Here is a 230,686-nt window from a genome sequence, read left to right on the forward strand (position 1 = left end):
CAGCCTGCTCATGGATAGATCACCTGGCTTCGCGTCTACGACATGCGACTGTGTCGCCCTATTCAGACTCGCTGTCGCTGCGGCTCGCTTTTTAGCTTAACCTCGCCACATATCGTAACTCGCTGGCTCATTCTACAAAAGGCACGCCGTCACAGTATTGCTACTGCTCCGACTGCTTGTAGGCACACGGTTTCAGGTACTATTTCACTCCCCTTCCGGGGTGCTTTTCACCTTTCCCTCACGGTACTTGTTCACTATCGGTCACAGAAAAGTATTTAGGTTTGGAGGGTGGTCCCCCCTGCTTCCCACCGGGTTTCACGTGTCCGGCAGTACTCAGGTGCTATGAAAACAGACACTGCATTTTCGCTTACGGGACTTTAACCCTGTTTCGTTCGCTTTTCCAAAACGATTCAGCTAACACAGTGTTTTGTAACTGTTTGGGAAGTAAGCAGCCATCCCACTCATAGTCCTACAACCCCGCTCGGCGCAACCCCTGCATGGTATTGTGCTACCGTCGGTTTGACCTATATCCCCGTTCGCTCGCCACTACTTGGGGAATCTCGGTTGATTTATATTCCTCTGGGTACTTAGATGTTTCAGTTCCCCAGGTTGCCTCTTTGACGCCTATGTGTTCAGCGTCAAGTATCAGGAGATGAGTCCTGATGGGTTTACCCATTCGGAAATCTACGGGTCTAAGAATATGTGCTTCTCACCGTAGCTTATCGCAGCTTGTCACGTCCTTCATCGGCTTTCTGTGCCAAGGCATCCACCGTGTGCCCTTACTATCTTCTTTTAAAAGATGTATAAGGTTACATACACTACTATGAAAATCATAGTATTGATCAGATGCGATCTTCTTATACTAGAAAATCTTGATTATTACGCTATGCAGTTGTAAAGGTACACAGGGAGACGAACCCCCAAAACCGAATACTGCAAACCAAAAGGTTTTACAAAGACAAGATCAGAAAAAATAATCAGACGGGTCTACCCGATCAAAATAAGTCTTTCATAGATGAGGTTATTCTCCCTAGAAAGGAGGTGATCCAGCCGCACCTTCCGGTACGGCTACCTTGTTACGACTTCACCCCCCTTACCCTCCACACCTTCGGCGCCTCCCTCCCTTGCGGGTTAGGCCGACGACTTCGGGTGCAAACGACTCGGGTGGTGTGACGGGCGGTGTGTACAAGGCCCGGGAACGCATTCACCGCGGCGTGCTGATCCGCGATTACTAGCAACTCCGACTTCATGGAGGCGGGTTGCAGCCTCCAATCCGAACTGGGGCCGGCTTTAAGGGATTGGCTTACTTTCGCAAGTTTGCTTCCCGCTGTGCCGACCATTGTAGCACGTGTGCAGCCCAGGACATAAGGGGCATGATGACTTGACGTCGTCCCCACCTTCCTCCGGCTTGACGCCGGCGGTCTCGCACGGGTGCCCAGCTTGACCTGCTGGCAACATGCGACAAGGGTTGCGCTCGTTGCGGGACTTAACCCAACATCTCACGACACGAGCTGACGACAGCCATGCACCACCTGTTTAGGCTCCTTTCGGCCACGACGTTTCCGCCGCTTCACCTAAATGTCAAGCCCTGGTAAGGTTCTTCGCGTTGCTTCGAATTAAGCCACATGCTCCGCTGCTTGTGCGGGCCCCCGTCAATTCCTTTGAGTTTTAACCTTGCGGTCGTACTCCCCAGGCGGGACACTTAATGCGTTAGCTGCGGCACGGAAGGTACATCCCCCCACACCTAGTGTCCATCGTTTACGGCTAGGACTACCAGGGTATCTAATCCTGTTCGCTCCCCTAGCTTTCGCTCCTCAGCGTCAGTTATGGCCCAGAAGGCCGCCTTCGCCACCGGTGTTCTTCCTAATATCTGCGCATTCCACCGCTACACTAGGAATTCCACCTTCCCCTACCAAACTCAAGTCTGCCGGTATCGGAAGCGGACGGGGGTTGAGCCCCCGGATTTAACTTACCGACCTAACAGACCGCCTACGAGCGCTTTACGCCCAATGAATCCGGATAACGCTTGCTCCATACGTATTACCGCGGCTGCTGGCACGTATTTAGCCGGAGCTTCTTCTGCAGGTACCGTCACCTTGCGGCCTCGTCCCTGCTGAAAGCGGTTTACAACCCGAAGGCCTTCATCCCGCACGCGGCGTCGCTGCGTCAGGGTTTCCCCCATTGCGCAAGATTCCCCACTGCTGCCTCCCGTAGGAGTCTGGGCCGTGTCTCAGTCCCAATCTGGCCGGTCGGTCTCTCAACCCGGCTACCCATAACTGCCTTGGTAGGCCATTACCCCACCAACAAGCTAACAGGCCGCGGGCCCATCCTTTTCCGCTAGACGCTTTGTCTTGTGTGCCATGCGACACTCAAGAAATATTCGGTATTACCCACGGTTTCCCGTAGCTATCCCAAAGAAAAGGGCAGGTTGCCCACGTGTTACTCAGCCGTTCGCCACTTTATACACATCTAAAAGATGCTTTAATCGTTCGACTTGCATGTGTTAGGCGCGCCGCCAGCGTTCATCCTGAGCCAGGATCGAACTCTCCGTTCAAATAACAAGACTGACTGTCTTGTATATGTATGTGAGTTTATTTGAGTAAACCTGACATCTAAAATAATCGCTGATCTGGATTCAAAGTAAAATTAACGATTGCTTATTTGCTTCGAAATTTCGCTGTGCTGTCTTTGCTGATCTTTCGATCGCAGTATCCGGTTTTCAAGGTTCGTCGCACATCAGCTGCTGTGTTTGTTTGTCCACATCACCGCGTGCGACCTACTAATATACACACCCCTTTTTGGGCTTGCAAGTACAAAAACTAGATTTGTTTCGATTCATATTTTGGACACAAATGTGAAATGACTAGTTTTGACCATCAAATTTCAAATACCATACTTTACCTGCTATTTCTTTATCCAGGCCTAGCGATAAGCTCCAGATTTCGTACGGTAGTATCGTACATTAACCGGTATTTTGAAGGCCTGCAGCAACGCCAGATACAGTACACAAGATCAGGTAGATAAAACGCTCACGTTCTTCGGGTGTAAGCGCATCGCTTTTCTCGCGCAAAGCAGCAAGCGCACGTACCTGAGTAAGAGACAGGGCATTTACATACGGAAGACGCATGCGAATAACAGGACCCAAAACACGTCTGTGTTCCAACGGCCAAGAGTTATTAGTAATAGCAAGAACCCAGCTGCGCGTAAGCTCCATTTCATCCAAAACCATCTTAGAAAGATCTTCTCGGTCTCCTAAGGCAAGGTACATACGCGCAATGTTGGCATCAGTCTTAGCCAGCGACATCTCTATATTGTCAATAAAGGTGGTAAAGACAGGCCATTCGGCATACGCCTGCCTAAGCAGCTCAAGATTGTTGATGGACTGGCAAGCCGTACCCAAGCCATACCAAGCCGCCAGGTTAGTGCGTGCCTGCGACCAGGAGAAAATCCAAGGGATGGTGCGCAAATCATCCAGGGATTTGGCACCCAAACCGCGTTTAGCTGGACGACTACCAATGGGCATAAGGCCAATCTCGGTAAGCGGCGTCACGATAGAGAACCACTCCGCAAAGTCTTGCGTATTGAGCAGTTGCAGGTAGTGCTGGCGAGAAGACGCATCGAGATCGTGAGCAAGTTGGGCATACTTTTGCGTAGTGTCGGTGTTGATTTCTTCGATAGAAGGTGCGGACTGCAAAAGCGTTGCTCCGGCAACGGACTCAATGTGACGACGAGCCAGCGTTGGATCGCCGTAGCGGGCAAAGATAACCTCACCTTGCTCGGTAAGCTTGAAATGACAATTAACTGAGCCTTGTGGCTGAGCCAAAACAGCACGATTTGCGGGTCCGCCACCACGGCCAACAGCACCGCCACGGCCATGCATGAGCACCAAATCAATATGGTTACGCTCTGCCCACTGGGCAATTGCCTGTTGAGCCGCGTGCAAAACAAGCGTTGCAGACGTAGGGCCAGCGTCCTTAGAGGAGTCAGAATAGCCAAGCATCACCTCAAGACGACGGTTGGTTTGGCTCATACGTTTTTGTACCTCAGGAATGCGAATCATGGCATCGAGAATATCGACGGCATTTTCTAGGTCTTCTACCTGCTCAAACAGAGGAATAACGTCCAAAACGGGGACGTCCTTCTCGTGAGCAAAGGCAAGACGGGCCAGCTCATACACATCGGAGACGTTTTGGGCAGATTGTGAGAACGAAATGATATAGCGGCGAGCTGCAATGACGCCATTACGGCGCTGAATGGAGCCAATAGCGCGGAAGGTGTCCAAAACTTCGCGGGTCATAGGTGCCAGTTTGCCGCGCTCTTCTCGCCTGCCGTGCTCGTGGACGTCTGCCAGGGCGCGTGTGTGGACCACGGAATGCTGACGGAATTCCATCTCTACCATATGGAAGCCGAAGGACTGGACCTGCCAAATGAGGTTTTGAACGGGGCCGTACGCCGCGCGCAGAGCACCTGCTTGAACAAGCGACTCCTGCACGATGTGTAGATCATTTAAGAACGCGTCGGCATCGTTGTACATAAGATCGGCGGTGCGGTCGATAGTTGCTTTAAGCCTATACGACATAACAATCATGACGGCACGGTGAAGCTCAGACGTACTCACCGTTTGGGCGCGAGAAGTCATGGACTCGCTCATCTCTACCTGGTGATTCCACAGGTTAACGAGCATATCCGAAGGCTTGGTACACAGCGCGTCAAGCGTAAGGTTGCGGCCCACATAGTACGTGCGCTCCATAAGTGCTGTAAGCACATGGCGGCGGAACTTCTCGGCAACCTCTCGGCTGACCTTAGCGGTCACGTTGGGATTGCCATCTCTGTCCGAACCAATCCAGGATCCGGGATGGAAAAAGGCGGGGCAAACAGGGGGAACAGTGCCTGCCTTATCGCCAAGCTCCCAGTCATCAAAGCGGCGATAGACCTCGGGTACCATGTCAAGCAGGGTGTTGTCAAAAATATCAAGAATGGTGTCCGCTTCCTCAACGGGCGTTGGCTTTTTAAGGCCAATGGGTGAGGTACGAAACATCGCATCAATTTCCTGCAACATCTGACGCTCGTTCTCTGCTAACGAGGCGCCACCCAAAGACGGACGCTCTTTAAGCAGGCCAGCAATGCGGCGGATCTTACCTTCTATGCCACGGCGGCGAGCTTCGGTTGGATGTGCCGTAAATACTGGGTGGAATTCCAGGCGCTTGAGCAAAGACAGGGCTTTGGCATGGCCACACTCATCAACCAGGCGGCGATACGCCACAGTTAGATCATTGATGGGGTTATACGCAAGCGTAGGAGGAATTTCCTGTTCGCGCAGGTGTAGGGCGTGCACACGATAGTTTTCCTCGCAGATATTAGCCAGGTGAAAGTAGGTTGCAAGCCCGCGCACCAGCAAGGTTGCTTGCGCCACGGGCAGAGAGTCAATGAGCTGGACAGCCTTCTTGAAATCTGCTTCGACCAGAGCTGGTGAATCTGCGGCAGCTGCAGTATTTGTGGCGGCAGCAGCGGTAGCGGCAGCAGTGGACGAATCCTCCACGGCGTTCGCGCCATCTGCAGCGGGCTTATCGGCAGAAGTAAGCGCAGCAGACTTAGAGCTTTGTGTGTGAATAAGCAAGGTGTGCGCTAAGAGATCATCAAAAGACTGGCGCAAACTGGGATCATATTCTGAGAGCACTTTGCGAACAAGGCGCAAAAACAGCGTCATCGTGCCACGAAGCTCATCAGGAATACCCGCTTTTATGAACAGGGCATCGTCTTTGCGTGCTTCCAAATCTTTTTGGTCTGTTTGAGGGGCGGACTGAAGGGGAGTTGCTGAGTCCACAATGCCTCCTTGGATTGGAGCTAACCAACAGCTAGCCAGCAAAAGAGTGACTAAGCGGTAGTCGGCTGGTACAAGCGTTACTATCACATTACTTTAGAGCATAGTCCTAAACCTGTGCTGCGTCATTGCTTTCCTCAAAACACGAAATACAATATCAACACTATGAAAAAGTCGAAGCTCAGACAAAGCGGATCGAAAAGACAAACAAAGGACAAGCCGTGAACCTGCGATTTATTATTTCACCTGCTAAGAAAATGAAGGTGACCGAAGAATACCCCTTTGCTACTGCTCAGCCTCAATTTATTGAGAAGGCACGCAAGATTGCAGCGCATTTGCATAACATGGACTTTGAACAGCTACACAAGCTCTGGGCCTGTTCACCGCGCTTGGCACATGAGTCGCTCCAACAATTGAACGAGTTGCAAGCAGGATTGCAGCTTCCTTTTGATCACTTAACCGCAGCAGTCTGCAGCTATAACGGCATCCAATACACCAACATTGCCGCCTCGGTAATGTCTGAGGAGCAGCTGTCATGGACTCAGGAGCACGTGCGTGTGATTTCCGGACTGTACGGATTGGTACGCCCCCTTGATGGTGTGTGTCCTTATCGACTGGAGATGCAAGCTAAGCTAAGCATGGACGGGGCGCATAATCTATACGAGTGGTGGGGTGATTTGCTGGCGCGCACCCTTATGGATGAGGCGGACGACATCCGCATTATTAACCTTGCATCCAAGGAATATTCACAAGCGCTCGTGCCTTACTTTGCAGACAAGACTATAACCTGCACGTTTTTATCGCCCGATGCAAAGTCGGGCAAATTAGTTATGCGTGCACCAGAGGTTAAGGCCGCACGCGGAAGCTTTATTCGTTGGTCTGCCGAGAAAAACATTGCGTCTGTAGCGGAGTTACATAAATTTGATGGGCGCGGTTACACCTTTGACGAAGTGCTATCGAGTAGCAACGAACTGGTATTTAGAAAGCAATGATGCCTGATGGGCACCGCAATAACGCTGATAAACACAGCAATACGTGCAGCTTAGAAGTTTGGTTCTGAAGAAATGCCCTCGTTGAGTTGGGTTGCAAGATCTGCAACAGACATATCCAATACTTCCGCAATCCAGCGAACCTCGTACACACGAAGTGAGCGCTCGCCGCTTTCCAACTTACTGAGAAAAGACTGATTTACATTAAGTTTCTCTGCGAGAGCAAGCTGAGTGATTCCATGTGCGCAACGAATGGCCTTAAGGTTCTTGCCGATTGTTTGATTACTTGTAATATCCATGAGGAGATTATTATCCGAGCTTAGAATCATTCCAAATTAGGATATAGTGGGATATACCTCCAGCGTGAGTTGGAGACAATGCGAACGATGACCATTCTTTGAATGGTCATCGTTTTTTAATGCGGCAGTACGCCGTCGCACCGAACGCCGCGTCACGCGCACCACACCGCACGCTACATCACACACCGCGTCACGCACGCAACATCACGCACAATAGATTGAAATACCCACTCGGATTTTGCTCCCTTCTTTTGTATTATCAAGATGGAGGGAATTGATGCCAACATTTCTCAATGACAGTCCAGTATTTGGTCCCGTGCAAAGCCGCCGCCTGGGGGTTTCACTCGGCATTAATTTAATGCCCGCATCGGGAAAAATATGTTCATTTAACTGCGCCTATTGCGAGAACGGCCTGAATGAGCACAGGCGCACCTCTGACGGATATACCACGTTAGACGAGCTTAAGACCGCACTTGATACAAAGCTTGCCCAGCTGGCACACAGCGCATTGCAGCCCACGGTTCTTACTTTTGCAGGAAATGGTGAACCCACTGCAAGTCCCCTATTTCCGCAGGCGGTTGAGCTGGTTCGTCGCCTGCGTAAGCTCTATGTACCCAACGCACGCATTAGTGTTCTGAGCAATGGCATGTTTGCCGATAAACCCGCCGTTCATCAAGCTTTACTGCAGGTAGATGACAACATTTTAAAGCTGGATACCGTAGATGCTTCCTACATTAACCTTTTGGATAGGCCTCAAGGCCACTACGATGTAAGCGAGCGCATTGCAGCCTATGCTTCATTTGGTGGACACATAAAGATTCAAACAATTTTTGTCAGCGGAACCATCAAAGGTATAAACGCAGATAACACAGCCAATACCTACGTAGAACCCTGGCTTGATGCTTTACAACAGATTAATCCTCAACAAGTGTTTATCTATACCATCGCACGTGATGTACCCGTTCCCACCCTCGCTAAAGCCGCGCCACAGGTGCTAGATAGCATTGCCGCTCGTGTACGCGACCTCGGTTTAGATGTTTGTGTTTCATACTAAGGTAAATCATCCAAAGAGGACCGGTTATGAATCTTCAACAGCTCAGATATATAATTGCCATTGCCGAAAGCGGTTCAATGAACTCGGTGGCAAAAACGCATTTTATTGCCCAGTCGAGCTTATCGGTTGCGGTTAAAGATCTTGAGCAAGAGCTTGGTATCACCATTTTTACGCGCACCAGCAAGGGCATTCGCGTAACGCGTGAGGGTGTTGAGTTTTTGGGGTATGCGCGCCAGGTTATTGAGCAGGCGGATCTTTTACAAAACCGCTATGCCGGCCACCCTGACCAGCTTAAACAGCGCCTCTCAATAAGTTCCCAGCACTACGCCTTTGTCGTTCGTGCGTTCACTGCCTTTGTCCGAACCCAGGAAGACAGCGGCTTTGACTTTACACTACGAGAAACCCGTACAACCAACATTATTAATGACGTTGCAGATTTTAGATCTGACATTGGCATCCTGTTTTTGAGTTCCTACAATGAGCAGGCCTTGCGTAGGCGCTTTGACGAGAATAACCTCAAATTTATCTCCTTACACAAAGCAAAGCCTCATGTGTTTGTCCGTAAGGATCATCCGCTTGCCAGCAAACCTTCTCTCAAGGTCTCCGAACTTGCTGATTGGCCGCGCTACACCTTTGAACAAGGCGCGCAAAGCTCCCTGTATTTGTCAGAAGAGCCGTTTTCGTACATTCCTCATGCACAAAACGTAGTGGTAAGTGACCGTGGAACTATGACCAGCCTGCTAGCCAACTACAACGGGTTTTTGATTTCCACCGGCATCCTATCTGATGAGATGTCTGGACAGACCAAATCTATCCCCTTGGAAACAGATGAGATCATGAACGTGGGATACCTCACCCACAGCCAGCGCAAGCTGAGCGAACTCGCTCAAGCGTTTATCGGCATGCTTCAGCAGGTAATTGCCGCGCAAAAAATGCACTAGCGCAGGCAAAGCCCCTGTTGGCTCCATCAATTTTAGTAACATCAGTTGTTAGTGACATCAGTTTTAGTAACATCAGTTGTTGGCAAAAAATCCTAAGGCAATGGTTCCGGGACCCGCATGAGTACCGATGGTCCCGCCCATGGAATGGAAGAGCAACTGAGGGATATTTTCCTTCCAGAGCAGTGCGCTATCCTGAACATATTTTTTGAGCAGCGTATCATCCAGCCCGGTATAGCCAACACAGAGCGGCAGGTCAAAGTTGATACCACCGCTTTTATCGACCAGCTGATCAAGCAAGTTGTTAGCTGCCTTGGAGCCGCGCGCCTTTCCTACCAGTGCAACCGCGCCCTCGTTCGTAGTGATGACGGGCTTGATAGAAAGTAAGGCACCAAGCGTTGCAGCTGCTTTGGGCAGGCGGCCGCCACGATGCAAATACTCCAAGGTGTCGAGAAGCGCCATGACGCGCAGATGTTCCACTTTGCTGGCAAGCTCTTCACACAGCGCATCAAACTCCACGCCCTCATCGACAAGCCTTAGCGCATACTCAACCATTGCGCGCGTACCCATGGAGGCGCTGAGCGTATCGATAATACAAACGCTGTCACCATAGGGTTGAGCTGCTGTAACAGCACTTTGGTGGGTACCCGATAAAACAGAAGAGATGGTAATTGCCACGACCTTCTCGTCTGCATTGCGTGCCTGTGCAAATGCTTGGTCAAAACGATAGGGTGTGACCTGACCTGTAGTGGGCATAACGTCCGTTTCCAGGAGCAGCTCATAAAAGCGCTGATTCGTCAGGTCAACTCCATCTAAATACGTTGTTGTTCCAAACGCAACCGATAAAGGCAGGACCGTAAGCTGATCGTGCATGAGGTCGGAAACATCGGCACCTGAATCGCAGACGATTCTAATTGTCATGAAGCTTCTCCTTCGTAGAATGCGCGTGCATAAAAGACACACGCTGCCCGCACGCATATACAACTATGCGGCTGTGTGGCTGACTTGCCCAATCTAGCTAGTATCGTGCTATAACATCCTTATTTTATCAAGAATTTCTTCTAGAACGCGGTACATAACCACGATATCTTCTTGAATGAGTTCACTGGCAGCAAGCCCCACCATGCGAGTGATAATTTCTTCCACTTGGCAGGCAAGCTCCATGCCTTTCTTGGTGAGAAAAACAGGGCTTCTGTACCCAACCGCTCCCTGGCCCTGGTCATCATGAGTTTGGGCATATCCTTTTTGCATCAGTGATGCAAGTGAGCGAGAAACTAAAGCTCGATCCACGTCAAGCGCACGAGCAATGTCTGCGCTGGGGATACCCTTGGGGTATTTATGCAAGCAGAGCAGGCATGAGGCATCGGTACCTTGCAGTCCAAAACGAGCCATTTCGGCTTTTTTGAAACGCTGCACTTCCTTATGAAGCGCAAAAATGAGTCCAGAAAATGTCTCGAAGCGCTTGGTGTCTACAGCTTGATTTGAGGCTGAGGCCTGCTGTGATGGTATTGATTGAGCCAACGCTCCTCCCATCTGAGTCTTTGACGCTCACTGGCATAGCCGTTGCATGCGCTCACGTACGCGCTGTGCCGCTCGCTACAACGTACATCATCGGTAACAGTTGTTGATTTATCAACAAGTATAGTAGCACTCTTTACTGTAAATGTTGAGTAATCAACATTTAGTCAAATTGAGCGCAATCTTCACACCTCAACCTTCCAACTTTGATAGGCTTACCTTTGATAGATATGCTCTACTCAATGCCCTACTCAATGCTCCATCCAATGCCCTACTCTTAACGGCTCTTAACCGGAGAAAAATATGAATGTAAGCGAAGCAATCGAACACGCAAACGCCCTCGCCTTCCCTGGCTTTTTAATGGACGATGCCACCCTTACCGCAGATCGAGCAGCTAATGAAGATGCTATTTCCCAGCTGCTTGCCGCATGGCGTGCTTCCTATGGTTCAGATGATCCATTTAACTTTGAAATCGTGCGTTCGCTGGCAGATCGTAATCGCACTACCTGCGACAACTTTGGTATCGAACGCCTACAAAACCTGCGTGGATCCAGTTTGGCTCAACGACTTTCCGATGATGATTTGGTCCGCGGCGTTGCTGCCATGCAGCATCGCAGCCCTAAAATTGTTGCTAAAGAAGCTGGTCTGGGCCTTAATGACCTGAATATTGCATACCTTGCCGCACCTATTTCTGGCATGGTGGTAGGCATTGATATTGAAACCACTGCGCGCGATCCAGATCGTGGCTATATTGTTAATGTTGGCCTTGAGTTTATGCAGCTTAGCGTAGATGCAAAACCAACCGATCCCTACCTGGCATATTGTGGGCTTCCAGATATGTACCAACAAAAGGGTATACCTCTAGCAAACATTCACCACATTAGCTGGTCTGATATTGAGGGTAAGAAGCCTTTCCGCGAGGATAAGAAAATGCAGGCTGCACTTCTCGCCACACTCACACGCTTCCCCTATATGGCACACAATGCAGCCTTTGAGGACTCCTGGTTTATGCTGCACATTGATGGCTATGCGGAGGCGCGCAAAGCTGGCAAGATTGTTCCCATTGATACGCGCGATATTTGTCGCCGCGTAGACCCTGAGACCAAAATTTTACCCCATGAGCAAAGGCCGGCATCTCTGGAAAGCTGGGCTCGCCGTCGTGGCACCTTGGAAGCCGGTGAATCCGAGAAGCACTTAGGTCTGGACGACGTTGACCTTATGTTCCGCACGGTTCAGGCAGAGTTTGCACTTCGCAACATGTTTTAAGTGGTATAGCGATAAGGGCATGGTGTAGCCATGTCCTTTCATAAAGTTTCTTACTTAAAACCCGATAGTGTTGGAAAAGGTATAGTCACCATCGGTAGCAATAATCAAATAATTTTCTGAGTTGCTAAATTCCTCGTCGCAAGCATCCACGATGTATACCTGTTTAAACTGTTGGCTTAACACCTGGACAACGTTTTGCAAGCCTGCAAGACCGGTCTTATCGACAACATAATTAACAAGATACAGGCCGTTTTGCGCAAGCCGCGCATGCACGGATGCTACGCCTATCTCCCCTGCCAATGACGCTGCTGGCACCCCAGCCGCAAAGACATCGTTGAAGATGACGTCATAAGTGGCATCGGTATACTGCAAATAGGATGTTGCATCTGCACAAATAGTGGTAAGACGCCCGGTAATCTGTGTCTTAAACTCACGTTTGAGAGCATCCAAATAAAACCACCTATGTGCGATGGCGGTAATCTCTGGATCAATCTCACACACGTCTACCTGCACGTTCTTATCGTGAGCAATAAGATATTTTGGATAGGTATACCCGCCGCCGCCAAGCACCAGCACTCGCTGAGCATGCAGGCCAGATTCACGCATTGCACGAGCGCAAGCGCGGAAGTATTCAAAAGGCAGCTCATAGCGATTTTGATCCATATACGTAGCACTTTGAACCACACCACCAACACAAAGCAAACGCACAGCTCTGCCCTTTTGATCGTAGCTGGTGTAAATAAACGCTGAGCCAAAGGAGGTAGAGCGAATCAGATGTGGATCATGGCGCACCCAAGCGCGAGCAACCAATGCAGCAGTTACTGAGGCTGTTGCCGCTGCTGTACCAATAATTCCCGCAAGCATCAATCTAGATTTGCGCGTCATAATTCCTCCCAAATGGTGGTATATCTTACTTATAGTACCTAATGGCACGCCTTGTAGTCAGTCTAAGAAAGAAGTTTTAGATGAGTGATTTTGCAAGTTTGGCACATGAGCGCTATTCATGCCGTGCGTTTTCTGACAAGCCTGTAGAGCCTGAGCTTATCGAGAAAATCATTGATGTGGCTCTTGCGGCACCTACCGCCGTCAACAAACAACCTTTTAGGCTTTGGGTATTAAATGGGGATGCAGTAGAAAAATTTACTCGCCATACCCGTTATGACTTTGGTGCGCACTCCTACATCATAGTTGGTGCAGCTCCCCAAGAGTCGTGGACGCGCAGCTACGATGGGAAGAACTTTGCCGATGTAGATGCCTCTATTGTTGCTACGCATATCATGCTAGCTATTGCAGATTTGGGGCTTGGCACCTGTTGGCTAGGCTCTTTTGACGCACCAGCCCTTGCCCAAGAGCTGCCTGAGTTGGCTGGCTATGAACTTGTTGCTGCCTTCCCCATAGGATGGCCTGCCGCAAACGCTCATCCCTCCCCCATGCACACCAGGTCTCGCGAGAAGGATGAGCTCGTAAGCTATCTAGACTAGCGGCCGCGTAGGTTCGCACCTAGGCTCGTCATGCTCTTGCAGCCACGCATGCATAAGCTCTATATACCGGGGGTTGTCGTCCGCAAAACACATGTGACGGCAGCCCTCAAACAATTCCCAGCGCGTCTGAGGCAAGCCATCAAACATGGTTTTTGCAACCAGCGGCGTGCAAAGATCATCCGTGCCGCTCACGATAAGCGCAGGTACCTTGATACTGGGCAGTGCTTCCGTATAATCCCAATCTTTAAGTGTGCCTTGCGGCATAAGTTCATTGGGTCCCCAGGCAGTTTCATAGCACTCGGTGCCAGACTTTTTGGGACGCCTCAAACACTCGGGGGCATCTGGACCATAGCTGTCGTCACAACAATGAAGCTGCATGTAGTGGTCTATCGCCTGCGCGTAGGCATCAGAGCTATAATCACCGGTTTTCTCGGCATAATCCAGTGCTTCCCATTCATGCTCAGGAAGCATGCGCGCCATTCTATGGTTTTCTTTTCCCCACAGCTGCGAAGAAGGCAGCGTGCTTGAAAGCACAACCGACTGCACACCCTTTGGCTGACAATCCGCCAAATACGTAAGCGCCAGCATACCGCCCCAAGACTGGCCCAGCACATGAAAGCGCGTAATCCCAAGATAATCTATCAGCGCCCGTAGCTCATCGACCCAGGTTTGAGCATGCCACAACTCTGGATGCCCTTCTACAAAGGACTGACCGCAACCCAACTGGTCGTAACTTATAACAGCACGACCGTCATCGGCTAGGCTATCGAGAAGCTCCATATAGTTGTGGGTAGAGCCGGGACCGCCATGCAACAGGATAAGCGGAGCTTGTTTTGGTGTGGTGTGTGCACTCCAGTTTCCAACAATGCGATAATACGTTTGATATCCCATAAAAGGCATGAAGCCTTCGGTAACTATGCAACCCATTTAGACCCTTCCCGTAGCAAGAATGTTTTGCAAAGCAGCTTCATCCAGAACGGTTACGCCCAGCTCTTGTGCCTTTGTTAGCTTTGATCCAGCAGAAGCTCCTGCCACTACGTAACTCGTTTTCTTAGAGACGGAGCCGGAAACCTTTGCACCCATAGCGCGCAAAGCAGCTCCTGCCTCATCACGCTTCATGGTTTCCAACGTGCCCGTCAACACAAAGGTAAGGCCAGCAAGAGTTTGAGCAGGCTGCTCGTTGCTACCCTCATGAGGTTGCTCAAGCAAAACGCCCGCACTGCGGAGACGTTCAATAACAACAAGATTTTCTGGAACTGCAAAGAAATTCTTAACGGATAAAGCGAGCTTCTCGCCAACCCCATCTACCTGCATGATCTCTTCTAGAGAGGCCTCATACAACGCCGTAAGTGAACCAAAAGCAGCCGCCAAAGACCGTGCAACCTGCTCGCCCACAAAACGGATTCCGAGTCCAAACAACACACGTGCAAGGCCGCGGGTTTTAGACTCATGCACCTGATCCATGATTTTACCTGCAATGGTATGGCCTAACAGGATTTGGTCACCCTCCGTGTGGTCGGCAGTGCTGGTTTCATACACACGCCCTGTGGGAGTGGCCGCCAAAAGCTCTTCTGTGAGCGTGTCATAAAAATCTGCAACATCCCTCAAAACACCTTGTTCAACAAGGCGGCGAACAATCTCATCCCCCAGACCGTCTATATCCATAGCTTTGCGGCTGCCCCAATGAATAAGCCGTTCTGTAGCCTGAGCAGGGCAATCAAGGCTAACGCAGCGATACGCTACCTCGCCCTCTTCACGCACAATGGGACTCCCGCAGCTTGGACAGGTATCCGGCATGGTCCATAACGAGCGCTGACCATGCGCTGCCGCCAACTCGCCCGATACAACCGGTCCCACAACCTCTGGGATAACATCGCCAGCCTTATGAACGACAATCGTATCCCCCACGCGCACGTCTTTGCGACGCACTTCATCAATGTTATGCAAGGTAGCGCGCGCGATGGTAGAGCCTGCTACGGTTACCGGATCAAATTCCGCTACAGGGGTGAGCACGCCGGTACGACCAACCTGAACACGAATTTCTCTCAAGACGGTTTGGCGCTCCTCCGGAGGGAACTTAAACGCAATAGCCCAACGGGGTGCACGCGCCGTAAAGCCCAAGTGATTTTGCAGCGCAAAATCGTCCACCTTAACCACAACACCGTCAATGTCATAATCCAGCGTATCGCGCAGGAGCAACGCATGTTCGCAATACTCATGAACAGCCCGTGCCCCTTCCACGCGCTGAGCATGCGGGTTTACCGAGAAACCACAGGAGCGTAGCCACTGCAAAAAGGCATGCTGAGAAGACAGGTTAAGGTTGGACTCATCAGCCACCGCATAGATGAACGTTTCCAGATCACGAGCAGCTGTTACCTTTGCATCTTTTTGGCGCAAAGAGCCAGCAGCTGCATTGCGAGGATTGGCAAAGGGCGCACGACCAGCTTCATCGTTTTGAGCATTAAGACGCACAAAGCTATGGCGTGGCATATATACCTCGCCGCGAACTTCGACGCTTTGTCCAAAGCCCTTATCGGTCATGGTTGTAAGCCCATCACGGGCAAGCGTGGCAGGAATGTCCTGGATGGTGCGTACATTTGCCGTGACGTCTTCCCCTATAGTGCCATCACCTCTGGTAGCTGCGCGTACAAACTGCCCATCCGTATAGGTCAGAGCAATCCCAAGGCCGTCAATCTTAAGCTCGCAGGTATATGCCACACTACCCACAGCACCAAGAGCTTGTTCTGTGCGGTGAAGCCACTCATCAAGCTCTTCAAGATCCATGGCATCATCAATGGAGTACATCCGCTGAGCATGGCGCACGGGAGCAAATTGCTCAGACACATACCCGCCAATGCGCTGGGTGTAGCTTTGCGGTGTCACCAGCTCCGGATGCTCGGCCTCAAGCTGTTGCAGCTCGACGAGTAAGCGATCAAACTGTGCGTCCGTCATCTGCGGGTCATCAAGCGCATAGTACTGGTATGCAGCATGACTCAAGATCTGATTGAGCTGTGCCGCACGCTGGGCGGGCGTTTGTGCTTGCATGGCCTGCGTGATTGGAGTGTTAGACTCCCGCTGGTCTTGCTGGTCTTGTCGCCCACCCTCGTCAAAGCCAAACAACGATGGTTGATCTTCTTGGTCTTGCATGTTCTTGTCTGCCATATCTACCTCGTGTTATTCACAAACAATTTGAGCGGAGCTGCCCGTGTTTGTTGCGGTAACTTCAATGCGCTTTGGAATTTGCTGACGCAATTCTTCCACGTGGCTAATAATACCCACCAAACAGTCACTCGACGCAAGCTCAGACAGAACATTCATGACTTGATCGAGCGTGTCGGGATCAAGCGTTCCAAAGCCTTCATCGATAAACACGGTATCAAGCGCAATACCGCCCGTCTGCCGCTGCACATAGTCTGATAAACCAAGCGCTAGCGATAATGACGCCTCAAACGATTCTCCACCAGACAGGGTGTCCACAGGACGTGTTTTTCCATTCCAGCTGTCATACACATCAATATCCAAGCCTGTTTGACGACGTCCCTTTGCTTGATCAGAACGAACCAGCTGGTAGCGCCCGGAAGACATGGTATGCAGGCGATAATTAGCGCAGGTAAGCACCTGATTAAAGTAGTAACTCATAACATAGCGCTCAAAGGATACGCGCTTGGCAGTGGAGGACAGAGCACTGGTAATATCGCCCGATGCTACACTGGAAACCTCCCGTGCTGTTTGCCAGGCCTGCTTTAGAGCAGGCAACTGAGCATAGAGCTCGCGCATGCGAGAAGAAATTTGCTCATTATGCAAAAGGCTTGCCGACAGCTTTGTAAAAACTTCTTCCCTCTGGCGTGTTATGGCACCGGCCTCTTCATATGCTCGCTGCAGGTGAGTGCTGTCTTCAAGGATACTATCAAGCGTAAGTCCCAGCTCTTCTAAACGAGACAATGAAACATCAAAGGTTGCCTGCGCAGTCACGAGCTGCTTCTTCGCATCATCACAAGCCGTTTGAGCTTCCTGATAGCCACTTTCAAGCTCCGCACGCTTCTGTTTGAGCCGCGACAAGTACTGCTCTGCAGCCTCTTTTGTGTCAAATTCCAGGGCACCCAACAACTCATCCACCAGCGAGCGCACACGAGTATCCTCAAGCTGTGCCTCAGATAGCTGAGCTTGCGTCTGCTGTTGTTGTGCTGCTAGATTGGCCAGCTGGGCCTCCAGTTCTTCTACAGCCTCTGCCTTTTTTTGCAATATGGCTTGGCGAGAAGAAGCTTCTGTATATGCAGCTCTCCACTTTTCTACTTGTTGAGTGTCTTGTTTCAAACAATCAGCAATCTGTGTCTGTGCCGTTGTCGCGTCCGAAACATGTGCTTGTAAAAACTCAGAGGCGGTTTGTATATACGATGTTTGAAGCGCGCGGTATTTCTCGGTAGCAGAAATATGGCTTTGCGACGCCTGTTCATAGGCTTGTTGCGCCCGTTTTACTGCTTGCGCTGCTGTATCGAGCTGCTCTTTTGTGGGAGGTTCATCCGTACTGGTAGCAGGTAAAGGATGATCAGTTGATCCACAAACGGGACAGGGCTTTCCCGCTTGCAAGCTTTTTGCCAAAACATAGGCACTGCCTGCGGTAAAAGCATCCATAAGAGCATCTGCCAGTGCCTGCTTGTGATCCCTCACATCCCGAGCACCCTTAAGCGCATCTTGGGTTTTCTCGACAGAAGCCCGACTTGCTTGTATGGATGCATACTGATCGGATAGCTGCTTGGTATGCGCAATCTGTTGCTCACAGTGCTCTATGTCTTTGGACAGCTGAGCCACTTCTTCCGTAAGCTGAGGGAGCTCTTTTTGTGCTTGGAGTGCCTCTTGATAGTCCTGCTGGATGCGTTTTTGCGAAGCCTGTTGTTCACGCTGCGTTGTATCCAACTCAGTGAGCTGTGTTTGCAAACGTTCCAGCGTTTTTTGGTGGTCAGCCAGGGCATCGTAGCTGGGCAAACTTTGTTCTAGCTGTGCTTTTTGTGCGATAAGCTGCTCATATCGCTCTGAATATATGCTTTGTATCTCATCAAATGCTTCTGTTGTCTGAGCATGTACAGCCCTCATGCGCGCAACTTCACTGCAATTTTGCTGAGCCACCTCAAGAAGCTGCCTCTTATGACGAAGTTGCTCAAGCTGTGACTGTGTCTCATGCTCCTGTTTTCGGGCCTGGTCAAGCAGCTCTCTTGCGTGAGTAGAAGCACCAGAAAGCTCTTTGAGCAGTATATCTGTAGCATCTATGATAGCTTGCTGAGGTACTGCACGAATAGCATTCTCTTGTTGCAGTACTAACAAACTATCCTGGTTTTGACCAATATGTTGTACTGCCTCAAGGTCGAGATGAGCAAACTCGTTGGCAAGCAATACCATCTGTTGCTCATATGCCGCTTGTGCTGTTGCCTTTTGCTGCTTAAGAATCTCTTGAAAGCCCTTGAGCTGCTGAGTCATAAAAATCTTGCGTAGAATTTCTTCTCGAGCGGAACTTTTTGCTGTTAACAACTCACGAAAAGCACCTTGAGCAATCATGGTTACCTGGCGGAATTGATCTGCATCAAGACCTAAGAGCTCTACGACTGCCGCAGTAACCTTAGTGGGCGCATTTTGGATCACGGTCTTGCCACAAAGCAATTCAGCCTGTGGTGAACGCAGGGTTGTATCATCTCCCCCACTTGATCTACGACGTTTCTTGACCAGTTGAGCGGGTTCGCGCCTCACATGATAGTTCTTACCATTGTGCTCAAAGCTAAAGCTAACGGAACAAATTTGATCAGGAGAAGCGTAATTGCTACGCAGCTGGGCAGGATCACGACCGCCAGATGTCTCTCCATAGAGCGCAAAGCATAGGGCATCAAAGAGCATGGTTTTACCGGAGCCTGTATCTCCGTAAATCAAGAACAGACCATGCCGCCCAAGCTCTGTGAAATCTATAGTGGTTTGCTGCACATAGGGGCCAAAGGCTGTGAGCAAAAGCTGCAGAGGCTTCACCTACATCAACTCCTTTGAACTGTGTGCAAGCGCTTGTACTACCAGAGCCTCTTCTTCTTGCGATGCCTGCTTGCCAAGTTGATAAGCAAAAAAGTCCAAGAACAGCTCTTTGAGACTGCTGTTCTCTAGCTTTTCCTGCGAGGGCGCCGAGGAAGTACCTGCTACAGTGTTTACATGTGACTGCACTGTTATTCCCGCATAGTAAGGCCACAGATACTTAATGCGAGCCACCACATCCACAGGGTTATCTTCCACCACTGTTACGTGAACAAAATCCTCTTTTTCTTGCTCAGACTGTGTAGCAGCCAGCTGCTCCAGTTCATCCAAGGAGCCTTCTACTACTCTAAAATCATGCAGAGCAGAGAATGGCATCAACGTATGATGCAGCTCTCCACTTTCTAAAATGTCTACCAGCACAAAACTTTTACATTGCCGTGCTTCTGAGCTGGAATATTTAAGTGGCGTACCGCTGTAGCGAATCGTAGGACGACCAATGCTTTGTGGAGCATGGATGTGTCCTAGCGCTACATATGCAAAGCCATCAAACACGGAAGCATCTATGTTGTCCAACGTGCCTACCGAAGGACCAAACCCACCGCGCTCTGACTCACTCAGCTGAGGCTTCATGCTACCCGCTGTAATAAATTGATGAGCAACACAGACATTGGGTCCATCTGCAAAAGCCGGATGCCTACGGATTGCGGAAACAACAGCACGCAACGCCTCTTCATAGCTACTCAACGAAACTTGTTCCTCTTTTTGCAAGGCTATCCAAGCACGAACATCAGAAGGTCGCACAAACGGAATGAGCCAAAAATTAACGCCTGCAACACTAATAGGCATCAGTTCACCAGTAAGCTCACCGGCAATATGAATACCTGACTGAGTAAACAGACGTGAACCACAACCCAAGCGAGCACCGGAATCATGGTTTCCACTCACCACCAATACAGGAATGTTTGCCTGCGCCATACGTGTAAGAAACTCATCCCATAAACGTGTTGCATAATCTGGAGGAGCTGGTGTATCAAATATATCTCCCGCCACTACAAGGGCTTGCACGTTTTGAGAAACTGCAGCCTCTAATAGCTGGTTCATCATGTAGCTCTGATCTTGCTCTAAAGAAAAGTTTGCAATTTTTTTACCCAGATGTAAGTCTGACGTGTGAATGAACTTCATGAGCGTCCGTAACTCCTCATTTTTTGGTACACCTGCAAGCCTTGGCTAAAAAACATCAACCAAACTTTTACCTTACATTTCTATTGTACGTTGTTGCTCGGACACATAATAAAGAAGAGGTTGACCTTATGGCCAACCTCTTCTTTCTTAGCTTTCTCCAAAGCTTTTAGGACGCAACGTTCTTATCGCCCTCTTGCTCTTGGGGTACCGTACGTAACTCAGCACTCCAATTATTCTTCGTCATTTTTACGACGAATACCAAAGTGAGCACCCAGCGCCGCAATACCAGCAGCTGCTATACCTGCAAGGGTACTTGCACTCGTAGCAACATCCCCAGTCTGAGGAATCATCTTCTTGGACTGAGCCTTGTTTTGAGGCGTAACCTTGGTCTTACCGGTACCAGGCTTAGAAGGCTGGTTGGGGTTATCCGGATTGGAAGGATTGTCCGGGTTATTGGGGTTGTCAGGGTTATCAGGATTGTCCGCGGCCTTAACGGTAAGCGTAAAGCTAATAGACTTGTCGGTGGGATCAGTGGTAGCATCCTTGCCCTCAGGCCATTGCTCGCCATTCCATACAAAGCTAAATGCCTTGCTGTGACCGCCAGGAGAAGTAGCGGTTGCCTTCATGCTTCCTGTAATAGTACCCACCATGGTAAGTTTGGTACCAGGAGCTACGTCGCTATTGACCATCAGGTCATGCAGGGTAAGCTTCATCCAACCGTTTGCATCGCCAGCCTTAGCTACGGCATCCTGGAGCTCAGAGTACTTAGTGATGCCGTCCTTGAGCTTCAAGGTCACAGCAACCTTGTTGCCATTAGTTTCTACCTTAGTAATCTCAAAGGCATCGCCAAAGTTTTCAGGGGTTGCCACGACATTAGCAGGAATGGTAACACCCTCAGGTGCCTCAAGGGTTGCTGTAAAGCTGCACTCTGCAACATTTACCGAAATCTGAGACTTATCTACACCTGGATAGAGATTCTCAATATAAGCCATCTGCTTCTTAATGGAGTCAACATTCAGAGCACCGGTGTAGCTTACCTTACTGCCAGCGATCGTAGTAAAGATCTCATCATGCTCTGTGTTGTCGCCAACCAAAAGGTCTGCAGGCAACGTTGAGATTACGGTGGTAGGAGTCTGAACCGATGCCTGAATTGCCTTGGGATCGGAAGCTATACTGTCCTTGCCATCCGCCCACTGCTCACCATTCCAGGCAAACGAGAAGGCCTTGGTTGTAGAGCCATGGGTTGCCAAAGCATCAAAGAAGCCAGATACCTCAGCAGTTGCTGTAAGAACCTGGTTGTCAGCAACATCAGAGTTGACCGTAACATTGGGGAGTGTAAGGCTCATCCAACCGTTTGCGTCGCCAGTTGCATCTACAAGCTTTTTAAGCTGTTCATAGGTGGTAATGTTGTCAGCTATGGCCATAGATACCGTAGCTACGTTATCCTTCACTTCTACCTTAGTGACCTTAAAGCCACCAAAGTTCTTGAGCTGCAGGGACTCCGGAGTGAGATCTGTAGGCATAGTCATGCCTTCAGGCAGGGTAAGCTTGGCCGTAAAGCCAAAGTCCTTTATCGATACACCAATCTCGTTGTGTGGTGTATTGGGATATAGAGCCTCAATAGCAACCATCTGGTTTTTGATGGATGTGACATTTACAGAACCTGTTACATCAACCTTTTGCCCAGCCAGTACGCCATACACATCTTCATGTGTGGAGTCACCATTGATGAGAAGGTCAGCAGGAAGTGTTTGCTGAACTGTCTTTACGGCAATAATAGTATGTTGGATCGTGGTATTGTCTTTAGCATCCTTGTCCCTACCCCTCTCGGATTGGGTAGCCTTCCAGCTAAAGTCAAATTTCTTTGTTTTACCGCTTGCTACAGAAGCTATGGCGCTAAAGTTACCTTCTACCGTACCGGTTGTAACAAGCTTTTGATCATTATTGAGCTTGCTGCCGTCCAACGTAAGACCGCCTACTGTTACTGAAATAGGGTGCTCTCCCGTTTGAGCAGTCTGTTCAGCATCATCCATACCAGTAGAATCAACAGCATCCTTGAGTGCCTGGTAATTATTGATACCATCCACTAGCTTAAAGACAACGCTAACCGTCTGTCCCTTTACCTCAGTAGAGGCAACCGTAAATGCCTTACCCAAGCCCCTTGTAGTAATAGTAGGATTCTCAGGAACCTTTACTCCTTCTGGGAAGGTAACTGTTGCAGTAAAGGTAGAGGTAGTTCCATCAAGAGTAATGTTCTTATAGTCAGACTCCTGAATCTGTGGATACAGAGCCTGAATACTTTGCATCTGATCTTGAATTTTCTTGGCATCAATCTGACCAGACATAGAGAAGGACTCTGAGTCGGTCTTTACAAACTTGGCATCCTTGCTGCTGATAAAGCCATCACTGTAGATATCTCCATCAAGTGTAGACTCTTGGCTAATCACCTGAATATTTGGATCGGCCTTCCACTTAAGGTAATAGGTTGTGTCACCGGTTATTTCAGTAAAGTTATTAATAGCTGCTGCGGCGGCACCATCAGCATCAGTGAACCAGTAAGAGTAGCTAGTTCCGTAAACGATGCCAAAAAATTCTATTTTTTTGGTAAGTTTATCGAGAACAGAATACTTCTTTGTAGCAATGGAAGAAAACGCTGCCTCATCGTCAATGGGAGAATAAAGTCCAGGAGTTCTAGTACTCACAGAAGAATTCAAAGACTTCAGAAGCGCGTCGAGCGTCGTGTTATCCAAAACCTTTGCTTTGGCTTTTACCGTTGCTACCTCGCCACCCTGAGCGTCTGTAGAAATCTCAAAGACATCAGGATTCTTCTTAAATACACTGTCCTCTGAGAAGGTGCCACCGTTTGCCGAGAAACGCACCGTTGCCATCTGATCTTCCCACTGAGCATACAAATCAATGGACCCCTTGCCAGCAGGAACAGCAATGGTTTGATTGGGAGCGTAACTCTGCCCCTTGCCATCTGCCTGAGTATTCCAACCCTTAAAGGTCTTGCCCTTAGGAGTAAAGGCTGGATTTGCAGAGGCTATGGTCTCGTAGGACAATACCTGTGCGCTACGATCTGCATTCTTGCCCTTATCGATATAGGCAACATCCGTACCACCAGCATTATTGTGGTAGGCCACACCATAGCTATTGGCATTCTCTTTCCACTTAGCGTAGACCGTTGTGGCAGAACTAATCTTTGCGGTAGTTGCATCAAAGGGTTTCTCAGCACCATCAACCTTGTAGAACCATCCCACAAAGTCATAGCCTATGGCAGTTGGATTCTGAGGAACTTCATTGGTTCCCGCTGCAGGAGTAGCATTAGCAAGAGAATAACCACGCATAGCGGTAACTTCCTTGCCAGTGGTTGTACCATCTGTAAACGAAGCGGAAACCGTATCCTGAGCACCAGGCTCATTAAGTTCAAAGGTTACCTTCTCTGCAGGAACCCAAACATGCTTCTGACCATCAGATGATGCATTGGCTACAGGATAGGTATAGGCATTACCTGCTATATTAAGTGGGTTAAGCTCAGTTACGCTTGAGTCGATAAGCGTAAAGAGCATAAGTTTCTCATTGCCGTTATCCGTACCATTGGTAGGAACAGTGCCCCCCGCAGAGCTATTGTAGTTAGGTACATAGGACACATGGTAGGATCCACCAAGAACCACATGGCTGCCACCGGACTGTGAGGCACCGGTATGGGAGTTGGCCGTTGCAGGTGTCTCCACAAGAGAATTTCCGATAAACGTAATAGAGCCTTTTGCCTGTGCACCATAGAGTGCACCGCTGTTCTTTCCATCACCCTTAATGGTTGAATTTTCAAGTATCACTTTGCCTGTATTGACGTTAAGACCACCGGTTCCGCCATTATTGAAATCAAGTGTTGAATTGGTGATGGTGAGGGGGCCATCCGTTATGCCGATAGAAAGTCCTGCCTCGCGTCCACCGTTAATAGAGACGGTAGAGTTGGAGATGGTGCCCGTATTTTGAATGGTTGCACCAGTACGCTGCGCACCCTGAGGACCGACCGCAACGGTAAAATGTGAATCGGTGAAACTTGGCTTGATATAGAAACCGCCATTGATGCCCGCAACGGTAAAGTTGGCATTTTTAAGCGTAAGCAGCTTTCCATCAATCCAAGAGCCACTCAGTGTCCAGCTGATACGCTCCGTATTCTGAGAAGTAACGGTAACCGTACAATTCTCAAACACAGCAGAAGCACCATAGAAGTTAGTCTCACTCTTGTCATTTGCTGTAATAACAAGTTTGTCGCGACCAGCGCTGCCTCTAACAGTACCATTCAGAGAAATTCCGGTTGTACCGTTGCTTGCCGAAGCATTGTTCTCGAAATTATATATGCCATCAGTTATAAGAGAGCCTGCTTGAGCTATAAGAGCGGTGCTAAACCCAGACATGGAAAGCTTCGCGCCATTGGATGCTTTGAGAGTAGCATCTTTAGAGAGAATAAAGCCGTTTTTGCCGGCGCCAGTAAAAGTAGCGTCTCCGTAAATGTCCAGTGTTGCTTTGGCCGGAATAGTTACGGTTTCGGTAAGAGCAAAGGTGCCCTTTGCGTGTACGGTTCCACCATCCGACATTGCTTTGAGTGCAGCTTCAAAGGTCTTAAAAGGAGCGTCTACAGCACCGGATGCTGTATCATCGTTACCATTTGCACCGTCAACATAAACATCTGCCAAGGACTTGGGTGCTGGTGCGGTCACCCTATTGGCTGCACGCTCTGTATTTGAGGCAGGCGCAGCAACAGAAGGAGCTGCAGTAGCAGAAGGAACTGCAGGAGCAGAAGTAGGGGCCTCAGCAGCTGTGGCGGGCGCTGCAGCCTCGGTGAGCTTATCGCTCAGCTCAGATGCTGGAGTAGCTGGAGTGTCTGTTGTAGACGCAGGCGCTGGCTGAGCTGGAGCTTCACTTGTAGTAGCTGTGGTGTCCGTTGTTGAATCATCTACAGCAAACGCCTGAGCGGGCGCAAGTGAAAGGCACAATGAAGCCGAGATGAACGCTGTGAGAGCCTTGTGGCCAAATGACGGTGGCACAGGACGCACATTGTTGGACATAAATCCTCCAATTTTCTTTGCGGCTGCCAATAGGTGTGTTTGTGCTGTTGTTTTAGCCGCCGCTTTGCTAAACAAAAGGTTGAACACATAAAACCTGAAAAACTAGATACTTATTTAAATATTCTACTAATTTGTCAAGTCTTTGAATAGGCTTTCCTATATAAAACTTATGTAAAAATAGCCATACTATTTTCTGAAAGAAGTATATAGATAAAGTTTGGTGGAGCAGGAGCAACAAAAGATACTCGTAAGCCTGAAAAAGGTCGCTCATAGCATGAACGACCTTTTTTAATCAGAATATACGCAGTTTGTATTACTGCAGCGCAATGCCACAACACTACAACACCATTACACTGCCTACAGATGCTTCAAACAAAAAGCACTGGCTTAGAGTTCAACAGTGCCCAGCGCCTCTTTAAAAGCATCCGCTGCGTCAGACTGCAATGCCAAACGAGCGTTGGTAGCTGCCCATGCTGCAGGAGTACCGGTATCACAACCCTCCATAGGGTCAATGACAAGCGCATACATCTCTTCTTCGTCTAACAAGCGTTCCATAGCATCCGTAAGCTGAATCTCATTGCCAGCACCAGGTGTTTGATCCGCCAAAAGCTCCATAATGCGAGGAGACAAAAGATAACGACCCACAATAAACAGGTGGGAAGGGGCATCTTGTGGAGCAGGCTTCTCGACAAGCCCCGTAACCTTCCAAACGGCACCGGTCTGCTCGCCCGAGGCCTCTACACCATCGAGCGAACCTACACATTCACCTGCAATAATACCATAGCGGCTTACCTGATCTTCTGGAACAGGTGCTACGGCAATGACGGAAGCATTGTTGTGAGCGCGAGAAACCTCTGCCATCTTGATATTCATTTGCTTGCTTGGAACAAAGTAGTCACCCAGCAGCACAAAGAAGGGCTCATCGTCCACTTTTTCTGCAGCACAATGAACCGCATGACCCAAGCCTAAAGCCTCATTTTGATACACAAACGATACGGGCAGCTCTGCTGCAGCGCGAACCTTAGCAGCTTCCTTATTTTTACCGCGCTTCTCGAGCATCTGCTCAAAGCCCGTATCCGCGCAAAAATATGCCTCGATCTGGGGCTTATCATGAGAATTAACGATTATGCACTCATCTACTCCTTCGGGAGCCAAGGCTTCCTCAACAACGTATTGAATAACGGGTTTATCAATAACGGGAAGCAACTCCTTGGGAGTGCATTTTGTGGCTGGTAAAAAGCGAGTGCCGAGGCCTGCGGCGGGAATAATAGCCTTCATAGTATTACTGTTCCTTTCACGTTACGTGTGCGAACCAACTGCGCACGGCTACAAATAAGTTGAGGATACGTAACTGGTAGTACTCTAACCTATTTGCGTTGTTTTTTGCGATGCTTCACAGTAATAGCTAGATTTTTAAACCATGTTATAAGGCGAGAAGACCGGCGCTCAAGGCAGCAGTATGGTGTGCTGTACTTCCTTTCCCCGCGCCGATAACCCTGATGTTTGCTCGTGCCAGATCCTGAGCCAGCTGTAAAAATGCTTGTTCATCTGCACTATCTTGGGAGTCTGAGCAACCTGAGCGGTCAGGGCATATGGTCATAAGCGTACCTATGCCATAACGCTGTGCGCTATCGACAAGGTCCTGTGCAAGAGTCTGCACAGAAGGTTGCACGGGATCGCTCGCATCCAAGCACGCCGCAAATAAAGCGCCTACAGAAAGTAAAACATTGCTTATGCCAACAGCGTCTGCTCCTACATCCACTAAACGTTTAACCTGTGCAGACAATTGATCCTTGTGGTAGTTGGAAGTCACTGCCTCTGCGTCAAGCGCGCAGATAAGAGGCCGTGAACAGACAAGCCGTGAAGCATGAACAGCACAAACAGCATCCTCAATGTTGGTCATACCAGTAATAAACAGGGCATGGACCTGAGCATCTACCAAAGCACGAGCCTGCTCTGTATACAGTGCACGGACCTGTCTTGCTGCAGGGCTATCCTGATCATAAACAGGAATGTGAGCAGAGCTCATGGTACCTATCACGAAGCGTGGCCCCACTGCATAGGCTGCGCGAGCAGCTTTATCGCACAGCTCCTGACACACGAGACCTTCCTGCAACTCTGCTAAACGATTGCTGGTACAAGCAGCTGTTTCTGTTAAAAGACCGGTAGCACCACACGCAGCTTGCAGCTGATACAAGCTCGTGAGCATCTCCGGTTCATACTGCACCCACAAAGGACCTGTTATATCTTGGGCGGCAGGCAGCTGCGCTAACGTCCGCGAAAGATCACCAGAAAGCAAGAGATTCTCACCGGCTTGGCCAGTGAGAATCTTTCCAAGTTCATTTGCTGCTTCTTCACAAGCATCATCATGCGTGGGGCGCTCCCATAAAGAGCTTGCATAAAAGCCTTGATGTGTAAGCATGCTCTGCCTTCAAACTATCGTTGCAATTGCAATTCACAGGGAGCAAACTCTTAAGCCGCTCGTTTCTGACTTATCGAGCTCTGTGGTCTACTGAACTCTGCGGCTCCTAGCCCTGAGCTCTGGACTACTCGACATTCTCGTTTTGATCGAGCAAAAAGCCTTGATCAGCCAAAAACTTTGCCCAGCGACGCAAGGTATCACGGGACAGGGCATGCTCCATAGTACAGGCCTCTTCATTGGCAACCTCAGGCGCTACGCCCAAGCCCTCCTCAAGAAAGGCGCGAATCAAGCGGTGCGCATGCCATACCTCAGAGCCATACTCACGGCCGGCCTCGGTAAGTATGACGCGACCATAGCGGTTTTGCTCTACATACCCCGCATCCTTAAGCGTGCTGATAGCTTTGTTAACGCTTGCTTTGGAAACGTTAAGCTGATCAGCCACGTCTACAGAACGGATACCTGCGGAACTGTTTTCGGCAATCGTAATACGGTAAATAGATTCAAGGTAGTCTTCGTTTGCCATAGAAAGGCGGTGTTTATCAACAAAATCTTGTTCTGACATAAGGTATACCTCCAGGCGGTAAATGTTAGCTCAAGTTTACCCCATCGCCTTGAGAGATATACCAGATAATTTTGCAGGCAGCTCCCATGCAGATCTTAGGCAGCTCTTAGATAGGCCCCATTCAGTGAGTCTATTAAGCGGATCTATTGCGCGCTTCTTAAAGAGCGTGGCACCCTAGTCTTCCTCGAGCTCAATGGACGTACGCTGAGCATGAGCACCCAGCCCCACGAGCTTATCGACAAACCCTTCGTAGCCGCGATCAATATGATGAATGCCACTGATGGTAGTAATGCCATCCGCCACCAGACCAGCCATTGCAAGAGCAGCGCCACCGCGGAGATCGGGAGATTTAACCTGTGCGCCAGACAAAGCAGGAACGCCGTGGACAATAGCATGATGGCCTTCGATCGTAATATCTGCACCCATGCGGTTGATCTCACTGGCAAACATAAAGCGGTTCTCAAAGACATTCTCGGTAATGACGCAATTGCCATCTGCCAGAGCAAGCACGCACATGGCTTGGGCTTGCACGTCTGTTGGGAAGCCTGGGAACGGAAGTGTTTGAATATCTACCGGCTTGAGCTTTCCTTCTCGAGAAGCAATGACCTCGTGCTCTTTGCGCTCAATGGTAATGCCCATGGCCTCAAATTTACGCAACACCATACCCAGGTGCACTGGCTCAAAACCGCGCACCCGAACAGGGCCGCCGGTCAAGCCACCAATGGCCAAAAAGGTTGCCGCCTCAATACGATCACCAACAACGCAATGCTCAACAGGGTGCAGCTCTGCAACGCCTTCAATTTCAATCAGAGGCGTGCCCGCACCACGAATATGAGCGCCCATTTCATTGAGTATGTTGGCAAGGTCAACAATCTCCGGCTCACGTGCGGCGTTGTCAATAATCGTCGTGCCTTGAGCGTGCACCGAAGCCATCATAAGATTCTCGGTAGCGCCTACGCTTGCAAACTCTAAGGTGACCGATGCTCCTGTAATGCCCTTTGGTGCGGAAGCATGAATGTTACCGTGGGAGACATCAAACTCTACACCCAAGGCTTCGAGCCCCAAGATGTGCATGTCAATCTTGCGAGCACCAATATTGCACCCGCCTGGCATGGCAACAACAGCCTTGCCAAAGCGAGCCAGCAAAGGTCCTAAAACAGCAGTTGAAGCACGCATTTGTGCAACGAGCTCATAGGGCGTTTCCCATTTATCTACGTTAGTAGTATCAATGAGAAGTTCGTGCTTGCCTAAAACGGTAATCTGGGCACCAAGACGTTTGAGTACTTTGCCCATGATGTGCACGTCAGAAATATCAGGAACGTTGGTAAGGATGGTTTTGCCCGGAGCCATAACTGTAGCAGCCATAAGCTTGAGCGCAGAATTTTTTGCTCCACACACAACCACTTCACCCGAAATGGGGTGACCACCCTCAATTTGAATAACGTCCATATCGCCCCCGTTACGTGCGCTCGTTAAAATCTGCTATGCCCCCATTTGCCCATATTGAAGCAAGAGATCACACCAGTGTATCTTGTTTTCATAATAGGCACGACGGTGGTCGTTCTGAGGAAGCGCGTTGCGCACGTCCACTGCTTTCTGCCGTGTATCGTTAACCTGCGCGACATCAATATCATTAATGTCACGTGCATGGTCCGCGATAATAACCACCGAGTCATCGGCAATCTCAGCATACCCACCAGAAACAATAACTTTCTGAATGTCTCCACCATCTTCGGGTAGCGCAGACAGGCGTACAACGCCATCGCCCAACGCACAAATCTCCGGCGCATGACCTGGCCATACACCGAGCTCGCCGGTGTAGGTGACCAGGACTAAAGATGCAACATTACCTTCGTATAGCTGCTTATCGGGACGCACAAATTTACAGGTAAGATACGCCATCGTTACCTCTCGTCTGCCTGTGCCTCTTCGGCCATCTTGCGAGCGCGCTCGCGAACGTCGTCGATGGTACCTGCAAAGCGGAATGCCTGCTCAGGGATGTCATCACATTCGCCATCGATAATAGCGGCAAAAGAGCGGACGGTATCTTCAATACGGCAATACACACCGGGATTACCTGTGAACTTCTCGGCAACGTGGAAAGACTGTGACAAGAACTGCTGCACTTTACGAGCGCGGTCTACGGTAAGACGCTGCTCTTCCGAAAGCTCGTCCATACCCAAAATGGCAATGATGTCCTGTAGGTCGGAGTACTCCTGCAAGGTTTCTTGAACAGCCGTTGCTACACGATAGTGCTCCTCACCAACTACGGAAGGATCCAGCGCGTCTGATGAGGACGCAAGGGGATCTACCGCAGGATAGATGCCCAGTTCCGTAATGGCACGAGACAAAACCGTTGTAGCGTCCAGGTGCGTAAAGGTGGTTGCAGGCGCTGGGTCTGTAAGGTCATCTGCCGGTACGTAGACAGCCTGTACCGAGGTAATGGAACCTTCGCGCGTAGAGGTAATGCGCTCCTGCAGGTCGCCCATCTCGGTAGCCAAAGTGGGCTGATAGCCTACTGCGGAAGGCATGCGGCCAAGCAGTGCGGAAACCTCAGAACCAGCCTGGGAGAAGCGGAAAATGTTGTCAATAAACAGCAGTACATCCTGACCCTGGTCACGGAAGTACTCTGCAGTGGTAAGACCTGCAAGGCCAACGCGCAAACGTGCTCCTGGTGGCTCGTTCATCTGTCCGTAGACCAAGCATGTCTTATTGATAACGCCGGACTCGGTCATCTCAAGGAACAGGTCGGTTCCTTCACGCGTGCGCTCACCTACGCCGGTAAAGACGGAGGTGCCGCCGTGCTCTTGAGCCAGATTATTGATGAGCTCCTGAATCAGAACGGTCTTGCCAACACCGGCGCCACCAAACAAACCGGTTTTGCCACCGCGAACATAGGGCTCGAGAAGATCGATGGACTTAATGCCCGTCTCAAAAATCTCAGTCCTAGTGGTAAGGTCATCAAACTTGGGAGCTGTGCGATGGATGGGATAGTAAGTCACATCATCTGGAACGGGAGAACCATCCACAGGACGGCCCATAACATTCCAAACGCGACCAAGCGTAGACTTACCAACGGGCATCTGCATAGGTGCGCCCGTATCATGTACGCGCATGCCGCGCTGCAGGCCATCGGTAGAATCCATGGCTACGGTACGTACAACGTCATTAGGAAGCTGAGACTCTACCTCTAAAACGAGGCGCACCTCACCCATAGGTGTGGTTCCTCGTACTTCCAACGCATTGTAGATGCCGGGAACATGATCAATAAACTTAACATCGACAACCGAACCAACCACACGAACAATAGTGCCGTCACCAGCACTACGATGCAAATACTCGAGCTCTGCCTCCTCGAATACGGTTCGCTCTTGTGCCTTTTCTGCCATTAGTTGTCCTCCAATGCGGACGCGCCGCCAATGATCTCATTGAGCTCGGTGGTGATGGAGCTCTGCCTTACACGGTTGTACATACGGCTCAGGCGTGTGATAACTTCCTGAGCATTGTCCGTTGCGGACTGCATTGCGCGGCGGCGTGCACCATGCTCTGCTGCAGCGGAGTCCAACAACGCGTGAAAGATAAGGGTACGAACGTAAGCGGGCATAAGATAGCCCAATACTTCCGAAGCTGAGGGGTCAAACTCAAACAAGTTGTTGTAATTACGCTCAACTTTGGACACTGCTTCCGGACTACGAGGCGCATTAGGAATAATCAAGTTTGCGGTCTCGATAGGAAGTACCTGCTCAACAATCATATCTTGATCCACACGGTTGCGAGCATGTTGATAGTAAATTACGACCTTATCGATACTTTTATTGGTATAGCCCTCCATGACATATGAAGCGATACGATCCGCTTGGTCCATAGTTGGCTCGGACGACATACCCAAAAAGGACAGCACAGGCTCCATCGCGCGAGACTGGAAGTACTCCGTAGGTTTTCGTCCGCAGGTAATGATACGAGACTCAATGCCCTGCTTGGCAAGACGCTCTATCTCCTTTTGCGCCGCACGCTGAAGCATGATGTTAAAACCGCCCGCTAAACCGCGGTCGGAAGCAATAAGAATAAACAGAACCGTCTTTGTTGTTTCACGCTGCTCTAACAGCGGCTGAGAAGTGTCAAGGCTTGAGCCTACTACATTGGAGAGCATGCGCTTAATGGCGTCCTTGTAAGGAGCAGCCTGCTCTGCTCGGTCCAATGCCTTGCGAATCTTTGCGGTGGAGACCATCTCCATCGTACGCGTGATCTGCATGGTTGCGGTAACCGAGGAGATGCGCTTTGATATCTCTCGTAGATTAGACATGAGTAACCCTTAGTCCTTCTCTACATCTTGGTCTACATCTTGAGCTGGGCTTGAAGAAGCAGCCTCGCTCTTAAAAGAGCTTAGACGATCAAAGTTGCCGTTGAGAAATGCTTCTTTGAACTCAGTAATTTGACGCTTCATTTGATCCGCCAAAGCATCACTGATGCGCTCAGAACGAATCTTGTTACGCACCTCAGGATGACGCTCTTCCATATAGACTGCCAGCGCATCACGGAAGGGTACTACCTGGCTGACTTCAAGATCATCCAAGAAGCCTTCCTTACCTGCAAACAGGACAATGATCTGATCTGCCACATCCAAGGCGGCATACCTTCCCTGCTTAAGCAGCTCCATCATACGAGTACCGTGGCTGAGCTGGTACTGCGTGGTTGCATCAAGGTCACTACCAAACTGAGCAAATGCCTGCTTCTCACGGAAGGCAGCCAGGTCCAGACGAAGAGTACCTGCAACCTGCTTCATAGATTTAAGCTGCGCAGAACCGCCAACACGAGAAACCGAAATGCCCACGTCTACTGCAGGGCGCTGACCCTGGAAAAACAGGCTCGGCACCAAATAGATCTGACCATCGGTAATGGAGATGACGTTGGTAGGAATATATGCAGAAACGTCGCCTTCTTGCGTCTCGATGATGGGCAGCGCCGTCATAGAACCGCCACCATGAGCATCATTCATCTTAACGGCACGCTCAAGCAAGCGAGAGTGCAAATAGAAAATATCGCCAGGATACGCCTCACGTCCGGGTGGGCGATGCAGCGTAAGTGACATCTGACGGTATGCAACCGCCTGCTTTGAAAGGTCATCGTAGACAACCAAAACATGACCACCAGGATGCTGCTCATCCGCAGGATTGCCGTCCTTGTCGTTATACATAAAGTACTCGCCAATGGCAGCACCGGCCATGGGGGCAATATACTGCATTGGTGCAGAATCAGAAGCAGAAGCCAACACAATAATGGTCTTATCGAGAATACCGTGCTGAGCCAAGGTTTCCTTAATAGCGGCAACCTTTGAAGCTTTCTGACCAATAGCAACATAGATACAAATCAGATCGGACTCGCGCTGATTGATGATGGTGTCGATTGCAATAGCAGTCTTACCCGTTTTACGGTCACCAATAATAAGCTCACGCTGGCCGCGACCGATAGGCACCATAGCATCAATTGCCAAAAAGCCTGTCTGAACTGGCTCGCATACCGGCTGACGATCCATAATGCCAGGAGCCTTAAACTCAATGGGACGACGGGCGGTTGTGCTCAGAGGGCCAAGACCATCGATGGGCTGACCAAGTGGATTAACAACGCGACCAAGCATTTCACGACCAACAGGGATATCCATAATGCGCCCTGTTGCGCGAACTTCATCGCCTTCTTTAATGGCATCTACATCGCCAAACAATACTGCACCTACGCGGTCCTCTTCCAAGTTTTGGACCAAGCCGTAGGCACTGCGACCCGTAGCAGAGCTTGTAAACTGTAAAAGCTCTCCAGCCATGGCAGTTTTAAGACCAGAAACAATAGCAATACCGTCACCCACCTGGGAAACAGTAGAGGCTTCGCGCTGGTCCACAGTCGCGTTGATCTGAGACAGCTGCTGACGCAGCGTTCCCATAATCTCAGCCGAGCTGATTTTTTCTGTCATTGCTCATCACTTCCGATATAAGTGGCGGCAAGAGACTTTCTGATGTTTGCAAGCTGTGCGCGCACCGAAGCGTCGTACCTGTCTCCACGAATTTCTAACACAATGCCACCCAAAATTGAGGGGTCAATGCGCTCGTTCAAATAAATGGACGCATGCAGCTCGGGTTCGAGCTTAGCCCTAATTGCCTTGCGCAATTGATCGTCCATAGCAACCGCGGTGGTTGCCGTTACCTGCACAATATCGGTCTCGTTGTCCAAGATATTTTTATACTCTTGAGCAACGTTTTCGAGCAGTTCCATGTCGTTGTTATTGTGCATGGATGCCAAAGTTTCCAGTACCTCTGGCAAAAACTTAAGCGCATGGTTTACCTGCACCAGGTCGGTATTAGCCCTACCCTCTTTCTGAGCAGCCTCAATCAAGGCGCGAGCATACTGCTCGGCCTTGGTGGTCTGAGAAGTGCTACTCATGATTGGTGCTCACTTCCTCGAGGTACTTCTCGGCAAGACGGCGCTGATCATCCTCAGACAGGGCCTCGCCAATGATCTTACTTGCAATCTCAACCGAAAGATCAACAACCGAGGCAGAAAGCTCAATCATGGCCTTCTTGCGCTCTGAATCTACGGTGTCATGAGCCTTTGCAACAATGGCGGCAGCATCGGTACGCGCCTTGTCTATAACGCGCGTGCGCTCAGCCTCGGCATCAAACTTTGCCTGAGCGATAATCTCATCCGCTTCTTTCTTTGCATCAGCAATGCCAGCCTCATACTCTTGACGGGCCTTCTCGGCAGCAGCTTTGGACTGCGCCGCGGCGTCAAGGTCATCCTGAATCTGCTGTTGACGCTTTTGCATCATTCCAAGAACCGAAGGCCAAACCAGCTTGGCCAGAACAATCCAAATGACCAAAAATGCGATAAGAGCAGGGATAAACTCGGCAGGCTTAGGAAGCAAGATGTCTGCACCAGAAATACTTTCTGCAAGTGCAACCTGTGGCATGCACGCAAGGCTTACCACGCCAACAACACCAAATGCGCCTACATGCCCTCCCTTAAACCTCATGTCGTGCCTCCAACTCATATAACTCGTATCTTTATTTCATCATGATGGTAACTACGAAGCCAATCAGTGCAAGAGCCTCAACAAATGCAGATGCAAGGATGAACACGGTAAACAGACGACCCTGTACCTCTGGCTGGCGAGCCATGGAATGTGCAACACCAAATGCTGCAAGACCAATACCAAAGCTGGCTCCAATAACGCCAAGGCTGTAACCGATAACTCCCACAATTCCTCCTTTATCATTCGCCCTTTTACGATGGGCGACCTATGACAACAAGCTATATGCCCAACAGATTATAACCATCTGTGTGAAGCCGTTATTCCTCTTCTTCTACTAACTGAATGTACACACTGGACAACAAGGTAAAGACGTATGCCTGGATAACACCAACCAGGATCTCTACCGTATAAATTGCTATCAGGATAACTACCCAGAACACGGAAGCTCCTGCTTGTCCCAGTGCAACAAGCGAGAAACCCTGCAATAGGGGCTCAAGGAATAGAGAAGCCAGAATTGCAAAGGTGCCCATAACGATGTGGCCTGCAAACATGTTGCAGAACAAACGGACAGCAAGCGTAACAAGGCGCAAAAAGGTAGAGAATACCTCGATAAGCCAGACAAGCAGATTGATGGGAAACATGACACCTTTAGGAGCCAAGCTTTTAATGTAACCCCATGCGCCAAGGCGTTTCATGCCCGTATACACAAAGTAGATAAAGGACCACACAGCAAGTGCGCCCGTAACACCAATGGTGCCTGTACCAGGATGTCCTCCCGGAAGCAGACCAACCATGTTGTTAATCAAGATGAAGAAAAACAGCGCAGCTAAAAATGGAAAATGCTTTTGCCACTTATCGTCCAAGAGGTTTTTGCAAATGTCTTCCTTTACAAAATCAACCACGCTCTCAACGCCATTGACAAAGGCACCTTGCGGAACCAAGCTCTGTGCTTGCTTCTTTTTGAACACAAACAGTACAACAAAAAGCAAGATAACAGCTACGCCCATCCAAAATATGTAGTTGGTAAGGCCAAAAATCAGGTTACCCTTGATGGGCAGGGACATAAAACTGCCAAGCAGCTCTTCCATCTCGCCTGATAGATTGGAAAGAGGATTCACGATTCGCCCCTTCTGTGAGACTCCGCTTGATAAGAAAACAAGCGAAAAGCCCTCGCTGACTCAATTCCCCAAAACATAAGGAATGTTACCACTACCGCAAGCGCAAACGTCATAATTTGTGTTGCGGCTACTATCTTTACAATTGCCATGACTCCGCAAAGCAATAGATATGACCAAATAACCCCAGCTAATCCCATGGCAATAGACGGACAGGTATCGTTTACCCGAGCACGCTCAAAAAGATACGCACAAGGAGCACATCCCACTAAAGCACAAAAAATGCCTAAACCAATGAGGGCTATTGCCATCCCAACACACCTTCGTTTTACACACTATGACATAACAACTATACCCCTAGCCCCAGACAAAAGTAAAAACCCGGCGCCGCAAACAAAGCTGCGACGCCGGTTACAAGCGACGCGGCACTACTCAAACGCACAAGATAGGCATCGGATGATCTTAGAGAGCATCCTTAATAACGATGTCGCCTTCCTTCATGATAACTTCCATATTGTCGGGAGTAAGATCATGAATGTTGTTGGCTACATCGCCGTTAACAACCAAAAGATCGGCAGACTTACCAGCCTCAAGGGAACCAAACTCGTCCTGTTTGTGGACCATCTTAGCGCCGTTGATGGTAGCAGCCTTGATGGTATCCATGATAGAAATGCCTGCCTTATCGACAAAGTCATACATCTCATCAATGGTTACCCAGCCGTAAGGAGTTACAAAAGAGAAGGAGTCAGAACCAATGGTGAGCGTGACGCCTCGGTCATTAGCCTCACGTAGATTAGCGTAGGTACGCTGGAGTTCTTTCTCGACAATCGTGTCGCCATCGTACTTGTCCAGCTCGGGCGTGTACACGGGAGGATAGGTGGCATACCAGGTAGGAAGGAAGCCAATAGTCGGAGTAAAGAAAGTACCCATCTCTACCATAAGGTCCATAGTCTTGGCATCCAGCTCAAAACCGTGAATGAGCTGCTCACAACCGCAACGCACGGAGTCATATGCGGCGCTTACGTTGTTGTAGGAGTGAGACCATACAGGAATGCCAACCATTGCAGCCTCGTCGCACACTGCCTTGATTTCCTCATAGTTGTAGTGCTGGTCACGACCGGAGTCCCAGTGCCAGATGCCGCCACCGGTTGCCCAAATCTTGATGGCATCGGGATTCTCGCGAAGACGACGACGTACCGCCTTACGCAGATCCCACGGTCCGTCTACCTGATCACCCCAAGGATGTGAATCCTTGGAAATCTGTGAAGGCAAATGATGCGAGTCGCCATGACCGGCCGTGCGGCAAAAGCCCAAGCCTGTAGCAAAGATACGAGGGCCTTTCATGATGCCCATATTTACTACGTCACGAATAGCAATACCGTTGCGGCCAATTTCACATACCGTGGTCAAGCCATGGGTCAAAGCATCATACGCCTGCTTTACCGCTACCGTCTGCTTTTGGGCTACCGTCTCGATGACCCAGTCATTATCGTCATCGGTCAGGTTACCGGAAAAGTGTAGGTGCGTGTCGATAAGACCAGGCATGATGGTCTTGCCCGTGATGTCACGAACCTCATAGCCCTCAGGAATCTCTGTGCGAGGACCAGCGTAGGTGATTTTCTTGTCGTCTACCAGCACCAAGCTATCCGAAACGGGAGCAGAGCCGGTACCATCTACCAAGATACCACCTACAAATGCGTACTTTGCCATACTAAATCCCTCCTATTTCCAAACTTCCTCTATCTTTGGCATAGGGCTCCTCTTCCCTATACCTTGATACCTACCTTGTACTTACGTAGTTGCCTTCTTGGCACCAAAGGCCAGCAGGATGATGAAACCCACCACAATCCAGCCGATGGTAATGGCCCACTCAACCGTATTAAGTGCCGCAGGGCTAAAGGGCACAACCATAAGGGCAATGATGATAAGCCCGGCGCAGATAGCAGCTAAAATGCCAGCCATACCGCCGTTTACCTTATAAGGACGCTTGAGCTCAGGCTCAGTCTTGCGCAGCTTAAGGCATGCAAAACCTGCCATGGTGCACGCAAAGATAAAGCCCAAAGAAGCTACGTTGGTCAAAGGAACCAGCATGTTGCGTCCCAAGAAAGGTCCAATCAGTGTAAGGATTGCCAAAACGATATTGGCTGTTTTGGGGGCACCTGTCTGAGGATCAATCTTTGCAAACGAGTCGGGCAACATCTGCTTGCGGCCAAGCGCCAACATCAAACGTGTGGAGGCACCAAAGAATGCATTCATGGGTCCCAAGGGTCCCAGTGTTGCAATAATAAGCATGGCAATATAGAAGAACAGATTAATGCGCTCCAAAACTGCCAGTGCAGGCACTGCAGGAACAACAAACTGGTGCCAGTCTATGATGGTGCCAAAGGCATAGATACAAATGAGATAAAACCCACCCGATGCAAGAAGCGCCAGAGCCGGAATAATGCCAAACTTCTTCCAGTCAAGTCCCTCAGAAGCCTCTTCTGCCTGCTGAGGAATTGTGTCAAAGCCTGCATAGAAGAACGGTGTCATTACCAAAACAGCAACGATTCCTCCCAATAAGCTGGTTGCGGTAGTATCGCCACCAGCGGTATTGCTCACCTGCGAGAATACCGGCAGCGCATGAGAGGGTGAGCCCGTTACAAAAGAGATAATCATGGCCAAAATCATGCCTGTGAGCAATGCCTTCGTAAGGAAGGAAGAAAGCTTAGCTGCAGCTCCTGCACCACGGAAATTAAGGAAAATGACCAGGACTGCAAAACCAAGCGCAATAACGGTTGGCCACAGATACACATCTGCCCCCAGCAGGGTGTACAGCTTAACCGAACGCAACCATGCAAGTGCAGGGAACTCTGCAAAGCGGTCGGTAAGCAACGTGGAGATTGCAATTGCCTCCCAAGGACACAGCGGCGCATTGCCCAAAAGCAGCATCCACCCCGTAAGAAAACCAAGCTTGCGACCGTAGGTACGGTCTACATACTCAATGATTCCTCCCGAAATAGGAATAGCCGCCGTAAGCTCGCCAAATACCATGCCGATAGGAACCAAGAACAGTGCACCCAACGCAAAAGCAATCATTGCAGGGATGGGACCACCGCCCATAACCATCCAGTTGCCTACCAGCAAAACCCAGCCTGTTCCAATAATGGCGCCAAAACCAATGGTAAAGAAATTAAAGAGCGAAAGCTCCTTTTTCATTCCGCCAGCGGCTTGGGCTTGTGCATTTTTATCTGCCATTCCATCTCCTTTCTTGTACATCTAGCCACCTGCGTTGTGCTGCTAGCTCTCGCAGCACAACTATCCTTGAGCATAGAATACGGATTATCTGCATAAATAGACGTGTTGATTCATCTCAGTGTGTGTACTTGTTTGATAATCGGAAAATATTTAATGATTAACGGTCGTAGGCAGTGCTGCTTTAACCCTGCCCTGGCTTTACTACCCCGCCGCTATCCCGCCTGCTTCCTGTGGGAATACATCCACAGTCCCTGCTGCCAGCCAGGCGCGACCTATGCTCCGCCTGCTTCCGGTAGACAAAACCACTCCTTTTGAGGAATATCATCTTGTGTTGACCTCTTGTCTTAAAAAGACCATGGATAATAGAGGGGTCAGAGGAGCATTATGAAGTACTTTTCTAAAGACAACAACAAGGGTCTCCACCTGCAAAGGACGCTGTCACTTTGGAATTTGTTCACGATTGCCTTTGGAGCAATTGTCGGTACCAGCTGGACGCTTTTGGTAGGAAATTGGATGGTGCTTGGCGGCGGTCCTCTGCCCGCCATGTATGCCTTTTTGCTCGCCACCTTTATTTTGGTGCCCATTGGCTCTGCCTTTAGTGAGCTCGCCGCCGCTATCCCTATTGCAGGCGGTGCTGCCGAGCATACCTTTAGAGCCTTTGGAGAAATACCCTCCTTTTTATGCGGATGGTTTTTGTTGCTGAGTAATGCGCTTATCTGCCCTTGGGAAGCCATCGTTATCTCTAGCCTGCTGGCCGACCAAGTGGCCGCCTTCCCAGCGTTTGCCTGGCTGCGCAGCATCAAGCTCTACACCATCATGCATACAGATATCTATTTGTGGCCTGTACTCATTTCTGCAGTATTTTGTGTCTGGGTTATACACAGCAATTTACGCGGCGTACAGTCTCAGGCACGCCTGAGTGCTTTTTTGGTAAAACCTCTACTCTTGGGCATGGCTTTAATCCTGCTTATCACCCTGTTTGCCGGCTCTGCAAACAACATGCTACCCACCTTTGTGCCCGTGAGCAGCCCTGCCTTAGGAAGCACCAGCGCTCAAAGTCTGCCCGGCGGCATTATTGCGGTACTTGCTATCGCACCGTTTTACTATGCCGGATTTGACACAATTACCATCCATGCTGGAGAAGCAGCCCCTGGCATCAACTGGTCAAAATTTGGCAAAGTTATTTCTTTGGCAATCATCGCAGCCGGCTGTTTTTACCTGGTATCCATTTACTCTTTTGGCAGTTTAATGCCCTGGCGAGAATTTATTCAAAGTCCCAGCCCTGCCTTGAGCACCCTCAAGCAGCTTAATATTTTTGCCTACGCTGCCATGATTGGCATTATGATTCTAGGCTCCCTAGGACCCATGAATGCCTTTTTAGGCGCTTCGTCCCGCATTGTCTATGGAATGGCACGGCGCCATCAGCTGCCCTCCCACCTCATGCATCTGAGTGAAACAAGCAATGTCCCTGATGCCGCCTGCTATATTCTGGCGGGCGTAACGGTTATTGGACCCTTTTTGGGACACGACGTACTTACGCCACTGGCAACCGTTGCTTCTGCAGGTTTTATCTTTTCTTGTGTAGCAGCCGCTTTTAGCTGTCTTAAGCTGCGCTTTAGCGAACCAGATCTTGCACGCCCTTATCGGGTTCCGGGAGACATGATCGGCATTGGTATTGCCTGCATCAATAGCCTTATTTTGCTGTTTTTTATTGTGATGCCGGGAGCTCCAAGCAGCTTAACCGCTTCCAACTGGCTACTCCTTGTGCTATGGACCTGCCTTGGCTCTGCACTCTACAGGCACACTCACAAAGGATTTACTCAGCAGATGCCCCAAGACGAGCTATGAACCAGCAATCCCCAGCTCTTCCTTGACAAACGCTGTCTTGCGACGTGAAACAGGAATCCTATCTTCACGATCGCGCAATGACAACTCAAACAAACCGTGATCGGTAGCATGCACTTTAACAATTTGGTTTTTGTCTACGATAAAACTCTTGTGGACGCGGATAAATCCTTCTGGGGTCAGACGATCTTCCAAAGCTCCTATAGAACTCTTAAACAGATACGAGTTGTTCTTGGTATACACACTGGCATAATTGCCACGCGCTTCTGCATACACAATGGTATTCGCGAGAATATAGGTCTGCTTATTATTATGTTCTACCAGCAAGCGTGAGTCTGTGGTCACAGACTTGTTTGACTGACCTTGCAGTGCCTCTACCTTATCCAGCGCATGCTCTACTCGGTCAAGTTCTACGGGTTTGAGCACGTAATCTACGGCATCAAGGTTATACGCATCCACAGCAAATTCTGCATAAGCCGTAACAAATACAATGGCTGGAGGATTGGTAAGGTTTTGCAAAAATTCGGCGAGCTGCATGCCGTTGGTACCGGGCATGGAGATGTCCAAAAATACAATATCAATCTGGTCTTCTAAGATGGCCAGCATGGCAGCGCTAACACTGCCAGCTTCTTGTACCTGTGCGATACGAGCGTCCTGCTCAAGCAGGTACCGAAGCTCCGCACGGATGGGTGGCTCATCGTCAACCGTTAATACCTTCCAGGAATTCATCTTCTTCCCCTTATGAACCCAAAAGTTACCCTTACCCCATACCACGTGCCTGCTAGATTCTTGATTGTAGCAGGAATTCTACTCGGCTGTTTTACTTCTACGCGGTGCACCAACAAGCTTAAAACGAACTGTGGTACCTTCTCCCAGTGTGGATTGAATATCAATCCCCGACCTAAAATCAAAAAAGTACCGAACACGAGACATAACATTGCACAGCGCCAGTCCGCAACCCTTTTGCAGTGGTTGCTCGGTGCGCGCATTGCTATCAAAAGCGGATGCAAGAACTTCTGGTGGCATACCAACACCGTCATCTACCACGGTGATCTCTACGCCATCATCAATGGACTTGCTGCTAAACCCAATATGCAGCGGCTCTATCTCACGCATGCCATGCTTCACGCAGTTTTCCAAAATGGGCTGGAGAATAAACGGTGGTACTAACATGTCCACGGTATCCGGATCCAAGCTGGTGGTGATACACAAACGATCTTCTCCATAGCGTGCTTGCATTAACGTAATATAGCGCATGCCCTGCTCAAACTCGCGCGAAAGCGGAATGAGACTTTCTGCGTCTCCCAGGGTTTGTCGATAATAATTTGAGAAGTCAATAAGCAAGGTACGTGCGCGTCCAGGATCGGTGCGCACCACAGAAACTATCGTTCCAATGGTGTTAAACAAAAAATGAGGATCTACCTGAGATTGAAGCGCGCGCAGCTCAATTTGAGAAGAACGCTTAAACTGCTGCTCAAGCTCATAGGAGACCAGCTGCGAAGAAAGCAGCTCACCAAAGCCCGTAGACAGAGCAATTTGGCGCTGGTCAATCTGGCCAGCGCGCGTGTAATACAGCTCGATGGTCCCCACAACCTCATTGTGCACCTTAAGTGGCACGACAATGCCGGCACGCAGGGGGAACATGTCGTTTGAGGGAACCTCATCACGATAAAAGATTTGCGTCTGCCCGGTTTTGACGGAATCGAGCGTTGCCTGATTAACAGGATGCCCCATAGGATATTTATCGGCATTTTTACCGGCTGTTGCCAGCATGAGGCTGCCATCGGTCACAGCAATAGCGCTGGCAAACGTCTCGGGCAGGATAATGGAGCAAACGCCTGTAGCCATCTCGGGCGACAAGCCCTGGGAGGCAAACGTAAGCAATTGCGATGCCGTTTGAAGGGTACGATCCGTTGCGGTCAGCGTAAGATCATCCGGCAAAACTATGACATAGGCGTAAAAGAAGCAGAGCAAAACAAAGGCTGAAATAATAATCAGCGCAGGCACGGGGTTGGGATTGGTGTGCATCAACATGAACAGCAAAACCAACAAAAAGATTGAACAGCCCACCAAGAGGTAGCCCACCATCTTACTGACGTTGTGGGCCCAACGCGTACGGTTGCGATATTTCTTGGCAAATACTGATGACATCTTACAAAGAGCTACTTTGTGCCATAGATACGATCGCCAGCATCTCCTAAACCAGGCAGGATATAGGCATGGTCATTGAGCTGGCGGTCAAGCGCACAGGTATACAGCTGAATGTCGGGATCAAAGTCTAAGACCGTCTTTACGCCTTCGGGTGCTGCAACCAACACTAAGGCACGAACATCCGTCGCCCCTGCCTCACGCAAAAATTGAATGGCAGCGGTAAGCGAGCCGCCCGTTGCCAGCATGGGGTCAACAATCAGGCACGTACGATTAGCAACATCGGAGGGAAGCTTGCAATAATACTGATGAGGCTCGTGCGTTTCTGGATCACGATACATACCAACATGTCCAACACGTGCAGAAGGAACCAAGCTCAGCATGCCATCCACCATGCCCATGCCCGCACGCAAGATGGGAATGATAGCAACCTTTTTACCAGCAATGCGCTTGCATGTTGCCGTCTCCAAAGGAGTCTTTACCGACACGTCTTCCAGGGGAAGATCGCGCATGGCCTCATAGCCCTCAAACATGGCCAGCTCGGTTACCAGCTCACGGAATTGCTTGGTGCTCGTTTCCTCATTACGCAAAATGTGCAGCTTATGCTGGACCAAAGGATGGTCAACAATGGTAAGACGAGACTCGTCAAAGATAGGCATACAGGTTCCTTTCGTAACAGTGTGTTTTCACTGGTAGATGAGTATTTTTCTAGCGAGAAATGCCTAGGCGCGAAAAGAGAGCGCGCACCAGAGCGCTATGCTTGGGTGCCCTCAAAGTTTGCATCGTCCTCACGCATGATTTTCTCGACACGCCCCGCATGACGGCCGCCAGCAAACTCGGTGGTCAAAAACTCATCCACAATCTGCTTGTTTACCTCAAGCTCGGTAAAGCGTCCGGAAATGCAGAGGACATTGCCGTTGTTGTGCTCGCGGAACAGATGAGCAAACTCGGGAGTCTGGATAACGGAAGCACGAATACCAGCGATTTTGTCTGCTGTGAGCGCCATACCAATACCGGTGCCACAAATAAGAATGCCTCGGTCTGCTTGACCAGCGGCAACAGCGCGTGCGACCTTATCGGCAAAGTCAGGGTAATCCACGCGGTCCTCATTGGCAGGCCCAAAATCGCTTACCTCGTAGCCCAAGACTTCAAGATGCTCAATAAGGGGTGACTTCTGGATAAACCCGGCATGGTCGGATGCAATGGCAATGCGCATACAAGCTCCTTACTCATTATGTTCGTAGGCTAAGCGTACCGCAAATAACGCTTTGGATGGAGGCGGACAAAAAATTAGCGTGAGATGGCCTTACGGACAGCAGCTCGCCAACCCGCAAGCAGGCGTTCACGCGTAAGCCCGCTCATAGATGCCGTAAAGACATCTCCGTGGGAGGCCAAAGACGCCACTTCTTCACGGCTATCCCAAAAACCACAGGCGATACCAGCAAGATACGCAGCACCCAGAGCGGTTGTCTCATTTTGAGGGGTACGCACTACCTTGATATCCATAAGATCTGCCTGGAATTGCATGATAAAGTTATTGGCCGATGCCCCGCCGTCTACTTTAAGTGCCGTCAACTCCTGACCAGAGTCTGCCTCCATGGCTTTAAGAATGTCATAGGTCTGGTAGGCCAAAGACTCACAGGCGGCGCGCACCAAGCGAGCACGATCCACACCACGGGTCAGTCCACAAATAACGCCCCGGGCATCTGCATCCCACCATGGGGCACCCATACCGGTAAATGCGGGAACAATGTAGCACCCACCTGTATTGGGAACGGAACGGGCTATGTCCTCAGACTGGGCAGCATCGGTAATAAGCCCCAAGCCATCGCGCAGCCATTGAATAACGGAACCCGCCTGAAATATGGATCCTTCTAGCGCATAATCAAGATGTGTATCGTCTGCGATGCCAATGGTGGTTACCAGGCCGTTTTGTGAATCCGTGGGCTTCTCGCCCAGATTCATAAGCATAAAGCAGCCAGTGCCGTAGGTATTTTTAACGCTCCCTGGCTCAAAACAGCAGTGCCCATACAGCGATGCCTGCTGATCTCCCGCCACACCACAGATGGGCGGCTGATGCGACATGATGTCTGAGCTCACACTCCCGTAGTGTGCATTGGACGGAAGCGCCTCCGGCAACATGGACAGAGGCACGCCCAAAATGTGGCACAAATCCTCATCCCAGCACAGACGATGAATGTCAAACAGCATGGTGCGACTGGCGTTGGTGTAATCCGTTGCATGCACCGCGCCAGCCGTCAGGTTGTAAATAAGCCAGCTATCGATAGTGCCACACAGCAGATCTCCTGCAGCAGCCATCTCTTGAGCGCCATCCACATTTTCCAAAATCCACTTAATCTTGGTGGCCGAGAAATACGCATCGGGAATAAGGCCGGTACGCTGGCGAATAAGCTCATCGTAGCCATCGGCGATAAGAGCATCCACAATGGGGGCGGTACGACGGCATTGCCACACTACAGCGTTGTAAATGGGCTGACCCGTACGCCTGTCCCACACAACAACGGTCTCGCGCTGGTTAGTAATGCCAACCGCACAGATCTGATCGGAATGGACGCCGCTTTTAAATTGCACCTCCGCCATGCAGGCAATTTGGGCAGAAAGGATTTCCACGGGGTCCTGCTCTACCCAACCCGAATGCGGATACGAGATGGAAAGCGCACGAGAAGATTGAGCAACCTTCAAGCCATATTCATCAAACAAAATGGCGCGCACGCTGGTGGTCCCAGCATCCAAACTCATAACGTATTCGCGGGTATCGCGCTGACCAAACGTGCCGGCGCCAGAATAGAGCGTTTGTGCAGCAGACATACCGTGCCTTCCTTGCTTGTTAGGACAGAATGCGATGCCCCAAGACCTTCTCGATTTGAGAAAGTGGCACGGCACCACGACGCAGCACACGAGTTTCTCCCTCGGTGCAATCGATAATAGTACTTGGCCCATGGCATAAATTGGGAACACCATTAAAAGCAATATCTGCAGCCTCAATCATGCGAGGGTCAACTTGCGAGAAGTACTTTGGAACTTCATGCAGGTGGCGGTTGGCACTACTTACAATAAGCGGGGTACCACAGGCATGAATAATGCCTGCCACCAAGGGGTGTGAGGTCATGCGAATGGCCACGGTCTGATCCGGACGTGCCAAAGCTTGAGGTACGGCAGCAGAAGCACGAACCACTAAGGTAATGGGCTGCGGCCACATTTTGGTAGCAATTTCTAACGCGTCTTCTGCTAGCTCACAACCCAACACTTCCAGCTGATGCCGCGAAGCAACCAGCCACGGAAACGCAGAACTCCGATGACGATTCTTGCTGGTATGGAGGCGTTCTATACCATTAGAGATCCCATTGGAGGATTTATTTTTACGTAAGAGTTGCGTAGCCATGATGTAGGTGGTGTCAGACGGCATAAGTACAAGGCCACCATTATATAACACAGTTACAGCATCATCTATATCGCGCGCGCTTGGATGGACACAATTACATATGCGTACTGCTCCATCAGTACTCATGGCCAACTCCCAGCTAAAAGACATGTGTAGATATGTGTTACAAGGTACTATCACGGACTAATCACGTACTACTATCTCTTACAGGTATAGCGTGAGTATCCCGGCACGCGAGCGATATTTCGATGAATGGAGATCTCTTTCGGTAAGGCACTCCATCGAACACGTCCCAGCGCAAAGGATGGCACTCAAGCACAACGTGTGCAAAAGGATGTTGGTGGCACGAAAAGACGGAGAGGCCGTGCGAAAAGCTGCTAGTTGTGGATATCTTGCTCAAGCCACTCAATAAGCTCGTGTATAACCTTGCTGCGATCCGGCTTAATTTCATTGAGCAGCTCATGGCGAGCATGTGCCACTATCTCGAGCTGCGTGTTGGTAAGACCGGCCTTGCGGTACTCCTTAAACACTCTCACCGGACCAGCACCATTTGAACCCACCGGGTCCTTCTCGCCAGAAATGATGAAGAGAGGCAGTTCTGAGGGAATGCGAACAATTCCTTTGCGGTCTTGTGCCTGTTGAAGCAGGTCGGCTATCACCTTGTAGCCACTGAGAGAAAACATCCAGCCGCAGGCAGGGTCCTCCATATACGCTTTTGTAGCGTTTGGATCACGAGAAAGCCATTCATAACCGCTCAGTCTATCCTGCTGCATGGCGGTTTTCTCGGCAGGACTCAGATCAATTTTTTTGTTGTATCCGCCTGCGGCCAGCTGATCCACCAGAGCCGAACGATAGTCCCAGCCATGGATGCGCGCCTGCATGGCGAGAATACCCTTGAGCAGCGGCAAGCCAGATTGCCAGTTGGTGCCCATAATAATGGCGGCGGACAGCCCCTGTCCGTAGTGCGTAAGGTAGGCACGCACCACAAACGAGCCCATCGAATGCCCAAAGAGCACGTAGGGGACGTTGGCAAAACGCTGCTGCATGAGCAAACGCAAGCTGTGCTGATCCTCAATAAGCTGCTGAGCGCCCGCGGCAGGATCATACACGCCGCGCTTGGAGGGGTCCGGCGTAGTGGCACCATGCCCAAGATGATCGATGGCGCACACAGCAATCTTATGCTCACAGAGTGCGCGTGCAAAGGATTTATAGCGCATGCTGTGCTCCACCATGCCGTGTGCAATTTGTACCACTGCTTGAGGGGCGACAAGGACGTCCTGCTGCGCTGGCACCCACAACTGTCCGCGACAGGTGGTTACCCCATCCGCTGAGGTAAAGCTAAGAGGCTGGCACACTATGGAGTAGCGTGACTGCTCGTTGGTTGGTGTGCTGGTGGTATCCATATGGGGCTCCAGGGTATGCGTAAGAGACGATACAAAAATACGGTGCAGAGCGAGAAAAGCACTGCGCTGCGAAAGGCAGCGCCAAAAGCAGTCTAGTGCAGAAGTTTACTGTGCGGCCACACGCATAATATCCGAAGTTGGAATGGCACCTTCGCGCAGGATAAGCGGCTGTCCATCACGCTGTCCTACAATGGTAGAAGCAATAGCAAGCGGTGCTGGGCCGGCATCGATAATCAGATCTGCCTGTTCCAACAGTTTTGTACCAACCGTTGTACCGGAAGTAGCTGCAGGAGCGCCATGGATGTTTGCACTTGTTGTAGCAAGAGGCATGCCAAGACGCGTAATGAGCGCACGCACCAGATTGGAATTAGGTACGCGCAAAGCCACCGATCCATCTGCCTTGAGGTACTCTTTAGGCAAATGAGAGGCCTCATTAAGCACAAGGGTAAGCGCACCAGGCCAAAACTCTTGAGCAAGACGCATCATCCATTGCGGCAGAGAACTTCCATAGGCCAAAAGATCCATGGGGTCTGCAATGAGCAGCGGCAACGTCTGTGTGCGCTCGCGTTCCTTAATGGCAAAGATACGCTCATGACCAGGATTGTTTGCAAAGACTGCGCAACCAATGCCGTAGACGCTATCTGTTGGCATAACGCACACGCCGCCATCTGCCAAAACCTGCACTGCCTTGCTGATGATCTGTGGCTCTGGGGTATCCTGATTAGCTGTAACAATAGTGCCCATGATGGTCCTATCCCGCAAGAGAACAGGTCAAAATACGTGGCCTGTGCGTTAAATCTTTTACGATGCGAACGGTTTCCCACACGCCCTGCGCTTTTGCTAAGTCGGCAGCTTGATCCAGCGAGTCTTCGTGCAGCTCCACACAAAGTACGCCTTGTGGATGCAAAACCTGAGGTGCCACGGCAAGCAGGCGCCTCAACACATCTAGGCCATCTGGTCCACCATCGAGCGCCAGATACGGCTCATGGTTTTTGACCTCTGCAGGAACTTCTCCCTCTAAAACGGCAGTGGGAATGTAGGGCGGATTGGATACCAACACAGAAAAACTCCCCATAAGCTGCGGATCCACACCAGACACTAAGTCACAGCTCACAATATCCACAGCATCCTCTAAGGCAAGCGCATCACGATTGCGCGTAGCTAAAGCAATGGCCTTCTCGGATATATCAGTTGCTACCACATGTGTTCCGGGGCGCTCGCTAGCAAGAGAAAGTGCAATGCAGCCTGTGCCGGTACCCACCTCAAGCACATACGGACTCGAGGAGCTGAGCGAATCCAGTGCCTCAAGCGCTACGTCTACCAGCACTTCTGTCTCGGGACGAGGGATAAGAACCCCCTGCTCACAGCGCAGGATAATATGCCTAAACGGCATCTCCCCTGTTACATACTGCAGCGGCTCCCCCTTGCCGCGACGCTCCACAGCCGTATGCATACGGCCCAGCTCTTCTGGAGTAAGCGGCTTATCAAAGTTGGTATAAATTTCCACACGCGATAGACCTGTTACGGCGTTGATAAGCCATTCGGCAGAGAGGCGGGGGTGTTCATCACCCTTACGCTCCAAATACCCCGTGGTCCACGAGAGAATACTGCCTATTGTCCAGGTCTGTTCCATATGCTGTGTTTAGGTATGTGTAGCTATGTAACTTAGACAGCTTGCGCGAGTTTCTCGGCACGCTCAGCTGCGGCCAGTGCCTCAATGACGCTTGGTAGCGCATCGCCTAGCAACACACCATTATACGTGCTGTTAAAACCAATGCGGTGATCGGTTACGCGGTCCTGAGGCTGGTTGTAGGTGCGGATCTTCTCGGAACGATTGCCATGGCCGATTTGGCTCTGACGCTCCGCGCCCTGCTCTGCCTGCTGACGCTCCAACTCCATCTCATACAAGCGAGCACGCAGCATCTGCATGCAGACCTCGCGATTTTGGATTTGCGAGCGCTGGTCCTGGGACTGAACGACCGTATTGGTAGGCAGGTGGGTAATGCGCACTGCGGAATACGTGGTATTAACGCACTGTCCACCAGGGCCAGAAGCGCAGTAGGTATCAATACGCAGATCTTCCTGCGCAATCTGAATATCAATCTCGTCCGCCTCAGGCAAAACCGCTACAGTAGCCGTGGACGTCTGGATGCGCCCCTGGGATTCAGTCTTGGGAACACGCTGCACACGGTGCACGCCGCTCTCAAACTTCATAACCGAGTAGACCTTATCGCCTGTAATCTTGAACTCGATAGTCTTGAAACCGCCGGCGTCGGAAGGACTGGAGGATAAAACCTCAATCTTCCACTTGCGAGAAGCAGAAAAGCGCTGGTACATGGCAAAGAGATCTCCGGCAAAAATACCTGCCTCATCTCCGCCTACGCCTGCGCGGATCTCCACGATGGTGTCCTTCTCATCGTTGGGGTCCCCTGGAATGAGCATGATCTTGATCTCTTCCTCAAGGCCAGGAAGCAGCGCCTCATTGGCAGAGATGTCCTCCTGCAGCATGAGCTTCTCATCTGCGTCTGCATCGTGCAGCATCTCCTTTGCTGCATCAATATCGTCCAGGGCCTGGAGGTACTCACGGGCCTTGGCTGCAAGATCAGATTGATTGGCATGTTCTTTTGCAATGCGCGCATACTCTTTGGGATCCGAAACAACGGCGGGATCCACCATCTTTTTCTCAAGCTCTTCGTATGCAGCGATGAGCTTTTCTAACTTGTCACGCATGATAACTCCTCAAAAAATGTCGCACGAATGCGCTGGTGCACTGCCATGCCACACAAATGTTCAAATGTTTGCTCTACAGATGGTACCACCTACAGCTGGATTTTATACGCGCGAACAATTCTTACTGCTAAGGGCTGTAAGTATGTGCGCAACATGCACATAGTTGGACTGCTTGTATGGGATAGAGGCATACACGTTCGGGGTGTGTCGTAGCACCACGGAAAGACTGCCCTGGTGAACAAGCGGATGGGGCATACATGTTTGAGGCGTGTCGTAGCGTTATTAAAATTAATAACGCTACGACACACTCAGGCCTTAGATACCAATAGATCAAACGTAGATGTAACTCATCCCATCCTCGACACGGTGCGATGTCCCCAAACCTAAAGAAAGCCCGCCAGAGATTTGGCAGGCTTTCTCGGTTAGGTCTTTCAGCACTTCAGTTACTTTGGCCCTTTTGCACATGAGTGCTTCGGCGCCTTCGGTACCTCAACATCACGGCGCTCAGAATGCTAAGGATTGCTTAGATGGTTTGCTCGGTACGGTCAATGATGTCATCCTGCGTTGCCTTGGAGAGCGCGTTAAAGAAGGCGCTGTAGCCAGCAACACGCACGATAAGATCCTTGTGATCTTCGGGGTGCAGCTGGGCATCCAGCAGTGTTTCACGGGAAACCACATTAAATTGCACGTGGTAGCCATGCAGGCGATTAAAGAAGGTCTGGACCATCATCTCAAGCTTTTGCTTATTTTCATCGCGCGCAAGCATTGCAGGAGTCACCTTCTGGTTAAGCAATACACCGCCAGTGATCTTCTCGGTAGGAAGCTTGGTGATGGACTTAAAGATTGCAGTGGGGCCCTGCTTATCGCAATTGTGAGAAGGACTGCATCCTTCGGCCAGCGGATCGTGAGCATTGCGGCCATCGGGCGTTGCCATGGTGCCCATGCCCTGCCCCACGTTTGCAGAGATGGAGCTGGTGCCGGCGTAACGAATGCCGCCAATGGGACCGCGGCCGTGACGCGTAGAAGGATACTTCTTGATCTCATCAATGTAAGAGTCGTAGGCCTCTACCACCAAGTTGTCCACATAGTCGATGTCGTTGCCGTATTTGGGTGCCTCATCAATAAGCATCTGCTGGATCTTTTGGTGCTCTGGGGACTGGAAATCATCGAGAAGCGCATCCCAGAGCTGCTGGGGTGTGATTGCGTGCTCCTCAAACACGAGCTTCTTAATAGCAGCAAGGGAGTCTGCCATGTTGGCAATGCCTACCTGCAAACCAGAGATGAAGTCGTAAACGGCGCCGCCTTCCTTAATGGTCTTGCCGCGACCAATGCAGTCATCCGTCAAAGCAGAGCACAAAACATCCGGGACGTCCTTCTCGGAAGCTTTGTCGATGGTATTTTCTACAATAACGGAGTAGCGCGTCATCTCGCGGATGGTCTTATCCCACGCTGCCAGCAGCTCATCGTAGCTGGTCATATCTGTGAAATGGCCATAATCACGAGTAAAGCGCTCGCCGGATGTGAGGTCCACGCCGCCGTTCATAGTACAGAGCAGCAGGCGGGGGAAGTTGAGATAGCTCATGCCTGTGCAGCGATATCCCCATTTGCCGGGGACAGCCGTTTCCACGCAGCCGATGGCGGAGTAATTGTATGCGTCCTCCTCTGACACACCCCAAGAAATGAAAGAGGGGATGATGACCTCGTCATTATTGAGTGCAGGCATACCAAAGCCCAATTTCATAACCTCGACGCACTCGTCAAAGAATTTCTTGTCGATGTTGGCGTGGTAGCGAACGGTCAGGTTGGGCTGGGTCAGGCGGGTTTGAGCTACGGACTGCAGCACAAGGTAGGATAGCTCGTTAACGGCATCTTTTTTATCCTGCGTCTGTCCGCCAATCGTTACGTTTTGATACATGGGGCTGCCGGCGGAAGATGCGGTATGCGCCTTGCTACGGATCTTCTGGACGGTAAGCGTCTTGATCCACAGATTGGTAAGCAGCTCCAGCGCCTCATCGCGCGTGATGACACCGCTCTCAAGGTCTGCCATATAGTACGGGTACATATACTGGTCAAAGCGGCCAAAAGACAGGGAGTGACCGTTAGACTCAATCTGCAAAAGCACCTGGCTAAACCACGCTGCCTGAACCGCCTCACGGAAACTCTGCGCAGGCTCAAAAGGCACCCTGGCGCAAATATGGCTCATTTGCATAAGCTCTGCCTTACGCTTGGGATCCTTCTCTGTTTGTGCCATCTGGGCAGCAAGCTCAGAGTAGCGTTGAGCATAGCGCTGAGCAGCATCAATAACGATCAAACACGCTTTGTAGAACATGTTTTTATCGACAGACTCTGGATTAGTAAAGTCCAAAGCTGCTTGCTCTTGAACAACACGCTCGCGATACCCGCGCAAGCCCTCCTTAAGCAGACGCTCGTGGTTAATGGCTAGATGCGCATCGCCTGCATTGAGCTTGCCCTCCATACCAAAAACACCCGTGCGCATAAAGACGGACACCTCATCTGGCAGCAAAACCAAACCACGATCGCGCAGCGTATTATTTTTCCAGTAAGGAGCAATGTCACGGATGCGCTGCTTGTCCTGCTCGGTAATGTAGAAGACATCTCCGTCACGCTTTTCAAAGCTATCCAGTTCATCCACGATAAACCCAAGCGTGTACTCAGGGAATACCGGTGCGTTGCAGTTCTTGCTGGCCTGGTTGCCAGCAAGCAGTGTTTTGTCCTCAATGTAAATGGTCATGTTGTCCAAAATGTGTGCCAAAGACAGTGCACGACGCATAATGGGAGGCTGATTGAGGGTCTCTTTATACGACTCTGTGCACAAAACGGCGCGCTCGGCATCTACAAAGGGTTTCTCATCCAGAACTTCCTCACGGAATGCCTTCATGCGGTCCGTTAATGCACCAAAGTGCTGTGTGTTCTCCATGATTGCTTTCCTTACTTTATGACATTTCATATGTTTGTACGATTATATCATTTTTGTACAAATCATATTTTGCTTTCGTTCGTAACTAATTTTGGCAATAGTAGAAGAAAATGTCAATGAAAACGTTCTGAAATTCTCTTTTTATTTATGTAAGAAAGCTATTTTGCTTTCGTTTATACTAAATACAGCACGAGAGAGGAACTATGCAGACTGCAACTATTTTTAACGTACAAAAATTTAGTCTCAACGATGGCCCTGGCATTCGCACGGTAGTCTTTTTTAAGGGCTGTCCCCTGCGTTGTTTTTGGTGTGCCAATCCAGAAAGCCAGCATCGACTTCCCCAGCTTGAATGGAATGAGAAAAACTGTACGGCATGCGGCAGCTGCATACAGCTTATCCCCCATGCTGGTGTCAGCACCACAGCAGGTAAACCTCATGTAAACACTGCCAAAGTGCGCGGCGATTCGCCCGAAGCTCAAGCAGCCATTAAGGCCTGCCCTGGTAAAGCACTCAGCTGTACGGGCAAAATCTATACCACCGATGAGATACTAAAGCTTTGTCTGCAAGACAAATTGTTTTATGAGGACTCCGGCGGTGGGGTCACCCTTTCTGGTGGCGAGGCCATGACCTGGCCTGATTTTTGCATCGAGCTCTTAGAGAAGCTTCGTGCTCACGGAATTGATACCTGTATAGAGACCGAGGCATACGTCTTGCCAGAAACCTTTGTAGCCATTGCACAGCGTCTGGATCACATGCTTATTGACCTTAAACACTGGGATAGCTCACAGCATGCACTGGGCACAGGTGGTGGCAATGAACTGGTGCTGTCTAACATAAAAACAGCTTTTGATATGGGTCTTGACGTTTTGGTGCGCACGCCCATCATCCCCGGTTTTAATGACTCGCTTGCCGATGCGCGTGTCATGGCCAAATGCCTGAGTGAGCTGGGGGCTACACGCGTACAACTGCTGCCTTTCCACAATTTTGGCGAGAATAAATATGCACTTCTCGAAAGGGACTACCAGTTGGCTGGCATTCCCAACATGCACGCAGAAGATCTCGCAGACTTTGCGCAGCAGTATAAAGACTGCGGTATAGAGGCGTTTTTTTAAGAAAAAGGCGTGTGCCTCTTTCTGGCCAAGCGTATTTTCCAACACAAACGTGCTACCCCTCAAAGGAGCAGCACGTATATATAAGCATATGATAGGGTGTGTGACGATATACAAATATGTGCAGTTGCACATCCGAGTGTACGTCCGAGTGCACATGCAGCGGTACACAACACTGCATACAACCAACCTATATCGTGTGACTTCCAAACGAGCGCTTTGATGAAACGATTTTCTCGCGACCCAGGTGGTTGTAGATCACATGCAACACGTCATAGCCTTTGGACAGGATGAAAGGAAGCACCTGCCCATCGTCCGTGACCACTTCAATGCTGCGGACAAATTTGCCATACACGTCCACGCGGACCTGCTGAATGTTCTTCCACGGGATGGCGATAAACCCATAGCCTGACGCAGCAATAAAATCAATACCGCCGTTACCTAATGCAATACTGCCCGGCTTTGGGTTAAAGACACTCAGCGTACAGTTTGCCTTAGCACTGAACTCTACAACATCATTAACAAAGGCAAATTGCTCTTCTGTCTGTTCAAGTTGTTTAGTGCGAACATCACTTGGATCATCCGACTGACCAAACGCTGCCGCTTTCTTTTTTAGAAACTCAAACATAGTCCTCAACCCATTGCCGCATAGAAACACTTAGAAAATACCGATAAGTGCACCCAAGATACCCAGCGCAAACAGTGCAAAGATGATCGTGATGGGGCTTACGCTTTTCTTGAGCAAATAGATGCACAAGAAGGTCAGACCAAGGGGAAGCAGTGCAGGCAGCAGCTGATCAAGCATGGACTGCAGCGTAGTGGTACGTACAACCGAGGCAACACCATCGATCATTTGGATGCTATCGGTACCACTCAAAGATGTAACACCATTGACACCACCAGCCAGCACATCGGGGGATACGGCTGAGCCGTTAATGGCGTCTGCAAGGCCCGTTACTGCAGGATAGGTATCTGCTGCCTTAGAGAGCACTGCTTTAGAGAAAATAACCTTGTTCATGGGCATGGATGTCCAGCGAGGAATCAGAACACCCATGATGAACATGCCTAGGATGGATGCACCCATAGTGATCTTTTGCAAAAAGCCACCAGAGAGGTCCTTAGTAATGTTGGTACCCTGCTTATAGCCAAACTCCTGGGTGTACCACATAAAGGACAGGCGAATGACATTCCAAACGAGGAAGAAGACAAAGGCACCTGCAATAGAGCCAGAAAGAGCAAGGGATGCGCAGAATGCGCCCAGCACAGGACGGATGGTACCCCAGAAAATTGGGTCACCGACACCGGCCAGAGGACCCATCATACCAATCTTAACACCCTGAATAGCAGCATCTTCTACCTCTACACCGGCTGCACGCTCCTCTTCCAAGGTCATCTCTACACCAAAAATGGGGCTGGCAGGATAGGGGTGAGTGTTAAAGAACTCAAGGTGGCGCTTGAGTGCTGCGGCCAAATCTTCCTTGTTGGGGTACAGCTCCTTAAGAGCTGGCCCCATGCCGTAACACCAGCCAAGTGCCTGCATACGCTCGTAGTTCATAGAACCCTGCAAAAACTGGCTCTTCCACCAAACCTTACGGCGGGTTGCTTTGCTAACGCGCTTTACTTCCTTTACGGAATCGGTCATTGTTCTCACACTCCTTTTCTACTCGTAGTCATTCAAGATGGAATCAAGTTGGGCCTCAACGGAGGTACAGCCGGCTCCCCCACCGCCGCCATTAAATTCAGGCTTAAGGTTAAGGTAAATAAGAGCAAGACATACACCGATGATGCCCATGCCAATAAGGGTAATTTGGCTGATAACAGACAAAACAAAGCCAATAAAGAGGAAGGGCCAAAGCTCGCGCGTAGCCATCATGTTGATGACCATGGCATAACCAACAACAACGATGAAGCCACCAGCAGCTGCAAGACCACCAGATACCCAAGCAGGAATAACCTCAAGGGCAGACTGAACAACCTCTGCGGGAACCGCAATAACAAATGCTGCAGGAATAAGAATACGCAGGCCCTGGAGCAGTAAAGCAAATAGGTGCAAATTATTTACCATGGTCAGATTAGCCTGCTCGGCTGCACGGTCTGCCAAGTGAATAATACCTACGGTGATAGTACGTACAAAAATGGTCAGTACCAAACCAGCAACTGCCAAAGCCATTGCCGAAGCAACGCCGTCAGCTACGGAAGCGCCCTTCATGCATACCAAGATTGCAGAGGCAACAGAAGCAAGTGCGGCATCTGGTGCAACAGCAGCACCAATGTTCATCCAACCAAGTGCAATCATCTGGAGCGTACCGCCAAGCAGTACGCCCTCCATAGGATGACCAGTAACAATGCCAATAAGAGTACAGGCTACGATTGGCTGATGAAACTGCCACTCATCCAGTACGCCTTCAAGGCCGGCGAGAAATGCAACAAACAAAACGAATACGATCGACAAAGTGCCCATATCTCCTCCTTTTTCTTATCCGGGGGATTTACTTATCTAAACCAGCTTTAACGACAAGGTCCCACACATTTTGGGGCTTATCGGAAGGCACCTTTTGTGCCGTAAGCTTAAGACCATGCTCGTGCAAGTACTTAATAGCGTTGGCGTCATCTTTGTTGACGGACAGAGTGTCATTAAGCAAGACCTTGCCCGCAGAGTGAGCCATAGAACCAAAGTTGACAGCCTCAAATTCAACGCCGCCCTCAAGCGCGCGAACCACATCTTGAGGAGTTTCAAACAAAAACATGGCCTTGGTGCCGCCAAAGCGAGGATCGTTCCAGATCTCAATAAGCTTGCTTACGGGAATTACGTTGGCGCGCACCCCTGGTGGTGCTGCCTCGGTGATAAGAGTCTTGCGCATGGTATCTTTTGCAACACCATCAGAAACGACAATGATACGAGTGGGGGTTACCTGCTTGGTCCACGCCGTTGCCACCTGACCATGCAGCAAGCGTGAGTCAATGCGAACCAGCGCGGTTTTAATCTTGCCGTCGCCAATCACAGTGCCAGGCTTAAGAGCCGTGCTGCCTGTATCCTGAGTCTTCTCGGGAACAGCGCAAACCACTACGTTGAGCTCCTCGGGAATGATGCTCACACCGCTCGTAGCGCCATTGGCAACGATGGCAGCAATCTCACGTGCACGTGCTGCATCACGAGAATCAAATGCCGACAAGAGCATGGGCAGACTCAGGCCAGAGACAAGCACCCAGTCCTCCTGCTTTTTCTCGTCAAGCAGCGTCCTTGTTTGGTTGTAGGGAGTACCACCCTTGAGATCCACCAAAAACAAAATATTGTCTTGGTTGGAGAGGGATGATACAGCCGTTTGCAAACGCTCTTTAAAGTCCTCTGGTCCCATATCGGGAGTAAGTGAAACAAGTGCCACGTCTTCCTGTTCGCCAAAGATCATCTTTGCGGAAGCGTAGGCGCCTTCTGCAAGCCCACCATGACTTGCAAGAACAATACCGACCACTGACTACCTCCAATCCTAAACGTTTCCTTAGTGTGTGCGGGATATGTGTATCCCGTGAAAACTTTGTAGAGTATACTATATAGCTTCGTTCATAACAATATTACTTCCGAACATAAGCATTTTAGGCTTCAGTGGTATATCAGTGATTTATCAGCAGGTAAACAGGGTCATATCTAAGCTTATGTCTAATAAAAAAGAAACTATTCTTGCCCAGATGCAAAAATAGTTTCTTATAATTTGCTTTAAGCTGTATGTAGTACCATATGCGAACTGCGCAAATGCGCTTTGTGTGTCAGCGAGAAGGCCTCACATTACGCTATACACAAATGACGTCAAGCCCCAACTGCTGCGCTTGTTCTCTATATTCGAGCTGTATCTGATTGTCCGTAATAACAGTAAGAGGTCTATCTTGGATGCGCAGAGGAACGGCTCCTGTGGACGAGAATTTCTCGGACTCCGTGAGCACAATGACCTCATTGGCAGATTCCGCCATGATGCGTACCGACTCTGCGCGCATTTGATCGGAGTTGGTAAAGCCCATAGTGCGAGACCAGCCATCGGTTCCAGCAAAGAGATGCTCTACAGAAAACTCACGAGCACACAGGCGCACCAAAGGACCTACGACGACCTGTGAATCTGGCTGAACAAAGCCTCCAAGCAACGTGGTGTTGATAGAGGGAAAATCACGCACATAGGTAGCAATAAACGTGCTGTTGGTGACGATGGTGATATTGTGCTTGGTTGCTGCAATCTCGCGTGCCAGCAAAGCACAGCAACTGCCATTTTCAATCATGATGGTTGACCCATCCGACACCATCTGCGCTGCGCGCTTAGCAATTTGGAGTTTTTCCGTATAGTGATAGGCAAGGCGCCCATTTACATCATTGGGATTGGCAAGCAACGCAAACCCATGTTCACGCACCACTAAGCCTTGTGCTTGAAGCGCATCTAAATCCTTGCGAATGGTTACATTAGAAACGTTAAGAAGCTCCGAAAGCTCAGATACTTCTATACGCTTACGGCGAGTGAGAATTTCCAAGAGAGCGCTGTCACGTTTAGACATATAACCTCACGAGTTTTGTTCGTAATTACAAGGCTGCTTAGTTGGTAAGTCTACCCGCTTATGCACAAGAATAAAGCGTAAAAGGTAAACGGTTTTTCCGAATACCCTTTACGCTTTTACTGTCGCTGCAGGCTTATACGCTTGCACTCGAGCAGGTAATAAACAAGTGCACCTTAGAACTCAACAGGCAGGTCATAGTATGCGCACTTAAGAAGCTGTTCCATCTCTTCTTGCGTGGGCTTACGAGGATTGGAGCCGGTGCAAGCATCATCAATTGCGTTAGCGGCAATAGTGGGGAGCTTCTCAAGGAACTCTGCCTCATCAATGATAGAAGTCTCGGACTTGGTGCCACCCTCGCCGTAGTTCTTGATGCCTTGAGGAATATCCAGCTTGTCGTTAAGATCGCGGATATACTGTACCAAAGCAGCTACCAGCTCTTCATTGGTAGCACCCTCAAGATGCAGAATTTCCTTAGCTACAAAGGCATAACGCTGCGCTGCACGCTCATCCTTGGCATTAAACTGAATAACCTTGCCAAGATACATAGCGTTTGCGCAACCATGAATGACGTGGCCGCCACTAAATGCAGCACCAGTCTTGTGTGCCATGGAGTGTACGATGCCAAGCAGTCCGGAAGAGAAGGCAATACCAGCAATGCACTGAGCATCGTGCATGTGCTGACGAGCTTCCTTATCGCCCTTGTAAGACTTAGGCAACCACTCGGTAATCTCGCGGATACCATGAAGGGCATTGCCGTCGGTATACATAGAAGCAACGGTAGAAACATAGGCCTCAATGCAGTGTGTCAGAGCATCCATACCGGTGTGAGCGCAAAGCTTTGCAGGCATAGAATAGGTAAGCTCAGGGTCTACGATGGCAACATCAGGCGTAATCTCAAAGTCTGCAATGGGGTACTTAATGCCCTTTTCGTAATCAGTAATGATAGAGAAAGCGGTTACCTCGGTGGCGGTACCAGAGGTAGAAGAAATTGCACAGAAGCGGGCCTTCTGGCGAAGCTCTGGCAGACCAAATACTACGCACATTTGCTCAAAGGTAGTCTCGGGATACTCATACTTGATCCACATAGCCTTAGCAGCATCGATAGGAGAGCCACCACCAACAGCAATGATCCAGTCAGGCTGGAACTCTACCATAGCAGCAGCACCCTTCATAACGGTCTCTACAGATGGGTCAGACTCAACGCCCTCAAAGAAAGCAACTTCAAACCCAGCAGACTTAAGATCTGCCTCAATGTCCTGCAAAAAACCGCCGCGGCGCATAGAGCTGCCACCAGAAACGATCATTGCACGAGAACCCTTGAAGTTCTTTACCTCATGACGTGCACCCTCTCCAAAGTACAAGTCGCGCGGATTAGTAAAACGTCCCATTTTCTCCTCCTTTTGGGCCACAAGCTTTGTGCAGCCAACTTTTTGGGAATCCGTTACTTTCTAGTATAGCCCCTCGCCTCCATAAAATCTCGAAATATTCCGGTAAATTTATTCATTTCAAAGCATATTTTATACATTTATTGCTTTAGAACCTGTAAATGACTACTATTTACTAGTCATTCTATACAGTACCCTTATGTTGCTGTTGCAGTGTGCCTACAGAGCCGTTATGCGCCCACCGATACCCTTGTAGACACAGCAGCTGTAGCTCCTGTGACGCACGGCTATTTTGGGTAGTATGGAAGCCGTCAAACAGAGCGTGTGTATCAAAGCAAAGGAGGCCACCATGTCGTATGATCCCTGGACAGAAGACTATCAACGCATGAGCCTCTGCTTTGCCAAAACCTTAAACTGGTCAGATACCGATGCTGCCACCAAGGCCATCGCCGACTTCAAGCGTGCCTATACTCAGAACCGCCACTCCCTGCCCCAGACGGACTCTGAACGTGCCTTTCATTTGGTTGCAGAAGCAGCATCCCTCATTGACTACCGCCTGCCCTTCTCGGATGAAAATACTGCCGAGAAAATCATCAATACCGCCCATGACTTGCTCAATGAGGCAACCACGCTGGATAAAAACTGCCACGATGCCCAACGCATGTTGGCGGCATCGCGCTGCCCCAGCTTTGAGGCCTATTATCGCTTTCTCAAAGACCGCCTTGACCAAGTAAGATCTGACTGTGAGGCTGCTCGTGACGCAGTGTGCGGTCACACCATACTCGATGAAGAGCTTGCAAGAGAGCTGGCCATGCGTCCTTATATACGTTGGGCAGCAACGCTGGCTGTTCGTGCCCTCATTTGTGGACGGTATCGTGTTGCTGCGGATCTCTTGCAAGAGCTGCTGGACATAGACCCACAAGATAGGTCAGGGGCGCGGTATACCGCGGCGTTAGTATATGCCAAACTCGAGGATGAGCAGGCGCTGGAGTCCATTGCACTGTGCACTCTGCGCTTAGGCGATCCTGCGCATGAAGATGCGTGGATGCTTCTGGCCCGCATTGCTCTGGCCTATAAACGCCGAGATATTCAAGCAGCGGAGCTCTTTTTGCATGAGCTTATGAGCAGCTATCCACAGGCAGCCGCCGTTCTCATGCGTCAAGATGAACTACCCGATGGTGTGTTTTGTCGGATTTCTGTACGACCCTTTAGCGAAGATGAGCTTACCCTAGCCGTTTCTGAAGCAAGCGTCTTGCTGCAAGAAGGATGCGACGACGGAGCGCATGGTCCGTTGGGCAATTGGCTTGCAAGACGTGCAGAAGATTTGTTGAAGAGTGAGGCATAAATGAACCTATGGGATGAACTTCTCGAGCGCATTAGGACGAGAAAGGCGCAGGACCTTGGTCCTCTATCCATTGCTGCTGGAGTAGAGCTTGACGATGCCATTAGCAAAGATCCCCAAAAGTTTATTACCACAGCTGAAGACAGAGCCTTTTATATGTTTGTACAGTTAATGGACACCATTGCTGTTAAACATGCTGCTTTTGAAGGGTTGGAGGATGAGGATTTTTACCAAAAGCGTACACAGTGGCTTACGTTTATTAACCAGTCCTGTACAACTATTTTGGCCACGGATCCCCACTGCACCGATGCAAAAACGCTGCAAATCCTCTCTGAGGATTATCCTCCAGAGCGTACTTTTGAGCTCCTCGACTCTCATGCCGTGAAGTCAATTTCTCGTCGGTATATTTCTGACGCGTGGGAAAATATTTATGCGCGCCCTTCTCTGCGCGCTCGTGCAGCAGCATCGCGCGCCATGTTAGAAACCGCGCGCTATTCTCAAGCTATACGCACCTGTGAAACCCTTATTCGCAGCGACCAGGCAGATCATGTTGGTGCTCGATATACGCTGGCACTCGCATATGCTCGTCTTGAGCTGGAGGAGCAACTCGAAGCGCTGGAAGCAAGCTATCATCATCGTAGCAATGCTTGGTTTGCCCTTGCTCGTATTATCTTGCTTTACAAGTTGGATCGCATGAGTGCGGCCCGCCGTGCCCTCCAGGGTTTTATGCGCGCCTACGAAGCTGGCTCCTTTTTGCTGATAAAGCCCATATATGTAGAACTGTATTTGCCAATTAGGCCCAGCTTTGACCGCGGTAGTTTTGAAGAAGTTGCTATGGCCTGCTCAGAGGCTGAACCCATTTTGATGGACACGCCGGATCTGATTACCTGGGCACAAGAGCACGATGACTTTGTGAACCAAGCAAAGAATTTTGCACACGATAATGGCTTTGAGTGGTAAAGTTTGCTTTCTTGTAGGACTTTTGGCATTTATTTGTTATACTTCTTACGCATTCGTCCCCATCGTCTAGTGGTTAGGACATCGCCCTTTCAAGGCGGCAACACGAGTTCGAGTCTCGTTGGGGGCACCATAGCATGAGTAACGGCTTGGAGTTTCTCCAAGCCGTTTTTTGTTGCTACTTTGTTGAGCAGATATAAGTACATTGTTTATTCTTCAAGTGAATGGAACACGGGCTCCCATGCATCGAAGGTGCAATACTGCTGATACCCCAAGGACAAAAGACGCTTCTTAGCCAAGCCAATATAAGCACCCAAATTGCTTTCTCTATGAGAATCCGAACCAATGGTAATGATGCGTCCACCCAAATCCCTATACAGTTCCAAAATTTCTGTACAGGGCGTAAGATCAGGCAGTCCATAGCGAAAGCTTGAGGTATTAAGCTCAATGCCCTTTCCATCTGCAATCGCCTGCTCCAAAATTGCGGCTACCATATCGCGGATATTCTCGAAGGGATACAAATTCTCTGCGCCCACCAACTCAAGTTCATAGCGCTTGATTAAATCGAGATGTGCGAGCACGGAATAGTCTTTGAACTTCTCAACTACGCTCAGAAGCTCATGATAATATGTCTGATTGTATTCTGCTTGGCTGCGTCCCTCCATGAACTCACCGGTCCAAAATTCCAGGTTATCCACCTGATGAACAGAGAGCAGCGCAAAGTCCATACGGCTGGCATAGCGCCGCATAAGTGTTTGATACTCAGCAATATACTGTGTTTGGACGCCCAACTCTAAGCCTGTTTTTATCGTCAAGCCTCCCAGATGACGCCCACTCCCAAGCTGTGCAAACTGCTCACGAACTGCCTCTATTGCTGGAAAGTAGCGTTCATAATCCACATTAAGCAACGGCTCAAGCACGCCGTCTGGATTTTTATGCATACGTGCTGCAGAATGATCCGCTTGATACTGCTCCACATCCAATTTAATGCCATAGTCCACATGATCCGTAAAGCAAAGCTCATCTATATTGTGGCGAATAGCATCACGACAAACGTCCGTCATAGGGTACCAAGAATCATCAGAAAATTCGGAATGAGCATGGTAATCGGCAAGCATGATGGTCCTCCCTCGCAACGTCTTACTGTGGCGTGCACCCACAACACAGGTTCGCATGCCACATAAAAGGCAGTCATCCACCCATGTGAATGACTGCCAGTATAGACCAAGCAGCTCCAGCCATGCCTACAGCACTGGTGCCGATACATTAAACGCCAAGGTTAAACGTCAAAACGCTCCACACCCTCGCGAGAAACACGTGCATGGAACAAAGGTGCCTCCACTGCTTTTTGTTGACGAATATCCAGTGCATCCATAAAGATATTCTCGGCAGCATCCAAGAGATCCTCATTGGCAGCGTATAGCGTTGCCAACAGATCACCAGGCTGGACGGCATCGCCAGTCTTTTTAGCAAGCACAATACCGGCAGAGTAATCTATGGAGTCTTCCTTCTTTTCTCGGCCCGCTCCTAAGGCAACGGAAGCAATGCCGCAGCGCTCGGTATCCATGGCAACAATACTGCCTGCGGCAGTGGAATGCAGCTCACGCGACTGACGAGGCTCAACCAAAAGCTCAAAGGGATTATCCAGCAGATCCGCGTTGCCGCCCTGAGCTGTCACCATTTCTTTAAGCTTGGCAAAACCCTCACCGTTGGCAATTTGGCCACGTGCCATATTGCGGCAACTATCCATAGAGCCCTTGCCAGCAAGGTACAAAAGATTGGCCGCCAGCTCAACACAAATGTCGGTCAAATCCTTTGGCCCTTTGCCCTGGAGCGTAGTTGCGGCCTCTGCCACCTCAAGCGTATTGCCAATGCACATACCCAAAGGACGCCCCATGTCCGTAATAAGGGCAACCGTCGTACGGCCTACCTCTTCACCAATAGAAACCATTTCCTTTGCCAGAGCAATGGCATCGTCTACGGTCTTCATAAAGGCACCACTGCCACATTTAACATCCAACAAGATCTTGTCGGCACCGGCAGCGATCTTCTTACTCATAATGCTCGAAGCAATAAGTGGCAAGCTATCTACCGTAGCGGTAACATCGCGCAAGCCATACAGGCGCTTGTCCGCAGGAACCAGATTGCCGGTTTGGCTGATGATCGCCACACCAACCTCATTTACAATCTGCACAAAGCGCTCGGAGTCGATTGCAACGGACAAGCCAGGAATGGATTCCAGCTTATCCAAGGTGCCGCCCGTGTGTCCCAGGCCGCGGCCACTCATCTTAGCCATGCGCACGCCCAGCGACGCCACAAGAGGTGCCACAACTAGCGAGGTTTTATCGCCCACGCCACCGGTAGAGTGCTTATCCACCTTGATGCCACTAATCCCAGACAGGTCTACCACATCACCGGAGTGCACCATTTCCATAGTAAGCGTGGCCGTTTCCCGCGCATTCATGCCCTGGAAATAGATGGCCATGCACAGAGCAGATGCCTGATAATCAGGAATCTCACCCGTAGCATATCCCTGGACAAAGAAGGCAATTTCCTCGTCGGTCAGCTCTTTGCCATCACGTTTTTTCTCGATAAGATCGTACATCCTCATACTATCAGTCTCCTAGTAATGCTCATGATTACACGCAGCGCGCTCTAGATTGTCGGGACCAAAGCCTTGGGGGAGCAGTTCGGCGAGGCTGTAGACCTTGTACTCATCTGGCGTACGTGCCAAAATCACACGGAAGCTCTGCGGATCACAAAACTCGCGCATAACCTGGCGACAAACGCCACAGGGTGCACACCAATCAGAAATGGGACTTCCTGCTGCGCCACCCACGACGGCAATGGCAATAAAATCAAAAACTCCCTCACTAACCGCCTTAAAAAAAGCCGTGCGTTCCGCACAATTCGTAGGCGTATAGGATGCGTTTTCAATATTGCAGCCATGCCAAACCTTGCCGTGAACATCCAGCAATGCCGCACCAACAGAGAATTGAGAATACGGCACATAGGCCTGCTCACGCGCAGTAATTGCCTCTGCTACCAGGGTTTTATCGTCAACCATACCTCCTCCTTCTTCTTATAAACGTGCCTATAAGCTGCCCATAAACAAGAAGTGCGCCCAGCAACAAAGCCGAGCGCACTTGCCTTACGAGCGTACGCTCTTCCTTCTAACGAGAGCCCTTGATGTAAGGAACACCGTCTGCCTTGGGAGCAGCAGAGCGACCCACAAACAGGATAAGAATGATGATGGTAAGCACATAGGGAAGCATTGCCATGATCTGAGTTGGAACAGCAATAACGCCGCCGCCCAGCATGATAGTGAGCGCCTGTGCCATACCAAAAAGCAAACAGGCTGCATAGGCACCATGAGGCTTCCATTTACCAAAGATAACGGCAGCAAGTGCAATAAAGCCCTGACCGCTAATGGAGATCTGCGTAAACTGAGAAACGATTGCTAAGGTTACCGAAGCGCCACCAAAGCCAGCGAGCATACCAGAGAGCAAAACGCATACATAGCGCGTAAGCTCCACATTGATGCCAAGGGTATCGGCAGCTGCGGGGTGCTCGCCAACCGCACGAATATGCAGGCCCCACTTAGTTTTATAGAAGACAAACCACATAACAAACGCAGCGATAAGACCCATCACAACCGTAACGTCAACATTAAAGGAAGCAAAGGGCGTTCCCGCAAAGGCACTATCACCAAACAGCTTGGGAAGCGTGGCTACAGGGGGCGTCATTGCCGCGTTATCAAAGAGCAGACGGCAGAAAAACAGAGCGATGCCGGGAGCCAACAAGTTAATAGCAACACCAGAAATGGTCTGATCTGCACGGAAGGTAATGGAAGCAACCGCATGCAGCAAAGCAATGCCTGCTCCCGCAACACCAGCAGCTATAAAGCCCAACCAGGGGTTGCCGGTAAAGTAACTAACGGCACTTGCGGTAAAGGCACCCACCATCATCATGCCTTCAATACCAATGTTTACAACGCCAGAGCGCTCGGAAATAACGCCGCCCAACGCACCAAATACCAGCGGCGTAGAATACATGAGCGTGATGCCAATAAGCAGTAGAAGACTAGTGAGCATTGCTTGCTCCCTTCTTCTCAATACGGCTAATGATCATAGGCAGTACCTGCGACAAAGCCATCAAAAACACGATGGTGCCAATCATGATGTTAATGATGTCCGAAGGCGCACCAATAATCTGTTGGACGCTCTGTCCGCCGTAAATAAGACCACTAAACAAGAACCCTGCAGGAATACATCCAAGGGGAGAAGATCCAGCAATAAATGCCACCGAAAGTCCGTTAAAGCCGGCATTCTCAAAAGCAGCCAAAATTGAAATGCTATGCGGAGCTATGCCGGTAATGGTAAGAGCACCTGCCAAACCGCACAGACCGCCAGAGATAAGCATGCACGAAACAATGTTTTTGTTTACACCAATGCCCGAGAAGAGCGCCGCATCGCGATTAAAGCCTACCGCACGCATCTCATATCCAACTTTAGTATGCTTGAGCAGCCAAGAAATGCCTATCGCGGCCAAGATTGCAATGATGATACCAAGGTTTACATCGGTCTTTACCAGCATATCGTACAGCCAGGGAATGCCGCTCAGTGCATCCTGACCAGCCTCGGAAAGCTTCCAATTAGGAAGAATCATAGTAAAGCTGGAAGGATTAACAGGAAACGTGCTGGTGGAGTCCGGCTGGTGGAACGTCTGTGTGTTAACCACAAAATTGCAGGCATACAAGCTAATCCAGTTAAGCATGATGCTGGTAATGACTTCATGAATACCAAATTTAGCTTTAAGAAATCCGATAAGCCCGCCAACCAAAGCGCCGCCTAAAGTACCGGCCAAAATAACCAGAGGAATCTGCAAAACAGCTGGCAGATTAAGGGAAATGCCTACAATGGTGGCAAAAATAGTACCAACGATGTACTGACCCTCAGCGCCAATGTTAAACATACCTGTCTTAAATGCAAATGCTACTGCCACACCGGTCAGAATAATGGGGGTTGCCTTAATAATGACGTTGGAAATATATTTGGGCTTGCCCAAAGCGCCATTAAACAACGCACCAAACGAAGCAATGGGGTCATACCCAGCAATTGCCAACACAACCGCAGCAATAATAAATCCAAAGAGGATTGCTAAGACTGTTGCCGTAATGGGTTTCTTTAAAATCTTAACGAGGGTATCCATTATTTTGCACCTCCTGCCATCAAAAGGCCAATTTCTGACTCGGTGATGGTTCCCTGTGCAAATGTATCAACAATAGCGCCATCATAGATAACTGCAATGGTATCGGCAACGTCCATAACCTCATCAAGCTCAAGAGAGATGAGCAAAATTGCACAACCCCTGTCACGCTCGCGAATGAGTGCCTTATGGACAAACTCAATAGCACCAACATCAAGACCACGGGTTGGCTGAACCGCAATCAACAATTTAGGATTGCTGGAAACTTGACGAGCGATAATAACCTTCTGTTGGTTGCCGCCAGACAAGCCGCCTGCACTCGAATGCTCGCAGTTCGCAGGACGAATATCGTATTCATCAATAAGCTTGTGCGTAAACTCGTCAATCTTGGCGTAGTCAAGCATCACGCCCGAACCAAAGCTATCCTCGCCGTGACGCTCTAGTACCATGTTTTCTGATACCGAGAAGGGCAAAACAAGACCCCAGCGGTGACGATCAGAAGGCACGGTGGATACGCTGGTATCAATAACCGTACGGGGTGTAGTGTTAGTAATATCCTTACCACATACGGTAACGGTGCCACTTTGTGCCTTGATCAAACAATCAATGGCATCTACGAGTTCTTTTTGGCCATTACCATCAATGCCTGCAATGCCAACAATCTCACCCGCACGCACTTCCAGATTAAGGCCTTTAACAGCTTCAATGCCGCGCTCGTTGTTTACATGCAAGTCACGAATTGATAGGACCACGTCGCCAGGCGTAGCCGGGGTTTTATCGACCGTAAGATTAACATGGCGACCAACCATCTTAGAGGCAAGCTCGTCCTCGGTGACCTGAGATACATCAACGGTACCCATATAAACACCGCGACGAATGATGGTACATTCATCTGCCGAGGACATAATCTCTTTAAGCTTGTGCGTAATGATAATGATGGTTTTACCCTTGCTTACCAAATCACGCATAATCTTAATGAGTTGCTCAATCTCCTGAGGGGTAAGCACTGCGGTGGGCTCATCAAGAATAAGGGTGTCAGCACCACGATACAGTGCCTTGAGGATCTCTACACGCTGTTGCATACCAACGGTAATGTCCTCAATGCGCGCATCTGGGTCTACCTCAAAACCATATTCCTCAACAATGGAAGCAACCTCAGCACGGGCACGCTTCATATCCAACACGCCAGCTGGTCCACATACCTCATCACCCAACACGATATTCTCGGTAACGGTAAAATTCTCTACCAACATAAAGTGCTGGTGAACCATACCAATACCATGCTTAATTGCCTTGGTAGGGTTGGTGATGTCTGCTTCCTTCCCGTTAAGAAAGATAGTGCCCGCATCGGCCTGGTATAGACCGTATAAAATGTTCATAAGCGTGGATTTACCCGCGCCGTTCTCGCCCAAGATTGCATGAATGGACTGCTTTTTTACATCGAGGTCAACGCCGCTTAGAGCAGTAAAAGCTCCAAATCTTTTGACTATGCCGTGCATCTGTACGGCGTAATCGTGACTCGCTTCCATAACACACTCCTCTTGCGTACTTCTAAAAAAGTGAGGGCACCCACAAATCCGGGCCGCCCTCACCCATCACAGTAGTACGCGTGTTTTACTCAGCAGCGCTACAACTTACAGAGCTGCAACATACTCGTCGTACTTCTCCTTATTCATAGGAGGTACTACGCTGCCATCCTTGAACTTACCTTCAAACTCAACAGCTGCCTTGTATACTGCATCGTCAATGTGAGGATGATCCTCAGGAATGCCTACGCAGCCTTCTGCAGCGCCCAGCTCAATATTGCGGCCGCCCTTTGTGCCACCCTGGATCTCTGTGGATACCTCGATGATGGCCTTATCTACCTTCTTAAGTGCGGAGGTAAGTACGTTGTCAGGTGCGAGGTATGCCTGGTCACGGTCTACACCAATAGCAAACTTGCCGGCTTCCTTAGCTGCCTCAATAACGCCAGCGCCTACGCCACCTGCTGCATGGAATACGATGTCGCAGCCATCGGAGAACATCTTGGAAGCAATAGCCTTGCCCTTTGCAGAGTCAGAGAAGGAATCTGCATACTGGGTAAGTACCTCAACGTTGGTGTTGTTCTCCTTGTTTGCGTAAGCAATACCAGCCTTGTAACCATAATCAAACTGGTCAATAACGACACCGCTAATGCCACCGACAAAACCAACCTTGTTGGTCTTGGTGGTGCGAGCTGCAATGTAGCCAACCATGAAGGAGGGCTCCTGTGCGCGGAAGGTTACACCGGTCAGGTTATCAACGGGCTTCTCGTAAGCGTTGTCGATGATGGCAAACTGAACATCCTTGTTCTTTGCAGCTACATCGGCTACAGCATCTGCCATAGCAAAGCCAACGCCCCAAATGAGGTTAGCCTCATCGTCTACAGCCTTATCCAGGTTGGAGGCGTAGTCAGACTCCTGCTTGGACTCAAGGTAATTAACCTTCCAGCCCTTATCCTTCTCAAGCTGCTTGAGGCCTTCCCAAGAGCTCTGGTTAAAGGATTGGTCATTGACGCCGCCCGTATCGGTGATCATAGAAATCTTGTAGGAAGACTTGGTCTCAGAGGCACCCTGAGAGCCACCCTTGCTACATGCGCCCAAACCAAGCGTTACTGCAAAAGCTGCAGAAGCGCCCAAAAAATCCCTGCGCGAAAGATTTTTGTTCAACATACCTTATTTCCCTTCTCTAAACCCAAACTCTTGCCACGATAATCCGTGCGCATAACAATACGTACCACTATTTTTACGCAAGTGACAGTGCGACTTCCATCATCTGCGTAAAGCTCGTCTGGCGTTCGTCCGCCGGCAGAGAAGCGCCGGTAAGCGGTAGGTCAGAAATGGTGCAAACACACAGTGCTTTCTTGCCGGCACGTGCTGCGTTCATGTAGAGACCAGCCGATTCCATCTCTACAGCCAAGACACCCATGCCTGCCCAACGCTCATTGACCGTTGGGTCATCATTGTAAAAAACGTCTGCGGAAAGCACGTTACCCACATGGGTAGGTACGCCGAGTTTCTCGGCAGACTCTACCGCACGACGCAGCAGCCCGTAATCTGCAATGGGGGCATAGGTGCCAGGCAGACGGTACTGTGCTGCGTAGTTGGAATCCGTGCAAGCACCCATACCAATTACCAGGTCACGAAGCTGTACTTGGGGTGCCAAGCCGCCGGCAGAACCAATGCGGATAATGGCATCCACATCATAGAAGTTATACAGCTCATAGGAGTAAATCCCGATAGAAGGAATGCCCATACCACCGCCCATAACAGAGATGGGCTTGCCGTTATAGGTACCGGTGTAACCAAACATGTTACGAACGGTATTAAAGCACTCAACGTTTTCTAGGTAATGATCTGCCACATACTTGGCGCGCAAAGGATCGCCAGGCATAAGCACTGTTTTAGCAATTTGACCTTCATGTGCTGCATTATGCGGGGTTGGGGTAGCCATTACTTATCCCTCCAAGATTTCGCTCAAATGAGACGTGCCCTGCTCGAGTACGGGAATACCCAAGTATTCCAAAACGGTGGCAGAAACATCTGCAAACGTAGTGCTCGTACCTAAGTTTGTATTGGGCTTAACCTTCTTACCAGCAATAATCCAAGGCACATACTCACGAGAATGGTCTGTAGATGGCGTTACTGGGTCACACCCGTGGTCTGCCACAACCATAAACAGGTCATCCTCACGCAGCTTAGAAAGCATAGTGGGAACGTGTTTGTCAAAATAGGCAAGCGCCTTGGCATACCCGTCTACGTCATTGCGGTGGCCATAAATCATGTCCGTGTCTACCAAATTGATAAAGCACAGGCCCTCAAAGTCACGATCCAACAGCTCAATAGTGCGCTCAATGCCCTCGGGGTTGCCAGAGGTAGGAATAGTCTCAGTTACTCCACGGTGAGCAAAGATGTCCGCGATCTTACCAACAGCAATAACCTCTTTATTTGCATCCACAATGGCGTCCATCATGGTAGTGCCGGTGGGCTCCAAAGAAAAATCGTGGCGGTGCGAGGTGCGGGTGTACTTGCCGTTCTCTCCAATAAAGGGACGAGCAATAACGCGAGCTACGCCATGTTTTCCTGCCAAAATTTTGCGTGCCATACGGCAATACTCATACAGCTGCTCACAGGGAACAACGTCCTCATGTGCTGCAATCTGAAAAACACTATCCGCAGAGGTATACACGATAAGAGAGCCAGTCTCTTTCATTTGATCACCAAAGTCACGAATAACATCCGTGCCCGAGTACGGCTTGTTGCACAAAACCTTACGACCGGTCTGATGCTCAAACTCTTCTATGATCTCTGCGGGGAAACCATCGGGATAGGTTGGGAAGCGCTCAGGTGAAATTACACCAGCAATCTCCCAATGACCTACCGTAGTATCCTTGCCCTTTGAAGCCTCACGCAGACGCATGTAGGCGCCAGCTGGAGCCTCAATAGGAGCAATGTTGGTGTCATAGACAGACTCGAGGGCACCATCAATATTGAACAAACCAAGATCGCGCAGATTGTCCATGGAAAAATAGGAGCTTGTAGCACAGGCGCACAGCGTATTGCTGCCCTCATCGCCATACTCGGCCGCATCAGGCTCCTCGCCAATTCCAAAGCTGTCTAAAACAGTGATAAATACACGCTTTGCCATATTACTCACCTACAAATAACCATGACCGTAGTTTTTATGCAGTCTTACTTATGCTGTTACGTAGCCGTACCTATAGTCTTGCTTGCGATGTGCTTACGATGGCCGTCGTCTCTCCTTAATATTTGTTAAGCATAACAATCCGGTGAGCGGTAGCTAAGCTTCTGTCGGTAGACGGATGTTTATTCCGTGAGCGGTAATCCCAACACTTATTTAGAAAGCAAGTACAAAAGGGGTGTCTTTTCTCAACAAATGTTGAGAAACCCTGTTAATACCTACTATTTTTACATAAACAGGTGTTTGTTTAGACCCCTCCAAACAGCCGTTTGCGAAATACTCAAAAATGACCCTTGACAGATATACATTCCATCCTATACTGAAGCTCAAGAACTAATCTCTTGTTTATATATCTAATCTCTTGTTTAGTAAGGAGGAACGGATATGGAGCCACTCACCGAGCGAGAACAGCAAATTCTTGGTTGGATTGAAGAAAATCCCTATATTTCTCAGCTTGAGTTGGCGCAAAAGGCTGGTATTTCACGATCTTCCGTGGCGGTACACATTTCCAACCTCACTACCAAGGGCGCTATTTTAGGACGCAGCTATATTGTTCGCAAAGATCCCTACGTAACCGTTGTAGGTGGAGCAAATTTAGATATTGCTGGCAGACCCTGCGCTCCCCTGCGTGCTCAGGACTCCAATCCTGGCATAGTTACCACCTCCCCAGGAGGAGCCGGGCGCAACATTGCGCATAACCTGGCACTGTTGGGCGCCCAAGTAAAGCTCTTAACCGCATTTGGTGATGATGACAACGCCATCTTCCTACAAGAGCGTTGCCGTACTGCAGGTATAGACATCACTGACGCCCTGATTGTTTCTGGCGGAAGCACCTCTACCTACTTGTTTATCGCAAATGAAGCCGGAGATATGGAGTTAGCAATCTCTGATATGTACATTTACGAGAAGCTCACTCCCGACTACCTTGCTGGCAAGATAGATCTCATTAACCACGGTGCTGCCTGTGTTATTGACACCAATCTGCCCACGGAATCCATCAAATTCCTGGCCGAGCACGTAAAGGTCCCCCTGTTGTGCGACCCAGTTTCTACTACCAAAGCTGAGAAGCTTGTGGGTGTGCTCAACCACATTCATACCCTCAAGCCCAACCGCCTTGAAGCAGAGCTGCTAAGCGGTGTGCCCATTACGGACAAAAAGAGTCTCAACGCTGCCATTGACGTGCTCTTGGATCTTGGTATCGAGCGCCTGTTTGTCTCGCTTGGCTCTGATGGCCTGTTGGTTGCCGATAAAAACGAGCGCTTTAAGCTGGCTCCGCTTAAAGCAAAGGTGGTCAACACCACCGGCGCCGGTGATTCTATGATGGCAGCTATTACCTGGGGCTGGCTTAAAGGCTTTAGCCTCAAGAAATGTGCCCAAGCTGGCTTGGCTACAGCTGCACTTTGTATTGAAAGCTCCCAGACCATTAGCAAGGCTATCTCGGAAAGTGCGGTGCTGGAACACATGGCACAAGCAGCTGAACGCACAGCCTAGCACCAACGGTTTGCATCCTCTTGTTTTATATCCTCGCAAACGATGCCTCATCATGGGGCCCATGGAAAGGAACTGGTTATGAACGCAGAATCTTTAAAGAAGCATTTGGTCGTATCCCCCGAAGTACAAGATGCCCTGGACAATAACAAGCCTGTAGTTGCTCTGGAGTCCACCATCATTTCTCACGGTATGCCCTATCCCAAAAATGTAGAAACCGCCCTGCAGGTAGAACAGATTATTCGCGATAATGGCGCAGTGCCCGCAACCATTGCCATTATCGAAGGCAAGCTGCGTGCCGGCCTTTCTGCAGATGAGATAGATTACTTGGGTAAGAAAGGCCTTGAGGTTACCAAGGCAAGCCGTCGTGATATCCCTGTTTTGGTTGAGCGAGGTGCAGACGGCGCAACTACCGTTGCTGCAACCATGATTGTTGCCAATCTGGCTGGTATTTCTGTGTTTGCAACCGGTGGCATTGGCGGCGTACATCGCGGCGCAGAAACCACCATGGACATCTCTGCTGACCTTGAAGAGCTGGCACAGACTCCTGTTATGGTTATCTGTGCAGGCGCTAAATCAATTTTGGACCTTGGCCTTACCCGTGAGTACCTTGAGACCAAGGGCGTCACAGTCTTTGGATACCAAACTGACGAACTGCCCGCTTTCTATACCCGCAGCAGTGGCTTTAGCGTAGACTACCGCGTAGACACCCCTGCTGAGTTGGCGCGCATTTTCCACACCAAGTCTGAACTGGGCCTGGGCGGCGGCATGTTGGTTACCAACCCCATCCCTGAGCAGTACTCCATGGATGCGGATTCCATTAACGCAACCATAGAAGCAGCTCTTGTAGAGATGGACGAGAAGGGCATTGCCGGCAAGAAGATTACACCTTTCTTGCTTGATAAGATCCAAAAGCTCACGGGCGGTGCCAGCCTGGAGGCCAACATTCAGTTGGTATTTAATAACGTTGCCTTGGGTGCTCAGGTTGCTTCTCAGCTAAGCGAGCAACACGCGTAGGCAGCACGCGTAATACAGTGGGCATACGGAGGTCAACCCCGTGCCTTTCTAGGTACTGTAAATATAGCTAGAGTAAGACCCGTGCAGCTAAACTGCACGGGTCTTGTTGTAGTGCTTGGTGTGTTGTTTGGCCTTGATGTAGGCTGACTTTGCGTAGTGCAGCTTTTGCGTGATACGGCTCTTGTGCAGCCTAACCCTCCACAATGGCAATGGAGGCGCTTACACCCAAACGATCAGCACCAGCCTCAATCATAGCCTCTGCCTCTGCACGGTTGTGGATACCACCAGCAGCCTTGACCTTGCACTTATCGCCAACAGTTTTACGCATCAATGCAACATCAGCCAGAGTTGCACCACCCGTGCTAAAGCCGGTAGAGGTCTTTACAAAGGCAGCACCTGCAGCAACGCAGTCCTCACAAGCACGAACCTTCTGCTCATCTGTAAGCAGGCAGCACTCAAGGATGACCTTTACGGGGTGACCATCAGCAGCCTCTACAACAGACTTAATGTCGTTGATAACATACTCATCATCACCGTCAATGAGCTTACCTACGTTAATAACCATATCAATCTCGGCGGTACCATCTGCTACTGCCTGCTTAACCTCGGCAACTTTGCCGGCAGTATTGGCAGCACCGAGCGGAAAACCAATACAGCTGGTAACGCCTACACCGGAGCCCTCAAGGCGCTTAGCCGCAAAAGCGGTCCAACAGGTGTTGATGGAAACCGTAGCAAAGTGATACTTCATTGCCTCATCACACAACTTGGCAAGGTCTGCCTCGGTAGCATTTTGCTTAAGATTGGTGTGATCGATGTAGGAAGTAAGTTCCATGAGTGCTCCTTTTCAACGCTTTGTTTAGTGTATGAATATAACAGCGTATCACTAATTGGCGTGTCGTTTAAAGCAATCAACCATTCCTTCAGCAGTCGTTTGAGACAGAATGTCCGCCACCGCGTTATCATCCATAAACATGCCCATCATGGCCTGCAGCACTTCTACCTGGCCTTCTGCGTGTTTGAGAAGTCCCAAATTAACAATGAGCTTTGTATCAATGGGATGATCTACCATGCCGGCCATTGGCTCAAAACTAATAGAGGTCTTGGGCTTGATGATTGCAATGTAAGGCTTAATGATGTGCTGAGGATCTACATGGGGAATTGCTACGGGGAGGTTTTCAAATAGCAGGCCCGTAGCATAGGTGCGCTCGCGCTCTGTAATGGCAGCACACCAGCTGTCCTTTACATAGCCCTTCTCCATCATAATCTGAGAAAACTTTTGGAAGAAATCTACGTAATCAGTAGCCTCAAAATCAAAAAAGACCAGTTCAGGGGTATAAAGTGATGTGTCAATAGAACTCATACATGCCTCCTTAGGCAAGGGGTTGTGCACCATTAGCAAAAACGTTTACTACATCGGTAAAGTCATCCACAAGGCGCTCATAGGCTACCGTGGTCATATCATGCCAATAGACAATGGCGTCACTATTGTGAGACGTACGCTCTGCAACCAGTGAACGAACAGCTTCAGCTGCAAATTTTACGCCATAGGTGTAGTAGTTGATCTTACGAATACCTGCATCAATAGCCTTATGGTAATCCTCATTGGACACCCCTGAGCCACCATGCATAACCAAGGGTGTACGCACGCGCTTACGAATATCTGTAAGTACATCAAAATTAAGATGAGGCTCACCCTTATAAATTCCGTGAACGGTACCAAACGAGCATGCCAAAATATCCAAACCTGTGCTGTTGATAAACGCTTCTGCTTGTGCTGGGTTGGTATATACCGCACCGGATTCCTCTGCAGTACCTCCCTCATCACGAGAGCCAGCCTCACGAGAACCCATGGATCCTAGCTCACATTCCAAACCCGCATCAAAGGAAGCGCACATTTCCGCTGCGCGCTGCGAGTTGGCAACATTTTCTTCATATGGAGTATATGAACCATCAAACATAGCGCCCGTAAAGCCCATTTCCAAAGCACGGCGCATATACGAAAGCTGCTCGCAATGATCCAAATGTACGCAGATAAGGGCACTGGAACGCTCTGCAAGCGCAACCATAGCAGGCCCGATAGCATCAAGAGGAGCAAAAGGTTCATGGCCTTGTGCATGGGACAGAATAACGGGATACCCGGTTTTCTCGGCAGCATCAATGGCAGCGCGAACTGCCTCAAGGCTTGGCGTGTTAAAAGAGGCGATTGCCATGTTGTTTTGTTCGGCAATGGCACAAATGTCACGAAGATTTACCAGCATTATTTCTCCTTTATGCAAAAGGTTGGGGACTATTTCTTATGGGCATCCTGCTCGTTTAAGGTGTGCTGTCCGTACCTATGGAACACAGCAACCGCTTCATCAATTTGCTCTTGAGTCATTTCAGCCATAGGGAGACCAGTTGAAAGTGCAACAGAAACGGTTTTTGCAGCCTCCTCTAGATACACGCATGAAAAGAGTGCTTGACGCAGATCTCTACCGACGGCAATAACCCCATGGTGTTTGAGCACAACGGCAAGCCTATCTCCAATTGCCTTTACTGCTTCAACACCCATGGAAAGACTTCCTGGATCACCATACTGGGCTACATGACAAGTTCCCTCTACAGCATTTGCCATCGTAGACAGATTGCAGGGAATCTCATCCATAACAAGGCCTAATCCCGTTGCATAGGGCTGATGCGTGTGAATTACTGCGTTAACCTGAGGCATCTTTTTATAAATGTAAAGAAGTGCTTCCGTATCGACAGAAGCTTTACGGGTGCCCTCAACAATATTGCCGTCTATGTCTACAACAAGAACATCTTCAAAGGTCATATCGTCATAAATCATGCCAGAGGGGGTAACTAAAACAAGGCCATTGGACATGCGGGCACTTACATTACCGCCAGAAAGCGCGACAAGACCATACCGATCTAGCTTAAGGGCAGCATCTAGGATTTCTTGTTTTTCCTTTTCAAACATTTTGCTACTTCCTTTTTTTATTCTTGATATATTCCGAATTTACGCGACGAGCACGGGACTTTAATGAGTCTGGATTTATCTTATAATCCAGTTCATTTATCTGAGCAAAAAGCTCTTTGCCATCAGAAAATACCTTTGTCGGAACCCAATATCTACCTTTAAAAATAGTGTGATTGTTCACACGAATATACGTTTTTCCAGAACTCGGAAATGGACGAACTAAAAAGGTAGAAAGCTCATCGATCTTATAGCTGTGTACTCTATTGAAGCCAGCAAAAGATATTTCTGAATCGCTCAGAGTAACGATCTCAGGATTAGAAAGTGAAATAAAGGTATTCCAAACTTGGTAAAAAGCGATGATAGCAATAAAAACCAATAGTCCTGGAGGAAGTATTGGATAAAAGAGTGCTAAAGCAAGGCAGATAATCATTACTGCGATGCACACTACTCCTACTAGCACGACTTCAATAAAGTAGAACGGTGCCTCATATGTATACTTCTTTTCCAATGTTCCTCCTAATAAAATCGGAGCCCCTCAATGAATGATGAGCTCCGATTTTTACAACACTGTTACGAATAGCTCCAATATTTCAGAGCTATTCCTGCTCAGTGGATGCATGAAGCTCAGCAGCTTCTTTGATAATCCTTGCACGATTCCAAACGGCAAGAGCAAGCGCGCCTGCTGCAACAACAACAAGACCAATACCGTTTGCAAAAGAGCCAATGCGAACAATAAGCCAAGTAAGTGGATTAGCGCCATCACAAATGGAAGAAATTGCTGCAGCTCCACCCATATCAAACTGTACATTTGCAGCAGCTTGAGTGATAAGTGGGGAAAGATCGGTAGCAATATACAGGCCAATGATCAGAACGATAACACCAATAAGAATGCCACGGAAACCATTATTGCGTACAACTGGAGTAATAAGTACGAACATCCAAGGAATTACTGCCAAGTCAGCAAAAGGAAGTACTTTGTTACCAGGCAAAACTACTGCCAAGAAGATGCAAAGAGGTACTAATACAAATGAAATTGCCAATGTAACGGGATGTCCAACACCAACAGCAGAGTCAAGGCCAATATAGATCTTGCCACGATTTTGGAAACGAGACTCTACAAAGCTAGAGGCTGCATCAGAAATAGGCAGTAAGCCTTCCATGAGAAGAGCTGCCATCTTTGGAATAAGAACCAATACTGCACCAAGAGACACACCAAGGGAAAGAACCGCAATAATAGACTCTTGAACATTTGCAGGATTCCAGTAAGCAAGGCAACCAATAACGATACCAATTACCGTACCAAGAAGAATAGGCTCGCCAAAGACACCAAACTTCTTTTGAAGTGTATCGGTATTGATATTAATATCCTTCACGCCAGGGATCTTATCGAATACCCAGTTAAAAGCCATAGCAATGGGAGCATAAGCAGTAGTAAAACCATGGGGCAAAGAGACACCAGGCATGCCTAACGATTCCTCTACCAAAGGAGCCGTGTAGTCGCCGAGCACCATAATAATGATCATGTTTAGGATTGCAGCGATAATACCAAAGGCAATGTTATTGGTAACAATAGCAAGCAGTGCTCCGGTAAAAGCAAAGTGCCAATAGTCCCAAATATCAACATCAACCGTTTGAGTGGTATTGGTAAGCAGCATAACAATGTTAATCACAAGACCCAAAGGAATAATGATAATACCAACGGTGGAACCCATTGCAATTGCTGCTGCCGCAGGCCAACCTACATCGACCACAGTCAAAGAAAGACCAAAACGACTTACCATTGCCTGTACTGCAGGAGAAAGTGTAGTTCCCAACAAGCTGTTAATGACAAGGTTTAAACCAATGAAACCTACGCCAACAGTAAGACCAGCACGCAAAGATTTACCAAATCCTGCACCCAAGATACAACCAAGTATCGTGAGTACAATTGGCATCATTACAGAGACGCCAAGTTTTGAAATAAATTGGAAGAACCCAATTACAACTTCCATGTCTTTTCCTTCCTAGATCAATGGGATTATCTTATTCTTCCATTAGCTTAAGAATTTGTTGATCTGTAGCCTCTGTACCGCGACCCATTAAATAAGGAACGCCGTTAACGTAAGGGCAATGCAGTTCGGTAGGAGCGATAGATGTCGCAACGATAAAGTCATAATTCCTAGATTTTTCTGGAGCAGAGGCAAGCGGCACCTGAGTAATCTCATATTGACCTTTATAGCCATGCTCATCGAGAAGGGCTTCTACCTTCTTGCGCGCAATCGTAGAAGTAACAATTCCGGAACCACAAGAAAGCAAAATATGCTTCATTTTTCCTGCCATTGTTCAAACCTTTCTAATAGATGACTTTGCCTATTCGCCCATTACAATAACGCGAATCTTGCGGGTGCGCTCACGCGTGCGGTCGTAATCTACAAAGAAGATGGAAGCAAGGCCGTTCATCTGCAGTGCACCATTCTCTACTTCAAATACGCATGAACCACCTAATAGCGTAGCACGCAGATGCGCGTCCCCGTTCCAAAGCATGGTACGATCTCCATCAGGAAGATAGCTTGCTGCAGAAGGCCAGCTTTCCACTTCCTCAAAGTGTTTCTCGCCAGGATAGCGATAGGTAGACCAATCCTTTTGCTCAGGAAAGATCTTCTGCAGACCGTCGTTAAGATCAGCCTGCAAAAACAGGTCGCCTGCACCCGTGCGATCATGATCAAACTCATCCGAGAAAAGCGCACAGGTTGTGTGGCAAGAAATGACCGTAACGGTTCCCTCTTTGATGTCAGACTCTTGAACCAGGGCATCTACCTGCTTAGTTATGTCAACGTAGGTAGGCTTGCCGGACTCAGTCTCTACCGTTACCAGACCCTTATAGACACTCATTAGTTGTTCTCCTTTGCAAGATCAGTGCGCGCACGATCCAAAGCTGCAAACATTTCTTCCAGTGTTGCAAAGGGGTCCTCTGCTGCAACAATGCCAGAAGTGCCGCCCGTAGCGTCGCCACCATACATGATGGCGTCGTATACATCTTGACCCGTAGAAATACCTGCGGCCTGCAGCACCATCGTATGAGGGGAAATTTCCTTTACCGCCTGGGTAGAGCTGCGCATATAGTCCTCATCCGCAATCTGACCCGTGCCAATAAGACTGGTAAGCTCGCAAGTCATAATGTCGGGATGGAGCTGTGCAATAGCACGTGCCTCCTCTACAGAGTCTGCGCAGACACAGGTGAGAATACCTACTTCATTGGCACGGGCAATAGTTGCTGCCAGCTCATGAAGGGTCAGGGGATTTTCTGCATGGTTAAGGAAGCATGCCTTAACTCCTGCGGCAGCCAAGGCTTCTGGCAAAACGTGACCCATACCACGACCAGGCTTTAAAGACTCCATGGTCTGTGCGCAAGGGATCAGGTGAGGACACTGCTCAATAATCCAAGGCAGGTCAATAAGCTGAGCCGTAAACAAAGACTGAAAGCCATAACGCTCACACAACTCGTCAGTCTTTTTTGCAAGCTTGCGGATCTCTTCTCCGTACAAGTAGGACTTAGGATTTACTACAAAGAACGGACGTTGCAGAACTGCTTTTTCCATTTGGCACTCCCTTGCAAAAGCGTATGGGTACACGGTCACGGTTACAGGTCACTAACTTGTATATACTTTCATGAACAAGTTTATGCACAAAACGTGAATAGTGCAAGAAGAATTTGTCATTGTATTGGTTATTAGGTTGATTAACGCTCCTGAGTGGCTATTCCCACTATCTCCTGCCCAGCCTTAAACCAGGTATAGCTCCACTCCACGGGTGTATCGTCATCAAGCAAAATGGTTTGTTCCAAGAGTAAAACGGGCGCTGTTGCATCTACCCCCAGATAGCTACCGTGCTCATCCCCGGCCACACGAGCCACATAGCGCATGTGAGACGTCTTAACGTTTCTGCCAGAACACTCCTGCACCGCATCAAAGGCTGATTCACTCGTAAAATCAACCGTATCAAGACCGGGGCATTCTTTCAGTGGATAAAATCCTTCTTGGCACATGATGGGTTCATCTGCCACCAAGCGTATGCGACGTATAAACATAACGGGACTGTCAACTGGAATATGTAACTGAGTAGCTACTTGAAGTGTGGCATTGAGCAACTGTTTGTCCTGGACAACGGTAACAAACTGCTTGCCCTGTTGGCTGAGCGACTGTGCAAATGAAATTGGCCTCTCACCCGCGGGATGAGAGATAGCATGGTCCTCTACAAAGGTGCCACTTCCGTGAATAGACTTGAGCAAACCCTCTTCTATCAAGGCGCTCAATGCTTTGCGCACGGTGCCGCGTGAGATACCATAGCGTTTTACCAGGGTATTCTCTGAAGGAATGCGCTGCCCCGGGACCCACTCACGCTTATAGATTTTCTCGCGAAGAGCACTGGCTAGTTGCAAATGCAAAGCAGGCTTAGAGGCGGTCTTATTATTTTTTGAACCATACGAAGAGCTTGGCATAGCGCATCAAACCTGTTATCCCTGATAAACCGAGTAAGTTCTCGTACACGTGTGATGGATGCCCAGAGAAAAGCTGGTAGGGGCGGCGGGACTCGAACCCGCAAGCCTTTCGGCCAGGGATTTTAAATCCCCTGCGTCTGCCAATTCCACCACGCCCCCACACAGGTACTGCACTATCCTACCTCAGATTTAGCACAGATGCGAGACTTGGATTTCCCAATCTTCAAAACTCTGCACACCGCATTGAGCGGCATACGCCGCCTGCGCTAAACCATACAGCAAATCATGTTCGCTCACCTGCATACAGGAAGCATCTGCCGCGCAAAGCAAGGCCTGCACCGCAATGGCACCACCTAAAATAACACCCGCACGAGCGGGCTGTAGCCCTACCACCTGTGCTCGCTGCTCTGTGGTCATACTGCCGAGAAGTTCGGTGAGCTCAGCTACGTTTTGCGTAGTAATGCGAGAGAGGTGCACAACAGAAGCATCGTAGGGTTGTAGCTTTTTGTCCATTGCCACAAGTGACGTAGCTGTTCCTCCCACCGCAACAATTGGCAGAGCTGTGTTGTACTGACCGGCGCTGTGCAGCGCAGCGTTGCGCAGTGCAGCAGGCATATGCTTGGTAAATAGCTGGCTGCAGTAGTCAAATGCCTGCTTGCGCGCTACTGCCGTTGGCGGGTTGGATGCAAGCAAAAACATATCCGTAATGCGGCGTGCGCCAATGGGAAGGGAAATAACATCCTCTAATTCCAACTTGCCTGATGCCTGTAGGCTACCAACTGCCAGCTCTGTTGATCCACCGCCACTGTCACACACTACAAGACGTCTACCGATAAAGTCTGATGCTACGCCCATAAACGTAAGACGCGCTTCTATTGAACCCGGAATAATATGCGGCACTAGACCTTGCTCCTGAAGGCCCTTGAGCAAGAGCGCACTGTTTGTTGCTTCCCGTGCAGCGCTGGTAAGCGTGCACACAACGGTGCGTGCACCCCACGCACGCGCCTCATCTATAAAGCTAGCACTTGCAGTCAGTACCCTATTGATAGCTGCATCAGACAAAAATCCTGACTCTGCCAGGCCTTCTCCTAAGTCACATATGCGAGACTCTTTTTGAATTGCGTGCAGTGTTTTATCAAAAGAATTAAACTCTGCTTTAGCTAAACGTGAGGTAACTGTCCCAATATCTATACATGCGATTTTAGAATATTTTTCTACCCTAGACATATTGGCCGCTCCTAAAAGCTTGTTGCTCGCTTATGAGAACATGTGTCGTTAGCATGCCTTGGATTATCGTTACCGGCTCTAGATTTGACTCTGGCTTATCGCTCGCTTACCTTGGGTGGCTGATAAAAGAAAACGGTATCGAACACCTTGATATACCACGGATCATCCGTAGAAACACCATCCAAAGAGTTCTTAGATGCATCAGCCTTGGCCTCGGCGCTGTCGTCCGTCATGCCGTTGATGGTTACCGACGTTTCCCCCTGCTCTACATACCCGCGCTTACGAGCCTCATCCTCGATGCCTTCTTTAGACTGGAGACGCGTAACGTTGTCTTGCAGCGCAGCGTTGTCCTCTTGGAGCTTTTGTAGCTGCTTGGTGTACAGCTCCGCATCCCGATGAGCAGAATACCAGGCACGCACCGGAGCATACAAAGAAATAATCACCAGCAATATGGCGCCTAGGACCACAAGCACACCACGGTGGTTTCCCAGTTTAGACCGCCATACAGCAAGCTGTTGCAGCTTAGTGGAAGGCTTTTCTTGCCTGCGAACAGCTCGTTTTTCCGCATGAATACGTCCGCCATCAGAGGAGACTTTTGCCCTCTCTTGAGTCATCCTATCCTGAGGCGCCTTATTTTGGACCGTCTTATTTTGTAATGATTTTGCTGTCTTTGTGGGCTGAGAAGTCCTTCCGGCTCCAGAGCGCTGAGCCGTACTGCCCGTTTTGCTTGACCGAGCAGCCCGCGTAGTCTTCCCACCCTTTTGAGCTTTGAAAGAAATTGTATCGTCAGCTGATGCCATGGTTTAGTTCATTTCTGCTGTGTTTGTGGCGTGCAACCTACCTCGCGCAAAGGCATGTTGTGTGGTGTGCCTTTAGTTATATCAAACCCACTCACCTCAGGCAGCGGTGTCAACGCAACAATCGCAATATTCGCAAGCCTGAAGAGTGTTTCTATAAGATATACCAACTAATCCGTGGACCCAGCGTTTGCATCCGTAGCTCCAGCGTCCGCATCCGCAAGCCCAGCATCCATAGCTCCAGCAGTGCTCGCCGCCTCAGCAGCCTTAGCCGCATCCCACAAAGCCTCAAGCTCATCTGCGGAGTAGCTCTCCATCTCGCGAGAAGAGCTGTGGGCCTGCATCTCCATCTGTGCCCAACGTGCGCGAAACTTGCGATTAGCCCGACGCAGTGCTTCTTCTGCGTCAATGCCTTCTTTACGCGCCACGTTTACCAGCGCAAACAAAAGGTCACCAAACTCCATAAGCGCCTCTGGCGTCCCGGGCTTCTCGGCCAGAAACTCCCTGCGCTCCTCGTCTACCTTATCCCACACATCCTGGGTAGACTCCCACTCAAAGCCAAGCTGAGCCGCGCGCTTAGAAATCTTTTGAGCCTGCATAAGCGCAGGTAGTGACACCGGTATGCTATCGAGAAGCCCCGCGGATGCCGCATCATCGTTGCTGCTGCGCTCGGTCTTCTTGACTGAGTCCCAAATCTGAAGCACCTCATCCGCATCCGACGCATCCAACTCACCAAACACGTGCGGATGACGGCGCACGAGCTTCTCATTGAGCTCATGACACACCTCATCGAGGGTAAACTCATCGGCATCGTCTGCAATCTGTGCATGCAACAATACCTGCATGAGCACATCTCCCAGCTCTTCTTGCAGGTGAGGAAGGTCGTTTGCCTCTATGGCATCCACAGCCTCAAAGGCCTCTTCTATCATGTTTTTTGCAATGGACTGGTGCGTTTGAACCTTATCCCAAGGGCAACCATCCTCCTGGCGAAGGCGCCAAATTGTCCGTGCAAGTCGATCAAATTCCGGATGGGTGCCGGGCGCCCCAGCACGAAGCAAAGATTGTGCATCAGCAGCATCGGTGGCATGGCTCATGGTATTTCTCACCCCTATTTCTCGCTCGGGAAGCGGAAGCTCCACGCGTAGCGGGAATCTGTCATAAGCTTCATTACATCGCGTGACCAGGTGTTAATGCGGGCAGTATCCGCATCGCCCGCAACGGCAGCTTCCATATCTGCCACCACATAGTTAAGCGCCAGTGCACGCTTTCCCACCGTGATGGTCTCCACCTCATTTTGTGGCCAGCTACGGAAGGTGGCGGTGTCCGCACGAGGATATTCCATACCTTCCAAATAGCCTTTGTCGGTAGCAATTACATAACGCTTTGGCTGCTTGGCCTGCAGCGTAAGAGTAATCACGCCCAGCTGGCCTTCTGCATTGCGCATGGCTATAGCACACTCGTCATCCACGCCGGTTGGAGCGGAATTTTCTAGCGAGACAAGCTGTGTGGGAGTACTTAAAAAGAAGGTGCGCACCAATGAAAAGGCGTACACCCCAATATCGAGCATGGCCCCACCGCCCAGCTGAGGATTAAAGAAGCGGGATTGTGCATCAAACTCATGGAATGAACCAAAGTTAACCTGCGCCAAATGTACGCGACCAAAGTCTCCCGCCTCTAAACGGCGGCGCAGCTCCTTGTACAGCGGCATGTGCAAAATGGTGCATGAATCCATGAGCACCAGGCCTTTATCGGCAGCAAGAGCTTGCAGCTCATCAAGCTCAGCAGTGTTAATTGTGATGGCCTTCTCGCACAAAACATGCTTGCCAGCCATAAGCGCTAAACGGATATAGTCTGCATGCGTAGTATGAGGCGTTGCAATGTACACCACATCAATGGCTGGATCTGCCATGACCTCATCCACTGAGGTATACGTACGCTCAATATCGTAGCGTTGCGCAAACGCTTGAACCTTGGCAGGCGTGCGGCTAAACGCGCCAGTAAAACAGCGTCCCGTCTGCGCCAAAGCTTCCGCCATCTCATGGGCGATAAGTCCGCAGCCCAGCGTAGCCCAACGCAGCTGAGGAGCACGATTAAGCGAAGCAAGATCTTCAGAAGATATTTCTATATGCTTGGTACGCTGTGGATTCATGGTTTTCTATACCCTTCTAAGCATGAGCAGCGGGCGCCTATATATCAAATTGATAACGACTGCCCACATAATACTGTTTACCAATACAGAGAGGTTTTTTATTTTGGTCTAGAAATAAAACATGCAAGTAAAGAAGGGCAGACCGAGGCTGAATAGATAAATTACTTGCCTGCCGAACATTAGCATTTACCGCCTCAATAGTACGTTTATACGTACTTTTTGGATACCTACCAGTAAGATCTTTCATGGCGGCAAAGATAGATACATCTTCTAAATCTGCCGAGAAGAGCTCTGTAAATCCCTCATAGGGCCAAAAAAGATTCTCTTCAAAAATAGCCATATCATCGGCGGTACGGATACGTTTGATATACAAAAGTAAAGCGCCCTCGGGTAAACCCAAAAATTCTCGTTCTTGCTCACGAGCGGGTACGATTTCTCTGCTTATAACATGGGCACCGGGTTTGACCGACACGCTCGCACATAAATCAGTAAATGACTGCACTAAATTGGACTGCAAAAAAGCGCGGCTCATGTGCGGTGGTGCGACAAAAGTTCCCTTACCCTGACGTTTAATCAGATACCCATCAGCACACAGATCTTCAATTGCTCGCCTTACGGTAATGCGGCTTACCCCGTACTTCTCGATAAGTTCCTTTTCCGTAGGAAGCATCTGGTCTTCAACATACTCCCCAGTTTCAATTGATGATTGGATCTCTTCATAAATTTGTTGGTACAAAGGTGAGGGCATAACAATCTCATTCATATAGACATATGCAGTAGTAAAGATTTATTTTAAGCTATTGTGAACGTATAAAAGGCAAAATATCAAGTAAACGATCAACCACCACATGGGCTTCGCTTTGGTCGAGATGACCTGCTGAATATTGAGCAAGTGCAACCACCACGGCTCCGCTCGCAAGGCCCGCCTGAATGCCTGTGGGAGAATCTTCTACAACCAAACACTGCCAAGGCCGCACATGCAAAGCTTGCATCGCATTCCGATAAATATCTGGCTGTGGTTTGTGATGTGCACACTGGCTCCCGCTGATAACAAAATCGACCAGATCTCTCAAATCCTGAGCGTCTAAATATTCAGAGATCATGGTAGGTTCTGAAGAAGAACAAATGGCAGTCAGCACGCCGCGTGCATGTAATGCCTTAAAGAGCTCGGGGGCTTGAGGATTGCTTCTCGTCGCATAATCAATAGGATGCGTCGTGCGGTACTCATCATATTGAGCACGCAAACAAGCACGTAGTTCCGCGTTATCCGGTACCAATGTTTCCCAAATAGCTTGATCATTAAAACCAGAAAAATCAATACCGCTCTGAGAAGCTCGTCCAACAGCTTTGAGAAAGGCAGCACGACGCTGATTGTAAAAGGATTCTGAGTCAATAAGAACTCCATCCATATCAAAGAGCACGGCGCGCACATCAGTAATGGCAGCCATAAAGGTACCTCCTTAGTATGTTCAACAAAAAGGAGACAGGCCTAAACCTGCCTCCCCTACCGATATCTTTACTATCAATTACGCAGTCTGAATTAGTACTCAAGTTTCCACATATAGCGACGAAGCGTGAGGGGGTGTTGGCGCTCTTCTGCAATAGCTTCTGCGTATGCACGAAATACAGAAGTATGTATGAAGGGATTAAAATACGTTACCACTTCAGGACTCACGGCAGAAGAAAGGCCATAATCCTTAGAATCAACCACAGCAACCTTGGCACCAAAACGGTTGAGAAAATCTAAAGCACGTGAATCAAGGGAACGTGTTTTGCCTTCATTCATCATAAGAACGAAGGGGACATCCTTATCAACAATCTCAAAGGGACCGTGGAAAAATTCACCCGAATGGAAGCTGCCGGAGTTGATCCACTGCATTTCCATCATGAGGCAAATAGAGCTCGAGTATGCAACCTGCATAGACGAGCCAGAACTCATGTAGTAAATGATCTCATCATCTTTAAACTCTTTACCAAATTGCTCGGCAAGTCCCTTTGATTGGTTGGCGGCACGCTCACCCAAATCAAAAATAGTATTGAAACCATCTACCATCTGGTCGTAATACTCATAGCCCTCAACCTGGTTGCAAAACTCAACAGCAAACGCCATCACATAGCCCATTTTTTCAAGCTTAGCCGCATAGTTTTTCTCAAAGCCATGAACGATAACGTAATCGGCCTGTTTGGTAAGAGCAGAATCTGCAGCATGCGTTACCGAAATAACAGTTGCACCTGCCTTCTTGGCTACCTCAATTGACTCTACGGTCTCTGGAGTACCGCCTCCCAAAGACGCTGCAATAACGACGCTATTCTCGCCAAGCCATTGGGGTGTATCGGTATTAAACTCTGCAGCGGTATAGTGAAAAGCGCGCAATTTCTTTGCAGCATCCTTGAGAAAATAAAAACCAGGGTGTAGTTCAGAACTTGATGCACCACACCCGACAAATGCGATGTCATTGATGGTGTGATGAGACAATACTTCAGAAACAATCTGTTTAACACGAACAAGGTCAATACTATTTTCCATAACACAAATCCTTTCGCATGGAAGAGCTTTTATGAGACATACCTACATACGCAGCAGGCATTACGCAAAGATGCCGCAAGCACTCAAAATCAGGCCGCCTGCAATGCACAGCACAAGGAGCCAGCCGGTATTAACGCCTTTCCTAATGAGATAGAACATAAGCATGGAGATGCCCAGTGAAAGCATCTGAGGAATAATGCCATTAAGAATGTCCTGTAGAGCAGTGCCTCCTCCAGGAAGCGTAATAGGCGTAGTAATGCCAATAAGTGTTGCTACCATGCCACCAATAGCCATGAGTCCAACGATGCCTGATGCATACATAACCTTTGCCATAATGTTGGAGCCTTGGAGCTTCTCGAGATACGAGTTGCCCATTTCATAGCCAAACTTTCCCGCAAGCCAGGTAATAGGTGCTGAGGTGAGAATCGAAATCAGCATTGCAATAATAGGACCAAGAATCGAACCCTGTGCAGCAAGCGAAGCACCTAGACCAAATGCGATAACACGAATAGTGCCTTGGAAGAAGGAATTGCCAATACCTGATAGCGGCCCCATGAGGGAGGTTTTAATAGCGGTAATAGACTCAGGATCTATGCTTTCTGGATCGCGCGCATACTCCTCTTCCATAGAAGAGGCCAAGCCTAATACAAATGCACTCGTCTGAGGTGTGCAGTTATAGAAAGCCATGTGGCGCTTATATGCCTCTTTGCGTTTCTCTACTTGCTCTGGATCATTCTCGTCTGGATAGCAACGATCAATAGTAGGAGCAATGCCATACAAAAAGCCGAGGTTCATTTGACGCTCATAGTTCCAAGAATCCTGAATTGCCCAGGAGCGCCAGAAGACTTGGCTATAGCGTTTACGAGGAGTGATCTCCTTGATGCTTGTATCGTCAGCCATGAGTACTCTCCCTTAATCCTCGTCATCTTCAAGTGGGTCGTAATCTTCATCAGAACCAGCTGTAGCAATGGCTACCTTGGTCTTACCAAATTTAAGCGGTAGCAAAATTGCGGCAGCAAGAACGCCGAAGATGGAAATTGCAGTTACGTCGATGTTCAGGTAGGCGCAAGCAAAGAAGCCAACAAAGAAGAAGGGCATCATCTGGTTGCCCACCATGAGTGACAAAAGCAGTGCTAGACCATAAGCGGTAAGGAACTTACTTGCTAGATTAAGACCATTGGTAACCCATTCGGGAATCGCGTTCACAATACCCTGGACAAAATCAGTGCCCAGATAGATCGCCAAAAAGATTGGAATGAAATACATGAGTGAGTACAAAACGGTACCCCATACGATGTGAAAGTTTGTTGCCTTCTTAAACTGCCCGCTCTCAATTGCAGAATCAGCACTGTGAGTAAGAGCAGCAATAACCGTACGAAAAGCAATGCCAAGCAGCTGACCCAAAACAGCTACTGGTACAGCAATGGCAACTGCAGTTTCTGGAGTGGTACCCGTTAAAATTGAAAATGCCGTTGCAATAATACCGCCCATGACCATGTCAGGAGGAACAGCAGCTCCTACCTGAACCAACCCCATACTCATGAGCTCAATCGTTGCACCTGCAGCTAAGCCCGCAGGAAGATTACAGAGCACTAGGCCAACTAATGCAGAGGTAATCAGAGGCTGCTCACCATTAAGGCGACCAAACAGCCTTGAGTCAAGAATGGCATATACGCCAATGAGACCAATAAGCACCGCTGTCCCCAGTGTGTTCATGTGCTCCCCTTTCCTCTAAAACCCAATACTTATATTCGAATACCGTATATAGAACATGCTTGATATGCTTGTGTGCTTCATAGTCTGGTTAGCTCTTCGGCAGAGGAGCCAGCCGTTTGCTGCACAGTAATCTCAACACCCATAGTAAGAAGCTCTCGGGTATCTTCCTGTTGTTGTTCGGTTAAAAAGACGGATTGGCCAACCTGCTTTGCGCCGTCGACATTTGCTGTGGCGCCATAATTGACTTTGGTAATGGAGGGGTATTTTTTAATAAATGCCAGTAAATGAGTTGTAGAACCAAAAATAAAAATAATATTTTCATTCAGCTGTTCAATTTTTGGCATTTTCTCAAGAGTCTGATGAACGCTAAAAATGTTGACGCGTACGCCTGCGGGTTTTGCAAGCTTGATAGCACTTTTCTTAAGATCATTACTTGCTGTTTCATCATCAACAATAATGATACGCTGGGCATTTGTTGCCTTTACCCAACTTACAACTACTTGGCCATGTAAGAGGCGGTAATCCAAACGTACGAGTTTAATCATAAAATATCATCCTCCTCATCATCTAAGCTCTGCATAACTAAGGGGTTGCAATACACCACTCCATCTCTTGCGACATCGAGTAATTCGGAAATATCCTCAGCCAAAAGCGTGCGATCAAATGAAGTAACTAACGACAAAACCAAAGGCATGTTCATGCCACTCAGCAGATGCATTTGAGGATATTCTGGTAAGAGAGAAACCATGTCATTGTTAACGCTCGAACCAAGCATGTCAGTTACTACGACAATCTCGTCATCCGGTAAAAATGTTGAGAATAGATCTCGTGCCTTTTGAGCCATGCTTTGCATGTCATCTCGAGCCAACATAAGCACATACACATGGGGAATATCGCCCACAATCATTGTGAGAGTGTCATAGATACCTGCAGCTAATCCACCATGTGAAGCTAAAAGAATGCGTCTCATAACATATTTCTCATTTCTAGTAAGCGCGTATATACAGCAGTACTGTCATTTGTTCTGTATGGCATACGCTTCACTCCAATTTGTTATATATGTTTATCTATATCTATAACGTCTATAACCTTTAATACATCAGAGAATAGCACGGAACCTTGCCTTTGAAAAGCATGAACTGGCAGACGTCTCAAGTTTTTTGAGACGTACTGCAAACAAGCGCACGCCATCTCTTGAGACCGCATGCGCTTGTACTTCTACCTTGTACTTCTATAAGGGGAGAGGTTTTGATTACTTACTCTTCGTCGTCTCCGCCAACTTCTTCCAGCACACCCAAGGCAGCGGGAAGTAGCTCTTCTATGCTACGCGTCGCAGAAGTAGCTGCACTTCTAGCAAACGTACCACGTTGTCTATGAAAAGGATACGCCAGTTTCTTGGTCTTGGGATATACCAGCGCACCTCGCTCACGCAACTTGAGGCTTGTATCGCGAGGAACTTCAAGTCCCACATACACCAAACGACCCTCTGTAAGAGCAACTGAACTCACGCCCAAGCGTTGGGCACGAATGCGAATGCGGGCACGATCAAACAGATTGCGGCCAGCCAAAGGAAGCGTTCCATAGCGCTGCTCTACATCCTGCTCAAGCGCGTCTATCTCGGAAAGTTCCATGGCGCCCGCCAGCTGGCGGTACACCAGCACGCGTTTATCTACATCGGGGATGTACTCATCGGCCAAGTAAAAATCTGCCTGGAGGTTAATGGTCACTTCTACGGGAGGCAAATCCGCAGACTCGCCGCGCGCCTCTGCTACAGCCTGGCCCAACATCTGGGTGAACAAATCAAAACCTACACTCGATAGATTGCCATGTTGCTCGCCGCCCATTAACGATCCTGCACCGCGAATCTCTAGGTCGCGCATGGCAATGCGCATGCCGCTTCCCAGCTCTTGGAACTCATTGATAGCCATCAGACGATCTGTTGCCTCGGGCGTCAGCGGAAGCTCACCGGGAAACATGAAGTAGGCATAGGCCTGAATACGACCACGACCCACACGTCCCTTAAGCTGATACAGCTGCGCCAAACCCAAACGCTGTGAATCCTCAATGATCAGGGTATTGGTATGTGGATTATCAATACCGCTCTCAATAATGGTGGTAGCTACCAGCACGTCAATCTCGTGCTCTTCAAAGCTCATCATCACGTCTTCGGTCTCGCGCGCGCTCATCTTGCCGTGTGCCACGCCAATGCGTGCCTCTGGCACTGCCTCTTGCACGCGCGCCACGGCATCTTCGATAGTAGTCACGCGATTGGACACGTAGTAGACCTGACCTTTACGCGCCAGCTCTGCACGAATAGCCGCACAAACCACATCCAGATCAAATTCACCTACGCTCACCTGTACTGGAATACGCCCAGGTGGCGGGGTCAAAACCAGCGACATATCACGTACGCCACTCATGGCCATCTGCATGGTACGCGGAATGGGAGTAGCAGAAAGCGTAAGTACATCTACCTGCTCACGCATGTTCTTGAGTTGCTCTTTATGCTGAACGCCAAAGCGCTGTTCCTCATCAATAATGATAAGACCCAGGTCATGTGGGTTAACATCACTGGACAACAAGCGATGCGTACCAATGAGGACCTTAACGTCACCAGCTGCAAAGCCTTCAAGTGCCCGGCGCTGTTTTGCCGGAGTTACGAAGCGTGAAAGCACGCGAACATCCACATCAAACGGGGTAAAGCGCTTGAAGAACGTCTGATAGTGCTGCTCGGCCAAAATGGTTGTAGGACACAACACCATAACCTGCCTGCCGTCCATAACCGTTTTAAAAGCAGCACGCAGCGCCACCTCGGTTTTACCAAAGCCCACATCACCACAGAGCAGCCTATCCATAGGACGGCCAGATTCCATATCCGCCTTGATATCTGCAATAGCATGGGCCTGATCTGGGGTAACGTCATAGGGAAAGCTCGCTTCCATATCCAGCTGAGCCGGCGTATCGGGCGCGCAGGCATGTCCCGCAACAGATGCACGACGTGTATACAAATCCACCAGGTCAAAGGCAAGTTTCTTTGCACTCTTACGCGCCTTGCCGGTAGCACGGGACCAATCTGCCGTATTCAAACGGGTTAAGCGCGGACTCGAGCCATCGGGTCCAATGTAGCGAGTAATGCGGTCTACCTGCTCCAAAGGCACAAAGAGCTTATCGTTATTGGCATACTCCAGCAAAAAATAGTCGCGCTCTTTGCCCGAGACTTCCTGGCGGACAATGTCTGTAAACAACGCGATGCCATGCGTGGCATGCACCACATAATCGCCCGGCTTAAAGGGGAAGGTCACGCTGGTTGGATCCACACGCCTACGGCTGCTGCGCTTAGCCATGCGCTGCGTTAAGTCCCCTACCGAGAAAATCGCCAAGCCTGCCTCGGGAAAAATCGTGCCCGCCGGTACGGGCGCATCAATAAAGCTTACAATTCCACGCTCTAAGGGCTTGGCCTGCTGATCTGCCAGCTTGTCCAAGACCTGCACCGCATTGTCCGCACTGCTCGACAACTCTTCACAAAAGGCAATACGCTCGTCATTAAAGCTCAGCTCAAGCGCTTCTCGAGCGCCACGATCGGGCACAGCAAACGCAATAGCCATGTTATTTTCTATGCAGCCGCGCATACGACCCAGCAATTTAGCGTCAGATCCCGCAATGCCAGGTTGGCGCACTTCCAACTTGTGCACCAACGAGGTCCCAGCACGCAAAATTGACGAGAAAGACAGACGCTGCTGCGTACCAAAATCCATTTCGCGCGGCTCTGCAAACAACCCGTCAAGCTTAGCTCGGGCAGCCGACGCAGCCGCATGCAACTCATCATTTTTGCGCTGACAATCATCAAACAAAGCGCGTGGCTCAGACAGCACTACCAGCGTCTGTTTGCTCATATGCGCAAGCACCGATGAGGTAGACCCATACAGCTCTACCAGGTACTTATCGATAACAGGAGAGGCACAACGAGCTTCAATCAGTTCCAAATCCGCAGCAATGGCGGAATTTTCCTGTGCACTGTTATAGAGCGCACGCTGTGCGGTGGCCACGGTTTTATCGGTAAGAGCAAGCTCACGGCAAGGAGAGATGACCACAGATGCAAGGTCGCCAATGGTTTGTTTGGTAGACGCCACCATACGGCGCACGCGATCAATCTCATCGCCAAAAAATTCTATGCGCACAGGCGCCGTAGCTTGAGCGGGAAACACGTCTATGCTATCCCCATGGATGTGAAAGCTGCCCGGAGCTGCCGCTTCACCATCGTCCGCATAGCCCATGCCAACCAACAGGGCACCCATGTCCTCAAAAGGCACCTCATCGCCCACGGCAAAACTGCTGCTTGCCCAGTAACCAGAACCCACGGGCGGTACTTGACGCATAAGGGCACGCGCGCTGGCAACCACAATGCAGGGCTTGCCTTGCGCCAAGAAAGAGACCGCAGCACAGCGAGCTCCAATCACCGCATCATCGGCCGCAACGTCTGCCCAAGGCAGATCTTTACGCTCTGGATAGCGCGCTACGTTGTCCAGCCCAATCCACGCAGAGAGCGTGCGGGCCACTCTATCGGCAGCCTCTTCTCCAGAAACCACCATCAGCGTAGGTCGAGGATTGCGCGCCCACAGGCTGGCAACTACAACAGGACGAGCAGACTGAGCTACCGCCACATCACAATCTGCACCCGCGTCGAGATCATGGACCACATCAACCATGGCGGGGGCGCTTAACAAACTACGAGAAATTCTATTGATGAGCACGGATACGCTCTCCATCCTAAAATGACATGCTAAAGCCGACTACACTTACGGTAGCCGGGAATAAAGGTATAAGTTGCTCATATTTTACCCAACGACTACACTAACAGCGCCAAGGGAGGTACCATGCCGCGAGAATCCAAAAAAGCTAAATGCGCGCGTGCGCTTGAGGTTTGTAAACGCATGAACCAGCGCTACCCCCAAGCCGAGTGTGCTCTGCATTTTACCGACCCCTTTACGCTGGTCATTGCCGTGTTGCTCTCTGCTCAAACAACCGATAAGGCCGTCAACTCCGTAACTCCTACCCTGTTTGAAAAGTGGCCCACGGCTCAAGCCATGGCCGGCGCCTCTCCTGTAGAAGTGGGAGAGGTTATCCATCGCTTAGGCTTTTTTCGCACAAAATCCCAGCATGTGGTGGCAACGGCCCAAAAGATCATAACCGATTTTGGCGGCGAAGTCCCCCATACCATGGAGGAACTCACCTCTCTGCCTGGCGTAGGACGCAAGACGGCAAATATCGTGCTTAACAACGCCTTTGGAATTGTTGAAGGCATTGCTGTAGACACGCATGTTTTTCGTATTGCTACCCGCCTTAAGTTCACTCATGCCCCTTCTCCTGCTGCTGCCGAGAAGGACATCTTGGCAGTTATTCCTCGTGAGATGTGGGGTCCCGTTAACCACCAATGGGTGCTGTTTGGGCGCGAGATTTGTGATGCAAAAAAGCCCCTTTGTGCCGAATGCCCCATCGTGGATCTTTGCCCTAGCGCCTTTGTTGCACAAGGCAATCCCGTCAAGAAAAAGAGAACCCGGCGCCTTGCCTAGCCTGGCGGGTCCCACGTTGCAACACCCCGCCTTGCCTAGGCCAACAGCTTCTATGCACGCCCGAACTTCTCGGTAAGCGCTCGTAAGGTAGCACACGAGGCATCAAGCTGATCCCATGAACAGACCCATTGCCAGTTATGCTGGGTGCTGCCTGGGATATTCATGCGGTGTGTATCATCCAGGCCAAGCACATCCTGCAATTGCACGATAACAAGCGACGCATTGCTCCCATCAGCAAGCGTGAGCATTTCTTGCGCCCGAGCACCCGCGTCCTGTTTACCAAAATGATCCTCACACCAGCCAACCAGCGTTTGCGTGTCATGTGTAGTTGTATACGCCACTTTATGCGCCGGCACGTACCAGCCATCTTGCGAGAAGTAATCCGAGAACAAAGACACTTCCATGCCATAAAAGCCGCAGCTTGCCATCAGGGCACGGACAGCAGGAGTCACCATACCCAGATCCTCAGCAATAACGGGCAGGTTGCCAAAACGCTCATACGCCTTTTGAAAGAGCTCGCGACCGGGACCCAAGCACCAGTGACCCGCCTGTATCGGTAGGTCCTGCGGAATAGCATAATATGAGCAGAACCCTATAAAGTGATCGAGGCGCACGTAGTCATACAGTTCAAATGAACGAGCCAGTCGCTCGAGCCACCACTCATATCCAGTGGCTCGCATGGCATCCCAGTTATATACGGGATTGCCCCAGCGCTGTCCCTCACTTGAAAAAGCATCCGATGGAACGCCCGCAACCAAGGCTGGATTCCCCAAAGTATCCAGGGCAAATAAATCCTGATGCATCCACACATCCGCAGAGTCGCCTGAAATATACAGAGGGATGTCGCCAATGATATGAATACCACGCTCGTTTGCATAGCTATGCAGCGCATTCCATTGGCGTTCAAACTCAAACTGATCGCGCCGGATAGTTTTGGCAACTTGGCTCAGATGAGGCCGCTGCGCAAGATAGTCCGCAATAGTTTTCTGGTCATATGTGCGCAGGTTTTCAGGCCAGTCACGCCACAGGACACCTTTTTGATCGTACTTAAGCGCCATAAAGTACGAATACGGGATCAGCCAAGAGGCGTTCTTATCTACGAACTCGTGATAGTCTTTTTGAGAAAAGCCTGCCCGCTCATACTGAGCGCGCTCTCGTGCAGATATAAACTTTACATTGTTTGCAAACGCAGAGATTCCTGCATACGGAGATCCAAATTCATCTGTGGGATTAACCGGCAATACCTGCCAATAGGTCTGATGTGCTTGTGCCAACCAATCGCAAAAACGACGCGCCGAGGCACCTAAGCAGCCCTGTTCTCCCTCTACGGCACCTGTCTCATCAAGCGCCTCCGGCAATGAGCTGACATGGCACAACACCCCTGATCCTGGCACCGGAACTGCTCCCAAGCTTTTATCGGCATGAAAATACAGAACGGCAGACCCAAGCGGTGGCAAATTCAGCTGCACCACACCGTTGTCTACTACCAGTTTTTGCCCGGCGATAAGTTCATCCACGCAGCTGCCCAACAGCGGCACCCGTACTTCGTGCGCCACAGCGGGGTTTCTATTGATAAGCACCGCCACACTTTGATTATGCTGGTTGTTTTTTCGCACAAAACCAAAGACCTCATCGCCCAGATCCAAAGTAAAGAAGTGGTCAGCCTCAGAGAGCGGCAGCGTTTTGCGCAGGGTAAGAGCATTGCGGATAATTGCCTGGCAGTCTGTATCTTCATGACCCCAGGGAAAGGCCGCACGATTAAAGGGATCAGTGGTGCCTTCTAGTCCTGCCTCATCACCGTAGTATATGCAGGGAACACCAGGTAGCAGCATCTGCACAAGCGTTGCCAGCCACAAACGACCCTTTGCAAGACCTCGCTCTGACTCGCTCAGGCGATAAGAGCCGTGTTGCCCGTCCATGTTGTGCGGATCAGGAGCGCCCAATAAGGTAAGAATGCGCGCTGTATCATGCGTGCCCAGCAGGTTAAAGGCTTCTACAAAGGCATCGGGGGGATAGTTTTCATGCATGGATTCCATGCGTTCACGCAGCACCGAAGCGCTCATGTCTCCACGCACGTACCCAAGCAATGCCTCGCGCAGGTTGTAATTCATAACGGCATCCAGCTCGTCGCCCAAAAAGTACTGACGAAGCTTGCCATAGCTTATTTTATTGGAGGCGTCTTCCCAAACCTCGCCCAAAATAAGGGCGTCGGAGCGCTCTGCAAGCGCGGCGCGGCGCAGCTCCTTAATAAAGTCATCAGGCAGCTCATCGGCTACATCAAGACGCCAACCACGTGCCCCCGCACGCAGCCAGCTGCGAACCACTCCATCTTTACCAAACATATAGTCGCGATACGTTTGGGAATGTTCATCTATATCGGGCAGATCATCCACGCCCCACCAGCTTTGGTACTCACCTGTTTTCTTGTCAAACTTATACCAGTCACGATACACAGAGTCCTTGCTTTGGTAGGCACCAACGCTGTCATAGTTGTTGTACTTGTTAAAGTACAAACTATCGCAGCCAGAGTGGTTAAACACGCCGTCCAAAATGATGGAAATACCCCTGTCTTGGGCTTCTTTGCACAGCAACGTAAAGTCTTGCAGATCTCCCAATAAGGGGTCTATTTGCAGGTAGTTGCCTGTGTCATAGCGATGATTACTAGCAGCTTCAAAAATGGGATTGAGATACAAAATTGTAATGCCCATACCCTGCAGGTAATCAAGCTTTTCTCGAATGCCGTTGATGCTCCCGCCGTAAAAATCCCAGCGCTGCACGCGGCCTTTCTCGTCACGAATGTAGTACGGCGGTTCATTCCAATCCTGTTGGATGTGACGAGCAACCCCATGCGGATGAAGCCGCAATGCCTGCTGTGCACGCTGCTCCCAGTTTTTATCGCGAGAAAAGCGATCGGGAAAGATCTGGTAGGCTACGCCTCCACGGTACCAATCGGGCTGGGTGGTGCGCGGCGTATAGGCGGTAATCTGGAACGAAGGACCCATCCATTCCCGTAGGGTTCCTACGCCACCTACCTGGCCCTCGGATGCCCCATAAAACCACTGATGGCCCTCTGCATTTTGCAGCCTAAAGCAATACCATACAATTTGCGCCTGGGTAAAGGTCGGCGTGCAAGAAAACCGCAGGTGGTCGTCTTGTTGCGATGCCTCCATGGGGATAAGGGTCTCACCTTTGCCGTCTATCCAGATGCGCAGATCACAGCTTATTTGACTGGTTTTGTCTTCTGTGGTGACGGGGCTGTTCTCATCCCATACGTCTAAAGATAAACGTACGACACTATCCACGGGGACAGCGCCGTACGGGAAGCGATATGCTTCAAGACGACTATTATGCAGTGCATTCATAAGGTAGTTAGTTTCCGCTCTTTTTCTTTAGATAACGATCGACCTCAGGATGTAGCTGGTGGTAGAGATCCACATAATCATCTGCCGCACAATGCCATCCAAAATCAACCGACATAGCCTGTTTTTGTATATCATGCCATTCTTTTTGCTGCGTCCAAAAGATCTCCGCTGCAGTATAGACGGCATCAAGCATTTCATCTGCATTAAAGTGAGCAAAACTAAAGCCAGTGCCTTCATGAGTAAAGCGATTGTAGGACTGTACTGAGTCTACAAGACCTCCAACCTCATGCACCACAGGAAGCGTTCCGTAGCGCATGGAAATCATTTGAGAAAGACCGCAGGGTTCAAACCGAGAGGGCATCAAAAAGAGGTCAGAACCCGCATAAATTCTTTGTGCCAAATCTGCATCAAAGCACAGCTTGGCACGGAACTGATCGTGATAGCGCCAGTCAAAGTATGCCATTGAGTTTTCATACGTGGCGTCGCCTGTTCCTAACACCACCATCTGAATATTGCGCGACATCATATTGTCTACGCCATATTGGATAAGATCCAAACCCTTTTGTTCCGTTAGGCGACCTACAAAACCAACGATCAGTCTGTCTGGATCTTCTTCAAAGCCAAGCTCTTTTTGTAAGGCAGTCTTACAGACTTGCTTTCCGGCAAGGTTTGTAACAGAGTAGTTTTTTTGCAGACAAGCGTCCGTTGCAGGATCATACAGTGTGGTGTCTATACCATTGAGCACCCCCTGAAAACTATCGCCCCTCCGCTGGAATTCAAATTCTAGCTGCTCACCAAAATACGGGTCCTTGAGTTCATTAGCATAAGTAGGGCTTACGGTAGTAACCCAATCTGAATATCTCAAAGCACCCTTCATAAAGTTGATGCTTTGTTCATCACAGTGCAATTGATCCACCGCGGCAGGCACTTCATGCAGTCCGAGAATATCTCCCAGCACATCGTCAGAATACTGCCCTTGGAACTTAACGTTATGAACCGTGAACACCGTCTTAACGTTGTTGTAGATCTCGCCAGAGTAAAACTCACGCAAAAATACGGGCGATAAGGCAGTCTGCCAGTCATTACAGTGCAAAATATCACAGCGAAGCTGCTCAATTTGGCTTATCGCCTCTACGATGGCCTTGGCAAAAAAGGCAAAACGCTCACCGTCATCAAAGTAGCCATACAAGCCATCACGCGCAAAATAATATTCGTTGTCTACAAAGTAATAATCTATGCCACGGTATACCAGGTGCTCTATACCGCAATACACGCGACGCCAGGACAGAGGAACATAAAAATCTCCCAGATGCTTCATTTTGCTTTTGAATTGCTCCGGAATGGAAGCATAGTTTGGCGAGATAACCGCCACTTTACAGCCGGCTTCACGCAGGGCAAGGGGCAAAGCTCCTGCTACGTCTCCTAATCCACCAGTTTTTGAGAAGGGTGCAACCTCAGATGACGCAAACAAAACTCTGAGCTTTCTCCGTACGCGACGCGTTATATTTTTAGGCATACCTAATTATTTCCTTTCCGCCGAATCCAGATTGATTCTGGTGTCCCGCGCAGCTCGGTGCTTGCCGAAATGACGTTATTCCGGTCTATGATGGCATTTTCTACCCGTGCGCCGCTTTTAATCACGCAATTTTGATACACGATTGCATTGGATACCGTAGCACCTGGCTCAACCACAACATTGCGACCCAAAATAGAGTGAGAAACGGTTCCATGTATGATACTACCAGCAGAAACAATAGCATTGCGAACATAGCAGCCGCGCTTATACATTACGGGAGGCGTGTCATGAGCTTTTGTAAGTATAGGACGCTCTGGGGTAAAGAGCTCTGACATAATGTCAGCATTGAGCAGCTCCATACTCCGATGGAAATAGTACTCCACGTTAAAGAGAGCCGCAGAGTACCCCGAGAAGTCATGCGTACGTACCGCGAGCCGGCCAAAATCGCCCGTCATAGCCTCAAACAAATCCAGATAGTCTGCCGAGGAATACCAATTGAGCAGCGACTCAAGCATGGTGCGCTTAATAATAAACGTGTCCATAAACGAAGTATCACCAAATGCAACACCATGGTGGATACCCTGTACCCGACCATCATCATCCAGCTTAAAGCCCATCAGGTCATCTTCGTCGCGCGTTGCCCGCGTTGTGAGCACGGTAATATCGGCTTGGCTTTCTTTATGGCTGTTAACCAGCTCAGTAAAATCCATGTTATAGACGATATTGGAAGCAGAACAAATGACATAATCTGCCGTCGAGCGATCGAGAAACAGCTTGTTGTTGACAAGATCGCGAATGAGGAAACGCGCACCTGTGCGAGACGTACCAAAAGCAGAACCCGGCAAGAGGAACAGGCCACCATTTTTGCGATCGAGCATCCAATCTTTGCCAGAGCTAATGTGGTCGATAATAGAGCGATAATTAGAAGGCATAATAACGCCTACGGTGCGGATACCGCAGTTAACCATATTGGAAAGAGCAAAGTCTACAAGACGGTAACGGCCGCCATAGGGCAGTGCCGCAATGGGACGATCAAAGGTCAAGTCACTTGGATGTTTTGATGAATAGTTTGTCGTAATAAGGCCGATGATTTTATCCATGCTTATTCATCTCCCTTCCCAACCACTACGTTATCTCCGATAACTGCTGTATCGCGTGTGGCATCTACACTCCCAATGGCAACGTTTTCTTCTATGACAGAATTTTCGCCTAGGATGGCCCTAATAACACGGGCTCCATCTTTTACATGAGCGCCTGGCAACAGAACGGAATCTTCCACCATAGCGCGTGAACCCACGTAGACGTCAGTAGAAAGAATGGAGTGCTTCACACTGCCAAAGATTTTGCAGCCATTTGCTACCAGAGAATCAGAAATACTGCCATCCGGGCCAACGTAATGAGGTGGACGTACGGGCGCATTGCTCATAATGGGAGCGTTTTTAACAAAGAGATCAAATTCGGGATTATCTCCCAGCAAATCCATGCTTGTCTCGTGATAGCTTGAGATAGTCCCTACGTCACGCCAAAAGCCCTCAAACCGGTAGGTGTAGAGCTTGTAATCATCTTCAAGCAACTTAGGAATAATATTTTTGCCAAAGTCATGGTCAGAACGCTGATCAATAGCATCTTCTTTTAGCGCATGAACGAGTAGCTCACTATTAAAGATGTAAATGCCCATGGAAGCCAAATTGGAATCAGGCTGATTGGGCTTCTCGGTAAACTTAATGATGCGGTCATCGTCATCCTGGGTGATAATGCCAAAACGAGAAGCCTCTTCCCAAGGCACTGGCATAACCGCAATGGTCAAGTCAGCACCATGGCGCTTGTGAGTCTCCAGCATATCGTGGTAGTCCATACGATACAGCTGATCACCCGAAAGGATGATGACATACTCAGAACTATTAGCTTGGATAAAATCAATGTTTTGATACACTGCATCTGCGGTGCCTTCATACCATGCACCGCCTGTCTCGGTAGCAAAGGGAGGAAGAATGGAGACGCCGCTATTCCGCTCATCCAGGTTCCAATCCGCACCCGTACCTACATAGGAATGAAGAAGATAGGGGCGATACTGTGTTAGTACTCCTACGGTGTTAATACCGGAGTTTACGCAGTTGGAAAGTGCAAAATCTATGATGCGGAACTTGCCGCCAAAGGATACCGCGGGCTTAGCAATGTTGCGTGTGAGCACCCCCAATCTACTGCCCTGACCACCAGCAAGAAGCATTGCAATGCACTCTTTCTTACTCAATGTAAGCACCTCCACTTCTTAATCTGTATAGGATTGCATCTTATATTCAATTATATGTATATACATGCCCTATATGTTCCATATTTCCTCAGCATAATCGCGAATAGTTCTATCACTTGAGAAATAACCGGAGCGAGCCGTATTAAGAAGCGACATCTTGGCCCAAGTATGTACCTCATCAATAGAGCTTCTCAACTGTTGGAAGGCGTCGGTATAGGCACAGAAATCCTTGCAGACATACCATTGGTCGTTGTTGATCATCAACTCATCGCGCACTGACTCAAAGTTGCCATTCAGACGCGCAAGCGTTCCGTCCGTCAGCTGGTCTATGCAGCGTCCCAAACGCTCATGCTGGTTGTGGTATTCATCCCATACCATGTAGCCTTCACTTTGGAGCCTTGCAATATCCTCGACATGCATGCCAAAAATCTTGATGTTGTCCACACCGACAAGGTCGGCAATCTCGATATTGGCACCGTCATAGGTACCAAGTGTAATAGCTCCGTTAAACATGAGTTTCATGTTGGAGGTACCAGAACCCTCCATGCCAGCTGTGGAAATCTGCTCGGAAATATCGGCGGCAGGATAGATGAGCTGCGCATTAGAGATTGCAAAATTAGGAACAAACGCAATCCGTATGTATTCATTGGCACGCGGGTCATTATTTATAACGTCGGCCAACGAGTTAATAAGACGAATGACTTCCTTTGCAAAGGTGTAGCTCTGCGCTGCCTTACCTGAGAAAATAAACGAAGTTGGCAGGGGCTTATAAGAAGGATCAGCCAGTATATGGTTGTACAGATCCAAAATCTTAAACACATTAAGCAGCTGACGCTTGTATGCATGGAAACGCTTAACCTGTACATCAAAGACCGAGTGGGGATCCAAAACTACCCCCGTAGTGCGGGCAATATAGTCCGCTAGACGCACTTTATTTTCATGGCGCGCCGCATAGAGCTGCTCATGCAAAGAGCTGTCGTCTGCATACTGTTCAAGGTCACTAAGCTTAGCGGCATCATCGAGCCATTCATTGCCAATAACATCAGAGATCACGCGGGAAAGCGCAGGATTTGCCTCACACAGGAAACGACGGTGAGAAATGCCGTTAGTCTTGTTGTTAAACTTTTGGGGCGTAAGCGCACAAAAACCTTTGAATACCTCACGCTTAAGGATCCCGGTATGAATGGCAGAAACCCCGTTAATCGAGTGTCCGCATACGATGGAAAGGTTTGCCATGCGTACCCGACCATCCCACAGTACCGCGGTCTGAGAAGCAATGTCATGCCAATTGTTATCCTTAGGCAGCGATTCAATAAAGCGCCGATTGATCTCATCGATAAACATATAAATGCGTGGCAACAGCGTACGGAAGGTGGTAATGGGCCAGGTCTCTAAAGCCTCAGGCATAACCGTATGATTGGTAAATGAAATGCAGTGTGTGGTAATGTCCCACGCCGTATCCCAATCGAGCCGCTCTACATCTACGAGCAAGCGCATAAGCTCAGGACCACACATCGCAGGATGCGTATCGTTGGTATGGATAGCAACACGATCTGCAAAGTGTTCCCAATCACAGCCATAATCCTTTTTATAGCTGTGGATAATGGTCTGCAGGCCAGCTGATACAAAGAGATATTCCTGCTTGAGGCGAAGCAAGCGACCATGCTCACCTGCATCATTGGGATACAAAATGGTAGAGATAGCCTCTACATCAGAACGGAACTTGTTGGCTTTTGCATAATCGCCTGCGTTAAACGCATCCAAATCAAAGTTTTCCTCGACAGGCTCTGCGCTCCAAAGGCGCAGGTGATTGATCTTGGTCCCACCAAAACCAACGATGGGAACATCATACGGAACAGCGCGCACCCGCTCGCCATTCTCGACAGAGAACCAATACGCACCATTATTGTCTTCATGGCGAACTACCTCGCCGCCAAACACAACTTCCACCGCACTGGAGTCACGCCGGGTTTCCCAAGGAAAACCTTTTGCCAACCAGTTGTCGGTTTGCTCTACCTGGCAGCCGTTAACGATTGCCTGGTGGAACAGGCCATAGCGATAACGCATACCATTGCCGTAGCCGTCAATATCCTCATGCGCCATGGAGTCCAAGAAACACGCAGCAAGACGGCCAAGACCGCCATTGCCCAAACCCGGATCACATTCTTGTTCCTCAACGGTATCCAATGAGATGCCCAGATCTTTAAGACCATCGGCCACGGTATCTCGGACGCCAAAGTTAATGAGGTAGTTGTCAAGCAGCGGTCCTATTAAAAACTCCAGCGAGAAGTAATAGACCTTCTTTTTTTGCAGCTTACGAGAGCGCTCTTTTGAAGCAATCCCCCGCTCACGCGAGATGGTTGCCACCATATTGGCAAGTACTTGGTAGTATTCATCGTTGGTACAGTCTTGAAACGATTTGCCCAGCAGAGATTGGCATTCGGTAATGAACTGATCAGTAAACGCTTCTTTTGGCTCAAAGATAGGGCTCATCTATTTTGCTCCTTTAGCTGCTTGAACCTTTTTAGGGCGTGCCGTTTTGTGCTGGGTGGTTTTGGATTGCTTTGTCTTGCGTGGCTTTGGCTTCTGCTGCGCAGTTTTAGCCTGCGTCTTTTTGGGCTGTGTCTTTTTAGACTGCGTTGCTTTAGTCTGCGTCTTTTTGGGCTGCTCGGCTTTATGACGCGCTGCTTTAGGACGTCCTGTTTTCTTTACACACGACAAGACCATGCCGCCCAAAGGAGGAATACGCATAACCACCGATTGATCACAACCGTTCCATGCCACATCCTCGCTGCGCACATCCTCTGTGTTAATCACGCCTGAGCCACCAAAACGCGCGTCATCAGAACTGAAGACCTCACGCCATATGCCAAATTCAGGAACACCTATACGAAACTCTTGGTAGCAAGCAGGATTAAAGTTCAGCACTACGACAACATCATCCGCTGCATCGTTGCCATGCCGAACATAGCTAATGAGCGACTGTTCGTTGTTGTCCGCGTCAATCCAAGTAAAGCCCTCCTCTTCATACGACTTTTGCCAGAGAGCAGGTTCATGCTGGTACAACAGGTTTAATTCACGGATAAACTCATGCTGCTTATGATGTGCTTCATATTCCGTCTCTAAGAACCATTCAATGGATTCGTAATACCGCCACTCGATCCATTGGGCAATCTCATTTCCCATAAAGTTGAGCTTGGCCCCAGGATGCGTCATTTGGTACAGCGCTAGCAAGCGCATACCAGCAAATTGGCGCCAGTAATCCCCAGGCATGCGGGTAATGAGGGAACATTTACCATGAACCACCTCATCATGACTGAGTGGCAAGACAAAGTTCTCATTAAACGCGTACATAAGAGAAAAGGTAAGCATTTTATGATTGCCAGGACGGAAAGGAAAATCTGTCTGCATGTAATGCAGAGTGTCATTCATCCAACCCATATCCCATTTATAGTGAAAACCAAGACCACCTACTGAGGGTGGATAGGTAACCAAGGGCCATGCCGTTGATTCCTCGGCAATCATCATAACGTCAGAAAAATATATGCCAACTACGGAGTTAGTCTGACGAATAAACTCAATGGCATCAAGGTCTCCCTCATCGCCATACTGATTAAATTTTTTGAGTTTCTCGTCATCCACGCCAAAATTGAGATAGAGCATGGAGCTTACGCCGTCCATACGAATACCGTCGGCATGATAGTACGACAACCAGTACAAAACATTTGATATAAGAAAGCTGCGGACCTCGCCACGAGCAAAATCAAACTTGTACGTGCCCCAATTTGGATGCTCCTCTTTTTCATAGAGCATAGATCCATTAAAGGCTACGAGACCCTGCTCATCTCGACAAAAACCACCAGGTACCCAGTCCAAAATCACGCCAAGGCCAGCCTTATGGCAGCTGTCCACAAAATGCATGAATTGCTTTGGATTGCCATACCGTGCCGTTGGCGCATAGTACCCCGTGGTTTGATATCCCCAAGAACCATCAAAGGGGTGCTCCATAACGGGCATGAGCTCCAGATGGGTGTAGCCCATCTCCTTGGCATACGCTACCAGCTCATCAGAAAGCTCGTCATAGCTTAAATAACTTCCTGTTGGCTTTTCTCCTTCAGGGGTTTCAAAATTTCCACTGCGTTTATCGTGATGGCGCTTCCAAGAACCCAGATGAACCTCATAGATATTAAGCGGGCGCTGCGTATGCGGTTGTTGAGCACGCTGTTTCATCCAGGCAGTATCGTGCCAAGCATAATTCTCAATATCAAAAATGCGCGAAGCGGTCCCAGGCGGGCACTCCGACCACACCGCATAGGGATCGGCCTTGTATAAACCCTTACCATCCTTTGTTTGAATGTAATATTTATACAAATCCCCTTGAGAAACCCCTGCTATAAAGCCTGACCAAATACCAGAATTGGCATCAAGCGTAAGCACATGAGCATTAATATCCCAATGATTAAACGACCCAACTACCGAGACTGACACAACATCGGGCACCCAAACTGCAAAAACATAGCCGTCTTTTCCCTCATGAGTGCAGTGATGTGCTCCCATTTTTTCGTAGCTTTTGTACCACTCACCCTTTTTCATGATGAAAACGTCAGCATCCGTTACGGTCCTACTGGCACAAGAGATATCCATACCAACTCCAGTCCCCGCATTAATAGAAAAGCGTTCCAGCATCGCTCATACAGACCTTGGAAGCTTTATGGCTACACAATACCTTTACGTATTCTCCTTTAAGTTTATACAATTAGAGGACTTTCGTAGCTGAAATATTTCTGTAGTGCTTTACTTTTAACCAAATAGAACATGTGTCTTAGTCTGGCTCTGTAATTCATCCTGACAAATGCGTGGTTCTAAAGCAGATGTGCTCATCGGCTCACGTCTTTAAAAAAGCCGACGTCCTAAAGACGCCGGCTTTAACAGTACTACTTTTGCAGTATAACTAGGCTACAAAATTTGTGTTTAGTAATGCTTAGTAGTTAACTACCTGCTCCTCAAAGTAAGACTGAGGATGATTACAGGTGGGGCATACCTTAGGAGCGGTTGCACCAACGTGCAGGTGACCGCAGTTGAGGCACTTCCAAACCTTTACACCCTCGCGAGAAAAGACGCTGCCGTCCTCAACGGAGGAGAGAAGCTTCTTGTAGCGCTCCTCATGTGCCTTCTCGATAGCGCCAACCAAAGCAAACTTGGCGGCGATCTCAGTAAAGCCCTCTTCCTTAGCGGTCCGAGCAAAACCAGCGTACATATCGGTCCACTCGTAGTTCTCGCCAGCAGCGGCATCCGCCAGGTTTACTGCAGTAGTGGGAACCTCGCCGTTGTGAAGGTACTTAAACCAGAGCTTTGCATGCTCCTTCTCATTACCAGAGGTCTCGGTAAAGATATTAGAAATCTGTACATAGCCCTCTTTTTTTGCCTTGGAGGCATAGTACTCATACTTGGTGTGAGCCTGAGACTCGCCAGCAAAAGCAGCCTCAAGATTTTTTTTGGTTTGGGAATTTTCAAAATCTACTGCCATGATTTCCTCCTTTTTAATGCGGACTCCCCTCCGCACGTCTGTGTTCATTATAGCCAATCGAAAATGCTACTCTGGGACAATCATTCATTTATTTCTCAAGATGAGCTTAAAAATTTTGCTAAAAATATCTTGCGACAAAAGACCGCTGGTTATGGCTTTACCTGCAAAAATGTTGACATAAGCTAACAAGGAGACTTTGTTAAGATGCCAGCTTAGGCAAGCCAGCCGCCCTCAGTTTTCTGGCAAAAACCTTCGGAAGAAAGCTCTTCTAAGAGCTTGATAAATTCCGCGTGCTCCACCACGGGGCGTCCCGCTTGCGCCTCTTGCTCATTGAGTGCCAGCGCTAATTCCAGCTCGCCCATGGGCGTGGCAAGACGACGTGCCGCAAGCAAAATACGTACTAATTCGGCACGCTTTTGTCGATGCGATCCTTCAAACTTTGATTGCTTGGCATGAGATCGAGAACGGCGTGACGGATTAGGTACGGTCTTCTTTAAATAGGCACCGTAGTCGAGAAGCGCATAGTACCAGCTACGCGGACAATCCTGTGGATTGGAAGCATCTGCAGGACAGGTTTTCTGGACAAGCGGAATAAGCTGCTTGTCAGATACCCCCTCCTGACCAGGGAAAAGTTCGTGCAAAAATACCGTACGAACGTTGGTTTCTAGATAGACGGCACAAAGATTAAAGGCAAACGCGCGAATACCCGCAGCTGTTGCTTGGCCGATACCGGGTAAGGCCACCAAATCATCTACCTGGGTAGGAAAGCCATCTAAGCGTGCTGCCAGCTGCTGTGCAGCTTTGTGTACACTCAGCGCTCGACGATTGTAGCCCAGACCCTGCCATTCATCCAACACATCTGCAGAATCCGCTTGCGCGAGCACCTCTATGGTAGGAAAGCGTACGAGCCAACGCTGCCAACGACCATCTACGCGAGACACTTGCGTTTGCTGGAGCATAACCTCACTAATCCAAATATGATACGGATCACGGGTATTGCGCCAAGGCAAATCTCGATAGTGCGTCTGGCCAGCTTCCAGCACTTTTGTACGAAAAGCACCGAGGTCTGCGGTCGGTTCTATGGGCAACTCTTCAGACATGGGTATTTGGATTAGAGATCTTCTGGATGCAGATCTTCTGTTTGATCGTCTGCTGGCTGGAGGTTTTCCATAGCTGGTGTACGCAGCGTTTCAAATGCAGAACTGTTCCAATAGCCTTGGGGCAGCGAGGGTGCCTTAGTGCCAAAAACAACATCGGACAAGCTAACCGATGCAAGATAATCACGCAGCATACGCGAGGCGCCGCACCAAATGGGATTAAACGCACAGTGAGAGCTGCGTGGGCAGGGGCCACCATCCGGGCCATTCCAATCACAGCCAGAAATTGCAACGGGTCCTTGACAAGCCTCTACTATCTCAAGCAGCGTAACGGTTTTGGGGTCAATCACAAGCTTCATGCCGCCACGAGCGCCACGAGTTGACTGAATGATACCCGCAAGAGTCAGGTCATGCTGAATAGAACGAGCAAAGGAATACGGCACGTCATTCTTTTTTGCAGCGGTTCTTACCGATAAAACCGTTTTGCCATCATGCCGAATAAGCTCTGCTAAAATACGCAGCGCGTAATCTGTCTTTCTGGACAAATCCATGCTACTCCTCCAAGCCTGTACATGCCCATAGCACGTAGGCTATTGTGCCCATACGCGATAACCCTTATACCATTTTAAGGCGCAAACGTACGAGGCACATCATCACAATAAAAAAGAGCCTCTTAAAAGAGGCTCTGAAGCAGGCGAATGGCGGGATGTAAGGGACTTGAACCCTCGACCTCCGACGTGACAGGCCGGCGCTCTAACCAGCTGAGCTAACACCCCGTGCTTAAGTGCGAAGTAGATTATATCTAGAGAAGACCGGTGGTGTCTAGTACTTTTCTCAAAAAAAGTTTGAGACAGCCGTACACACAATTCCTTCTCAACCGCACATCCCAATATCCGCTTATGCCAACGGCACCGTAGTGGATGCGTTATTGGCGTCGGTCAAAATCAGCGAGCTCTCTTTAAGTTCTACTTTGGAAAGCACTCCGTTGCCCTTTACGGGATTGCCTCCCTTGTCGGAAACCTTAGCAGCCACCGAACCGTCACCCATGGTCCACGCCACAATATCCCAGCTGCCATCAGACAGATTTTCTGGAATGATAAGCGCGCCATCATACAGCACCATACCTACTGGCGTACCTTCAAGCTTAGTAAGCTCAAGAGGCTCGGAGCTACCCTTTGCCGTGCGGGTAAGAGAATAGCTGCCATCATCATTCTTTTTAAAGGCATAAGAATAATCATCGTAGGTAATGGCATCATCTTTGCTTGCCTGAGTGCGCTCTACGCGCGTTCCCTCAGAATTAGTAGTCGGCTTTTTGAACAGCGTAAGGTTTACAACAACAAAAATAGCTATGACGACAACAGCAGCGAGAATAACCACCAGCAGATGCTTACGCGATACCGTGGTTTTTTGGGTATGGGTAGTAACGTTCTTGCGTGCCTTGTTGGAAAGCTTTTGAGAAGAGCGTTTTTTACCCTTGCGGCTTGCACGCACAGCGGCAGCACCAGCAGCAGCTGTGGAACGATTGGAAATAACCGCGCCTTCGTCACCAGAAAGCGTAGCAAAAGAGGATGTGTCATCCAGCGGGGCAGGACGCGGCGCATCCGTAGACGTCGCCGAAGAAGCCACCACCTCTTCTGACGCAGCATCTAGATCAGTAACCGGTTCAGCTGACACAGGGGCTGTGGGGATGGTTTTGCGGGTAGGCGCAGGTACGGGACGCTGTGAAACAGGCCGTGCACCAGCTGGAGCCTCTCCCCTAAAATGCCGACCCCTACGAGAATCTGGGGAATTGTTGTCTGTTACGGACATCTATATCCTTCCTGCTATGCCTCGCGACGCGCCTCAATAGCACGACCCAACGTCACCTCGTCAGCATATTCAAGGTCTCCGCCAACGGGAAGTCCACTTGCCAGGCGAGAAACCCTCACTCCTAAAGGCTTAAGCGTGCGCGCCAAATAGGTTGCGGTGGTCTCTCCCTCCACATCCGGATTGGTAGCCAGAATCACTTCCGTCACATTGCTATCAGACAGACGCGCTACCAACTCCCGCACATGCAGCTGATCTGGACCAATCTTATCCATGGGCGAAATAACACCACCCAATACATGATACAAGCCCTGATATGCACCGGTGCGCTCAATTGCTGCAACATCACGAGGTTCAGACACAACACAGATGCTTGTTTGATCACGGCGCAGATCTTCACACACATCGCACTTCTCGCGCGTGGCGTAGCTAAAGCAAACAGGACAAAAATGCACCTGCTGTTTAACATCGAGAATAGCTTGCGCCAGACGCTGTGCCTCTTCTGAATCCGTTTCCAGAATATGATAGGCAATGCGCTGCGCAGATTTAGGACCAATACCCGGCAGGCGTCCCAATTCATCCAACAGGCGCTGAAGTGCACGACTTTGACTTACTGTTTCTTCCACAGCTTAGCCTACATCAAACCTGGAATATTAAGACCGCCCGTAATAGCGCCCATCTGCTGACTTGCAAGTTCCTGTGCCGAGTTAAGAGCATCGTTAACAGCTGCCATAACCATATCTTGAAGCAGTTCTACATCGTCTGGATCCACCGCTTGAGGATCAATCTGAATGGAGGTAATACGCATATTACCGGTAGCGCTTACCTTAACCATGCCACCTCCCGCGGAAGAAGAAACTTCTGCATCTTTAAGAGCCTCTTCCGCCTGAGCAAGCTGTTCTTGCATCTTACGAGCTTGTTTCATCATTTGAGCCATATTCATACCCATAGTAAGCCTTCCTATTTTTAATCTTCCTCGCTGTAGTTTACAAAATCATCGTCCGCCGTGCTCCCAAAGTCCGCCTGATCCATCCCCTGCCCACTGTCTTGGCCATCTACGTTATCCGTCACAGCCGTATCCTCTACAAGAGCGTCGTAGAGATCCGCCTCTTCCTCACCCTCCGACTCTGGCGCAATGGTCGTAAGCGTTACAGGCCCACCAAACACATCTTCAAGCAGAGCTGTAAGGTCACTTGGAACCTCTTCGGGAAGAGCGGTTCTTGCCGAGAAGTACGAGTCTGCTGTCTTGCCCTGCTTAGTGCGTTTTGTTGCCGGCTTGGGCTTAGCGGCAGGTTTTGGCGTGCTGGCGGCAGGGGTTGTAGGTGTAGGTGTTGGTGTAGCCGCAGGCGATGTTGATGGTGCCTGGCTCTCTTCCCAAGGCGCAGGCTCAATATCACCGTATGCATCTATCGGCACACGCTCCTCAGCTGATGGCTCTGACGCCATTTTTGGTACCACGGCTATACCTGCTGGAGATTCTGGCTTTGGCTCAGATTTTGGTTCTGGTTCTGACTGGTGCTCCGGTGCCGATACTGATTTTTGCTGTTTTGGCACTTGCTGAGGTATTGGTGTAGGCGCAGGCGCAGGTGTTGCTATAGGCTGGGCGACCAATGACGAAGCCCCTGCCTGAGCCGTTGGCATATTGGATTCAACATATTCAATACCGCGCTGGCCAAACACCTCTGCCACCACCGATTGAACTTCCTTCATAACCTCAGGACGAACCAACATATTCATAGCAAACTTGGAGCCTGCAGGCAGGCTTACCGTAAGCATCTCACCAGAGTCTGCAACAAGTACTGCATTCATAAGTAACGAGCTGCGAGAAGGAGCTTTTTGGCGCAGCGTATCCAAGACCTGTCCCCAACCGCGCATAAGCTCAGGGCTACCAGGTGCAGATGAAGAGATGGACGAAGACGCAGTTTGCTGAACGGTTGGTTTCACAGCCGGGGCCGGAGCCAGCACTGGGTCCGGGGCCGGAACTGGCGCTGTTACCGCAGGTGCAGACACCGGTGTAGGCTGCGGTGGCAAAGCGGTTTCGGCAGCGGTTGGCTGTGATACTGGGGTAGCCTCAACAGCAGAAAGCTGTGCCATAGGCGGTACGGCAGCAGCCTCCACGGGCTTCTCGACAGAGGGAGAAACGGTGGGAGCATCAGTGCGCTCGGCGGGAGCCGCAGAAGTGGCGGCTGCAGGAGGCGTAGGATCCGCAGCAGATGTGCTAGTCGTAGCAAACGCGGCTGTCGCGCAGGCAGCACCTTGGACAAGCTGGGCTTCAAGCACGGCAATACGCTCGGCAAGAGCCTCCAACGTAAGCTCAGACTCAGGGCGAGCCAAACGCGTAAAGCAAACTTCCAACACCAACCGCTGGTTGGTTGCCATGCGCATCTGAGAAGACGCGTGGCCCAGCTCTACCAAAATCCGAGAAAGACGGTCCACCCCACCCACAAATTGCTGTGCCTCTTGGGTGAGCTGCGCGGTTTCTTCCGCCGTGCCAACAATAAGCTTGGCAGGATTTCCACCAGCGGCAATAACGTACAGGTTACGAATATGCGCTGCAAGTTCACGCGTAAATTGTAGCAGGTCATGGCCGTTATTTACCAGCTCAGCGACCTCATTAAAAAGCGACACCACATCACGCTTGGCAAGGGAGGCGCTCACCTGACCCAGCTGCTGATTGCTGAGAGAACCCAGCAGGTCATTAACGTCAGTCAGAGAAATACTACCCGCGCCAAACACGGAGAGCTGCTCAAGCATGCTCAGTGCATCACGCAAACCACCATGAGCGTGGCGTGCCACCAACTCAAGCGCTGCCTCATCGTAGGTAAATCCCTCGGCAGTACAGATATACGCCAACCGTCCCGCAATATCGCTGGTAGAAATAGCATGGAAATCAAAGCGCTGAACACGAGACAGTACCGTGGCAAGAATTTTTTGAGGGTCCGTGGTGCACAGGATAAAAACAACGTGTGAGGGTGGCTCTTCCAGCGTCTTAAGCAAGGCATTAAACGCCTGGTTGGTGAGCATGTGAACCTCATCGATAATATAGACCTTACGCTGTCCGCGCACAGGTGCATAGTTCACATTGTTGATAATTTCATCACGTACGCTATCTACACCCGTACGAGAAGCAGCGTCAAGCTCATATACATCAGGGTGTTCACCTGCTGCAATAAGCTGGCAATCCTCACAATTACCGTCGGGCAGGCCATCCGTGCCCCCCTTGCAGATAAGCGCCTTTGCCAGCACGCGAGCCATAGTGGTTTTACCGGTGCCGCGAGGGCCGCAAAACAGGTAGGCATGACCGGTACGGCCTTCCATAACGGCACGTTTAAGCGTGTTTACAACATGGCTTTGACCAACCACGTCATCAAACGTTTGTGGGCGATACTTGGTATACAGCGATTCCATCCGCATGTCCTTAAGAACAAATCGGGTTCATTCTACGTTGAGAAAACCATTTTACTGATGCAGTTTACCGATGTTCTATTATACCCATGCGTCCTAGACAAGGATATGAGCCCTAAGCCTGGTGACTTGCTCTACCTGCGCGAACACGAGCACGTTCACGTAAAATCTTTTGTCGGATTTCTGGAACGCGCACAGGATCCATAGCGGGAACGCCCTCCAGTTTGTAAGGAATACCCAGCTGTTGGTACTTAGTCTTACCCATGGTGTGATAGGGCAAAACATCCAAGCCAACCACATTATCCCATTGGGCAATAATGCGGCCTATACCTGCAAGCTCCTCGTCTGTATCGGTAATACCAGGAACAACCACGTGGCGGATGATTACCGGAATTTTACGACGCGCAAGTTCGTTTCCAAAGGCAAGCGGATCGGTTTGCGGAAGGCCACAAAGCTCTTGATGCCCCACTGGATCAGAATGCTTAATGTCTAACAAAACCATGTCGCAGTGGTCCAACAGACGGGAAATCTCCTGGTAGTGTTGCTTATTATGCGGATTAAAACTGCTGCCAGAACTATCGAGGCAGGTGTGAATTCTGCCAGCAGGCGCCTTATGAGCTGCCTCAAATAAATCCGCCACAAAGCCTGCCTGTACCAGCGGCTCGCCACCACTTACCGTAAGGCCACCGGAGCGATAAAATGGGCGATTACGCTCAAAGGTTTTAAGAAGTTCTTTCACGGTAGTTTGGGTGCCCGCACCAATTTTCCAGCTATCCGGATTGTGGCAATAGGCGCACCGCATGGGACAGCCCTGCATAAAAACCACCATGCGGCAGCCCGGACCGTCTACCGTGCCAAATGACTCAATAGAATGGACCCGCCCACAACTTGTGAGCGGGTCTTTATATGACGTGTTGTCTGGTAACTCAGACATAGGTGCGCTAGTGCTCCTACATTGCCTCGTGGAACGTACGAGAAATTACATCATCCTGCTGCTTCTTGGTAAGCGAATTAAACTTTACCGCATATCCAGAAACACGAATGGTGAGCTGAGGATATTTCTCAGGATGTGCCTGGGCATCCAGCAGCGTATCCTTGGTAAAAACATTAACATTCAGATGGTGGCCGCCCTCGGCAACATAGCCATCAAGCATGTTAACCAGATTGTCTACTTGGCTTGGTGCAACATCACTCGTTTTCATAAGTGCTCCCTCCTAGAGCAGATACACGCACTGGCACACGGCCAGTGCGCACAAACTATTAGCTCGCTACTAATCTCGATCGGACAAGCCCTCTGGTGCAGAAGCATCAGCGGAGCAAGCGCAATCTACCGCATTCTCAAAGCTCACATTGCTAAAATCCAAATCAGGCATATGACCTAGATCAAGCTCAGTGCCGTTAAACATAACGTCCTGGTTCTTGCCCAGCGCGTTAGGAACAATACTAAAGGTGTTAGAAATACCATCCTGAGCATCTGCAAAAGGTAGCTTGGCAACGGAAGCCAAAGAAGCAACAGCGCCGTGCGTATCACGATGGTGCATGGGATTGGCACCCGGAGCAAAGGGCTGACCAGCGCGACGGCCGTCAGGAGTGTTGCCCGTAGCGTTACCGTAGACAACGTTGGACGTAATGGTAAGGATGGACGTGGTGGGTACCGCATCACGATAGGTGGGGAACTCACGGATAATAGCCATGAACTTCTCGACAATATCATGGGCGATAAGGTCTACGCGGTCATCATCGTTACCATACTTGGGGAAGTCGCCCTCCGTTACAAAGTCGGTAACCAGACCTGTCTCATCTCGGACAACCTTGACCTTAGCGTACTTGATTGCGGACAGAGAGTCTGCCACAACGGACAGGCCAGCAATGCCCGTGGCAAACCAGCGATGAACATGCTCATCGTGCAAAGCCATCTGCATGCGCTCATAGCTGTACTTGTCGTGCATGTAGTGAATGACATTGAGCGCGTTGACATACACGCCAGCAAGCCAGCGCATCATGTCCGTATACTTGTCCATGACATCATCAAAGTCCAGGTAATCGCCCTCTACAGGACGGAACTTAGGACCAATTTGCTCGCCAGTCTTCTCGTCACGGCCGCCATTGATAGCGTAGAGCAGGCACTTGGCAAGGTTGGCACGTGCACCAAAGAACTGCATTTCCTTACCAATGCGCATGGAGCTTACACAGCAGGCAATTGCGTAGTCATCGCCGTGGTATACACGCATGAGATCGTCGTTCTCATACTGAATGGAGCTGGTGCTGATGGAGATCTTTGCACAATAGCGCTTAAAGCCCTCAGGCAGGCGGGTAGACCACAAAACCGTAAGGTTGGGTTCGGGGCTGGTACCCATGTTCTCAAGAGTGTGCAGATAGCGGAAGCTGGTCTTAGTTACCATGGAGCGGCCATCAATGCCAATGCCGCCGATGGACTCCGTTACCCACTGAGGATCGCCCGAGAAGAGCTCGTTGTACTCAGGGGTACGAGCAAACTTAATCATACGCAACTTCATGACCAAGTGGTCGATGATCTCCTGCACGTCCGTCTCGGTCAAAAGACCTGCGGCCAGATCACGCTCTGCATAGATGTCCAGGAAGTTGGAGTTACGGCCAATGGACATGGCGGCACCATTTTGCTCCTTAACAGAAGCGAGGTATCCCATGTAGAGCCACTGAACTGCCTCTTGGAAGTTCTGAGCAGGACGACCAAGATCCAGACCATAAATGGTGCCCAGCTGCTTAAGCTCTTTAAGGGCACGTATTTGCTCAGAGAGCTCCTCACGATGGCGGATAACCTTTTCCGTCATGGTGGAAGAAGTACCGTTCTTCTGAGCATTCTTGTCTGCAATCAAACGATCCACACCATACAGTGCAACGCGACGATAATCGCCAATAATGCGGCCACGGCCATATGCGTCGGGCAAGCCCGTAATAATGTGACTGTGACGACAAGCGCGCATCTCAGGCGTATAGGCATCAAATACACCAGCGTTATGCGTCTTACGATAGTTGGTATAGATGTCTACGACCTCAGGGTCTACGTGGTAACCATTCTGCTCACAAGCAGCAACGGCCATACGAATACCACCGTTGACCATAAGCGCACGCTTGAGGGGCTTATCGGTCTGTAAGCCTACAATTTTTTCTAGAGATTGATCAAGGTATCCCGCCTCGTGGCTGGTGATGGTGGAAACCACCTTGGTGTCCATGTCCAACACGCCATTGTGCTGACGCTCCTGCTCAAACAGGTCCATGACCTGATCCCACAGTTTGGTTGTTACCTCTGTTGGACCAGCAAGGAAGGACTCGTCACCATCGTAGGGGGTATAGTTAGATTGAATGAAGTCGCGAACATTGATTTCGCGCTCCCATTTACCACCCACAAAATCATGCCATGCGTCTTGCATACACCACACACTCCTTATAAAGGATTAAGCTACTATCCCATAGGATACTCGAGTATAGTGCATAGAATCGCATAAAAACTTGATTAAACTCAAAATGTTAGTAATTTACTAGGATTTGACTAGTAAACCGTGGTCAACTTTTTCAAATTTGTCTGGATACGGACTAAAAAAGCTAGTCTTTTTTGCCCATGCGGCTCTTAACCAAACCAACAACCGTTGGTATCACAGAGACTATCACAATGCCTACGATAAGTAATTCAAAGTGCTTTTGCACAAAGGGAATGCCACCAAAGAAATAGCCCAGCAGTACAAACACTGTAGACCACGTAAGACCACCCAAAATGTTATAGATCACAAAGTTGCGCCAGTGCATGCCGCCCATACCTGCAATAAAGGGCACAAAGGTGCGAATAAAGGGGAAGAAACGACCCAAGAAAATGGCAAGATGACCCCACTTATCCAGAAATGCCTCGCTTTTTTGAATGTGTTCAGGCGTAAGAGCCTTAACCTTGCCAGACTCAATAATCTTGCGCCCAAAAAAGTGACCAATCATAAAGTTACACTGATCGCCCAAAATTGCCGCGGCCCAAACCACAGCAAGCAGCAAAACGATGTTAAAACCGCCGCCCGCAGCAAAAAACCCGGAAGCAAATAGTAGGGAATCACCAGGTAAAAAGGGGAAAAATACCACGCCTGTTTCTACAAAAATAATGAGAAACACAAAGCCATAGGCAATAAGGGGACCCGCTGCAATAGCACTGGCAATAGCCGTGCGAGGGTCACGAAGCAAATGAACAAGGTAATTAAAAAATGACATACCAACCGTCCTTAAGGGCGTTACAAAGCAAGCGTGCTGGAACAAAGAAACCCTCCTGCCAACAATATGGTAGAAGGGCCTCAACAAGTACGCTCAGCGGGAACGGACGCCCGCCAGAGGCCCCTTATGGCTGCTGCCTCCCGGCCCTGACCAGGTTCGGAACATGGCGTCGCCCGAACCCGCTGAATGCACTAGCACCTTAGTATACGTACAACTGCCTTGCTTTTCTAGGTTTTCTCGCCGCTTCTTGCAACACCCATAAAAATAGTACGCTACAAATTGTTGACACCAAAGTTTGCTCTATAGGGTACGCTAGCTTTATTCCGTATCGTCCACGCCTGCCAGAAAGGTCTGTCATGCATAACACGTTTTGTAAAAAGCCCCTTTGGGAAGTGAACGACCGTCTGGTACGAGTGGCTCAGGGTCAGGAGCCTGCCGACACCGTACTTCGTCATGCAACTCTTGTCAGCGTTACCACACACGAGCTTCTACAAGATGCGGATATTGCCATTGCAAGCGGGCGCATTGCCTACCTTGGCATTGCTGGCCATACGGCTGAGCACTGCATTGGCGAGAAAACCGTGGTGGTAGATGCCACGGGCCTCTACGCCACGCCCGGTCTGATTGATAGCCACATTCACATTGAGTCTTCCATGGTTGGCCCTTCTGAGTATGCTCGTGCTGTTATTCCTCATGGCACCACGGCTATTCTGGCCGACCCTCATGAAGCCGCTAATGTTCGTGGCTTGGACGGCGTCAAATCTATGTGGGAAGACGCTGCTCGCACACCGCTTAAAGCCATGCTCACCACGCCTTCTTGTGTGCCAGCGGTACTGGGTGTTGAGGACACCGGCTCCAGCATCAACGCTGCCCAGATTGCAGAAACCATGACCTGGCCCCAAACCTATGGTTTGGGCGAGATGATGAATTTCCCCGGTATTCTAAACAATGAAAGCAATGCTCTTAATGAGGTGCGCGAAACCCTTAAAGCAGACCGCCGGATTACTGGCCACTATCCGGTGGCGGAGACCGACCGCGGTTTAGCTGCCTACATTGCCTGTGGTGTGAGCTCGTGCCATGAGTCGATTGCCATTGACGATGTCGTGGCTAAGCTGCGCATGGGCATGTGGGTCCAACTGCGTTATGGCTCTGCTTGGCATAATCTACCTGTCTATTTGCCCGCTTTGCTCGAAAAGGGCATTGACCTGCGCCACTGCCTGCTTTGCTCTGACGATAACCACCCCAACACGCTGGTCTCCGACGGTCATATGGACCGCATTTTGCGCAAGGCCATCGAGCTGGAATGCGACCCCATAACCGCCCTGCAGATGGCCACCATTAACTGCGCCGAGTACCTGGGCATCGGAGATGATATGGGCTCCATCACTCCCGGCAAGTGCGCAGATCTTGTTTTGATGCGTGACCTTACGAGCTTTGAGGCTGTAGCGGTATACATCGATGGTGAACTCGTGGCCCAAAATGGCACTGCCTGCTTTGAGGTTGAGCCTTTTGCTTGGCCTGAGTTTATGACCAACACGATGAACCTTGGTCGTGAGATCACGGCAGAAAGCTTCCGTATTCCTGTGCCAAGCGCAAAGGGTGCAAGCAGCCCGAGCAGCTGTAAGGTGCGCACCATTAGCGTTGACGCCGGACAGGTCATCACCAAAGATACCACGGCTACGGTACCTGTAGTGGATGGTGCACTGTGCGCAGATAAGGCTTCTGACCTGCTTAAACTATGCGTATTTGACCGCCACCATGGAGCAGAAGGCACCCATGCGTTTGGCTTTGTTCACGGCTTTGGCATCCACGGCGCGCTTGCTCAAACCGTTGCACATGACGCGCATAATTTGCTGGTCATGGGTGATAACGATGAGGACATGGCGCTTGCCGCTCGTACCCTTGCTGAATGCGGCGGCGGTGAAGTTGCTGTTGCAGATGGCAAGGTATTGGCCTTGGTTGAGCTTCCCGTGTGCGGCCTTATGAGTACCCTAAGCGCAGAGCAGGTTGCTGCTCAGGTAGAAAAGATTGAGCAAGCCTGGGTGGAGATGGGCAACACCATGCCCTCCCCCTTCATGACCATGGGCATCATGTCACTTGCTTGCATCCCCGAGTTGCGCCTTACCAACCGAGGCTATGTAAACTGCACTACCTTTACCATGGAGGACCTTATCGTTGAGTAGGTCTGAATAATTAGCTGAATGAGGCATTCTTTGCCCTGCTCAGCTTGGTGCCCAATTAAGAAATGAGGAACTATGGCGCAGCCACGCATTACCAGTACCCTTACCTTTGACGAGAAACTCTTTGAGGAGTACTTTGCGGGCAAAGATCGCCCGCTTAACCGCCGTGACGCCCTTATTTTTAGTATTGGTGATGGTCTACTCTTTGGCATTTGGTTCTGGGCGGGCATCCTCTTTAACTTTAATTTTAACCTTATGGGCTGGATCTTTGGCATAGTGGTTGGCCTGGCTTTGGTACTTGGTATTGCAGAAGCTCTTACGGGCGCTACCATTTTTTGGCCACGCAGATTGTGGCGCAAAACCTATACACGCTTTTTTGTGCGCCATGGTGTAGACAGCGATGCGCCCCGTCCTTGGACCTGCACGCTACGCAGCCATGCAGGTCCCAACCAGGTTGAGATGAGCTACCTAACCAAAGACGGCAGCTTTGAAGTCTTGAACCAGTCATACAAAAAGTTTGACCGCATTTTGGTAACCAAGCACCTTATTGTGCTTATCACCCACTTTGATCTGGGCAGCCCCTTTGATTTTTGGCATCGTGATACGTATGCAAACGCTCTTGCAGACCGCGAGGCAACTGAAGATGCCATCTTTTTACGAGGTTCCATCACAGGCATGGACAACAAGCCACTCAGTGACGAAGACTTTATCGCCTATGTTGGACGCAAGATATCACGGCACTAAAAGCTACCGGCAAGCTACCGGCGCTTATCGCGATAAAACGCTATGAGCGAGCGCGTCGATGCGTCCTGCTGCGCCAGTGCTTCATCATCATGGAAGGCAGGAGTGATCTGCTTTGCCAGCTGTTTGCCTAGCTCTACGCCCCACTGATCGTAGGAGTCCAAGCCCCAAACCGTTCCCTCAACAAAGGTGATGTGCTCATACAAAGCAACCAGCTCACCAAGGGCATGTGGAGTAAGCGCACTACCAAAGATAGAGGTGGTTGGCCTATCGCCACTAAATACGCGAGCGGGAACCATCCATTCTGGCGTACCTTCCGCGCGCACCTCATCCGCTGTCTTGCCAAATGCCAGCGCCTTGGTTTGTGCCAAGAAGTTTCCTAAGAACAGCTCATGGACATCCTGCTGACCATCACGAGTGGGATGGACAGGGTTAACAAAGGCGATAAAATCGCAGGGGATTTTACGAGTTCCCTGATGAATCAGCTGATAAAACGCATGCTGACCATTGGTGCCGGGCTCTCCCCAAAAGATCTCGCCCGTATCGGTAGTGGTAGCCGTGCCATCCCAACGAACAGATTTGCCATTAGACTCCATGGTAAGTTGCTGCAAATATGCTGGGAAACGGTGGAGATACTGGTCATAGGGCAGCACTGCATGCGAGCTCATGCCAAAGAAGTTGACATACCATACGTTAAGCAAGCCCATAAGCGCCACGACATTCTTCTCCAGAGGCGTGGTAGCAAAGTAGGTATCCATATCATGGAAGCCCTCGAGAAGCTCCTGGAAGCGCTGCTCGCCAAACGCCACAATAAGCGCCAGGCCAACTGCGGAGTCCACAGAATAGCGACCTCCTACCCAATTCCAAAACCCAAAGGCATTGTCTGGGTTGATGCCAAACTCACGTACCAGTTCCAGATTGGTAGAAACGGCAACAAAGTGACGCTCGATAGCGTTTGCAGCTGCCTGGTCTGAATTATCAATACTACCCGCTGCACGCAACGACTCCAACAACCAGGTCCTTGCGCCGCGAGCATTCGTAAGCGTCTCTAGGGTAGTAAAGGTTTTGGAAACCACAATGACCAGCGTGGTCTCTGGATCAAGATCAGCGGTTTTCTCGGCAAGATCAGTTGGATCAATATTGGAGACAAAGCGGCAGGTAATTCCTGCGTCGGCATAGGGTTTGAGGGCCTCGTACATCATATAGGGTCCCAGGTCAGAGCCACCAATGCCAATGGAAACCACCGTTTTGATACGCTTGCCGGTAACACCTGTCCACTCGCCGCTGCGCACCTTATGGGCAAAGGCATACATGCGCTTTAGCACCTCATGGACATCTGCTACAACATCCTGCCCATCCACCATAAGCGTGCCAGCCTGCTGGGCCGGGCGACGCAAAGCGGTGTGCAAAACGGCTCGGTCCTCGGTGGTGTTGATATGCTTACCAGCAAACATGGCATCGCGACGCTCCTCTAAGTGGACCTCGCGACCAAGCTGGCACAACAGCTCAACCGTACGCGCAACAAGCAAGTTTTTAGAGAGATCAAAACGCAAATCATTCACATCAAAGCTTAGCTTCTCCACGCGATGAGGATCCTGATTAAACCAAGTCTTGAGCAGATCAGGCTGGTTAAAGTCCGTATCATAATGCGTTTGTAGTAAAGCCCATGCATCTGTTTGTGTTACATCTATGGGCTTGTTGATTGCTGTGCTGATGTCTGACATATGATTTTCCTTTCACTGAAGGATCCACGACATTAAAACGGCTCTCCCAAAGCAGGAAGCTGCTTAAGAGCATGCCACATTTTGAGCTTAGATGCTTTATCTGACAGCGAGGCTTCAAATCCTCCGAGGTTAAGCACGCGCATGCCCAACAACATAACCAGGACGCCTTTATCGAGCATAGCATGCGTTATATCTGGCAGGGCTGCTAATTCATCTGCATAGGCCTCGCGCAAAACCTGGGCCGCTGCCTCATCACATACAATAATGGTATCGGGATCAAATGCGCACAACGCTTCTCGCAGGATGGCGGGGCTGAGGGGTGTACCACCTACTGTACAGCTGGACAGGCCACCCCAGGCTTGGGGCGCATAGCCCAAGCGTTCAAGTGCTGCACGCAGGGCAACTCCATCGGGACCAGAAAACAGCTGGGTTGTGTCCTCGGCGCTCAGCAGGCCCTTGAGTAATACGACGGATGCCGCAGCGTTACCAGCCATATACACACCGCGCACCGCAAGAGCTGTAAATTCATCCTGTGCCTTAGAAAGATAGGCCGCGCGACGGGTTTGTCGGTCATGTGCCATGCGTTCCACCACATTCCAATCATAAATTGATTAAAACAAATTGTACCGCGCGTCATAATTGTGGCGGGCTGGGTACAAAAACCTCAGCTAAATAATTTACGGGCAAGCTGCCCGTATCGAATGGGAGGAACAATGGCTTCTGAGAAAGTAACCAGCTCTACCTTTGACGCTTTGGTAGTTAACAGCGATAAACCCGTGCTCGTAGACTTTTGGGCAACCTGGTGTGGTCCTTGTCGCGCATTGGGTCCCGTTGTTGAGGAAGTTGCGGACGAGATGGCAGACAAGATTGTTGTCTGTAAGTGTAACGTGGACGACGAGGCAGATCTGGCCACTAAGTTTCACATCGTGTCTATCCCGACCTTGATTTTGTTTAAAAATGGCCAGCCTGTGCATACCATGGTAGGCAACATGCCCAAAGCTTCCCTCATTAAAGAGATTAGCGAGAATCTCTAATTGTGTCTTGTGCAAACGCTATCCCGTAAGCAAAACCTCCTGGTTTAACCAGGAGGTTTTTCATCTCTTTAATCTAAAAGAATGATCTCGGCAGAAATAATCTTCTTTTCCGCCACAACAATCTTTCCGCAGGTTGGTCCCATCATGGTGCGAGGATAGCTAGGACTACCAGGATTCATGACCAATACCTGGGGCTTCTCGTTTTCCACAAACGGCCTATGCGTATGGCCACAGATTGCAATATCGCAGCTGTCCAGATCCAGCATCTCATGATAGTGGCAAACCTGCCAGCGCAGGCCTCCCAATACAAAACGGGTAACCTTGCCAACTTGAGGGCCATACAAATAAGACCCATCATTATTCCCAAGACAGGCATACACCGGGGCAAGTTTGCACAAGCTATCGTAATCTCTTGTCGAACAAATATCCCCTGCATGCACAATGTAGTCATTGCTTGCAAGCTCTGCCAGCAGACAATCGGATAGCATCCCGTGAGTATCGCTCACAATGCCAACAGAAATCTCATTTTTAGCCATGATATGCCCCTAGTACAAACACTCTGCTATAAATGACGCATGAGTAACGCTGAGCCGTAGTTAGATGCCCAGCGTACGCTTAAGCTGAACAACACGACGGCGAGAAACAGAGATTTTTTTATCCGTAATCCCGCTCAGGCCCAGCTGTAAGTTACCGCTAGAAACACCCGCTACATCCTCAATATACTCCAAGTTAACGATGTAGCCACGATGCACTCTGAAGAAGCCATGCGAGGACAGTTTATTTTCCAACTGCGCCAACGATGTGGTGGACAAATACCTATCGGTATCTGTGTAAATGCAGGAATAGTCATCTTTTGCTTCAATGTAGCGAATGGTGTCCACAGGAACAAGCACCTTACGCCCGGCCTTCTCGACAGGGATGCGCTCAATAGCGGTATGTCCCTCTGTAGCAGGAGCCAAACGTTTTTGCACCTTATTAAGCGCTTGCGATAAGCGCTCGCTCTCCACCGGCTTCATTAGGTAGTCCACGGCGTCCACATTAAAGGCATTCAGTGCGTACTCGCTGTGCGCGGTAACAAATACAATGACCGGTGGATTTTTTATCTTTTGCATGGCCTCTGCTAGCTGCATGCCTGTTGTTTTTGGCATAGAAATATCCATGAACAAAACGTCTACACGGCCCTCCATAAGCTTTTCTACAGCCTGGCGAGCATTAGAGGCTTCCACGATATAGTCTACGCGACCGGTCTCTTTAAGCAGATAACTGAGCTCAGAGCGCGCTGGGGCTTCATCATCAATTATCATCGCAGAAAGCATATCTTTACTCCGTTCTAGCAATCTCAAAACGAGGAAAACTATTACGCAACCGATAGAACACTAATACTAGCAAATTTCAGAGGAGCTAGAGTTTATTTGCCACCGCATTGGCAAGACGGATGGTAATACTTGTGCCCTCGTCTGGGCGTGACATTATCTCTATACCCGAATCGGCGCCAAAAATATGCTCGATACGCTCTTGCACGTTACGCATGGCAATCCCCGTGCCCTTCTCGCTGGTAGCATCTGGACTGACAGGCTCACCCGCCAAGCGAGAAGCAGCCTCTTCGTCCATGCCCAAGCCATCGTCCGTAACAGAAATCATGATGTCATCGCCTTCTGTAGCAATGTGAATATCAATGTGGAGAGGTCCATCATCGCGCATGGCATGCCGCACGGCATTTTCTACAATGGGCTGAATGATAAAGGCGGGAACTTGAATTTGTCCACAACCAGGCTCTACATACTCCCGCTCTATGATGCGGTCTTCTCCAAAGCGTGCGTGCTCAAAGCTGAGGTAACGACGTGTTTGCTCGAGTTCCTTCTCGATAGAAATAAGAGCCTCTGAATTTTCCAACGTCTGACGATAAAACGTTGCAAATTCGCGCAAGAGGGTTCGAGCGCGCATGGGATTAGTTCGCGTAAGCGACGCCATGGTATTGAGGATGTTAAAGAGAAAATGAGGATTGATCTGAGCCTGTAGGGCCTTAACCTCTGCCTTGGCGGTGAGCTCTGCCTGACGCTCCAGCTCCTCTGCAGACAACTGAATGGATAGCAGGTTTGACAAGCCCTTAACCAGGGCAAACTGCGTACGATTTGCCCTTCGCGGATTGTGATAATAAAACTTGACCACACCTATGACTTCATCGCGCACCTTGAGAGGCCCTACTATCCCCGCGGGAATTGTATGGGTGCCCGCAGCGCCCACGGTAGTAATTTGCTTGAAGAGTGTGGTGGTCCCTGTTTGCAACACCTCCTTTGTTGCAGAGGTATGGATGGGTGTGCCCAGGGGATACTCGGATGCCATTTTGCCCTCATATCCCAAAACGGTATGAGTATTGGTAATGACCACCGCATCTGCATCCGCATACTTAAGCATGATTTTGCAGATGGCATTTGCATTGTTGTAATTAAGACCGTCCTGCAACACCTCGGATATGTGGTATGCAGCATGCAAAACTTGCCGAGTGGTATTGGTTCGTATTTCTTGCGGATAAAAAATGCCACCCAGCACCAAAATGAGAATAGAGCTTATTGCGATAAGGACAATGATGGCAAGCTGCAGATCCATATCCTCAATGAGCGCGTAGGATAAAAATAAGATGGTAATAATTCCCAAGACACTACCAAGTATAAAAAGTATTTGGTAGCCATGCTCATCAATCCGGCGCATTACTCTTCTTCCGTCATCTTCTTAATAAAAGAGGTTTTGCTCAGGACGGTAGCCAAAGGTAGGCCTAACAAATACAGCACCACAGCCTCACCCACACCAATGGCGATAAACCCAAAGAGGTACATGAATGCATAGCTGCCCTCAAGAGAAATGGAGGTAAAGGGAATGGTGTAAAACCCGAGACCTGCAAGAATCACTGGTAAATAGGCTGGGACAATAAATGCGTTTGCCAGCACGGGGCCAAGCAGTGCAAGCCGAGGCCTCTTGCGCAAACGCCAGGTAATCCACGCGCCCACAAGTGTGGCAAGGGATCCGAACACCACATCAAAAAGACCTAAAGCTCCCGAACCACTTAAAACAATATTGGCAATATTTGCAATAACACAGCCCAGCGCTAAGCCGGGAACGGCATCTGCGGTAAACAAGGCTAAGACGACGAGTGCTTCCGAAATCCTAAACTGGACAGGACCCCAAGCAAGGCCACTTAGAAAGACAAGAGCAATACTGGTGGCAGCTGCATATACAGCAGCAATCATGCCAATGCGTGCAAGGCGCGTGGTCTTGTTTACATTCGACAAAATAAGACTCCTTACAAAGACAACTCATTTAGTGTAACGCATCGACCACAATTTTATAAATCATTACGCCCCAACAGATCCATGCTGCGCCTGTATCTTCTTGCGCTCTTTTTCAAGCAGCGTATGGTAGCTCTGTACAAATTTTTGTGCCATGCCTGTGTCGTAGCCATCGGCAGCAATCACTCCATGCTCATCAGAGCATAAAAATACCTGGTCAAAAGCCATTTGTTTATGTTCCACTTTTTCCACTAGGTCTGAGTCATACACTACGGGAATGCCTAGCGTACGCGCCAGATCTGCAACCAGTAAAGAAACGGCTGAGGTAAACGTGCCCTGTTCCACTCCTGCATAGAGTGTCTCATTTTTAACAACCCACAGCGTTTCCGGTGCAACCCCGGTCTTGTGCGCCTCATGATAAGAAATTTGTGCGCGCTTGATAAGAGATGCAAGGCTGCTGGACTCCAGCGCAGCATAAGGTCCGACCGTCATAACTGCCTGGCCCTGCTCGTCAATTATCACCATAAGCACACCGTCTGGGTACTCAGAAGAGCCGCTGTACAACGTCCACTCTAGGTGTTGTTTTGCCCACGCAAGGAGCTTGCGAGATACGGGTGCGCCGGCTATCTTGCGTTTACCTAAAGCGCGGAGCAGACGATTTTCTAACGGCAAGGTTGAGGAACACAAACGCCAGCGACACACAATTGCTGGAGTTCCCAGCTCAAACAGTTGTTCTGCCATCTGATCCATCTCTTTCTCCTGTTAAAGCATGCAGCTCATGGTACACAGCACGACGAAATATATGTCGTAGGTACTATAGCTTACAGCCACGCCAAAACCATAGTATTTGTATTGTAACCAGCGCTCGAGAAAAATTATCTAACAGCGGTAAGCGGTTTTTAAGTATGGTGTCCAACAAAAACCGAGCCAGAAACTCATGGTCTCTGACTCGGTTTACATACGCTAAAGCCTTAAAGCTTTAAAGTCCAAGGGTTAAAACAAGCGTGATCACACCGCTTATTTCTTTCCACCCTTCTTCTTAAGGTAGTAGGCAACTCCAACCACTACAACTGCAGCAACCACTATGAAGGGCACTGCTACGGTTGCGTAATCACCCGTCTTAGGAAGCAGTTTTCCTAAGGGATTCTGAGCGCTTGGCTTGTTGGTACCAGGCTTGGTGTTGTTGCCATTAGGCTTGTCACTACCAGGCTGGTTATTGTTGCCACCAGGCTGGTCATTACCATTGTTAGGATTATCTGCCTTAACAACCGTAAACTTGCTGCTTACCTGGCCATCGGTAGAAACAATAGTAATGGTGTGCTCGCCCTCGGCAAGGGTCTTGGTAAAGTCAGCGCTGAGCGTAACCTCGGTGGAATCACCGGATACGGTGTAGAACTGAGGATCTACAACCTTACCATCTACCTGGACCTCTTTGAACTTATTGGAGGGAGCATCAGAGGTAAACAGTGCGGTCTCGCCCTGCTTAACCTCAGCGGTCTCCTGGATCATCTTGTAGGCAGGGCAGGTGTTCTCTGCTACAAAGTCCTCGCCGGCAAGCTTGGAGTAGATGGCTGCGGTAAGGTAGCGATAGTCGTCTTGCTGGTGAGCCTTGTTTACCAAAGTGTTGGCAAAGGCAGCTATGTTCATACCGTTTTGCTGATAATCAATAGCCTGGATGGAGCCCTTGTACTTCTCGATAGCCTTCTTGGTCATGAAGCCCTCAAGCAGATCATCCTGTGTGGTCTTGATAAGGACCTTTCCGCCATCAGGAACCTTGGTAATGTAGCCACCACCATAGCCGTACATCTTGAAGTCGCCTTCATTTTTGTAGGTGGCAGTAATGATGTCATCCTCGGGGAACTCAACCTTACTAAAGGCGTCATAGCCCCACCAGTCATTATCGGGCTCGGCTGCAAAGCCAGGCATAAGGTCATAATCCTTGAGGAACTGCATGGCATCTGGCGTATAGGCAACATAAGGAATGCCAGCCTTAACCTTGGCGGCTACCTCATCTGCATTTATAGGATACTGAGAGCCAACAATAACGTTAGCCTCGTCCAGGTTATTAGTAAGCTCAAAGCCCATCTGAGTCTGGAGAGCAAAGATGTCCCAACCATACTCGGTGCTCAGACGATTACGATAGCCCTTCATACCAACCTCGTTACCATCTGCATCGGTAACAAAGTCAGAACTACCAGCGGGAACATATGCCTTGATAGCATTGTTAAGTTTCTTAGCCTTAGGAGCTTCCTCGGTGCTTACTACATCCAAGGTCCACTTGTCCTGAACCGTGCTGAGGTCAGCAGCTGCTACCACATAGCTACCGGCATGCTCGCCCTCGGTGATAAGACCAACGTTCTTGCCATCCTTAAGCAGAGCGTTTACTGCATTGATGGCGTCAAGGCCGTTGTTCTTAATAATAGAGATGCAACCCTGGCCCTCATACACCGTTGCGGTCTTGGGAGCCTCGGTGATCTGATCCATAGCGTCTGCAGCAAAGACACCAACCTTGCGGATGGTATCCATATCAAAGCCGCGGAACTCAGCAAAATTGGTTACTGGCTCGGAATACAGCGTGTACTGAGCCCAATCGGAAATTACCAGGTTGGGGTACAGAACGCAGTTAGCCATATTACGCTTGGCTTGGTGCATATTAACAATAACGGTACCGGCAGCATAGGTCTTGTCGCCAACGGTTACGTCCTTGTTAAGCTGGTCGATCTTTACGCCATTGTGCAAAAGCAGAGCAATAGTCTTGCTTGCAGCAGCACGATCCTGCTGACTTTGAGTGTCCATAGGAATGACGTAATACTCGGGGAAGAAATTGTGGTTCTCATTGTTCTGAGGACGGAAGGTATCAGCCTCGGCACCAGCCTCGTCATACTGGTTTACGTAGTAAGGACGAATGGTGTCCGCATCGATGTTCTCAATACCACGACGGAAGCGCTCAAGCTGGTTGAGGAACATACGATCCTTATTAGCAGCGATAAAGTCTGCGTTGCCGATAAAGCCATACTCAAGAGCATATACAGCATCCACATTTGCGTTTGGAGCCTCAACAGTGTAGGCATTGGTACCGTGCATCATGGCGTACTGAGGTGTGTAGCTCGTAGACATGTCGTCAAATGGAGTGCCCCAATACTTGGAGCCATCGCTTTTCTTCTCGAGATAGTCACGCATGGGCATCTGTACAGAATTGATGGTCGCATTGTTGGAGATGGATGCGCCCATGAATGCCTCACCCTGCTCGAGTGCTGTATCAATAAACAGGTCATACTCGTTGTTGGGGTCATGCGTAGGAGAGCAGGGCTCTACCTGATACTGCTCATAGTAACCGTGTACCTCGTGCAGGGACAGAGGGTTCCACTGAGACAGGAAACCAGACATTGCCTGAGTTTCGGGCTGTGTCTGATAGGTGTTGTCGCGGTTGAGGTCAAACATATTGGCGTTAGTGCGGACGTTTACCGCACGAGCGTCTGCATTCTCGGAAGGAATGAGTACGAAGAACATGTCGTCCAACAGCTTGGAGGGATCAAAGGTCCTGGTCTCCCTGTTGTAGTACTTGTCAAGTTGCTCTTCGGTCAGATCTGCAGAATCAACACTACCGCCGCCGCCATCGCCGCGCAAATAACCAATACCGGTGACCTTGTCCTTAATAAGGTCAGACCAGACCTTACCATCTGCGTCCATCTCAGTGGCAAGCTCCTGCTTACCAGCATCGGTGAGGCCGGTTACGGTCTTGTACTCAAGAGGCTTGCCGGTGGAAAGGTCGCGCATGAACTGCATGACTGCGTCTACAGCTACGATCTCATCTGCATGAACGTTGCTGTATACAACAGGTACCTTATACTTAAGCGTGCCAGCCTTCACCTCTTCTTGAACCTTAGCAGGCTCGGACTCCATACGCTGCTTGAGCGCCTGGTAGTTGTCCAAGTCTTCCTTAGACTTAGCTACAAAGACAGCCTGAATGGGGCGACCCTGTACCGTCTTGCCCAGCTCACGGATCTCTGCATACATACCATTGGCGTTAGCCTGTGCTACAAGCTCGGGGAGTTCCTGATAAATCTCATCCTGAGTACGGAACTCATCGTAGGGCCTGAGATCAACATCGGTGCTGTACAGCTCGGTGCCGTCTACAGAACAAGCCAGCTTAAATGTGCCGGTATAGTCAAGCATCGCGGAACGCACTAAAGCACGGGCGCGCAAATCAAGACCGTCAACACCAAAAAGCATCTTGTTGCTAAAGGTAAGAACGATGCTTGGAATACCATCTACCTCTTCTGCCTTCATGGTAATGTCGTTAAACATGGGCTGAGAGGGAATTTTGTTGTTCTTACTTAGCTGAGTAGCTACTGTTTTCCAGTCTGCCAAAGGTCCGCCCAGATACTGTTTGGGGTACACCTCGTCAGGCATAATGCCCTTATCGCGAGACAGGGTCCAGGTAACCTTACCATCATCAATCTGCTGCTGAAGTTCTGCTACGCTCGTAGCCTTTGTGGGAACTGTTGCCTTATAGGAGCGCTCCTCCGTCATGGAGATGCCCACCTTTTGACCTGCAACTGCCTTCGCATCAGTACGTTCAAACTTCCCTGCCGCTTCGGCCTGAGCAACCGTTGCGAGTAAGGCGCGCTGATTAACAAAGTTGGCTAACGGAGGAGCTGCCACCGTTCCCAAGCCCAAGCTAAGGACGAGAGCTGCAATTACAGCTTTCTTCCTGTTTTGTTGGGATGCCATGAACTCACCTTCCTTCTTCACGAAAACACAGAAACAAATACATGCAAACCATATGGTATCGACAAGAAAACTTCACTGCTCTGACCGCAGGGCGATATTCGATAGACGTATGTTATATCAGGCGAACGGTTTGGCACGTGAGGCGCCGCACAGTATGTGTGCTGATACAAAAATAAAAGACCGCCTAGCACAGCTTTACTGCCCGCCTACAGATAATCAGAGCGCTTTTTGACGGCTTGTAGTTACAATGAAATAAGTAATATTTTTTGACTGCTTAAGAGATGCGGTCTGTAACTACAAAGGAGCAATCATGGGTGAGCCAATCGACGATCTGGGCATTACGTTCCGTATGTTTGAAGACCATGACTTTATGGATGTTGCCACTCTGTACACCCACATTTGGACGAAGACTGTTGAACTTCCTGATGACAAAATTTTGTGTGGCTCCCTTAGCTTAGCTGGTTCTTTGCTGCGCTCGCCCCTTGGCTACGTTGCCGAGAAAGACGGTGTAGTTGTAGGCGTTTGCCTTGGTGGACTGAGTCCCCATGGCAAACAAACCTTTGTTGAAAAATGGAGACCACGCTTAGAAGAGTTGATAGAGAAGGGCAACACCCGCGTTGAACAAACCCAGAGCCGTAGGCTTGAAGGAAATCTTTTTGGCGATTTGCGTGAGCATAAAATAGCCGACGATTTTATCGCCAATAACCCCGACAATCCCTATGCGCAAGCAGAACTGAATCTCTTAATGCTGGAGCCCGCCCTTCACGGCAAGGGTGTTGGCGGCAGGCTCATAGACGGTATGCTCAAGCTCTTTAAGGAAGCTGGCGCTCCAGGATTTTTCTTAACGACCGATACGTCTTCTAACTGGCATTTCTATGAGCACCGAGGCATGCAGCGCATCCAAGAAAACCCTGACCCCAATGATCCTGGCTGGGCGAGTTTTCTCTATGGCGACCTGCTGGCGTAGGGGCGTGCTGGCGTAGAGGCATGTTGGTGTAGGGTTGCTGGTCGGAAACCCGTTGATATGGCAGCCCGTCAGCGTAGGATTACCAGCACGACAATCTTGCTATAACAAAAGGGTCCAACGCATGCACGCGAAGGACCCTTATCATAAGCGCGTTCTTCTGAGGCGAAAGGCCTACTTTAGCGCATGTTCACTTAAGCGGAAGGCTCCTGCTGAGTGATGCAGTGGATATTGCCTCCACCGTACACTACCTGCTCAGACTGGACGCCTACTACCGTGTACTCACCCTCGCCCCAGGTTTCATCGTATATCTTCTGAAGGGTCTCAAGGGCAAGTGCGTCGTTCTTATCGCCATACTGAGGAGTGATAACACCCTTGTTGGTTACTAGGTAATTCATGTATGACGCAATGAGGGGCTCATCGGGAACACGGGGCTCTGCGTTCTCATCAATATCGATAGAATCACAGGCTTCTTGGCTCATAAACAGGGGGTTCACGGGCATGGGAAGCTTGTATACCTTGAGCTTGCGGCCCTTTGCATCAGTTGCGTTGGAGAGGGTTTCATACGCTGCATGGCACTGGTTATAGAACGGATAGTCAGGATCGTCAGTCCAAATAACCGTCACTACACCCGGTGCAACAAAGGTAGCAACATCATCAATGTGACCGTTGGTCTCCTCTGGATCAATACCCTCTTTAACCCAGATAACCTTCTCGACACCCAAGTACTCCTTAAGGTGCTCGGTCATGTACTCACGAAGCTCCTCACTCCAAGGCTGGTATTTAAGGGCAAAGCTCGGCCAAATGCCCGCATTAGGTTCATCCACGCGAACTGCCGAAGCAGTGCGGCCAGGCGATAGCAGGCACTGATCGGTAACAATGACAGTGCCCTCGCCATCAACGGTAATGGAACCGCCCTCAAGAATCAGGTCGTCAGGACGATACCTGCGAACGCCAGAAAACTCTGCCATCTTCAAAGCGATTTGCTCGTCCTTGTCCCAGGGGAAATACAGTCCATCAACCATGCCGCCGTAAGCGTTAAAGTGCCAATGGTTGGCGCGCTTCTCGCCCTTGCCGTTGATTACGTACGTTGCGCCGGTGTCGCGGAACCAAGCGTCATCGGTGGTCATCTCCAGAACCGTTACGTTCTCATCATCCTCAAACACGGCCTTGCAGTTTGCATAATCTGCCTGGTTGGTGCACATGACAACAGGGGTAAACTCCGCGATGGCGCGCGCCACATTTGCATATTGCTCTTGGGCAGGCTTTGCACCGTGCGCCCAGGTGTCAGTGCGATGAGGCCAGCCCATCCAAACGCGGTCTTGCGGAGCAAACTCTGCGGGCATAAAAAAGCCATCTGCCTTAGGGGTGGACTCGGATTCGGTAATAGTACGCATACAAAACCTCCTTGTTAAGCCGTTACGTTATGCCTGAAGCTCGTTGATTTTATCGAGAGCAGCGTGGAGCTCTGCCTTAGCGGAATACTCAACATCCTCGTCGTTGAGGGGAGTGCGCTTACCCAGTGTGGCGAGAAGAGCGCGGATGGAGTGCTTACGATTTTCAGCCTCATCCCAGCACAGGGAGCGCTCGGGACTATCCATAACCTCGTCGGTTACTTCCTCGTTGCGAGTGGCGGGCAGGCAGTGCATGAATTTTGAGTTGGGGCCAGCATAGTTCATCATGTCCATGGTTACCTGGTACTTAGGATAGAAAACATCCATGTAGTTCTCGCCAGACTCCTCCTCATCGTACAGGCCATACCACACGTCGGTGTAGATAAAGTCTGCGCCCTTGATGCACTCAATGTCGTCAGAGATAACAATGGTGCCGCCAGACTCCTTGCAGTTTTTCTCGCCAATCTCCATGAGCTGGCGGCCAAACGCCGCACGCTCCTCCTTGGTGCCCACGTGCAAACCACCGTCGCACACCTGGTGACCCTTAGGTCCGAACTGGACGAACTTCATGCCGACCTTGGAAGCGATGAACATGAGGGAGACGCAGACCTGGGTTGCGTCACCAATGAAGGCGAGGGTGCAGTCCTCGATCTTCTTGCCCTCGGGCAGGTTCTCGAGCATCGTCATGAGGTCGCCCATCTCCTGCGTGGGGTGGTTGAACTCGGACATGCCATTGATGACGGGAACCGCGGAGCCCTGAGCAAGACCCGCTACATCCTTGTGACGATTAACGCGAGCCATCATGATGTCGAGCAAGGAGCCCATAACGCGAGCGGTATCCCCCAAAGATTCGTGGCCGCCAAGCTGAATGGTGCCAGGGCCATAGAACTGCGCATGGCCACCGAGGTCGGTCATAGCAGTCTCAAAAGAAAGACGGGTGCGGGTAGATACCTGTTGGAAAATCATGCCAAGAGACTTGTTACGAAGAAGATGAGGATAATATCCATCAACCTTGATGGCCTTCTTCATTGCAATGGCAAGATCTTCAATGGCTAGAATCTCTTCCTTAGTAAAATCATTGGTATCGATAAAATCCTTAGGCATTGCCATGAGACACTCTCCTTTACTGAATTGCTCAATTGCTTTACTGGACAGCCAAGTAGCTGGCGGTGCTGCATTCTTACACCTTCAACCTTAACCACTTGCAACAAAAAAGCGAGTTTATCCTTGGTGTTTAAATATCAGCGGTAGCTATACCTAACCTAAACTCCCTCATAAGCTCTGATGCCCCGCAATTTTGGCACCCCTCTATCCATCATTAATATTAATAATGGATAGAGGGCATTTACTCTTTATTCCCCGGGCTTATCAACAGCTGTATCGACGGAATTGTCGGTCTTTCCTTCAAGGCCTTCATCGGCAAGGCGTTGAGCGGCAAGTTCGGGAGTAAGGCCCGCATATTCCACCTTGCGGCCACGAGCAGACCATATCCGGACTACCTCACCAAGCAAAATAAATACAACAGTACCAATGAAGAAGCTCCAGTCACCCTCAAAGCCAGGAAGAACAATGGTTGCAATAATGCAAAGCACCAGCTCGATTGCAGGGACAACCAAGGCCACCATCTGCATGGCACCCTTAAAGGGGAATTTAAACACGCGCTCGCGACCCGGATCAACTTTACGCAGCTTGAGGAAGGCTGGGAACATGGGGATGTAGCTGATGAGCAAAAACACCACGTTCATCGAGAAAAGCATCCAGAAGATATTGTTTGAGATGGTCTCATTGGGAATGAGCTGCAGACACAGGGCTAAAGAAGCCACCACTCCGTCTACGATAGCAGCACCGTTGGGCATCTCGGTCTTTGTACTCTCCCGTGCAAAGACCTGAGGCATATTGCCGTGTTTTGCTGCATAATCTGCAACAAAGTTCACACCAAAGGACCAAGAAGCCATATTGGCAAAAAGCGTAAGCAAAAAGGCAATAGAAATGATGCCAAAAATTGGTGAGCTGCCAACCATAGTCTGAACGGCAACAATCATGCCAAAGTCAGGATCGATTGCGTCCGCAGGAATAGCCGCGCCAATACCAAAGGATGCAAAGAGGTAAATGGCTGCAATTGCTAGACCGCCCAGAATGATTGCCTTTGGAATGTCTTTCTCGGGATGCTCCATATCAGAGGCAAAGGTGCACACCACTTCAAAGCCCATAAAATTAAAGAGAATGATGGACAAATTGGTAAGCGCAGAGCCATCAAAGCTAGGAAGGAAGGTTCGTGCGGACATATTGGAAGCAAAGCCGTTTTGCGTTGCATACCAAATCCCAAGAGCACCAACAATAACTGCAATGGCTACTTTAATAATGGCGCCACCGTTTAGGATCCACTCGGAGTCAGACACCTTTGAGAACGACATAATGACAACGACCCAGACAAAGGCCAGCTCAATAGCCATCTTAGCAACCATAGTAAACTCAATACCAAAAACCATGCCAAGGATGTCCGGAAACAGCGTTGCACAAGAAGCAATCCATAAAGGATAGTTAATCCAGTAATACCAAGCGACACGGGCGCCCCACTTGTCACCAAAGGCCTCACGAATCCAGTCGTACAGACCACCATCGGAATCATAGGTAGTGCCGAGCTCAGCAACAACCATACCGTAGGGAAGCAAAAAGGTGATGATCAAAAAGATCCACCAGAAGAACTGTGCGTTGCCAATGGCTGCTGCCGGTGCTGCAGCTTCCGCTACAAACACAACGCAGATCACAGAAAGAATCACGCTCAAGAAACTGAATTTTTTCTTCTCCATTGTGCAACCTCCTTTCAAAAGGATGTAAGCTACATGAGCATGCACTTTTATTGCACGCGATTTCATCTTTTACGATGGAACTTATGAGCCTGTTGGTCCAGCTCATTTGAGTTTATGAATGTTGACGGTTTTTAAACCCCAATAAACTACTGATAGAGCCCAGGTTTACCTAAGCTAGAGTTAGCCATATAACTCAAGGGGTTTATATCGTTAGAAATGAGACGCTGCCATGAGTTTATTCTTTTTCGTGTATACCATTGCGTTACTTTTTATATGTATTGCAACGGCCAGCATCTGTGGTGCAGCCTATGCCGTCTCTCATAGAAATCGCTATATCCCGCAAGCATTATTCTTTATTTTCTATTTTGCGGAGCTTGCAAGCATCTTTGGTTCCGAATGGATGGTGCAAAACATTTCTACGATCAACCCATCCAATTATTACAGCGTTGACCTTCCCGCATTCCGCATTCTTATTGGCGCCGCAATTCTGTCTTGCTTCTGGTGCGTCGTCCTCGACATTGTTGACGTATACCACGCGCGAGCTGTGGTCATCCCTACCGTCATCTTTATTATTGTGTGCACCCTTATTATAGTGACGCTACCCTATGGCCCATTTAAACAATGGCTCTTTTACACTATGCGACAAATCTCACTCATAGCCTGCCTTATTTATGCACGCTATCGCTACCACAAAAGCAACGATGAAATCATGCATCAGCGACTTACCAAGCGCGTCAACATGATGGCTATCTTAAGCGTTTTGATTATCTGCATCCTTATCGAAGACAGCATTGTAATTCTTAACCTGCCCATCCCTGGACAGGACAGCATCTTTGCAGCGCTGTTTCTCTCGTCCCGTAATTTTTCCGAGAACATCACGATGCTGTATCTTGCCTATACCGTAGTGCGCCCCGCCTTTGAGATCATAAGCCTTCACTTTAATGAACCCCCAGAGGCAAAGGCAGACGAAGCCGAAGCAAACCGTCTTACGGTCCACATCGAAGATCGTCTGCCCGCTTATGCTTCTGCACACGGCTTATCCAAGCGCGAGCGCGAGATTTTGGGTCTTGCTATGCAGGGTAAGAGCAACCGTGAGATTGCTAATGAGCTCATTTTGGCCGAAGGTACCATCAAAACTCACCTACACAACATTATGAAAAAGTGTAAGCAAGCTAACCGAGAAGACCTGCGTCGTGATTTTTGGGCCAGTTAGTCCACAAGCTAGCTTACAAAGTAGCCCGCAAGTTAGCCTACGAGAACCCCTAATGGCGGAAGTGGCGATTGCCGGTAAAGACCATAGCAATCCCGTGCTCATCACAGGCTGCAATGGACTCATCGTCGCGCATGCTGCCACCAGGCTGGATAATGGCAGTTACGCCATACTTTGCCAATAGGTCTACCGTATCACGGAAGGGGAAGAAGGCATCGGAAGCCGCAACCAACCCTGTTGTTGTTAGCTCCATGCGCTCACAGGCTTTCTGTGCACGCTCGCAAGCTAATAGGGCAGCATCAACACGGTTGGGCTGTCCTGGTCCCATACCAAGGCCAGCCTTATCCTTAGCAACCAAAATTGCATTAGACTTAACCGTTTTGCAGACCTTCCAAGCAAACAGAAGATCGTCCATTTCTTCCTGGGTAGGTTGACACTTGGTAGGAACGGTAAAGCTCGCGCTGTCCTCATCAACATGGTCGATGTCCTGCACGAGGATGCCGCCATCTACCGCACGAACCTCATGGCCAATTGTGCGGTCTACGCCACCGGTTGCCAATACGCGCATATTAGTGCGCTTGGACAAACGTTCAAGCGCTTCAGGCGTATAGCTAGGAGCGATCATGACTTCAACAAACTGCTTATTAACGTCCGCAAAGTGCTCTACCAATGACAGCGGTACTTCTCGGTTGACAGCAATAATGCCGCCAAAAGCAGATACGGGATCGCAGGCAAAGGCGCGATCGTAGGCAGTGGTGACGTCTTGGGCTGTTGCAGAGCCACAGGGATTTTGATGCTTAAGAATGATAACGGCAGGATCATCAAACTCACGCACAGCGCTCCAGGCAGCATCGGTATCGAGCAAGTTGTTATAGGACAAAGGCTTGCCCTGAATTTGCTTTGCTCGTGCAAGGGAATGCTCAGATGCATCGGGATCCACATAGAACGCCGCAGCTTGGCGGGGGTTCTCGCCATAGCGCAGATCCTGTTCCTTAACAGCACGTATGACCAGGTGCTCGGGGAACTCAGAGTTACCCTCGTGATGCTCAGAACCATCTTTCTGATCCGAATCAAGCTGACCAGCAAGCCAGGTAGAAATGGCTGTATCATAAGCCGCCGTGGTGGAGTACACCTTAAGTGCGAGCCTGCGGCGCGTTTCCAAGGTGGTAGCGCCAGCATGAGCACGCATTTCATCCAAAATGCTGTCATAATCAGCTGGATCACTGACCACTGTCACAGACTCATTATTCTTTGCCGCAGAGCGCAGCATAGAGGGGCCACCAATATCAATGTGCTCAATTGCATCTGCAAAGGTCACGTCAGGCTGAGCGATGGTTTTCTCAAATTCATACAGGTTAACGCATACAAGATCAATCATTTTAATATTATGAGCAGCGGCATCCGCCAGATGCTGCTCATCATCACGACGGCACAGCAGACCGCCATGCACCTTGGGATGCAGAGTCTTAACACGCCCATCCATCATCTCAGGAAAACCGGTGTACTGCTCTATAGGCGTAACGGCAACGCCAGCCTCTGCCAAAAGACGCGCGGTGCCCCCCGTGGAAATCACCTCGACACCAAACTCAGTTTCGAGCGTCTTTACAAACTCAACAACGCCTGTTTTATCAGTTACCGAAACAAGTGCGCGCTTAATGGGCATCTCGGCCATGGAGTCTCCTTTGGGGTCACGGTTTACCTAGTGTTAGTGTAGCGTAGACGAGAAAACAGTACAGCATGTGAGGGTAATTCATAGCCATACAACGAAATAGAGCCCGCCGAAATCGACGGACTCTATTTTTAAGCCTTTGTTTTAAACAAGTGCAACTTAGGCGTGAATGCGAGTACCGGAAAGGCCGGCCATAGCCTCGGCAGCCTTATCCAAAGAACCAATGATGCACACGCGGCCAGGACGGCTCTCTGCAAACTTAACAGCAGCGCGAACCTTAGGCTCCATAGAACCCTTGCCAAACTGGCCCTGCTCAAGGTACTGACGTGCCTCTTCAGTGGTGATGTCCTCAAGATCCTTCTGATCAGGCTTGCCAAAGTTAATGGCAACGTGATCAACAGCGGTAAGAAGAACGAGGGTGTCTGCAGAGCAGTCCTCAGCGAGAAGCTCACCGCCCATGTCCTTATCGATAACGGCAGCCTGACCCTTGTAAGCACCCTTATCGCTGTAGTCACGAACTACAGGAATGCCGCCGCCGCCACAAGCGATAACGATAAACTCGTTGTCCAGAAGGTTAAGGATGGACTCGTTCTCAACAATCTTCTTGGGCTCAGGAGAAGCAACAACGCGACGATAACCACGGCCGGAATCCTCTACAAAGATCATGTCAGGATGAGCTGCCTTCTCTGCATCTGCCTGCTCCTTGGTAAGGAATGCACCAATGGGCTTGGTGGGGTTCTGGAATGCAGGATCGTCAGGGTCTACCTCAATCTGAGTTACAACAGAAGCAACGTGCCAACGCTTGTAAGACTTGTGCATAGCGGCACCAATTGCCTGCTGCAGGTGATAGCCAATGTAGCCCTGGCTCATAGCACCGCACTCAGGAAGGTCCATGGTGGGGATGGACTCGTCGGTCTGGTTTGCATAGGTAAATGCCTTTTGGATCATGCCAACCTGAGGGCCATTGCCGTGGGTGATGATGATCTCGTTGCCCTGCTCGATAACCCTAAGCAGGATGGGGGCAGCGTTGCGAACGCGCTCAATTTGCTCTTCGGGGGTGTTGCCAAGAGCGTTGCCACCAAGGGCGATGACGACGCGGCTTGCGCCAGACTTTGCCATTGTGTCTCCTCTAGATCGACGGATTGTCCACTCGCGGTATACGAATGGGCGCGAAACAAAACGCGCTATCAGTGCAATGGTAGCGCGTAGCTACTGTAAAACAATTTGATATATTTTGCACGCCTGTAAACGGTATTTTTCTCAAAAACATAAGGGGATAGCTGCTTCTGTAAACCAGCTGTCCCCTTATTATCTAACATGCATAAAATTACGAGAAAGGCATCGTTTTATAGAATATTTATTCAAAAACGCTTTGCGGGCGAACGGTAGTGCCTTCACTAAAAGTGCTTAAAATGCACCGCCGCCTCCGCCGCCGCCGAAGCCGCCGCCTCCGCCACCGGAAAATCCGCCGCCGCCTCCGCCAAAACTACCCCCACCAAACGAATCCCTTGAGGAAGCAATAGTGCTTGCTGTAGCACTACCCAAAACGCTGCGATCGAGAGTCGAAAGTGGTGAATCAGTCCAGCTGTAGCTGTTCAGCCATATATAGGTTGGAATGCTTTGTGCATCATCCACATACTGCGGAAGAGCAACCCTAATTTCTTCAAGCACCTTTTGAGAAACTCCCAGTGCCACAGCAATAACCAAAAGCTTGCTCCACAAAACTACATCGTTGGGTACAGCCTCATTGAGACGTGTAAAATCGTTAAACCAATGTTTAAGCGCTTGCAGTTTTGCGTCAAGTTCTACACCTTCGACAGATAATTTTCTCATTTTACGCGCTTTAGAAGTAATCCACACCATGGTACCTACCTGCAATGCAAGATACAAAGGCCAAAGCCATGCAGCGGGACCAATCAGGTTTCCCCAGTCCGAAAAAATAAAGGGAATCACTATCGCCATAGGCGCAAAGGGCACTATAAACACAAGTCCGCACAGAACGGTCATGAGCCATACCCTGTTTTTATGGGTATCCTTAAAATAATGTTTATGGTACGCTGCACGCTCTGCATTAGCAGTCCATGAGTTCAGCCAGTTTGCATACTTTTCTGGCTTTTCCTTTGCCACTTCTTCTAGATCACTCATACGTATAACTTTGTGCGTTTCATTGCTTGACTGCTGTTTTGCCTTACTGGCAACCTTTTTGAATAAGAGTTCGTAGGTGGCACGATCAATAGAATCCGTTAGCTCCTCGGGTTCCTTAAGCGCTGTAAGCCTCCAAGAAGCTGATCCGTCCTTGTCATCTGCCTGCTCAATACGCAAAGCCTTGATAGCACTTAGGTGCATAATCCCCGCAGTAAGAAACATGCTCTTGCACTTTCCTCTGTTTTGAAGAATCGAGTACACCACGGGATTATCGTGAGAAGGAACATCGCGGAAATATGTGTCTTTAAAAAGCGGCTCATGCAAACGACGATAGCGAGCATAGTTTTTATATGCAAAAAATCCCATCAAAAGGCAGGTTATGGGCGAAGCTGCGATAAAAATGTTCTTGAAGTAATCAGCCGCAGTCTGGGTGTATTTTTTACGGCTTTGCTCATACTCACGCATACTCTGACGCCTTTGATTGGCCTGCTCGGCCCATTTTGTCTCTTCGTCGATAATAGCATCCAGCCTCTTTGTCGAGATAGGTGTGACGTCGCCCACCCAACTAATGGGAAATGTAATGCGTGATTCGGCAAATTCATAAGTCCCGACCCGATCAACGGTAAAAAGAACACCCTTTTTATCTTTTGATTGAGTAACAAGTCCCGTAAGAGCACCATGACCCCAAGCACGGACATTGTCTCCGGGAACAACGCTTTGCCCTTCTGGAACAGGTAGATGAATTTCACAACTCACATTATTTGAGGGAACATCCCAGCCGTCAGAAACAAACTTCCAATATAGCTCTGCGCAATCCGACCATACGGAGACCGCATTATTGATGCGGTAACTAATGACGTACGACTGTTGCTCACTTCTAACGGGATGAAAAATCTTAACGCGCTTGACGCCCTCCTCGTTAAGCACCTGGAAGGTATCGTCATTCTCAGAATCATTTTGCGTAAGCTGGGTGTATGGAGTAAGCGAACCTTTCTCGGCAAGTCCCGCTTTGATGTCCGTAACCGTAATGGCACGACCATCGTAAACCCCTTCTGGAATCTTCCAATACACGCCATTAAAGCGACCGTTAAAGTTAAACGTGCGATTTTCCACTACGTCCATAGAGCCATCAGGGTTAACGGTAGCATCAATCTTGACTTGCTCGATTGAGTAGTCTTTTGCCCATGCCTGATGTGGCAATCCGAACAAAACGACCAAGACTGCAAAAAGCCAGCAAAGTGCTGCACCAAACGTCAGCCGTTTCAAAATAGCGTACTTCTTCATAGGGCTCCTGCCTTACAGAGCAAACGGTATTGCGTTACCAATAACGATATATAACGATGGTTCGTTATTAATCTAACTATACGATATTTTCTAACCATACGGTATATTTTGCAGGTTCATATCCTTGTATGGGTGAGCTACCATAAGGGTCATGCAGCTTCAGACCTATACATTTCCTCATCCCACGACTGTGGTTGGCCGCTTTGCGCCCTCCCCCTCTGGTCGCATGCATTTGGGAAACGTGTTCTCCCTGCTTGTGGCCTGGTTAAGTGCCAAACATACCGGAGGAAAAATCATCCTGCGCATTGAAGATATTGACCCAAGAGCCGCCAATCCCCAACAAGCACAGCTGCTCATGGCAGATCTTGAGTGGCTTGGTCTTTCATGGGACGAAGGCCCCTACTTCCAAAGCAAGCGAATTAAGCTCTACGACCAGGCCATTGCGGATCTTACCAACCAGGGTTATACCTACCCTTGTTTTTGCACACGCGCAGAACTCCATACCGGATCTGCTCCTCACGCCTGCGATGGCAAATATGTCTATCCGGGCACTTGTCGCGCGCTCACATCAGAACAACGCCAGCAAAAGGCTCACGAGAAAATGCCGTCCATACGCTTACGAGTACCAAACCAAGACGACAAAGCTGCTGTATACAGTTTTTCTGACCTCGTACAAGGCGTTTATCGACAAAACCTTGCTACTGATTGTGGTGACTTTATTATCAGGCGCGGCGATGGTGTATATGCCTACCAGCTTGCCGTTGTTCTTGATGATGCACTTATGGGTGTTAACCAAATTGTGCGAGGCTGCGATTTAGTAAGCTCAGTTCCAAGGCAGCTCTACCTACAGGATTTACTGGGTGCTCCGCATCCCAGTTATGCTCACATTCCGTTGTTAATTGCCCCTGATGGGCATCGTCTTTCCAAGCGCAACAAAGATCTTGATCTGGGTGCTCTTAGGGCTCGCGGTGTGCTGCCTCAACAAATCATTGGTTGTCTCGCCCACCTTTTAGGATTGGTTCCGCCAAACACTGCGCTTACGCCAGATGAACTCCTAGCAAGTTTTAGCTGGGATACGCTTTTGGAGTGTCCGCAAAATATTGTTGTAACGTCTGAAATTTTTGATACAAACGTATAGTTATACTAACAAAAATTGCTATAGTAGGGTATTATTCGTATGCACCATTATTTGGAGAGCTGACCGAGAGGCCGAAGGTGCTCGCCTGCTAAGCGAGTATAGGACCAAATCCTATCTGGGGTTCGAATCCCCAGCTCTCCGCCAGAACATTATGAGCGTCTACTAGCGTTTTTGCTGGTAGACGCTTTGTTTTAGAAGCTTTAGAGAAGCCGTAAGAACGCACCCCTGCAGTGGTAGATAGTGATCCATATTTCATTACTTATTCTTTCATTTAATAGATTTTTTACTGTGCGACTCAGAGGATTTTTCGGCTTCAAATGCCTTTTGTGCTGCTTGAGATACTTCAAAAGCGCTTGGAATGCCAGCTTCAAATTCTTCTTGGCTTTATGCTTGTTCTTTCATTCGCAGCTTTTCCTGTACAGATAGGCTCTCTATAAGCTTCGCAAGTCCTTGTGTATCATATGTTTCTATCGCTTCAAGATAGCTGCTTTTCGATTCAACAGGAATAACGATAGGGGCAACCTTAGCAGCAATAAGCGCTCGGTTGAGTAGGATACGTCCAGTGCGACCATTGCCATCAACAAAGGGATGTATATGCTCAAAGGTAATGTGAAAGGCTGCCTCTTTCTCAAATATACTGTCATAAACTGTATGTACATGGTTATAAAGTAACTGTTGCATAAGCTGATTTATCTCAGAGGCTTTAGGTGGGACATACTCGCTTGAACGAATGTAAACCTGAGTCTTTCTATAGCCGTCAATGTCGTTGATATTCTTATTGATTTGTATAGCAATATCCTTAATAAGTCGCTCGGTAAGCTCCTCGTAAGGTTTTTGCAGAGCTATTTGAAGGGCATACTTATGGTTAATTGCATCGTAGAGTTCACGAGCAGTAGCATTTACTTTCATGGAGTTGTCGTTCCATAAAATCGCATAGGTATCTGCAAAAGAAAGCGTAGAGCCCTCGATGGCATTTGAGTGGTAGGTAAAGCGAGTAATAAAGTCTTCAAACCACAAAGAGTTGGTATGCATATAAGAAAGTATGTCCATATAATCACCAACCAAAAGCTTTATTGAAGCAAGAATACCATGATTGATTTCAATATATCGTACTGTTAACTTTTTTTATGCGAGCCACTGTCTGTCGCTTATGGTGGCAATGCTAAGAAACTTGCTGTTGACTATCACAACGAAGGATACATAAATTAGATACGTATAGATACCAATAGATATAAATATCTATTGGTATCTTTTTTAAAAGGTGGTGTTTTCAAATCTAAACAAGGATGAAACGCTTATATCTAATGCTTTAGCTAATCTATATAGAACATTAATTGTAATATTGGCCTCTCCATGTTCTGCGCGCCACAAATATTTATAGTCAATATTTGCCATATAGGCTAGGTCTCTCAATGATAATTTCTGAGATTCTCGTGCGGTGCGTATTGCATTACCCACTAGCCGTCTATATTGGCTTTCATTTATTTCCCCAGTTGTGTCCATATCTGGAGTTTATTGTTTAGTAAAAAAATGCCTGTTGGTATATAAACCAACAATTGCTACAATCATAAGAAAGCTGTACGAAAGCTAAAAAGTTATCTATAATTTGTTTTAGCTAACGCACTTTAAACTGCCCCTATATCTCGAGAGAAGGAGAAGATCTTTATGGGCCCGCGAAGAAAGTTCTTACAGCAGGTGTAGCAACGATTATGGCTACCGGCATGGGATTGTCTGCGGCAACATCCGCAATTGCAGAGACAACCACCAATTGCAGAGACAACCACCACGCCGGATATGGAGCCAAAGGTTGTTGATAATAAGCAGACGGTAAAGAAGGTTACCGAGCAAGACGTTACCGATGCTAAGAACAAGAGTGATGAAGCTCAGGCTAAAGCGGATAGCGCTAAGAAGGACGCTGAAGACGCCAAAGCTACTGAAGACGCAGCTAAAAAAGCACTGGATGACGCTGTAGCCCATCTCAAGGATGTTGAGGCCGGTGCAGCTAGCGATATCGAAGCTGCCGAAAAAGGCGTTACAGAAAAGCAAGCTGCCTATGATAATGCAGTTAAAGCTCGTGAAGAGGCAGAGGCACAGCTGAGCACTGCTAACGACAACTTTAAAACAGCTGTAAATGCTTATGCAACTGCAAAGGCTCAGCATAAGGAAGCTCAGGCTACAGTAGGAGACGCCGATCTAGCCTATAAGGCAGCTCAAACTAAAATTGAGGACACCGAAAAGGCTGTAGTTGCTGCCAAGTCTAATGCTGAGACAAAAAATAAAGAGCTTCAAGCTGCTCAGGATGCTTTGAAGGAAGCTGCTGCTAACGAGCAAAGCGCTAAGGCTGCTGCAGACAGTGCCGCTGAAGCACTCGCTAAGGCTAAGGAAAGCGTAGCTACCACGAAGGATGCTGAGTCTAACGCTGAGACTGCCCTGAAGGATGCTCAAGCCAACCTCGAGAACGTTAAAAATGAGGCTAACGATAAGATTGAGGCTGCTAAAAAAGATGTTGCAGAGAAGCAAACTGCCTTTGATGAGGCTCATGCAGCCGCTATCGAAAAGGCTGAGATAGCTGCTCAGTTGCAGGAGGATGCAAAGAACGCTTACCTGCACTATGCAACCCTGCTTGCAGAGTATAATGCTACTCACACACAGCAGACTGGCTCTAAGAAAACCGTTAAGCCAGCACCTAAGCATATGAAATCTGACAAATCAAAGCAGGCACTTCCAAAAACTGCTGATCCAGCAGCTTCTGTACAAGCACTTGCTGCAATGGGCGGTCTTGGTGTAGCTTTGGGCGCTGCAAAGAAGTATAAGGCTAAGCATTTCGCATAAATTTTCTTATAGGTACATGAAGTCAGGATATAGGATATAATTTATCTCCATGTTAGAGGCACCTACACAAGTAGGTGCCTCTTTTCTTACGCTTTAAATCTGAAAATATTTTAAACACTCAGACAACCTCTGTATATATGCACCAGAGTATTGAATCTGGAATACCCAATGCAGCAGTCAGGATTAGCAATGCCTAGTTATCAAATGGTGCCTTAAATAGGGTAATGGGGGTTTGCTTTATGCCTCACCCCGCATTTTATAACCATGGCATAAGCTTTTCATTTACCTAATGCTGTTTAATATTCAAAAAGTTAAATTCTTGCTTGACACCTTTCAGGACTGGTGGCAATATAGTTAAGCACACAGACGCGGCGTTACCTCAGCTGGATAGAGGGCCTGACTACGAATCAGGACGTCACAGGTTCGAATCCTGTACGCCGCACCAGTTGTAATTTCAAACCGGGTTTATCCCGGTTTTTTATTAGCGCTGTAAGCTATGAGGAGCCATAAGCCTATATCAAACTTATAGGCTTTCGCTGGCCTCAACGTACCACAATCTCGCTCTTATCCCCCCAGAGCGCTCCAGCACCGGCCTTCTAGGGTCTAAAGTGGGTAACACCATCCATTTGAGCAGCATAGCTATAGGTGATGCCCTCATGATCCAACAAATCCATCAGATCAGCTAGAAAATACTCCTCATCGCGCAGCTTTCCGAACACCACCTCAACAATATCATCGCGCTCATTCCCAAGCGCAGTAGCCACAAGGCAAAGCTTGTCTTTCCGGATGCGGATACTATGCACATAATGCTCACGGTCATATACGCCCACAACACCCGACCCAAAAAGTTCCTCAGTTATTTCTAAATCCCCAACCCTGTTTACAGATACACTTTCCAGCTTCCTATCCATACCAATCCTCTTATCTCCATCCTCTTTATGAGATAAGTATAGCAAATACAGAACATATGTTCTAGTACAAATACTCGCAGATCACAAATATCCCTAAAGCATGAATGCCTAATAAAAACCCTCCTCACCGTAGAAAACAATGAGGAGGGAAATGCACAAACTGCCCGTAAAAAGCATGCAAAACGTGTTAAGGTTGTTGCTCCTATTCAGGCATGATCTTCTCGATACCACCCATATAAGGACGAAGCGCCTCGGGAATAGTAATAGACCCGTCCGCATTTTGATAGTTCTCCATAATGGCAGCCATGCAACGACCAACCGCAAGGCCAGAGCCATTAAGGGTGTGAACCAGACGGGTTCCCTTAAACTCAGAGGGATCCTTGTAGCGAATATTAGCGCGACGCGCCTGGAAGTCCCAGCAGTTAGAGCAGGAAGAGATCTCCTTGTACGCATTGTAGCTAGGCAGCCATACTTCAATGTCGTAGCACTTGCGTGCCGAGAAACCAATGTCGCCCGTGCACAAAGTTACAACATGATAAGGAAGACCTAAGGCCTGTAGGATGGCTTCTGCTTCGGTCACCATGGACTCAAGCTGATTCATGGAGTCCTCAGGCTTGGCAAACTTAACCATCTCTACCTTATCAAACTGGTGAACGCGAATGATGCCGCGCGTATCGCGACCAGCAGAACCTGCTTCCTCACGGAAACAAGGGGTAAAGGCGGTGTACATCAAGGGCAGCTGAGAAGCATCCAAAATCTCATCACGATGGATATTGGTAAGCTGAACCTCTGCCGTAGGAATCAGGTACAAATTAGGCTCTACATGGTAGAGATCCTCATCAAACTTGGGGAGCTGTCCCGTACCAAACAAAGAATCATGATTGGTAATGACGGGAGTCCACCACTCTTTAAAACCTGCCTTAAGATGCATATCAATAAAGAAGTTGATAAGCGCACGCTCCATACGAGCACCCATGCCACCCAGCAGATAAAAACGAGTACCTGCAAGCTTTACGCCGCGATCAAAATCAATCATGCCCGTAGCAGGACCGAGATCCCAGTGTGCTTGAGGCTCAAAATCAAACTCACGAGGAGTTCCCCAGCGGCGAACCTCGGGGTTGTCTGAGTCATCCTTACCGTAGGGAACGCTCTCATCAGGAATGTTAGGAATGGCTGCCACCAGAGCAAAGAGCTCATCCTCTACAGAGCCGCGCTTCTCGTCAAGCTGAGCAATGCGGTCTTTGTTAGTAGACACCTGAGACTTTGCTGCCTCGGCCTCATCCTTTTTGCCCTCGCGCATGAGCTGGCCAATTTGCTTGGAAATGGCATTGCGCTCAGCCTGCAGCTGCTCTACCTCAGCAATGGTTGCGCGGCGCTGCTCGTCCAACTCAAAAAAACGCTCACAGTCCCAATGCGCGTTTTGCCTTGACTCACAGGCTTTATCCACGGCATCGGGGTTTTCTCGTACAAACTTAATGTCGAGCATCAACAGGCCTCTCTCGCTTAAAAATCAATGAATCATAGATGGTTAAAGTATATACTTGTATGTCATCTTACAAAGCGAGGCTTCAAAAGCATTGAGGGGCATTCCACATGGCTGCCATTGGCGATATTCTTAATTGGCTTTTTCATACACGTCCCGGCGTGGCATGTCTGTTGGCTGCTAGCGTTGTTATTTTTTCAGTTGTGGCCTTCGTTTCTGAAAAGCGCGGTCGCAAACGCTATTACAACCACGAGCGCTCCGATGACGACGCGGGCTGGAGCCTTTTTGATGATTCTACGTCTGACACAGACTCTGACGAGAAAACCAAGTAGCAGATACGTATGGAGACAAACAGCGGATGAAAGGTGACTTTCATCCGCTGTTTTACAGCGCAGTACAAAATTCTTGCTTATAGGACAAAGTCCTTGACGCAAAAAATCTAGCCGCAAAATTCTTCCTGCACAATTCTGGCTGACTGAGGATTACTGCTTTTGATACTTAGGCTCCCAGCGATACGCTGCCACGGCAGCAGCAACATCTTCCAGCTCTACCCCATTGAGCTTCTCGGCAAGCGCCTCTTGCGCAACCGCCTCTGCAACCGTGTTGGAGAATTGCGTCAAGAGTGAAACAGGAGGAATCGTTGCAGCACCGGATTTTGTGGTATCAACAAGACCGCCCAAGGAGTGTGCCGCCTGGGAGATCATGCCGTCAGTTAACAGACGAGCCTGCGACACAAGAACACCCAACCCAAGACCCGGATAGATTAACGCATTATTAGCCTGGCCAATCTCGTAGCGCACGCCCTGATACTCAACGGGATCCGAAGGAATGCCCGTTGCTACTAATGCTCGGCCCTCTGTCCAGGTGATAAGGTCTTCTGCCGTTGCTTCGGCAAGCTTAGTGGGGTTACTCAGCGGAAAGATAATGGGGCGGTGGGTGTGAGCCGCCATTTCTCTCACCACGGATTCGGTAAAGGCACCGTGAACTGTAGAGGTTCCAATCATAATACCGGGATGTACAGCCTTGACCACAGCCTCAAGATTGGTGAGCTCATCCGCATTTTCAAACTCAGAACGAGCGCGTGCAAATGGCTTTTGCTCGAGGGTTAGGGTATCGTCATCATCAAACAAGAGGCCTTGGCGGTCCACAAGGTAAAACTTCTTGCGAGCCTCTGTCTCAGACATGCCTTGGTCAATATACTCAGACAAAATACGGTTTGCAATACCTACACCTGCTGTCCCTGCGCCATAGCACAGATAGGTTTGATCGGTGAGTTTCTCGCCAGAGATCTCCAGTGCGCCTAAGATGCCTGCAGGCTAATAATGCCCGTACCTTCAATGTCATCATTAAACGTTGGGTGCTTGTTACTATACTGGTCCAGAATACGAGCCGCATGGTCTCTACCAAAATCTTCAAAGTGCAGGTAGAAGTAGCCAAATACCTTCTCGGCAGCACGTACAAAACGATCGACAAAATCATAATAAGGCTGGCCATGTTCCCGCTTTTTGTGAACCCCCAAATAGAGAGGATCATTGAGCAGGCTCTCACGGTCAGTTCCTGCATCAAGCACTACCGGAAGAACGCGGGCCGGGTCTATACCAGCTGCAGCGGTATAAACCATAAGCTTGCCAACGGAGATTTCAACACCATTGGTTCCCCAGTCACCAATTCCAAGAATGGCCCCTGCATCGGTGACTACCACCAAGTCAATCTCGCGACCGTCCGCAGCGCGACGCAGCACGTCCTCAATATTGGGAGTATCAAGCGTGAGATAAGCCGCCTGCTGGGGATCCATGAAACTTTGTCCATACTTCTCAATATCAATTGCGATAGTGGGGTCATAGACCACGGGCATGAACTCTTCCACATGCTGGCTAAAGAGGTAATAAAAGAGCGTACGATTTTTGCTAAAAAGATTCATCAAATAATGACGAGCAGCAAGCTCAGACTCACACGCCTTATATGCCTGATAGGCAAGCTCAGCCTGCTGGTCTATGGTCTGGATCTGGAGAGGCAAAAGTCCAACAAGTCCCAGGGTATTACGCTCTTGCTCATCAAAAGCCGTACCCTTATTAAGAAATGGATCTGCGAGTACCTCGTAGCCGTGCTTCATGTTGTACCCTCTTCGCGCTCAAAGCGTTTGTTGTATCGACAGCTTATTGTACTGCCGATAAGTGCGCTGCGCGACCATATACATCGATAAAAAGCTTATAGAGAAGGATTTGAAATGCGCAAGAATGAATACACGCGCTTAAATATTCATAATGCTAATAAAAAACCTCCGGTTGCCCAGAGGTATTTTGACATATGGTGCGGGCGAAAGGACTTGAACCTTCACGAGATTGCTCCCATACGCACCTGAAGCGTACGCGTCTGCCAATTCCGCCACGCCCGCATGCAGAGGTGATTTTACACCGAAATTTTGCCACATAGCAAGCTATAAGGGTAAAATATTTTAGAAAACACGACACAACCGCAGCTAAAACAAACAAGGAGGCGCCGTGCACGATCAATCGTATACCAATACTGTTTTGCGCCGCACTGCGCTTGAATCTCCAAATACCACCCCTGAACTCTTGCTTGGTCGCTATCGAATTTTGGAGACGAGAACAAACGGCGGTTTTGGCAAGGTAGAAATTTGTTGGGACACCCGCCTTCAGCGGAGAGTTGCCATCAAGTGCCTGCCCCTTTCTACGGAACAAAGCCCACACGTCTCTACCTCAACCATGCAAGAAGCACTTATGGAAGCGCGCACTGCAAGCATGCTGGCTCATCCCAATATTGTGACCATGTACGACTTTGAATGGGACGGTAACTATGCCTACCTTGTTATGGAGTATGTGGATGGCGTCAACCTCGCTGAGCTTCTCGCCCGCGTAGAAGGCGGTACTCTTACGGGAGATGAATGCGCACATATGCTGGACGGCATAGCGTCTGCCTTGGCTTTTGCACATGAAAACGGCGTATTGCACCTGGATATTAAGCCAGCAAATATCATGTTTGATCATGCAGGCACCCCCAAGCTTGCAGATTTTGGTATGGCAACACTGGCTTCGGCAGCCGGATATGGTGATGCCCGCGGCGGAACTATTGGCTACATGCCGCCAGAACAAATTGAAGGCGCGCTGGTGGATGAGCGCTGTGATCTGTTTTCGCTAGTTGTCTGTTTGGTACAGGCGCTCACGGGCACAAACCCCTTTTTAGCTCCCACGGCAGAAACTTCATCCAAGCTCATTTACAAGGGTGCAGAGGAGTACTTGGCACAACTGCGTTTAGACTTTGGACCCCAGCTATACGATGAGTTTGCACAGGCTCTAGCTGCAGATGTTACAAACCGCACTTCATCCATCAAAGCGTTTGTTAGCGCTGTTATAGAGATGCTTGGTAATACCACAGCCGGCAAAGCTTCTTTGGCGGAGCTTCTCAGTCAGGTGACCAACGATGAGCAGCCCGGCGCCGTAATGCATGGTAGACCGCTCACCCTACCGGAGCGCGTTCCTTGGCTTGCTCCTGTATTAGTGCGCACCACTATCGCAGCCCTCAGCTACCAAACAGCACAATTCGCAGTACCGTTTTTGGGACTTGCCGACAAAAACATCGAGCTCGTACTTGTTTGTGTGGTAACTGGTTTGAGTGCTGCACTGCCAAACTTTGGCTCAGCTTTACTGCTTGCCCTCTGCTTTGCTGCTCTGTGCACCGCAAGTAGCGCACTGAGCTATACCACCTTTGGCTTAGCCCTCATAGCTCTAGTCATCCCTGCAGCTTGGTGGATTTGCACTGGAAGAAAACATGGCACTGCAAGTCTTGCCCTGCTTATGCCCAGTGTTTTTTCTACGGGATTTGCGAGCGTAAACCTTGGCGCCACCTACTTAAGTCCCCTCCATGCCACGAGTACTGCCTGCGTAGGCTGGATTTTCTCGCAATATACAGCCGTTGCCCACATAAGCGGCCTTTCTCTGGACAGCGTAGGGCTTCTCATCCAGCGCTGGACCTGGCATCCCACGGCGCTCTTAGAGTTGCTCGGCTTTAGTCTGGCCGCAGGAATTGCCTCCATCCTTGTACATAGAGGCGGCAAACTCTTTGGCATTTTGGGGCATACCGTTGGTCTGCTTCTGGTTTTTTTCACTCTGTTTGTTCGTATCCGGGTGGAGAATGGCGGTATATGGTCCGCTCCCCCTATGTTAAGCATGCTTGTTGCGGTAATCTTGTTTGGATTATCGTGCTTGATTACTGTAATTTTCCAAACGCCCGGCACCCCGCTGGAGGTTGAGTAATGAACTTTCTAAATACCTTTGAATCGCGCATCGCGAGCATTTTTGGCGCGTCCGCAGAGGGCCAGGTCGCCCCATTTTCCTTTAAGAAACTGGCCAAAAAAACCTTGCGCGAGCTCAAAAATGAAACCTTAGTAATTAATGATGTGGACACCGCTCCCGCTCTTATTACCATTTTGGTTTCTGCAGATGATGACCTGCAGATGCGCCCCTTTTATAGCTCCATCTCAACCGAGCTGTCTCAACTGCTGGAAGCTCACGCCACTCAAAAAAATCTGACACTCGTGGGAACTCCGGTGGTTCGCTTTATGGTGGACCCAAACTTGCGGCGTGGCAAGTACTCTGTTTTTGCAGAAAACGTAGAGGCCGATGTTTTGGAACGCCTTCGTATGGAAGAAGCTGAGTTCCTAAGCGATAAGTTCATGACAAACGCAGCAAACAACGTCCCTGCCGCCAATGCACAGCAGCCTTCTCGCGCGCAAAACCACAGCCACAAAAAGCGTACGATGGAACCCCTGCCTGATCCCAAACCTCACGTTGCTTTGGATGACTCTGAGGCTGGACTCAATGTCATTCCTGCAAGTGAGACAAACAATCCCGTGGTGCTAAACACCAGCTTCCCTTCGGTACCCATGCCCACGCCAACGCCAATCATTCCTAAGACATCTGCCGCGGCAGCTCGTGCTGCCTCTGCAGATATGGCCGCAAACATCGCTGCAGGTGCAGCTGCTGCACAAGCCGGCGCCTCCGTTGCTGCCTCTGCTGCTCAGGCCGATGCCTCTGTTGCTCAAGCCAGCCCCGCTCCCGCACAAGCCGCTGGTACCGAGATGCCTAAAACGGTACGCCGTAACGTGCCTCTCGTAAATTCTCGCTCTCGTCATGTGTCCACAACTCAAACCCGCACTATCCAGGCACTGTTTATCAACCGCATCTCTGGCAAAACGTATCCTGTAGATGCGAGCGGTGTCATTGTGGGCCGCGAGCGCGCGAGCGCAAACATTGTGTTGCATGACCCCAATGTTTCGCGCAGCCATGCCCAAATTAGCTTTGACGGAGTTTCTTGGCACATACGAGACCTTAATTCCACCAACGGAACACAGGTTAACGATGTGGACATTGATGAATGCATTCTGCGCAGTGGTGATATGGTTACCTTTGGTCTTACCACACTTGAATTCAGGGAGGACTAATGATTGACCTCGTCCTGTTTGCCGGACGCATTCTTCTTGTTGTCCTGCTCTATATCTTTTTATCGTTCGTAGCTCACACAGGCGTTGGGCTCGTACGTGGACAACGCCGTGATGCCGCTATTTGGTGTATTGATGTCGAGAAAGGCCCTAAGCAGTTGCGCGGTTTGCACGTAGACGTTTTAGGCCCTGTTGTAGTGGGACGCTCACAATCATCCGATATCACCATTGCTGAACCCTATGTTTCTTCCACGCATGCGCGTTTTACCATCCAAGGCCCCGCCTTGGTGGCGGAGGATTTGGGCTCCACCAACGGTACGTATGTAAACGGTCATCCCATCACACAGCCGGTTACCTTGCGCGACAGCGATGAAGTGCAGATTGGTGACACGATTATGAGGGTTAGCCGCCGATGAGTGACAAGCTCAATCCTGACATAACGGCTCCGTTTTCCCCCATCGACCAAGCAGCCGCAGAGGAAAATGCGCATCCTGCAGCGGCTACTGAGCCCACGCAGGACGCCGGTGGTGCTCTGCCAACTGCAGCTACAGAATCCAAGCCAGAATCAAGGCCGGAGTCCAAACCGGAATCCAAGCCTGATGCCACTCAAGAAGAACAGCCTCGTACGCCGGTAAACGCTCCGGGCGTGCAGGCTATTGATGTCGAGAAACGCACTCATTCCGATACGGATACCGGAAAAACCCTTCAGCTTTCTTGGGGTGCTCGCTCCGATGTGGGACTGTTACGTGAGCATAACGAGGACTCGTTCCTTGTTCACGCACCTCTCTTTTGCGTATGTGATGGCATGGGCGGGCACGCAGCTGGCGAAGTAGCAAGCGCCATTGCCGTGCGCAGCATTGCAGAACATGCCCCTGCCGTTGCAGATGACGTGTTACTGGGCGCCTCGGTAGAGCTGGCAAACACCGCTATTGTCGATGGCGTACGTCAAGGCGTTGGTAAACCCGGCATGGGTTGCACCGCCACAGCAGCAATCTTAGAAAACAATCGTCTTGCCATTGCCCATGTGGGCGATTCACGCCTGTACGTGCTCCATGAGGGCACGCTTGTTCGCGTTACCCACGACCACTCCTTTGTAGAAGAGCTGGTGGATGCGGGAGAAATTACGGCAGATGAGGCCCGTACGCATCCTTCGCGCTCCGTTATTACGCGCGCGCTGGGATCGGACCCCAATATGTATGCAGACCGCTTTACGCTTGATATAGAAAAGGGCGATCGCATTATTATCTGCTCCGACGGCCTATCATCCATGGTATCCGACAGCGTTATCGAGGATCTGGCGGTCTCCAGTGCCACTCCCCAACAAGCTGCGGACAACCTGGTGGCTCAGGCCCTGGCAGAAGGCGGCTATGACAACGTAACCGTTATTGTAGTAGACGTTATCAATAGTGGCAGTGCGCTGTTTCATCGTCACGCACGCCGCCGTGTGTTCATAACTTGGCTTATAGCAATCCTTACACCTATCATGCTTCTTACCATGAGTGCTTGGTTTGTTGTACAAAACTCCTGGTATATTGGGACCAACGGTACCACCGTTGCCATTTATCAGGGGGTAAATTCTGCACCCTTTGGCTACAAACTCAGCACGCTTTCTGAAACCACCTCTATCAAGGTTGCCGATCTTCCAGAGGCCACGCAACGCCTGCTTGAGGAAGGCATCAGCGTTTCTGACCCAGAGACGGCACGCAAAACGGTAGAAGATTACCGCGACCAAATTACCAAAGAGAAGGACGAGGCGGCTTCTAACCTCGACACCATGAAAGCTCAAGATGCACAAACAACCTCGAAAGAGGGTGACTAAATGCCAACACCTTCTGGAAACTCAAGGCGTACCACCGAGTTATTGCTGCTCGGTTTGGCTGCCATTCCCGTAATTTTGCTCTATGCCTTGTACGTTCTTAATGCAAGCCTAACCGTGAGCCTCTCCACGCTCGCCGTGCCCATCGCTTTGTTTGTAGCGTTTGCAATCTCACATATTGCGGTGCGCATCGTTGCCCCAGAGGCGGATCCTGCACTGCTACCCATTGTATTTTTGCTTTCTGGCACCGGCATTACCTTTGTAACACGCCTTGCCCCCAATTTAGCAACCAATCAGCTCATCTGGCTCTTTGTCTCCATTGCAGCCATGATAGCCGTACTGATTGCCGTTCCCAGTCTTGAAGGTTTAAGCAAATACAAATTTACCATTGGCATTGTAGGCGTTGCTTTCTTGCTGCTTCCCATGATCATTGGTACCGAGAAGGGCGGCTCAAAGCTATGGCTTTCCTTAGGACCCTTCTCATTCCAGCCGGGCGAGATAGCCAAGGTGTTGGTGGTCTTGTTCTTGGCAAGCTATTTTGCCGATAACCGCGAGCTCTTGAGTGCCTCTACCAGACAGATTGGTCCTCTGGCCATCCCTCGCTTACGAATGCTTGCTCCCGTATTTATTATGTGGGGCATTAGCCTTTTGATTGTTGTATTTGAGCGTGACCTGGGAAGTGCTCTGCTGTTCTTTACGATCTTTGTCGTGATGCTCTATGTCACAACGGGACGTATGTCCTACGTCATAGTGTCTGTATTACTGCTCTGTATTGGTGCATCTGCTTGCTACCATCTCTTCTCGCACGTACGAGTACGCGTAGATATTTGGCTTGACCCGTGGAAGGATCCTTCCGGCAAAGGCCTGCAAATCGTCCAATCGTTGTACTCGCTTGCAGATGGTGGCATGCTTGGCACAGGTATTGGCCGTGGACTGCCCGGCCTTATCCCCGTCGTTGAATCTGACTTTATCTTCTCGGCTCTTGGTGAGGAACTCGGGCTTTTGGGCAGTGCTGCCATTCTCATGCTCTATATTCTGCTTGCCGTTCGCGCCTGCGCTACGGCTGCGCGCGCTAAATCAGATATGGCTGCTTTTACCACGGTTGGCTTGATTACCTCTCTATCATTCCAAGCTTTCCTCATCGTTGCTGGCGTTACTCGCTTTTTGCCCCTTACAGGTGTAACCCTGCCCTTTATTAGCCAAGGCGGCAGCTCGTTGTTGTCAAGCTTTATCATTATCGGCCTCATCTTACGTGCAGGCGATGAGGCGACCGGTCGCAATGAGGAACTTCAAGGCAGCGGCACCATCAAACAAACGGGAAAACGCTTTGCATCGGTAGCACATGGTAGCCACGTACGTGGACGCTTTGGCCTACAAACACCGGAATCTGGTGTGCTGGGGCGCGTTGCCTTAGGCAACCGTCTTACCCTGCTTATCCGTTCGTTTACCTTGCTGTTTGCACTTCTTATCGCCAACCTGACCTATGTTCAGGTCATTCAGGCGGCCAATTATCAAAACAAGCCCGGTAACAACCACACCATTGCCAAGAGTGCCTTTGTACAGCGTGGTGCCATTCTCACCTCTGACGGGAAAACCTTAGCGGAGAGCATCAAACAAGAAGATGGTAGCTATCAGCGCAGCTATCCTGCTGGCAGTCTTGCAGCACATACCGTGGGCTATCTCTCCACACGCTATGGCGCAACAGGCGTTGAGGCCTCACTCAACGAAACCCTTACCGGACATGCGGATTACTCCAATTGGCTCAGCGCGCTCTATTCTCTATCTGGTGCCCGCATCCCCGGCAACACAGCAATGCTTACCCTGGATTCGCGTATCCAACAGGCAGCAGAAGACGCACTCTCCGGACGCGTTGGCTCCATTGTTATTCTCAATCCCACTACGGGTGCTGTTTTGGCAAGCGCCAGCTCCCCCACCTTTACCTACGATACGATCGCTGAGCTTATTGCTCACGATGACGGCTCAGGTGCCCTGATCAATCGTGCCACCCAGGTGCGTTACGCTCCAGGCTCTACCTTTAAGCTGGTTTCACTTGCAGCTGCACTGGATTCCGGTGTTACCACTTTGGACACCACCATAGAGGCGCCTGCTTCCATGGATATTGGCAATGCCAAGGTTACGAATGATCATGACGCGGATTACGGCACCATTAGTCTGCAAAAGGCCCTTGTGGTGTCTTCCAACACAGCATTTGGCCAGGTAGGAACCAAGGTTGGACCAGACCGCCTGGTCTCCTACGCCAAGGGCTTTGGCTTTGAAACCCAACTTGGCCAGGACTTCTCATCGGTCTCATCCGTGATGCCAACGCCCAGTGAAATGACGGAATGGGAAACCGCTTGGGCAGCCTGTGGACAGCCAGTTGGTGAACACAACAGTCCCGCAGGACCTCAATCCACCGTCATGCAAAATGCTGTTATTGCAGCAGCTATCGCAAATGGCGGCATTGTAGAAAATCCGTATATTGTCTCAAAGATTTTGTCGCCAGAAGGGGCTACTATTGCCAGTACCGGCACCAAGTCCTTGGGACAGGCCATCTCTTCTGACACCGCAGACGCTCTTAAACAAGCCATGCTTGATGTTGTAACCAGCGGAACAGGTACAGCAGCCCAAGTACCAGGAGTAAAGGTTGCTGGTAAAACTGGTACAGCACAGGTTGGAAATAGCAAGATAAATTCTTTGTTTGTTGGATTTGCACCTTACGATAAGCCCACCATCGCAATTTCCATTTGTGTTGAAGGGGCCAGCAATGAAGACATCGAAGGCCTTGCGGCACAGCTTGCTGGAAAAGTTTTGAGACAAGCGCTTCAAGCTCAATCCGAAGGAGCATAACCGTTACACTAGGGGTATATCCCCGCACATGGATTGGAATTGTACTTTAAACGCACTCGGCGGGATGGGAGAGAAAATGCCGTCAACTGTTCTTGGTGGCCGTTACACGGTCCAAGATAAAATAGGCACGGGAGGCATGGCGGTTGTATATCGCGGCCTCGACAACGTGCTTGGTCGAACCGTAGCAATCAAAACGATGCTTCCTCAATATGCGTCAGATCACTCCTTTGCTGCACGTTTTAAGCAGGAGGCGCAGGCGGCAGCAGCGTTGCAATCCCCCTATATCGTCTCTGTGTATGACTGGGGCAAAGACGGCGATACCTATTACATTGTGATGGAATACCTCCACGGCACAGACCTCAAGAGCGGCATTCGTAAGCATGGAGCGCTGGACTGCCGTAAGGTCGCCCAGATTGGCTCTCAAATTTCACAGGCCTTATCGGTAGCCCATCGTCATGACATTATTCACCGCGACATCAAGCCGCAAAACATCATGGTACAGCCCGATGGCAACATTAAGGTCATGGACTTTGGTATTGCGCGCGCTAAGAATAGCCATCTTACTACCGACAATAACGTGCTGGGCACCGCACATTACGTATCCCCCGAGCAAACACAGGGCAAAGTCCTTGGGCCGACCTCTGACATTTACTCTTTGGGCATTGTGATGTACGAAGCTGCCACCGGTCGCGTACCTTTTGAGGGTGACGACGCAATTTCTGTTGCGCTCAAACAAGTTAACGAGCAACCCGTGGCTCCAAGCAAAATCAATCCTCGCGTAGATCAGCAGCTTGAGGGCATCATCCTTAAGTGTATGCAAAAGGATTCTGCCGCTCGCTTCCAATCCGCAGACGAACTCTCCCGCGTTTTGCGTGATTATCTTGCTGGCCGCATGTCTGCTGTTGCGGATGCAACTTCTGTTATAAACGTTGCCGGCACAGCCGACGGTACAACCCAAACCATGCACATGGCCACCCCTTTGATTCCTGCTGCTAATCGCCCCAACGCAAACAGCGCAAGCCGTAACTCCGCTGGCCCAACAAAATCCGCTACAGAGCAAGCAGCACAGCGTGCCAAAAAGCGTCGCAACATTATGCTTATTACCATGGGTGTAATCGTTGTTGCAGCTATTGCCATCTTTGCAGCATGGCAGCTGTTGGGCAACCAAGCTTCTCAGATGCAAAAAGTACCTAATCTACTTAACCTCACGCAAGAACAGGCTGTCCAGCAAATTAACAATACTAAGTTCTTTGAGGTAGGAAACATCAAGGAAGAGTACTCCAGCAGTATTGAACAGGGCAAGATTATTGACCAAGACCCCAACTCAAGTAAGACTGCTCCAAAGGGCACCAAGATTAACCTGGTAGTTTCTAAGGGAGCAGAGCCAGCATCTAAGGTTAAGGTTCCAGACCTATCCAACATGACGCCCGCAGAAGCAGAAGCAGCACTGAGCGCCGTTGGCCTCAAGGCGCAAGCGGGCGAATCGGTGCATTCTAACGATATCGAAAATGGTCATATTGCGGCACAAACACCCGCTGCAGGCTCCACTGCAAAAGAAGGAGATACGGTAACTTATCAGATCTCCCTTGGCGCGGATGAGGTATACGTTCCCGCTTTGCAAGGTGCTTCTTTAGAAAATGCAAAGAGCTCGCTCACTACGGTTGGTCTCACCGTGGGTAACATAAGCTATGACTACAGCAGCTCCATTCCTTCTGGCTGCATAATCTCTGCCTCTCCTACCGGCAGCGTAGCTAAGGGCACGGCAATTGACCTCAAGGTATCTAATGGTCCCAAGCCCAGGACCAACACCGAGAACAACAATAAGCAAAACGGTTCCAACTCAAACGGTAACAACAGCTCAGAAACCAAGAAACCGGGATCTGATCCGGGCAACTCAAGCTCGAGTGACAGCCAGTAAGCTGCCGATAAAAGCGCCGTACACGCAAGTACCTCTATATGCAAAAAGCCGGACAGTATGTCCGGCTTTTTTGTTTGCTTGGTGCCCCCGAACGGATTCGAACCGCCGACACCAGGTTTAGGAAACCTGTGCTCTATCCCCTGAGCTACGAGGGCAAGGTGACACTATCGTGCACTGCTACGTGCTATCGTGTGCATGCACATTTTACATCATGCGCGCCAAAGATGTGTTGCGCGCAAAACCGCACCACAGACTCACTCACAAGAACATCCGCAAAGTCGCTCGCCAGCGTACCCACAAGGTTACTTTTTCTTGCGATCCTCTTTACGGCTCTTTGTCTCTTGCTCGGCAATATCATCCTTAATGATGGAGTCAATCTTTTTGGCACTCATACCGCGTACACGAGAGTCTGCCAAATCACGCAAGGGACGAATGCGAATATAGTCATATATAAATGCGGCAATGATACCGGCATACGCAAGCACAAGCATGACCAAAGAGGCCTTGCCCCAAGGAGTGCTAAAGTCTGCAGAAGTTCCCTTTGGCGCCACATACATAAGTGCAAAAGAAACAACCGTGCTCAGCATGCCAACAATAATGAGTGTCCACCACAGCCTACGCTTACGGCGATACTCCTCATTCTTGTTAAGTACGATATTGGATGCAGCCACCAAACGATCGCGCGCCTCATTTTCCTGACGACGAATTTCCTTGCGCTGCTCCTTGGTAAGATGCGTAGTTGAACCAGCCTTCTTGTGTGTCTTGCCACCACCAGCAGCAACTACGCGTACGCCAGAAGCCGCTTCACGTGCAGGCTTTGCGCGGGCAACAGAACGCTTCATAACGCCACTGGACGTTTGTTCCTCATTCTCGGCTGTCTTCTCGCTCTTAGGAGAGGCGCTACGCGTTGCCTCAAACTCCTCACGAGCTCCTTGCAATGTATCACGCCAAGACATGTGACTCCTTCACAGGAACAAACGGCTGACCCGTAATGATTTCATACGCTTCTTGATAGCGCGTTGACGTACCCTCAACGACCTCGGCTGGCAGGTGAGGAGCTGTACCCGTCATATCCCAGTTTGCCTTAAGCCAATCACGCACATATTGCTTGTCGTAGCTGGGCTGCACCTTGCCAGGCTCATAGCCCTCTGCAGGCCAAAAACGGCTGGAGTCCGGAGTAAGCGCTTCGTCAATAAGCGTGAGTTTACCATCAATAATGCCAAACTCAAACTTGGTATCTGCAATGATGATGCCACGCGTTGCAGCATATTCTGCCGCCGCTTTATAAATTGCCAACGATGCATCACGGATCTGTTGAGCCAGCTCTACGCCAATGATCTCGCAGCAGCGCTCAAACGAGATATTCTCGTCATGGTCACCCAACTCCGCTTTGGTAGAAGGCGTAAAGATAGGCTCGGGCAGCTTGGATGCCTCAACCAGACCATCGGGCAACCTAATACCACAAACCGTTCCATCCTCATCGTAGGTCTTCTTGCCAGAGCCTGTAAGATAACCGCGCACAATGCACTCTATGGGAATGGTCTGTGCCTTTTTTACCAGCATGGCACGACCATTCAAGTACTCAGCATACTGGGCATAGTCTTGGGGGAACTGCGCGGTGTCCATGCTCAGCAAATGATTGGGAATAAGATCAGCAAATTTATCAAACCAAAAGGCGGAAATGCGTGTGAGAATTTCTCCTTTAAAAGGAATCTCATCAGGCAGAATAAAATCAAACGCACTAATACGATCACTTGCTACCATGAGCAGGCTATCGCCACAATCATATATGTCACGAACCTTACCGTGAGAGTCGGGACGCATATCCATAGCCGACATTTGCCATCTCCTTACGCGTTATACGCATTGTTTATCGATAAGCCCGGTTGGACCTATTCATCTATTGTAGCGGACGAGAGTTCAGAAGGACGATACTCCCGAGGAAGATGTAAGGTAAATGTAGTACCTTTTCCAAGTTCTGACTCTACCGAAATATAGCCGTGGTGCCTATCGACGATTTCTTTGGTAACCGCCATGCCAACACCAAGACCGCCGGACACGCGTTCACGACTTGCATCAGAACGCCAAAAGCGGCTAAAGACACGCGAAAGATCTTCTTTTGCGATGCCAATGCCGGTATCAGAAACCGAAATCCAAACATCATTGCGATCCTGACCAACCTCTACTACAACCCACCCACCCTCAGGGGTGTAGCGCAGAGCATTGGACATAAAGTTAATGACTGCCTGGTTAATCATATCCCGGTCAACCTCGGCATAGACCTCTTCCTTAGGTACCTCGGTCACAAAGCGCAAGCGCAGTTCCTTATCGGCAAACAGCTGCTCTTGGCTGGATACAATACCGCGCACCAGACCTACGAGCTCGGTCTTTGTTGGGTTCATCTTTGCGGTACCGTTTTCCATACGGGATAGCGTAAGCATGGCACTTACCAGGCGAGAAAGGCGTCGCGTTTCGGAGGCCAGCGTTTCCAAGCGCTCATCATCACGGGGCAACACACCATCCTGCATGGCCTCAACCGTAGCAAGCATTGCCATGAGCGGCGTGCGCAGCTCATGGGCCACATCGTTGGTAAGACGACGCTCCAGCTGCAAATCTTTCTCCAGAGAGTTGGCCATATCATCGAAAGTCTCCCCCAGCTGGCCAATCTCATCTTTACCCGTAAGACCACTGCGCGCAGACAGCTCGCCGTTGCGAATCAGTCGTGCTGTAGAGGTAATCCTGCGAATTGGCTCCGCAAAGCCCCGAGAGATAAGATAGCCAATCACGCTGGCGATAAGCACCGCAATAACAGCAGCTAAACCAATTGCCATGTACGAGTTAGTACGGAAATCTGCATCGTTTTTGGTAAGGAAGGTATCCGAGCCGTTAACCCAGATGCGTACCTCACCCACTTTGACATTGTTAGAGGTAATAATATCTGCGGAAACCACGCTATTGCCGTCTTTAGAGTTAAGGGCTGGTACAGAAGAGCTGGCACGACCGACCTTATCGCTCAGATAAATGATCAGGCCGTCCCTATTAAGGACTTGCACGCCCACGTCGGTAGAATAGCCAACCGTAGTGCCAACCGATGCGAGTACATCATGTGTCCAGACATCCCCGGCGGCCTCATATTCTTGTGCCAGCACGTTAGCCGTAGCCGCAGCTACTCGCTCCATATTGGCACGCGTGTAACGCTGAAATTGAGCTTCCCACACAATGCCCAGCACCACAAGCAAAACAATAACGCTCATGATTGCCATTGCAGAAAAACCAAGGGTTAAGCGGGTGCCAAAGGTATCACGCGTGGCTTGGCCATGACGCGTTGTCTTCCATGCAGCCTTGGTTGAGTCAGAAAAGGACTCGCCCATGTTTTGCTGGCGAGTCCTTTTTCCTATTACAAAATTAGCCATGCGCTACTTCTCGTCTGTGGTTCCAGCTTCCTTATTACCGCCCTCAAAGCGATAGCCTACACCATGAACGGTATACAACCAACGAGGTGAACGAGGGTCATCGCCCAACTTGGCACGCAGGTTCTTTACGTGAGAGTCAATCGTGCGCTCATAGCCCTCAAAATCATAGCCCAGGACCTTCTCGACAAGCTCCATACGGGTGTACACGCGTCCTGGATAGCGAGCCAGGGTGGTAAGCAGCTTGAACTCGGAGGCGGTCAGATCAATTTCAGCGCCCTCAACGGTGACCTTGTGACCGGAAATATCAATGACTAAGCTACCAAAGTCTAGCACCTCTACCTGGGGCTCTGCCTCTGCATGGGCACGACGCAACAAAGCGCGGACACGTGCCACCAGCTCACGGGGCGAGAAGGGCTTGATAAGATAGTCATCTGCACCCAGCTCAAGGCCAACAATACGATCCTCTACCTCGCCCTTTGCGGTAAGCATAATGATGGGCACATCAGAGGTATCGCGGATGGCGTGGCATACACGCTCTCCCGACAGCTTGGGAAGCATAAGGTCAAGAATGATAAGGTCAAAGCCATGCTTTTCAAACTCTTCCATAGCAGACTGGCCATCACCTACGCCACGAACCCAGTAGCCTTCACGCTCTAGATACGCTGCAACGGCATCACGAATTGGCTTCTCATCCTCTACAAGCAAAATCTTTTTTACATCCGAAGACATGTTGGTCTCCTCTTATACTTTTACTCATCAATCCATTGGTGCAAAACTACTGTAGCTTTACATTCTAACGCAGGTTAATAAAATTTTCATCTACGACAAGGCAAAAGACCTTACGATAACAACAGACGGATACCCGGTACCCTTGTTCTTTATAGTTGAGTACGTTACAAATTCATTGGTTACGCCATCGCGAGCGGGATATTCTCCGTAGTCCAACGCACGGTCATTTGCAGGCAAGATAGCGTAGGTTTTTGCAGCGGTATCCACCACAAAATATGACGCCTTACTCTTAATAAAATACACGCCTGCCTCTGTACCGCTCACAACAGCAGCCGGCTCGCGTGACAGCGCAATAAAGCCGTTGGAATTGTTGCCAATATACGTGCCCATCTTGCCCAGCAAGCCGCCCGAATTATAGTTAGCTTCAATGGAAATAACAAAGGTATCGCCAATGCGGGTGGCATAAAAAGGCTTGACGCCAACCGGCAAAATAAGTTGGTCTACCTGGGAAGAAAGGTCATTGCTCAAGTCATAGGTGGTTACGCCATACAAAACACCTTGCTTGGAGGAGACGCGTGGCACAAGCGTAATGGTGGATCCAGAAACAGAAGGAGCCATGCCAAAACGACCAGCGCTTTCTACCACAGAGGTAGCTTGTGAGTCTCCTAAATTCCAAAGGTAGCCATTGGAATTTTCTGCGGAATGCTTTCCCGAAGCAGAGGGTATAACCTGCCAAAACACCTTGGTACCCGATACGGCCATCTGTGGCGGATCATAGGAATCATCCGCTTCCCACAGCTTGGAAGCACTACCCGCAAATGCGCCACCCTCAAGTTTTGATGCATACAATACCCAGGCACGCGTAATGAGGTTAAGCTCTACCCACGCATAGGCGCTATCAGAGCATGCAACGTCATAGACAACCCAACCAGAGCCATCTGTGGTAATGCACTTAGGCACCACGTCGCTTAGGTTTCCCGATGCTGTCGAGAAAACCGAGCCCTTGATAGGCTGCGTTGCGGTATCTCCCGTTGCCATCACAGGCAGCCAGCTACCCTCGCCCGTATGGATTACCGTTCCCAGTGGCAAGGACCAGGAACCTGACTGTGCGTAGGGAAGATCTACCTCTTTGTACTCATCCAAAATGCTTGTTGCCGCATTATCGTCCAACACCGTAGGCGCTTTGTTTGTATCATCCGCGGGGTGCTTACAGCCAACAAGCGTGTTAAGAGAAACGGCCACCACTCCCGCAGTGGCCGTACCCTTCAAAAAACTACGACGAGTAATTCCAGCGTACTTTTTGGTCATACGAGTCCTCAAAACTTACTTGCTAGTCCTCAAAACTCACCTGTTCAAGGCGGTCAAACACAATGCCAACACGCGTGAGGAATGACTGGGGGTCAAAGATATTTTTGAGCTCTTCGGCGCTTAATGTACAGCGCTCATCTGCCTCAAGCTTCTCGCAAAACGTGCTACCCGGCTCGCACTGCTGAATCTCACGCCAGGTTGCCATAGCGTTTTCTTGCACAATCTTGTAAGCATCCTCGCGAGTAATCCCTGTATCCACCAGATGAAGTAACACCTTCGACGAGAAAATCAATCCGCGCGTCTTATTGAGGTTAGCCATCATTTGTGCAGGGTACAGCACCAATCCGTCAACAATACGGATTAGGCAGCTAAACATATGATCCAGCGCAATAAAGCTGTCTGCCAGAGCTACACGCTCGGCCGAGCTGTGAGAGATGTCACGCTCATGCCAAAGAGCAACGTTATCAAACGCAACCTGGGCATTGGCTTTTACCACACGCGAAAGGCCGCAGACCTTCTCGACAGTAATGGGATTGCGCTTGTGTGGCATAGCGGATGAACCCTTTTGCCCCTTGCGGAATGGTTCCTCTGCTTCCAGCGTATCTGTCTTTTGCAGATTGCGAATCTCTGTTGCAATACGCTCACAACTGGCTGCCACCGTTGCCAAAACGCCTGCTAAATAGGCATGATGATCACGCGAGATAACCTGCGTAGACAAAGGATCATGCGACAGGCCAAGGCGCTTGCATACATACTCTTCTACCGCAGGGTTAATGCTGGAATACGTACCCACCGCACCAGAAATTGCACCACAAGCAACATTTTTGCGCGCATCAATAAGGCGGTCCAGATTACGACGCAGCTCCCAGGCCCAAGAGCCAAACTTCATACCAAAGGTCATAGGCTCTGCATGGATGCCGTGCGTACGGCCAACACATATGGTGTCGCGCTCCTCAAAGGCGCGGCGTTTGCAAATGGCTCCCAGCTTGCGGCAATCCTCGATAAGAATATCAGTGGCTTGAACCAGCTGATAGCACAGGGCGGTGTCGCCCAGGTCAGAGCTGGTCATTCCGTAATGAACCCACCTACTTGGCTTAGGATCACCTTCGGGAACCTCGGCATCAATGTAGGATGCCATATTGGTGAGAAAGGCAATGACATCATGGTTGGTGGTTGCTTCAATCTCATCTACCTCGGCCTTGTTAAACTTTGCATGATTGCGGATCCACTCAGCCTCTTGGCGCGTAATGCCAGATTCGCCCAACTCAGCATGAGCCTCGCAAGCCAGCACCTCAATTTCTTGCCAGATGCGGTACTTGTTCTCAAGCGTAAATACGTGACCCATTTCGGGGTGAGTATACCTATCAATCATGCGTTGTCCTTTCGAGGAGAGATGCAAGCTAGAATGCCCTTTGATTGTAACCCGAGCTAAGACGGGCTTAAAACCTTCATATAGGACTACATCGAATTCATGGTGTGCGCAGTTGATACGTAAACAAAGAGACAGGCGCGGTGATCTGTTTTGACAAGTGCCTATAAAATTTAACTGAATGTGCAACAAGCTTACCAAATGTCTCTATTTTATATATTGACAATGAGTTTTTTCGGGTATTTTTATAAAAAAAGTACTTTGGTTTTTATGGAGATAAACCATGAAGCTAAGTTTTACAAAAAATGGCACGGTGGCATGTACACCCATACAATTTGCTTATTTATTCAAAAATTATTCCTCATCATAATTCTTATACCACTGCCTTTATAAAGATGGGGTGACATCATGGAGCAACAAAAGCAAGGGACCGACCTTACAGGCCGTGCAAAAGTTATATACCTTACTGGAGGATATATTGCATTAGCAACTTCTTTGCTCTATCTACTTTTCCCACCATCGCCACTGACAGACTTTATTTTTAAAACAATTATAGTCAGTAACTGCATGCTGAATATTTATCTATGGAAGAAATACTTTCCTGACAAAATAGGTAGCTTGGTACTTAATGTTATTTGTCTTATTTTATTTCTTTTTATTATTGGTCATTAGTATATATTAAAAATTATTTATATATGCTACTTATTTCTTGCACTATTTTAAGAAGAAGTTAATCATTGGAGTGTCGAAATACTAAAATGAAAGACAAGGTCATTCACATAGTCACTAGAGCTGCATCAATACTCGCGGCTCTCTTGATACTTATCTTCTTTTCGCGCATAGTACCAGCTTCCGATGGAGTGCGCTTGTTTATCTGGAACTGCTTTGTGATTGCAATTTCCGTTGAAGCACTTGCAAACCCTAATGCCCCACAAAAGCATAAGATTGGAGCTATTGTTGCCCTTTGTGTGAGCCTGCTCCTAACGTCGTTGTTGCTCTGTATATCGTGAATAGGCTTATGGGACAAAAATATGTAGATAAAAGCTTCATACAAATAAACCCCAGGAAGCTTAGTTTCCTGGGGTTTCTCATCAAAAATGGTGGGCCGTGTGGGGGTCGAACCCACGACCTTGGGATTAAAAGTCCCCTGCTCTACCAACTGAGCTAACGGCCCAAAAAATGATGCGCGCTTATTCTATCACGCTTGGTCATCCCATGCCCAGCTGCCATCAATAAACACAGGAACCTCTTCATCATTTGCCGTAATTCCCACAATATTCAAATCGTCGGAACCAATCATAAAGTCAACGTGCGTGTGCGACTTGTTAACGCCACACTCGAGTAGCTCCTCGGGGCTCATATCTAATCCGCCCTCGTAGCACTCAGGAAAGCCAGTGCCAATAGCCAAGTGACACGAAGCGTTCTCATCATACAGGGTGTTATAAAAGAGCACACCGCTCTGACGAATGGGCGTAAACTTAGAAATCAGGGCACATTCACCCAGGTACTTTGCGCCCTCATCGGTATCGAGGATGCTTTTAAGAACTTCTTCACCCTGAGCCGCACCAAAATCTACAACGTGCCCATCCTTAAACTCAAACCAAAAGTCCTTAATGGTTACACCATTTCTTACCAGCGGTAATGCCGAGAAAACCTTGCCGTTGGCACGCATGCGGTCAGGTGTTGTAAAGACTTCCTCGGTAGGAATGTTGGGAAAGAAGCGTGTTCCAGAGACAGTAGTAGCAGCGCCGCCTTCCCAAACATGCTTCTTGGTAAGACCAAGCGTAAGATTGGTGCCGTTAGAAGAACTATACCGCAACCTATCGAACTTATAGCTATTAAGAAGCTCAAGGTTTCTATTAAAACGAGCGTTATGCTCTTCCCAATTCTTGTGGGGATCCCCCGTAAGAGAGCGAGACACAGCCAAGATTGCTTCCCAAAGCTTAACCATAGCCTCATCCTCAGAAACGTCCGAGAATACCGTGGTGGCCCATGCCTTTACCGGAACACCAGCAATGCACCAGACGTTACGACCAAAGTCCATGCCATCGCGAAAAGAGCTGCATTGTGAGTTACGTGCACGAGACGCAGCGGCCGGCTTTGCAGGATCAATGCCGGCAAGTGCCATAGGATCCGAACCAGCAATAAACAAAAATGCCGCGCCCTTCTCGGCAAGAGAATTAAGCTGCTCTCGCTTCCAAGAAGGTACCGTCTCAAAGTAAGAAACAGGACAATTAAGATAATCCAGGCGCGCAAGAGGCTCATCACCCCATATCATAGTTACATGCCCAACCCCAGCAGCATAAGCCTGTTCTACAACAAGGCGACCAAACTCGTATGCCTCTACCGGACACTGAACCACAAGTTCCTGACCCGACTGAATTGCAGCACCGTCCTCCACGAGCAATTTTGCATACGCTGTGATTGCATCTTTGAGTTCTTCCATGCGGGTAGCACACGCTTGCTTTGTCATAGCCATAGAACTGTTCCTCTCATATTTGGGGCACTCGGTTCTTTATACAGCAAAAAGCCGTGGATCATCATTACTGGTTTGTTCACTTAAGCAAAATATCAATGCATCATGAACCTGCTTGGCAAGGGCGTTTACCTCAGAGACATCACTTGCTTTAAAAACAAACAGTTTCCGCCAAAACAAAAGATTGCGGGCCATAAAGCAAGAGTACAGCCAAAAATGGGTGATCGACATGATGGACAATCCATGCCTAATATACCAATCGGTGGTATTGGTAGCCTCATACTCTTCCAAAAAACTTTTAACCTCGGAGTTTGAGTCCAGAGGATAATCCGGAATGATATAGCCTTCATGGCGTGCAACCGCCCATATGACCTCGTCCGCTTTAGGAAAAAATGCGAGCTCGTCCCCGCTAATTTCGAGCGCAAGGTTCATGAGCGCTTCAGCAGAAACCGTAGTGGGTAGCTGATATGCTCCGTCTGATGTGCGATAGGAATCAAGTAGAGTTATAAGACGCTTGGCCATGGGTGCCATCAAACGAGCCATACAACCTCCCAGCTAAAAAACAAAGCCCCAAAATTGGGGCTCTACGAGTCTTTTGGAGCGGGCAACGGGATTCGAACCCGCGCATGACGGCTTGGGAAGCCGTTGCCTTACCACTTGGCGATGCCCGCTTACTTTTTCGCCGAGCAAAGCGGCGCAAAGAATAGTATACCGTGCTCGTTTTCGCAGAACAAGGTAACTCCATGGAAACGGGCCTATTCGCACGAAATACTTTTTGCAAAACAATTTGTTTGTAGTTGTTGGATTTGTGTTTGGCTTGGCTTCTAGCATGGTGCTCGTACGCATTGTACTGAGAAGAAGCTAGAGGAGAAGCCTATGTCTTACATGTTTCACCACCCTCAACCTCCCAATAAACGGCATTTGTTTACTGTTGTCCAGCGCATACTAGCATTTTGCTTATGCTTTCTTTTAACCAGAGGTATGATTGCACCTTCATCGCTTGCTCAATGCACCACATTAGCCCTGGCAAAAGGAGACCATACAAAGCAAGAAAGCACTCAATCCTCGGAACAAATCTATCCACAAACAGAAGAGTATCTTGGTCAACACCTGGACATGTCTTTGATACAAGATACCTCACCTTCTCATGATGATAACAACCCATCGCCTCTATCGGGTTTTCAGACGCTTTTCTCGCTTAGCATGAACTACGCTCGCGCTTTAGGAGCGTCTTTAGCCAAGCCAAAGCTCAGGGATTCCGGACATACCATGACGGTCAAATACACCCTGGCAGATGCGGATGTTTTGGCACAGGATGCAACTTTGGACAGCATATGGGCTCATCAGCAAACTGCCCTTGATACGATTGTGGGACAGTATGAGTCTGCAGTGCATTTGTTTGACGCTTCCGATACATACTATGCTGCTTTTATTGATGCGACCAAGCTCACGCATGGCGGCACCGTTTACGATACCGTTTTTGCTGTGGATAACACATCTGGCACACGTATCCAAGGCGTAATTTATGACAGTGGTTCTGGCATTGCCTATATTCCAAAGACTTTGTTTACTAACCAACAAGGCCAAGAAATTGCTTTTGGCATGCAGGCTCAACAGCTCGTAGGTATAAAGCTTAAAGACGGACTACAAACACAATTTCAAGTACGTGTAACAAGTGATAGAAAAGACGTTAAACCTCTGGCTGCCACTCAGGTTATTGACGTGGACTCTCTAGAAAATACTGTAACCATTCCGCTGCTGGATAAAGCCCAAGCCTCAAAAATCTCTCTTGATGACCTTGTTGCCTATACCGACAGCAACTCACAACCGTATAAACTCAGCGCTCAAAAAGGAGCATACTACGACAAAAATACGGGCGAGCTTACGTTGGCCCTCTCCCCCTTTGCTCAGCCTTCCATTACCCTCAAAATTACAAGCAAAAAAGCCATCGACATGCTCATGGACACCTTAGCCCCTGCAACACCAGCATATGGCCTGGCGCATATATCTAATCCAGACGAAATGGCCATGTGGCCGTGGGGAAAATTTGACTCTATCGACCTTTCCCAGATACATGTTGGCGATAAGTACGAGTTTAAAACCAACGTTTCCTATGACAGCGCCTATTTTCGTGCCTTTGCTACAAACTGCTCTCCCTACATTTATGCATGGACAAACAATAGCGTGGGTTATAAGGGAGAAGAATCCACCGAAGTTCTTATCGATAAGCTCTTATCTGGAGCTACCTGGGACGACATGGCAAACCAACTTGCAAAACTTTCTGAAGCAGAGGGCACCGCTATTAACCTTGTTGATGACGTAGCTTTTGCGCTAAGTTTTCCTTGGAAGCATTCTAGTTCTTCTGGCTGGGACTTTAGTGGTCTTCATGCTAATGATCCTCACACGAATGAGGCAAAGGGTTCTGGCGTACTCCCCATGCTTTGTGGCCATGTAAAGCAACCAAAGAATGTGGTAAAACCCGGCACATACTCTGAATGCACGGCTATGCTCAGAGTGCTTGCTAAAAAAGAAACGGGTGATACCCCCTATGTTGTCCTTGGGTTTGTAAGTCCTCAGGTCACTACACAGTCTGGCGTAGCAGTTGTGAAATTTGGCGTGCTACAACCAAAGATCCAAACTGAGCTCCTTGAAACCACAAATCAAAGTCACACTATTGCTCACTCAGATATAGATGAGGTCGCTACCACTGCAGAGGATGCAACCTCCAAAGATAGTGTGGATACCGTAAGCTCATCTCCAATCAAGCTACAAGACAAAATTTCTTACTCTGGTCTTGTTACAGGTGCTTCATACTCACTTAAAGCGAGCTTGGTTGATGCGGATACGGGTAAGAAGCTTGACCCCAGCTTCGGCAGCGTCGTGTGTGAAGAAAAATTTAGCCCCAAAGAGTCATCCGGAACCATAGATTTGCACTTCTCGCTTGATGACTCCAATGAGCTTCCCCACCGCATAGTATCGTGTGTTTCTCTGTTTGATGCCAGTGGACAAGAGATTGTAAAACACCATGGTCTAAACAATAAACAGCAAACGGTCTGGATACCCACTATTGTTACTCATTTGATTTGTGATCTGACGCAAGAACAAATGGTAAGCCTTGATGCCACACAGCAACTCACAGACAAAACGCAGGTGCATGGTCTAATTCCTGGAACGAAATATATCCTCAAAAGTGAACTTATAGATGCAGACGAAGAACAACACCCGGTTTTATCCGAGCAAAGTTATGAGTTCGTAGCTCAAGACACTGATCTTGATCATGACAGCGCTTTTGAATTGGACAGACAGTCGATTCGCAGTACAAAGCTTGTAGCACAAACAAGCCTTTACGAAGGGACTCGTTGTGTTGCCACCCATGCACGTTTGGATAATGAACAGCAAACCATTACTGTTCCTGCCATAAAAACGCAACTTATAAACAAGCAAACGTCGGACAAAACAATACAGGACTTTCCCCTAGAGCTTAGCGATACCGTTTCTTACTCCGGTCTTACACCTGGTAAATCATACAAAATGGTTGGCCTATTGATGGATAAAAAGACAAAAGAGCCACTCCGTCTTAACGATAAACAGCTTCCAGCTTCAGAGGTAGAATTTACTCCGGATACCCCAAGTGGTGAGATAGAGGTTTCTTTCACAATAGATAAGCAGCCTGATGACAACATAGACGTCGTTGCCTTTGAAAAACTATACCTGGATGAAGTTGAACTTGATAACCACGAAGATTTTGATGATGCAGATCAGAGCTTCTCAATCCCTAAGCCTCCCGAACCTCCTACACCACCTACACCACCTGATCCTCCTACGCCTCCCACACCTCCCGAGCCACCCACACCTTCTACACCTCCTACGCCTGAACCGCCCACACCACCGCAACCTAAAACTCCACCAGAGACGTTACAGCAGCAAAAAATTAAACTGCCCAAAACGGGAGATCTTTTAAGTGTTGGTTTTATTACCTGTCTTGTAGCTGGAGGTTGGTTTGCTATACGTGGTTCACGATTTTTTAGAAACCCTAAATAGCTACTGGAGCTAGTAAGGCATTAAGCTAACCTAGATTTTCTATAAAAGAATGGTCCCAGAAAGAGTGAGTTCTATCTGGGACCAAACACTACAAACTATTGTGTTGCTGCTGTTTTATGTGCTATGAACGACGGATAAGTTCACAAATAAGTGCAGAAACACTCTTTATCTGCCTTGGATCAACTTCCTCAATAACATCGTCTGCGGTGTGAGACAGTGCAGGGATACCATTTTCATCAACACCAGCAAGGGTAACGGAACGCATGGAAGAGCGCATTGCATTGGTTGCGTCTGTATCACCCCAACGATGACCAGCTTTTACCAAATCAATGTGCAGGTCGTTTGCGGTATTGGTAAGCAATCGAGTCAAACGACGGTCTGCACGGCGGCTATGATATACGCCTTCATTGGTATACATGGTTAGTTGACCAGCACCAATGCTGTCCAAATTGATAACAAAAGAGCCTCGACAAGACCTACGATACTCCTGCAAGAACGCCGTCATTCCCGCATGATCAAGAGAGGAAGATCCAAGCGCAACAAGCCATATATCATGACAAAGCAGCTCATCATCAGACATGGATAAAACAGCATCGCGCAGCTCTTCATCCGTAGGAACATCTTCACTTGTTACCTGATCGTTAGGCTCGTCGGTATTCTCGTTAGCTTCACCCTCGATTACCTGGAATTTAGAGTTGCGCGTTGCGCCACCCTTCCAAGGAGTGTCAGAGTCATCGGAATCGTGAGAGGCAGACTTGGTATCATGGTCGGCAAAATTATCCCAAGAGCCAATCTTGTTGCCATCAGTCTTGGCATCAAAGTCTTCATCTACGCCAAGATATTCAGAAAGGGACTCGTCGGTTTGCTTCTTCTTGCCAAACAAACGGAGTTTTTTCCGAGCGGAAGCCTGACTTGAAGCGTGCATAACATCAGCACTAAGCTTGGATACGGTAGGTATACCAGGTTGAGCCGCTGATTTATCGTCTACCAGAGATAGTTGAGGTGTATTATGAGCATCCTGTGTTGCATGAGCTGGCTTTGGCATATCCTCCTCAGCCATAACAGGTGCATCATCAACAGTTTCCGGGCTGAGAGGATCAACCTCTGCATGAGAAGGATCGGGCAGGTCAAACAAAGAAACACGGCGTGCAAGATTAACCTGCTCTTCTGCACTTAAATCAGGAAGCTCACTTGTCTTAGAAGCAGCTGCCGCATTTTGGGCTATAACCGTCTCATCAAGTGCGGGTACGGCAACGGTTTTTTCTGCCGTACTATCTGGTGCTGCACCATTCTTTGTAGCGGGTACCTCACCTTCTACTGCTGCAGCATTCTCTTGATCAAAGCTTGTCTCTACCAGAGGCACATCAGAAGGTGCTGGATGACGCATTTTGCTGGAGGCAAAGTCCTTAACACGAGAGAAGAAGTCTGTCACGGCAACAGGCATCTTTAGGTGAGTGGTCTTACCCGCAGTCTGGTCAACTCCATCAACAGGCCCCTGAGAAAACTCTTCATCTGCAGGATTTTGCTCCACTATGGAATCAAACGTAGAAGCGGCAGTGACAGAATCAGCCTGATCAGTCTGTGGAACTACATACTCGATAATCTTGGGCTCTACATATTCAATCTCACAAGAAGTGGGGAGCATGCCCAGTTGACGCAGTACCTCTTCACCATGGCGCACGCCAATAACTTCTTCATAGCGCGGTTGTGGTTGTGGTTGTGGTTGCGGCATTACCGCATCTTCACCGTCTGTTTCCCCATCAGCGATGTCATCTTGGTCGCTATCCTCAGAAAGCGTTCCTTCCTTTTGGAAAGCTTGTACCTTCTCTTCCTCAGTGGGACGAAGGGTTGCAGCAATATCAAACAATGCAGCTATAGAAGATTTATTGTCGTTAGCACCAGTAGTGCAGCCCATACGACGTTCAGCCAAAGTAGCAACGCCCACGCAACAAGGAGCAAGACCAGCAAGAATGCCTACAAACCAAAGGAGTGTACGGAAGCCACCAAGAATAACAAAGGGCTGGAAGATCACGCAAAGCGCAACAAGAGGCACACTCCATACAGCAGCAATACGAATATAGGGCTGTGCCTTTGCAATCGCAGGATTAAATAAGAAGTTCTCGTAGGGAGTATCGTAATGAGCAACGATCACAATAGGACGGTTGCCCTTAGAAACCAAAGGACCGCACGCACGATGTACTGCAACAACGTTTTGACTTTTTGCAGGAGGAGTACGGCGCGTAAATATATCCTTGCCCATAACATCCATAACCAGCAAAACAGCTGCTGCTAGAGTAATGAACATCGCAACAACAGACAAAGGCGTATTGCCAATGTGTGAAAGCAATATGCCCACAAGCAGAATAATCTGCATAATTGCCCTGATGATAGGCGCCGCGGTGGAAGCATCAAACTCCTGAACGCTGGTCTCTAAACCACGAGATAAAAAGAATGCTTCGATGTTTTGCGCCTCTTGTAGCTCTTCTTGGCTATTTGCCGGAGCAATGGGTGTCTGCTGATCGAGATACTCAAGGTACCTATTAGTTCTGGTCGGCATAAAAGTTTTCCTTTGGACCTATTTGCTACATTTTGATAGTCACGCTAAGAGTATACGACCTAAAACAAAATATCGCACTTGAGGAATGGTTTATTGGGCTATTTAAGGCCTTATACGGATAGATTTTCCTTAATCTCTACGCCTTTTTTGAGCTGCCGACTGCAAGACCTTGATAATCTCGGATCTTTTTATCGGTTGCTGCAAGCGCCTCGGCAATCTCTTTATACGTATCAAGCGGTTTTTTAAGCGCTGCTTCATACGCCTCACTTAAGAAGGTATCGGGAGTTTCTGGTAGCTGTTGAGCCAACTCTGAACTTGCTGCTTCACGCTTGTTGTAGTCCTCAATACTTGCTTGGGCGCTATCAAAATCCCCTGATGCAATAGCGTTGTCCGAATCCATCAGAACCTGGATTGCATCTTTACGAGCAGCCAGGTACTTCGTATACACTGAATAATCAGCCTCAGAAAATGCCTGTTCAGCAGCGTTTTCAAAGCTTTGAGCCTCGGTGATGTCTTCCATTGCAGCCTTATCAAACCCAACGGGCACGCTTGCGTCCGTAACAGAAGACTCCTCCCCTGCAAGGGATTTTGCATATTCTGCTGCTGCCTCCACGGATTTCTCGATATTGGAGTCCGCAGACACAGCTTTTTCCATAGCCTTGGTGAGCAAAGCTTTTGCGTTAAAAGCCCCACCATCTATGGTGAGCACTTCCTCACCGGCTTCGATAAGTTTACGGCGCTGGCCAACGGAATCTTGTAGGGCCTTAACAACAGCGCGCTCATCATCGCTCATAAACTCGTCTAATGACAAGGCATTTCCCACATGCATCTGAGCATCATCTAAAGAAGAGCTACTCTTTTTTGCCGCTTCTTTTATCTTGGTAAGCTCATCGCTTGTTTTAGAACCCAAGTCAGATGTAATGGTGTTGTTAAGCGGAACGATAGCCGCATCACTCTCTGAAACAGAAGCAATAGCTGCAGAAATTTGCTCTTTTGCTTGAGCGGCCCCCGTCAAATGGCGCCAAATAAGATACCCGGCGCTTCCCAAAATGATTAACGCAATAAGGCTTGCACCAATTTTAATAACGAGAGGAATTTTCTTTTGATCGCGCCGAGGCGTGGGCGTATTAGAAACCGAGACATCTACAGAAGCGCTCGAAGTGTCTGTATTTTGAGACAAAGCGCTCTTATCCGCTGCTATATGGCGCGATGTAGATTTACTCATGTAACACGCTCCTCTCGCCTCTAAACTATCTGAACCACCATCTGAATAGCAACCTCATGAATTATCTAATACTATCAAGGATATAACAGTATCAGAAATCGATAAAAGCATGAGGAGGGCTCGTGAGCGAACAAACAGACTTGTTTGCAGAGGATGATTTTGGGGCGCCTTTGTCTAAAAGTGAGCAGATGGCAGAACGTGTTACCTCATTGGCAGTGCTGTTTATGCATGCTTCTGCACCCCTTTTGCTTACAGAAATAACGGCGGCGCTCTATGCTCAGCTGTCAAAGTCTGCTGCCGAGAAGGCCTTTATGCGGGATCGTGCGTACTTAGCGCAGTGCGGCATATCCATCATTTCCGTCCGGGATGAATCGCTTGGTGATGTATACACACTGGACAGAAAGGCCACCTTTGCCAACGAGGCTGCTCTTAGTCTGGATGATGCGGCAACCATCCAATCGGTTTGTGCGCCGTATCTCAGCCAACCTGATTTTCCTTATCGAGAAGATCTGCGTATGGCGCTGGCAAAAATCCACAAAGTATTTAACCAGCATGATAAAACTCCTGATACAGCTAGTCCTACAAACACCCTGAGTGATTCATCCGCTAATGCAACACTTTCTACAAAACCGCCCACATCACGCATGCTTGCCACACTCCACAGCTGTTTTGTAAACCGATGCAGCTGCCAAATTACCTACTGCAATGCTGCAGGAAAACTCAGTATGCGGCAGATTGCAGTGCTCGGGTTATTCTCGTCACGCGGGCGCTCTTATTTTGTGGGAGCACCTATGCAGTCTGAAACATCCAGCTCCAATGAGGCTGAGTCACACGGCGCGAGCCTCAACCAAACCCCTAGTGGAAATCTTAACCTCAACGATATCCGTGTTTTTAGAGAAGACCGCATCCAGAACGTAGTACCTCTTTCTGTGTCCTACACCATTCCGCAGACTTTCTCTGTGACAGACTATCTTCTCCTCCCCTTTCAATATGGAGAAGAGCAGGTAAAAGCACTGTTTTGCGTTCCTTTAGAGCCGGAATGTGTTGTTTTGGCTCAACAGCTCAACAGCTCGTCCTGCAGCTTTGATCAAAAACAAAGCAAGCTTGCCATATCAATAAATCCTGCACGCGTACGTGACGCTGCTCGCTGGGCTATTGCACAGGGATTTATCCCAGACGAACCTCCTGTATTAGTGGAGGCATATAGCACACTTCTTAAGGAGGCTTCGCATAATGGCAGGTAAACCCACACACGGCCGAAAGGGTGGGCAAACCACCCTTAAGCAGCTTACCGTTTTGCTCGGCGCTCTCACACAATCCGACAAACCCATTCAAGCGCAAAGCGTGGCGCACAAGCTTGGCATCTCATATGAAGAAGCCCAACGCCTTATGGATCTGCTTATTGACGTAGCAGGAGATGAAACCTCCTATCTGCCCCTCACCTTTGGCGAGAATGACAACGAGCTTACCCTTATCTCTCCGGCCAGTGCAATACGGCCCCTGCGACTTACTAAAGCAGAATCGATTGCCCTTATCGCCGCACTACAGGCATGCGGGTTTGACAGTAATACACCGCTGTACCAAATGGTCCAGAAAGGCTACACGCAAATCGAAACGAACACGCAAGAAATTGCACGGACTGTTGCCAGCTCCCCCACTCTTACAAATCCCGAGGTACTCCTAGAGTGTATTAAAGCGCTTGGCAATAAGCAGTGTCTGAAATTTATCTATGCTTCTCAACATAGCAACACAAAAAAAGAGCGACTTGTTATCCCAAACAGACTGTACTTGCAAGATGGTTTGAGCTATTTGGAGGCGCATGAGTTTGCAAGCGGCCAGCGGCGGACTTTTAGGCTCGATCGTATGGACAAGCCCCAGCGCATGGATCCACCTTTGTCTCCATCCCATATCACGGACCAATCCAAGACCCAGGGTTCTTCTTTAGAACAGGATCCTTCTTTGGAAACAACAACTATCACGCTACTGGATCCTGTATTAGAAGAGCTGTACCCTTGGCACCCAGTAAAACGTACACAACATGCCGATAAGAGCGTCGAGCTTGTTATTCCCAACTACGGCTCCCCGTGGCTTATCCGTCATCTTGCTGCCTGTGGAAACCAGGTCAAAATTAAAGACCCTCAGCTAAAAAAGAAGATCTCAGACTATGCCCAAGACCTTCTCGCCAAGCATATGAATTAGCGGTTTTGTACGCCTTCTAGTACGGGGATGGTTGTGTGTCCTTCCGGCACCAGCTATTTGTGTGAGCTGCGCCACAGCTCAATGTAGCGTCCGATATGTGATGCATCAAGTGCCGTATAGTTTTCTGTCGGCAAGCTATGCAGAAATTGCTTGCCATACCCTTTGGTCATAAGGCGAGAATCCGCCAACACCAGCACGCCCACATCCTTTGAACTGCGAATGAGGCGCCCTGCAGCCTGTTTCACAGAAATGACTGCCTCGGGAAGCGAATGGTTCCACCAAGAACGGTTTTCTCGTATATCACGTTCTTTAGAGAGAGGATCGTTGGGACTTGCAAAGGGCAGCTTAGGAATAACCACACAGCGCAGCGTATCCCCCGTTGCATCAAAACCCTCCCAAAACGATTTAAGCGCAAAAAGTGACAGCGACGTTTGTGACAAAAACGTATTGCGCAGCTGTTTGGTTGCAGCACCGCGCTCTTGCATGACAAGATCCAGACCTTCTGCTGCTAGTCGTGATTGCAGGCTCTCGTACACGCGCTCCATCTCGCGGCGGTTGGTGAACAAGGTAAGCACCGAACCTCCCATAGCCTTATGAACGTCAAAGAGAAGGTCCTCGAGCGCTTCTAAATAGTCCGGACTGTTTGGCTGTGGTAAATCACGCGCAATGAGCACACTCATGTTCTTGTCGTAATCAAAACTGGAAGCCAAACGCACATCTTTGTGCTCCAAAGCGGGCAAGCTATCGACGCCCACAGAATGATTAAAGTGCGTAAAGTCATCCCCTACTGCAATAGTTGCAGAGGTAAAAACGGTGCTCATGGTCTCGGGCAACCACTTTTCCGCCAGCTCTGTACCAATGTCGATCTTCTCGGCCAAAAGCGCTCCACCGACAAGACCGCCGTGCTTGCGAGTCATGCGCACGGAGTATACATAGCTCTGATCCTTACCAGCAATGATGAGCTTAAGTCCATCAAGAAGGTTTGTCAGGCTGCGCAGATCAGCAGAAAGTTCTGTTTTTGGCTTTTTGACCTGCTCAGTAATTTCTCTCTGTGCCTCAAAGAGGAGTTTGGACGCCTCATCCAACGCATCTATAGCAGGATCGGCAGCTTCTACAACCGCCTGCCAAGCCTCACGGTCACGCAGCTGCTGACTAATCCAAATGGTTTGTGTGTCATATCCGCGCGAGTAGCTCTGCTCTTTGCAAAACTCTGCTACCGCCGAGAAAACCTCGCTCATTGCAATAGATGCACGCGTGCAAGCCGACGCAGCTCGGGTAAGCAAGGATGTTATGACCGCAGAGCCTTCCGTACTGACTGCCTGAACAAGCAGCTCATGAATGGCACCGGTACGTGCACCACCAAGGTTTTCAAATACAGCGCGGGCAGCGTGATCAGAAACTTCCACCGCCCATTGTCGGCGTGCCTCATCTTCCAAAGAATGCGCCTCATCCACGATCCAGTGGCGAATGGGAGGCAAAATGTTTCCTTCTGCAGCCACATTGCGCAGTAGTAAGGAATGATTGGTAACCACCACGTCTGCAGACGCTGCTCGGCGGCGAGCTCCATGAACAAAGCACAGTTGAGGAAAGAAGGGACAGCGCGCATGAACGCACTCTTCAGAGGTCGTAGTAAGTAAAGAGCGCGGCACGCTGCGCCATTTAATGCCCAAGGAATCCAGATCACCCGAAGGCGATTGACAAGCATAGGCAAGCGTTACTGCAATGGCAGTCAGCTGATCTTGAGCAATGGTTGCTTGCGAGCGCATGTTTGTATCGACAGCTTGTAGAGGCAGATTGGTGTAGGTAGCCAGCAGCGCCTTGCGCAAACAGGGATAGTGCTCGTAACCCTTAAGCGCAAAGTAGCGCACCCCCTGTTCCAGCGCGCCATCTAAAGCAGGCAATTCATGCGCAACCAACTGATCGGTAAGAGCGTTGGTTTTTGTAGCCACGCCAACAACAATCTTGTTGCGCTGCGCATACAAAATGCTTGGCAATAAATACGCCATGGACTTGCCTACGCCCGTTCCCGCTTCTATAGAGCGCGATGCGCCAGACGCCTGAGCTTCTCTCACCTCTTGAGCCATTTGCAGTTGTTCAGGACGCAGTTCAAAGGCATCATACATGCGAGAAACACAACCAGATGGACTAAACGCAGCAATAATCTGATCGGAGGTAACGGGGTCGAGCGGCAAAGTTAACTCTGCCGCATCCATGCGGGCCGGCAAATCATCAACGAGCAGCTCACGACGGATCTGCTCAAGAGCAAAGGGTTCCTGATCCTGCAGGCCGGCTAAATAGCTAAAGATGGGCCTAAGACTCCAGTGCACATCCGTATGCATGTCTGTAAGCGTTTGCAGCAATCCCCCACCAAGGTTAAGCAGGCCACATAATAAAACTGGCCAAATACCAGCCAGTGCGGCCACATCATCAATTGCGCGGTGAGATACCGGTGCGCAGTCAAACATGTGTGCAAGGTCGGCGAGCTTATGAGAAGACAAACGAGGTAAAGCAATGCGGCTCAACGCAAGCGTATCAATCCAGTTGTCACTAACCAGCTTGCCACCCTTGACCTTCTCGATAAATGTCCTGTCAAACGTAGCATTATGTGCCAGAACGGGCATCCCGCCAACAAAATCCGCTAGGGCCGCCACAGCGTCTTCTGCACCTGGCGCATCTGCCACATCAGCATTAGAAATATGTGTGAGCTTGGTGATTTTCTCGGGAATGAGCGTATGGGGATGCACAAAGGTCTGAAACGTGTCGGTTATTTGGCCTTCTTCAATGTGCGCCGCGGCAATTTCTATGAGCTCGCATTCTTTAAACGATAAGCCCGTAGTTTCTGTATCCAAAACGACAAAATCGTCTACCAGCAGACCAAAGTCTTGTTGGTTCGTTTGCTCGTGAAGGTTTTTATACTGTTGGGCGATAAAAGCAGGTGTGTCGGGCAGCAAGAACTGCTCGACCAATGAAGCATTTGCTATTTGTGCCATATATCCGCCTATGCGTCCGCCTGGGTACGCTCAAGCGCGAACTCAATAAACTTGCGACAAAGCTCGGGGAACTCTATACCGGCATGACGTGCAGAATCAGGAAGCAGTGAGGTTTCAGTCATGCCGGGAATTACGTTTGTTTCAAGCAAAATAGGTTCATCATCTGCGGTAACAATAAAATCGCTACGCGACGCTCCCCTACAACCCAAAGCTTTGTGAGCTTCACAAGCATAGTGTTGGGCAAGAGCATAGGCCTTCTCAGAAAGTCTTGCAGGAATAACGTGGTGCAAAGAAGAGGGCTCGTACTTAACCTTGAGATCATAGAACTCTGCACCGGTAACGATCTCTATTACAGGAAGCGCCTGTGGGTCAGCATTGCCAATAACAGGTACGGTAATTTCAGTTCCGGTAATGCAGCTCTCAACCACAGCGGTGTCGCCGTCGGCACAGGCAAGCTTAATTGCTTCGGGCAGAGCCTCAGCAGATGTTACACGTGAAACACCGTAGCTTGAACCATTGCTCGCCGGCTTAACAAACAAGGGCAAGCCATAGGTTTGTACGAGTTTTTGCGCGACTGCCTCATTAACATCCTGATCTACTGCGATTTCACATCCATCAGGAGTGGGAATATCTGCTGCTTGAAAAATTGTCTTTGCGACCTGCTTCTCCATTCCCATTGCCGAAGCTAAAACTCCCGAGAAGGTATAGGGCAAACGTAAAATTTCGCATAAGCCCTGAATACAGCCATCCTCACCATATGGTCCATGCATTGCAATAAAGGCAACGTCATAGTTGCCTTTCTCGAGCTTGGACAACACGCCCTTCTCGGCAACATCAATAAAATCTACCTGTGTAAAGCCCGCCTGGTGCAAAGCTTTCTCACATGCACGGCCGCTTGCTAGCGCAATTTCACGCTCGTCAGACCAACCGCCAGAAAGAAGTGCGACTTTGCAGACTGTGACATCAATGTTGGTCATTGTGAAACTCCTCATTAGGAACGTAAATGTACGCTAGACTTTGTATAACAGTTCTTTGTATGAGGATACTCCACTCTGAGCTGTATCCGTAACTCATAGATAAGGTTTAAATATGAATATAGAAGACGCAGATTTTTTGACTCCCTCAACCACTGCCACTTCTACCCATACTGATATCCGCTCATTATCCTCTGATGAACTTATGAGTGTCTTGCATGCTCTAGGACAGCCCACGTTCCGTGCTAAGCAAATAGCCGACTGGCTCTGGGTTAAACATGTCACGTCATTTGACGATATGAGCAATCTACCTGCTTCTTTGCGCGAGCAGCTTGCAAATACCTTTGTACTTGGTAAGACAAATGAGCTTGCTCGCCAGTTGTCTAAAGACGGTAGCCGTAAATATCTCCTGCAATTTGCAGATGGGGCTTCCGTTGAATGTGTTGGTATGCCGTCTCGTAACAAACTTTCTGTATGTGTGTCTTCACAAGCAGGCTGCGGTATGGCTTGTTCATTTTGTGCAACCGGTAAGGCTGGTCTTAGTCGTTCTCTTACCGCAGCAGAAATCTACGACCAAGTTATCCATGTTGCAGAAGACTTCGGGACACGCGCCACAAGCGTTGTGTTCATGGGTCAAGGCGAGCCATTTGCCAACTATAATGAAACTATGAAGGCGCTGCGTTTGCTTAACTCTCCAAAAGGTCTTGGCATTGGTGCTCGTCATCTCACGGTATCTACCTGCGGCATTATTCCCATGATTCACAAGTTTGCAAATGAGCCGGAACAATTTACTCTGGCCGTTTCCCTACACTCTGCTGTGCAAAAAACGCGCGACACACTTATGCCTGGTGTTAAACGCTTTTCTTTGTTGCGCCTTTGGGATGCTATGCAGGAGTATGTCGATAAAACCGGACGTAGACCGTCTTATGAATACGCTCTTATCGGTGGGGTTAACGATACAGACGATGAATTAGCAGCGCTTTGTGATTTTGCAAGTGACACCATGGCCCACATTAACTTAATTATGCTTAATGAGGTCCCTGGATCTCCATTTAAGCCTTCTACAGACGCTCGGGCTCAGACATTTGTACGAAGGCTTGCACAAGCTGGAGTTGAGTGCACTATTCGTAATTCACGAGGCAATGATATTGCGGCAGCCTGTGGACAACTCAAACAACAGGTTCTTAAGTAACCATACCTATATATACAAGATATCCTAATTAGAACATTTGTTCTAATTAGGATATCTCTTACAACTACTTTTCCAGATTGCTCCACTGTTTTCTTACAGAATCCTGCAGTGCTTCAAGTGTTTGATCAAGTTCGTTCTCATTTTTACTAAACACGCGTTCAACGTTTTCTTTTGTACGAATAATGTCTTTTATTGATTTTTGAACCGCTGCACGTACCTCTTCCCTATCTTCTTTAGTTAAAACAAGGAAATATGTAGCAGAAGCAATCGCCGCGGAACCAGCAAGCACTTTTATTGCTCCGTAAATACGTTTCATGCTCCATCACTCTTAAAGGAGTCTAAGATTCTTGCAAGATCATCCTCATCTTTGAATTCAATCTCGATTTTGTTCTTCCCACGAACCTGTTTAACACGAACATTCGTATCAAGGGCAAGTCGTAATTGGCGCGCCGCACGCTTGAATGATTGTGGAGTAGCTTGGCGGGGTTTTGTTTCCCCTTTCTCGCCAGAAAATAGCGGAGCAAGAGATTCTGTCTGTCTTACCGATAAATGCTCTTCTACAACTTTTTGTGCAAGTTTTTCTCTACCCTCTTCTGTTGGCACTGCAAGAATTGCACGCGCATGTCCAGCACTCAAACTTCCATCCAACATATATTGTTGAACACTTTCGGGAAGATCAAGTAAGCGCACAGTATTTGTGATTGCAGATCTTGATTTAGAAAGTACTTTTGCAAGTTCTTCCTGTGTCATTTTATTTTTTTTAATAAGCTGCTTATATCCTCGTGCCTCTTCAATGGGATTGAGATTAGACCGTTGTAAATTTTCGATCAGTGCTAGCTGTAAGATTTCTTCATCTGATACTTCTCTAATGATTACAGGAACATCTTTAAGTTTTGCAAGCTTTGCTGCTTGATATCTACGTTCTCCAGCAACAATCTCATACTTAACGCCTTTTTTACGTACAAGAATTGGCTGTAAAATTCCATTCTGCTTAATAGAGTTTGCTAGTTCTGCTAGAGCTTCTGGTTCAAATATTTTGCGAGGCTGGTTTGGATTTGGAGTAATAGAGCTTAAAGGGAGATTTGAATCTGCCTTTATTGCGCTAACTTCATGATTCGCTTCACTGATAAGGGAGCCTAGGCCTTTTCCAAGTCCTGATTTAGCCACGTCTTGTCACTTCCTTTGCAAGTTTTGAATATGCTAAACAACCTTTGTTGAGGCGTGAATACTTATTTATCGGTAAGCCATGACTTGGTGCTTCTGCAATCTTTACACTTCGTGGAATAACTGTTTTAAATACCTTATTTTTAAAGTATGCACGAACTTCTTCTACTACCTGATTTGATAGGGTTGTACGACTATCATACATAGTCATTAGTACACCAAATACCTCTAAATCAGGATTGAGCTTACTTTGAACCATTTCCATCGACTCTAAAAGCTTAGAAAGCCCCTCGAGAGCGTAGTATTCGCATTGAATAGGAATTATAAGGCTATCCGCTGCAACAAATGCATTAATTGTCAACAAACCAAGTGAGGGAGGACAGTCGATAAACACGTAATCAAACTCCTCCTTAATGCTATTGATTATTTCTTTTAGCACATACTCGCGCTTTTTAACGTTTACTAAATCAATTTCTGCACCAGCTAATTGAATTGTCGCAGGTAATACAAAAACATGAGGCTCTATTGTCTGGATAATGTTTTTTGTTACATCATCTCCATTTAACAACACGTCATAAATGTCAGTTTCTAGCTCTTCTTTATCAATCCCATAACCACTTGTTGTGTTTCCTTGAGGATCAAGATCTATCACTAAAACTTTACGTTTTAGCTCTCCAAGTGCAGAAGAGAGATTTACAGCAGTGGTAGACTTTCCAACACCGCCTTTTTGATTAATTATCGAAATAACTTTTGCTATTTCATCTTCTTTGTACTTACTAACGTCTCTATAGTCCATTTAAGCTCCTTTTTGATACTTTACTCAAAAGAATAGCAGGGGATAGATCAATGTTTCACATGAAACATTGATCTATATTACAAGAACCGGTTTCTTTCATATTTAACGTGTCTGCACAAACAAGAACCTAACAATCATTTACAGTTAGGCGAGTGGTTTATTTTTAGCCATTCCTACCATTCGTGGTAACTTTACAGATGCATTATTTTGCTTTTTAAAGATTAAAATCTCTCTATGACCACTATTCTGGGGTAACTCAAATGTTTCACGTGAAACATAACTAAGCCCACACAGTTTAGCTGCTTTTAGTCCAGCACTAAACTCTTCTTCACTTATTTGCGCTTTTGTGGTTATAAAACGTCCATTAAAAGATAATAAAGGCGCAGCATACTCAACTAAGGAAGCTAAGGGTGCAACAGCACGAGCACAAACTAAATCAAACTCATTTCTGTGGTCTAAAGCATAGGATTCAGCTCTATCAGAAGAAGTACTTATCCTATTATTTAGATTAAGAGAAGAAAGAAATTCAGATACTGCAACCACCTTCTTAGTCACAGAATCTAAAAGAACGCCGTGAGCATCTGACATAATAGCTAGAGTAATTCCAGGAAATCCTCCACCTGTTCCAATATCTAAAAAAATAGAAAAGTTCTCAGGAGAAGCAGCTTTATACACAAGCAGAGAATCAATTAGATGGAGGCGCACTGCTCCTTCTGTATCTGTAATGCGTGTTAAATTAAGAACCTTATTCTTTTCCATTAAGAGATCTAGATGTTCTAGAAGCATATCTTCTTGTGTGGGGGAGAGAGTAATGCCAAAACATTCTGCCTCTTTCTTTAATTGCATATGGACAGCTCGATCATTTAAAAACATATTCTCTCCTGACAAAAGTACTCGCATCATGATTTTTTGGCATAAAAAAGGGGACGGCTTAAAGCCAATCCCCTTAATAATATCTTGTATAGAAGAGAAATATTACTCAGAATGAACAGCTGTAATAACAACATATCGCTCTGGATCTTCACCTTCAGAGTGAGTAATAATCCCATCATCGTTAAGTAAAGCAAGGTGTACCAGACGTCGTTCATATGCATTCATTGGCTTTAGGCGAACGCGACCGTTTGTTTTTGCTCGTGATGCAGCAGAAAGAGCAATGGTTTCAATTTTCTGTTTGCGACGGTTTTTATATCCTTCAATATCAACAATAACAGGGAAGTGAAAACCAAGTTTTCTGTTGACTAAAGAAGAAACAAGCATCTGAAATGCATCTAACACTCTTCCATGACGTCCGATAAGGACAGCAAGGTTTCCACCATTTACATCAAGAATGAGTTCGTCTTCATCACCCTCATACTCATCAATATCACAGTGGTTCTCATTAAAGAAAGAGAGTAGCTCACGGACACAGCTAATAGCAAGATCCGCAATGGCATCAAGTTGGGCATCAGAGAACTTCTCGCCAGCTTGATGAGTAGCCAATAGACCTTCTGAACTTGTTTCTACTATATCCGCGCTGAGTTCATCAGCCATAATTTTCTCCTTTAATTACTTCCTTAAATAATGCTGAAATAAAGAAGTAACTAGTTCTTCTTGTGTGGACGAGCTTTCTTTTCTTTACGGACAACATTAACGACTACCTGATTAGCAGCACGGTCAGCTTCTTTTTGGCGGATACTTTCCATAACTTTGTTGGTAATAAAAAGCTGTTGAATAACACCCCAAGCAGCAGATGTATCGTAATACAGAAGAACACCGACAGGTACTGACCAACCAAACCACATCATCATAGCTGCCATTACAAACCCCATAACCAGCATTTGAGAACGCTGCTCCTCAGAAGAGTTTGAAGAGTTTAAATACATGGGGATAAATGTTAATAGACCAAAAGCAACATCAAGAATGATAAAAACCCATGCCGCAGCAATACCGCCAGAAGCAAGTGCACCGGATACAGACTGAGACAGGGAGTCTAAAATACCAAAAAAGTGGGCTTCTGCAGGAAGATTGTTACGAAGCACTGAAAAGAGAGCAAAGAATATAGGCATCTGTAAAAGTATAGGTAAGCAGCCACCTAATGGATTAAACTTATTTTCAGAATAAAACCTTTGCATTTCTTCGTTCATACGCTGAGGATCGTCTGCCCAACGCTCTTGAATCTCTTTCATTTCTGGCTGAAGTGCCTGCATATGAGCAGAAGATTTCGTGGAACGCAAAGTAAGGGGAGTAAGAATAAGGCGAATGGCAAAGGTCAACACAATAATTGCAAGACCCCAGTCACCGACAAGCCCAGCTAAAAAGGCGAGTACTTGATATAAAAAGTTAATAAACCAATCCCACATGTTTCCTCCGCACGTGTAGATTATTAAGGAACAGGATCATATCCACCTTTATGAAATGGATGGCAGCGTGCAATCCTCTTTAGAGCTAACCATAAGCCTTTAATAAAGCCATGTTTATACAGTGCTTCAATTGCATATTGAGAGCAGGTGGGGGAGTAGATACATGAATCCGGTAGTGCTGGAGATATCCATTTTTGATAAAACTTGACGATACAAATGGCAGTTTGAGCCGCTTTACTCGTCATTGTTTTACACTCCCTAAGCCCCTCAAAACCTTTTGTAAAGGTGTTGCAGCGCTGTATCAAGCTCACGTACTGACGCATTAGCTGTTTTGTTGGTTGCAAAGAAAATCACAGAAAGACCGTCCCGAGGAATATCACTCCTGCGGGCGGCCTCTCGGAGAACACGCTTACAACGATTGCGAAAAACTGCATTTCCTAGTCTTTTAGCAGCTACGAATGCAATTCTTGTTGGAGCGTTTTGATCTTCTTTAACAAACGTAATGCGTACGAGTGGATGTGATGCACGCTTACCATTAGTGAAGACCCGCTCAAATTCCTGTTTGGATTTGATGGTCTCCATAAGATGCCTTAAACGGTGAGACGCTTACGACCCTTAGCACGACGGCGAGACAGAACATCACGTCCTGCTTTTGTAGCCATGCGAGCACGGAAACCGTGAGTCTTAGCACGACGGCGCTTGTTTGGTTGATAAGTACGCTTCATTTTTTATTCCTCCTGGATTACAGGTTGGTGAATTCTTATATCAAGCCTTAGAATTGTAGGGAATACCACTGCTTTCTGTCAATGTTCCTCTTAAGTTCATGGTTTAGGTAACTTTTTATTCATAATCTGCCATGAAATTTCATTCTTAGCAAAAGAAAAAGTATTCATTGCTGAATACTTATGTCTTAACTGTTATTATCTTTCATGAGTTTTCATTCACTTTCACGCACTTATCGACAAGTTTTTATCAGCTGTTGAAAACTTTTCTTCAACGTGAAAGTTATTTTTTGAAACTTTCAACAAGGGACGAAAGTTTGTTGATAAAGGAGTCATGTATGGCACGGGATTTCTTTCCTTTTGTAGAGGAAGAAGCCAAAAAACCTCATAATTCACTTGCAGAAGATAGTATTGTTTCCTATCCTGCGCGTATCGCTGTATATGATGATCCTGCTGTTACACCCCGTGTTGTCGTGTTAGAACCAAGCAATATTCGTGATTTTCTTTCATCCCTTACAGAAACGGTTACAAAACTTTCTCATGAACAAGGTGGAACTATTCCTTTTACTATCATTCGCGAAATAGTAGAAAACTATATTCATGCAGAATTTATTGAACCCACTATCACCATTTTAGATGGCGGAAATACCATTCGTTTTTGTGATCAGGGTCCTGGAATTAAAGAAAAAGAAAAGGCGCTGCAATTTGGTACCACATCTGCGACAGACCTGATGAAACACTATATCCGTGGAGTTGGTTCTGGCTTGCCAATCGCTCAACAATATATGCTTGATAAGGGCGGTTCACTCTCTATTCAAGACAATATTTCATCCGGTACTATTGTGACAATTTCTACTCGTCCTATGGGGGAGGAATCTCTTCCTATTACTCCACATGCTTCTTCTCAGCCCATAACCAAGCAAGCCGCTTATTCTGATCAAACTCTAAACCAGCCTGGCATATCCGCTCGGCATGCAGATTTTTCATCAGCTACAAAACCAGTACAAACACCTACAACTGACCCGTCTTTAGAAATAAACCTGAGCTCACGTGGACAACAAGTCCTAACGCTTTTCTCGACAAAACCAGAAGTTGGCGGAAAAGAACTTGTAGAGCAGTTTGGTGGTTCTCAACCAACCTGGTCGCGCGAACTTAAAATGTTAGACGAGCTTGGTCTCACACATAAAACGGGACAAAAACGCCAATTAACGGCGCTGGGCAAGGCATATGTAAAATCGATCAGCAAACATTAGAGAGTTTTCGACATTCCCCACAGAATCTCATATAATGAGTTTTCTACAATCTTAAGGCAACGTTTGGTGGGGCAATGGAAAACACAATAGATTCCTACGCACAAGCACTGTGGAGCGACGTGCTTGATTTAGCAATGGGAATGGAAGAATTAGGTGCTTCTAAGTGCGCTATGTTAGAAAAATGCACACCTTGTTCTTTTACTGGTGATTCTATTTCGGTGCTCGCACCCTCGCGCTTTATGAAACTTCAAATTAAGAAGCTCACGCCGCTTATCGAGAAGTGCTTGGAGCAAGTAGCTTTTGAACACATTGCCTTTACTGTAGAAATTAATCTTGCAGCAAAACCCGTAGTGAAGACTTCATCTGTTGTTTCTCAAACGGAACTCCAAAACCTTGCTACACAAAATACTATAAGTGATAGTTTATCTACATATAGTACAAACTCGCAACTGAGCGCACAGACTCAAAATACAGCTGCGTATAATCCAGTACCAACCACTTTAGTTTCTACAAACCAGCAAACACCCAGTTTGGAACAGCGCCGCGCAGCAAACCCTTTGATTGCAGATGTAACAGAAAACGATTCTAAACTCACCTTTAACCGCTTTGTTGAAGGTGAAGAGAATATGCTGGCTCTGCAAGCAGCAAAGCAGGTAGCGGATGGCGTTAAAAATTACAATCCACTTTTTATATATGGTCGAAGTGGTCTAGGCAAGACCCATCTTCTTAAAGCTGTTCAAAACTACATTCTTCAAAATAATATCAATAAGCTTTGCGTATATCGTGTAAGCCATGATTTTATCAGTGAGTATGTCACCGCAATGAGCGATACCTCTGCAGAGGTAAAAGAGGCATTTCGTAGAAATTATCGCGATATTGACATTCTTATCATTGACGATATTCAATTTCTTAAAGGCCCTGGTAGCGTTGGATTTTTCTTTGATTTGTTCAACTATCTGGTAGACCATGGGAAGCAAATAGTTCTTGCAGCAGATAAATCGCCCGCAGAGCTAGGGCTGGGCAATCAGGATTTTGACGAGCGTATTATTTCTCGTTTAGATTCTGGCTTTGCTTGCCCTATCCAAACACCGGACTATGATCTTAAGCTTGCGCTCATTAAAAATTTTTATAAACGTGCCAAAGAGGATGCTCAGCGAGAAAAGCTGGTGGGTTTTGAAGGCACAATTTCAGAAGAAAACCTGCATCTTATGGCAGATCGCGCGGGCACAAATATCCGTGTGATTGAAAGTTTTTGCCAAAGCTGTCTTTTAGAAGCAACTAAGTGTGAACGCGCTGGTAAGACCCTTGAAAGAGAAGGTATTATCAAGCTGGCTACACAAAAGTTTGGTACGTCGCAGCGGGTAGTTACTATCGATCAGATCTTAAAGGTTGTAGAGGACGCATATCACGTATCTCACTCTGACATTGTTGGACAAACCAGAAAAAAAGAGATTATGATGCCGCGTCAGATTGTTTGTTATCTTGCACGTGAAATGACAGACAACACCTTAGAACAGATTGGTAAGCATGTTGGCGGACGAAAGCACGCAACTGTTTATTACAGTGTAAGCGAGGCAGAAAAAGCAATTAAAGAGTCTCGTGTTCTATACGATAGAGTTATGCAGCTAAAAGACATAATTCTCAATGACTAAGTAAGGAGTGTTAAAAAGCTCTCAAAGACCTTTCAAGTTGTGTTGGTAAGTGTTTGATTTTTGTAATATGAGTTTTCTACAATTTAAGAAACGTAAGGAGTGTAGAAAAAGTTTCAATAGATGGGATACAAACTTTTAGGCATCAACCAGCACAAAGATTAATATTTAAACGTTTCAACAAGCATTATTATTACTAAGTTCTTTATTGTTAAATAAGTAATATATATATATAAGGGGCACGTTCATGATTTTCTCCGTAAGTCAGTCTTCTTTAGCAAAGGCTCTTTCTATTGTAAGTAAAGGTATGAGTTCTAATGCAACTCTTCCTATTCTTACAGGAGTTCATCTGTCAGCAGCAGACGGTATGTTAGAGTTGCAATCTACCGATCTTTCCATTTCTATTCGCTGCAAGATTCCTGCTAATGTAGAAGATCCTGGCCAAACAGTTTTATCTGGTAAAACGCTCCTTAATATTGTAAAAAACCTTAGTGGTGGGACCATTCGTTTTACTACAACTAGCTCAATGTGTACGATAACCTGCGGATCTTCTCAGTTTAATTTGATTGTGCTCAATCCTGTAGACTTCCCAGAGTTTCCTGAGTTTGTGCTCGAAAGGTCTGTAGAACTTCCTGCTACATTACTTTCTACAATGGTAGATAAAGTATACCGTGCAACTTCAAAAGACACTTCTCGCCCTGTATTGTCCGGCGTTTTAATGACTGTCGAAAATAACGTGATTCGTTTAGTAGCAACGGACTCTTTCCGCTTGGCGGTCTGCGATACCAACGTGGAAACTTCTGCACTTAACGATGGCTTTGAGATGATTATTCCCGGTACCGTATTTCATGATGTGCTTACTATTCCATCAGAGAGCGAGACTATCTTAATTGGCAGTACTGATAGTCAAGTTGTTTTTGTTTTTGGTGATACTACTTATGTTTCCCGTCGTATTGAGGGCAATTTCCCTAACTACAAGCAACTTCTTCCCACTTCAAGTCAAACAACAATAAAATTGTCTTCATCTGATCTTTCTGGTGCTCTTAGGCGTGTAAGTACCATCTCTACCACTAATCCCAAGGTTTGTATGGATATTAATATGGATGAGGCAAGTATTAAGCTCTCTACTTCTTCTCCTGATATGGGGGAAGCGTCTGAAACGCTACCAGTAGAAGTAGAAGGCAATCCTATGACCATTGCACTTAATTATCGCTATATAGAGGATTGTGTTTCTGCAGCGGGTTCTGACGCGCAACTTACACTTGAGCTGCAAGACGCAATGCGCCCTGCGGTCTTTAAGACTTGGGGAAAGATTAACTATTTGTATTTGCTCATGCCCGTAAGGATGTAGTTTGTGTCGCTGTTAGTCCGCGAACTTTCACTCATACACTTTAGAAATGCCCAAGATAAGACTCTTATCATGGGTCAGGGGACTACTATTCTTATTGGTCCTAATGCAGTAGGTAAGACCAATACAATAGAAGCGTTGCATCTCCTAACAACAGGATCATCTTTTAGACACGCCCGCGCTTCAGAGTTGCTCTTACATGGAGAAGAACAAGGTCGTGCCTGTGCGCGGCTTGAGGGGGACGGGCGTGTTGTTACGGTTGAGTGCACTGTTACTGCAAATAAAAAAACCTTTAAGCGCAACGGCAAGGCCTGTCGAGCTCAAGATCTTCTTGGTACTCGTATGTCTATCTTGTTTTGTCCTGATGATCTAAATAGCATTAAAGGCTCTGCAAGCTACAGGCGTACCGCTCTTGATGCCTTTGGCTCTCAAGCGCATAAAAGTTATAACAATGTATTGCGTACCTATACCCGTGCAATTGAGCAACGCAACGCCCTTCTTAAAGATCCTTTTGTAGATACCTCAGTACTTACTGCATGGGATGAATCCATCGCTTTGGGTGGCGCTACCCTTCTTTCACACAGGATTGGCCTCTTTAAGCAGCTAGTTCCGCTTATTCAAAATGCCTATACAACTATTTCTGGTGGGGAAGTGTTGGACTGTACCTACCAAAGCACGATTTCTGACAACATAGTTGATCTATCTCGAGAAGAAATCCAACAAAGCTTTTATGAGAGGCTCCAACAAAAGCGTGAAGATGATCTTCGTCGGCTGCAAACAACAGTAGGCCCCCATAGAGATGACCTTCTCTTTAGTATCAATGGAGTAGATGCACGAACCTATGGTTCACAAGGACAGCAGCGCTCTATTATGCTGGCATGGAAAATGGCAGAAGTGCAACTTGCCCAGCAGCTTGTTGGCGAGAAACCCCTGCTTTTGTTAGATGATGTTATGAGTGAGCTTGACGTAAGGCGCCGTGAAGCAATGTTGTCGTTTATCTCGCAAGGAATTCAAACAGTAATCACCACTACGGATGCATCGTACTTTTCAAAAGAGGTATTAGAACAAGCAAAGGTGATTACTTATGGCTTATAAACGGCGCACTATAGATTTACAGCCAGAGGGAATGAAGCTTGTTCAAAACCATATATATAATGCTGCTGAACTCATGGATGGCTTACTTAATTCAGATCTTTCTAGTGGTTTATCGGATAATCAAAAGGCATACCGTGCGTGGTTTGGTGCCAACGGAAAATTTGAACAAGCTCATACCTGTGGAGTCTTTTTAAAAGATATGTCCGCACAAAAGCGTCTGCCCGTATTGTATGTGTATATAGATAAAAGTGGCGTTTTGCAGGACTTTACAACCAATAAAGAAATCTATATAGTCCGTTTATCACATTTTGGGTTCGAGGTATCTGATATTCAATTTAGGTTATCTAAATATCCTAAACGCCAAACACCATCCCAGCGTGATAAAACTGATATGTCTAATAAGCCACCTTTGCAAGAACTTACTCAAAAACAAAAAAAGCAAGCACATGACTTAACAAAAGGACTTTCAGAGCCACTCAAAACAAAAGTCTACAACGCGATAATTTCTTCAATGAGGAGACAAACGAGTAGGGAATCATTTAAGTAGATAATCTACCGTTAAATTGTCTCTGAAAGCTTTACAGAGGCATTTTTAAGTGTTCAAAATAAGCTTTTTTACACAGGCATAGTCATAAACGAACAAAACGAGTAAAATTTATAGTCACTTCAACAGTGTTGGTTGTACAGCCAAGTCATTGAGCACAATTTTATTTTCATAGAAGGGACGGGTAGTGGCAGCTCAAACGAAAAAAGAGAACTCTTACGATGTCGATGAAATTCAAATTCTTGAAGGCCTCGAAGCAGTTCGTAAGCGTCCTGGTATGTATATTGGTACCACCTCTGCATCTGGACTTCATCACTTGGTATGGGAGATTGTAGACAACTCAGTAGATGAAGCCATGGCAGGGTTTTGTAAAAAGATTAAGGTAACCGTACATCCCGACAATTCTATTACGGTAGAAGATAATGGTCGCGGTATTCCGGTAGCCATACATCCTAAAAAGAAGATTCCTACACTTGAGGTTGTTCTTACTATTTTGCACGCTGGTGGTAAGTTTGATAACACAGCTTATAAGGTTTCGGGCGGTCTTCATGGCGTAGGTATTTCTGTTGTAAATGCTCTTTCTAAACGTCTTATTGCGCAGGTAAAGCGTGATGGTTTTATTTATGAGATGGAATTTTCTCGTGGTAAAACCACCAAAAAGATGACTAAGGTTGGCAAGACTAAAACTACTGGTACAACGGTTACATTTTGGCCAGATGAAGAAATTTTTGAAACAACCACCTATAACTTTGATGTACTGAATGATCGCCTGCAGGAAACAGCGTTTCTCAACCGTAACCTTAAGATCATTTTGACGGACGAGCGCGAGCTAACGCCTCGTACCGTTGAGTACTGCTATGCTGGTGGCATTGTGGACTTTGTTAAGTTCCTCAACGATGGCAAAGATGTTTTGCAAGGTCTTTCCAAGCCTATTTTTATTGAAGGCAAATCTGATCCAAGTGCCCCTGCTTCTCAAATGGGTGAGGTAGAAGTTGCGCTGCAATGGAATAAGGGCTTCTCGGAGCGTACGCTTTCTTTTGCAAATGACATCTTTACCGAAGAGGGCGGCATGCACCTTACCGGTTTTCGTAATGCCCTTACTAAAGTGATCAATGAGTACGCTAAGAAAAATAATCTAATAAAAGGAAAAGATCCCGATCTTCAAGGTGATGATATTCGAGAAGGTCTAACGGCGGTTATTTCCGTTAAGCTGCCCGATCCGCAGTTTGAGGGCCAAACTAAGGCAAAACTGGGTAGTTCTTATATGCGTACGCTTACCAACCGTGTGGTATCCAATGGTTTGGCAGAGTATCTGGAAGAGCATCCTACCCAAGCAAAAGATATTTGTAAAAAGGCCATGCAAGCAGCAAAGGGTCGCTTGGCTGCTCAAAAGGCACGTCAGGCTACACGCAAATCGCCACTCCTAGGTTCTTCCATGCCTGGTAAGCTAGCAGATTGTTCAGAAAAAGATGCCGCTCGAACAGAATTGTTCATTGTTGAGGGTGATTCCGCAGGTGGTTCTGCCAAGATGGCTCGCGACCGTGGTATCCAGGCGGTATTGCCTCTGCGCGGAAAAATTTTGAACGTGGAGCGTGTTCAGCAGCATCGTGCGCTTGATTCTGACACCATTAAATCTCTTATTACAGCAATTGGTACGGGCATTGGTGAGGAGTTTGATATCCAAAAAGCTCGATATCATAAGATTGTTATCATGACGGACGCTGATGTAGACGGTGCGCACATTCGTATTTTGCTGCTTACCTTCTTCTATCGCTATATGAAACCCATGATTGACGCTGGCTACATTTACGTAGCCCAGCCACCTCTTTATCAACTTAAGCCTAAAGGTCACAAGAACGGTAAATATATTTATACCGATGAAGAGCTTGCTTTAGAGGCACGTCAGTTTACGGATTCTTCTAAGTACACCGTTCAGCGCTATAAGGGTCTTGGTGAGATGGACCCCGAACAGCTGTGGAGCACCACGATGGAACCAAAGAACCGCATCCTTTTGCGTGTGACAATCGATGATGCTATGGCGGCTAATAGGGCGGTTTCCGATCTTATGGGCTCGCAGGTAGAGAAGCGCAAAGACTTTATTCAAACCCATGCGCGTGACGTGCGCTTTCTGGACATTTAAGACATCTAAGAAAGGTATATCGTGGCAGACGATACAAACAATCACGACGATTTCCTCGACGACGATGCCGATACTACCAACGAGTTTGATAATGACTTTGTTGATGAGGAAGAAGACTACGAGCCTGAGACAGACGAGTTCGATGAGCTTGATGACGGCTCTGACGATTTAGAAGATGAGGACCTCGCAGATGTTCAGAGCCCTGTGCAGCAGGGCTCCCTGGGCGGAGGCGCTGGACTTTCTCGCACTATTTCTGATGAAGCCGGTACTCGTATCTCTTTGGAAGATATCCATGGCGGCGCCATTAAACCAACTGACATGAGTGAGGAAATGAAACAGTCCTTCCTCGAATACTCCATGTCCGTTATTGTCGCCCGCGCCCTACCTGACGTTCGCGACGGCCTCAAACCGGTACATCGTCGTATCTTGTACGCAATGAACGAGGCAGGCATTACTCCAAACAAGCCCCATAAGAAGTCCGCCTGGACCGTTGGTGAAGTTATGGGTAAGTACCACCCTCATGGCGACTTTGCAATTTATGAGTCCATGGTACGTATGGCCCAAGACTTTTCTATGCGTTTTCCTTTAGTGGATGGTCATGGTAACTTTGGTTCCATTGACGGTGACCCCGCTGCAGCAATGCGTTATACCGAGGCCCGTCTTACCCGTGGTGCCATGGAGCTACTTTCTGGCCTTAACGAAGACACAGTGGATTCTCAGCCAAACTATGATGAGTCTCTCTCTGAACCCGCGGTGTTACCAGCGCGTTTTCCTAACCTGTTGGTAAACGGGTCTTCAGGTATTGCTGTTGGTATGGCTACCAACGTACCCCCTCACAACCTGCGTGAGGTAGCTGCTGCCATCAACATGATGATCGACAATCCCGAGGTAACGCTTGACGAGCTTATGACCGTGTTGCCTGGTCCCGACTTCCCAACCGGTGGCATTATCATGGGTACCGAGGGCATCCGTGATGCGTATGAAACGGGCCGCGGCTCCATTACTATTCGCTCCAAAGTGCATGTGGAGAACATCAACAAGGGGTCCCGCCAGCGTTTGGTTATTACAGAGATTCCCTACCAGGTAAATAAGGGTCTTCTCCAGGAAAAAATTGCGCAAGCGGTTAACGAGAAAAAAATCGATGGCATCAGCGATATGCGCGATGAGTCCAACCGTAAGGGCATGCGCATTGTACTTGATCTAAAGCAAGGTACGGTTCCTCAGGTTGTGCTCAACAACCTGTACAAGCGTACACAACTTCAGGCTAACTTTGGTGTTATCGACATTGCGCTGGTAGACGGCGTTCCTCGCACCCTTTCTTTGCGCGAAATGCTGCACTACTACATTCAGCATCAGATTGATGTCGTCACACGTCGTACTACGTATCGCCTGGATAAAGCACGCAAACGTGTTCATATTCTTGAAGGTCTGCTTATTGCTGTCGATAATATCGACGAAATTGTGCATATTATTCGCTCTTCGCATGACGATGCCGAGGCTAAGGCACGTATGAATGAGCGCTTTGGTATTGATGACATTCAAGGTGAAGCGATTCTTCAGATGCGCCTACGCCGCCTTACCGGCCTAGCTCGTGATGAGCTTGCTACTCAGATTGCAGAGCTACATAAGCAGATTGCCTACTACGAGGATCTTCTTGCCCATGAGGACAAAATCCTTGGGGTTATCAAGGAGGAGTTAGCGGAAATTGTTGCTAAATATGGTGACGATCGTCGCACCAAGATTTCTGCGCAAGAAGCCATTGACCTGGATGTTGAAGACCTTATCGCCGAAGAAGATATGGTGGTTACCGTAACGCGCACTGGTTATGTAAAGCGTCTTCCTGTTGCTACCTATCGTTCACAAAAACGTGGTGGCAAGGGAGTTTCTGGCCTCTCGCTTAAGGAAGATGATTTTGTCGAGCATCTCTTTGTGTCTTCCACCCATGATTATGTGTTGTTCTTTACCAATCTTGGAAAGGTATATCGTAAGAAAGTCCACGAACTACCTGTTGGTTCGCGTGCTTCTCGCGGTTCTGCTCTTGTCAACGTGTTGCCGCTGGCAGAAGGAGAGCATCTCAAGGCGGTTATCACTACCCGTGATTTTCCTGCCGACGAGTACCTCATGTTTGCTACCAGCAACGGCATGATTAAAAAGACAGCCATGAGTGCCTATGACCGTACTCGCCATGACGGCATTATTGCTATCAATCTCAAAAATGGCGACGAGTTGATTGACGTGCGCCGTGTTAAACCAGGATTCAAGGTCATTTTGGTTTCCACAGACGGCAAGGCAATTGTTTTTGAAGAGGATCAAATCCGCGCAATGGGCCGCGATACCTCTGGTGTTCGTGGTATTACCCTTAAGGGTACTGCCAAGGTTTTGGGTATGGAGATCTCTAACGGCCAGGGAGACCTGTTTGTTATTACCGAGAAGGGCTATGGTAAGCGCACGCCCATTGCTGACTATCCCGTTCATAACCGTGGTGGCCAGGGAGTCTTTACCATCCAAATGACTGCTCGTAAAGGCGAACTTGCTGGTATGAAGGTTGTTGGCCCCCAACATGAGCTGGTTATTGTGTCCGAAGAGGGCATCCTGATTAGGGTAAAGGTCAGTGACATCAGCAAGCTTGGTCGTTCTACTCAAGGCGTAAAGGTCATGAACGTCTCTGAGTCTGACCGAGTTACCGCAGTTGCTCGTATGATTGCCAAAAAGGCGACTGCAAAGAAAGTTGATGAGAATCAGACTTCGTTTGATCTGCTTGCCGCTGGCGAGAAAAGCACGAGTGAAGAAGCACCAATAGACATTGGTGAAGAAGAGCAGATCGCTCCTGACTTAGATGATGAAGAGTAATCGTTAGAGGATATCTAAGGCGCAATTCAGTATGATGAGTTGCGCCTTTTTGTGCTTTATCTATAGTTGGCAGTCGTATATCTGATGCACTGTAGTGTGATGGGAGCTTCATGGTGCGGAGGAAGTTTTTATCTAAGAGAAACCGTACAACCACAGGCCTTATTGCGGGTGTGCTTATTATCAGTACGCTGTTCCCGTCCTTTGCACAAAATGGTTTTAGCCAGCTGGTAAGTGCAGCTTCTCACTTTTTGCCACTGCAGTCTCAGCAGGTTCGTACAGTAAGCTCAGCGTCAGGTAGTCAAGCAAGACAGCAGGGATATACCAGCTGGGACGAGCAGGAAAGCCCTAACTATGTTCGCCTTGTTGGTCCTTCTCGTATAGATCAGGTCGTGGAGAGCGGGCAAGTTTTATATGCCGGTCTTGATAGCTTAGGTCGTACGCTTGAGGTTCATGCTTGTATTACGTATCAAATGATGGAAGGTGGTATGGCGCGCGAGCGCGAACAAATGTCCAATCCTTCTGGTTGGCCTCGCAAGAACCCTGAGGTTCAAATTGAGCTGTATAACGGCTCGTTTTATAGAGGGCGCCTTTGGAATAGAAGCCATCTTTTGGCAAAGTCTTTAGGTGGTAAAGAGACTGTAGAAAACCTAGTTACCGCCACGCGCATGCAAAATGTGGGAGCTAATGATGGCCAGGGCGGAATGGCCTTGGTGGAAACAGCAGTAAGGAACTGGCTTAAGGCACATCCCTCTGGTACCGTTCAGTTTGTGGCAACCCCTATTTATGAAGGGGATGAGCGGATCTGTCGCTCAGTCATTGTGGATGTAAAGACTTCCGATGGGTTTATCGACGAAGAAGTAGAGGTCTATAACGCCGCAAAAGGCTATGAACTTAATTACTATACCGGTGAAGCTATAGCACAGCAGTAAGTTGGCATATGGCCACTTGCTTATGATACAAGAGGATTAAAAGACAAAGAGGACTTACGAGAAATCCTCTGGAGAAAGCCCTTCAATAAAGCTATGAAACTCAGCGAGCTCTTTTTCTTGCTCATCTTTCTTAATCGTTTTAAAGTCAGGATATGATGCTGTCATAAGTACGTCAGATTCTGCAAAGATGGGTGCTTTGGTGCGCACAGCGAGCGCAACGGCATCCGAAGGACGGCAATCAATAGCCTTACGCTCTTTGTTTGCGGTAAGCAAATGTACCGAAGCAAAGAAGGTAGGCCCTTCAACTTTAGAAATGGTAACACTGGTAACCGTAGCACCAAGCTGGGTGATAACAGCTTGAAGTAAATCATGAGTGAGAGGGCGCTGGTGAGGGATATTATCCACACCCATGCCAATAGCACTTGCTTCTGTCATGCCAATACGGATGGGAAGCTGCGTTTGGGCATAAGGACTTGAACTATGACGAGGGCGAAGGGTAATGAGCGAAGTAGCCGGTCCGTTGCCAACAACAATAGATTCAATGTCCATACGAACCATGCTCATGTCTTCACCTCGATTCTTACTTTTTGCTCAAAGATATGTGCTAGCTATGTTACCCAAAAACATTGTAAGAATACAAAAAATATGTTGACCTTTTAAATTTACTGACGTATTATGTTTTCTTGCGTTGGGCCCGTAGCTCAGTTGGTCAGAGCGTCCGGCTGATAACCGGGAGGTCACAAGTTCGAACCTTGTCGGGCCCACCAACACTTCGTCAATAGTCACCTTAGCGCTAGCCGAGTCGCCGCTAAGGTGATTATCGCCGGGGCCTTAGCTCAGCTGGGAGAGCGCGGGCTTTGCAAGCCTGAGGTCAGGGGTTCGATCCCCCTAGGCTCCACCAAGAATATGCAGCCGGGAGGTTTTACCTTCCGGCTTTTCTTTTACTGCAGTTCATACGGCATATACAGCAATATATCAGATACATCTAAGTAAGATTTACAGAGCTAGCACAAAGTGATACCTTATAGGTTGACATATCATGTGATATATCTCAGACTGACGCATGAAACGTTGTGTGGCTTCATGAGATGAACCACAGTCATATGCATAGGGCGGGAACCCTTGATGCTAAGGAGGTGCCAACCATGAGCGATGGTAGTCATGTTCGAGAAAACACAAGCTTAAAAGGATTGGTGCCTGCCAAAAGGGGAGACAGACACCGCCGGTAGTGTGTGAGTGCTGTCTGTTTTTATCTATGCCATGCCACTCTTGCTGCCGGTTCTTGCGGTCATGATGTGCAATTAAGCATTTCCGCAGGCATCCCCCGGATCGGAGGTGGCTCATGAAGACGCTCACCAATACAGTTCTGGCTAGGATTGCTACAAAGGGATTGTTCACTCATAGCGCTCCCAGAACCTATAAAAAAGATACTCGTAAGGCATTCCAGCTTGAGTGGCTGCGTAACGTATCTACCCTTGATACAAACGAGGTCTTTGACGAACTTAATACTAAGCGCAAAGGACTTTCTGCCAGCGAAGTAGAGCTGTCTCGTGCTGCTTGGGGTTCCAATGAGGTAGCCCATGCACACCGCGATCCTGTGCCACTGCGCTTTCTTAAGGCATTTGCGGACCCCTTTACTGGGATTCTCTTTTTGCTTGCTGTGGTGTCATTGGTTACCGACGTTCTTCTCGCCAGCCCTGCCGATCGTGATCCTTCGACCTTCTTTATCATCTTTGCAATGATTCTTGTGTCGGGCACGCTTCGTTTTGTCCAAGAGGGCAAGAGTGATGACGCTGCCGCTGCACTCGCAAAAACCATCCAGACCACCTGTAACGTAGAGCGCGAGGATATGGGTCGTGTGGAAATACCGCTGACTGACGTAGTTGTGGGTGACATTATTCACCCGGCCGCTGGTGATATAGTGCCTGCCGACGCACGCCTTGTCCAGGCACGCGATCTCTTTTTGGGCATGTCGTCCCTTACGGGGGAGAGCCCTCCTGTTGAGCGCACTGCTGCACCCTGTGCTCTTCCCAAAACTGGCGATAAGCGCGCCGTAAGTGATTTTGGCAATATCGTGCTTATGGGTTCTACGGTAATTTCGGGAAGCGGCGTGGCTGTAGTAGCAGCTACGGGTGCTAACACCATGTTTGGCGGCATGGCCACAAGCCTAGGTGCCACGCGCGGTAAGACCGCTTACGATGAGGGTATTAACTCGGTGAGCAAGCTTCTTTTGCGGGTCATGCTGGTAATGGCTCCACTGGTGCTTGTGATTAACGGGTTTACAAAGGGCGACTGGCTTTCTGCGCTGTTTTTCTCGCTTTCGGTTGCTGTTGGACTTACGCCTGAGATGTTGCCCATGATCGTGACCACTTGTCTTGCAAAAGGGGCAGTAGATCTTTCTCACGACCGCGTCATAGTCAAGCACCTTGACGCCATTCAGGATCTTGGCGCCATGGATGTACTTCGCACCGACAAGACCGGCACCCTTACCGAGGACCAGGTAGTACTTGAGTACCACCTTGACCTCATGGGCAACGAGGATCCGCGCGTGCTGCGTTATGCGTTTCTCAACAGCTTTTTTGAGACAGGTGTCCGCAATCTTATTGACTCGGCCATTATCTCTCGTGCAGCCGAAGAGACAAACCAGGGTACTGCCGGCGTTAATGTAGAAGAGCTTTCTGCACGCTGGCACCTTGTGGACGAGGTCCCCTTTGATTTTGAGCGCCGTCGCGTGAGTGTGGTGGTTGAGCATGATGATGGGCGTCGGCATATGGTCACCAAAGGTGCTCTTGAAGAGGTGCTTCAGGTTTGCACGGAGGTGGAATATGACGGCCAGGTGTTGCCGCTTGGCAGTGATATGCGTGAAAAAGTTCTTTCCGTTGCCTATGGTCTTGCCGATAAAGGCATGCGCATGTTGGGTGTTGCTCGCAAGGTAGATCCAGCTGAAGTTGGCGTGCTTTCCGGCAAGGACGAGCAAGGCATGACGCTCATAGGTTACCTTGCGTTTCTCGATCCACCAAAGAAAAGTGCTGCTCAGGCCCTGCGCTCTCTGCATGAGCATGGCGTGGCAACCAAGGTGCTTACGGGAGATTCACTGCGGGTTGCTTGCACGGTGTGTGAGAGCATTGGCCTTCAAGTGGAACAAACGCTCGATGGTGTTGCTGTGGCACAGCTGTCCGATGAGGAGCTTGCGGATAAGGTAGAGCAGGTCACTATCTTTGCCAAGCTTTCTCCCGATCAAAAGGTTCGTGTGGTGCGTGCTCTGCGTGCGCGTGGCCATGTGGTTGGTTTCATGGGCGATGGTGTGAATGATGCCGCTGCTATGACCGCGAGTGACTGTGGCATCTCGGTTGACTCTGGGGCCGATGTTGCCAAGGAATCAGCAGATATTATTCTTCTCGAGAAGGACTTAGGCGTTCTTGAGCGTGGCATTGTAGAGGTCGTCGTACCTTCTTTAACATGAATAAGTACGTAAAGATGACGGCAAGCTCCAATTTTGGCAATATCTTCTCGGTTTTGGTTGCCAGCGTGTTTTTGCCATTTTTGCCCATGACCGCTGTTCAGTTGCTACTTCTTAACTTCATCTATGACTGTGCCTGCGCTGTCATCCCCTGGGATAGGGTTGATGCGCAAGAGCTGAGGGTGCCTCAAACATGGAGGTCTGGTTCTATTGCGAGCTTCATGCACTGGATTGGACCTACGAGCTCGGTTTTTGATGTTGTGACCTTTGCGGTACTCTTCTTCTGGATTTGCCCCGCTGTTTGTGGTGGCAGCTGGTCCACTCTTGTAGGAAATCCTACAGCCATGGCAAGTTTTGTAGGTACCTTCCAGGCCTGCTGGTTTGTTGAGTCCATGTTTACCCAGGTGCTCTTTATATACCTTGTGCGCACGGAGCGCATGCCCTTTATCCAGAGTATGGCCGACTGGCGTGTGCTGCTGGTAAAAAAGCTCTATGTGCGTCATTTTGGACGCTTATTGTAATATTGGCTATACTGTGTGCCATATAACGTTTTAGCTGGTATACGGCTGGTATACAGCGTATACAAAGCTGACGTAACAAGCTGTTACTTGTTATAAGGAGGCGGACATGGGACTTTTTGATGCATTTAAATCTTTCAGAAAACCCGTTGAGGTAGACCAAGCAAAAAGTGACGACACCAAAGCTCGTATGCGCGCTCTTTTTGACATATGGGTTGAGGAGGGATCCAGCTATCAGATAGCTTATGGCTTCTCGGAAGATATACGTGGAGCAAATTTTGGCTTTGGACGCACGCTTTCGTATGAGTATCAAAACTTTATTTTGGGTTTTCGTACTTCAGACACTAAGTTGGTACTTTTAGCAGTGAGTCCAGATCTTTCTGAGGCCGGAGAGCCAATAAGTTATACACCCCAATCAGTAAAGAAAACCAACTATGTTGCCATGACCGGTCAGTATTATCTGCAATATGGCAGCGCTTTCAAAAAAGAATTCTTTAATCTATCGCTGCCCAAAACGCTCGATGATCTTATGTCTTTAGATTTTTATGATGAGGAAAGCTTCTTGTATATTGATCAAAGTCAAGAAGCAGATGCTTGGTCAGAATTTTGGCAGAACTTTAGCAAGTAGAACGAGAATACAAATGATCGGTATGTTTCCCAATTACGTGTTAGCTGCTATGTCTGCAGGGTTTCTCGTCTTTTGTTTTATCCGTCTTGTTGTACAAAAAGCAAAAGTGTTGGCTGTGGGTGGTGGTATGGTCTCGCTCATTCTGCAAATAATCCTTGCACTTATTATTTTTGTGATGTCGGTTTGGGGTATTGTGACCAACACAGCTATTCAAGATATCCAACATCTTATTGAGCAAGCAGCCGCGCAAGCAATCATTTGCTAAAGACCAAGAAAGATCTTTGTGTACCGTTCATTGAGGTTGACAAGCGCTCTCTCTCGACAACGCCATAGTTTTTCTCGTCCTTCTGGGCTTTTTATATACACTGCTTTATAGGTGCCAAACGGCTTGAGGGCATCAACCAGCAGAGTAACGTCCTCTTTGCGCTTTGAGAGTACCTCAGGACAGGCAAAACTGTGGCGGTAATGTAGTATTCCAAACAGCCCGGCTCCGCTTTGCTCGATAAGCACATAGCGGGGGTTGTCAATGGGGGAGAGCATTTGCTTGCAAGCTTTAGCAAATACGTGCTGGTCATGCAAGGAAACCCCCTTAAGCGAGACGGTAAAATACGATTGAATGGGATTGGAGTCAACCTGAATTCTGCCGGTTTTACCAGAAAGCATGCTAGCTTGTGCTAGGGCTGTATGAAGCGCTTTGCCCATACGATCCAAACGTCGTTTTGGCGAGAAGCGCAGTATGAGATGCAGCGTTAGTTTTGTGAGCAAAAAGAGACCTATAATCTGCAACACCGTAAAGATACCAAAGATAAAAAGGTTTCCTCTAAACAGAGCAATAAAGCCCCTTGCGTGCATACTCTCAAGAATCAAGCTGCTTGCTAGCCAGTCTATGCAGCTGATGAGTATCAAAGCAAGTGTGTTGACAAAGGTAAAAGCAGATAGTCCAAATAAGGCGGGCACCTCATCTGTTTTGCAGGTCTCACTAACCGACGGTTTGATAGAAGCGTCTAGTATGTTCTGCCATGCCTCTGTTACAGCCTATCTGTTGGCTGCTCGCCGCTCCATTTGATGGTTTATTGCCTCCAAATGAGCCTCGGTAAAAGGTGGTTGTACGATACTTATGCGATCAATACCGCTTTTTATGCAAGAGCTTTCATATGCAGGAGCTATAAAACAGTCAAACCGTCTTGTGAGAGTGTCCCAATCTTGACCCAGGATCGCTTCATCCTGTTTGAAGTCTGAGCCATACAAAAGATCAAGAAGCTGTTGGTCTGGTCCAAACGGCGGCTCTACCGTTACAAGATGCCAGATATTTGCGCATTTATCGGCCTGTTTTGCATAGGTACGAATGGCACGTCCCCTCATCTAGTTGGAGAGCATAAAGCTTCCTACATATGAAGCCAAAATGAGGGTGTTAACACAAGGGGAGTCCCATCCTTCTCCAAGAAGGGCAGTCGTGCCTACGAGAATTTGAATAAGCCCCTGCTCAAGAGCCCGGGTTAGGATGCGTACACTCAGTTGATTTCCACCAGAAAACTGCGCCTTTACATAAGGGACAGGACCGGCTTCTTCCAAAGGAGCAAATGCAACAGTACCGTTGTATTGTTGCGCAAACGCACTGAGCTGATCTTGGATCGACACAGGAACAATGACAAGCGAACCGGTAAGAAGCGCGATGTTCTGTGCTTCTCCTACGCTCCGCCGCACGGCCTCAAAAATAGGGACCGCGCCAATTTGAGTAAAGCCAGTGTCACGACCGATGAGGTTGGTTGCATCAGCTCGGATGTAATCGGTGAGAATGACCATGCGAAGATCGTCTTTTAAGCAGGACGATTCAAGCGTGGCAATGCGCTGAATAGATTGCATCTTTCCAATAGAACCCGCCAGTGCGCGATTAAGTTTTTGGTTCGAGAGCAGGTTGACTTGTTTGCGGGTAATAAGTCCATGCTGAGCAAGACAATGGCGTATGGCTTCCGCATAATCAGCACCAAAAAAGTCGGGATTATCGAGAATACATTGCAGTGCACGTTCTGCATCTGTTGGTTTATACCGCCCCATTCGTTTATGGGGAAAGACCGCCTGCATCCACCAAGCGGGAACTTCAGATCCTATATGGCGTACAAACCGCAAAAGCGCCCGAAACTGCTCTTCGTGGTCCAGTACAAACTGGTAGTTTTTATCGACAAGATCGGTGTTGATGGCGCAGTCAAGATTGTGAAGCAGGCTGTCTATAAGCTTTTCTTGTTGTAGCTCCTTAAGCGCCGCATTTGCCTGCTCTCGATAGCACTTGGTAAGAAGCCGTTCACTGGTAGTTGGATAACTAAAATAGATGTAATCCTGGTGCGGACATAGTGCAGCTTCTGCCACAAGTTCGGGGACAAAAATTTCTTCATCAATCTCACCGCATACATCCGTATAGCGTTTCCACTGGCTTGGCGTAGAGTCATAGGGCGGCGTGGCTGTGAGGGAAATGACAAATACCTGTCCCTTAAGCGCTTTTATGAACGCCTCCAGCGCTCGCTACCACTCCGCGCGAAGATGGTGGGCCTCATCAAGGCAAATGGTGGTAATACCAGCCTGAGCAACAGCAGCTAAAACGTCAAAATTAGTAAAATCCTCCACACGCTCTTCTTGGAGATCTGGCTGGGCTTGTTTATTGTCCTCTTCCTGGAGCACTTGCTCATCTTGCTCATCGGCCTTGTTGGCGGTATCTGCATCCTTTGTTTTGTCGGCAGAGGCTTTTTGAACCCATGCCGCATGTAAGGATTGATATGTAATAGAGGTTATGATCTTTGGGTCGAGCAGGGAATACGAGACAAATCGTGCTCCTGGCTGTCTTGTGTAAGGAAGCCATCTGCAAAGCGTTCTCCCCATTGTTGGCGTATGGCAAGAGATGGAGACAAAATAAGAGCTGGCTTTCCAAGGCGGCGGATCAACTCCAGTCCAAGAATCGTTTTTCCACTGCCGGGAGCTGCAACTATATTAATGGCTTTATCGGCTTGATATGAAGAAAACGCATCAAGGATGCGCTGTTGGTAAGACCGAAACGGATGCTTATAATGCAGGTCACGCAACTGCATGCTGTAGTCTCCCTTAAAGAATGGCACCGTATGTAAGAAGGTAATTAGGTTATATATTGTAGTCTATAGCATGCTTCCAGTATCCTTCTGGAAGGAAAACGACTGTAAGTAAACCGTGTGAGGAGCATATATGCCACACATTCATGGAGCTGTAACCGCTGTATCAGATGCAGAGTTTAAAGAGCTTGTTTCACTCAGCCAGGCGCAGGCAGAGCTGCTTGCACAGACTGCAGGTCTTGCTATAACCCTAAGCAACGCTATGGAAGCAGTTGCTGGTTTTATTCCGTGCGGCCACGCCTTTTCTGAGCTCTTTGTTGGGCTTAAGCTCAGTTTTGGGGACGCTGAGATCAAGGATGTTCAGATGGCTCTTGACGGAGTCCGTGCCCGAGCAGAGCACGTTTCTGCCCACAGGGGTGTCGATAAGGGCGAGCCGTTTGATCTTATCGCTGCTATGAAAGCTTATACTGCTACGGCCGCCAAGCTCTCTCAGCTTGTAGCAAATCTGCATGTACTGGCCAGTCTTGCAGAGCGTGCACAAAGGTTGGGATCTACAGATGATACGCTCAATAAGGCCATAGCGGTATCGCTTGCGCTTGCGGCAAAATCGTCCGTCTCTGATTCTGAGCTTGCGCAGGCAGCTGATAACATAGCTCAGTTAATTCCTCTTGCGCTTGAGCTGGCATAGCTCACAGGCTTACTGAGGTCGCAAAACCCTGATGAGTGGTTTACAAAGAGCGGCAAGTGCTGAGCCTACAAGCAGCCCTAAGGCGAGTGCTAAAAGTGTTGCAAGACAATTGAGTCCCTGCTGGATAAAACTCTCCATATTTCGGATCAGCAGAGATGAAAGTGCATAGTGGAGCAAATCTCCTGGAATAAGTGGAATGAGTGAGGGGTACACGAAGTAGGCAGATGGCGCCTTATAAAAACGTGCCAGCACCCCTCCATACAGTCCCGCAACGAGCGAAGCAACAAAAATAATGAGGGTGTGTGAGCTAATAACGGTTGGACCTACAACAATAAAAGTTCTTACTACAGCTCCGCCAATTCCTGCGAGCACCAAGTCCTCTTTGCGTATATGAAACACTATGCCAAAGGCGTAGCTGGCCACAAATGAGAGCACAATGTAGACGATACCAATTACCATGACGTGAGACCCCCTAAAAGCAACACTGCAGCGTAGGTTCCCAGCGCCAACATGAGCGATTCAAGGGTTACTCTTACGAGCAAGAGACTCCCGTTCATCTCGTTTCCTCTGACGAGACTGCTAAAGGCATTAGCAAGCGGAATACCGGGAATCATCATAAGACTGATGGTAATTACTACCATACTTCCGCTATCTCCAAAGCCAGCTCTTACGGCGAATATGGTAATGCACGTGGCCACAAACATACCGAGGGCATTACTGACAATGGCGTCAATTTTAAAATGGTTGAGTACTTCAAATACGACACAAACCGCTGTTGCACACACCACAGTAGCAAGTGCATCGCGAACCGAACCACCTATTAGTATGCAGATACAAGTAAAGGCTATAACTTGAGCAGGCATGGTGATTATCTTGGGAAACTCATGCTTTTCAAACACAGACCCAAGCATGTCCATAAGCTCCTTTGGCGCCGGCGTGTTCTCACACACCTGTATCCGTAAATGGTTGAGGTGCCAAAGTTTTGCCAGATGAATGACAGAGCCTTCAATAGAGGTCTGCCGAGTATGATGCATACCATCAGATGAGCAGGCAGAAAGTACAATAAAATTACTTGTGGTAATTGAGCTCATCTCTTTCATTTCGTACGCTTGAGAAATGCGCTTAAGAGCCTTTTCTACGTACTCAACCGTAGCACCAGCTTGAAGCGCTTCCTTAGAAAAGCTCAGCATAAAATCGAGAAGCTCGTCAGTTTTATCCATACTCCGTCCCAAAATCATGGTAGGCACGAGTGACATAACGTAGTTTCCAGTTTATGGCACTACGCTCGTTAGAAAAAGCAGTACTTGAGGCAATCATCAAAAAATGTCGTTAGAAGCCTCATTAGAATCCGGTATAAAGATGCAAAAGGCTGGGCAGCTGGTATGGTAGGTGTGCCAAGCAGTAACAAATCTGCAGGCTCTGTGACAAAGTGCGCTGTGCAGCCTGTATTTGAAATGCAAGAGTATTATTAGTGCAGTTATTTCGCTTAACGATAGGGGATTTGTGGCCCAAGATAGTCAATATGATCAGTCGAGTGTCGTTTCAGAAGAGCTGGACGCGCTGTCATGTGATCTGCTGGGATCGGCATTAGATGCACTTGCAGCAGGGGTAGAGATATGCGTTATTACTTCGGTAGAAGACGCCGCTGGCACGCGTGTAACCAACTCGTTTTCTGAAGACGGGATAGAAGCCTGTCTTGATGAGGCCCACAACTACATAGCTGCTCTAACCTCGGAAAAGGCCGTGCGCCCAGATAAGCTTGGGTCTCCCGTACGCTATGCCATGGTATATGAGGGCGCTGTAGACTTAGGCAACGACGGCTATAAAGACGCCCTTATCCTTGAGTTTGCCGAGAAAGGCCAGCGGGCTTTTTCGGCCTACGTATTATGGCAAGGTTTTGGTGCAGGAGAAGCATTCCAATGGTGTGATCCTGAGCCCGCTGGTGAAGTTGATTCACTTTTGTAACGGTTTGTACTACGCTGTATCGTCTTGTACTACATTTTTGCGGGGTTTCTCGGCAGCGTACAAAATATAAACCCGTATGTTTCGTATAACCTGTATGTTTTGGTTTGATCCTAGATAGACAATGAGAAAGTAGGAACCATGCTCCAAGAGCACATTCGCAATATTGCAATTATCGCCCATGTTGACCACGGCAAGACCACCCTGGTGGATAAGCTTCTGCGCGCAACGGACGCTTTTCGCGATAATCAGCAGGTAGAAGAGCGTGTTCTGGATTCAAATGATCAAGAGCGTGAGCGCGGTATTACCATTTTGGCCAAGAACATTTCCATTGAGTACAAGGGCGTTAAGATCAATGTTTTGGATACGCCTGGTCACGCAGATTTTGGCGGCGAGGTAGAGCGCGTTTTGAAGATGGCAGACTCTGCGCTGCTGCTGGTAGATGCCGCAGAAGGTCCCATGCCACAAACGCGATTTGTGTTACGCCACGCCATTGATGCCGGCCTGTCCATCATGATTGTGGTTAACAAGATTGACCGCGATGGTGCAGACCCGCAGCGGGCCCTTAATGCCTGTCTTGATCTGATGATGGATCTGGGCGCCACGGATGAGCAGCTCGAGTTTTCTATGGAGCACGTTGTCTATGCAAGTGCTGTTAATGGCTTTGCTCGTCTGTCTCCCGATGACGATACCAATGATATGTATCCGCTGTTGGACATGGTTGTTGATGAGCTTCCTGCTCCTGATGCGGATGCAGATGGTCCTTTGGCTATGCAGTGTGTAACCATCGACCACTCCACCTATGTGGGCCGCATTGGTATTGGTCGTGTGTATTCGGGCACAATCCACGCTGGCGATAAAATCCTGGTTGTTAAAAACGATGGTTCACGAGCCATGAGTCAGGTTAAGCAGCTGTTTACCTTTGACTACCTGGGCCGTAAAGAATGTACCGAGGTTTGTGCTGGTGATATTGGAGCCGTGGTGGGTGTGGATTCCACCGATATTGGCGATGTGTATACAGATCCAGATAATCCCGTTGAGCTTGACTCCATTGAGATCGATCCACCAACGTTGGCCATCGTATTTGAGGCATCTACCTCGCCTTTGGTTGGCCGTGACGGAGATATTGTTGGTGGTCGTCAGCTTAAAGAGCGCCTGATGGCGGAGCGTGAAAACAATGTGACCATGCGCATTGAGGAGCTCCCCGACAAAACAGGCACCGAGGTAGCCGGTCGCGGTATTTTGCATCTCTCTGTTTTGATGGAAACCATGCGCCGCGAGGGCTTTGAGTTCCAGGTGGGTAGCCCGCGCGTGCTGTTCAAGAAGGACGAGAACGGCAATAAGCTTGAACCTATTGAGCAAGCTGTCGTTGAGTGTCCCGCAGAGTACTCTGGCAAGGTCATTGAGGTGTTTGGTGATGCGGGCGGCACCATGACCAACATGGAAACCGGCGGCGTTCAGACACACCTTGAGTTCAAGATCCCCACACGTGGCATTATGGGCCTTAAAACACGCGTCCTCAATGTAACTCATGGTGAGGCTGTCTTTTACCATACCTTCTTGGAATATGGTCCTTTTGCTGGCGATATTGGTTCTCGTCAGAACGGTGCCATGATCTCTATGTCTACCGAGAAGGCCGTTGCATATGCCTTGGGTACCCTGCAAGAGCGCGGTCAACTCTTTGTTGGCCCTGGTGATGAGTGCTATGAGGGCATGCTTGTGGGCGAGCGTTCCCGTCCTGGTGACATGGTGGTTAACATTGCCCGCACCAAATCTTTGGGCAACCAGCGTTCTTCCACTGCTGACATATCGGTGCAGCTTACACCTCCACGTGTTTTCTCGCTCGAAGAGGCGCTGGAGTACATCATGGACGATGAGGTCGTGGAGATTACGCCTAAGAACATTCGCATGCGTAAACGTATTCTTAACGCTACTGAGCGTAAGAAGTGGGCCGTTCGCTCCGGTTTGGTAAACAAATAAGCCGTATAGATACAAAATAAGCTGTGTAGCTGCGAGGTTAGCGTTTTTTGCGTACCGTTTTTGCCTTTATTTTCTTGGCGCTGGCGGCAACCTTAGGTGCCAGATCTACTTCCGTAGGTAGTGTCATGTTGTAATGAAGCGACAGCCTGCGCAGGCACATGGTTGTAGCAACGCTTGCTATGGCAGAGATTTCCAAATTGTAGTGACTGACCGCGGCCAGAGAATAATACACGACAGAACCGCCAATAGCTGCGACGGCATAGAAGTTAGAGCGCTGGAAGATGCGCGGTGTGTCACCCAAAAAGACGTCGCGCATCATACCGCCGCCCACACCAGTGATGACGCCCATGAGCATGCAGGCTATAGGGTATAGGTTGTAGTTAATGGCCTTATCGGTACCCGCCACTACAAATAAGCCAACAGATAGAATGTCCAACCAGTCTAAGAGGTTGGGGTAGCGCTTGATAAATTGTGGAAAAAAGTAGCCAACGATGCCTGTTGTTATGACAAAAGGAATGGCATATGGAGATTGCAACATATAGACACTGCCAACTTGCATAGCCATATCACGGACCAAGCCGCCGCCCAAGCCACACAAAAAGCTTAGGCCAATATAGCCAACCAAGTCTAATTTACGCTCTTGAGCTGCCCAAACTCCCGCTAAAGCACCAACAATAACGGCAGAAAGGTCTAGCCAAATAGGTATCTGAAGCACATGATCTCCTGCAGGGTAAAAACGGATACGCAAGTATCTTACTAGGTCTTGCAAGGACTTCGCAGAAAAGTTCTTTTCTTTTCGGCGAGAAATACGTTATACTATCCGGTGCGTTTTCAATTAAGGAGAGTTGTCCGAGCGGCTGAAGGAGCACGATTGGAAATCGTGTAGGCGCCGAAAGCGTCTCCGGGGTTCAAATCCCCGACTCTCCGCCAGGTTATTTCACGGCGCCGCAAGGCGCCGTTTGTGCATCTGGAGAGGTGGCAGAGCGGCTGAATGCGGCGGTCTCGAAAACCGTTTACCTCTTATAGAGGTACGAGGGTTCAAATCCCTCCCTCTCCGCCAGTTATTTTGTATCTAAATTAGTGCGTTTACCTGCTCTTTTACTTATTTAGTATTATTACAAAAAGCGAAAATTTACCCTAAGTGTCGTATATCTCTACCAGGCGTTTTGTTCTTTCGGGTCATTTCATGGGTCACAAATGGGTCTCGTTTATAGTCTTTGAGACAATAAAAAATGGCCCTCTCACAGCAATGAGAAGGCCATTTACTAAGCGATTACGCTTACTTTTTGTTCGTTTTCAAACCACGTGATTTTAGCCGCTAAAAAGTGTTGCTTACAATACGCTCGCGCTTCGTCTTTGGTGGCGAATTGCTTCGTGCGGTCCTTGCGATACATAAATCCCATACCTTGCGGCTGGTGATACCACACCGTAAGCTTCCAGCTATCCATTTGGTTTGTCCTCAATTAGGGTGCAGTTACTGTCAAACTCATATTCTTTGCCATCGATAGTCTGCTTGCCACATACAAGCGCCCCACGAGGACCACCAGAGCTAGGATTGGCATAATACTTTTTACCATTAACCTCAATCCAGCCTGTATCCATAGAGCCGTACAGACCGGCTTCGTGAGTATCGTGCAACCAGTACCAGTGCTCACCGTCTTGCAGCCACCCTGTAGCCATGCTTCCATTTGCGCGGAAGTAATACCACCTATCATCGATAAACTGCCAGCCGACAACCATAGATCCAGAATCGCTCAGATAATACCAGTAGCCTTTATGCTTCTGCCATCCTGTTGCCATCCAACCGTTCGCGTCAAAGTAATACCACTTGTCATCGATAAGCTCCCACCCATTGGAGGTGTAAGAGCCATCGGCATGTTGGTACCACCAACAATGACTCATGGTGCCTTGTCCGCGCTTCCAGCCCCCACCTGCTGTAATGATGCCATGAAGTCTATTCCACTTAGCATTGTTTACATAAGGCGCGGGGCAGTGCTTGTGTGGGGCAAGCGTGCGACCTTGACGTACATGGTCTACCACATCGTAGTGGCGTATTACGTGGCTTGCTGGTATGCCGTACTTCTGCATAAGGTGTTGTACAAGATAGGTAAGTTCAGCAATTTCTGCGCTGCTAAAATCTCGCCCGTCACTTACTACCTCAATAGAGATAGAGCGCTGATTGAAGTCGAGGTTGCCCACTGCCCAGGCGGTATCGCCTTCGGCTACTGACTGATAGATGGTGCCTGAGCCATCCAAGAAGAAGTGCGCGGAGGCGTGTCGGTTGCCACCACTGAAATACAGGCAGTTGTTATACGCGCTCGCTTGCGACGCGGTGTAATGCACCACGATATATTCAGGCTTTTTGCCACCGCGTCCCCTGTCATAAGTACGTGGACTTGCCCAAATGGCTTTCCAAGGATACCAAGCCATTAGTGCTCACTCTTTTCTGCACTGTCCTGGACGGTCTTTAGCAGCTTAAAGACTGCATTATTAGCAAGCTCTGGATTTATCGAGCCGATAATTTCCAGGATTGACGCGACTTCGGCACAGATAAGCGCTACGCAAATACCCAGCAATACAGGCGTTTGCGTGCCCAAGTTAAGGCCGCCTGTGAGCGCGCCGTCTACCACAACACCCAACAAAATCAGACACAGCTCACTGCCTTTGTGTATGATGCCTTCGCGTGCTCTAGACGATGCATATTGGTGGTTTGACGCAGCGCAAATAGACCCCATAAGCACGTCAATGAGCATAAGGATAAGTACGGCTGTAAGAGCTACTTTTACTTGTTGGGAGTCGCGCACCTGTGCTAGATATACGTCGATGAAGTAGGGAATAGTCATGATTGTTCCTTTCGTAAATTAAATAACTGGATAGGCAAAAGAGCCATGAATGTAGTTGTTGCCAAGCGACTGTCCGCCGCGGTTTGATGCTTCGGTACGCCCGTTTGTGTCGATATATAAAGCGACGTTTGCCATCTTGTTTTCGGTGGTGCAGCTTACTTCCCATTTATGAGCTGGGCGCATGCCTTCGGGCATGGTAAGCATTACTTGGCTTGCCCAAGCACTATCAAGATTTGGGGTGAGCGTGAATGTGCCGTAGACGATTTTTCCGACACGCACAGCGTATAGGCCGCCTTGCTCGAATGTTTGCACTTCACTCGCTTTTGCATCTGCTGTATTTAGGTCATCGATGGATGGGAGTTTCTTAGCAAGCGTAATTACCCTGGGCAGCTCAAGTCCGCGCACTTCAACGCGAAATAGCGGCGTTTCAACTGACGTAGCCCCACTAAGGATGTCTCCGTTTTTATACGTGGGGTCTGCCGCATCGGATGTGGTGGCTTCGCCAGATATGACCTTGACAGTAACTTCCTCAACTCCAGAAGATGCCACTTTTGAGTACGCCAGAACGACCAAATCGTTGTGGTTGCGTCCTGTAATGCCGCTTGCGATATTTACCTGTGTGTTGGCTTCTAAGACGCAGGGACGGCCATTTACAACAGCCACGCCTTTTGTGATGCTAAGCGCATTTGCGCTTGCCATGGACGGCTCAAAGCCAGAGCAGATGTATGTCCCTGGACCAAAGATTGCGGCTTGGATAGCACCCATTTGAGCCGAGGTAATGTGGTTTTTCCCCTGCTTACCAGTGACAAGGATATTTGTCGCCATAGCTTACTCCTTGCCCTTCATAAAAGTGTTGAACTCCCGGTCGTGACGGTCCATGAGCTCTCTGCATTTGAGATAGCATGCATCACACAAGATGAAGTTCTGCATAGTTCCATCAGAGCGAGTACGCCCAAATTCGTGGAAGTAATTAGCATCTGCAGTGCCTTCCTTGGCGCACTTGTGATGCTCTGGATTACGGTCACATATATAGTCGGTAAGACCAGTTTCCTTTGGCATGCACAGTCTCCTTTCGTTTTATCTGACCAGCGTGTTTTTCCTCGCACATATCTTCTGCCGCTGGTAACGAAAAGGGGCTATTCTGTTGTATATGCGAAATTTGCATAAATGTTTTGGTTGCCCAAAGAAGTGCCGCCAACATTCCAGGCAGTCATTACGCCGTCTGTACGGATTTCTACAGCCACATTGGCATTGGTGTTTGCGGTTGTGCAGCTCGTCTCAATATTGAATGTGGGGCGCATGCCTTCTGGGAGCGTTCCAATTACTTGAGACGCCCATGAGCTTGTGAGGTTTGCTTTAAAACCATTGATAGTTCCTGCTACGAACTTTCCGACACGACGGGCACGAATGCCGTTTTTGCTGTCGTATTCTTGCGTGGCAACAAGAGCCGCTACATCTACGCTTCCTGCCTTTTTCGCTGCTTCTAAGGCTTCTGCGGCAGTAGTATTAGCTGCACCTGCTGTAGCTTGCGCTTTAGTAATGTCTATCTTCATCTGTGGGAGTTCTGCGGTTATATTCGACAGAGAAGTATTCGCAGCGTCCACGTCGTTTTTTACAGCGTCAAGCTTTGTCTGCGTAACATCTGCTGTGATGGTGGCATTACTAATTTTTATGCCTTCTCCAGCGGTGTATGTAATTCCACCACCACTACTTGCGCTCACAGAGCCACTTAGAGACGTGCTTTGCGCAGTGCCACCGACGGCATATTCAATGGATACATCATCACCAGCACAAGTTACGATCTTCTTGGTGACTTGTGCGGACACTTCCGTTGCCGTTTTTATATCGTAGGATGTGATGATGTCACCAACGCCATAACTTGCATCTGACTTTAGATTTATATCAACCGATGACGCGTTTTGCAGCTCTTTAAGCTTTTTTATTCCTTCTTTCTCAAGCTCTTCTGCTTCTGCTCCGTTGTAGTCATATTTTTCTTCTACTTCATCAACGCCAAAAATGGACTGTGTCTTGCTCACATTGCCCTTAGCGTCTGCATACAAGTCGATAACAGTGCGGTCTTTAAGCTCACCCTTACCCAGGCACACAAGGTGGCTAACAGGGTTGTGGATGTGCTTAAAATTATGGTCCACTACGTCAGTATCTAGAGCTGGGTGTGATGTAATTTGGACTGCTTCAAGGCTTATGGTCTTGCCATCCACCCACTCAAACTTTGGGCGTGCATTTTGCGCCTTAAGCATTTTTACAATGCCCGTATAAGCGTCCACGAAGCGGTCAAATTGATACTTTGCAGTAAACGAGGATACGGTATCAGCCACTTTAATAAGGCCGTCCAAACCACACTGCCTGACAATATCGCGCAAGGCTGCATGCACTTCATTATTTACGACGAGATAATCCGTCCCTGCAGGGGGGCGAATAATCTTTGATGCCAAAAGACCATGCACAGAGCGCCCTGAGTACTTATAGGTGCCAGCTGCACTATCGTATGCATACGAATCGACGACACCGCCGTATTCTGTATCTTCTATGTATACCCGGGCGCCTTTTGAGATGCGAATATTGCTTTCTGCATCAAGCGTAAGCTCAAAATTGTTCTCACCGCTTCCAAATGCGCAGTCGAAATAAGCGCGTTGCAAGATACCTACGTCATTGCCAGCTTCGTCCGTATAGATAATATCCAAGGCTACTTACCTCCCAGCTCAAATGGAGGAAGGCTGCGCATTTCGTAAAGCGTGATGTCAAACAGATAAGTGTTATCGTATGTCACTGTTTGTGTGCCTGGGTGAATTGGCTCAAAAATGTAGGAACCTGAGCCTTTTGCACCGCGAGCACGTTCAGAAAGGGTGTTTGTCCTGCGTCCTTGTTCGTCAATTAGCACGATAGTTTTTTGCGCCGTATCTACCTCTAGAGTCTGCCCTTCGCGCACACTGGTATTGATTTTGTAAGTGTTGTCACCAAGCCTGATATAAGGGTTGGTGGCAGGACCATACACACGCCATAAAAATTGCGCGTCAAATACTCCTGGGACATCTAGCGTGTGTGAGCTTGCAGAGCCTGCCAAGTCATGCTCAAAGTCGTACTCAAAGTCTGCGCCTAAGATGGCGTCGCTATCCTGCATGGTAATTGGCGCATACTGCGTGGTGGTCTCATGTATCCATTCGCACTTCTCGCAGACCAAAGACAGCTCAATTTCTGCAATACAGTCACTTAGCCAGTAATTGGAAAAAGACACACCGACAATCCAGCAAGATAAGTACCAATCGCCTACATACAAGCGCCCAGGGCGCTTGGCCATGATGTCGTATTCGCCAATTTGTGCAATGTAATTAGACTTTGCGATACCTTCTTTTGCGGTCTTGGCCATGATGCCAACAGGCAGCTTCTTTTCCTTCAAGCCGTGCTTAAAGCTGGAGATGCGAGTTTTGGCCACGCCCGTTTCATACGTCCATGAATTGGCGCGCAAGTCATGCTGGAGGTAATGCAAATCCTCGTCAGAACCACCAAATTGTACGGTCTTGCCGTTATTGTTTACATAGGTAATGTCAGTTCTCATAGGGTAGGTATCGCCTCTCTTATTATTCTTGCTGCTTCGCGGTTGTTGTAAATGACCGCCACAGGCTTAGCGAGTGCCTGGGAAAGGCGTGCTCCCATTACGTCAAGGCGTCGCGCAAGATATGCAATATCGCTATTGCGGTTGGTTCCGCGGTTGAGCTCGCCCATAAGCTCGGCTAAGTTCTGAGCCAATGGAAGCAAACTTGTTTTATTTAGTGGCAGAGCATACTCGGTACCAGCTTCGCCAAAGCCATGGCCAGAGCCAAAGACGGTGGGGCCATCAAAGCGCGCGCCTTCTGCATGCCAAGATATATCAAAGCTAGGAATTGAGCCTTTAAGTAAATCGCCAATCTGCCATCCCTTAGGGCTAATGCCGAAATGCGGCACCGGGATATGTGGCCATGAAATCTTAAAGCTAAAAAAGCCCTTAATGGCGTCAATGATGCCTTTTACTTTATCGCGGGCAGCGCCCATCTTGTCGCCGATAGCATTACCAATATTGGTAAAAATGTTTTTGACAGTTCCAAAAATGCCATTAAAGGCAGCTTGGAATGTCTGCGCAATGGTATTCAGGATGCCAGTCAGTGTGCCGACAAGCGCGTTAAACACACCGCCGATGAAGTTACCAATGCCACCGACGATATTCTGCACACCATCTGCAGCCATCTGCCAATTACCAGTAAACACTCCGACAAATACGCCAATGACGGCCTGAATTACGCCACATACGGTCTGAATTACACCAGAGATAGCCTGCATAGCACCGCTAATGATTGCTCCAGCAATCTGGAAGGCGCCGCCAAGTACGGTCATTACCACAGACGCAATTGTGCTTAGCTCGCCCACCACCAATGTGGCAATTGTCGTAAAAACACCGATGATGGTTGGAAGCAAGGGCTCGATAATTCCCCATGCGGTTTGGAAGCCTTGCACAATTTGGCTAAAGCCACTCTTAAGCATGCCGACCATACTCTCAAAAGCTGGGCCTAAAATGCCTGCCGCTTGTCCCGCAAGGTCACCAATAAAGCCTGCGACTTGCTTTAGGACATCACAAAACGTTTGAATATAAGGCTCGGCATTTTTAAGAATGCCAGCAAGACTATTGATGCCATCTGCCAAACCCCCAGAGATTGCCTGCACTATGCCGGGGACTTGAGATGCAATATCGCCAATGGCTGGGCCAAAGCTAGACGCAATAATTCCTGCAATTTCGCCGAATACGCCGAATAGATTGCTCAATGCTCCCTGCAGCTCTGGGCTTGCTGCGGTAAGTCCTAAGAACGCTGCCACGCATATGCCTATAGGCCCTCCGATACCGCCTAGAAGGCTTGTGAGTGGTCCCAGAAGGGCACTTACGCCAGGAATGGCACCAAGCACTCCTGCAAGACCTCCTGCAGACCATGCTAGGAATGCACCAGCCACCAAGCCTATGACAGGCGCAAGACCACTAAGAGGACCATTTGCAACACCCTCAATGGCACCACCCAGCTTTTCGATAAAGCCTTTTACGCCCTCTACTACAGGAGCCAAAGACCCGGACAGTTGCTCTATAAATGGTTTTATGGCTTCTGTAGCCTTGTCAATTACGGGGATAAGAGCTTGGAAAATGCCAGTAAGACCCTGCAATATTGGGCCTGCGATGGGTTCACCCAAGCGCGCCAAAGCCGCTTTTACGTTTGCAAAAGAGCCAACAAAAGTCTTGCCTGCGGTCTGAGCAGTATTGCCTAAAGACTCATTCATGGCTTCAGAAAAAGTCTTAAAATCAATCTTCCCGGAAGATACCATCTCCTGAACTTCTTTTTGCGTTTTCCCAAGGTGTTTGCCCAAGATATCGAGAACGGGGATACCTGCCATCATGAGCTGATGCATATCTTGGCCTTGCAGCTTGCCTAGAGCGGCTATAGAACCCCAAATAACACCCATATCGGTAAGGGAGCGTTGTGACACAGCAGCAGCGCCAGCCACACCCTTAAGAGACGTCACCATCTCTTCGCCCTCTTTTACGCCAGACGCACTAAGCGTGGCTGCGGTGGATGCGGCTTCGCCAAGGCCAAAGGAAGTACCTTTGACAGAAGTTAGGGCATTATCCATAACCTCTGTAACCGATTCTGCGCTATGGCCAAGACCGGTAAGTTTTGCTTTTGCATTGTCGATGTTAATTGCGCGGTCAAATCCGCCTTTAAGAATTGCCCCGCCCAAAGCCGCGGTAAGTGCTCCTGCCACGCCCTGCGCCTTGCTAGCAATCTCACCAAGCTTGCCTACGATGGTAGCCGCGCCCTTAATTGCAGCAGCGCCTGCAGAGGTAAACGCCTTGATGGCAGCTAAATTGAAGCTTGCAAAGCCGCTCGCGGCGCTTGAAATACCCGCGCCGATTTTGGACAAAGGGCCAGACAGGGCAGTGCCGACAGGGGCAAGCTTTCGCGTGATGGATGAACCAAAAGAGGATATAGCGCTTCCTGCCTTTTGGACGTATCCACCAATCTTGTTAAATGCCGGCGCAAAAGTTGTCTGAATAGATCCTGCTGCGCTTTTTGCGAAATTGCCTACATGGCCAGAGATGTTTGAGAAAATACTTTTTGCATTTGTCGCAATGTTTTGGAAGACTTTAGTGACTGGTTGTAGCTTTTGGGAGACAATGCGTGCAACTGGACTGAGTGCCACCGAAAACAGTCCTGCAAAGCCAGAGAAAATATTAGACGTTGCCGTGGCCATAGAAGATACCACAGACACGACTTTTTTAACCGCAGCAGTTGCCTGCGGTGTCATTTGCTTAATTGATGAGAGCATCTTCTTGCCCATGTCTGGCAAGTTTTTCTCTATGCGCTCTGCTGCAGATTTTGCCTTGCCCTCGAGCTCTGCCAGGGCAGATTTAAAGCTTGTATTATCGCCAAGGATTTTAAAGACGACTGTACCGTCTGCCACGTGCTACCACTCCTCCAGAATACGGGCGTTGTGCATCTTTACACGCTCATATTCCGTGAGAGGTAACGACCAGGCTCTCTCAAGCGCTCTGTGCTGTTTGCGCTCATAGTCTGCGGCATCACTTGGCAGCGGGCGCCTTGCTTGCATGGCATTTGATGTTAGTGTGTCCATGGCACACATACCGCTAAATAGCAGTGCGAACTCATACCAATGTGCTTGGTAGACTGAGATGTCTATTCCGTAGATGTGTTTAAAGTCGATGCGCACAATGCCGCTGTCGGCTTCCCAATCAAACGTCTTTTTGCTGGTATTGTCACTGCTGCCATCACCGTATGGCATAGCTTGGCCAAAGGCACTATCGCGCCAATCGTAAGCCGCGCTAAGCGCCATATACGGGTTGTCTTTGACGATTTGGGGTATTTGCCCATTGCGCGCAAACCATGACGTGAGAAGTGCTGTAGCGTCCGTCAGGTTAAGCCCATCTTCATTGGACGATTGCAGGATATAGGAGCGGACAGCACGCCTCCATCCTGTACGGATTTTAACGTGCTGCCCTGCAATCTCAACTGTATCTGGTAAGGGACGAGTGAGCCAGTCCATTGCTAGTCTTCATCGGATGTGGTGGCAAATTGTTCGATGCTGGCAGACATGGCATCAATGCTTTTTTGCGACGTAGTGTTGTCCAAGATGAAGTTCAGGACTGCCAAAAGACGCGTGATATTAGAACGATTGCGACCACCCATAAGCTTTTGCGCCACATCAGGCTCGATAAATGCAGACTCGATAATGGCCATACCACGGTCAGAAATCTCTTGCATTGCATCAAGGCCATCTTTAGTATCTGCTCCTTCGAGCTTGCTAATCTCTTGGATAAGAGCGCGAATCTCAAGGGCATAGGTCATATTGCCCAGCTCTAAGTGATAAATTGCGCCGTCTACATCAATAGCTAAGGTAGGATTGGTTGGCGCCTTGAATTGGATTACGTCTGCTTGCTTTTTCTTGGTGGCAGCCTTTTTAGGGGCATTTGTTCCTGTCTTTTTAGGCATAGTTCCTCCTGCAGTGGATTTTACTTGCGCATATCTTCGGGCGCAGGTAACGCAAAGCGGCCATCATAAAGACGGCCGCCAGGAGAGGAAACGCTAGTCAAAAGATAGATGCTTGTATGTCTTATCCGCCAATGCCAGGAGCTACGGTAGCCGTAAACTTCTTGGTCTTGGGGTCGTAGGTGCCGTACTCCCAGTCACCATTGAGGGATACTGTGCAGGAAAGCTTTGCGGGGTCTCCTGCTTCTCCAGAGATGGGAGAGGGGGTCATGGTGGCAGTTGCGCGTTTAGCAATAAGCTTGTCTGCGGCGCACTTCACACCAGTTGCAATATCGCGGTCAAGCGTGCGCATATACATGCAGGGAACGTTAATATCGTCCTCATGCTTTGCGATTGCCGCCTGAACATCACCAGGAAGAACCGCGTCAAGCTCAAACTCAATGGTAGTGGTTCGACCAGTGATGTACTTGGGCTGGTTCTTGCGGTCGAGATACTTAGGGGAGTACTCGTTGTTGTCGGTCTTCATCTCCGCCTTGGTAGTTTCGGTTACACGCAGCATGTCGCCAAGCGTATCTGCGGTGTAAAAACCGAGGTAATGCTGAAGCTCATAGATGCCCATAAGCTCGCGTTCTTTAGCCATGTTAAGTCCTTTCAATATAAGTAAGAATTGCGATTAGTTGGTAAACTTCGCTGCCGTCTTCATAAGATGAGAGTTTGTTAGGACGTGCCGTTACTTCGTGGCCATACCACGCAACACCTTGGGGATGCACAGGGCAGACTCCACGGTCAATGGCATCTGCCACCTTGTTTAGCTTTGCCAGCGCGTCAATACGCCCGCGTTCATCTTCTGGGCGGCATTTGATGTATAGCTCATAGCCATACTGGTAGATTCCTCCACCACTTAAATACTTGCGCAATACCGCCTGCGTAGGCGCTGGCTGGAGTTGCGCTGATACGCCCAAGATTGTCGAAAACTCTCCCAGAGAAACACTGATTGGGTCTAGCAGCTGTTCTGCCCATTCAAGCACGCATGGAGTTAAGTCAGTCACTATCCCATCATCTCCTTAGCTTTTTGGGCAAAAATCTTTCCCCAAGCGTCCTTTCTCACGGCGCGCGTTTTTTCGAACCAGTGGTCAGAGCCTTGTTTGGGGTGCGTAAGCCCCTTGGTGTAGTACTGATAGCGTGCGTATTTGGCGGTATCATCGTCAGTGCCCCACATGATTTCGCAGTCGGTTTGCCCTGGCTTGGTTTTGCCGCTGCCGATAAGGTCACCGTTCAAATAAGGAATGTTAGGCTTACAGTCGCTTAAGGCGTTTTCTGCCGTCACAAAGCATGCTGCTTGTAAGGCATTGTCGCCCCTGCGCTCAAGCTCTTTGATGCTCACACCACCAAATTGATGCACTACCCTCATGCGCTCACCTCCATGTGGTGAAAATGCCCGCCATCGGCCCATACAGCTACCGTGGATACGCGTATAGAGGTGTGTGGAGGGGTTTCTGAGTCGTCCACGCCAAGCACTATACGATCTCCTGCGGCTATATCTAGCCGCCTGAATAAATACGCCTTCATGGAGGTTTGCGCTACGGGGCCAACGCCTGACGGGATATAGCCGACCGCCCAATCAATGCGGCATCCAGAAACGATGCCACGAGTCCACTGCGCCTGCTTAGGCGTGCCCGTATTGTGCCAAACGGTGATTGTGTCAGATGCGATAGCCATGAGCATTACGCCAATCCGCAGTACAAAAGACCTGTGCCATACAGCCAAGGCGTTACAGCGTCTACATCGCCCTGGTTTGCCTTGGCTTCTGTGTAGACCTTGGTGGTACCACCGATGGTCTCCTGCTTGATGCCTTCTTCTGCGTATCCAGCACCTGCCACACGCTCGCATAGCTCGGATAAGGCGGCCAACCAATCTAGCTCCCAGATGCTGGGAATGTCTTTTCCAGTAATAGCAACAAGGCGCGCACGCGCTGCAGGAAGGGCGGCTTTAAACTCGTCCTCCTGCAGCTTATTGTGCGTCTGACGATAAATCTCGTATGTCAGAGTAGGGGTCACCTAGATACTCCTTAGGCGTGCTTGTTTACGTAGATACCGGCCTTCTTGTTCTTCTTGACAATGGAGCCGAATACCCAGCGGAATTGAGACAGCCAGCAGTCACCATTAACATGAGTGCCAGGGGCGAACAAATAAGCCACGGCGCGCTTGACGATATAGCGGATAGTGTTCTTACCGCCAGAAATGACAATGAAGTCCACGTTTTCGCCCAAAAGCGCCTGAGGAACCTCAAAGATGGTAAA

At 48.9% G+C, this 230,686-nt stretch carries 198 protein-coding genes, 13 tRNA genes, 2 rRNA genes, 1 other RNA gene and 1 pseudogene (2 of these 215 cut by a window edge); 53 read left to right on the plus strand and 162 right to left on the minus strand.

The genetic code is table 11. The features are described 5' to 3' along the window. From HMPREF1091_RS00010 to HMPREF1091_RS00020, 3 genes are all read right to left on the minus strand, one after another. A 23S ribosomal RNA gene (locus HMPREF1091_RS00010) occupies positions 1–793 on the minus strand; it reaches 2,186 nt to the left of the window's first position. 241 nt (positions 794–1,034) lie between these two features. Continuing rightward, positions 1,035–2,554 (minus strand): 16S ribosomal RNA (locus HMPREF1091_RS00015). The 16S and 23S rRNA genes sit together here, the layout of an rRNA operon. Before the next feature lie 408 nt (positions 2,555–2,962). After that, complete coding sequence (locus tag HMPREF1091_RS00020; protein WP_081607342.1) at positions 2,963–5,707, minus strand: phosphoenolpyruvate carboxylase; 2,745 nt, start codon at positions 5,705–5,707, stop codon at positions 2,963–2,965. Between the two features lie 335 nt (positions 5,708–6,042). Between HMPREF1091_RS00020 and yaaA the strand changes: the two genes are divergently transcribed. After that, positions 6,043–6,813, plus strand: a complete 771-nt coding sequence (gene yaaA / locus HMPREF1091_RS00025) for a peroxide stress protein YaaA (RefSeq protein WP_002562777.1) — start codon at positions 6,043–6,045, stop codon at positions 6,811–6,813. 50 nt (positions 6,814–6,863) lie between these two features. Here the strand turns inward: yaaA and HMPREF1091_RS00030 are convergent, their stop codons facing one another. Next, the gene (locus HMPREF1091_RS00030; protein WP_002562778.1) at positions 6,864–7,109 is read right to left on the minus strand and encodes a helix-turn-helix domain-containing protein; all 246 of its coding nucleotides are present in this window, start codon (positions 7,107–7,109) and stop codon (positions 6,864–6,866) included. A 277-nt stretch (positions 7,110–7,386) separates the two neighbouring features. Here HMPREF1091_RS00030 and HMPREF1091_RS00035 point away from each other — a divergent pair, with 277 nt between their 5' ends. Together HMPREF1091_RS00035 and HMPREF1091_RS00040 are read left to right on the plus strand one after the other, a co-directional pair. Further along, on the plus strand, positions 7,387–8,163 hold the full coding sequence (locus HMPREF1091_RS00035) for a radical SAM protein (RefSeq protein WP_002562779.1): 777 nt from the start codon (positions 7,387–7,389) through the stop codon (positions 8,161–8,163). Positions 8,164–8,189: 26 nt separating this feature from the next. Continuing rightward, the gene (locus tag HMPREF1091_RS00040; protein ID WP_002562780.1) at positions 8,190–9,104 is read left to right on the plus strand and encodes a LysR family transcriptional regulator; all 915 of its coding nucleotides are present in this window, start codon (positions 8,190–8,192) and stop codon (positions 9,102–9,104) included. Between the two features lie 72 nt (positions 9,105–9,176). Here the strand turns inward: HMPREF1091_RS00040 and HMPREF1091_RS00045 are convergent, their stop codons facing one another. Both HMPREF1091_RS00045 and HMPREF1091_RS00050 read right to left on the minus strand, forming a co-directional pair. After that, a complete protein-coding gene (locus HMPREF1091_RS00045; RefSeq protein ID WP_002562781.1) occupies positions 9,177–10,022 on the minus strand; it encodes a DegV family protein in 846 nt (281 codons plus the stop codon). A 108-nt stretch (positions 10,023–10,130) separates the two neighbouring features. Further along, positions 10,131–10,622 (minus strand): MarR family winged helix-turn-helix transcriptional regulator, encoded by a 492-nt coding sequence (locus HMPREF1091_RS00050; protein ID WP_002562782.1) that lies wholly within the window; start codon positions 10,620–10,622, stop codon positions 10,131–10,133. A gap of 300 nt (positions 10,623–10,922) precedes the next feature. Between HMPREF1091_RS00050 and HMPREF1091_RS00055 the strand changes: the two genes are divergently transcribed. Beyond that, positions 10,923–11,885: a 3'-5' exonuclease gene (locus HMPREF1091_RS00055; RefSeq protein ID WP_002562783.1), complete on the plus strand. Its 963-nt coding sequence runs from the start codon at positions 10,923–10,925 to the stop codon at positions 11,883–11,885. A gap of 54 nt (positions 11,886–11,939) precedes the next feature. Here HMPREF1091_RS00055 and HMPREF1091_RS07880 read toward each other — a convergent pair whose 3' ends face one another. Then, positions 11,940–12,770, minus strand: a complete 831-nt coding sequence (locus HMPREF1091_RS07880) for a spermidine synthase (protein WP_002562784.1) — start codon at positions 12,768–12,770, stop codon at positions 11,940–11,942. 80 nt (positions 12,771–12,850) lie between these two features. Between HMPREF1091_RS07880 and HMPREF1091_RS00065 the strand changes: the two genes are divergently transcribed. Further along, positions 12,851–13,366, plus strand: coding sequence for a nitroreductase family protein (locus tag HMPREF1091_RS00065; protein ID WP_002562785.1), 516 nt, complete (start codon positions 12,851–12,853; stop codon positions 13,364–13,366). Here HMPREF1091_RS00065 and pepI read toward each other — a convergent pair. The 19 genes from pepI to HMPREF1091_RS00170 form a co-directional block, all read right to left on the minus strand. Continuing rightward, complete coding sequence (pepI, locus tag HMPREF1091_RS00070) at positions 13,358–14,293, minus strand: proline iminopeptidase (protein ID WP_002562786.1); 936 nt, start codon at positions 14,291–14,293, stop codon at positions 13,358–13,360. The genes HMPREF1091_RS00065 and pepI overlap by 9 nt on opposite strands. Next, on the minus strand, positions 14,294–16,528 hold the full coding sequence (gene ligA, locus HMPREF1091_RS00075; RefSeq protein ID WP_002562787.1) for an NAD-dependent DNA ligase LigA: 2,235 nt from the start codon (positions 16,526–16,528) through the stop codon (positions 14,294–14,296). It lies immediately after the preceding gene. Between the two features lie 12 nt (positions 16,529–16,540). Beyond that, on the minus strand, positions 16,541–19,375 hold the full coding sequence (locus HMPREF1091_RS00080) for an AAA family ATPase (RefSeq protein WP_002562788.1): 2,835 nt from the start codon (positions 19,373–19,375) through the stop codon (positions 16,541–16,543). Beyond that, positions 19,376–20,554, minus strand: coding sequence for an exonuclease SbcCD subunit D (locus HMPREF1091_RS00085; RefSeq protein ID WP_002562789.1), 1,179 nt, complete (start codon positions 20,552–20,554; stop codon positions 19,376–19,378). A gap of 230 nt (positions 20,555–20,784) precedes the next feature. Continuing rightward, a complete protein-coding gene (locus HMPREF1091_RS08495) occupies positions 20,785–25,626 on the minus strand; it encodes an InlB B-repeat-containing protein (RefSeq protein WP_002562790.1) in 4,842 nt (1,613 codons plus the stop codon). A gap of 387 nt (positions 25,627–26,013) precedes the next feature. Then, entirely contained in the window at positions 26,014–26,904 is an 891-nt protein-coding gene (locus tag HMPREF1091_RS00100; protein WP_002562791.1) for a UTP--glucose-1-phosphate uridylyltransferase, read from the minus strand. A gap of 145 nt (positions 26,905–27,049) precedes the next feature. Next, positions 27,050–28,048: a homocysteine S-methyltransferase family protein gene (locus HMPREF1091_RS00105; protein ID WP_002562792.1), complete on the minus strand. Its 999-nt coding sequence runs from the start codon at positions 28,046–28,048 to the stop codon at positions 27,050–27,052. A 124-nt stretch (positions 28,049–28,172) separates the two neighbouring features. Continuing rightward, positions 28,173–28,610, minus strand: a complete 438-nt coding sequence (locus HMPREF1091_RS00110) for a metal-dependent transcriptional regulator (RefSeq protein ID WP_002562793.1) — start codon at positions 28,608–28,610, stop codon at positions 28,173–28,175. A 174-nt stretch (positions 28,611–28,784) separates the two neighbouring features. Beyond that, positions 28,785–30,059 (minus strand): UDP-N-acetylglucosamine 1-carboxyvinyltransferase, encoded by a 1,275-nt coding sequence (gene murA, locus HMPREF1091_RS00115; protein ID WP_002562794.1) that lies wholly within the window; start codon positions 30,057–30,059, stop codon positions 28,785–28,787. 33 nt (positions 30,060–30,092) lie between these two features. Then, on the minus strand, positions 30,093–30,512 hold the full coding sequence (gene atpC, locus HMPREF1091_RS00120; RefSeq protein WP_002562795.1) for an ATP synthase F1 subunit epsilon: 420 nt from the start codon (positions 30,510–30,512) through the stop codon (positions 30,093–30,095). Between the two features lie 2 nt (positions 30,513–30,514). After that, positions 30,515–31,999: a F0F1 ATP synthase subunit beta gene (atpD, locus tag HMPREF1091_RS00125; protein WP_002562796.1), complete on the minus strand. Its 1,485-nt coding sequence runs from the start codon at positions 31,997–31,999 to the stop codon at positions 30,515–30,517. Beyond that, positions 31,999–32,913 (minus strand): ATP synthase F1 subunit gamma, encoded by a 915-nt coding sequence (atpG, locus tag HMPREF1091_RS00130; RefSeq protein WP_002562797.1) that lies wholly within the window; start codon positions 32,911–32,913, stop codon positions 31,999–32,001. The genes atpD and atpG overlap by 1 nt, the downstream gene beginning before the upstream one ends. Before the next feature lie 9 nt (positions 32,914–32,922). Beyond that, positions 32,923–34,572, minus strand: a complete 1,650-nt coding sequence (gene atpA / locus HMPREF1091_RS00135) for a F0F1 ATP synthase subunit alpha (protein ID WP_002562798.1) — start codon at positions 34,570–34,572, stop codon at positions 32,923–32,925. Next, positions 34,569–35,039 (minus strand): ATP synthase F1 subunit delta, encoded by a 471-nt coding sequence (gene atpH / locus HMPREF1091_RS00140; RefSeq protein WP_002562799.1) that lies wholly within the window; start codon positions 35,037–35,039, stop codon positions 34,569–34,571. The genes atpA and atpH overlap by 4 nt, the downstream gene beginning before the upstream one ends. After that, positions 35,032–35,628 (minus strand): F0F1 ATP synthase subunit B, encoded by a 597-nt coding sequence (gene atpF, locus HMPREF1091_RS00145; protein WP_002562800.1) that lies wholly within the window; start codon positions 35,626–35,628, stop codon positions 35,032–35,034. The genes atpH and atpF overlap by 8 nt, the downstream gene beginning before the upstream one ends. A gap of 31 nt (positions 35,629–35,659) precedes the next feature. Then, positions 35,660–35,854, minus strand: coding sequence for an ATP synthase F0 subunit C (locus tag HMPREF1091_RS00150; RefSeq protein WP_002562801.1), 195 nt, complete (start codon positions 35,852–35,854; stop codon positions 35,660–35,662). Positions 35,855–35,945: 91 nt separating this feature from the next. Then, on the minus strand, positions 35,946–36,746 hold the full coding sequence (gene atpB / locus HMPREF1091_RS00155; RefSeq protein ID WP_002562802.1) for a F0F1 ATP synthase subunit A: 801 nt from the start codon (positions 36,744–36,746) through the stop codon (positions 35,946–35,948). A 459-nt stretch (positions 36,747–37,205) separates the two neighbouring features. Beyond that, entirely contained in the window at positions 37,206–38,453 is a 1,248-nt protein-coding gene (locus HMPREF1091_RS00165; protein ID WP_002562804.1) for a metal-dependent hydrolase family protein, read from the minus strand. Positions 38,454–38,534: 81 nt separating this feature from the next. Further along, positions 38,535–39,980: an APC family permease gene (locus HMPREF1091_RS00170; protein WP_002562805.1), complete on the minus strand. Its 1,446-nt coding sequence runs from the start codon at positions 39,978–39,980 to the stop codon at positions 38,535–38,537. A 384-nt stretch (positions 39,981–40,364) separates the two neighbouring features. Between HMPREF1091_RS00170 and HMPREF1091_RS00175 the strand changes: the two genes are divergently transcribed. Beyond that, complete coding sequence (locus HMPREF1091_RS00175) at positions 40,365–41,828, plus strand: APC family permease (RefSeq protein ID WP_002562806.1); 1,464 nt, start codon at positions 40,365–40,367, stop codon at positions 41,826–41,828. Here HMPREF1091_RS00175 and HMPREF1091_RS00180 read toward each other — a convergent pair. The 11 genes from HMPREF1091_RS00180 to HMPREF1091_RS00230 all read right to left on the minus strand — a co-directional run bounded on the left by HMPREF1091_RS00180 (position 41,823) and on the right by HMPREF1091_RS00230 (position 54,447). Further along, positions 41,823–42,554, minus strand: coding sequence for a LytR/AlgR family response regulator transcription factor (locus tag HMPREF1091_RS00180; protein ID WP_002562807.1), 732 nt, complete (start codon positions 42,552–42,554; stop codon positions 41,823–41,825). The genes HMPREF1091_RS00175 and HMPREF1091_RS00180 overlap by 6 nt on opposite strands. A gap of 78 nt (positions 42,555–42,632) precedes the next feature. Then, a complete protein-coding gene (locus tag HMPREF1091_RS00185) occupies positions 42,633–43,976 on the minus strand; it encodes a histidine kinase (protein ID WP_002562808.1) in 1,344 nt (447 codons plus the stop codon). 11 nt (positions 43,977–43,987) lie between these two features. Beyond that, entirely contained in the window at positions 43,988–44,632 is a 645-nt protein-coding gene (gene upp / locus HMPREF1091_RS00190; RefSeq protein WP_002562809.1) for a uracil phosphoribosyltransferase, read from the minus strand. A gap of 95 nt (positions 44,633–44,727) precedes the next feature. After that, positions 44,728–45,189: a ribose 5-phosphate isomerase B gene (rpiB, locus tag HMPREF1091_RS00195; RefSeq protein WP_002562810.1), complete on the minus strand. Its 462-nt coding sequence runs from the start codon at positions 45,187–45,189 to the stop codon at positions 44,728–44,730. Positions 45,190–45,263: 74 nt separating this feature from the next. Continuing rightward, positions 45,264–46,802 (minus strand): glycerol kinase GlpK, encoded by a 1,539-nt coding sequence (glpK, locus tag HMPREF1091_RS00200; RefSeq protein WP_002562811.1) that lies wholly within the window; start codon positions 46,800–46,802, stop codon positions 45,264–45,266. Between the two features lie 19 nt (positions 46,803–46,821). Beyond that, on the minus strand, positions 46,822–47,502 hold the full coding sequence (locus HMPREF1091_RS00205; protein ID WP_002562812.1) for an L-threonylcarbamoyladenylate synthase: 681 nt from the start codon (positions 47,500–47,502) through the stop codon (positions 46,822–46,824). A 251-nt stretch (positions 47,503–47,753) separates the two neighbouring features. After that, complete coding sequence (locus HMPREF1091_RS00210; RefSeq protein ID WP_002562813.1) at positions 47,754–48,779, minus strand: alpha/beta fold hydrolase; 1,026 nt, start codon at positions 48,777–48,779, stop codon at positions 47,754–47,756. A 105-nt stretch (positions 48,780–48,884) separates the two neighbouring features. After that, the gene (locus HMPREF1091_RS08365; RefSeq protein ID WP_002562814.1) at positions 48,885–49,523 is read right to left on the minus strand and encodes an L-threonylcarbamoyladenylate synthase; all 639 of its coding nucleotides are present in this window, start codon (positions 49,521–49,523) and stop codon (positions 48,885–48,887) included. A 7-nt stretch (positions 49,524–49,530) separates the two neighbouring features. Then, positions 49,531–50,412, minus strand: a complete 882-nt coding sequence (prmC, locus tag HMPREF1091_RS08370; protein ID WP_002562815.1) for a peptide chain release factor N(5)-glutamine methyltransferase — start codon at positions 50,410–50,412, stop codon at positions 49,531–49,533. A gap of 32 nt (positions 50,413–50,444) precedes the next feature. Next, complete coding sequence (prfA, locus tag HMPREF1091_RS00225; RefSeq protein WP_002562816.1) at positions 50,445–51,509, minus strand: peptide chain release factor 1; 1,065 nt, start codon at positions 51,507–51,509, stop codon at positions 50,445–50,447. A gap of 523 nt (positions 51,510–52,032) precedes the next feature. Beyond that, on the minus strand, positions 52,033–54,447 hold the full coding sequence (locus tag HMPREF1091_RS00230) for a glycyl radical protein (RefSeq protein ID WP_002562817.1): 2,415 nt from the start codon (positions 54,445–54,447) through the stop codon (positions 52,033–52,035). Between the two features lie 203 nt (positions 54,448–54,650). Here HMPREF1091_RS00230 and HMPREF1091_RS00235 point away from each other — a divergent pair, with 203 nt between their 5' ends. Continuing rightward, complete coding sequence (locus HMPREF1091_RS00235) at positions 54,651–55,559, plus strand: glycyl-radical enzyme activating protein (RefSeq protein WP_002562818.1); 909 nt, start codon at positions 54,651–54,653, stop codon at positions 55,557–55,559. Positions 55,560–55,746: 187 nt separating this feature from the next. Here HMPREF1091_RS00235 and HMPREF1091_RS00240 read toward each other — a convergent pair whose 3' ends face one another. The 6 genes from HMPREF1091_RS00240 to HMPREF1091_RS00265 form a co-directional block, all read right to left on the minus strand. Beyond that, entirely contained in the window at positions 55,747–56,184 is a 438-nt protein-coding gene (locus HMPREF1091_RS00240; RefSeq protein WP_002562819.1) for a DUF956 family protein, read from the minus strand. A 30-nt stretch (positions 56,185–56,214) separates the two neighbouring features. Beyond that, the gene (locus HMPREF1091_RS00245; protein ID WP_002562820.1) at positions 56,215–57,198 is read right to left on the minus strand and encodes a PTS system mannose/fructose/sorbose family transporter subunit IID; all 984 of its coding nucleotides are present in this window, start codon (positions 57,196–57,198) and stop codon (positions 56,215–56,217) included. 18 nt (positions 57,199–57,216) lie between these two features. Continuing rightward, the gene (locus HMPREF1091_RS00250) at positions 57,217–58,017 is read right to left on the minus strand and encodes a PTS mannose/fructose/sorbose transporter subunit IIC (RefSeq protein ID WP_002562821.1); all 801 of its coding nucleotides are present in this window, start codon (positions 58,015–58,017) and stop codon (positions 57,217–57,219) included. Between the two features lie 28 nt (positions 58,018–58,045). Beyond that, entirely contained in the window at positions 58,046–59,026 is a 981-nt protein-coding gene (locus tag HMPREF1091_RS00255; RefSeq protein ID WP_002562822.1) for a PTS sugar transporter subunit IIB, read from the minus strand. Between the two features lie 316 nt (positions 59,027–59,342). After that, a complete protein-coding gene (locus HMPREF1091_RS00260) occupies positions 59,343–60,089 on the minus strand; it encodes a DeoR/GlpR family DNA-binding transcription regulator (RefSeq protein ID WP_002562823.1) in 747 nt (248 codons plus the stop codon). Positions 60,090–60,262: 173 nt separating this feature from the next. After that, the gene (locus tag HMPREF1091_RS00265) at positions 60,263–61,477 is read right to left on the minus strand and encodes an iron-containing alcohol dehydrogenase (RefSeq protein ID WP_002562824.1); all 1,215 of its coding nucleotides are present in this window, start codon (positions 61,475–61,477) and stop codon (positions 60,263–60,265) included. Positions 61,478–61,823: 346 nt separating this feature from the next. Between HMPREF1091_RS00265 and HMPREF1091_RS00270 the strand changes: the two genes are divergently transcribed. The 3 genes from HMPREF1091_RS00270 to HMPREF1091_RS00280 all read left to right on the plus strand — a co-directional run bounded on the left by HMPREF1091_RS00270 (position 61,824) and on the right by HMPREF1091_RS00280 (position 63,906). Continuing rightward, positions 61,824–62,819, plus strand: a complete 996-nt coding sequence (locus HMPREF1091_RS00270) for a tetratricopeptide repeat protein (protein ID WP_002562825.1) — start codon at positions 61,824–61,826, stop codon at positions 62,817–62,819. Further along, the gene (locus HMPREF1091_RS00275; protein WP_002562826.1) at positions 62,820–63,776 is read left to right on the plus strand and encodes a hypothetical protein; all 957 of its coding nucleotides are present in this window, start codon (positions 62,820–62,822) and stop codon (positions 63,774–63,776) included. 55 nt (positions 63,777–63,831) lie between these two features. Next, positions 63,832–63,906, plus strand: a tRNA-Glu gene (locus HMPREF1091_RS00280). A gap of 76 nt (positions 63,907–63,982) precedes the next feature. On the opposite strand, the gene HMPREF1091_RS00285 is transcribed toward HMPREF1091_RS00280, so the two are convergent. From HMPREF1091_RS00285 to HMPREF1091_RS00325, 9 genes are all read right to left on the minus strand, one after another. Continuing rightward, a complete protein-coding gene (locus HMPREF1091_RS00285; RefSeq protein WP_002562827.1) occupies positions 63,983–64,891 on the minus strand; it encodes a histidinol-phosphatase HisJ family protein in 909 nt (302 codons plus the stop codon). Between the two features lie 161 nt (positions 64,892–65,052). Continuing rightward, the gene (locus HMPREF1091_RS00290) at positions 65,053–66,384 is read right to left on the minus strand and encodes a pyrimidine-nucleoside phosphorylase (RefSeq protein WP_002562828.1); all 1,332 of its coding nucleotides are present in this window, start codon (positions 66,382–66,384) and stop codon (positions 65,053–65,055) included. 12 nt (positions 66,385–66,396) lie between these two features. After that, on the minus strand, positions 66,397–66,840 hold the full coding sequence (locus HMPREF1091_RS00295) for a cytidine deaminase (protein ID WP_002562829.1): 444 nt from the start codon (positions 66,838–66,840) through the stop codon (positions 66,397–66,399). Between the two features lie 106 nt (positions 66,841–66,946). Further along, on the minus strand, positions 66,947–67,867 hold the full coding sequence (locus tag HMPREF1091_RS00300) for an ABC transporter permease (protein ID WP_002562830.1): 921 nt from the start codon (positions 67,865–67,867) through the stop codon (positions 66,947–66,949). Beyond that, entirely contained in the window at positions 67,857–68,984 is a 1,128-nt protein-coding gene (locus tag HMPREF1091_RS00305; protein WP_002562831.1) for an ABC transporter permease, read from the minus strand. The genes HMPREF1091_RS00300 and HMPREF1091_RS00305 overlap by 11 nt, the downstream gene beginning before the upstream one ends. After that, positions 68,984–70,510, minus strand: a complete 1,527-nt coding sequence (locus HMPREF1091_RS00310; protein ID WP_002562832.1) for an ABC transporter ATP-binding protein — start codon at positions 70,508–70,510, stop codon at positions 68,984–68,986. The genes HMPREF1091_RS00305 and HMPREF1091_RS00310 overlap by 1 nt, the downstream gene beginning before the upstream one ends. A gap of 105 nt (positions 70,511–70,615) precedes the next feature. After that, complete coding sequence (locus tag HMPREF1091_RS00315; protein WP_002562833.1) at positions 70,616–71,671, minus strand: BMP family ABC transporter substrate-binding protein; 1,056 nt, start codon at positions 71,669–71,671, stop codon at positions 70,616–70,618. Positions 71,672–71,744: 73 nt separating this feature from the next. Further along, the gene (gene deoD / locus HMPREF1091_RS00320; RefSeq protein WP_002562834.1) at positions 71,745–72,452 is read right to left on the minus strand and encodes a purine-nucleoside phosphorylase; all 708 of its coding nucleotides are present in this window, start codon (positions 72,450–72,452) and stop codon (positions 71,745–71,747) included. A 3-nt stretch (positions 72,453–72,455) separates the two neighbouring features. Next, positions 72,456–73,646 (minus strand): phosphopentomutase, encoded by a 1,191-nt coding sequence (locus tag HMPREF1091_RS00325; protein ID WP_002562835.1) that lies wholly within the window; start codon positions 73,644–73,646, stop codon positions 72,456–72,458. Between the two features lie 438 nt (positions 73,647–74,084). Here HMPREF1091_RS00325 and HMPREF1091_RS00330 point away from each other — a divergent pair, with 438 nt between their 5' ends. Further along, on the plus strand, positions 74,085–75,191 hold the full coding sequence (locus HMPREF1091_RS00330) for a PfkB family carbohydrate kinase (protein ID WP_002562836.1): 1,107 nt from the start codon (positions 74,085–74,087) through the stop codon (positions 75,189–75,191). Between the two features lie 78 nt (positions 75,192–75,269). Continuing rightward, on the plus strand, positions 75,270–76,205 hold the full coding sequence (locus HMPREF1091_RS00335) for a pseudouridine-5'-phosphate glycosidase (RefSeq protein ID WP_002562837.1): 936 nt from the start codon (positions 75,270–75,272) through the stop codon (positions 76,203–76,205). Between the two features lie 190 nt (positions 76,206–76,395). Here the strand turns inward: HMPREF1091_RS00335 and deoC are convergent, their stop codons facing one another. The 23 genes from deoC to mfd form a co-directional block, all read right to left on the minus strand. After that, the gene (deoC, locus tag HMPREF1091_RS00340) at positions 76,396–77,037 is read right to left on the minus strand and encodes a deoxyribose-phosphate aldolase (RefSeq protein ID WP_002562838.1); all 642 of its coding nucleotides are present in this window, start codon (positions 77,035–77,037) and stop codon (positions 76,396–76,398) included. A gap of 51 nt (positions 77,038–77,088) precedes the next feature. Further along, complete coding sequence (locus HMPREF1091_RS00345; RefSeq protein ID WP_002562839.1) at positions 77,089–77,565, minus strand: PTS sugar transporter subunit IIA; 477 nt, start codon at positions 77,563–77,565, stop codon at positions 77,089–77,091. A 10-nt stretch (positions 77,566–77,575) separates the two neighbouring features. Then, positions 77,576–78,463: a class II fructose-bisphosphate aldolase gene (locus tag HMPREF1091_RS00350; RefSeq protein WP_002562840.1), complete on the minus strand. Its 888-nt coding sequence runs from the start codon at positions 78,461–78,463 to the stop codon at positions 77,576–77,578. Between the two features lie 29 nt (positions 78,464–78,492). Beyond that, positions 78,493–79,164 carry a class II aldolase/adducin family protein gene (locus HMPREF1091_RS00355; RefSeq protein ID WP_002562841.1) on the minus strand — a complete coding sequence of 224 codons (672 nt, stop codon included), beginning with the start codon at positions 79,162–79,164 and terminating at the stop codon, positions 78,493–78,495. 4 nt (positions 79,165–79,168) lie between these two features. Then, positions 79,169–79,672: a hypothetical protein gene (locus tag HMPREF1091_RS00360; RefSeq protein WP_002562842.1), complete on the minus strand. Its 504-nt coding sequence runs from the start codon at positions 79,670–79,672 to the stop codon at positions 79,169–79,171. 88 nt (positions 79,673–79,760) lie between these two features. Next, positions 79,761–81,155 carry a PTS galactitol transporter subunit IIC gene (locus HMPREF1091_RS00365; protein ID WP_002562843.1) on the minus strand — a complete coding sequence of 465 codons (1,395 nt, stop codon included), beginning with the start codon at positions 81,153–81,155 and terminating at the stop codon, positions 79,761–79,763. A gap of 31 nt (positions 81,156–81,186) precedes the next feature. Continuing rightward, on the minus strand, positions 81,187–81,483 hold the full coding sequence (locus HMPREF1091_RS00370; RefSeq protein WP_002562844.1) for a PTS sugar transporter subunit IIB: 297 nt from the start codon (positions 81,481–81,483) through the stop codon (positions 81,187–81,189). 30 nt (positions 81,484–81,513) lie between these two features. Continuing rightward, the gene (locus tag HMPREF1091_RS00375) at positions 81,514–82,035 is read right to left on the minus strand and encodes a YjbQ family protein (protein WP_002562845.1); all 522 of its coding nucleotides are present in this window, start codon (positions 82,033–82,035) and stop codon (positions 81,514–81,516) included. Further along, on the minus strand, positions 82,035–82,742 hold the full coding sequence (locus HMPREF1091_RS00380; RefSeq protein WP_002562846.1) for a triose-phosphate isomerase: 708 nt from the start codon (positions 82,740–82,742) through the stop codon (positions 82,035–82,037). Before HMPREF1091_RS00380 ends, HMPREF1091_RS00375 begins: the two co-directional genes overlap by 1 nt. Before the next feature lie 140 nt (positions 82,743–82,882). After that, the gene (locus HMPREF1091_RS00385) at positions 82,883–83,641 is read right to left on the minus strand and encodes a GntR family transcriptional regulator (RefSeq protein ID WP_002562847.1); all 759 of its coding nucleotides are present in this window, start codon (positions 83,639–83,641) and stop codon (positions 82,883–82,885) included. Between the two features lie 74 nt (positions 83,642–83,715). Next, positions 83,716–83,800, minus strand: a tRNA-Leu gene (locus tag HMPREF1091_RS00390). 30 nt (positions 83,801–83,830) lie between these two features. Next, positions 83,831–84,868 carry a Ppx/GppA phosphatase family protein gene (locus tag HMPREF1091_RS00395; protein ID WP_002562848.1) on the minus strand — a complete coding sequence of 346 codons (1,038 nt, stop codon included), beginning with the start codon at positions 84,866–84,868 and terminating at the stop codon, positions 83,831–83,833. Positions 84,869–84,963: 95 nt separating this feature from the next. Then, complete coding sequence (locus HMPREF1091_RS00400) at positions 84,964–85,668, minus strand: septum formation initiator family protein (protein ID WP_021736149.1); 705 nt, start codon at positions 85,666–85,668, stop codon at positions 84,964–84,966. A gap of 167 nt (positions 85,669–85,835) precedes the next feature. Beyond that, positions 85,836–86,759 carry a nucleoside triphosphate pyrophosphohydrolase gene (mazG, locus tag HMPREF1091_RS00405; protein ID WP_002562850.1) on the minus strand — a complete coding sequence of 308 codons (924 nt, stop codon included), beginning with the start codon at positions 86,757–86,759 and terminating at the stop codon, positions 85,836–85,838. A gap of 14 nt (positions 86,760–86,773) precedes the next feature. Then, the gene (locus HMPREF1091_RS00410) at positions 86,774–87,814 is read right to left on the minus strand and encodes a Gfo/Idh/MocA family protein (RefSeq protein ID WP_002562851.1); all 1,041 of its coding nucleotides are present in this window, start codon (positions 87,812–87,814) and stop codon (positions 86,774–86,776) included. A 37-nt stretch (positions 87,815–87,851) separates the two neighbouring features. Beyond that, positions 87,852–88,562: a GntR family transcriptional regulator gene (locus tag HMPREF1091_RS00415; RefSeq protein WP_002562852.1), complete on the minus strand. Its 711-nt coding sequence runs from the start codon at positions 88,560–88,562 to the stop codon at positions 87,852–87,854. Positions 88,563–88,611: 49 nt separating this feature from the next. Beyond that, positions 88,612–89,262 (minus strand): HAD family hydrolase, encoded by a 651-nt coding sequence (locus HMPREF1091_RS00420; RefSeq protein WP_002562853.1) that lies wholly within the window; start codon positions 89,260–89,262, stop codon positions 88,612–88,614. Between the two features lie 92 nt (positions 89,263–89,354). Next, the gene (locus HMPREF1091_RS00425) at positions 89,355–90,341 is read right to left on the minus strand and encodes an SIS domain-containing protein (protein WP_002562854.1); all 987 of its coding nucleotides are present in this window, start codon (positions 90,339–90,341) and stop codon (positions 89,355–89,357) included. A 60-nt stretch (positions 90,342–90,401) separates the two neighbouring features. Further along, positions 90,402–91,241, minus strand: a complete 840-nt coding sequence (locus tag HMPREF1091_RS00430; RefSeq protein ID WP_002562855.1) for a PTS system mannose/fructose/sorbose family transporter subunit IID — start codon at positions 91,239–91,241, stop codon at positions 90,402–90,404. A gap of 12 nt (positions 91,242–91,253) precedes the next feature. Beyond that, a complete protein-coding gene (locus HMPREF1091_RS00435; RefSeq protein ID WP_002562856.1) occupies positions 91,254–92,057 on the minus strand; it encodes a PTS mannose/fructose/sorbose/N-acetylgalactosamine transporter subunit IIC in 804 nt (267 codons plus the stop codon). 77 nt (positions 92,058–92,134) lie between these two features. Beyond that, a complete protein-coding gene (locus HMPREF1091_RS00440) occupies positions 92,135–92,602 on the minus strand; it encodes a PTS sugar transporter subunit IIB (protein WP_002562857.1) in 468 nt (155 codons plus the stop codon). Next, on the minus strand, positions 92,599–93,027 hold the full coding sequence (locus HMPREF1091_RS00445; protein ID WP_002562858.1) for a PTS sugar transporter subunit IIA: 429 nt from the start codon (positions 93,025–93,027) through the stop codon (positions 92,599–92,601). The genes HMPREF1091_RS00440 and HMPREF1091_RS00445 overlap by 4 nt, the downstream gene beginning before the upstream one ends. A 286-nt stretch (positions 93,028–93,313) precedes the next feature. Then, complete coding sequence (gene mfd / locus HMPREF1091_RS00450) at positions 93,314–96,808, minus strand: transcription-repair coupling factor (RefSeq protein WP_002562859.1); 3,495 nt, start codon at positions 96,806–96,808, stop codon at positions 93,314–93,316. A gap of 123 nt (positions 96,809–96,931) precedes the next feature. Between mfd and nth the strand changes: the two genes are divergently transcribed. Beyond that, on the plus strand, positions 96,932–97,627 hold the full coding sequence (nth, locus tag HMPREF1091_RS00455) for an endonuclease III (protein WP_002562860.1): 696 nt from the start codon (positions 96,932–96,934) through the stop codon (positions 97,625–97,627). Between the two features lie 50 nt (positions 97,628–97,677). On the opposite strand, the gene HMPREF1091_RS00460 is transcribed toward nth, so the two are convergent. The 19 genes from HMPREF1091_RS00460 to ffs form a co-directional block, all read right to left on the minus strand. Then, positions 97,678–100,989, minus strand: coding sequence for a 4-alpha-glucanotransferase (locus HMPREF1091_RS00460; RefSeq protein ID WP_002562861.1), 3,312 nt, complete (start codon positions 100,987–100,989; stop codon positions 97,678–97,680). Between the two features lie 7 nt (positions 100,990–100,996). After that, positions 100,997–102,505 (minus strand): glycogen synthase GlgA, encoded by a 1,509-nt coding sequence (glgA, locus tag HMPREF1091_RS00465; protein ID WP_002562862.1) that lies wholly within the window; start codon positions 102,503–102,505, stop codon positions 100,997–100,999. Between the two features lie 2 nt (positions 102,506–102,507). Continuing rightward, on the minus strand, positions 102,508–103,605 hold the full coding sequence (glgD, locus tag HMPREF1091_RS00470) for a glucose-1-phosphate adenylyltransferase subunit GlgD (RefSeq protein ID WP_002562863.1): 1,098 nt from the start codon (positions 103,603–103,605) through the stop codon (positions 102,508–102,510). A 2-nt stretch (positions 103,606–103,607) separates the two neighbouring features. Then, positions 103,608–104,756: a glucose-1-phosphate adenylyltransferase gene (locus HMPREF1091_RS00475; RefSeq protein WP_002562864.1), complete on the minus strand. Its 1,149-nt coding sequence runs from the start codon at positions 104,754–104,756 to the stop codon at positions 103,608–103,610. A gap of 69 nt (positions 104,757–104,825) precedes the next feature. Further along, on the minus strand, positions 104,826–107,249 hold the full coding sequence (locus HMPREF1091_RS00480; RefSeq protein WP_002562865.1) for a glycogen/starch/alpha-glucan phosphorylase: 2,424 nt from the start codon (positions 107,247–107,249) through the stop codon (positions 104,826–104,828). Next, positions 107,250–109,400 carry a 1,4-alpha-glucan branching protein GlgB gene (glgB, locus tag HMPREF1091_RS00485; protein ID WP_002562866.1) on the minus strand — a complete coding sequence of 717 codons (2,151 nt, stop codon included), beginning with the start codon at positions 109,398–109,400 and terminating at the stop codon, positions 107,250–107,252. It abuts the gene before it with no gap. Positions 109,401–109,737: 337 nt separating this feature from the next. After that, positions 109,738–110,283: a rubrerythrin gene (rbr, locus tag HMPREF1091_RS00490; RefSeq protein WP_002562867.1), complete on the minus strand. Its 546-nt coding sequence runs from the start codon at positions 110,281–110,283 to the stop codon at positions 109,738–109,740. 212 nt (positions 110,284–110,495) lie between these two features. Continuing rightward, a complete protein-coding gene (locus HMPREF1091_RS00495; RefSeq protein ID WP_002562868.1) occupies positions 110,496–111,383 on the minus strand; it encodes an HhH-GPD family protein in 888 nt (295 codons plus the stop codon). A gap of 11 nt (positions 111,384–111,394) precedes the next feature. Next, positions 111,395–111,931, minus strand: coding sequence for an RrF2 family transcriptional regulator (locus HMPREF1091_RS00500; RefSeq protein ID WP_002562869.1), 537 nt, complete (start codon positions 111,929–111,931; stop codon positions 111,395–111,397). A 148-nt stretch (positions 111,932–112,079) separates the two neighbouring features. Next, a tRNA-Asp gene (locus HMPREF1091_RS00505) sits at positions 112,080–112,156 on the minus strand. A gap of 121 nt (positions 112,157–112,277) precedes the next feature. Continuing rightward, positions 112,278–113,189, minus strand: coding sequence for a hypothetical protein (locus HMPREF1091_RS07890; RefSeq protein ID WP_002562870.1), 912 nt, complete (start codon positions 113,187–113,189; stop codon positions 112,278–112,280). A gap of 14 nt (positions 113,190–113,203) precedes the next feature. Then, positions 113,204–113,812 carry a recombination mediator RecR gene (gene recR, locus HMPREF1091_RS00515; RefSeq protein ID WP_002562871.1) on the minus strand — a complete coding sequence of 203 codons (609 nt, stop codon included), beginning with the start codon at positions 113,810–113,812 and terminating at the stop codon, positions 113,204–113,206. 8 nt (positions 113,813–113,820) lie between these two features. After that, entirely contained in the window at positions 113,821–114,135 is a 315-nt protein-coding gene (locus HMPREF1091_RS00520; protein WP_002562872.1) for a YbaB/EbfC family nucleoid-associated protein, read from the minus strand. A 17-nt stretch (positions 114,136–114,152) separates the two neighbouring features. Beyond that, complete coding sequence (gene dnaX, locus HMPREF1091_RS07895; RefSeq protein ID WP_002562873.1) at positions 114,153–116,594, minus strand: DNA polymerase III subunit gamma/tau; 2,442 nt, start codon at positions 116,592–116,594, stop codon at positions 114,153–114,155. Between the two features lie 112 nt (positions 116,595–116,706). Then, positions 116,707–117,525, minus strand: coding sequence for a pyruvate formate-lyase-activating protein (pflA, locus tag HMPREF1091_RS00530; protein ID WP_002562874.1), 819 nt, complete (start codon positions 117,523–117,525; stop codon positions 116,707–116,709). 16 nt (positions 117,526–117,541) lie between these two features. Beyond that, entirely contained in the window at positions 117,542–117,793 is a 252-nt protein-coding gene (gene grcA3 / locus HMPREF1091_RS00535; RefSeq protein WP_002562875.1) for an autonomous glycyl radical cofactor GrcA3, read from the minus strand. A 69-nt stretch (positions 117,794–117,862) separates the two neighbouring features. After that, positions 117,863–120,001, minus strand: coding sequence for a formate C-acetyltransferase (gene pflB, locus HMPREF1091_RS00540; protein WP_002562876.1), 2,139 nt, complete (start codon positions 119,999–120,001; stop codon positions 117,863–117,865). 172 nt (positions 120,002–120,173) lie between these two features. Further along, positions 120,174–120,818, minus strand: coding sequence for a DedA family protein (locus tag HMPREF1091_RS00545; protein ID WP_002562877.1), 645 nt, complete (start codon positions 120,816–120,818; stop codon positions 120,174–120,176). A 90-nt stretch (positions 120,819–120,908) separates the two neighbouring features. After that, positions 120,909–121,004, minus strand: an RNA gene (gene ffs / locus HMPREF1091_RS08170) — signal recognition particle sRNA small type. 170 nt (positions 121,005–121,174) lie between these two features. Between ffs and ade the strand changes: the two genes are divergently transcribed. Next, positions 121,175–123,001, plus strand: a complete 1,827-nt coding sequence (gene ade, locus HMPREF1091_RS00550; protein ID WP_002562878.1) for an adenine deaminase — start codon at positions 121,175–121,177, stop codon at positions 122,999–123,001. Positions 123,002–123,073: 72 nt separating this feature from the next. Beyond that, positions 123,074–123,742, plus strand: a complete 669-nt coding sequence (locus HMPREF1091_RS00555) for a hypothetical protein (RefSeq protein WP_002562879.1) — start codon at positions 123,074–123,076, stop codon at positions 123,740–123,742. A 14-nt stretch (positions 123,743–123,756) separates the two neighbouring features. On the opposite strand, the gene pgi is transcribed toward HMPREF1091_RS00555, so the two are convergent. Both pgi and HMPREF1091_RS00565 read right to left on the minus strand, forming a co-directional pair. Further along, entirely contained in the window at positions 123,757–125,463 is a 1,707-nt protein-coding gene (pgi, locus tag HMPREF1091_RS00560) for a glucose-6-phosphate isomerase (protein ID WP_002562880.1), read from the minus strand. A 32-nt stretch (positions 125,464–125,495) separates the two neighbouring features. Beyond that, entirely contained in the window at positions 125,496–126,044 is a 549-nt protein-coding gene (locus HMPREF1091_RS00565) for a hypothetical protein (protein ID WP_002562881.1), read from the minus strand. A gap of 132 nt (positions 126,045–126,176) precedes the next feature. Here HMPREF1091_RS00565 and trxA point away from each other — a divergent pair, with 132 nt between their 5' ends. Next, positions 126,177–126,497 carry a thioredoxin gene (trxA, locus tag HMPREF1091_RS00570; RefSeq protein ID WP_002562882.1) on the plus strand — a complete coding sequence of 107 codons (321 nt, stop codon included), beginning with the start codon at positions 126,177–126,179 and terminating at the stop codon, positions 126,495–126,497. Between the two features lie 68 nt (positions 126,498–126,565). On the opposite strand, the gene HMPREF1091_RS00575 is transcribed toward trxA, so the two are convergent. The 6 genes from HMPREF1091_RS00575 to HMPREF1091_RS00600 form a co-directional block, all read right to left on the minus strand. Further along, positions 126,566–127,033: a metallophosphoesterase family protein gene (locus tag HMPREF1091_RS00575; RefSeq protein ID WP_002562883.1), complete on the minus strand. Its 468-nt coding sequence runs from the start codon at positions 127,031–127,033 to the stop codon at positions 126,566–126,568. Between the two features lie 60 nt (positions 127,034–127,093). Continuing rightward, entirely contained in the window at positions 127,094–127,813 is a 720-nt protein-coding gene (locus HMPREF1091_RS00580; RefSeq protein ID WP_002562884.1) for a LytR/AlgR family response regulator transcription factor, read from the minus strand. 85 nt (positions 127,814–127,898) lie between these two features. Continuing rightward, entirely contained in the window at positions 127,899–129,206 is a 1,308-nt protein-coding gene (locus tag HMPREF1091_RS00585) for a histidine kinase (protein WP_002562885.1), read from the minus strand. Further along, a complete protein-coding gene (locus HMPREF1091_RS00590) occupies positions 129,206–129,784 on the minus strand; it encodes a QueT transporter family protein (protein ID WP_002562886.1) in 579 nt (192 codons plus the stop codon). The genes HMPREF1091_RS00585 and HMPREF1091_RS00590 overlap by 1 nt, the downstream gene beginning before the upstream one ends. A gap of 63 nt (positions 129,785–129,847) precedes the next feature. Beyond that, positions 129,848–130,531 carry a hypothetical protein gene (locus HMPREF1091_RS00595; protein WP_002562887.1) on the minus strand — a complete coding sequence of 228 codons (684 nt, stop codon included), beginning with the start codon at positions 130,529–130,531 and terminating at the stop codon, positions 129,848–129,850. Positions 130,532–130,798: 267 nt separating this feature from the next. Continuing rightward, positions 130,799–134,515, minus strand: coding sequence for a M14 family zinc carboxypeptidase (locus HMPREF1091_RS00600; RefSeq protein WP_002562888.1), 3,717 nt, complete (start codon positions 134,513–134,515; stop codon positions 130,799–130,801). 310 nt (positions 134,516–134,825) lie between these two features. Between HMPREF1091_RS00600 and HMPREF1091_RS00605 the strand changes: the two genes are divergently transcribed. Then, positions 134,826–135,482 (plus strand): GNAT family N-acetyltransferase, encoded by a 657-nt coding sequence (locus HMPREF1091_RS00605; RefSeq protein WP_002562889.1) that lies wholly within the window; start codon positions 134,826–134,828, stop codon positions 135,480–135,482. Between the two features lie 191 nt (positions 135,483–135,673). Here HMPREF1091_RS00605 and HMPREF1091_RS00610 read toward each other — a convergent pair whose 3' ends face one another. From HMPREF1091_RS00610 to HMPREF1091_RS00620, 3 genes are all read right to left on the minus strand, one after another. Next, entirely contained in the window at positions 135,674–136,876 is a 1,203-nt protein-coding gene (locus tag HMPREF1091_RS00610; RefSeq protein ID WP_002562890.1) for an agmatine deiminase family protein, read from the minus strand. 27 nt (positions 136,877–136,903) lie between these two features. Then, positions 136,904–137,983, minus strand: a complete 1,080-nt coding sequence (ptcA, locus tag HMPREF1091_RS00615) for a putrescine carbamoyltransferase (protein WP_002562891.1) — start codon at positions 137,981–137,983, stop codon at positions 136,904–136,906. Positions 137,984–138,225: 242 nt separating this feature from the next. After that, on the minus strand, positions 138,226–139,683 hold the full coding sequence (locus HMPREF1091_RS00620; RefSeq protein WP_002562892.1) for an APC family permease: 1,458 nt from the start codon (positions 139,681–139,683) through the stop codon (positions 138,226–138,228). Positions 139,684–139,912: 229 nt separating this feature from the next. On the opposite strand from HMPREF1091_RS00620, the gene HMPREF1091_RS00625 reads away from it, so the two are divergent. Beyond that, positions 139,913–140,896: a helix-turn-helix transcriptional regulator gene (locus HMPREF1091_RS00625; RefSeq protein ID WP_002562893.1), complete on the plus strand. Its 984-nt coding sequence runs from the start codon at positions 139,913–139,915 to the stop codon at positions 140,894–140,896. A 49-nt stretch (positions 140,897–140,945) separates the two neighbouring features. Here the strand turns inward: HMPREF1091_RS00625 and purH are convergent, their stop codons facing one another. From purH to HMPREF1091_RS08375, 3 genes are all read right to left on the minus strand, one after another. Next, complete coding sequence (purH, locus tag HMPREF1091_RS00630) at positions 140,946–142,565, minus strand: bifunctional phosphoribosylaminoimidazolecarboxamide formyltransferase/IMP cyclohydrolase (protein ID WP_002562894.1); 1,620 nt, start codon at positions 142,563–142,565, stop codon at positions 140,946–140,948. 156 nt (positions 142,566–142,721) lie between these two features. Further along, the gene (gene arcC, locus HMPREF1091_RS00635) at positions 142,722–143,681 is read right to left on the minus strand and encodes a carbamate kinase (RefSeq protein ID WP_002562895.1); all 960 of its coding nucleotides are present in this window, start codon (positions 143,679–143,681) and stop codon (positions 142,722–142,724) included. Positions 143,682–143,969: 288 nt separating this feature from the next. Then, a complete protein-coding gene (locus HMPREF1091_RS08375) occupies positions 143,970–145,991 on the minus strand; it encodes a DUF2207 domain-containing protein (RefSeq protein ID WP_002562896.1) in 2,022 nt (673 codons plus the stop codon). Positions 145,992–146,142: 151 nt separating this feature from the next. Here HMPREF1091_RS08375 and gluQRS point away from each other — a divergent pair, with 151 nt between their 5' ends. Together gluQRS and HMPREF1091_RS00650 are read left to right on the plus strand one after the other, a co-directional pair. Then, positions 146,143–147,129 (plus strand): tRNA glutamyl-Q(34) synthetase GluQRS, encoded by a 987-nt coding sequence (gene gluQRS, locus HMPREF1091_RS00645; RefSeq protein WP_002562897.1) that lies wholly within the window; start codon positions 146,143–146,145, stop codon positions 147,127–147,129. Positions 147,130–147,182: 53 nt separating this feature from the next. Then, a tRNA-Ser gene (locus tag HMPREF1091_RS00650) sits at positions 147,183–147,273 on the plus strand. A 240-nt stretch (positions 147,274–147,513) separates the two neighbouring features. Here the strand turns inward: HMPREF1091_RS00650 and HMPREF1091_RS00655 are convergent. Then, a complete protein-coding gene (locus tag HMPREF1091_RS00655; RefSeq protein ID WP_196792745.1) occupies positions 147,514–148,146 on the minus strand; it encodes a Fic family protein in 633 nt (210 codons plus the stop codon). Between the two features lie 237 nt (positions 148,147–148,383). Further along, positions 148,384–148,632 carry a helix-turn-helix domain-containing protein gene (locus HMPREF1091_RS08535; RefSeq protein WP_074667859.1) on the minus strand — a complete coding sequence of 83 codons (249 nt, stop codon included), beginning with the start codon at positions 148,630–148,632 and terminating at the stop codon, positions 148,384–148,386. 291 nt (positions 148,633–148,923) lie between these two features. Between HMPREF1091_RS08535 and HMPREF1091_RS00660 the strand changes: the two genes are divergently transcribed. Further along, the gene (locus tag HMPREF1091_RS00660; protein WP_002562899.1) at positions 148,924–149,961 is read left to right on the plus strand and encodes a coiled-coil domain-containing protein; all 1,038 of its coding nucleotides are present in this window, start codon (positions 148,924–148,926) and stop codon (positions 149,959–149,961) included. 368 nt (positions 149,962–150,329) lie between these two features. After that, positions 150,330–150,406 (plus strand) — tRNA-Arg (locus HMPREF1091_RS00665). 151 nt (positions 150,407–150,557) lie between these two features. Here HMPREF1091_RS00665 and HMPREF1091_RS00670 read toward each other — a convergent pair. Further along, entirely contained in the window at positions 150,558–150,872 is a 315-nt protein-coding gene (locus HMPREF1091_RS00670) for a hypothetical protein (RefSeq protein ID WP_002562900.1), read from the minus strand. Between the two features lie 202 nt (positions 150,873–151,074). Beyond that, the gene (serS, locus tag HMPREF1091_RS00675) at positions 151,075–152,358 is read right to left on the minus strand and encodes a serine--tRNA ligase (protein WP_002562901.1); all 1,284 of its coding nucleotides are present in this window, start codon (positions 152,356–152,358) and stop codon (positions 151,075–151,077) included. A 107-nt stretch (positions 152,359–152,465) separates the two neighbouring features. Here serS and HMPREF1091_RS00680 point away from each other — a divergent pair, with 107 nt between their 5' ends. Then, positions 152,466–152,687, plus strand: coding sequence for a DUF6724 family protein (locus HMPREF1091_RS00680; protein ID WP_002562902.1), 222 nt, complete (start codon positions 152,466–152,468; stop codon positions 152,685–152,687). Positions 152,688–152,837: 150 nt separating this feature from the next. Here the strand turns inward: HMPREF1091_RS00680 and HMPREF1091_RS08540 are convergent. After that, positions 152,838–154,468 (minus strand): annotated as a pseudogene (locus HMPREF1091_RS08540) (malolactic enzyme). Positions 154,469–154,663: 195 nt separating this feature from the next. After that, positions 154,664–154,750, minus strand: a tRNA-Leu gene (locus HMPREF1091_RS00690). A 106-nt stretch (positions 154,751–154,856) separates the two neighbouring features. Here HMPREF1091_RS00690 and HMPREF1091_RS00695 point away from each other — a divergent pair. The 6 genes from HMPREF1091_RS00695 (at position 154,857) to pknB (ending at position 164,394) form a co-directional block, all read left to right on the plus strand. Further along, positions 154,857–156,629, plus strand: a complete 1,773-nt coding sequence (locus HMPREF1091_RS00695; protein ID WP_002562905.1) for a serine/threonine-protein kinase — start codon at positions 154,857–154,859, stop codon at positions 156,627–156,629. Then, positions 156,629–157,816, plus strand: coding sequence for an FhaA domain-containing protein (locus tag HMPREF1091_RS00700; protein WP_002562906.1), 1,188 nt, complete (start codon positions 156,629–156,631; stop codon positions 157,814–157,816). The genes HMPREF1091_RS00695 and HMPREF1091_RS00700 overlap by 1 nt, the downstream gene beginning before the upstream one ends. Further along, entirely contained in the window at positions 157,816–158,229 is a 414-nt protein-coding gene (locus tag HMPREF1091_RS00705; RefSeq protein WP_002562907.1) for an FHA domain-containing protein, read from the plus strand. Before HMPREF1091_RS00700 ends, HMPREF1091_RS00705 begins: the two co-directional genes overlap by 1 nt. Further along, entirely contained in the window at positions 158,226–159,632 is a 1,407-nt protein-coding gene (locus HMPREF1091_RS00710) for a Stp1/IreP family PP2C-type Ser/Thr phosphatase (protein WP_002562908.1), read from the plus strand. The genes HMPREF1091_RS00705 and HMPREF1091_RS00710 overlap by 4 nt, the downstream gene beginning before the upstream one ends. Next, entirely contained in the window at positions 159,633–162,476 is a 2,844-nt protein-coding gene (locus HMPREF1091_RS00715) for an FtsW/RodA/SpoVE family cell cycle protein (RefSeq protein WP_002562909.1), read from the plus strand. It abuts the gene before it with no gap. A 76-nt stretch (positions 162,477–162,552) separates the two neighbouring features. Further along, positions 162,553–164,394 carry a Stk1 family PASTA domain-containing Ser/Thr kinase gene (pknB, locus tag HMPREF1091_RS00720; RefSeq protein WP_002562910.1) on the plus strand — a complete coding sequence of 614 codons (1,842 nt, stop codon included), beginning with the start codon at positions 162,553–162,555 and terminating at the stop codon, positions 164,392–164,394. Positions 164,395–164,473: 79 nt separating this feature from the next. Here pknB and HMPREF1091_RS00725 read toward each other — a convergent pair. The 7 genes from HMPREF1091_RS00725 to purB form a co-directional block, all read right to left on the minus strand. Then, positions 164,474–164,549 (minus strand) — tRNA-Arg (locus HMPREF1091_RS00725). 147 nt (positions 164,550–164,696) lie between these two features. Further along, a complete protein-coding gene (locus HMPREF1091_RS00730; RefSeq protein WP_002562911.1) occupies positions 164,697–165,350 on the minus strand; it encodes a hypothetical protein in 654 nt (217 codons plus the stop codon). Next, on the minus strand, positions 165,337–166,233 hold the full coding sequence (locus tag HMPREF1091_RS00735) for a phosphoribosylaminoimidazolesuccinocarboxamide synthase (RefSeq protein WP_002562912.1): 897 nt from the start codon (positions 166,231–166,233) through the stop codon (positions 165,337–165,339). Before HMPREF1091_RS00735 ends, HMPREF1091_RS00730 begins: the two co-directional genes overlap by 14 nt. A gap of 53 nt (positions 166,234–166,286) precedes the next feature. Further along, entirely contained in the window at positions 166,287–167,807 is a 1,521-nt protein-coding gene (locus HMPREF1091_RS00740) for a sensor histidine kinase (protein ID WP_002562913.1), read from the minus strand. 3 nt (positions 167,808–167,810) lie between these two features. Next, positions 167,811–168,536: a response regulator transcription factor gene (locus HMPREF1091_RS00745; protein WP_002562914.1), complete on the minus strand. Its 726-nt coding sequence runs from the start codon at positions 168,534–168,536 to the stop codon at positions 167,811–167,813. Between the two features lie 90 nt (positions 168,537–168,626). Then, a complete protein-coding gene (locus HMPREF1091_RS00750; RefSeq protein WP_002562915.1) occupies positions 168,627–169,844 on the minus strand; it encodes a twin-arginine translocation signal domain-containing protein in 1,218 nt (405 codons plus the stop codon). A 22-nt stretch (positions 169,845–169,866) separates the two neighbouring features. Further along, positions 169,867–171,216, minus strand: a complete 1,350-nt coding sequence (gene purB, locus HMPREF1091_RS00755; protein WP_002562916.1) for an adenylosuccinate lyase — start codon at positions 171,214–171,216, stop codon at positions 169,867–169,869. A gap of 405 nt (positions 171,217–171,621) precedes the next feature. Here purB and HMPREF1091_RS00760 point away from each other — a divergent pair, with 405 nt between their 5' ends. Beyond that, positions 171,622–171,885, plus strand: a complete 264-nt coding sequence (locus tag HMPREF1091_RS00760) for a hypothetical protein (protein WP_002562917.1) — start codon at positions 171,622–171,624, stop codon at positions 171,883–171,885. 426 nt (positions 171,886–172,311) lie between these two features. Here the strand turns inward: HMPREF1091_RS00760 and HMPREF1091_RS00770 are convergent. The 4 genes from HMPREF1091_RS00770 to HMPREF1091_RS00785 form a co-directional block, all read right to left on the minus strand. After that, positions 172,312–172,387, minus strand: a tRNA-Lys gene (locus HMPREF1091_RS00770). 24 nt (positions 172,388–172,411) lie between these two features. Then, a complete protein-coding gene (locus tag HMPREF1091_RS00775) occupies positions 172,412–173,692 on the minus strand; it encodes an aminopeptidase (protein ID WP_002562919.1) in 1,281 nt (426 codons plus the stop codon). A 36-nt stretch (positions 173,693–173,728) separates the two neighbouring features. Continuing rightward, a complete protein-coding gene (locus HMPREF1091_RS00780) occupies positions 173,729–174,232 on the minus strand; it encodes a hypothetical protein (RefSeq protein WP_002562920.1) in 504 nt (167 codons plus the stop codon). A gap of 53 nt (positions 174,233–174,285) precedes the next feature. Then, a tRNA-Gly gene (locus tag HMPREF1091_RS00785) sits at positions 174,286–174,360 on the minus strand. Between the two features lie 310 nt (positions 174,361–174,670). Between HMPREF1091_RS00785 and HMPREF1091_RS00790 the strand changes: the two genes are divergently transcribed. Beyond that, positions 174,671–177,730 carry a VaFE repeat-containing surface-anchored protein gene (locus HMPREF1091_RS00790; RefSeq protein ID WP_196792746.1) on the plus strand — a complete coding sequence of 1,020 codons (3,060 nt, stop codon included), beginning with the start codon at positions 174,671–174,673 and terminating at the stop codon, positions 177,728–177,730. 121 nt (positions 177,731–177,851) lie between these two features. On the opposite strand, the gene HMPREF1091_RS07900 is transcribed toward HMPREF1091_RS00790, so the two are convergent. After that, complete coding sequence (locus HMPREF1091_RS07900) at positions 177,852–180,287, minus strand: M28 family peptidase (RefSeq protein WP_002562922.1); 2,436 nt, start codon at positions 180,285–180,287, stop codon at positions 177,852–177,854. 136 nt (positions 180,288–180,423) lie between these two features. Then, the gene (locus HMPREF1091_RS00800) at positions 180,424–181,512 is read right to left on the minus strand and encodes a hypothetical protein (protein WP_002562923.1); all 1,089 of its coding nucleotides are present in this window, start codon (positions 181,510–181,512) and stop codon (positions 180,424–180,426) included. A 122-nt stretch (positions 181,513–181,634) separates the two neighbouring features. Between HMPREF1091_RS00800 and HMPREF1091_RS00805 the strand changes: the two genes are divergently transcribed. Both HMPREF1091_RS00805 and HMPREF1091_RS00810 read left to right on the plus strand, forming a co-directional pair. Beyond that, positions 181,635–182,756, plus strand: coding sequence for a helix-turn-helix transcriptional regulator (locus tag HMPREF1091_RS00805; protein ID WP_002562924.1), 1,122 nt, complete (start codon positions 181,635–181,637; stop codon positions 182,754–182,756). Then, positions 182,746–183,711, plus strand: coding sequence for a helix-turn-helix transcriptional regulator (locus tag HMPREF1091_RS00810; RefSeq protein ID WP_002562925.1), 966 nt, complete (start codon positions 182,746–182,748; stop codon positions 183,709–183,711). Before HMPREF1091_RS00805 ends, HMPREF1091_RS00810 begins: the two co-directional genes overlap by 11 nt. A gap of 53 nt (positions 183,712–183,764) precedes the next feature. Here the strand turns inward: HMPREF1091_RS00810 and HMPREF1091_RS00815 are convergent, their stop codons facing one another. Together HMPREF1091_RS00815 and HMPREF1091_RS00820 are read right to left on the minus strand one after the other, a co-directional pair. Continuing rightward, positions 183,765–186,701 carry a helicase C-terminal domain-containing protein gene (locus HMPREF1091_RS00815; protein WP_002562926.1) on the minus strand — a complete coding sequence of 979 codons (2,937 nt, stop codon included), beginning with the start codon at positions 186,699–186,701 and terminating at the stop codon, positions 183,765–183,767. A gap of 8 nt (positions 186,702–186,709) precedes the next feature. Continuing rightward, positions 186,710–187,678: a D-alanine--D-alanine ligase family protein gene (locus HMPREF1091_RS00820; protein WP_002562927.1), complete on the minus strand. Its 969-nt coding sequence runs from the start codon at positions 187,676–187,678 to the stop codon at positions 186,710–186,712. Positions 187,679–187,790: 112 nt separating this feature from the next. On the opposite strand from HMPREF1091_RS00820, the gene rlmN reads away from it, so the two are divergent. Further along, on the plus strand, positions 187,791–188,867 hold the full coding sequence (gene rlmN, locus HMPREF1091_RS00825; protein WP_002562928.1) for a 23S rRNA (adenine(2503)-C(2))-methyltransferase RlmN: 1,077 nt from the start codon (positions 187,791–187,793) through the stop codon (positions 188,865–188,867). 64 nt (positions 188,868–188,931) lie between these two features. Here rlmN and HMPREF1091_RS00830 read toward each other — a convergent pair whose 3' ends face one another. From HMPREF1091_RS00830 to rpmH, 9 genes are all read right to left on the minus strand, one after another. Next, the gene (locus HMPREF1091_RS00830) at positions 188,932–189,183 is read right to left on the minus strand and encodes a hypothetical protein (protein ID WP_002562929.1); all 252 of its coding nucleotides are present in this window, start codon (positions 189,181–189,183) and stop codon (positions 188,932–188,934) included. Beyond that, positions 189,180–190,034, minus strand: a complete 855-nt coding sequence (locus tag HMPREF1091_RS00835) for a ParB/RepB/Spo0J family partition protein (protein ID WP_002562930.1) — start codon at positions 190,032–190,034, stop codon at positions 189,180–189,182. Before HMPREF1091_RS00835 ends, HMPREF1091_RS00830 begins: the two co-directional genes overlap by 4 nt. Further along, entirely contained in the window at positions 190,027–190,827 is an 801-nt protein-coding gene (locus HMPREF1091_RS00840) for a ParA family protein (protein WP_002562931.1), read from the minus strand. The genes HMPREF1091_RS00835 and HMPREF1091_RS00840 overlap by 8 nt, the downstream gene beginning before the upstream one ends. A gap of 144 nt (positions 190,828–190,971) precedes the next feature. Beyond that, the gene (gene rsmG, locus HMPREF1091_RS00845; protein WP_002562932.1) at positions 190,972–191,700 is read right to left on the minus strand and encodes a 16S rRNA (guanine(527)-N(7))-methyltransferase RsmG; all 729 of its coding nucleotides are present in this window, start codon (positions 191,698–191,700) and stop codon (positions 190,972–190,974) included. 102 nt (positions 191,701–191,802) lie between these two features. Then, positions 191,803–192,357, minus strand: a complete 555-nt coding sequence (locus tag HMPREF1091_RS00850) for a Jag family protein (RefSeq protein ID WP_002562933.1) — start codon at positions 192,355–192,357, stop codon at positions 191,803–191,805. 50 nt (positions 192,358–192,407) lie between these two features. Further along, entirely contained in the window at positions 192,408–193,166 is a 759-nt protein-coding gene (locus tag HMPREF1091_RS00855) for a YidC/Oxa1 family membrane protein insertase (RefSeq protein ID WP_002562934.1), read from the minus strand. Positions 193,167–193,189: 23 nt separating this feature from the next. Further along, entirely contained in the window at positions 193,190–193,411 is a 222-nt protein-coding gene (yidD, locus tag HMPREF1091_RS08185) for a membrane protein insertion efficiency factor YidD (protein WP_002562935.1), read from the minus strand. A 22-nt stretch (positions 193,412–193,433) separates the two neighbouring features. After that, positions 193,434–193,748, minus strand: coding sequence for a ribonuclease P protein component (gene rnpA, locus HMPREF1091_RS00860; RefSeq protein WP_002562936.1), 315 nt, complete (start codon positions 193,746–193,748; stop codon positions 193,434–193,436). Between the two features lie 8 nt (positions 193,749–193,756). After that, a complete protein-coding gene (gene rpmH / locus HMPREF1091_RS00865) occupies positions 193,757–193,891 on the minus strand; it encodes a 50S ribosomal protein L34 (protein WP_002562937.1) in 135 nt (44 codons plus the stop codon). A 335-nt stretch (positions 193,892–194,226) separates the two neighbouring features. Between rpmH and HMPREF1091_RS00870 the strand changes: the two genes are divergently transcribed. The 8 genes from HMPREF1091_RS00870 to HMPREF1091_RS00905 all read left to right on the plus strand — a co-directional run bounded on the left by HMPREF1091_RS00870 (position 194,227) and on the right by HMPREF1091_RS00905 (position 205,696). Next, entirely contained in the window at positions 194,227–195,141 is a 915-nt protein-coding gene (locus tag HMPREF1091_RS00870; protein WP_002562938.1) for an ATP-binding protein, read from the plus strand. A 74-nt stretch (positions 195,142–195,215) separates the two neighbouring features. Further along, the gene (locus tag HMPREF1091_RS00875) at positions 195,216–196,793 is read left to right on the plus strand and encodes a DnaA ATPase domain-containing protein (RefSeq protein WP_002562939.1); all 1,578 of its coding nucleotides are present in this window, start codon (positions 195,216–195,218) and stop codon (positions 196,791–196,793) included. Between the two features lie 244 nt (positions 196,794–197,037). Then, on the plus strand, positions 197,038–198,141 hold the full coding sequence (gene dnaN / locus HMPREF1091_RS00880) for a DNA polymerase III subunit beta (RefSeq protein WP_002562940.1): 1,104 nt from the start codon (positions 197,038–197,040) through the stop codon (positions 198,139–198,141). Between the two features lie 3 nt (positions 198,142–198,144). Continuing rightward, entirely contained in the window at positions 198,145–199,233 is a 1,089-nt protein-coding gene (recF, locus tag HMPREF1091_RS00885) for a DNA replication/repair protein RecF (RefSeq protein ID WP_002562941.1), read from the plus strand. After that, complete coding sequence (locus HMPREF1091_RS00890; RefSeq protein ID WP_002562942.1) at positions 199,223–199,780, plus strand: hypothetical protein; 558 nt, start codon at positions 199,223–199,225, stop codon at positions 199,778–199,780. The genes recF and HMPREF1091_RS00890 overlap by 11 nt, the downstream gene beginning before the upstream one ends. 184 nt (positions 199,781–199,964) lie before the next feature. Next, positions 199,965–201,917 (plus strand): DNA topoisomerase (ATP-hydrolyzing) subunit B, encoded by a 1,953-nt coding sequence (gene gyrB / locus HMPREF1091_RS00895; RefSeq protein WP_002562943.1) that lies wholly within the window; start codon positions 199,965–199,967, stop codon positions 201,915–201,917. Between the two features lie 21 nt (positions 201,918–201,938). Next, on the plus strand, positions 201,939–204,767 hold the full coding sequence (gene gyrA / locus HMPREF1091_RS00900) for a DNA gyrase subunit A (protein ID WP_002562944.1): 2,829 nt from the start codon (positions 201,939–201,941) through the stop codon (positions 204,765–204,767). Between the two features lie 110 nt (positions 204,768–204,877). Continuing rightward, positions 204,878–205,696 (plus strand): DNA/RNA non-specific endonuclease, encoded by an 819-nt coding sequence (locus HMPREF1091_RS00905; protein ID WP_002562945.1) that lies wholly within the window; start codon positions 204,878–204,880, stop codon positions 205,694–205,696. Positions 205,697–205,750: 54 nt separating this feature from the next. Here the strand turns inward: HMPREF1091_RS00905 and HMPREF1091_RS00910 are convergent, their stop codons facing one another. Next, on the minus strand, positions 205,751–206,260 hold the full coding sequence (locus tag HMPREF1091_RS00910) for a bifunctional nuclease family protein (RefSeq protein ID WP_002562946.1): 510 nt from the start codon (positions 206,258–206,260) through the stop codon (positions 205,751–205,753). Between the two features lie 126 nt (positions 206,261–206,386). On the opposite strand from HMPREF1091_RS00910, the gene HMPREF1091_RS00915 reads away from it, so the two are divergent. From HMPREF1091_RS00915 to HMPREF1091_RS00935, 6 genes are all read left to right on the plus strand, one after another. Further along, positions 206,387–206,463, plus strand: a tRNA-Ile gene (locus HMPREF1091_RS00915). A 58-nt stretch (positions 206,464–206,521) separates the two neighbouring features. Further along, positions 206,522–206,597, plus strand: a tRNA-Ala gene (locus HMPREF1091_RS00920). Between the two features lie 441 nt (positions 206,598–207,038). Continuing rightward, complete coding sequence (mgtA, locus tag HMPREF1091_RS00925) at positions 207,039–209,159, plus strand: magnesium-translocating P-type ATPase (protein WP_002562947.1); 2,121 nt, start codon at positions 207,039–207,041, stop codon at positions 209,157–209,159. Then, positions 209,156–209,677, plus strand: a complete 522-nt coding sequence (locus HMPREF1091_RS07905) for a cation transporting ATPase C-terminal domain-containing protein (RefSeq protein ID WP_002562948.1) — start codon at positions 209,156–209,158, stop codon at positions 209,675–209,677. Before mgtA ends, HMPREF1091_RS07905 begins: the two co-directional genes overlap by 4 nt. Before the next feature lie 106 nt (positions 209,678–209,783). Continuing rightward, positions 209,784–210,302 (plus strand): hypothetical protein, encoded by a 519-nt coding sequence (locus HMPREF1091_RS00930; protein WP_002562949.1) that lies wholly within the window; start codon positions 209,784–209,786, stop codon positions 210,300–210,302. A gap of 13 nt (positions 210,303–210,315) precedes the next feature. Next, complete coding sequence (locus HMPREF1091_RS00935) at positions 210,316–210,567, plus strand: hypothetical protein (RefSeq protein WP_002562950.1); 252 nt, start codon at positions 210,316–210,318, stop codon at positions 210,565–210,567. On the opposite strand, the gene HMPREF1091_RS00940 is transcribed toward HMPREF1091_RS00935, so the two are convergent. The 4 genes from HMPREF1091_RS00940 to HMPREF1091_RS00955 all read right to left on the minus strand — a co-directional run bounded on the left by HMPREF1091_RS00940 (position 210,564) and on the right by HMPREF1091_RS00955 (position 213,379). After that, a complete protein-coding gene (locus HMPREF1091_RS00940) occupies positions 210,564–211,169 on the minus strand; it encodes a hypothetical protein (protein WP_155887825.1) in 606 nt (201 codons plus the stop codon). The two genes, HMPREF1091_RS00935 and HMPREF1091_RS00940, sit on opposite strands and share 4 nt — an antisense overlap. A 495-nt stretch (positions 211,170–211,664) precedes the next feature. Further along, complete coding sequence (locus HMPREF1091_RS00950) at positions 211,665–212,666, minus strand: hypothetical protein (protein WP_002562952.1); 1,002 nt, start codon at positions 212,664–212,666, stop codon at positions 211,665–211,667. A gap of 153 nt (positions 212,667–212,819) precedes the next feature. Further along, on the minus strand, positions 212,820–212,975 hold the full coding sequence (locus tag HMPREF1091_RS08280; protein WP_002562953.1) for a hypothetical protein: 156 nt from the start codon (positions 212,973–212,975) through the stop codon (positions 212,820–212,822). A 107-nt stretch (positions 212,976–213,082) separates the two neighbouring features. Continuing rightward, a complete protein-coding gene (locus HMPREF1091_RS00955; protein WP_002562954.1) occupies positions 213,083–213,379 on the minus strand; it encodes a DEAD/DEAH box helicase family protein in 297 nt (98 codons plus the stop codon). Positions 213,380–213,509: 130 nt separating this feature from the next. On the opposite strand from HMPREF1091_RS00955, the gene HMPREF1091_RS00960 reads away from it, so the two are divergent. After that, positions 213,510–214,064 carry a hypothetical protein gene (locus HMPREF1091_RS00960; protein ID WP_002562955.1) on the plus strand — a complete coding sequence of 185 codons (555 nt, stop codon included), beginning with the start codon at positions 213,510–213,512 and terminating at the stop codon, positions 214,062–214,064. Between the two features lie 9 nt (positions 214,065–214,073). On the opposite strand, the gene HMPREF1091_RS00965 is transcribed toward HMPREF1091_RS00960, so the two are convergent. Beyond that, on the minus strand, positions 214,074–214,523 hold the full coding sequence (locus HMPREF1091_RS00965; protein ID WP_002562956.1) for a threonine/serine exporter family protein: 450 nt from the start codon (positions 214,521–214,523) through the stop codon (positions 214,074–214,076). Beyond that, positions 214,517–215,284, minus strand: a complete 768-nt coding sequence (locus HMPREF1091_RS00970; RefSeq protein WP_035424430.1) for a threonine/serine exporter family protein — start codon at positions 215,282–215,284, stop codon at positions 214,517–214,519. The genes HMPREF1091_RS00965 and HMPREF1091_RS00970 overlap by 7 nt, the downstream gene beginning before the upstream one ends. Before the next feature lie 283 nt (positions 215,285–215,567). On the opposite strand from HMPREF1091_RS00970, the gene HMPREF1091_RS00975 reads away from it, so the two are divergent. Further along, positions 215,568–216,029, plus strand: coding sequence for a hypothetical protein (locus tag HMPREF1091_RS00975; RefSeq protein ID WP_002562958.1), 462 nt, complete (start codon positions 215,568–215,570; stop codon positions 216,027–216,029). Between the two features lie 138 nt (positions 216,030–216,167). Continuing rightward, a complete protein-coding gene (gene typA / locus HMPREF1091_RS00980; RefSeq protein WP_002562959.1) occupies positions 216,168–218,006 on the plus strand; it encodes a translational GTPase TypA in 1,839 nt (612 codons plus the stop codon). Between the two features lie 37 nt (positions 218,007–218,043). Here the strand turns inward: typA and HMPREF1091_RS00985 are convergent, their stop codons facing one another. Continuing rightward, positions 218,044–218,721 (minus strand): trimeric intracellular cation channel family protein, encoded by a 678-nt coding sequence (locus HMPREF1091_RS00985; RefSeq protein ID WP_002562960.1) that lies wholly within the window; start codon positions 218,719–218,721, stop codon positions 218,044–218,046. A 124-nt stretch (positions 218,722–218,845) separates the two neighbouring features. Between HMPREF1091_RS00985 and HMPREF1091_RS00990 the strand changes: the two genes are divergently transcribed. Beyond that, positions 218,846–218,936, plus strand: a tRNA-Ser gene (locus HMPREF1091_RS00990). A 39-nt stretch (positions 218,937–218,975) separates the two neighbouring features. After that, a tRNA-Ser gene (locus HMPREF1091_RS00995) sits at positions 218,976–219,066 on the plus strand. A gap of 205 nt (positions 219,067–219,271) precedes the next feature. Here HMPREF1091_RS00995 and HMPREF1091_RS01000 read toward each other — a convergent pair. The 16 genes from HMPREF1091_RS01000 to HMPREF1091_RS01075 form a co-directional block, all read right to left on the minus strand. Continuing rightward, positions 219,272–219,454 carry a hypothetical protein gene (locus HMPREF1091_RS01000; protein WP_002562961.1) on the minus strand — a complete coding sequence of 61 codons (183 nt, stop codon included), beginning with the start codon at positions 219,452–219,454 and terminating at the stop codon, positions 219,272–219,274. Beyond that, the gene (locus tag HMPREF1091_RS07910) at positions 219,447–220,436 is read right to left on the minus strand and encodes a peptidoglycan recognition protein family protein (protein WP_002562962.1); all 990 of its coding nucleotides are present in this window, start codon (positions 220,434–220,436) and stop codon (positions 219,447–219,449) included. The genes HMPREF1091_RS01000 and HMPREF1091_RS07910 overlap by 8 nt, the downstream gene beginning before the upstream one ends. After that, positions 220,436–220,849: a phage holin family protein gene (locus HMPREF1091_RS01010; protein ID WP_002562963.1), complete on the minus strand. Its 414-nt coding sequence runs from the start codon at positions 220,847–220,849 to the stop codon at positions 220,436–220,438. Before HMPREF1091_RS01010 ends, HMPREF1091_RS07910 begins: the two co-directional genes overlap by 1 nt. Before the next feature lie 18 nt (positions 220,850–220,867). After that, the gene (locus HMPREF1091_RS01015) at positions 220,868–221,674 is read right to left on the minus strand and encodes a hypothetical protein (RefSeq protein ID WP_002562964.1); all 807 of its coding nucleotides are present in this window, start codon (positions 221,672–221,674) and stop codon (positions 220,868–220,870) included. Positions 221,675–221,677: 3 nt separating this feature from the next. Beyond that, positions 221,678–221,908 (minus strand): hypothetical protein, encoded by a 231-nt coding sequence (locus HMPREF1091_RS01020; RefSeq protein ID WP_002562965.1) that lies wholly within the window; start codon positions 221,906–221,908, stop codon positions 221,678–221,680. 77 nt (positions 221,909–221,985) lie between these two features. Beyond that, positions 221,986–223,551: a hypothetical protein gene (locus HMPREF1091_RS01025; protein ID WP_002562966.1), complete on the minus strand. Its 1,566-nt coding sequence runs from the start codon at positions 223,549–223,551 to the stop codon at positions 221,986–221,988. Between the two features lie 2 nt (positions 223,552–223,553). Further along, positions 223,554–224,423: a hypothetical protein gene (locus HMPREF1091_RS01030; protein WP_002562967.1), complete on the minus strand. Its 870-nt coding sequence runs from the start codon at positions 224,421–224,423 to the stop codon at positions 223,554–223,556. Beyond that, positions 224,420–227,344 carry a tape measure protein gene (locus tag HMPREF1091_RS07915; protein WP_002562968.1) on the minus strand — a complete coding sequence of 975 codons (2,925 nt, stop codon included), beginning with the start codon at positions 227,342–227,344 and terminating at the stop codon, positions 224,420–224,422. Before HMPREF1091_RS07915 ends, HMPREF1091_RS01030 begins: the two co-directional genes overlap by 4 nt. Before the next feature lie 3 nt (positions 227,345–227,347). Continuing rightward, on the minus strand, positions 227,348–227,944 hold the full coding sequence (locus HMPREF1091_RS01040) for a Gp15 family bacteriophage protein (RefSeq protein WP_002562969.1): 597 nt from the start codon (positions 227,942–227,944) through the stop codon (positions 227,348–227,350). Positions 227,945–227,946: 2 nt separating this feature from the next. Further along, entirely contained in the window at positions 227,947–228,390 is a 444-nt protein-coding gene (locus tag HMPREF1091_RS01045; protein ID WP_002562970.1) for a hypothetical protein, read from the minus strand. A 121-nt stretch (positions 228,391–228,511) separates the two neighbouring features. After that, positions 228,512–229,027: a hypothetical protein gene (locus tag HMPREF1091_RS01050; protein WP_002562971.1), complete on the minus strand. Its 516-nt coding sequence runs from the start codon at positions 229,025–229,027 to the stop codon at positions 228,512–228,514. A gap of 1 nt (position 229,028) precedes the next feature. Continuing rightward, positions 229,029–229,436, minus strand: a complete 408-nt coding sequence (locus HMPREF1091_RS01055; RefSeq protein ID WP_002562972.1) for a hypothetical protein — start codon at positions 229,434–229,436, stop codon at positions 229,029–229,031. Continuing rightward, positions 229,436–229,798: a minor capsid protein gene (locus tag HMPREF1091_RS01060; RefSeq protein ID WP_002562973.1), complete on the minus strand. Its 363-nt coding sequence runs from the start codon at positions 229,796–229,798 to the stop codon at positions 229,436–229,438. Before HMPREF1091_RS01060 ends, HMPREF1091_RS01055 begins: the two co-directional genes overlap by 1 nt. Continuing rightward, the gene (locus HMPREF1091_RS01065; RefSeq protein WP_155887826.1) at positions 229,795–230,106 is read right to left on the minus strand and encodes a hypothetical protein; all 312 of its coding nucleotides are present in this window, start codon (positions 230,104–230,106) and stop codon (positions 229,795–229,797) included. Before HMPREF1091_RS01065 ends, HMPREF1091_RS01060 begins: the two co-directional genes overlap by 4 nt. A 5-nt stretch (positions 230,107–230,111) precedes the next feature. After that, complete coding sequence (locus tag HMPREF1091_RS01070) at positions 230,112–230,444, minus strand: hypothetical protein (RefSeq protein WP_002562975.1); 333 nt, start codon at positions 230,442–230,444, stop codon at positions 230,112–230,114. 11 nt (positions 230,445–230,455) lie between these two features. Then, positions 230,456–230,686, minus strand: the 3' end of a protein-coding gene (locus HMPREF1091_RS01075; protein ID WP_002562976.1) for a hypothetical protein. It continues 579 nt past the right edge of the window; the window shows 231 of its 810 coding nt (coding positions 580–810); its start codon lies off the right edge, out of view — the gene reads right to left on this strand; the stop codon is at positions 230,456–230,458.

It is taken from the genome of Atopobium minutum 10063974, from assembly GCF_000364325.1.
Classification (GTDB): domain Bacteria; phylum Actinomycetota; class Coriobacteriia; order Coriobacteriales; family Atopobiaceae; genus Atopobium; species Atopobium minutum.

Excerpts from the sequence above, each read along its gene's own strand:
- HMPREF1091_RS00370 (WP_002562844.1), bottom strand. The coding sequence starts at position 81,483 with ATGGCAGGAAAAATGAAGCATATTTTGCTTTCTTGTGGTTCCGGAATT.
- HMPREF1091_RS00355 (WP_002562841.1), bottom strand. The coding sequence starts at position 79,164 with ATGTTTGAAAAGGAAAAACAAGAAATCCTAGATGCTGCCCTTAAGCTA.
- HMPREF1091_RS00580 (WP_002562884.1), bottom strand. The coding sequence starts at position 127,813 with ATGCTTTCTGCGATGATAATTGATGATGAAGCCCCAGCGCGCTCTGAG.
- glpK (WP_002562811.1), bottom strand. The coding sequence starts at position 46,802 with ATGTCTGCTGCACAAACGCTCTATTCTGGCGCCGGCACGTTTGGTCAG.
- HMPREF1091_RS00830 (WP_002562929.1), bottom strand. The coding sequence starts at position 189,183 with ATGAAACGTATTTACGGAGCAATAAAAGTGCTTGCTGGTTCCGCGGCG.
- HMPREF1091_RS00085 (WP_002562789.1), bottom strand. The coding sequence starts at position 20,554 with ATGAAGTTCATTCACACGTCAGACTTACATCTGGGTAAAAAAATTGCA.
- atpF (WP_002562800.1), bottom strand. The coding sequence starts at position 35,628 with ATGAGGTTTAAGGGAGGGCATGTAGGCGCATTTGGTGTTGTTGGCGTG.
- HMPREF1091_RS00935 (WP_002562950.1), top strand. The coding sequence starts at position 210,316 with ATGATCGGTATGTTTCCCAATTACGTGTTAGCTGCTATGTCTGCAGGG.
- HMPREF1091_RS00780 (WP_002562920.1), bottom strand. The coding sequence starts at position 174,232 with ATGGCTCGTTTGATGGCACCCATGGCCAAGCGTCTTATAACTCTACTT.
- HMPREF1091_RS00165 (WP_002562804.1), bottom strand. The coding sequence starts at position 38,453 with ATGGCAAAGTACGCATTTGTAGGTGGTATCTTGGTAGATGGTACCGGC.
- HMPREF1091_RS00265 (WP_002562824.1), bottom strand. The coding sequence starts at position 61,477 with ATGGGACGTTTTACTAATCCGCGCGACTTGTACTTTGGAGAGGGTGCA.
- HMPREF1091_RS00020 (WP_081607342.1), bottom strand. The coding sequence starts at position 5,707 with ATGACGCTGTTTTTGCGCCTTGTTCGCAAAGTGCTCTCAGAATATGAT.
- HMPREF1091_RS00260 (WP_002562823.1), bottom strand. The coding sequence starts at position 60,089 with ATGTCTAAACGTGACAGCGCTCTCTTGGAAATTCTCACTCGCCGTAAG.
- HMPREF1091_RS00315 (WP_002562833.1), bottom strand. The coding sequence starts at position 71,671 with ATGTTGAACAAAAATCTTTCGCGCAGGGATTTTTTGGGCGCTTCTGCA.
- HMPREF1091_RS00600 (WP_002562888.1), bottom strand. The coding sequence starts at position 134,515 with ATGGCATCCCAACAAAACAGGAAGAAAGCTGTAATTGCAGCTCTCGTC.
- HMPREF1091_RS08375 (WP_002562896.1), bottom strand. The coding sequence starts at position 145,991 with ATGAAGAAGTACGCTATTTTGAAACGGCTGACGTTTGGTGCAGCACTT.
- HMPREF1091_RS00100 (WP_002562791.1), bottom strand. The coding sequence starts at position 26,904 with ATGAAGGCTATTATTCCCGCCGCAGGCCTCGGCACTCGCTTTTTACCA.
- prmC (WP_002562815.1), bottom strand. The coding sequence starts at position 50,412 with ATGGAACAGACCTGGACAATAGGCAGTATTCTCTCGTGGACCACGGGG.
- HMPREF1091_RS00660 (WP_002562899.1), top strand. The coding sequence starts at position 148,924 with ATGGAGCCAAAGGTTGTTGATAATAAGCAGACGGTAAAGAAGGTTACC.
- HMPREF1091_RS07880 (WP_002562784.1), bottom strand. The coding sequence starts at position 12,770 with ATGACGCGCAAATCTAGATTGATGCTTGCGGGAATTATTGGTACAGCA.
- HMPREF1091_RS00300 (WP_002562830.1), bottom strand. The coding sequence starts at position 67,867 with ATGCTCACTAGTCTTCTACTGCTTATTGGCATCACGCTCATGTATTCT.
- HMPREF1091_RS00815 (WP_002562926.1), bottom strand. The coding sequence starts at position 186,701 with ATGGCACAAATAGCAAATGCTTCATTGGTCGAGCAGTTCTTGCTGCCC.
- HMPREF1091_RS00425 (WP_002562854.1), bottom strand. The coding sequence starts at position 90,341 with ATGGAAAATAGTATTGACCTTGTTCGTGTTAAACAGATTGTTTCTGAA.
- HMPREF1091_RS00350 (WP_002562840.1), bottom strand. The coding sequence starts at position 78,463 with ATGCTGGTAAATCTTCGTGACATTTGTGCCATTGCCGAACAAAACAAC.
- HMPREF1091_RS08535 (WP_074667859.1), bottom strand. The coding sequence starts at position 148,632 with ATGGACACAACTGGGGAAATAAATGAAAGCCAATATAGACGGCTAGTG.
- grcA3 (WP_002562875.1), bottom strand. The coding sequence starts at position 117,793 with ATGAAAACGAGTGATGTTGCACCAAGCCAAGTAGACAATCTGGTTAAC.
- HMPREF1091_RS00410 (WP_002562851.1), bottom strand. The coding sequence starts at position 87,814 with ATGAATCCACAGCGTACCAAGCATATAGAAATATCTTCTGAAGATCTT.
- HMPREF1091_RS00480 (WP_002562865.1), bottom strand. The coding sequence starts at position 107,249 with ATGAGCCCTATCTTTGAGCCAAAAGAAGCGTTTACTGATCAGTTCATT.
- HMPREF1091_RS00290 (WP_002562828.1), bottom strand. The coding sequence starts at position 66,384 with ATGAGGATGTACGATCTTATCGAGAAAAAACGTGATGGCAAAGAGCTG.
- HMPREF1091_RS00175 (WP_002562806.1), top strand. The coding sequence starts at position 40,365 with ATGAAGTACTTTTCTAAAGACAACAACAAGGGTCTCCACCTGCAAAGG.
- HMPREF1091_RS07910 (WP_002562962.1), bottom strand. The coding sequence starts at position 220,436 with ATGGCTTGGTATCCTTGGAAAGCCATTTGGGCAAGTCCACGTACTTAT.
- HMPREF1091_RS00035 (WP_002562779.1), top strand. The coding sequence starts at position 7,387 with ATGCCAACATTTCTCAATGACAGTCCAGTATTTGGTCCCGTGCAAAGC.
- HMPREF1091_RS00760 (WP_002562917.1), top strand. The coding sequence starts at position 171,622 with ATGGAGCAACAAAAGCAAGGGACCGACCTTACAGGCCGTGCAAAAGTT.
- HMPREF1091_RS00575 (WP_002562883.1), bottom strand. The coding sequence starts at position 127,033 with ATGGCTAAAAATGAGATTTCTGTTGGCATTGTGAGCGATACTCACGGG.
- nth (WP_002562860.1), top strand. The coding sequence starts at position 96,932 with ATGCCGCGAGAATCCAAAAAAGCTAAATGCGCGCGTGCGCTTGAGGTT.
- HMPREF1091_RS00790 (WP_196792746.1), top strand. The coding sequence starts at position 174,671 with ATGATTGCACCTTCATCGCTTGCTCAATGCACCACATTAGCCCTGGCA.
- atpC (WP_002562795.1), bottom strand. The coding sequence starts at position 30,512 with ATGGCGTATCTTACCTGTAAATTTGTGCGTCCCGATAAGCAGCTATAC.
- HMPREF1091_RS00495 (WP_002562868.1), bottom strand. The coding sequence starts at position 111,383 with ATGTCTGAAGAGTTGCCCATAGAACCGACCGCAGACCTCGGTGCTTTT.
- HMPREF1091_RS00500 (WP_002562869.1), bottom strand. The coding sequence starts at position 111,931 with ATGGATTTGTCCAGAAAGACAGATTACGCGCTGCGTATTTTAGCAGAG.
- HMPREF1091_RS01015 (WP_002562964.1), bottom strand. The coding sequence starts at position 221,674 with ATGGCGACAAATATCCTTGTCACTGGTAAGCAGGGGAAAAACCACATT.
- HMPREF1091_RS00185 (WP_002562808.1), bottom strand. The coding sequence starts at position 43,976 with ATGTCATCAGTATTTGCCAAGAAATATCGCAACCGTACGCGTTGGGCC.
- HMPREF1091_RS00330 (WP_002562836.1), top strand. The coding sequence starts at position 74,085 with ATGGAGCCACTCACCGAGCGAGAACAGCAAATTCTTGGTTGGATTGAA.
- atpH (WP_002562799.1), bottom strand. The coding sequence starts at position 35,039 with ATGAGTAGCACTTCTCAGACCACCAAGGCCGAGCAGTATGCTCGCGCC.
- HMPREF1091_RS00325 (WP_002562835.1), bottom strand. The coding sequence starts at position 73,646 with ATGGCAAAGCGTGTATTTATCACTGTTTTAGACAGCTTTGGAATTGGC.
- HMPREF1091_RS00705 (WP_002562907.1), top strand. The coding sequence starts at position 157,816 with ATGATTGACCTCGTCCTGTTTGCCGGACGCATTCTTCTTGTTGTCCTG.
- yidD (WP_002562935.1), bottom strand. The coding sequence starts at position 193,411 with ATGACGAGTAAAGCGGCTCAAACTGCCATTTGTATCGTCAAGTTTTAT.
- HMPREF1091_RS00890 (WP_002562942.1), top strand. The coding sequence starts at position 199,223 with ATGGCTTATAAACGGCGCACTATAGATTTACAGCCAGAGGGAATGAAG.
- HMPREF1091_RS00375 (WP_002562845.1), bottom strand. The coding sequence starts at position 82,035 with ATGAGTGTCTATAAGGGTCTGGTAACGGTAGAGACTGAGTCCGGCAAG.
- upp (WP_002562809.1), bottom strand. The coding sequence starts at position 44,632 with ATGCCTATCTTTGACGAGTCTCGTCTTACCATTGTTGACCATCCTTTG.
- HMPREF1091_RS01010 (WP_002562963.1), bottom strand. The coding sequence starts at position 220,849 with ATGACTATTCCCTACTTCATCGACGTATATCTAGCACAGGTGCGCGAC.
- HMPREF1091_RS00745 (WP_002562914.1), bottom strand. The coding sequence starts at position 168,536 with ATGTCTTCGGATGTAAAAAAGATTTTGCTTGTAGAGGATGAGAAGCCA.
- HMPREF1091_RS00930 (WP_002562949.1), top strand. The coding sequence starts at position 209,784 with ATGGGACTTTTTGATGCATTTAAATCTTTCAGAAAACCCGTTGAGGTA.
- HMPREF1091_RS00700 (WP_002562906.1), top strand. The coding sequence starts at position 156,629 with ATGAACTTTCTAAATACCTTTGAATCGCGCATCGCGAGCATTTTTGGC.
- HMPREF1091_RS00610 (WP_002562890.1), bottom strand. The coding sequence starts at position 136,876 with ATGCGTACTATTACCGAATCCGAGTCCACCCCTAAGGCAGATGGCTTT.
- HMPREF1091_RS00565 (WP_002562881.1), bottom strand. The coding sequence starts at position 126,044 with ATGGCACATGACCGACAAACCCGTCGCGCGGCCTATCTTTCTAAGGCA.
- HMPREF1091_RS00295 (WP_002562829.1), bottom strand. The coding sequence starts at position 66,840 with ATGGTTGACGATAAAACCCTGGTAGCAGAGGCAATTACTGCGCGTGAG.
- arcC (WP_002562895.1), bottom strand. The coding sequence starts at position 143,681 with ATGGCAAAGTCTGGCGCAAGCCGCGTCGTCATCGCCCTTGGTGGCAAC.
- HMPREF1091_RS00850 (WP_002562933.1), bottom strand. The coding sequence starts at position 192,357 with ATGGCTGATGAACTCAGCGCGGATATAGTAGAAACAAGTTCAGAAGGT.
- atpG (WP_002562797.1), bottom strand. The coding sequence starts at position 32,913 with ATGTCTAATCTACGAGAGATATCAAAGCGCATCTCCTCGGTTACCGCA.
- HMPREF1091_RS00420 (WP_002562853.1), bottom strand. The coding sequence starts at position 89,262 with ATGGCTGCCATTACTGATGTGCGCGCCGTGCTCTTTGATATGGATGGA.
- deoC (WP_002562838.1), bottom strand. The coding sequence starts at position 77,037 with ATGGAACTTACTTCCTACATCGATCACACCAATCTTAAGCAAAATGCT.
- HMPREF1091_RS01030 (WP_002562967.1), bottom strand. The coding sequence starts at position 224,423 with ATGAGAACTGACATTACCTATGTAAACAATAACGGCAAGACCGTACAA.
- HMPREF1091_RS00040 (WP_002562780.1), top strand. The coding sequence starts at position 8,190 with ATGAATCTTCAACAGCTCAGATATATAATTGCCATTGCCGAAAGCGGT.
- HMPREF1091_RS00970 (WP_035424430.1), bottom strand. The coding sequence starts at position 215,284 with ATGGATAAAACTGACGAGCTTCTCGATTTTATGCTGAGCTTTTCTAAG.
- HMPREF1091_RS00740 (WP_002562913.1), bottom strand. The coding sequence starts at position 167,807 with ATGGCTAATTTTGTAATAGGAAAAAGGACTCGCCAGCAAAACATGGGC.
- HMPREF1091_RS01065 (WP_155887826.1), bottom strand. The coding sequence starts at position 230,106 with ATGGCTATCGCATCTGACACAATCACCGTTTGGCACAATACGGGCACG.
- HMPREF1091_RS00380 (WP_002562846.1), bottom strand. The coding sequence starts at position 82,742 with ATGGAAAAAGCAGTTCTGCAACGTCCGTTCTTTGTAGTAAATCCTAAG.
- HMPREF1091_RS00605 (WP_002562889.1), top strand. The coding sequence starts at position 134,826 with ATGGGTGAGCCAATCGACGATCTGGGCATTACGTTCCGTATGTTTGAA.
- HMPREF1091_RS00965 (WP_002562956.1), bottom strand. The coding sequence starts at position 214,523 with ATGGTAATTGGTATCGTCTACATTGTGCTCTCATTTGTGGCCAGCTAC.
- HMPREF1091_RS00275 (WP_002562826.1), top strand. The coding sequence starts at position 62,820 with ATGAACCTATGGGATGAACTTCTCGAGCGCATTAGGACGAGAAAGGCG.
- HMPREF1091_RS00730 (WP_002562911.1), bottom strand. The coding sequence starts at position 165,350 with ATGTCTTGGCGTGATACATTGCAAGGAGCTCGTGAGGAGTTTGAGGCA.
- pflB (WP_002562876.1), bottom strand. The coding sequence starts at position 120,001 with ATGCAAGACGCATGGCATGATTTTGTGGGTGGTAAATGGGAGCGCGAA.
- HMPREF1091_RS00445 (WP_002562858.1), bottom strand. The coding sequence starts at position 93,027 with ATGAGACGCATTCTTTTAGCTTCACATGGTGGATTAGCTGCAGGTATC.
- HMPREF1091_RS00210 (WP_002562813.1), bottom strand. The coding sequence starts at position 48,779 with ATGGATACCACCAGCACACCAACCAACGAGCAGTCACGCTACTCCATA.
- HMPREF1091_RS01040 (WP_002562969.1), bottom strand. The coding sequence starts at position 227,944 with ATGGACTGGCTCACTCGTCCCTTACCAGATACAGTTGAGATTGCAGGG.
- HMPREF1091_RS01060 (WP_002562973.1), bottom strand. The coding sequence starts at position 229,798 with ATGAGGGTAGTGCATCAATTTGGTGGTGTGAGCATCAAAGAGCTTGAG.
- HMPREF1091_RS00365 (WP_002562843.1), bottom strand. The coding sequence starts at position 81,155 with ATGGAAGTTGTAATTGGGTTCTTCCAATTTATTTCAAAACTTGGCGTC.
- HMPREF1091_RS00180 (WP_002562807.1), bottom strand. The coding sequence starts at position 42,554 with ATGAATTCCTGGAAGGTATTAACGGTTGACGATGAGCCACCCATCCGT.
- HMPREF1091_RS00625 (WP_002562893.1), top strand. The coding sequence starts at position 139,913 with ATGAGTTTATTCTTTTTCGTGTATACCATTGCGTTACTTTTTATATGT.
- pknB (WP_002562910.1), top strand. The coding sequence starts at position 162,553 with ATGCCGTCAACTGTTCTTGGTGGCCGTTACACGGTCCAAGATAAAATA.
- HMPREF1091_RS00910 (WP_002562946.1), bottom strand. The coding sequence starts at position 206,260 with ATGAGCATGGTTCGTATGGACATTGAATCTATTGTTGTTGGCAACGGA.
- HMPREF1091_RS00735 (WP_002562912.1), bottom strand. The coding sequence starts at position 166,233 with ATGTCGGCTATGGATATGCGTCCCGACTCTCACGGTAAGGTTCGTGAC.
- dnaX (WP_002562873.1), bottom strand. The coding sequence starts at position 116,594 with ATGGAATCGCTGTATACCAAGTATCGCCCACAAACGTTTGATGACGTG.
- glgA (WP_002562862.1), bottom strand. The coding sequence starts at position 102,505 with ATGCCTAAAAATATAACGCGTCGCGTACGGAGAAAGCTCAGAGTTTTG.
- HMPREF1091_RS08495 (WP_002562790.1), bottom strand. The coding sequence starts at position 25,626 with ATGTCCAACAATGTGCGTCCTGTGCCACCGTCATTTGGCCACAAGGCT.
- trxA (WP_002562882.1), top strand. The coding sequence starts at position 126,177 with ATGGCTTCTGAGAAAGTAACCAGCTCTACCTTTGACGCTTTGGTAGTT.
- HMPREF1091_RS00335 (WP_002562837.1), top strand. The coding sequence starts at position 75,270 with ATGAACGCAGAATCTTTAAAGAAGCATTTGGTCGTATCCCCCGAAGTA.
- HMPREF1091_RS00775 (WP_002562919.1), bottom strand. The coding sequence starts at position 173,692 with ATGGCTATGACAAAGCAAGCGTGTGCTACCCGCATGGAAGAACTCAAA.
- HMPREF1091_RS00345 (WP_002562839.1), bottom strand. The coding sequence starts at position 77,565 with ATGAGTTCTATTGACACATCACTTTATACCCCTGAACTGGTCTTTTTT.
- HMPREF1091_RS00105 (WP_002562792.1), bottom strand. The coding sequence starts at position 28,048 with ATGCTTACACATCAAGGCTTTTATGCAAGCTCTTTATGGGAGCGCCCC.
- HMPREF1091_RS00840 (WP_002562931.1), bottom strand. The coding sequence starts at position 190,827 with ATGGACTATAGAGACGTTAGTAAGTACAAAGAAGATGAAATAGCAAAA.
- HMPREF1091_RS00250 (WP_002562821.1), bottom strand. The coding sequence starts at position 58,017 with ATGGGCACTTTGTCGATCGTATTCGTTTTGTTTGTTGCATTTCTCGCC.
- mazG (WP_002562850.1), bottom strand. The coding sequence starts at position 86,759 with ATGAGCCATGCCACCGATGCTGCTGATGCACAATCTTTGCTTCGTGCT.
- HMPREF1091_RS00750 (WP_002562915.1), bottom strand. The coding sequence starts at position 169,844 with ATGACCAAAAAGTACGCTGGAATTACTCGTCGTAGTTTTTTGAAGGGT.
- purB (WP_002562916.1), bottom strand. The coding sequence starts at position 171,216 with ATGATTGATAGGTATACTCACCCCGAAATGGGTCACGTATTTACGCTT.
- HMPREF1091_RS00555 (WP_002562879.1), top strand. The coding sequence starts at position 123,074 with ATGGCGCAGCCACGCATTACCAGTACCCTTACCTTTGACGAGAAACTC.
- purH (WP_002562894.1), bottom strand. The coding sequence starts at position 142,565 with ATGGCCGAGATGCCCATTAAGCGCGCACTTGTTTCGGTAACTGATAAA.
- rnpA (WP_002562936.1), bottom strand. The coding sequence starts at position 193,748 with ATGGAGACCATCAAATCCAAACAGGAATTTGAGCGGGTCTTCACTAAT.
- atpA (WP_002562798.1), bottom strand. The coding sequence starts at position 34,572 with ATGACAGAAAAAATCAGCTCGGCTGAGATTATGGGAACGCTGCGTCAG.
- HMPREF1091_RS00710 (WP_002562908.1), top strand. The coding sequence starts at position 158,226 with ATGAGTGACAAGCTCAATCCTGACATAACGGCTCCGTTTTCCCCCATC.
- HMPREF1091_RS00670 (WP_002562900.1), bottom strand. The coding sequence starts at position 150,872 with ATGGATAGGAAGCTGGAAAGTGTATCTGTAAACAGGGTTGGGGATTTA.
- glgB (WP_002562866.1), bottom strand. The coding sequence starts at position 109,400 with ATGGATATCTCTTGTGCCAGTAGGACCGTAACGGATGCTGACGTTTTC.
- HMPREF1091_RS01045 (WP_002562970.1), bottom strand. The coding sequence starts at position 228,390 with ATGCCTAAAAAGACAGGAACAAATGCCCCTAAAAAGGCTGCCACCAAG.
- mgtA (WP_002562947.1), top strand. The coding sequence starts at position 207,039 with ATGAAGACGCTCACCAATACAGTTCTGGCTAGGATTGCTACAAAGGGA.
- HMPREF1091_RS07890 (WP_002562870.1), bottom strand. The coding sequence starts at position 113,189 with ATGTCCGTAACAGACAACAATTCCCCAGATTCTCGTAGGGGTCGGCAT.
- HMPREF1091_RS00800 (WP_002562923.1), bottom strand. The coding sequence starts at position 181,512 with ATGAGTAAATCTACATCGCGCCATATAGCAGCGGATAAGAGCGCTTTG.
- rpmH (WP_002562937.1), bottom strand. The coding sequence starts at position 193,891 with ATGAAGCGTACTTATCAACCAAACAAGCGCCGTCGTGCTAAGACTCAC.
- HMPREF1091_RS00440 (WP_002562857.1), bottom strand. The coding sequence starts at position 92,602 with ATGATTAAACTCGTACGTTTGGATTACCGCCTCTTACATGGCCAAGTA.
- HMPREF1091_RS00065 (WP_002562785.1), top strand. The coding sequence starts at position 12,851 with ATGAGTGATTTTGCAAGTTTGGCACATGAGCGCTATTCATGCCGTGCG.
- HMPREF1091_RS00415 (WP_002562852.1), bottom strand. The coding sequence starts at position 88,562 with ATGCCCTCACCTTTGTACCAACAAATTTATGAAGAGATCCAATCATCA.
- HMPREF1091_RS00305 (WP_002562831.1), bottom strand. The coding sequence starts at position 68,984 with ATGGATACCCTCGTTAAGATTTTAAAGAAACCCATTACGGCAACAGTC.
- murA (WP_002562794.1), bottom strand. The coding sequence starts at position 30,059 with ATGGACGTTATTCAAATTGAGGGTGGTCACCCCATTTCGGGTGAAGTG.
- HMPREF1091_RS00285 (WP_002562827.1), bottom strand. The coding sequence starts at position 64,891 with ATGCTTGCCGATTACCATGCTCATTCCGAATTTTCTGATGATTCTTGG.
- HMPREF1091_RS00875 (WP_002562939.1), top strand. The coding sequence starts at position 195,216 with ATGGAAAACACAATAGATTCCTACGCACAAGCACTGTGGAGCGACGTG.
- HMPREF1091_RS00960 (WP_002562955.1), top strand. The coding sequence starts at position 213,510 with ATGCCACACATTCATGGAGCTGTAACCGCTGTATCAGATGCAGAGTTT.
- ade (WP_002562878.1), top strand. The coding sequence starts at position 121,175 with ATGCATAACACGTTTTGTAAAAAGCCCCTTTGGGAAGTGAACGACCGT.
- deoD (WP_002562834.1), bottom strand. The coding sequence starts at position 72,452 with ATGGCTACCCCAACCCCGCATAATGCAGCACATGAAGGTCAAATTGCT.
- HMPREF1091_RS00110 (WP_002562793.1), bottom strand. The coding sequence starts at position 28,610 with ATGTCAGAACAAGATTTTGTTGATAAACACCGCCTTTCTATGGCAAAC.
- HMPREF1091_RS00245 (WP_002562820.1), bottom strand. The coding sequence starts at position 57,198 with ATGACCGATTCCGTAAAGGAAGTAAAGCGCGTTAGCAAAGCAACCCGC.
- HMPREF1091_RS00230 (WP_002562817.1), bottom strand. The coding sequence starts at position 54,447 with ATGGAGAACACACAGCACTTTGGTGCATTAACGGACCGCATGAAGGCA.
- HMPREF1091_RS00905 (WP_002562945.1), top strand. The coding sequence starts at position 204,878 with ATGGTGCGGAGGAAGTTTTTATCTAAGAGAAACCGTACAACCACAGGC.
- HMPREF1091_RS00170 (WP_002562805.1), bottom strand. The coding sequence starts at position 39,980 with ATGGCAGATAAAAATGCACAAGCCCAAGCCGCTGGCGGAATGAAAAAG.
- HMPREF1091_RS00395 (WP_002562848.1), bottom strand. The coding sequence starts at position 84,868 with ATGTCTAGGGTAGAAAAATATTCTAAAATCGCATGTATAGATATTGGG.
- HMPREF1091_RS00205 (WP_002562812.1), bottom strand. The coding sequence starts at position 47,502 with ATGAGTACTGATGGAGCAGTACGCATATGTAATTGTGTCCATCCAAGC.
- rbr (WP_002562867.1), bottom strand. The coding sequence starts at position 110,283 with ATGGCAGTAGATTTTGAAAATTCCCAAACCAAAAAAAATCTTGAGGCT.
- HMPREF1091_RS00855 (WP_002562934.1), bottom strand. The coding sequence starts at position 193,166 with ATGTGGGATTGGTTTATTAACTTTTTATATCAAGTACTCGCCTTTTTA.
- HMPREF1091_RS00030 (WP_002562778.1), bottom strand. The coding sequence starts at position 7,109 with ATGGATATTACAAGTAATCAAACAATCGGCAAGAACCTTAAGGCCATT.
- rlmN (WP_002562928.1), top strand. The coding sequence starts at position 187,791 with ATGAATATAGAAGACGCAGATTTTTTGACTCCCTCAACCACTGCCACT.
- HMPREF1091_RS00595 (WP_002562887.1), bottom strand. The coding sequence starts at position 130,531 with ATGGATCAGATGGCAGAACAACTGTTTGAGCTGGGAACTCCAGCAATT.
- ligA (WP_002562787.1), bottom strand. The coding sequence starts at position 16,528 with ATGGCAGACAAGAACATGCAAGACCAAGAAGATCAACCATCGTTGTTT.
- HMPREF1091_RS00460 (WP_002562861.1), bottom strand. The coding sequence starts at position 100,989 with ATGAATGCACTGCATAATAGTCGTCTTGAAGCATATCGCTTCCCGTAC.
- HMPREF1091_RS01050 (WP_002562971.1), bottom strand. The coding sequence starts at position 229,027 with ATGGCTAAAGAACGCGAGCTTATGGGCATCTATGAGCTTCAGCATTAC.
- HMPREF1091_RS00310 (WP_002562832.1), bottom strand. The coding sequence starts at position 70,510 with ATGGAAGCGAGTCACGATTACGCCGTACAGATGCACGGCATAGTCAAA.
- HMPREF1091_RS00240 (WP_002562819.1), bottom strand. The coding sequence starts at position 56,184 with ATGTTTGAGTTTCTAAAAAAGAAAGCGGCAGCGTTTGGTCAGTCGGAT.
- HMPREF1091_RS00585 (WP_002562885.1), bottom strand. The coding sequence starts at position 129,206 with ATGCGCCGGATTGATGAGCATGGCTACCAAATACTTTTTATACTTGGT.
- HMPREF1091_RS00435 (WP_002562856.1), bottom strand. The coding sequence starts at position 92,057 with ATGAACACACTGGGGACAGCGGTGCTTATTGGTCTCATTGGCGTATAT.
- HMPREF1091_RS00870 (WP_002562938.1), top strand. The coding sequence starts at position 194,227 with ATGGCACGGGATTTCTTTCCTTTTGTAGAGGAAGAAGCCAAAAAACCT.
- HMPREF1091_RS00545 (WP_002562877.1), bottom strand. The coding sequence starts at position 120,818 with ATGTCATTTTTTAATTACCTTGTTCATTTGCTTCGTGACCCTCGCACG.
- HMPREF1091_RS01000 (WP_002562961.1), bottom strand. The coding sequence starts at position 219,454 with ATGGATAGCTGGAAGCTTACGGTGTGGTATCACCAGCCGCAAGGTATG.
- HMPREF1091_RS08365 (WP_002562814.1), bottom strand. The coding sequence starts at position 49,523 with ATGGGCACTATTGTTACAGCTAATCAGGATACCCCAGAGCCACAGATC.
- gluQRS (WP_002562897.1), top strand. The coding sequence starts at position 146,143 with ATGCAGCTTCAGACCTATACATTTCCTCATCCCACGACTGTGGTTGGC.
- HMPREF1091_RS00955 (WP_002562954.1), bottom strand. The coding sequence starts at position 213,379 with ATGCAGTTGCGTGACCTGCATTATAAGCATCCGTTTCGGTCTTACCAA.
- HMPREF1091_RS07905 (WP_002562948.1), top strand. The coding sequence starts at position 209,156 with ATGAATAAGTACGTAAAGATGACGGCAAGCTCCAATTTTGGCAATATC.
- pgi (WP_002562880.1), bottom strand. The coding sequence starts at position 125,463 with ATGTCAGACATCAGCACAGCAATCAACAAGCCCATAGATGTAACACAA.
- HMPREF1091_RS00430 (WP_002562855.1), bottom strand. The coding sequence starts at position 91,241 with ATGGCTGACGATACAAGCATCAAGGAGATCACTCCTCGTAAACGCTAT.
- HMPREF1091_RS00045 (WP_002562781.1), bottom strand. The coding sequence starts at position 10,022 with ATGACAATTAGAATCGTCTGCGATTCAGGTGCCGATGTTTCCGACCTC.
- prfA (WP_002562816.1), bottom strand. The coding sequence starts at position 51,509 with ATGCGTGACAAGTTAGAAAAGCTCATCGCTGCATACGAAGAGCTTGAG.
- serS (WP_002562901.1), bottom strand. The coding sequence starts at position 152,358 with ATGCTCGACATTAAGTTTGTACGAGAAAACCCCGATGCCGTGGATAAA.
- HMPREF1091_RS00810 (WP_002562925.1), top strand. The coding sequence starts at position 182,746 with ATGGCAGGTAAACCCACACACGGCCGAAAGGGTGGGCAAACCACCCTT.
- pflA (WP_002562874.1), bottom strand. The coding sequence starts at position 117,525 with ATGTCTGAGTTACCAGACAACACGTCATATAAAGACCCGCTCACAAGT.
- rsmG (WP_002562932.1), bottom strand. The coding sequence starts at position 191,700 with ATGTTTTTAAATGATCGAGCTGTCCATATGCAATTAAAGAAAGAGGCA.
- HMPREF1091_RS00820 (WP_002562927.1), bottom strand. The coding sequence starts at position 187,678 with ATGACCAACATTGATGTCACAGTCTGCAAAGTCGCACTTCTTTCTGGC.
- HMPREF1091_RS00715 (WP_002562909.1), top strand. The coding sequence starts at position 159,633 with ATGCCAACACCTTCTGGAAACTCAAGGCGTACCACCGAGTTATTGCTG.
- HMPREF1091_RS00055 (WP_002562783.1), top strand. The coding sequence starts at position 10,923 with ATGAATGTAAGCGAAGCAATCGAACACGCAAACGCCCTCGCCTTCCCT.
- HMPREF1091_RS00235 (WP_002562818.1), top strand. The coding sequence starts at position 54,651 with ATGCAGACTGCAACTATTTTTAACGTACAAAAATTTAGTCTCAACGAT.
- glgD (WP_002562863.1), bottom strand. The coding sequence starts at position 103,605 with ATGGATAAAATCATCGGCCTTATTACGACAAACTATTCATCAAAACAT.
- HMPREF1091_RS01020 (WP_002562965.1), bottom strand. The coding sequence starts at position 221,908 with ATGCCAAAGGAAACTGGTCTTACCGACTATATATGTGACCGTAATCCA.
- HMPREF1091_RS00620 (WP_002562892.1), bottom strand. The coding sequence starts at position 139,683 with ATGGAGAAGAAAAAATTCAGTTTCTTGAGCGTGATTCTTTCTGTGATC.
- HMPREF1091_RS00400 (WP_021736149.1), bottom strand. The coding sequence starts at position 85,668 with ATGGCATCAGCTGACGATACAATTTCTTTCAAAGCTCAAAAGGGTGGG.
- typA (WP_002562959.1), top strand. The coding sequence starts at position 216,168 with ATGCTCCAAGAGCACATTCGCAATATTGCAATTATCGCCCATGTTGAC.
- ptcA (WP_002562891.1), bottom strand. The coding sequence starts at position 137,983 with ATGGCAATGCCTAAGGATTTTATCGATACCAATGATTTTACTAAGGAA.
- HMPREF1091_RS00680 (WP_002562902.1), top strand. The coding sequence starts at position 152,466 with ATGGCTGCCATTGGCGATATTCTTAATTGGCTTTTTCATACACGTCCC.
- HMPREF1091_RS00520 (WP_002562872.1), bottom strand. The coding sequence starts at position 114,135 with ATGGGTATGAATATGGCTCAAATGATGAAACAAGCTCGTAAGATGCAA.
- pepI (WP_002562786.1), bottom strand. The coding sequence starts at position 14,293 with ATGGGTTGCATAGTTACCGAAGGCTTCATGCCTTTTATGGGATATCAA.
- atpD (WP_002562796.1), bottom strand. The coding sequence starts at position 31,999 with ATGGCAGAAAAGGCACAAGAGCGAACCGTATTCGAGGAGGCAGAGCTC.
- HMPREF1091_RS00385 (WP_002562847.1), bottom strand. The coding sequence starts at position 83,641 with ATGCCAAGCTCTTCGTATGGTTCAAAAAATAATAAGACCGCCTCTAAG.
- HMPREF1091_RS00270 (WP_002562825.1), top strand. The coding sequence starts at position 61,824 with ATGTCGTATGATCCCTGGACAGAAGACTATCAACGCATGAGCCTCTGC.
- HMPREF1091_RS07900 (WP_002562922.1), bottom strand. The coding sequence starts at position 180,287 with ATGCCGACCAGAACTAATAGGTACCTTGAGTATCTCGATCAGCAGACA.
- rpiB (WP_002562810.1), bottom strand. The coding sequence starts at position 45,189 with ATGCGCATTGCCATTGCATCCGACCATGCCGGGTTTATCCAGAAGTCA.
- dnaN (WP_002562940.1), top strand. The coding sequence starts at position 197,038 with ATGATTTTCTCCGTAAGTCAGTCTTCTTTAGCAAAGGCTCTTTCTATT.